The organism is Bacteroides sp. K03, from assembly GCF_019734355.1.
GTDB lineage: Bacteria > Bacteroidota > Bacteroidia > Bacteroidales > Bacteroidaceae > Bacteroides > Bacteroides nordii.
Genome location: NZ_JAASHC010000001.1, coordinates 115,343 through 346,028, shown reverse-complemented (window position 1 = coordinate 346,028; position 230,686 = coordinate 115,343). Strand labels below are relative to the sequence as shown.

The 230,686-nt window shown below is 39.8% G+C and carries 157 protein-coding genes and 1 tRNA gene (2 of these 158 cut by a window edge); 85 read left to right on the top strand and 73 right to left on the bottom strand.

The features are described 5' to 3' along the window. The 5 genes from HCG69_RS01180 to HCG69_RS01160 form a co-directional block, all read right to left on the bottom strand. Positions 1-1,489, bottom strand: partial view of a glycoside hydrolase family 2 TIM barrel-domain containing protein gene (locus tag HCG69_RS01180; RefSeq protein ID WP_221648504.1) — the start only. Its footprint begins 1,736 nt before the window's first position; 1,489 of the gene's 3,225 nt are visible here — the first part of the coding sequence; its start codon is at positions 1,487-1,489; its stop codon lies off the left edge, out of view. 31 nt (positions 1,490-1,520) lie between these two features. Beyond that, positions 1,521-5,174, bottom strand: a complete 3,654-nt coding sequence (locus HCG69_RS01175) for a hypothetical protein (protein WP_255585243.1) — start codon at positions 5,172-5,174, stop codon at positions 1,521-1,523. A gap of 13 nt (positions 5,175-5,187) precedes the next feature. Next, complete coding sequence (locus tag HCG69_RS01170) at positions 5,188-7,008, bottom strand: glycoside hydrolase family 105 protein (RefSeq protein WP_221648503.1); 1,821 nt, start codon at positions 7,006-7,008, stop codon at positions 5,188-5,190. Between the two features lie 251 nt (positions 7,009-7,259). Beyond that, complete coding sequence (locus tag HCG69_RS01165) at positions 7,260-8,636, bottom strand: hypothetical protein (protein ID WP_221648502.1); 1,377 nt, start codon at positions 8,634-8,636, stop codon at positions 7,260-7,262. A gap of 117 nt (positions 8,637-8,753) precedes the next feature. Continuing rightward, positions 8,754-11,345 (bottom strand): glycoside hydrolase family 31 protein, encoded by a 2,592-nt coding sequence (locus HCG69_RS01160; protein ID WP_221648501.1) that lies wholly within the window; start codon positions 11,343-11,345, stop codon positions 8,754-8,756. Positions 11,346-11,777: 432 nt separating this feature from the next. Between HCG69_RS01160 and HCG69_RS01155 the strand changes: the two genes are divergently transcribed. From HCG69_RS01155 to HCG69_RS01130, 6 genes are read left to right on the top strand one after another with little or no spacing between them, the layout of a single operon-like run. Further along, entirely contained in the window at positions 11,778-15,761 is a 3,984-nt protein-coding gene (locus HCG69_RS01155) for a hypothetical protein (protein ID WP_221648500.1), read from the top strand. Positions 15,762-15,815: 54 nt separating this feature from the next. Continuing rightward, positions 15,816-18,095, top strand: a complete 2,280-nt coding sequence (locus HCG69_RS01150) for a GH92 family glycosyl hydrolase (protein WP_221648499.1) — start codon at positions 15,816-15,818, stop codon at positions 18,093-18,095. Continuing rightward, on the top strand, positions 18,085-18,990 hold the full coding sequence (locus tag HCG69_RS01145; RefSeq protein ID WP_221648498.1) for a DUF4380 domain-containing protein: 906 nt from the start codon (positions 18,085-18,087) through the stop codon (positions 18,988-18,990). The genes HCG69_RS01150 and HCG69_RS01145 overlap by 11 nt, the downstream gene beginning before the upstream one ends. Positions 18,991-19,018: 28 nt before the next feature. Beyond that, positions 19,019-20,440 (top strand): glycoside hydrolase family 28 protein, encoded by a 1,422-nt coding sequence (locus tag HCG69_RS01140; RefSeq protein ID WP_221648497.1) that lies wholly within the window; start codon positions 19,019-19,021, stop codon positions 20,438-20,440. Between the two features lie 39 nt (positions 20,441-20,479). Next, on the top strand, positions 20,480-21,253 hold the full coding sequence (locus tag HCG69_RS01135; RefSeq protein ID WP_255585240.1) for a GDSL-type esterase/lipase family protein: 774 nt from the start codon (positions 20,480-20,482) through the stop codon (positions 21,251-21,253). Between the two features lie 51 nt (positions 21,254-21,304). Next, positions 21,305-22,942: a glycoside hydrolase gene (locus HCG69_RS01130; protein WP_221648496.1), complete on the top strand. Its 1,638-nt coding sequence runs from the start codon at positions 21,305-21,307 to the stop codon at positions 22,940-22,942. Positions 22,943-23,714: 772 nt separating this feature from the next. Here HCG69_RS01130 and HCG69_RS01125 read toward each other — a convergent pair. From HCG69_RS01125 to HCG69_RS01100, 6 genes are all read right to left on the bottom strand, one after another. After that, on the bottom strand, positions 23,715-24,209 hold the full coding sequence (locus HCG69_RS01125; protein ID WP_221648495.1) for an RDD family protein: 495 nt from the start codon (positions 24,207-24,209) through the stop codon (positions 23,715-23,717). Positions 24,210-24,297: 88 nt separating this feature from the next. Continuing rightward, the gene (locus HCG69_RS01120; protein WP_221648494.1) at positions 24,298-24,801 is read right to left on the bottom strand and encodes an RDD family protein; all 504 of its coding nucleotides are present in this window, start codon (positions 24,799-24,801) and stop codon (positions 24,298-24,300) included. A gap of 97 nt (positions 24,802-24,898) precedes the next feature. Further along, positions 24,899-25,417 carry a hypothetical protein gene (locus HCG69_RS01115; RefSeq protein ID WP_221648493.1) on the bottom strand — a complete coding sequence of 173 codons (519 nt, stop codon included), beginning with the start codon at positions 25,415-25,417 and terminating at the stop codon, positions 24,899-24,901. Between the two features lie 266 nt (positions 25,418-25,683). Then, positions 25,684-26,010 carry a DUF1493 family protein gene (locus tag HCG69_RS01110; RefSeq protein WP_255585239.1) on the bottom strand — a complete coding sequence of 109 codons (327 nt, stop codon included), beginning with the start codon at positions 26,008-26,010 and terminating at the stop codon, positions 25,684-25,686. Continuing rightward, positions 26,007-28,100: an RHS repeat domain-containing protein gene (locus HCG69_RS01105; RefSeq protein ID WP_221648492.1), complete on the bottom strand. Its 2,094-nt coding sequence runs from the start codon at positions 28,098-28,100 to the stop codon at positions 26,007-26,009. Before HCG69_RS01105 ends, HCG69_RS01110 begins: the two co-directional genes overlap by 4 nt. 18 nt (positions 28,101-28,118) lie before the next feature. Next, positions 28,119-28,526, bottom strand: a complete 408-nt coding sequence (locus HCG69_RS01100) for a hypothetical protein (RefSeq protein ID WP_221648491.1) — start codon at positions 28,524-28,526, stop codon at positions 28,119-28,121. 773 nt (positions 28,527-29,299) lie between these two features. Here HCG69_RS01100 and HCG69_RS01095 point away from each other — a divergent pair. The 3 genes from HCG69_RS01095 (at position 29,300) to galB (ending at position 37,419) form a co-directional block, all read left to right on the top strand. Then, the gene (locus HCG69_RS01095; RefSeq protein WP_221648490.1) at positions 29,300-32,125 is read left to right on the top strand and encodes a sugar-binding domain-containing protein; all 2,826 of its coding nucleotides are present in this window, start codon (positions 29,300-29,302) and stop codon (positions 32,123-32,125) included. A 34-nt stretch (positions 32,126-32,159) separates the two neighbouring features. Next, positions 32,160-34,499, top strand: coding sequence for a family 20 glycosylhydrolase (locus HCG69_RS01090; protein ID WP_221648489.1), 2,340 nt, complete (start codon positions 32,160-32,162; stop codon positions 34,497-34,499). 286 nt (positions 34,500-34,785) lie between these two features. Continuing rightward, positions 34,786-37,419 carry a beta-galactosidase GalB gene (galB, locus tag HCG69_RS01085; RefSeq protein WP_221648488.1) on the top strand — a complete coding sequence of 878 codons (2,634 nt, stop codon included), beginning with the start codon at positions 34,786-34,788 and terminating at the stop codon, positions 37,417-37,419. A 335-nt stretch (positions 37,420-37,754) separates the two neighbouring features. Here galB and HCG69_RS01080 read toward each other — a convergent pair whose 3' ends face one another. From HCG69_RS01080 to HCG69_RS01035, 10 genes are all read right to left on the bottom strand, one after another. After that, positions 37,755-38,672, bottom strand: coding sequence for an alkaline phosphatase (locus tag HCG69_RS01080; RefSeq protein ID WP_221648487.1), 918 nt, complete (start codon positions 38,670-38,672; stop codon positions 37,755-37,757). 155 nt (positions 38,673-38,827) lie between these two features. Next, positions 38,828-41,662: a beta-galactosidase GalA gene (gene galA, locus HCG69_RS01075; RefSeq protein ID WP_221648486.1), complete on the bottom strand. Its 2,835-nt coding sequence runs from the start codon at positions 41,660-41,662 to the stop codon at positions 38,828-38,830. Between the two features lie 17 nt (positions 41,663-41,679). Beyond that, positions 41,680-42,627, bottom strand: coding sequence for an alkaline phosphatase family protein (locus HCG69_RS01070; protein WP_221648485.1), 948 nt, complete (start codon positions 42,625-42,627; stop codon positions 41,680-41,682). A gap of 213 nt (positions 42,628-42,840) precedes the next feature. Further along, positions 42,841-47,937 (bottom strand): DUF4627 domain-containing protein, encoded by a 5,097-nt coding sequence (locus HCG69_RS01065; protein WP_221648484.1) that lies wholly within the window; start codon positions 47,935-47,937, stop codon positions 42,841-42,843. Between the two features lie 112 nt (positions 47,938-48,049). Next, on the bottom strand, positions 48,050-49,588 hold the full coding sequence (locus tag HCG69_RS01060) for a RagB/SusD family nutrient uptake outer membrane protein (RefSeq protein ID WP_221648483.1): 1,539 nt from the start codon (positions 49,586-49,588) through the stop codon (positions 48,050-48,052). Positions 49,589-49,609: 21 nt separating this feature from the next. Next, positions 49,610-52,633: a TonB-dependent receptor gene (locus tag HCG69_RS01055; RefSeq protein ID WP_221648482.1), complete on the bottom strand. Its 3,024-nt coding sequence runs from the start codon at positions 52,631-52,633 to the stop codon at positions 49,610-49,612. A gap of 89 nt (positions 52,634-52,722) precedes the next feature. Further along, on the bottom strand, positions 52,723-54,531 hold the full coding sequence (locus tag HCG69_RS01050) for a T9SS type A sorting domain-containing protein (RefSeq protein ID WP_221648481.1): 1,809 nt from the start codon (positions 54,529-54,531) through the stop codon (positions 52,723-52,725). Between the two features lie 440 nt (positions 54,532-54,971). Then, complete coding sequence (locus HCG69_RS01045) at positions 54,972-57,872, bottom strand: glycoside hydrolase family 2 TIM barrel-domain containing protein (RefSeq protein WP_221648480.1); 2,901 nt, start codon at positions 57,870-57,872, stop codon at positions 54,972-54,974. 248 nt (positions 57,873-58,120) lie between these two features. Next, positions 58,121-58,984, bottom strand: coding sequence for a helix-turn-helix domain-containing protein (locus HCG69_RS01040; protein WP_221648479.1), 864 nt, complete (start codon positions 58,982-58,984; stop codon positions 58,121-58,123). 161 nt (positions 58,985-59,145) lie between these two features. Continuing rightward, a complete protein-coding gene (locus HCG69_RS01035; RefSeq protein ID WP_221648478.1) occupies positions 59,146-61,602 on the bottom strand; it encodes a polysaccharide lyase family 8 super-sandwich domain-containing protein in 2,457 nt (818 codons plus the stop codon). Between the two features lie 585 nt (positions 61,603-62,187). Here HCG69_RS01035 and HCG69_RS01030 point away from each other — a divergent pair. From HCG69_RS01030 to HCG69_RS01015, 4 genes are all read left to right on the top strand, one after another. Next, a complete protein-coding gene (locus HCG69_RS01030) occupies positions 62,188-66,210 on the top strand; it encodes an ATP-binding protein (RefSeq protein WP_221648477.1) in 4,023 nt (1,340 codons plus the stop codon). A 245-nt stretch (positions 66,211-66,455) separates the two neighbouring features. After that, the gene (locus tag HCG69_RS01025) at positions 66,456-67,388 is read left to right on the top strand and encodes a tRNA-dihydrouridine synthase family protein (protein WP_221648476.1); all 933 of its coding nucleotides are present in this window, start codon (positions 66,456-66,458) and stop codon (positions 67,386-67,388) included. Between the two features lie 272 nt (positions 67,389-67,660). After that, positions 67,661-68,224, top strand: a complete 564-nt coding sequence (locus HCG69_RS01020) for a Crp/Fnr family transcriptional regulator (RefSeq protein WP_221648475.1) — start codon at positions 67,661-67,663, stop codon at positions 68,222-68,224. A gap of 116 nt (positions 68,225-68,340) precedes the next feature. Further along, entirely contained in the window at positions 68,341-69,492 is a 1,152-nt protein-coding gene (locus HCG69_RS01015; protein ID WP_221648474.1) for an acyltransferase, read from the top strand. A gap of 183 nt (positions 69,493-69,675) precedes the next feature. On the opposite strand, the gene HCG69_RS01010 is transcribed toward HCG69_RS01015, so the two are convergent. The 4 genes from HCG69_RS01010 to HCG69_RS00995 form a co-directional block, all read right to left on the bottom strand. Next, the gene (locus HCG69_RS01010; RefSeq protein ID WP_221648473.1) at positions 69,676-72,753 is read right to left on the bottom strand and encodes a chondroitinase family polysaccharide lyase; all 3,078 of its coding nucleotides are present in this window, start codon (positions 72,751-72,753) and stop codon (positions 69,676-69,678) included. 23 nt (positions 72,754-72,776) lie between these two features. After that, on the bottom strand, positions 72,777-73,472 hold the full coding sequence (locus tag HCG69_RS01005; RefSeq protein WP_221648472.1) for a DUF6250 domain-containing protein: 696 nt from the start codon (positions 73,470-73,472) through the stop codon (positions 72,777-72,779). A 232-nt stretch (positions 73,473-73,704) separates the two neighbouring features. Beyond that, a complete protein-coding gene (locus HCG69_RS01000) occupies positions 73,705-74,262 on the bottom strand; it encodes a DUF4348 domain-containing protein (RefSeq protein WP_221648471.1) in 558 nt (185 codons plus the stop codon). A 186-nt stretch (positions 74,263-74,448) separates the two neighbouring features. After that, positions 74,449-75,717: a DUF2851 family protein gene (locus HCG69_RS00995; protein ID WP_221648470.1), complete on the bottom strand. Its 1,269-nt coding sequence runs from the start codon at positions 75,715-75,717 to the stop codon at positions 74,449-74,451. A gap of 84 nt (positions 75,718-75,801) precedes the next feature. Here HCG69_RS00995 and dapB point away from each other — a divergent pair, with 84 nt between their 5' ends. The 6 genes from dapB (at position 75,802) to HCG69_RS00965 (ending at position 85,007) form a co-directional block, all read left to right on the top strand. Further along, on the top strand, positions 75,802-76,530 hold the full coding sequence (gene dapB / locus HCG69_RS00990; protein WP_221648469.1) for a 4-hydroxy-tetrahydrodipicolinate reductase: 729 nt from the start codon (positions 75,802-75,804) through the stop codon (positions 76,528-76,530). A gap of 18 nt (positions 76,531-76,548) precedes the next feature. Continuing rightward, entirely contained in the window at positions 76,549-77,979 is a 1,431-nt protein-coding gene (lepB, locus tag HCG69_RS00985; protein WP_221648468.1) for a signal peptidase I, read from the top strand. 66 nt (positions 77,980-78,045) lie between these two features. After that, on the top strand, positions 78,046-78,984 hold the full coding sequence (lepB, locus tag HCG69_RS00980) for a signal peptidase I (protein WP_221648467.1): 939 nt from the start codon (positions 78,046-78,048) through the stop codon (positions 78,982-78,984). A gap of 33 nt (positions 78,985-79,017) precedes the next feature. Further along, positions 79,018-79,656 (top strand): WbqC family protein, encoded by a 639-nt coding sequence (locus tag HCG69_RS00975; RefSeq protein ID WP_221648466.1) that lies wholly within the window; start codon positions 79,018-79,020, stop codon positions 79,654-79,656. 311 nt (positions 79,657-79,967) lie between these two features. After that, positions 79,968-81,185, top strand: a complete 1,218-nt coding sequence (locus HCG69_RS00970; RefSeq protein ID WP_221648465.1) for an alginate lyase family protein — start codon at positions 79,968-79,970, stop codon at positions 81,183-81,185. Between the two features lie 243 nt (positions 81,186-81,428). After that, on the top strand, positions 81,429-85,007 hold the full coding sequence (locus HCG69_RS00965) for a chitobiase/beta-hexosaminidase C-terminal domain-containing protein (RefSeq protein WP_221648464.1): 3,579 nt from the start codon (positions 81,429-81,431) through the stop codon (positions 85,005-85,007). 405 nt (positions 85,008-85,412) lie between these two features. Here the strand turns inward: HCG69_RS00965 and HCG69_RS00960 are convergent, their stop codons facing one another. Beyond that, the gene (locus HCG69_RS00960) at positions 85,413-87,638 is read right to left on the bottom strand and encodes a glycoside hydrolase family 3 C-terminal domain-containing protein (protein ID WP_221648463.1); all 2,226 of its coding nucleotides are present in this window, start codon (positions 87,636-87,638) and stop codon (positions 85,413-85,415) included. Between the two features lie 430 nt (positions 87,639-88,068). Further along, positions 88,069-89,304, bottom strand: a complete 1,236-nt coding sequence (locus HCG69_RS00955; RefSeq protein ID WP_221648462.1) for a pitrilysin family protein — start codon at positions 89,302-89,304, stop codon at positions 88,069-88,071. Between the two features lie 101 nt (positions 89,305-89,405). Here HCG69_RS00955 and HCG69_RS00950 point away from each other — a divergent pair, with 101 nt between their 5' ends. The 6 genes from HCG69_RS00950 to HCG69_RS00925 all read left to right on the top strand — a co-directional run bounded on the left by HCG69_RS00950 (position 89,406) and on the right by HCG69_RS00925 (position 95,865). After that, positions 89,406-89,942: a TIGR00730 family Rossman fold protein gene (locus tag HCG69_RS00950; protein WP_221648461.1), complete on the top strand. Its 537-nt coding sequence runs from the start codon at positions 89,406-89,408 to the stop codon at positions 89,940-89,942. Further along, the gene (locus tag HCG69_RS00945) at positions 89,939-90,544 is read left to right on the top strand and encodes an SIS domain-containing protein (protein WP_002558620.1); all 606 of its coding nucleotides are present in this window, start codon (positions 89,939-89,941) and stop codon (positions 90,542-90,544) included. Before HCG69_RS00950 ends, HCG69_RS00945 begins: the two co-directional genes overlap by 4 nt. Then, complete coding sequence (locus HCG69_RS00940) at positions 90,532-91,458, top strand: carbohydrate kinase (RefSeq protein WP_221648460.1); 927 nt, start codon at positions 90,532-90,534, stop codon at positions 91,456-91,458. The genes HCG69_RS00945 and HCG69_RS00940 overlap by 13 nt, the downstream gene beginning before the upstream one ends. A gap of 154 nt (positions 91,459-91,612) precedes the next feature. Next, a complete protein-coding gene (locus HCG69_RS00935) occupies positions 91,613-92,671 on the top strand; it encodes a tyrosine-protein phosphatase (RefSeq protein ID WP_221648459.1) in 1,059 nt (352 codons plus the stop codon). 257 nt (positions 92,672-92,928) lie between these two features. Next, entirely contained in the window at positions 92,929-94,830 is a 1,902-nt protein-coding gene (locus HCG69_RS00930) for a DEAD/DEAH box helicase (protein ID WP_221648458.1), read from the top strand. 171 nt (positions 94,831-95,001) lie between these two features. Further along, positions 95,002-95,865, top strand: coding sequence for a DMT family transporter (locus tag HCG69_RS00925; protein WP_221648457.1), 864 nt, complete (start codon positions 95,002-95,004; stop codon positions 95,863-95,865). Between the two features lie 21 nt (positions 95,866-95,886). On the opposite strand, the gene HCG69_RS00920 is transcribed toward HCG69_RS00925, so the two are convergent. The 6 genes from HCG69_RS00920 to HCG69_RS00895 all read right to left on the bottom strand — a co-directional run bounded on the left by HCG69_RS00920 (position 95,887) and on the right by HCG69_RS00895 (position 103,243). Then, positions 95,887-98,016 (bottom strand): S46 family peptidase, encoded by a 2,130-nt coding sequence (locus HCG69_RS00920; protein ID WP_221648456.1) that lies wholly within the window; start codon positions 98,014-98,016, stop codon positions 95,887-95,889. 31 nt (positions 98,017-98,047) lie between these two features. Further along, on the bottom strand, positions 98,048-99,403 hold the full coding sequence (locus HCG69_RS00915) for a TIGR00341 family protein (protein WP_221648455.1): 1,356 nt from the start codon (positions 99,401-99,403) through the stop codon (positions 98,048-98,050). 2 nt (positions 99,404-99,405) lie between these two features. Continuing rightward, complete coding sequence (locus HCG69_RS00910) at positions 99,406-100,851, bottom strand: lipopolysaccharide biosynthesis protein (RefSeq protein ID WP_221648454.1); 1,446 nt, start codon at positions 100,849-100,851, stop codon at positions 99,406-99,408. Positions 100,852-100,863: 12 nt separating this feature from the next. Then, on the bottom strand, positions 100,864-101,238 hold the full coding sequence (locus HCG69_RS00905) for a four helix bundle protein (protein WP_002558610.1): 375 nt from the start codon (positions 101,236-101,238) through the stop codon (positions 100,864-100,866). A 39-nt stretch (positions 101,239-101,277) separates the two neighbouring features. Further along, on the bottom strand, positions 101,278-102,300 hold the full coding sequence (gene ruvB, locus HCG69_RS00900; protein WP_221648453.1) for a Holliday junction branch migration DNA helicase RuvB: 1,023 nt from the start codon (positions 102,298-102,300) through the stop codon (positions 101,278-101,280). A gap of 238 nt (positions 102,301-102,538) precedes the next feature. Continuing rightward, positions 102,539-103,243, bottom strand: a complete 705-nt coding sequence (locus HCG69_RS00895; RefSeq protein WP_221648452.1) for a DNA alkylation repair protein — start codon at positions 103,241-103,243, stop codon at positions 102,539-102,541. A 110-nt stretch (positions 103,244-103,353) separates the two neighbouring features. On the opposite strand from HCG69_RS00895, the gene HCG69_RS00890 reads away from it, so the two are divergent. The 4 genes from HCG69_RS00890 (at position 103,354) to HCG69_RS00875 (ending at position 109,216) form a co-directional block, all read left to right on the top strand. Next, positions 103,354-104,586 (top strand): nucleoside recognition domain-containing protein, encoded by a 1,233-nt coding sequence (locus tag HCG69_RS00890; RefSeq protein ID WP_221648451.1) that lies wholly within the window; start codon positions 103,354-103,356, stop codon positions 104,584-104,586. A 14-nt stretch (positions 104,587-104,600) separates the two neighbouring features. Further along, positions 104,601-105,014 (top strand): rRNA maturation RNase YbeY, encoded by a 414-nt coding sequence (gene ybeY, locus HCG69_RS00885; protein WP_002558606.1) that lies wholly within the window; start codon positions 104,601-104,603, stop codon positions 105,012-105,014. Positions 105,015-105,222: 208 nt separating this feature from the next. Then, positions 105,223-106,131 carry an alkaline phosphatase gene (locus HCG69_RS00880; protein ID WP_221648450.1) on the top strand — a complete coding sequence of 303 codons (909 nt, stop codon included), beginning with the start codon at positions 105,223-105,225 and terminating at the stop codon, positions 106,129-106,131. Positions 106,132-106,423: 292 nt separating this feature from the next. Continuing rightward, positions 106,424-109,216, top strand: a complete 2,793-nt coding sequence (locus HCG69_RS00875; protein WP_221648449.1) for a glycoside hydrolase family 2 TIM barrel-domain containing protein — start codon at positions 106,424-106,426, stop codon at positions 109,214-109,216. Positions 109,217-109,662: 446 nt separating this feature from the next. On the opposite strand, the gene HCG69_RS00870 is transcribed toward HCG69_RS00875, so the two are convergent. Continuing rightward, on the bottom strand, positions 109,663-110,043 hold the full coding sequence (locus HCG69_RS00870) for a hypothetical protein (RefSeq protein ID WP_255585232.1): 381 nt from the start codon (positions 110,041-110,043) through the stop codon (positions 109,663-109,665). Positions 110,044-110,324: 281 nt separating this feature from the next. On the opposite strand from HCG69_RS00870, the gene HCG69_RS00865 reads away from it, so the two are divergent. The 3 genes from HCG69_RS00865 to HCG69_RS00855 all read left to right on the top strand — a co-directional run bounded on the left by HCG69_RS00865 (position 110,325) and on the right by HCG69_RS00855 (position 113,258). After that, entirely contained in the window at positions 110,325-111,806 is a 1,482-nt protein-coding gene (locus tag HCG69_RS00865) for a tetratricopeptide repeat protein (protein ID WP_025866703.1), read from the top strand. 124 nt (positions 111,807-111,930) lie between these two features. Next, positions 111,931-112,290, top strand: coding sequence for a DUF3244 domain-containing protein (locus HCG69_RS00860; protein WP_025866702.1), 360 nt, complete (start codon positions 111,931-111,933; stop codon positions 112,288-112,290). Between the two features lie 323 nt (positions 112,291-112,613). Further along, positions 112,614-113,258: a hypothetical protein gene (locus HCG69_RS00855; RefSeq protein ID WP_221648448.1), complete on the top strand. Its 645-nt coding sequence runs from the start codon at positions 112,614-112,616 to the stop codon at positions 113,256-113,258. 216 nt (positions 113,259-113,474) lie between these two features. On the opposite strand, the gene HCG69_RS00850 is transcribed toward HCG69_RS00855, so the two are convergent. Continuing rightward, entirely contained in the window at positions 113,475-114,104 is a 630-nt protein-coding gene (locus HCG69_RS00850; protein WP_221648447.1) for a hypothetical protein, read from the bottom strand. A 111-nt stretch (positions 114,105-114,215) separates the two neighbouring features. Between HCG69_RS00850 and HCG69_RS00845 the strand changes: the two genes are divergently transcribed. Next, complete coding sequence (locus HCG69_RS00845; protein WP_044157887.1) at positions 114,216-114,893, top strand: hypothetical protein; 678 nt, start codon at positions 114,216-114,218, stop codon at positions 114,891-114,893. Positions 114,894-115,147: 254 nt separating this feature from the next. Here HCG69_RS00845 and HCG69_RS00840 read toward each other — a convergent pair whose 3' ends face one another. Further along, a complete protein-coding gene (locus tag HCG69_RS00840; protein ID WP_221648446.1) occupies positions 115,148-116,092 on the bottom strand; it encodes a porin family protein in 945 nt (314 codons plus the stop codon). A gap of 311 nt (positions 116,093-116,403) precedes the next feature. Here HCG69_RS00840 and mnmG point away from each other — a divergent pair, with 311 nt between their 5' ends. The 7 genes from mnmG (at position 116,404) to HCG69_RS00805 (ending at position 123,742) form a co-directional block, all read left to right on the top strand. Further along, on the top strand, positions 116,404-118,278 hold the full coding sequence (mnmG, locus tag HCG69_RS00835) for a tRNA uridine-5-carboxymethylaminomethyl(34) synthesis enzyme MnmG (RefSeq protein WP_221648445.1): 1,875 nt from the start codon (positions 116,404-116,406) through the stop codon (positions 118,276-118,278). Positions 118,279-118,328: 50 nt separating this feature from the next. Then, a complete protein-coding gene (locus tag HCG69_RS00830; RefSeq protein ID WP_221648444.1) occupies positions 118,329-118,859 on the top strand; it encodes an adenine phosphoribosyltransferase in 531 nt (176 codons plus the stop codon). A 51-nt stretch (positions 118,860-118,910) separates the two neighbouring features. Then, positions 118,911-120,731, top strand: a complete 1,821-nt coding sequence (gene uvrC, locus HCG69_RS00825) for an excinuclease ABC subunit UvrC (RefSeq protein WP_221648443.1) — start codon at positions 118,911-118,913, stop codon at positions 120,729-120,731. Positions 120,732-120,878: 147 nt separating this feature from the next. Continuing rightward, positions 120,879-121,331: a D-aminoacyl-tRNA deacylase gene (dtd, locus tag HCG69_RS00820; protein ID WP_221648442.1), complete on the top strand. Its 453-nt coding sequence runs from the start codon at positions 120,879-120,881 to the stop codon at positions 121,329-121,331. After that, positions 121,331-121,669 carry a nucleotide pyrophosphohydrolase gene (locus HCG69_RS00815; protein WP_221648441.1) on the top strand — a complete coding sequence of 113 codons (339 nt, stop codon included), beginning with the start codon at positions 121,331-121,333 and terminating at the stop codon, positions 121,667-121,669. The genes dtd and HCG69_RS00815 overlap by 1 nt, the downstream gene beginning before the upstream one ends. Next, on the top strand, positions 121,656-122,558 hold the full coding sequence (deoC, locus tag HCG69_RS00810; RefSeq protein ID WP_221648440.1) for a deoxyribose-phosphate aldolase: 903 nt from the start codon (positions 121,656-121,658) through the stop codon (positions 122,556-122,558). Before HCG69_RS00815 ends, deoC begins: the two co-directional genes overlap by 14 nt. Positions 122,559-123,022: 464 nt before the next feature. Next, positions 123,023-123,742, top strand: a complete 720-nt coding sequence (locus tag HCG69_RS00805; RefSeq protein WP_221648439.1) for a DUF1266 domain-containing protein — start codon at positions 123,023-123,025, stop codon at positions 123,740-123,742. Here HCG69_RS00805 and HCG69_RS00800 read toward each other — a convergent pair. Next, positions 123,718-124,692 (bottom strand): polyprenyl synthetase family protein, encoded by a 975-nt coding sequence (locus HCG69_RS00800; protein WP_221648438.1) that lies wholly within the window; start codon positions 124,690-124,692, stop codon positions 123,718-123,720. The two genes, HCG69_RS00805 and HCG69_RS00800, sit on opposite strands and share 25 nt — an antisense overlap. A gap of 87 nt (positions 124,693-124,779) precedes the next feature. Between HCG69_RS00800 and polA the strand changes: the two genes are divergently transcribed. The 3 genes from polA to HCG69_RS00785 all read left to right on the top strand — a co-directional run bounded on the left by polA (position 124,780) and on the right by HCG69_RS00785 (position 129,062). Then, on the top strand, positions 124,780-127,587 hold the full coding sequence (polA, locus tag HCG69_RS00795) for a DNA polymerase I (protein WP_221648437.1): 2,808 nt from the start codon (positions 124,780-124,782) through the stop codon (positions 127,585-127,587). A 299-nt stretch (positions 127,588-127,886) separates the two neighbouring features. Then, on the top strand, positions 127,887-128,282 hold the full coding sequence (locus HCG69_RS00790) for a DUF3836 domain-containing protein (protein WP_221648436.1): 396 nt from the start codon (positions 127,887-127,889) through the stop codon (positions 128,280-128,282). A gap of 162 nt (positions 128,283-128,444) precedes the next feature. Beyond that, positions 128,445-129,062 carry an HD domain-containing protein gene (locus HCG69_RS00785; protein WP_221648435.1) on the top strand — a complete coding sequence of 206 codons (618 nt, stop codon included), beginning with the start codon at positions 128,445-128,447 and terminating at the stop codon, positions 129,060-129,062. Positions 129,063-129,381: 319 nt separating this feature from the next. Here HCG69_RS00785 and HCG69_RS00780 read toward each other — a convergent pair whose 3' ends face one another. Beyond that, complete coding sequence (locus HCG69_RS00780; protein ID WP_221648434.1) at positions 129,382-130,155, bottom strand: LytTR family DNA-binding domain-containing protein; 774 nt, start codon at positions 130,153-130,155, stop codon at positions 129,382-129,384. Continuing rightward, positions 130,152-132,185, bottom strand: a complete 2,034-nt coding sequence (locus HCG69_RS00775) for a histidine kinase (protein ID WP_221648433.1) — start codon at positions 132,183-132,185, stop codon at positions 130,152-130,154. Before HCG69_RS00775 ends, HCG69_RS00780 begins: the two co-directional genes overlap by 4 nt. 93 nt (positions 132,186-132,278) lie before the next feature. Between HCG69_RS00775 and epsC the strand changes: the two genes are divergently transcribed. The 20 genes from epsC to HCG69_RS00675 all read left to right on the top strand — a co-directional run bounded on the left by epsC (position 132,279) and on the right by HCG69_RS00675 (position 159,575). Continuing rightward, on the top strand, positions 132,279-133,178 hold the full coding sequence (gene epsC / locus HCG69_RS00770) for a serine O-acetyltransferase EpsC (protein ID WP_002558581.1): 900 nt from the start codon (positions 132,279-132,281) through the stop codon (positions 133,176-133,178). Between the two features lie 130 nt (positions 133,179-133,308). Further along, positions 133,309-134,652 carry a class I SAM-dependent RNA methyltransferase gene (locus tag HCG69_RS00765; protein WP_221648432.1) on the top strand — a complete coding sequence of 448 codons (1,344 nt, stop codon included), beginning with the start codon at positions 133,309-133,311 and terminating at the stop codon, positions 134,650-134,652. Between the two features lie 99 nt (positions 134,653-134,751). Next, positions 134,752-136,896 carry a S9 family peptidase gene (locus tag HCG69_RS00760; RefSeq protein WP_221648431.1) on the top strand — a complete coding sequence of 715 codons (2,145 nt, stop codon included), beginning with the start codon at positions 134,752-134,754 and terminating at the stop codon, positions 136,894-136,896. A 118-nt stretch (positions 136,897-137,014) separates the two neighbouring features. Next, the gene (purD, locus tag HCG69_RS00755) at positions 137,015-138,289 is read left to right on the top strand and encodes a phosphoribosylamine--glycine ligase (RefSeq protein ID WP_221648430.1); all 1,275 of its coding nucleotides are present in this window, start codon (positions 137,015-137,017) and stop codon (positions 138,287-138,289) included. A 47-nt stretch (positions 138,290-138,336) separates the two neighbouring features. Then, positions 138,337-139,341, top strand: a complete 1,005-nt coding sequence (locus tag HCG69_RS00750) for a hypothetical protein (RefSeq protein ID WP_221648429.1) — start codon at positions 138,337-138,339, stop codon at positions 139,339-139,341. Further along, positions 139,326-139,802 (top strand): YqaA family protein, encoded by a 477-nt coding sequence (locus HCG69_RS00745; RefSeq protein ID WP_221648428.1) that lies wholly within the window; start codon positions 139,326-139,328, stop codon positions 139,800-139,802. The genes HCG69_RS00750 and HCG69_RS00745 overlap by 16 nt, the downstream gene beginning before the upstream one ends. 2 nt (positions 139,803-139,804) lie before the next feature. Beyond that, entirely contained in the window at positions 139,805-140,446 is a 642-nt protein-coding gene (gene mnmD, locus HCG69_RS00740) for a tRNA (5-methylaminomethyl-2-thiouridine)(34)-methyltransferase MnmD (RefSeq protein WP_221648427.1), read from the top strand. Between the two features lie 38 nt (positions 140,447-140,484). Next, the gene (locus tag HCG69_RS00735; RefSeq protein WP_221648426.1) at positions 140,485-141,369 is read left to right on the top strand and encodes a metal ABC transporter solute-binding protein, Zn/Mn family; all 885 of its coding nucleotides are present in this window, start codon (positions 140,485-140,487) and stop codon (positions 141,367-141,369) included. Between the two features lie 12 nt (positions 141,370-141,381). Then, a complete protein-coding gene (locus tag HCG69_RS00730; protein ID WP_221648425.1) occupies positions 141,382-142,167 on the top strand; it encodes a metal ABC transporter ATP-binding protein in 786 nt (261 codons plus the stop codon). Positions 142,168-143,211: 1,044 nt separating this feature from the next. Beyond that, positions 143,212-143,841 (top strand): hypothetical protein, encoded by a 630-nt coding sequence (locus HCG69_RS00725; protein WP_221648424.1) that lies wholly within the window; start codon positions 143,212-143,214, stop codon positions 143,839-143,841. Positions 143,842-143,919: 78 nt separating this feature from the next. After that, positions 143,920-145,689 (top strand): LPP20 family lipoprotein, encoded by a 1,770-nt coding sequence (locus HCG69_RS00720; RefSeq protein WP_221648423.1) that lies wholly within the window; start codon positions 143,920-143,922, stop codon positions 145,687-145,689. Positions 145,690-145,702: 13 nt separating this feature from the next. Then, positions 145,703-147,151: a hypothetical protein gene (locus HCG69_RS00715; RefSeq protein ID WP_221648422.1), complete on the top strand. Its 1,449-nt coding sequence runs from the start codon at positions 145,703-145,705 to the stop codon at positions 147,149-147,151. An 8-nt stretch (positions 147,152-147,159) separates the two neighbouring features. Further along, positions 147,160-149,316 (top strand): PEGA domain-containing protein, encoded by a 2,157-nt coding sequence (locus tag HCG69_RS00710; RefSeq protein ID WP_221648421.1) that lies wholly within the window; start codon positions 147,160-147,162, stop codon positions 149,314-149,316. Position 149,317: 1 nt separating this feature from the next. Beyond that, positions 149,318-151,867: a hypothetical protein gene (locus HCG69_RS00705; RefSeq protein ID WP_221648420.1), complete on the top strand. Its 2,550-nt coding sequence runs from the start codon at positions 149,318-149,320 to the stop codon at positions 151,865-151,867. A 181-nt stretch (positions 151,868-152,048) separates the two neighbouring features. Further along, positions 152,049-152,366 carry a type II toxin-antitoxin system RelE/ParE family toxin gene (locus HCG69_RS00700; RefSeq protein WP_002558569.1) on the top strand — a complete coding sequence of 106 codons (318 nt, stop codon included), beginning with the start codon at positions 152,049-152,051 and terminating at the stop codon, positions 152,364-152,366. A gap of 7 nt (positions 152,367-152,373) precedes the next feature. Further along, complete coding sequence (locus HCG69_RS00695; RefSeq protein ID WP_221648419.1) at positions 152,374-152,718, top strand: HigA family addiction module antitoxin; 345 nt, start codon at positions 152,374-152,376, stop codon at positions 152,716-152,718. A gap of 176 nt (positions 152,719-152,894) precedes the next feature. Beyond that, positions 152,895-156,251, top strand: a complete 3,357-nt coding sequence (locus HCG69_RS00690; protein ID WP_221648418.1) for a DUF2723 domain-containing protein — start codon at positions 152,895-152,897, stop codon at positions 156,249-156,251. A gap of 4 nt (positions 156,252-156,255) precedes the next feature. Further along, complete coding sequence (locus tag HCG69_RS00685; protein WP_221648417.1) at positions 156,256-156,909, top strand: polysaccharide deacetylase family protein; 654 nt, start codon at positions 156,256-156,258, stop codon at positions 156,907-156,909. A gap of 19 nt (positions 156,910-156,928) precedes the next feature. Beyond that, positions 156,929-157,897 (top strand): tRNA epoxyqueuosine(34) reductase QueG, encoded by a 969-nt coding sequence (gene queG / locus HCG69_RS00680; protein ID WP_221648416.1) that lies wholly within the window; start codon positions 156,929-156,931, stop codon positions 157,895-157,897. A gap of 106 nt (positions 157,898-158,003) precedes the next feature. Further along, the gene (locus HCG69_RS00675; RefSeq protein WP_221648415.1) at positions 158,004-159,575 is read left to right on the top strand and encodes an arylsulfatase; all 1,572 of its coding nucleotides are present in this window, start codon (positions 158,004-158,006) and stop codon (positions 159,573-159,575) included. A gap of 109 nt (positions 159,576-159,684) precedes the next feature. On the opposite strand, the gene HCG69_RS00670 is transcribed toward HCG69_RS00675, so the two are convergent. From HCG69_RS00670 to metK, 24 genes are all read right to left on the bottom strand, one after another. After that, positions 159,685-160,926, bottom strand: coding sequence for a DUF4861 domain-containing protein (locus tag HCG69_RS00670; RefSeq protein WP_221648414.1), 1,242 nt, complete (start codon positions 160,924-160,926; stop codon positions 159,685-159,687). A gap of 79 nt (positions 160,927-161,005) precedes the next feature. Next, positions 161,006-161,800, bottom strand: coding sequence for a gluconate 5-dehydrogenase (locus HCG69_RS00665; protein ID WP_002558561.1), 795 nt, complete (start codon positions 161,798-161,800; stop codon positions 161,006-161,008). Positions 161,801-161,939: 139 nt separating this feature from the next. Then, entirely contained in the window at positions 161,940-162,782 is an 843-nt protein-coding gene (kduI, locus tag HCG69_RS00660; RefSeq protein ID WP_007483201.1) for a 5-dehydro-4-deoxy-D-glucuronate isomerase, read from the bottom strand. 292 nt (positions 162,783-163,074) lie between these two features. Beyond that, positions 163,075-163,145 (bottom strand) — tRNA-Gln (locus HCG69_RS00655). An 80-nt stretch (positions 163,146-163,225) separates the two neighbouring features. Next, entirely contained in the window at positions 163,226-164,518 is a 1,293-nt protein-coding gene (tyrS, locus tag HCG69_RS00650) for a tyrosine--tRNA ligase (protein WP_002558559.1), read from the bottom strand. A 68-nt stretch (positions 164,519-164,586) separates the two neighbouring features. Next, complete coding sequence (locus tag HCG69_RS00645; protein WP_221648413.1) at positions 164,587-165,228, bottom strand: TatD family hydrolase; 642 nt, start codon at positions 165,226-165,228, stop codon at positions 164,587-164,589. A 6-nt stretch (positions 165,229-165,234) separates the two neighbouring features. Further along, positions 165,235-165,456 carry a membrane protein insertion efficiency factor YidD gene (yidD, locus tag HCG69_RS00640; RefSeq protein ID WP_221648412.1) on the bottom strand — a complete coding sequence of 74 codons (222 nt, stop codon included), beginning with the start codon at positions 165,454-165,456 and terminating at the stop codon, positions 165,235-165,237. After that, positions 165,453-165,833, bottom strand: coding sequence for a ribonuclease P protein component (gene rnpA, locus HCG69_RS00635; protein WP_221648411.1), 381 nt, complete (start codon positions 165,831-165,833; stop codon positions 165,453-165,455). Before rnpA ends, yidD begins: the two co-directional genes overlap by 4 nt. Before the next feature lie 100 nt (positions 165,834-165,933). Next, positions 165,934-166,686, bottom strand: coding sequence for a uroporphyrinogen-III synthase (locus tag HCG69_RS00630; protein WP_002558555.1), 753 nt, complete (start codon positions 166,684-166,686; stop codon positions 165,934-165,936). Between the two features lie 4 nt (positions 166,687-166,690). Beyond that, entirely contained in the window at positions 166,691-167,416 is a 726-nt protein-coding gene (locus HCG69_RS00625) for a DUF4271 domain-containing protein (protein ID WP_221648410.1), read from the bottom strand. Further along, entirely contained in the window at positions 167,413-168,000 is a 588-nt protein-coding gene (locus HCG69_RS00620) for a TIGR00730 family Rossman fold protein (protein WP_221648409.1), read from the bottom strand. The genes HCG69_RS00625 and HCG69_RS00620 overlap by 4 nt, the downstream gene beginning before the upstream one ends. Positions 168,001-168,251: 251 nt before the next feature. Then, positions 168,252-173,165 carry a C25 family cysteine peptidase gene (locus HCG69_RS00615; RefSeq protein WP_221648408.1) on the bottom strand — a complete coding sequence of 1,638 codons (4,914 nt, stop codon included), beginning with the start codon at positions 173,163-173,165 and terminating at the stop codon, positions 168,252-168,254. Positions 173,166-173,169: 4 nt separating this feature from the next. Further along, positions 173,170-174,189 carry a leucine-rich repeat protein gene (locus HCG69_RS00610; protein ID WP_221648407.1) on the bottom strand — a complete coding sequence of 340 codons (1,020 nt, stop codon included), beginning with the start codon at positions 174,187-174,189 and terminating at the stop codon, positions 173,170-173,172. 21 nt (positions 174,190-174,210) lie between these two features. Next, entirely contained in the window at positions 174,211-175,230 is a 1,020-nt protein-coding gene (locus tag HCG69_RS00605) for a leucine-rich repeat protein (protein ID WP_221648406.1), read from the bottom strand. Positions 175,231-175,251: 21 nt separating this feature from the next. Continuing rightward, complete coding sequence (locus HCG69_RS00600) at positions 175,252-176,901, bottom strand: leucine-rich repeat protein (RefSeq protein ID WP_221648405.1); 1,650 nt, start codon at positions 176,899-176,901, stop codon at positions 175,252-175,254. A gap of 13 nt (positions 176,902-176,914) precedes the next feature. Next, a complete protein-coding gene (locus tag HCG69_RS00595; RefSeq protein ID WP_221648404.1) occupies positions 176,915-178,195 on the bottom strand; it encodes a tail fiber domain-containing protein in 1,281 nt (426 codons plus the stop codon). A 327-nt stretch (positions 178,196-178,522) separates the two neighbouring features. Next, positions 178,523-179,032, bottom strand: coding sequence for a hypothetical protein (locus HCG69_RS00590; protein WP_221648403.1), 510 nt, complete (start codon positions 179,030-179,032; stop codon positions 178,523-178,525). 149 nt (positions 179,033-179,181) lie between these two features. Beyond that, positions 179,182-180,255, bottom strand: a complete 1,074-nt coding sequence (locus HCG69_RS00585; RefSeq protein WP_221648402.1) for an acyltransferase — start codon at positions 180,253-180,255, stop codon at positions 179,182-179,184. A 136-nt stretch (positions 180,256-180,391) separates the two neighbouring features. Beyond that, positions 180,392-181,786, bottom strand: coding sequence for a C13 family peptidase (locus HCG69_RS00580; protein ID WP_221648401.1), 1,395 nt, complete (start codon positions 181,784-181,786; stop codon positions 180,392-180,394). Positions 181,787-181,794: 8 nt separating this feature from the next. Further along, positions 181,795-183,027 carry a T9SS type A sorting domain-containing protein gene (locus tag HCG69_RS00575; protein ID WP_221648400.1) on the bottom strand — a complete coding sequence of 411 codons (1,233 nt, stop codon included), beginning with the start codon at positions 183,025-183,027 and terminating at the stop codon, positions 181,795-181,797. 27 nt (positions 183,028-183,054) lie between these two features. Continuing rightward, the gene (locus HCG69_RS00570) at positions 183,055-183,462 is read right to left on the bottom strand and encodes a DUF3244 domain-containing protein (protein ID WP_221648399.1); all 408 of its coding nucleotides are present in this window, start codon (positions 183,460-183,462) and stop codon (positions 183,055-183,057) included. Between the two features lie 177 nt (positions 183,463-183,639). Further along, positions 183,640-185,346 carry a hypothetical protein gene (locus HCG69_RS00565; RefSeq protein WP_221648398.1) on the bottom strand — a complete coding sequence of 569 codons (1,707 nt, stop codon included), beginning with the start codon at positions 185,344-185,346 and terminating at the stop codon, positions 183,640-183,642. A gap of 337 nt (positions 185,347-185,683) precedes the next feature. After that, entirely contained in the window at positions 185,684-187,471 is a 1,788-nt protein-coding gene (locus HCG69_RS00560) for a helix-turn-helix domain-containing protein (RefSeq protein WP_221648397.1), read from the bottom strand. A gap of 525 nt (positions 187,472-187,996) precedes the next feature. Then, the gene (metK, locus tag HCG69_RS00555) at positions 187,997-189,289 is read right to left on the bottom strand and encodes a methionine adenosyltransferase (protein WP_007483177.1); all 1,293 of its coding nucleotides are present in this window, start codon (positions 189,287-189,289) and stop codon (positions 187,997-187,999) included. Positions 189,290-189,512: 223 nt separating this feature from the next. Here metK and HCG69_RS00550 point away from each other — a divergent pair, with 223 nt between their 5' ends. Then, entirely contained in the window at positions 189,513-189,695 is a 183-nt protein-coding gene (locus HCG69_RS00550; RefSeq protein WP_081768103.1) for a hypothetical protein, read from the top strand. Here HCG69_RS00550 and folK read toward each other — a convergent pair. From folK to HCG69_RS00515, 7 genes are all read right to left on the bottom strand, one after another. Further along, complete coding sequence (gene folK / locus HCG69_RS00545; protein ID WP_255585223.1) at positions 189,670-190,137, bottom strand: 2-amino-4-hydroxy-6-hydroxymethyldihydropteridine diphosphokinase; 468 nt, start codon at positions 190,135-190,137, stop codon at positions 189,670-189,672. The two genes, HCG69_RS00550 and folK, sit on opposite strands and share 26 nt — an antisense overlap. 110 nt (positions 190,138-190,247) lie before the next feature. After that, positions 190,248-191,303 carry a tRNA preQ1(34) S-adenosylmethionine ribosyltransferase-isomerase QueA gene (gene queA / locus HCG69_RS00540; RefSeq protein ID WP_002558532.1) on the bottom strand — a complete coding sequence of 352 codons (1,056 nt, stop codon included), beginning with the start codon at positions 191,301-191,303 and terminating at the stop codon, positions 190,248-190,250. A gap of 19 nt (positions 191,304-191,322) precedes the next feature. Next, positions 191,323-192,036, bottom strand: coding sequence for a tRNA pseudouridine(55) synthase TruB (gene truB, locus HCG69_RS00535; RefSeq protein WP_221648396.1), 714 nt, complete (start codon positions 192,034-192,036; stop codon positions 191,323-191,325). Beyond that, a complete protein-coding gene (locus HCG69_RS00530; protein WP_221648395.1) occupies positions 192,036-192,890 on the bottom strand; it encodes an undecaprenyl-diphosphate phosphatase in 855 nt (284 codons plus the stop codon). Before HCG69_RS00530 ends, truB begins: the two co-directional genes overlap by 1 nt. Before the next feature lie 2 nt (positions 192,891-192,892). Then, positions 192,893-193,132 carry a DUF3098 domain-containing protein gene (locus tag HCG69_RS00525; protein ID WP_025866670.1) on the bottom strand — a complete coding sequence of 80 codons (240 nt, stop codon included), beginning with the start codon at positions 193,130-193,132 and terminating at the stop codon, positions 192,893-192,895. A gap of 53 nt (positions 193,133-193,185) precedes the next feature. Continuing rightward, positions 193,186-194,067, bottom strand: a complete 882-nt coding sequence (locus tag HCG69_RS00520) for an ABC transporter permease (protein WP_007483168.1) — start codon at positions 194,065-194,067, stop codon at positions 193,186-193,188. Next, positions 194,067-194,966: a methyltransferase domain-containing protein gene (locus HCG69_RS00515; protein ID WP_221648394.1), complete on the bottom strand. Its 900-nt coding sequence runs from the start codon at positions 194,964-194,966 to the stop codon at positions 194,067-194,069. Before HCG69_RS00515 ends, HCG69_RS00520 begins: the two co-directional genes overlap by 1 nt. A 267-nt stretch (positions 194,967-195,233) precedes the next feature. Here HCG69_RS00515 and HCG69_RS00510 point away from each other — a divergent pair, with 267 nt between their 5' ends. The 12 genes from HCG69_RS00510 (at position 195,234) to HCG69_RS00455 (ending at position 212,503) form a co-directional block, all read left to right on the top strand. After that, on the top strand, positions 195,234-195,821 hold the full coding sequence (locus HCG69_RS00510; protein WP_221648393.1) for an RNA polymerase sigma-70 factor: 588 nt from the start codon (positions 195,234-195,236) through the stop codon (positions 195,819-195,821). A 135-nt stretch (positions 195,822-195,956) separates the two neighbouring features. Further along, positions 195,957-196,961, top strand: coding sequence for a FecR family protein (locus HCG69_RS00505; RefSeq protein WP_221648392.1), 1,005 nt, complete (start codon positions 195,957-195,959; stop codon positions 196,959-196,961). A 111-nt stretch (positions 196,962-197,072) separates the two neighbouring features. Beyond that, the gene (locus HCG69_RS00500) at positions 197,073-200,624 is read left to right on the top strand and encodes a TonB-dependent receptor (RefSeq protein ID WP_255585222.1); all 3,552 of its coding nucleotides are present in this window, start codon (positions 197,073-197,075) and stop codon (positions 200,622-200,624) included. A gap of 16 nt (positions 200,625-200,640) precedes the next feature. Beyond that, positions 200,641-202,119 carry a RagB/SusD family nutrient uptake outer membrane protein gene (locus HCG69_RS00495; protein WP_221648390.1) on the top strand — a complete coding sequence of 493 codons (1,479 nt, stop codon included), beginning with the start codon at positions 200,641-200,643 and terminating at the stop codon, positions 202,117-202,119. A gap of 94 nt (positions 202,120-202,213) precedes the next feature. Next, positions 202,214-204,166, top strand: a complete 1,953-nt coding sequence (locus HCG69_RS00490) for a putative Ig domain-containing protein (RefSeq protein ID WP_221648389.1) — start codon at positions 202,214-202,216, stop codon at positions 204,164-204,166. Positions 204,167-204,234: 68 nt separating this feature from the next. Continuing rightward, positions 204,235-206,037, top strand: a complete 1,803-nt coding sequence (locus HCG69_RS00485) for a T9SS type A sorting domain-containing protein (RefSeq protein WP_255585221.1) — start codon at positions 204,235-204,237, stop codon at positions 206,035-206,037. A 4-nt stretch (positions 206,038-206,041) separates the two neighbouring features. Then, entirely contained in the window at positions 206,042-207,310 is a 1,269-nt protein-coding gene (locus HCG69_RS00480) for an MFS transporter (RefSeq protein ID WP_221648387.1), read from the top strand. A gap of 19 nt (positions 207,311-207,329) precedes the next feature. Next, positions 207,330-208,160 (top strand): endonuclease/exonuclease/phosphatase family protein, encoded by an 831-nt coding sequence (locus HCG69_RS00475; RefSeq protein WP_221648386.1) that lies wholly within the window; start codon positions 207,330-207,332, stop codon positions 208,158-208,160. A 21-nt stretch (positions 208,161-208,181) separates the two neighbouring features. Further along, the gene (locus HCG69_RS00470; RefSeq protein WP_221648385.1) at positions 208,182-209,021 is read left to right on the top strand and encodes an endonuclease/exonuclease/phosphatase family protein; all 840 of its coding nucleotides are present in this window, start codon (positions 208,182-208,184) and stop codon (positions 209,019-209,021) included. 22 nt (positions 209,022-209,043) lie between these two features. Next, on the top strand, positions 209,044-209,748 hold the full coding sequence (locus HCG69_RS00465) for an N-acetylmannosamine-6-phosphate 2-epimerase (RefSeq protein WP_221648384.1): 705 nt from the start codon (positions 209,044-209,046) through the stop codon (positions 209,746-209,748). A gap of 29 nt (positions 209,749-209,777) precedes the next feature. Further along, complete coding sequence (locus HCG69_RS00460) at positions 209,778-211,226, top strand: phosphoglucomutase (protein WP_221648383.1); 1,449 nt, start codon at positions 209,778-209,780, stop codon at positions 211,224-211,226. 2 nt (positions 211,227-211,228) lie between these two features. Next, the gene (locus HCG69_RS00455; protein ID WP_221648382.1) at positions 211,229-212,503 is read left to right on the top strand and encodes an acetylxylan esterase; all 1,275 of its coding nucleotides are present in this window, start codon (positions 211,229-211,231) and stop codon (positions 212,501-212,503) included. A gap of 142 nt (positions 212,504-212,645) precedes the next feature. On the opposite strand, the gene HCG69_RS00450 is transcribed toward HCG69_RS00455, so the two are convergent. Both HCG69_RS00450 and miaB read right to left on the bottom strand, forming a co-directional pair. Continuing rightward, a complete protein-coding gene (locus HCG69_RS00450) occupies positions 212,646-213,752 on the bottom strand; it encodes a glycoside hydrolase family 105 protein (RefSeq protein WP_221648381.1) in 1,107 nt (368 codons plus the stop codon). A gap of 380 nt (positions 213,753-214,132) precedes the next feature. Beyond that, positions 214,133-215,506 (bottom strand): tRNA (N6-isopentenyl adenosine(37)-C2)-methylthiotransferase MiaB, encoded by a 1,374-nt coding sequence (gene miaB, locus HCG69_RS00445; RefSeq protein ID WP_221648380.1) that lies wholly within the window; start codon positions 215,504-215,506, stop codon positions 214,133-214,135. 331 nt (positions 215,507-215,837) lie between these two features. Here miaB and HCG69_RS00440 point away from each other — a divergent pair, with 331 nt between their 5' ends. The 4 genes from HCG69_RS00440 to HCG69_RS00425 all read left to right on the top strand — a co-directional run bounded on the left by HCG69_RS00440 (position 215,838) and on the right by HCG69_RS00425 (position 221,002). Beyond that, positions 215,838-216,194, top strand: a complete 357-nt coding sequence (locus tag HCG69_RS00440; protein ID WP_221648379.1) for a hypothetical protein — start codon at positions 215,838-215,840, stop codon at positions 216,192-216,194. 33 nt (positions 216,195-216,227) lie between these two features. Next, positions 216,228-217,727, top strand: a complete 1,500-nt coding sequence (locus HCG69_RS00435; protein ID WP_221648378.1) for an acetyl-CoA hydrolase/transferase family protein — start codon at positions 216,228-216,230, stop codon at positions 217,725-217,727. A gap of 770 nt (positions 217,728-218,497) precedes the next feature. Continuing rightward, entirely contained in the window at positions 218,498-219,589 is a 1,092-nt protein-coding gene (locus HCG69_RS00430; RefSeq protein WP_221648377.1) for a DUF4434 domain-containing protein, read from the top strand. Between the two features lie 9 nt (positions 219,590-219,598). Continuing rightward, the gene (locus tag HCG69_RS00425; protein WP_221648376.1) at positions 219,599-221,002 is read left to right on the top strand and encodes a sugar porter family MFS transporter; all 1,404 of its coding nucleotides are present in this window, start codon (positions 219,599-219,601) and stop codon (positions 221,000-221,002) included. A gap of 41 nt (positions 221,003-221,043) precedes the next feature. Here the strand turns inward: HCG69_RS00425 and HCG69_RS00420 are convergent, their stop codons facing one another. Beyond that, a complete protein-coding gene (locus HCG69_RS00420) occupies positions 221,044-221,814 on the bottom strand; it encodes an endonuclease/exonuclease/phosphatase family protein (RefSeq protein WP_221648375.1) in 771 nt (256 codons plus the stop codon). A gap of 262 nt (positions 221,815-222,076) precedes the next feature. On the opposite strand from HCG69_RS00420, the gene HCG69_RS00415 reads away from it, so the two are divergent. The 5 genes from HCG69_RS00415 to HCG69_RS00395 form a co-directional block, all read left to right on the top strand. Then, positions 222,077-222,649 carry an RNA polymerase sigma-70 factor gene (locus HCG69_RS00415; protein ID WP_221648374.1) on the top strand — a complete coding sequence of 191 codons (573 nt, stop codon included), beginning with the start codon at positions 222,077-222,079 and terminating at the stop codon, positions 222,647-222,649. 66 nt (positions 222,650-222,715) lie between these two features. Continuing rightward, positions 222,716-223,741, top strand: a complete 1,026-nt coding sequence (locus HCG69_RS00410) for a FecR family protein (RefSeq protein WP_221648373.1) — start codon at positions 222,716-222,718, stop codon at positions 223,739-223,741. 27 nt (positions 223,742-223,768) lie between these two features. Further along, positions 223,769-227,074: a TonB-dependent receptor gene (locus tag HCG69_RS00405; protein ID WP_221648372.1), complete on the top strand. Its 3,306-nt coding sequence runs from the start codon at positions 223,769-223,771 to the stop codon at positions 227,072-227,074. Between the two features lie 13 nt (positions 227,075-227,087). After that, positions 227,088-228,851, top strand: a complete 1,764-nt coding sequence (locus HCG69_RS00400; RefSeq protein WP_221648371.1) for a RagB/SusD family nutrient uptake outer membrane protein — start codon at positions 227,088-227,090, stop codon at positions 228,849-228,851. A gap of 34 nt (positions 228,852-228,885) precedes the next feature. Next, on the top strand, positions 228,886-230,686 hold the 5' portion of the coding sequence (locus HCG69_RS00395; RefSeq protein WP_221648370.1) for a DUF6259 domain-containing protein. Its footprint extends 236 nt past the window's final position; the window shows 1,801 of its 2,037 coding nt (coding positions 1-1,801); it begins with the start codon at positions 228,886-228,888; the stop codon falls past the right edge of the window.

The window sequence follows — 230,686 nt, the reverse complement described above, 5'->3', positions numbered from 1 at the left end:
ACCAGAAAATGATAGAAGGATGGTTTTTATCTCTCTTCACCATACCGGTCACACGTTCCAACTGAGCAAAAAGCCACAACTCATTATTCGATAGTTCTGCATCTGCACCACATGTTTCAACATTTGCCTCATCCATTACGTAAATGCCATATTCATCGCAAAGGTCGTAAAATACAGGATCGGTAGGATAATGGGAAGTACGTACTGAATTGAACCCAAACTGCTTCATTAACCGTACATCCTCTACCATTCTTTCATAAGGAATTGTTTTTCCATACCAGGCATCATGTTCATGCCTATTTACTCCATATACATATTCCCGTTTACCATTAACGTATAGTTCTCCGTTTTTAACCTCCACATTGCGAAATCCGATACGGGAACTTCTTGCTTCTACGATATTACCTTTACTATCTTTCAAGGTTAGGACTATTGTATATAAGTTAGGTATTTCGGATGACCAAAGCAACGGAGCTTTAACATCGGCTTCCAAATATTTGGACAATACATAGTTTTTCTGATATTTTTCATCCCTGATAGTTTGTACAGGTATAGACATATGTACATTCGGATCAGGAGTACCATCCGAAGCGTACAATCTGGCTTCAAGTACCCATCCTGATATATCAATGTTTTTCCCGGAAATAAAAGGGCGTATCCGCAATTTAGCGTCTTTATAATCTTTATCTAAGTCAGTTATTACTGCAAAGTCCTGAATAAAAACATCCGGGCGTGTTTCCAAATAAACATTCCGGCAAATACCATGGAAACGCCATTGATCCTGATCTTCCAAATAGGAACCGTCACTCCATCTTAATACCTGAACAGCCAATTGGTTTTCTCCTTTTTCCAGATAAGAACTTATATTAAAAACTGAGGGCAAAGTACCACCATCTTCATTGTATCCAACTTTCTTTCCATTGATATACAAATAAAAAGCTCCTCTCACCCCAGAAAAATGGATTAATACATCTTGATCACTCCAGTCGGAAGGTACTGTAAATGTTTTCCGATACAACCCGATGTGATTATCTTTCCGAGGTACAAAAGGCGGATCTATGGGACGGAAATCATATCCCTGTCCACAATAGACCTGTTTGCCATACCCCAGCATTTCCCAGGTGGAAGGAACGGAGATATTGTCCCACGAAGACTCATCAAAACCAACCTTCATAAAATCAGCAGGAAGATTTCCCCAGTCTGTTATGAACTTAAATTTCCATTGTCCGTTCAGCGATTTATAACGGGAAGATGTATTTACGTTTACCTGCAATGCTTCTTCTTCTGAAGAAAACGAAATGGACGTGGCACCATAAGGCTCCCTGTTAATACTGTTTATCAGAGGATTCTCAAATTCGTTCAGTCCAAATCCTATTATATGAGTATCATAAGCCGGACTTCCGTTGGGCGGAAGCGGCAATTCCTGTTCTTGTGAGAATGCACAGGAAAAGATACCGGCTAATAATATCGTTATTATCTGCTTTCTCATTTTTACTGTAAAATGCTGTTGGATAAATAATTTATTTTTCAACTCCGAATTCCACTTCATTCGCCCAATGTTCTTTCCAATCAGGATGAAATGCTCTCGAGTTTATTTTTGATACACTGCGCTCTTTGGCTATTTCCATACAAGCCGCGCCAGCTGTGTCGTTATTGATACGTGCCGAGAATTTTATTTTTTCTCCTTTGTCAATTGCATTTTTCACATCCGGTAATTCCGACCAGGGTATCGCACACTCATAATAAAGTGTATTGCCCTCACGAAGAACGATCAACTGACCATCTTTCACAGCTCCATCGTAAGGTGATTTGGGTTGACGTGGATAAAAATGCTTGCGAGGCATACCGGGAACAAGCATTCTCCATATTTCATATCCTCCACCATATTCGGGAGCTACCGTATTGAGGGCATATTCATAATCGGTACATTTATAGCCGATATAGCGAGGCATGGTTCCCTTGGGATATGCTTCCATCCCATCTTCTCCGACAGGTATCACATTGAACGCAATAAGGATGTTATCTGTCGAAATGCCATTTACACCATCGGGTAACACCGGTCTTTTTCTATATGTAAACCGACGAACCTTTTCGGGCCATGCCAAAGGTACTAAGTCATCCTGGGAAACAATATTACACGCTATATCCGATGGTAATGACGAGTCTGAACCGACCAGATAATAACCGGTTTTTCCATACCTACCAATCCAGTTTCCAATCGTATCAAAATCTTTGCCAATAAGGATTACAGATGCTTCTGTTCTGGCTGTATTTACCTTATTGTCCGATGAATCGAAGAAAACTCCCGCCAGTTTGGTTGTATACCACCATCCATAAGCTGAGCAACGTACACGCACATTACCCGACAAATCAAGTGTCAGAAATGTACCGTTCCAAAGTTTATCTATTTTTGTAGTCAATAGTTCTTTACCGCTATTCTTGTCATAAACAGTTACAGATACTCCATTCTGATTAATACTCGGGAAATAGAAAGAGGTACGGGTATATTTGTCTTTTGGCAAGTCGAAATCCATACCAATGGATTGGGTAGTAGATATATTTTCTATATAATTCATTACACGTCCTTTTCCCGATGGCAATTGTAATGCACTTTGGTTGGATTCGGATACTTGTGTAGTAACCATAGTCGATTTCATTGCATATATGGTTTGCATATAGGCCGTATCAGGGTAGAAATACTCATCGTCATCACGAGTTTCAAAACGTATTGTACCTTTATGCGGAGTATTATCTGCAACCTTTGCTGCAAAGTAGAAATATTTATTATCATAGGCCATATATGTTTGGGCAAATCCTTCAGCATTCAAATCAAATTGCTGATACGGATGCCATGCTGCTTCGGTAAGGGAGACACTGGCTTTTGAAGTCTCTATGGTCTGAGGAATGACTCCCGACCAATCGTTCAGTTTTCCGTCTACAACAATACTTCTTTTCGCTATTAAATTTACGTGCATATCTTCCCAATGTACAGCAATGCCGTCTTTATCGGCATCGAAATGAACCTCCAGCGGGTACTTATTCTCTATATTGGGCTCTCCTTCAACGACTTTTACTTTCACAATTTTGGTTTCATATGCCTTAAAAGAAAGATTCTCGGGATAAGAAACTTTCAAACCGTCAAAGTTTAACTTCAACATCCCTTTTACAGGTCGGTTGAGGATATTAGTTAACTGTAATTCCATTTCGGGATTTTCAGTAATGGGACTTATAAAATCTTTTGGTATGATTTCCAAAGGTTCGTAGCCTTCAATTCTTGATTTCTTGATTGCTGTAATCAATTTATCAAAAGAACCTCTCTTCCCATTTACCCGAAGGTAGTAACCTTGATAATTAAGCGGTACTTCATATACCCCCTTATACGGGGCTATTTTATTTCCATAAAAATCATACAATAAAAATGCCGGATCAGCTTTTATTATCATCTTTCCATCAGTAATCGGATAATAAGTACTCAATTCCTTTTCTATAGCCCGATATTCCTCACTACCGCGTGACAAGGTTTTAAGCCGTCGTTTCCACTCCACCCTTTTCGCAGTATTTGTCAGGCTCCGAACGTTACGGAAAAGGACATGTTCGGGTCCAAACGCATCACCCAGATCTCCGGCTATAACAACTGTTCCATCTTCTTTATTGTCATCATAACCATCAAACACCATCACCCACGGTAATCCGTTCTTAAAAAGTATTTCCCTAAATTCACGTTCGCCTATAAGACTTTGTACAGCACCCATAGCAGCGGCAGTAGACCATGTATTGTGTAACTTCGGAATGGTTTCCGTACCCATTTCAGTACGAATAGTCGTGGTACGAGCCGAACGACTTGGTTCGCCTGAATACATATAACCACCGAAAATACCCATCGAACGATCGTATCCGCTCGAGCGATTAGTAGCAACCACTAGTCCAATACGATCATCGGTATTTCCTACCCAGCTTTCCGTATCCCATATTTTCACACGTCCTTTATAATCTTTCCTGTTGTTCCATTCGGGATATAGTACCGGTGCCTCTATTCCCTGGTAATGAATAGAGAGAAAATCGAATATAGGCAATATATCCATGGTACCATCAGCGAAGAATTTATCCAAAGCATTCGAATTAGAATCTCCACCTCCGACCAACACATCAATACCTTCTTTCCGGGCCTCTATTACGCCCTCTGCCATTTTCTTATATTTCTCGTTATAACGTATCATATCAGCTTGCCAACCCGAGATAGACGCTCCTTCCCACGGTTCATTCCACAGGCAAACGGCAGTAACTGGTCCTTTCGGCCAGCCGAATTTCAAACAGATCTCTTTTACATATTTTTTAAAATCTTCATCCAGACCGGGCATCCATGCAAGATCTTGTTTGGTTCGCAGGAAATGTCCGTTCTCGTCAAGATGAGGACGTGTAGTTCCTAATGGTATAGATGTCGCAGTACGCCCTTCGCCAAACATCAACATCACAGTAATGTTATTATCCATATACTTTCGCATTTCGCTGGTGAAATCCTGCATATATTTCTGATACTCGGGATCTGTTGTCGGTATAAACGGAATAGCGTGGCGTATGGACTGCACTCCCACCCGACTAAGAAAATCAACACCTAAATCATCTAATGACTGTTTCGGATATTGCATTTTTACCGGAGATGGTTTTATGCTGTAAGCAAAACTTGTTCCCAGCCTCCTACCATTTTCTCCTAAGTCAAAAACCACAGCATAACCTCCGTAATCTTTGATATCATCTACCGATACTGATATATTCGTATATCCATTGGGAGAAATCAAAATATGAGCCGGAATGATTTTTTCATAATCAAGTTTTACTATCTTCGGTAACCAGATATCATTAGGAATACCTTTTGTCCCATACCGGATAATATGTATACGGGCATCTGTATCTATCACTTTCTGTGTATTATTTACGAGTTGAAATTTAAAATCAATGTTATCCCCAGGCCAAAACACATTTGCCGGGGCCGTTGATTCTATCAGGGTGACATCGAAATCGTAATAACGTAAGTTATTTTTTACGCCCAGCACTTCTTCATATCCAAGCCAATCTTGAGGTGCTTTCATTTGAGCAAAAGATGTAGCACCGTAAAAAAAGAAAAGGATTGAAAATGAAATCATCCACTTCTGTAAAATATTGGCATTCAATTTCATAGTATTTTAATTCTTATTTCTTATCGGAATCTATCATTCGTTGAACCTCTATCCCAGCAAATATTACAGCAAAAGAGCCATGTGTGTCATCGTCATAAAACGGACGGTTTACATAATATTCCACATCTTCGGTACACATCGTTCCTACACAGATTTTATGTACAGTTCCATCATCTTCTATTTCCGATGATATCGCCTCCCAACCTTTCAGAACAACAGGCATATATGTTTTCTTATCCAACCATCCATATCTTACCCCACGTGCCATAGCCATTGTAAAAATAGCTGTCCCCGACACTTCAGAAGGAGAATCGCTTCTGTCTATAACATTATGCCAAAAGCCCAAATTATCCTGATACTTAATTAACTCTTTTACAAATGTAATATATTGATTGAGTATCTGTTTGTACTTCGGATGTTTTTTAGGCAAATACATCAATACATCCGACATAGCCCATATGGCCCAGCCGTTTGCCCGCGACCAATGAGGAAGTTTTATTTCAGGACGTGATGTATAATTAGCATGCATATATAGTTTTGCATCTTTATCCCAAACATGCTTAGTAAAATCAATGATCTGACTTGCTGCATCGTCAAAAAATACTTTCTGTAATTCGGGCGAATCAGCATATAATCCGGCCTGTATCAGAAAAGGAATCCCCATAAACATATCGTCTACCCATACTGTGAATTCTTCAGGAGTTGTGCGGGTGTAATTGGTCATCCCCTTACTTCTTATCTGACCGAAACGTGCATACTCGATCATTTTATCTATAAATGTTTTATAGATTTCCCGGTTTTTAAAATCTGGTTCGTTTCGAAGACGATATATGAGAGGCAGAGAGGGTGCTAATGTAAAATCAAGTAATGTTGAACCGATAACCAGCGAATTGGCAGAATTGAAGTATGCTTTTAAGTTATTTACCTGATAATCGACAAAAGGTAATCCCTCCATCTGATAATCACAAAAATTAACAGCCCATTGATTATATCTATCATCATGGGTTAACTCGGTTAACTGCTGCATAGCCCAGGCAACACCACCATTATGATAATTCCATTGATAGGTTGTCCCCCAAGGTGCGGGATCAATCATTTTTCCCAACAACTCCACCTTGGGTATTGTCCATGTAACAGCCCCATCAAGTCCGGCATACATGTGTCCGAAAATAAACTCTTCTTCTGGTTCGTATACATTATTAATATCAGGAGCAAAAGGACCGATCACTAACCAATTGGTAAGACCAGATACTTTTTCATCTATATTCTTCACATTTTTCAATCCTATTTCAGGATATTGCGGACTTACGGTAAATACTGCATCTTTCTCACTCGGCGGCTGTATAAATACACACCATTCTTTTCCACCGAACGACTCAGATTTTATCAGGATATCATTATTTCCTTTTTTTAGAGGCAAATTAAATGAAAACGACATTTCAAGACTTCTCTCTTCTTTTACTATCGCTACATCACGTTTACCGTATTTTTCATATACAAGATTTCCGTTACACCATATTTTACAAGCATCGTTGTGTTCTATTTGCACACATATAGTTGTATCTTTTGGAAAGGACATTTGCGTATAAGCATATCCTACAGCTCCATATCCTTGTCCAAAGGTTCGCCCAAAATCGACAAACTTGAGGTAATTGAATTTATCGGACTGACAAAACAAATCCAGTTTGTATGCGAAAGGAGTTTCTCTTATAAGTTTGTCGCCAATTTTCCGAACGGTAACGACCGGAGATTCTTTAAACTGCTGAGAGATTACTTTTACAGGAAAAAAAAGACTCAGCACAAAAAAGTAAATCCACATTTTGTTTTTCTTCATATGGTAGTAGAATATTAATTTAAATAATTCAAGATAACTAATGCATTTGTTAGGTTATTTGCAAAAGTAATTGCCCTGCGTCATTGCAAAACCTTCTAAATACCCATAAAATGAAGATAAAGTACAAACAAAATACGAACAAAAACATATTGAATTAAAAATCAATATCTTACAAATCAAAAAGGAGGTCATAATTAAATGACCTCCTTTTATAAGTATATTTATTAATCAGCTATTTTAAGTAATTACAGTTAATGAAATTCTTCATTGAAATTTTCTTCATACACTAATTCTCCATCAGGCTTAGATATTTTCACCCAGTCTACAGCCCCGCAACCTTTAAATCGTAGAATAAGCTCATTAGCAAATCCGAGTAAGTTGTTATAGCCCATATTAAGTACAGCCTTTCCGTCTACGTAGAATGTTGTTTTTTTATCAATAACCTTTATCTTCATTACGTGCCACTGCGAAGGATTAAAATCGAATTGCTGCAAACTATACTGATCTCCCTTGATTTCGTTCTCTCCACTGACAAACTTAATATAAGCATAACAATTTTCGTTCATAGCAAAACCATGTACTCCAGTATCCGAACTTATGTACATCATAATGTCACCACAAGGTATTGCATATTCCTTTGCTGAATTACGAACTTTTGCCTCAAAAATAAAATTGTCACCATTCACCAGATTTTCCTTATAAAATATATAGCTGACAAATATATGGTTAGATTGAGCATCTAACGGAATGCTATCAAATGGCAGGCTAACATAACCATCATCGTTTAGTGCCTGACTAATAGGAAAAGTTTTATATATATTTTTTCGTTCCTCCCTAACGGATACAGACCATCCTGATTTACGGCTTTGCAATAAAATTTTTCTTATTTCTTTATCTTTATATTTTAAATAACAAAAACTTTCTCCTTCATAAATATAAGTTGTATTCACCGAATGTGAACCTTTTAACAGCTTCCTTTCCAATATATCACCGTTGGCTTCTTTATATACAATCGTTATTTCATCGAAAACCGGAGAAGGAATATCGTATGAGAACGTTACAGTTAAAGGAGATGTCCCTCTTACCCGTGATACTGAGAACTCGATCTTTGAAATCAAATAATCGATATACATATCCTTTAATTTATATTTATAAAGGAAATATCCGGCGATAATAATCATAAAAAACAACACCATATAAAAATAACGCTTATTCCGTCTCTTTATATGGTTGGATATTCCTTTCGAATATTGACCGATTCTATTTTTCCCGGATGCGGTTTGTTCTTTTTCAAGATTTTCAGTATCCTGCTCCTCATCATTTTCTTCCGGTATAAGATCAACCGCCTCTTGCTTTGTTTTTTTCATAACAAAGTCCGTATATCCTTTATATCCGAGGAAAATACAAAGTGCTTCTTTGGTTGCTAACTGCGGATTGCTCGTGCGTTGCTGGAAAAATCGCTTTAAGGTATTGGCATTTACGTTTATTCGGGTAACTTCAAGAAGCATGTTCTCCAATGTCTTGAATTGATTAAGATTCCATGTATCAGAATGCCCCCAAGATTTTAACCGAATATTATATTCCTCGATTATTTCCTTTACATACCCTTGTCCCTTTACTTCGTTCATACTATTAGAAATCTTATTTTTTTCAAAGATAATTGTTTTTCGAGTTCCAAACAACAAACAAGCCAAATAAATGCGACTGCATCTATTTCATTAAATTACAAACCGCCCCGGAATTTATTATTCATTCAACAGCGTATTTAACTGCTTATAAGCTTCGCCAATATTTTCTTCAAACGATTGGATATGTTCATAAAACTTCTCAGGTTCATACTGTATTATCAGATTGGTCGATTCACAGAGACCTATAATATCCGTCGTTTCCCAACGTGCATTTTTATATTTCATTTTTGTCACTGACTTCCCAAATTCCCTGAATTGTTTGACAAACCCTCTATTTACATCTGTTTCCTTTTGCTTATTATAAAAAACACTTACACATTGTACATTATTACAATTGGTTAGGGGAAGATAAATTTCTACTGATAAGTCTTTCCCGACATAAGCCCAGGTATTTTCCTGAGGAGTTAATGAGTAATTGATTTCATGCCCGTTGATTAATATTTTTTCGGGCATCTCCACCCCATAAAGTTTGATTGTATATTTCTTATTTGCAGGCATACCTTTATATTCACCTTGCCGCGGATAAATGGTGAGGGTCTGGATTCTGTCATTATACGTAGACCTTACTTCTGTTTTAGAAAATGATTTATCGTAATCCTTGCTATCACCTGCATCTTCATAAATAAAGCATTCGTCGTTAGAATGGGCAAAAACTCCAAGCATCATATTTTCCGGCTCAACCGATAAATTTTTAGCGCCAACATACATCGGAATAATAGCTCCGGCTTTGATATAAATAGGATATTCCTCTATTGTGAACTCACGGGAAACCTCTTGTCCACCCGAAAGCATTGTTCCGGTATGCCATTCGAACCAGTTATCACCCTCCGGTAACCAAACCCTTACATTAGATTTACCGTCAATCATAGCTTCACCTATAGGAGCTACTAAAATATCGTCACCAAACATATACTGAGTCTTATACCGATACGAATTTTCATGACGGGGATAATCGTAATACATCGGACGGCACAAAGATATACCTTCATCATAGTTTTTTCTCGCCATTGTATAAATATAGGGTACCAGCTGATACCTTAAATGAATACTGGCCAGTAATGCATCGAAATATTCACCTCTGAAATTCCATAATTCCTTATTAAGAACAGAATTCTTCGTAGAATGTGTTCTAAAAATAGGACTTAGGGCACCATATTGCATCCAACGGGTAAAAAGTTCCGGCTCCAGATAGTTGTTTCCTGCTGTTTTATGATCGTTGTCCGTTCTGAATGTATGCCCTCCTATATCATGACTCCAATAACCATACAATACATTTGATGCCGAATTTGTGAAATAGGGTTGATAAGCTAACGATTTCCAAGAAATGATAGCATCTCCCGAAAATCCGATCTGATAACGATGATTGCCCAACCCTCCCCAGCGATGATATATCAACGGACGTTTTTCGGAATTTCGTTCCATATCCGAAAAAAACACATAATTAATCCACCACGTATTATTCAATGTCTTTATTTTCTTATCATATATCCACTGCTGCCAGTCTATCCACCAGAAATCAACGCCTTCCTTTTCCATTGGATGCAACACTACATCAAACAAGGTTTTCATAAATTCCTTATTTGAACCTTCGAAAGGAATATTTTTATTTAGCGAAATATCAAATTTCATTTTTTTTGCAAATTCTTTATATGGAGCCTCGTAAGGGGCAATCCCAGATGCAGGATGAAGATTCAAAGTTGTTTGCAGGTTCTTACTTTTTACCCATAATAAAAAATTACCAGGGTTGGGAAATAATCGTTTGTTCCATGTCCATCCGGTCCAATGTGCTCTTTCCCCAAACTCATCTTTAGGAGCAATATAAAGACTATCTGTATAATGCCAATTCATATCAACTACCAATACATCCAAAGGGATGTCATATTTCTCAAAATTATGAACCAATTCCCTCATCTCATTATCAGAGTAACTCCAAAAACGAGACCACCAATACCCAAAAGCATAACGGGGAGGAAGTGGTACTTTACCTGCAATAAGACTATAATCGTACAAAACAGATTTATAATTTTTCCCATATCCAAAGAAATACCAGTCCTGGCTGTTCTTTCGTTCCCTTTCTTTTACCCATGCCCAATCGCTATCATCAAACAAAAGTGATTGCGAATCATCAATAATAGTCCAGCCATCAGTCGCCAGCAAACCATCTTCCAGTTGCAGTTTATTACTGCCTTCCGGCGAATGAATATGGGTTTCACCATCATGAGCATCCAAAGTACGCGAGGTCCCTTTCAAATTATTTTTTTGCTTCATTCCCGGTTTCCATAAGAAGGCATCAATCTTATCCAGATATTTTATCTGCACATTTTTATCTGTGAATTTTCCAGAATTGATTTTATATTTCAACTCCAATTTGTCTGTCGTGATGATAAGCCATCCACCTTTCTCTTTTTTAGTATACTGCGGTACTGGCAGATTCCGGTTTATAAAAATAAAAGAAGCATCATCGTTAAAATGAGACAGACTATCCCACTCCATTCGGATGGTACCCGATGTTAGTATAGTAAAACGAACTTCATTGGAAATAACAATGGCATCGGGTGCAGCAAAACCAGCATGTTTTGCATGTGTAACATTTACTAATAGTATTAAAAATAATACCAAATTCAATTTGACTCCCAAAAACTTACTCATAATTTATTATTTATTGTGATTGATACTTAACAGACTGGCTTATTCTTCTCTTCATCTGAAAAAGATTTTTTTTATCATAGTATAACTGGATTTGTCTAATCCTCATCTAAACATGGTATTTATATTTTATCTGCCTAACTTATAAGGTAGGCACGATAGTAAAGTCAGCCAAGCATCTTTTATATGAAAGATCAGCGCAAATATATGTTTTTTTTTCGTGCAAAAAGTGTCAAACGACATAATTTTACAAGGCTGATTAATTTGTTATCCACACGTAACACACTATTATTCAACATCATAAAATTATTGTTCACATTTTGCCTCCTTTTTGTATATACTTTATATTTGTTTTATTTAAGCCGAAAAACAATTAAACACCTAAATTTGTAACAAATTCAATTTTTCAGCATATCTTTTAATAATATAATACCGATGAAACACTTCTTTTCTATTGTTACTTTTATATTGATATTTATATCGGCCCATGCCTCCAGTGGCAATACCCTCTTATTTAAAGAGGGTAAAGCAACAATCATAGTCGAAGACCATCTGTCTCATCCTCTGTATTGGTGGCCAACGACCTTGTTGACCTATGAAATTATTTTTGACAGCCGTATTTCCAAAACGGAACTGGTGTTAATCAACGAGGAAACCAACAATCGAATTCCTTTTCAATTATCAGATATCGAAACACTCGAATCAGGAAGCATAAAAGCCCAGTTACATTTTATGACCGACTTGCTCTCAGGGAAAAAACATGCATTCGCACTACAAAAAGGAATACCTCAAACTACCAACAACATAAATATTGAGAAAAAAGGAAATTACTATCAGGTTACCACGAATAAGTTCTCTGTTATGATACCAGCTTCACAAAATGGAGCAAATATATCTGGTCCGATTTATAGCATATCTAAAGATAAGCAAGAATGGATCGGAAAATCGTTTTTCAATATCAAGCAACACTCGGATATAAAACTCGAAACAAAAATAATTTCATCCGGCGATTTGTTTACCGAGTTTGAACTTCAATACACTTTTTCTTCAGGCGAAAAGTACAAAGCATATGTAAAATGTGTGCATAACTACGACTTCATAGAACTAAAAGAAGAAATGAGCGGTTTCTCCGAAACGAATCATTACTCGTTCAATATGGAGTGGAGTAATTTTTCACCTACCCATCGGCAAGCTCCTAACCATCCTTATGGTGGTCCCAAAGTAAATGCACTGGGATTTGAGAGATATGACTGGGAAAAAATCGACCTGACCAGGTTAAACTCACACCATGGAATTACAGAGTCGGTATCCAACGATGGAAAAATGCCATTTGAAGTAGGGATTTTCGGAAACTGGCCTGCCGAAACCAACGTCACATCATCCGTATTCTGGGACGAAAAAGACAACCAATCCGTCGGGTTGTTCGTAAAAGACCTGGAAGGTTGGAACAGCTATAAATATCCGATATGGATAGATACACAAGAATTAAGCATAAAATTATACTACAACAATTCTTTATTAAGATGGTCTTATCCATTGGTTAACGGAACACGTACTTCTGCTTTGAGTTTTTATCCGCATCAAAAGGATATCGATCACATGAATAACCTGGAAAAACTTACGCAGCCAATATCAAATCCCGACGGAACACATTATAAAGTGGCAATGGGACAGCAATCGTATAACTCATTCCTACAAAATAGATATAGTACATTAGATCTGAACGTAGTAAAAAACTGGTGTTTGACTTATCCGGATTCACTTCCTGTACAAGAAGTTATTTTTGAAAACGATAAGAACATGACACCTAAAGAATTCGAGCAACGGTTTTTCTACGGACATTTTTCGAACGAATTGCCAATGAGTGGACCTTGTCAGAATAGTGGATATGGGCCTACATCTTCACGTCTGTTTTACGAGGAATATGTGTGTATGATGAATGCACTTATGCCACAAATGAGCCAGGATCAAAGGAAACGAATGATCGCCATGTTCTTAGTACATGCCTACATTGCAGCCGGTGAAGAATATATGCCGATGAAACACATGCTAAGCGGACATCCGAATTTCCTAAGTGATGTAAAATCCGTTCCGGCATTCGCATCATACCTGTTTCCCGCACATCCGAAGGCTTCAGAATGGGCGGATATGTTCGAGAAATATATCGATCTGAACACCCAACATCACGTACGTCCCGATGTGAAAGAATGGAATGCTATCGGAGGTAGATGGACGGAAAATATAAGTACCTATCTTTGGGCAAATTTAAGGCCCTCTTTACGTGCTAATTACCTCATGCAGCATTATCTGGATGGAAAAAAGCGGATGGCAAATAAAGAGATGGCCATGGTAGGTTCTTTTGTCCTCAATTCGCTTTCGGCTCCTTTCAATGGCGAATCACTGGACTTCTATAAAAACGAGCAAGGACGATTAGACGGTATGCTATATTGGGGAGTTGTGACTCCCGAAATGGCACCATCCAGAATATTTCCCCCACAGGGTGCACATGCTATCAGAAGGCAGCCACCAAACGGATATTGGCTTTTAGGAAAAGAGCTGGAAAACTATGATCCGCTGTTATCTGAAAACATACGGTATGTTTCCCGTCCCGAAGACGAGGACACAGAAATTTATAGCAGGGAAGCCAATTCTTTCAGGCTTATGTATCCACTTGACACAAAAGATACCGGTACACCGCCCATATTAGAAAGTACCAAAATAACCGGATATGGGATTGTGCTACGTGCCGGAGTGAATACAGATGATGAATTATCCATTCATTTAGGGCAATTGGATAATGGGCCTAACTATCGTTGGGGAATTGTAGGAGAAGGCGGTTGCGGTACAATCTATTTTTACGCTAACGGTAAATCGTACAGTAACAACGATAAGGAAGACATTGGCGACCGGCGTTTACAGGATACCGATATGTCGACAGGTTTTGGAGTGTTCAAAGATGAACGCTTCAAGGCAATAGGCAGAAATGAACTGACACGTCCGATGTACAACCTTGGTGTTGGACAATTTGCCGAGATCACCGCATCGCAGGATAGCAAGTATTCGTGGCCGGAGTATCAAAGCCGCAGTATCATGCTGTTGGGCAGCGATTACTTCCTCATTTATGACGATGTATATAATCAGAACATAGCAAGCCGCTTTAGTTGGTTTACGCATTTGGAAGATGATTTTCCTGAATTGCAAAACATAAAAGGCGGAGGCCCCGGATACGTTTTCTGGGATACTAATCCGGATGTTATAAAACTGACAGCAGTCAGAACAAAAGGAATCTGGTTTGACGGAACAGGAGATTTCCTGACATTCGTTTCCCACAAAAAAGGATACAAAAATACGGCAAAACCCTACGGATGTATTATCACTTCTCCCGAAGGAAATGAGGATTATATATTTCGGATCGATAAACCTATCGACGTAGATGAAAACAACATTATATTCTCGGGAACTGCGGGTTTTATACGGAATATACCGGGACAACAAGAAATGGCTATTTTTCACGGAAGCAAAATCGGAAACAGCCAATTTGAAATCAGACCACAAAGTACGGATGCAGGACTTAGTGCAGTATTCACAAGCCCGGATAATATTAAAGGAGAGTTTTACTCCATGGACGATGAAGAGGTTATCTTTTCCTGGACCTCTGCACCTGTTTCAGTATCTTTCTATATAGACGGTATCAAACAAAAGGCATTTATAAAAAATAACCAAATGACCGTTCGTTTCCCAAAAGGAAAACATATTTGGAATCTGACAAAAGGTCTACCCGATTTGGTTCAGCCACAAGTAAAATATACCTCAAATGAGAAAGGGTATGTTAAGTTTTCGGTATATCCAGTACAAAGCGCACAAAGTTATTGCTACGAATACAGTACCGACCAAGGCAAAACCTGGAAACTATATAAGGAACAAAAGGAAAATTCGATCCTTATAAAACCCACAGCAAACGAAAGAAAAGGTTATGTCCGTGTATATGCCTTAAACAAAGAGAATAGAAGTAAACCATCGGTAATATATCCGGTATATTTTACTTCAGAAAAACCGTACTTCCCCGATGGCTTAAAACTTAAAAAAGAAGACAAGCAATATACTCTGAATTGGGGAAAAGTACTTGGATGCAATGAATACAGATTGTATAGAAGAAGTAAGAATGGTGAATACAAACTAATATACAAAGGTTCCGAAAGCCAATTTACAGACACTAATGTTGGAAAAGGTATTCTGGAGTATGCAGTTTCCGCTTTCAATGGAAACGGAGAAAGCAAATTATCGAATGCAGTAACCAGTGACAACCAGAGCTGGCTAAACTTTGTACCAATAAAGGAAAATAAGTTTCGAAGAAGTGTAACCATTGACGGAGGTACAGATCTACACGATAACAAAGTGTCGACTTACTACCCCGAATAAAGATAATCATCTATCAATTCTGAATAACGTCAATAACAATATATACCTAAAAATATGAGAAAATATACATTAATCCTGCTTGTAGCTGTACTTGTTGTAGGATGCAATTCATCAAAAGATAAAAAGGCATTTAAGGACGATATTTTAAATTATGTCAATCCGTTTATAGGAACAGCAGGGCATGGGCATACTTTTCCCGGAGCAACATCCCCCTTCGGGATGGTTCAGCTAAGTCCCGATACCGGATTGGAAGGATGGGACTGGTGTTCGGGATACCACTATTCCGACAATTCAATAATAGGATTTTCCCATACCCATTTATCGGGCACGGGACGTTCAGACCTTATGGATGTTATGCTGATGCCTTTTGTCGGGGATGTAAAACTACAGGCAGGAACAAAAGAAAATCCTGACTGGGGTTACCGTTCTCGTTTCTCACATGATGAAGAATGGGCCTCTCCCGGATATTACAAAGTCAATCTGAAAGACTATGATATAATGGCTGAACTGACAGTATCACCCCGTTGCGGTATTCATAGATATACATTCCCGGAAAATATAAATTCCCATATAATTCTTGACTTATCACATCATTTCTCTACCGATTCTGTCATTTATACATCATTAGAAGTTATAAACAATAACACAATTACCGGACAACGAAAAACAAAAGGATGGGGAGAGCCAGGCGAAAAATATTGGAGTAACCAACAATTATTTTTCGCTATGCAGGTATCAAAGCCTTTTCAATCTGCGAATGTTGTCACAGACGACATGATTATAGAAGATAAAAGAGCGGAAGGTAAAAATATAAAAGCGATCCTTAATTTCGAGACAAAACAAAATGAAAAAGTACTTATAAAAGTTGGCATATCGGCAGTCAGTATCGAAAATGCCCTTAAAAATCTATCTAACGAGATTCCTGATTGGAATTTCGATGAAGTATTGGCTAAAACACAAGCTGAATGGAGAAGTAAACTATCGACAATAGCCGTAAGTGCACCAGAGGAAACAAAAAACATATTTTATACAGCATTCTATCATTCACTTTTGGCTCCTTGTCTTTACAATGATGTGAATGGTGAGTATCTGGGTTCAGATAAAAAAGTTCATACGACCCAAGATTTTTCAAATTATACAGTAATGTCGTTATGGGATACTTTCCGGGCCCAGAATCCATTGCTTACACTAATAACACCCGATAAAACAAACGATATAATTAATTCCATGCTCGCGCAATACGACGAATATGGTTTATTGCCTGTGTGGTCGTTATGGTCGAGCGAAACAAACTGTATGATAGGCTATCATTCCATTCCTGTAATTGTAGATGCTTACTTTAAAGGAATCAGGGGTTATAACGTAGAAAAGGCCTATGAGGCAATGAAGGCTTCGGCTATGCAGGATGAATTTGGCGTCAAAGAATTAAAACAATACGGATATATCCCTTATGATAAATATAATAAGTCCGTATCTACTTCTTTAGAGTATTGTTACGATGACTGGTGTATAGCTCAAATTGCAAAAGATCTGAAAAGAAATGACGACTACGAATACTTTATGAAACGAGCTGCCACTTACAAAACCTATTTTGACAAAGAATATAAGTTAATGAATGGCTTCTCGTCAAAAGGGAAATTTCGCCGTCCGTTCGACCCGTTCTATTCATCTTATGGCGAGTGCGACTGGGTGGAAGGAAATTCGTGGCAATACTCCTTTTTTGTTCCACATGATGTAGAGGGATTAATCGCGCTACATGGTGATAAAAACACTTTTGCCGAAGCACTGGACAAATTATTCTCGGTACCTACCGATATGTCAGGACACGATGTGCCGATAGATATTACAGGGTTGATAGGGCAATATGCACATGGGAATGAGCCAAGCCACCATGTAGCCTATTTATATAATTATGCAGGACAGCCGCATAAAACCCAGGAAAAAGTTCACGAAATAATGACTACATTATACACTACTCAACCAGACGGTTTGTGCGGCAATGAAGACTGCGGACAAATGTCAGCCTGGTATGTATACAGTGCAATGGGCTTTTATCCGGTAAATCCTGCCGGAGGAGTATATGTTTTCGGAAAACCGATGCTCGATAAAGCGGATTTGAAAATCGGAGCCAACACCTTTACCATAGAAGCCCATAACCTGTCGAAGGAAAATATTTACATTCAATCAATAAAGCTAAACGGAGAAAAATATAACAAGTTGTATATCACGCATCAAGATATAGTAAAAGGAGGTAAACTCGAATTTGAGATGGGAGCACAACCTTCTACCAATGAATTTATATTAACCATACCAAACAGATGGGATGAACAGTAAGGCTACAAAATATATTGTCCTTTTAGTATTTTTGGTACCGACTATCGCAAAAGGTCACAATAACCATACCATAAGGTGTACAGAAAATGTATACACCTTATCATTAGGAGATTTGTCATTCAGCGTATCAGCTGAAACCGGAGGACGTATCGTCTCATTCCGAAGGGGAGAAAGCGAATTACTGACAACGGATGCTGTAAATCCTGTTTATTATGGAGCTACTTTCTGGCTTTCACCCCAGGCTAATTATTGGCCTCCTTGTCCGGCCATAGACAAATTACCCTATGAAGTCCGGATCGATGAGGAAAAGTTATCTATGACAAGCCAGATTGACAATACAAATATTTGTATTACAAAAGAATTTTCAATCTCGGTAGCCGATACTTCCATATATATCAACTATAAAATAAAAAACACATCGGATAAAATACGAAAATTGGCTCCCTGGGATGTTTCGCGTGTATCAGGAGGATTAAGCTTCTTTCCGATTGGAGAAAAAGACGACCAAATAAATAAACCGGGAATACCGACAACCTATATCGAAAATGGTATTTTATGGTTTCCTTTCGTTAAGGAAGAAAATATGCCGGCACAAAAGCTGTTTAGTACAGCTAAAGAAGGATGGATGGCCCATTATTATAAAAATATACTTTTTGTAAAATGTTTCCCCGATATTCAGGTTAAGGATACCCCACCCGGGCAAGGTGAAGTAGAGTTTTTTATAGCTCCGGACGGGAAATACATCGAACTCGAAAATCATGGAGAATATATTTCACTTGCTCCAAATCAAAGTATAGAGTATAACCAGAAATGGTTTTTAATACCTACCGGATATGGAAAGACCAAAGAGGACCTGCTTTTTATCATCAGGAACTTAAATAAAGAAATAAAGTAAAACGAATAACCATAATAAAAAGAATAACATGAAAACCAATAAAATCAGGAGATACTCCATTCTTTTTTTCTTGCTACCAGCTCTGTGCATTTCATATGCAAGTGTCCCCGCATCTCAAAAAAACACATATGATATCCGTAAATATGGGGCAAAAGGCGACGGAAAAACAATTAATACAAAAGCTATAAATGCAGCTATCGAAGATTGTTCCAGTAAAGGAGGGGGTACTGTATTAATTCCAAAAGGAAAATTTTTAAGTGGAACCATCCGTTTAAAAAGTAATATTACCCTTTACCTTGACGATGAAGCAGTATTGAAAGGAACCGATGTAGTTAGTGAATACGAGTCTTATATACCGTCCAAAGACTTGAGTAAGTACGACAGCGGCGAAGGTGGTGACAATGCAAACAGCTCTAAAGACGCTAACTGGAATAAAGTATTAATATTGGCATCAGGAATAAGTAACTTCTCGATAGAAGGTAACGGAACAGTTGATGGTAGCCATGTGTATGATCCCAATGGTGAAGAGAAAATGAGAGGTCCTCATACTATTATCATAGGCGAATCGAAGAACTTTTCAATAAATAATATCACCGTTAACTGTGCTGCAAACTATGCCCTTATGGCATACGAAATACAAAATGCAGTATTCCACAACCTCGAGATGAATGAAGGTTGGGACGGTATCCATATACGGGGTGGCAAAAATATAATTATACGTAATTGTAAGTTTCAGACAGGAGATGATGCCATTGCCGGAGGATTTTGGGAGAATATGGTTATTACCGACTGTTATTTAAATACTTCCTGCAATGGAATTCGTATGATTATGCCAGCTACAGGCCTTACTATATCCAATTGTACATTTCAGGGACCCGGAAAATATCCACACCGCACATCAAAAGAGTTAAGGCGTACAAATATGCTTTCAGCTATTCTGCTACAACCCGGAGGATGGGGAAAAGCAAGCGGCAAAATAGAGGATGTACATATCCACGATATAACGATCGACAATGTAAACAATCCTTTTATGTTTATACTGAACGAAGGTAATGATGCAAACAATATCATTACTGAACGGGTAAAAGCGACCAGAATAAACAAATACGCTTCTTCTATCGAAAGCTGGAGAGGTGGAATCTTCGACAATGTGACCTTTCGCGATATATCGATAGACTATGTAGGCAGCGACAATCCGGCATTAAAAAACATTGAAATCCAACAGCCTGAAGTTGATGCACGGGCATTGCCTTGCTGGGGATGGTTTATTAATAATGTACGTAACATCACATTTGAGAATGTAAATTTAACGTATCAGGGAAATGAGATTCGTCCGGCTTTCTGGTTCGACAATGTGGCCAATCCAACATTCATAAATGTAACATATAAGGAAGAACCAAATAACAATTCTATCGTATCAATAAGGAGCGGAGCGATAACAAAGAAATAAAAATCCATACAGAGTCTATAATCTTATAACAGGGTAATAATGAAACAAAACAGCCTTGCATTTTTATTCTTAATGTTTACAGTCAATTTATTGGCTCAAACTTCTGATATAAAAATTAATATTGTTTTCATAGGAAACAGTATTACTTACGGAGCCAACCTGATAAACCCCGGATCAGAAGCTCCTCCAGTAAAGACTGTAAATAAATTGCAGATTGACGGCTACAAAGTCGGCTATGCAAATTGTGCCTGCAGTGGAAAAACAACCGTTGATTTTCTTCCTGAGTCAAAAACATTGTATCAAACGGTGATTCAGGCAGCCGATACATTATATAGAAAAGATAGAAATCTGCTTATATTCTCTATTATGCTCGGGACAAATGATAGTGCGATAAAAGGAACTAATGGCGCACCAGTCTCCCCAGAAAAATACAAGGAAAATCTGAGAGTAATCATAGATAGTCTACATAATCGTTACCCGGGAAGCTACTTCGTACTGCATCGTCCATTGTGGTATAGTCCCAATACGCATAATGCTGCAACTTATCTCAAAGAAGGCCTCAACCGTTTACAAACCTATACTCCGGTCCTCGATGCCCTGGCAAAAGAAAAAGCATATATACTGACAGGAGACCGCGATGGTTACAACCTTTTTAAAAGAAAGGCAACGAAGTATTTTGTTGCCGAGAATGGCAACTCCGGTACGTTCTATCTCCATCCAAATGCTGTAGGAGCTAAAATATTAGGAGAATTATGGGCTAAAAATATTAGTAGACATTTGAAGAAGGAGTTACCAAAGAAGATTAAACTCTAAATCAAACAGGAAAATTTATTATTCATACAAAAAATTAATACGAATATTAATATGAAAAAATTCGTTTTATTCAGTTTATTACTGTTTTTTCCCGCATCTTTTTGTCTGGCACAAAATTATTACGAAAACACTCGTAATCAATGGCTTCAAAAAGCAGAACAATATAAACCAAAACTTATAATCACAGAAAAAAGGCCTTTGAAAGTAGTTAATATCATTCCCGACAATCATTCGTTTCAGAAATGGAAAGTATTGAATGTTAATCCGATCGACTCCTTATACAACACACCTTTCAGAGAAAAGAAAGAAGTTATTATTGATTTCGGAGAACACATGACCGGAAACTTCAGCTTCTCCGTCAGGTCCACAGGACTGGCTGCCGACGGGCCTCTGAAATTTAAATTAACATTCGGAGAGGTTCCGGCAGAAGTATCCGTCCCTTTCGATCCTTATCCCGGAATATTGAGCAGGGGATGGCTTCAGGATGAAATCGTTTCGGTAATGTACGTTCCTGAAACGGTAAATATTTCACGCCGGCTTTCTTTCCGGTATGTAAAAATAGAATTATTAGGCAGTTCTCCTTACTATGATTTCAATATTTACGATATAAAATGTCTTGCCCGGACTTCAGCAAAGAACAAACCGGAAAGCCTACCTCTCTCTGTAGATCCAATGATAAGAAAAATAGATGAAGTTAGTTTAAATACACTAAAAGAATGTATGCAAACGGTTTATGAAGATGGTCCCAAAAGAGATCAACGCCTTTGGATCGGCGATTTATATCTGGAGGCGTTGGGAAATAACTATTCGTTCAAACAACATGATTTGACCAAACGGTGTCTATATCTATTAGCCGGATTAAGTGATATGAATGGATACCTATTAGCTACAATAATCGAAAATCCTGTACCACGGGCACAGGACAAACAGTTTCTTTACGAATATGCCTTACTCTATAATACAAGCTTAAAAGACTATCTGGAAGCAACAAATGATAAAGAAACAGCCGAGGATTTATGGCCAGTGGCCAAAAGACAATTAGATATTGTCCGCACATATGTCAAATCAGATGGTTTAATGGACTTTGAAAAGCTAAATGAAGAGTGGTGGGTATTCTTCGACTGGAAAGAAGATTTATACAAGGAAGTGGCAACACAAGGCATAGCTGTATTTGCACTCAGAGAGTCTTACAAACTGGCACAATTACTCGGCAAGGAAAAAGAAGTAGCAGATATTCCGGCTTTAGCCGATAAAATGACAAAAGCTGCACGTAAAAACCTGTACGACAAAAAGGCAGGAGTGTTTGTGGGTCTTGGAGACAAACAGATTTCTTATGCCTCACAGATATGGATGATATTAAGCGGAATTGCCACAAAAGCAGAAGGTAAAAAAGCACTTGCAGCCCTGAATACCATACCTGGAGTTTGTTATCCAGGAACTCCTTATATGTATCATTATTACATTCAATCACTAATCAATTGCGGCATGAACAATGAAGCAAAAGACGCTTTGATCAAATACTGGGGAGGAATGATAAACAAAGGTGCAGACACATTTTGGGAAGCATACGATCCGGATAATGATTTTATTTCACCTTACGATTTTTACCCTCTTAATAGCTATTGCCATGCATGGAGTTGTACTCCGGTTTATTTTATAAGAAAGTACCCGGAAATATTTCAGAAATAAGATACCGCTTTAATGAATTATTGATAATAGGCTATAAAGTACCACTTTGTGAGTAATTCTAAAGCTTTATCATTTTCCAGGAAAAAGCCATCCTCAAATATGGGAATGGCTTTTTTACTGAATTACTGAAAAAACAATCAAAAATATTCTTTTTAGCTTTCTCGTATAAACTTCCATTCATTAGGAATATTCAGTAAATAACCCTCTTTTGATAAATAGAATCTTCGTATACTCCTCTACTAAAATCAACTATTTATAAAGAATATATATCTAATAAAGATTCCATTTCCGACTTCATTTTCTATTTTCATAACATTTGATAATTGTTTCCGTTTATCATATTGATACCAATTGTTGTATTTTATAAATATTCAGTTTATTCCTCGGTGAGAAACGCCTCGTTTCTCGTAGAGTTTCGACCCAATCTCCGTAGAGAAACGAAGCGATTCTCGTAGAGGAAAAAACAACTCGTATAACATCTTGATTTACAGCAAATTAAAAATCTGCAAAAATGTTATATATTTTCAATACCCAAACAATCTGTTTATCTGTTTATTTAGTATTTATACGTATCCGAAATCACAACACACCTCAGGTCTTTTTGTATATACTCCCTGTCATAAAGTTATTGTTTGTGAATCAAACAGTAGCTCAAACGCAATAATTCAATATAATTTTCGCCCGAACGTGCACACATGAAAAACAGTGTTTTCAAATAATGGTAAGGTTTACAGTAGTATTTATTAAGAATATTATGTATAAACTACAGATACTATTCATACCAAAGATCCATACGCCCTAAGCTGGAAGCCCTAATGTATATAATAACTCCCATAAGAAGTATAATCGCGATAACTCCACTTACAGCTAAAACGATTTTTCTTAGATCTACTTCCTTTAAATTCATATTTCTCTCCGCAACCTTTGTTCCAGTGATACGATCACCTATGCGTAGTCCCGAAGAAGTAAACAGTACCAAAAAGACTTCTAACAAATGTAGTGCATAAAAGTAATTACGTAAAACACATTTAACAGGGCTGGCTACTTTCATTGTTTTACTATCAAATACCTGAATATTAGTAATTCTTCTACCTATACTAAGACCATTATAGCAGTCCTTACATAATATTAAAACATATACTATAGATGATACAATGTAAGAAGTAATCCGAACATTACACTTTTTTAAAAATAAAATGACGATAAAACAAATTACAGACGTAATGAACAGATCAATTACGAAAGCTATGACTCTCTTTAATTTCATTTTTTAATATATCTTTTCTAAAAATCGTTATTACACCCTTTGTACATAAATGTCCCATTCATTATACAAAGGATATAATACTTAACTATTAATAATTATACAGAAGATCCAAAAGCCCTTTTTCACTGTCTTTCGTATACATAACTATAAAGACACATAAAAGTACAAATACCGTAAAGACCAAGGCTATTGCTTGAGCTATTTTTATATAATTGACTTCTTTCAAATCAGCATTCCACTCAGCTACTTTAGTCTGAGTAGCATAATCTCCCATCCTCAATCCCAAGGAATTACATAACATAACGAGTCCTTCTATTGGATATATTAAATAGAAACAATTACGTAGAATACACTTTAAAGGGCTTGCAACTTTCATTGTCTTACTATCAAACACTTGAATACCAACAATCTTTCGGCCTATACTTTGACCATTATAACAATCCTTACACACCATCAGAACATATAATAGAACCATCATAATATAGGGAATAATCCATATATGACATATTCTTAAAATAGTGATAGTAATATAAACAATAGCAGATGATGCAAATACATCAATAATAAAAGCAATAATTCTTTTTAATTTCATAATCTTAAATCTCACAAATTGGATAAGCATTCAATTTTTTATACAGAACTCACATTGTTCAAAAGTTTTAGTCAAACTAAAACACAAACTTACCTGATTAATCATAAATCATCTCTTTTCTAAACATTGATTTTATCTTTCCGACTTTATCAAACACAAATAAATATATATAACTTGTATTAAATGCTGCTATACGCATGTATTCATTTTCATTATTTTTATTTAGGTTACTTCTATATTCAAACAGTTCTGCGCATAAAATTGAATCATTTATAATCGGAGAAAAAAACAATATATTCTTTGAACATTTTACACTTTTATCGTTTAAAAATGTCAATTTAAAACAGAAATCAACATTTTGATATATTTTATATAACAACCGGATCATTACAGAGCGCTTATCTTCACCTTTTTGTTTTAGTTCCTCATAAAACACAGAAATATTTAAGTCAATAAGTGAATTCGAAATTATCAAGCTTTTCCCCTTATTTATAGAATCATTAATAATAGCATTATATCCCGCTAAATATTTAATAGAATCGGTACTATAATTTTTCTGTACAAACATATTATTTTGTAGAAAAAACAATATTATTATAATCAAAATATTTTTCATGGCAACCTGTTTCTATTTGAATTTTAAAAATTTATTAATAGGTAAAGGTACAAATCCAAAACTTAATTGGTTTTGCGCCGAAATATCGAATGGAATATAGTTATAACTCCCTACGGAAGTTGCTCCATAATCTAACCTTTGTCCATAATTTCCTCCTTGTGCATTTAGTTCAGAACGAATAATATTCATTTGTGTCACCACAGGTGGTATATCGTACTCGACCATAACAAACACATACAAAAATATCAAACATTTTACGTATAATATTAAACTAATTTTCCCTCTTTTACACCTCTTTCTAAATCACCGAGAGTTATTTTTTCCTTAACCTTTTTCTTCCGTTTTAGAATCAAATCTAATATTTCTAACAATATCCAGTCTCCTTCAGCATAGAAATATTTTTCAGAATTAAACTTAGCAATATTTACATTGAATTTTTTACTATACAAACAGATAAATTCGTAAGCATCATCTCCTTTGAGCTTTAAATCTTTTACAAGATCTGTTTCGCGAGTGTATTCACCATCCCATCGTTCTTCTTTGACAAACTGAATAATTTGTCTCCAAATATCATCTTCATTCATTGTTTTCATTCAAACCATTTATAATCATTATTTCCAAACCAAGTACTTGGTCCAAATCTCTCTCCTAAACTAAATGATGTAGTCGCAATAGTTATCCCCCATCCCAAATAAGGAACAAATCGACCAATAGCTCTACCAATAGTATTAGTACCTACTTTTTTTGCAATTTTTGTTCCAAATTTCTTTCCAAAGACATTCGTAAAACGCTGGGGTAAAGCTTTTGAAAAAGTATAAGACGCTATTGAAGAACCAGGTCTTGACCCTAATGCTCCAATAGGTTTCAGTGCTCGAATAGGCTGCCCCAAAAGAATCAAGGAAGGGCCCACTATATGTTTCCAATCACCATTTAAACCTGCTGTTTGTTGATAATAATCATAATCATTTAAGATAAAAGAGCCATATTTGTCTATTTCATTAAGCATTGCCATCTTTTGATATTCGGGAAAGTCCCATTCTTCCTGTTCGTTTTTGACCACACTCACTTCTGATAATAATACACTCCCATCACTTAATCGGCCTCCTGTTCCCTTATACTCCTCATTAATAAAAGTATACAACTGGCTTTTAGAAACACTTTCTTGTATATCATTTTCTATTCTTATCATATTAAGAAATCGTTCTATGTCATTTATGTCTTCTGTATACCATCCTGAAGAATCATGAACCCACAGTCCATTTGGATCGATATATTTTATTGGATTATTCGCACAATACGCATAAGGTGAAATCGAATAATACTTCTCACAAAGCGGATCAACACTGATAAAACTTAACCTGTAATTCGGATCATAAAACCGTCTTCCATAGTCATACCACCCCAAGCCATGCATGGTTTCCTCCTTTTTCCCCGTGTATGTATACGGCTCTTTGAAAGGGTTAACCCATTTTGTCCAACCCGTCATGGCTTTCCAAAAAGGATAATAACTGACAGCTTTCTGACTTCCTTCAGAAGGCCTGTCATCCAAGTACTCCTCACTTATATTTATCCTGGCACTTCCCTGGTGGTCCTTCATAAGATAATAATACTTATAAAAAGCAACCAAACGTCCTCTTATTGTTTGGTAAGTGGCCTGTATATACCCGTCCGGAAGTAAAATCCGATCCAGCCTCCCTTTCACATAAAGGCTGTTGTCACAATAGACAACACTGTCCGAATAAACAACATCATTATCCATATTTGAATCCAATGTATCGATCGGTGATAAAATATCATTAGTACCCGTTGCGTAAAGAGATTTCAATTTCGTACCGTCAGTGGCATATGTATAGGAAATCACCTTTCCGGCATCCTGCCTGCCATAACAAATCCGTTGGGGCAAATTTAAATAATTATAATCTATATTCTGCAGATTACGGTTATTATCTTTAACCAGGTTCCCATTCAGATCATAAGAACACTCCTCCGTCTCATGGACCTCATCCTCAAATGTACTCACATATTGATCATTATCAGCGGCTTCCACGGACATCAACCGGTTACCGTCATACCGGTATGTCAGGTCATCCAAGGAACGTACTAAATATTCGCCGGTGTATCCCAAACGCTGAAGACGGGTTATATTACCATGTTTGTCATATTCATAGCTTACGTCATATATCGGCCTACCATCATACTCTTGATAATCAACGATCTGACTTGCTATATCGTCATTTGCGGTATGCTTCGCACTCACAAGCCTGTCTAATTTATCATAAGTATATGCATAGGTATGGCGAAAATCAACGTAATCGCAATACCAGTCGGTACGTTCTATGTTTCCTCCGTTAGTAAAAGTATAAGTCTGGCTGTATAAATCATCAGTCTGTATACCCGTCAGCTGATTCCGCATATTATAGGCATATGTAGTTTTACATTTCTCAGTATACGATTTTTCTATCACCCTGCCATATTCATCATAGGAATTACGATATAATAAACGTTCCTGCCCGGATTTAAACTTATGTCTGCAATCGGTCAGACGTTTGGCCGCGTCATAACCATACGTATACACCTCCTCATAACAAAACAATGCATCAGCCGGATTACTATGATTATGCGCCTGACGTAACACATTACCGACATAATCATACTGATAATAATAACAATCATATCCGCCCATGTAATTATTCGTACGACTTTAAACAAGACGCCTCTTATTGTCATAATACAATGCGCTTATAAACAACTTGTCATCATCATCAATAACTTTCTTTAAGTGTCCTGTTTGCAGACCGTTGGAAGACAAATGCGCCGCTTCCCCATTGACATACTTCACGCCATAACCTTCTTTCGGTTTATAAGACAGGGAATCGATGCGATCTTCAAACAGGTTCAGAAAGCTGTAATCATCATAATAATAAACTTCATGTATATTTTCCGGCTTTATATTCAAACCCGTGCTGTTTGAATATCCATAACAACGGGTATTACCGGTATAGCTCTCACAGGTACCGTGATAGCGGGTAGAACCCCAAACAAAACCCGAGGAGGAGATCACTCCCCTCATGACAATTCGGTCATATTTATCATATCGGTAAAACTCCATCAACCTTTTTTTCCGTAATTCCCCGTTATCTGTAAAGATCAAATTCCCACGGACATCATAAGCCATATTAATCCCCGCGCATCCCGGAAACTTTTTATAATTACACCTATTCCTTGAATCATACTTATAAACATAAACATATGTACAATTCTATCTTTTACACACTTTAAGAGCTAAAGCATCTCCTAATTATCCATGTTATCAACGACTGAGCAACCAACAGTTCATTGACATTACTATTTCAGGTAAAAATAGAAGATAGAAAACTGCCAATCTTGAGTATTGACTTTCATAAGGATAAGCGTTCAGCCTTTTACAGTTAAAAATATATGCTTAAAAACTTTTTCAATTGGAGCGTGGTCATATAAACCAAAAGAGTGTTTATTATTTCGTTATAAAGGGAATTAGAATATTACAAACAGTTGTTACAAAGAAAGAATAACCTTGATAATGAATATAGTAAAAAAATCGTTTTGTACAAAAGTACGCTTGTTTTGAATAATAATGAACCATAGATAGTTTATATATTTCTATTTTTGCAATCATAACGAGTTTTAATTAACATATAAAACATCTCACAATCACTAAATGATATCATAGCTTCTTGTCAACGAATATAAAAACAAAACAAGAAGATTCATCTACTTTCAAACGGTGGATATTTGATGAAAATAAAGAGAATAATGTGGTGCAATCTTCAATTTATGAAACCAGCACTAATAATGATTACTAAGAATATAAAAAGTCGACACAACGATGAATTTAAAATTATTATGAAAAAACACTATTCTATTTTGAGCCTATTATTACTCTTCAGTTTACCAGGATATTCGCAAATTATAGATTTGTCGGGAACATGGCGCTTTGCCGTCGATCGAGAGGAAAAAGGTGAGACTGATCAATGGTATTTAAAAACACTGAATGATCAAGTGGAATTACCCGGTTCAATGCAAACTAACAAAAAAGGAGATCCTGTCGGTTTGAAAACTCCATGGGTAGGTAGTATTAATGACGATTCCTTTTTTAAAAAAGAACGCTATGCCCGTTATCGTACATCTGATAATTTCAAAGTTCCTTTCTGGTTACAACCCGACACATATTACACCGGGGTAGCATGGTACCAACGAGATATCACAATCCCTAAAACATGGAAAAGAAGAAGTATTCATCTTTTTTTCGAACGTTGTCATTGGGAAAGCCGTGTATGGATTGATGGAAAAGAAGCAGGTGTGCGGAATGTATTGAGTACTCCGCATGAATATGACTTGACAGAATTACTACCCCCCGGCAAACATACCATCTCTGTCCGTATAGATAATGCCGTGAGAAACATAGACCCGGGTGAAAACTCCCATTCCATTTCCGATCACACACAAGGAAATTGGAACGGAATTGTAGGTAATATGTATCTGAAAGCCAAAGGACTCTCTTATTATAAACAATTGGAGATATATCCGAATCCGGAGGAAGGCAAACTGATTATAAAAGCAAATGTCTTTAATAGTACTGGCAAATGTAAAAAAGCTGATTTCGAGTTTTATCTAGAAGGAAAAAAGACGGTGGAAAAACGGCCTATACAACCAGGAGAAAATAATCTGGAATTGTCACTACCGTTACCGAATAATATAAAAAGTTGGGATGAGTTCTCCCCGAATTTGTATGAACTAAGTAGTGTATTGCGCATAGGAAAAGAAGAACAGGACAGTAGAACCATCACTTTTGGTTGCCGTACATGGAGCATAAAAAATGGTGATTTACAGTTGAACGGGCATCCAGTCTTTATGCGGGGAACCTTACATTGTGCCGCCTTTCCACTAACCGGTTATCCCGCTACCGATAAAGAGGAATGGATGCGTGAATTACGTATATGTAAACAATATGGCATCAATCACATCCGTTTTCATTCATGGTGTCCCCCTGAAGCTGCTTTTCAGGCAGCTGATGAATTAGGACTCTACCTCATGATCGAATGTTCCTCATGGGCCAACCAATCATCGGTAATAGGTGATGGTGACCCTATCGATGAGTTCATCAAAGAGGAGGCGGAATGTATTGTGAGGAATTATGGTAACCATCCATCTTTTTGTATGATGGCTTATGGAAATGAACCTGCCGGAAAAAAAATGAATGATTATCTGACCGAATTTGTCACCTATTGGAAAACTCGTGACAATCGTCGTCTTTATACATCAGCTGCAGGATGGCCCAATTTACCGGTCAATGACTTTCTAAGTGATGCGAATCCGCGCATACAACGCTGGGGCGAAGGTATACGTAGTATTATCAATGCCCAAGAGCCCTCTACTACTTACGATTGGCAAGATTACACCAATAAGTTCACTCAGCCCATCATCAGCCATGAAATAGGACAATGGTGCGCATATCCCAATTTTAAAGAGATGAGAAAGTATACGGGTATCTACAAACCCAAAAATTACGAAATATTTAAAGAAAACCTTGCTGAAAACAGTTTATCAGAATTGGCTGACAGTTTTCTACTAGCTTCCGGTAAGTTACAAACATTGTGTTATAAAGCCGATATTGAGGCTGCGCTACGTACACCGAAATTCGGTGGTTTCCAACTATTGGGTCTAAACGACTTTCCTGGACAAGGAACGGCACTCGTAGGGGTACTTGATGTGTTTTGGGAAGAAAAGGGATATATTGATTCTGAAGGGTATAGCCGTTTCTGTAATAGCCTTGTTCCCTTGGCACGTATTCCCAAGCTGATTTTTGAGAATGACGAAACATTCACGGCACAAGTGGAAGTTGCCAATTATTACCAGAAATTGAAACGCCCAAACATATCCTGGAGCATTAAAGACAGTGACGGTCGTAATATGGCTCAAGGACGATTCTACGTTGAAAAATTAGAAATCGGTAATTGCCTGCCATTAAGTAACATTTCATTCAACTTAAACTCCATTAAAGAAGCCAGCCGGCTGAATCTGGAAGTAACCATCAATGAATATACCAACGATTGGGATTTCTGGGTATATCCGGCACAAAAGCAAATATGGGATAAAACACTCCTGCTCATTGATTCATTGGATCTTAAAACCATTGAATACCTTAAAGCCGGAGGTAAGGCACTGTTGTCGTTGAAACAAGGTTCATTGAACAAAAATTTCGGTGGTGATGTATCAGTCGGGTTCTCCAGTATATTCTGGAACACAGCTTGGACTAAAGGACAAGCTCCTCATACGTTAGGTATTTTATGTAACCCCCACCATCCGGCCCTGGCCGATTTTCCAACCGATTATTATAGTAATTATCAATGGTGGGATGCAATGAGCCATTCAGGAGCCATTCATATAGAAAAACTGTCAAAAGAAATATCTCCTATTATACGTGTTATCGACGACTGGACAACTAATCGTTCATTAGCATTACTATTTGAAGTGAAAGTAGGAGCCGGCAAATTGTTAATTTCGGGTATTGACTTTCACAAAGATATGAATAAACGCCCGGTAGCCCGTCAACTTTTATACAGCTTAAAAAAATATATGCTAAGTAGTTCTTTCAATCCGAACACAACCATACAAGCCGAAACCATCAATTTGTTGACAGGTGATCCATCCAAACCAATTGAGAAATAATAATTTTCAAATACAAACTAATAATGATTTATGTATGAAAAAAGTTAATCGTATGCTCTTTGCAAGCATTTTGGCACTGATTTGCACTTCGTGTAACAATGGAAAAGAAGTGGCCAACTATCAAGTAATTCCTTTACCACAAGAAGTTAATTTGGTATCGAACGAAAAGCCGTTCATTTTGAATACAGGGACTCTTATTACCTATCCCCAAAATAATCTTCTGTTGAAAAAGAACGCCGAATTCCTTTCCGAATACCTTCAGGAGGCCCTAGGATATACTCTTGAAGTAAAAACTGTTACTTCTGGTACAAAAGTGAATAATGCTATAGCACTTGGGCTTAATCCTAATATTGAAAACAAAGAAGGATATATACTGAATATTACCTCAGATGGTGTTAAAATTGACGGAAAAACAGAGCAAGGAGTATTCTATGGCATCCAGACTTTAAGAAAGTCTATTCCTGCTAAAACCAGAGTAACAACGGTTCTGTTACCGTCAGGTTGTATTAAAGACGAACCGCGATTCTCCTACCGAGGTATGCATCTGGATGTTTGTCGTCATTTCTTTCCTATAGAGTTTGTCAAGAAGTATATTGACTTACTGGCTTTACATAATATGAATACTTTTCACTGGCATCTGACTGATGATCAGGGCTGGCGCATTGAAATCAAAAAATATCCCAAACTAACAGAAATAGGTTCCATACGTAAGCGTACTGTGATAGGTAAAAACACAAATCAGTATGATGATACACCTTATGGAGGTTTCTATACGCAGGAACAGGCGCGGGAAATCGTAAGATATGCACAGGAACGGTATATTACAGTGATTCCAGAAGTAGACTTACCCGGTCATATGCTTGCCGCATTGGCATCTTATCCGGAATTTGGTTGTACGGGGGGACCTTATGACGTGTGTCAGCGATGGGGTATCTTTCCAGATGTACTATGTATAGGAAATGAACAGGCCATGCTATTTCTTGAAGATGTAATGACAGAAATTATAGATATATTCCCTTCTTCATATATTCATATCGGCGGAGATGAGGCGCGGCGTGTACATTGGAAAAACTGTTCTAAATGCCAAGCGCGTATTAAGACAGAAAGATTGAGAGCTGACGAAGAACATAGTGCTGAAGACCGCTTACAAAGTTATTGTATGGCCCGTATCGAGAAATTCATCAATGAACGAGGACGGCGAATTATCGGCTGGGATGAAATATTAGATGGAGATGTAGCTCCCAATGCCACGGTTATGTCATGGCGTGGAACATCAGGTGGCATCAAGGCAGCACAGATGGGGCACGATGTCATCATGACACCCAATACGCACTGTTATCTGGATTATTACCAGACTGTTGATATAAATGAAGAGCCACTTGCTATTGGAGGATATGTTCCTGTGAAAAAAGTATATAGCCTCGAACCGACAGCTTCACTTACGGAAGAACAAGCGAAACATGTCTTGGGGGTACAAGCCAATTTGTGGACAGAGTATATTGCTACTACAGATCACGTAGAGTATATGGTGCTTCCTCGTATGGCAGCATTGTCCGAAGTACAGTGGTTGTATCCCACCAAAAAAGACTACAAAGATTTTACAAAACGTTTGATACCACTTATACAGCTCTATAAAAGAGACAGTTTAAATTATGCCAAACATATATTTAACGTACAAGGAGATTTTACGTTGAATGCAGAAAAAAAGACAATCACGGCTACTCTAAATACAATTGATGAAGTACCGATTTATTATACCTTAGACGGTACGGAACCGACAATAAACTCTCAGAAATACATAGAGCCAATCATCGTCAACCATACTACGGAGATTCGTGCCGTTACTTTCAGGTCAGAAGGTAAAAGCCGGATTATGAGTCAAAAACTAGCACTTGGAAAATCAACAGGCTGTCCTATTGAATTAGAGATGATAAAACCAACGAAGAGATTCTTTTATGGAGGTGCACCAACTTTGGTGGATGGAATGAAAGGAGGTGAAAGTTGTACGTCGGGTGAATGGATCGGTTTTATTGATGGAGATGTAACAGCAATAATAGATCTTGGCAAAATGGAGGATGTAAGTCGTGTTATAACAAGCGCTTATATAGATGTGGATTCTTGGATTATGGGAAGTCTTGGATTGGTTGTTTCCGTTTCTGATGACAAGGTGGCATTTCGCGAAGTGGCAAATAAGAACTATCCATCCGAAACAAATTTAAAGAAAAAAGGTATTGAGGAATACGAAGTAGAATTTGAACCGGTAAAAGCACGATATGTAAAAATAGTTATCAAACGTACTCCCGTTCTTCCTAAAGGGCATGTTGCAGCCGGAAGGAAACCGTATATGCTTATTGATGAAATTGAAGTGAACTGATTTAACAAAAACAAACGTAACTATATACTTTATTGTACCATGCGTTGTATAGCTTGTTCGAAAGTATATAGTTGCGATTTAAAGAGGCATAAAAAGTATGTTATATGGTAACTGTTTAGATATTTATTCCATTATATTTCCTCTAATTAAAAACGTTCTTCTAAGTTTAGATGAAAAAATAAAAAAGCAGTTTATATATGACAGATAGATTAAAATTATTATAAATAATTAGAGAGTTAAAAAGACTAAAGAACAAGCATTAATAAAACAATTTATATCATTAAAGATGAGAAAGGCATTTATATTTATTGGGTTGAGTATATATTTTCTCTCGTGGAGCAATGAAGTTGCTTCGCAAGAACGTATAAGCTTGAATAGAGACTGGCGATATCAGGAGAATGATCCGGACGGAACTGACAGCACCTTGCACTATTCACGTCTGAAACCCTATCTATTACCTTGTGCCAATGATTTTATCAAATCGGGACAGAAACATGTCCGTCCGGCAGGAAATCCGGGAAATGAAGTGGCTTATGTGGAACCGGATTTTGATGATAGTAGTTGGAGGCAACTGAATCTTCCGCATGACTGGGCTATTGAAGGGCCTTTCAATATAAACTATGTAGGAGCTACCGGAAAATTACCTTATTGGGGAATACGTTGGTACCGTAAATCCTTTGAATTAAACTCCAAAGATGCCGGAAAACAAATTTATCTGGATATAGATGGAGCAATGTCTTTCTCTTCTGTCTGGTGTAATGGGCAGTTTGTTGGTGGGTGGCCGTATGGTTACGCTTCTTACCGCCTTGATCTGACTCCTTACGTGAAAGCCGGAAAGAAGAATACGCTGGCTATCCGTCTGGATAATCCGGATGATGCTTCCCGCTGGTATCCGGGATCGGGAATTTACCGGAATGTATGGTTGGTGAAAACGTCTCCTGTACATGTAGCACAATGGGGAACCTTTATACGTAACAAAAAAATATCCCTCGATAAAGCGGTTATGGATATGACTCTTCGATTGGAAAATAATACAAGTAAGAGTGTACTGGCAAGCGTAAAGACCGATATTTATGAACAGGACGGAGCAGGAAATCCCAAAGGTACCAAGGTGGCTTCCTGTCCTACTTTAAAAGTGAAGATGGAGCAACAATCGACCACCGAGTTACAATCCGGTTTTGCTGTATCCAATCCTAAATTGTGGGAAATTGAATCTCCCGCTTGTTATGTGGCAGTGACCCGTATTGAAGTAGACGGTCGGGAGGTAGAGCGTTACCAGACTCCTTTCGGTATACGTGAAATTGAGTTTACTCACGATCAGGGATTTATGTTGAATGGTCGTAAAGTGCCTATAAAAGGAGTTTGTATGCATCATGATCTCGGAGCATTGGGGGCAGCTTTCAATGAAGTGGCAGCCGAACGTCAGTTACGTATTATGAAAGAGATGGGAGCCAATGCAATTCGCACTTCACACAATCCGCCTGCACCTGAGTTGGTGGCACTTTGTGACCGCATGGGACTGATGATGCAATTGGAACTTGTGGATAGTTGGCATAAAGGGAAAACAAAAAACGATTACAGTATCCTGTTTGATGACTGGAATGAAGCGGATATGCGCTCTTTGGTTCGTCATTACCGGAATCATCCGTCGGTGATCATGTGGAGTATCGGTAATGAGGTGCATGATCAGGTAACCGATCTGGGTATAGAGATAGCCCGCAATCTTACTGCCTACAGCCATGATGAAGATTCCACGCGCCCTACTTCATTGGGATGTAATAAAAGAGATGCAATTTATCGTGATATTGTCAACCAAGTTGATGTTTTCGGATTGAATTATTTTCATAAGACATATCCTTTGTTTAAAGAGCAGAATCCTACACGCCGCTATCACGCCAGCGAGACTTCTTCGGCTACCAGTTCCCGAGGAGAGTATTTCTTTCCGGTGACGAAAGATATCGATGACAGTCGTTCCGATTTTCAACTTTCTTCTTATGATATGACTACCATCAGATGGGGATGTCTACCGGAAGAACAGTTCAAAATGAATGAGGCATATCCGTTTATGAGTGGAGAATTTGTGTGGACAGGATTTGATTATTTGGGGGAACCTACCCCTTATAGCGAAGATCGGACCAATCTATTGAATTTCTCTGATCCTGCAGAATTGGAAGCGGCCAGAAAAGAGTTGGAAGAGTTGGGTAAAATAAAAACTCCGTCCCGTAGTTCTTATTTCGGAATTGTTGATTTATGCGGATTCCCTAAAGACCGTTACTATAATTATCAGAGTTATTGGCGTAAAGAACTCCCGTTAGTTCACATCCTTCCGCATTGGAACTGGCCGGAGCGGGTAGGAGAGGTTACACCGGTTCATATTTATACTTCGGGTGACGAAGTGGAACTTTTTTTAAACGGAAAGTCACAAGGGAGGCGCAAGAAGGAACATTCTTATGACCGTCTTACCTGGGATGACATTCGGTATGAACCGGGAGAACTGAAAGCGATAGCTTATAAAGAGGGAAAACAGTGGGCGGAACAACAGGTAAAGACAACAGGTCAACCTGCTGGATTATCTGTAAGTCCGGAGAAAAAGATTCTTTTGAACAATGGAACAGATCTGTCTTTTGTGCGTGTTGATATTGTAGATAAAGAAGGGTTGACCGTTCCCCGTACAAAGAACCTGTTAAAGTTCTCGGTTAGTGGTCCGGTTGAGATTGTAGCTACTGATAATGGCGATGCTACCAGTCTAGTCTCTTTCCAGTCTCATGAACGTAAAGCATACAATGGGCTGTGCCTGGTTATTCTTCGTTCTGTATCCGGTAAGACCGGCGAGGCTGTTCTGACTGTGGAATCTGAAGGCCTTCCGGCAAAAAAGATTAATCTACAAGTAGTAGATAAACCAAATAAAAGCATCCAATAAAAATTCCGCTTTCGTATAAGAGGTTGTCCGCTATGGACAACCCCTTTCTTTTTTCTATTTCTCCCCTTCACGAACAGTCCTTCAGACAGAAAATGAAATAAACAATACTTAAAAAAACAAGAATAAGATAAAATATCCATACTTGCAAATTAATGTTTTTATCATAATTAAAAGTTTTTCAAATTACACTAACATATCTTTTAGCTTACATTTCATTTCACAAAAATATACCGATAGGATTGAAATAAACAGATTTAATACAAAGAGGCTATTTCATTTCCATTTTGAAATAACCTCCTGAAGATATTCAAATTTATTAAAATAAAAACATTTACTTATTTGAAAACTTGTTTCATCGGTCGCCCTATCCATACTTGCGGTTGTTTTAATTTAAAAATATAGGCAATAGTAGAAGCCACATCAAACTGCATCATACTTTCTGTAAAATTATATCCTTTCTTGATACCTTTACCGGAAATAATGAAAGGAGTTTGCATTTCCTGCATTGTTTTGCCTCCATGCCCTTTATTAATACCACCATGATCCGCTGTTATTATAAAAATCGTATCATCCCACATTCCCGCTTCTTTTACAGCATTTACTATTTCTGCAATATACCCGTCTAACTCTTCCAACTTCTGATAATAGGTTTCAGTATCATGTCCGCTTTGATGACCGACATGATCGGGTTCATCAAAGAAAATGCCAACAAATGCCGGCCTCTTTTCTTTAATATAAATGCAAGACTGAGCTGCTACCGCTTTGTCAGCTTTCCCAGAAGGATCATCTTCAGCCTTTACATTCATCTCTTTACTCATAGCTTTCATCTCTGCCAGATATTCCAGTCCATTCCACTGACAAAAAAAACCAACCTCCGCTGCCGGATTCGCATCTCTGAATAATCCCCAAATACTTGGAAAAATACCATAGTGACTGAGTTCCCGCGAGGGAAGCTCCGGAGTCTTTGATCCCCATTCAGTGTACCCATGTAACTCCGGTCCTGCACCCATAAACATAGAAGCCCAGTTTACAGCGCTCGAAGAAGGTAATACCGACCGTTTCTCCAATGTATATGACCCGTCATTCATTAATTGTTTTACAGTAGGCATATTTGCTTTTTCCACACTATAAGCTCCCCATCCATCTAATCCGATAAATACAACATGTTTAGCTTTCCATTTAGCTCCAAATGAAGGAGTACATAAAAACAATAAAGTGAAGCAAATAATTAATTTAAGAATTCTGTTATTCATGATTATTAAAATTTAAATTAAGTATTGTTATATTCACAAAGATAGTCTATCTTCATTGCAGTCTTCTACCTATAATCAAGCTATTTATTACAATATAATACATATTATGGCCCATTGCGATTCTTGAAAATTAAAATCTATTCAAATTCTTCGTTTTACTTTTCTTGTATCCTAACGCTTCCCTTTAGTCCGACCCGGGTATTAACTGAACCACTAAATAAGATTCGAAGATCACATTTATTTTTTGTTGGCAAAAACTCTACTTTCAAATCTTGGTCATTCACTGTAGCTTTAGTACCTATTAATTGACCATTCAGCCAAACTTCTGCTTTCCCTACTACATTTTTTAAGTAAATGATCCCCCCATTTTCCTGTAATTTCTGATATGGAGTAAATTCGGTACGAAATATGATATAATTAGCATTTTCCAACACTATACTTTTACCTGTAGTTATAGCCACTGGCTGCCAACTGTTCATATCATTGTCTACTATCTGACAAGTCACATCAGGTTTTTCAAAAGAACCCGGAGAAACCATCCATTTATCCAATAACATCGGAGAATTCTCTACAGCTACAAATGGAACCAAATCAACTTTATTCACAAGAATTGTAAGATCGGCCGATCTCATTCCAGCACTAGTTGCAGTAAGAGTTACTTTCCCTGAACCTTCTGTAGTCTGTATAATAATTTGTGCCAATCCATTAAACAGGCTGCGCTTGTTTCCTTTTTCCAATTCATGACAATTTGGATCACCATTACCCAAACCGATAATTTTTGCAGGTCCTGATATAGTAAATTCAATCATATTATCAGCTATCGGCACATGACGTCCTTTGGAATCCAAAGCCTCAACAGTAACAGGCATGGCATCTTTACCATCACCAGCCAACATATGACGGTATGGAATCAATCGTAAACGAACCGGTTCGCCTGTCGTTTCCACTTTCATTCGTGAAACAACCTTCCCGTTTTGATAACCGATCGCTTCCAATTTACCCGGTTTATAAGGGACAAACCAAGTATTCATTTCATACGGATCTACTTTTTGCTCAGATATTTCCTTACCATTCAATAACAACTTTACTTTATCGGCATTACTCAAAGCCATTACTTTAATCGGTTTCCCAATAGAGTCGGAAGGCCAGTTCCAGTGTGGAACCAAATGTAAAACAGGCTCATCTTTTATCCATTGCGCCTGATGCAGATAATAAGCCATCTTGGGAAATCCGCATAAATCCATGATGCCGAAAAACGAACTTGTCGAGGGCCAACGGAACGGAGTGGGTTCTCCATGGTAATCAAACCCTGTCCAATAAAAACAACCTGCCATCCAAGGTCGCTCAGCCACAGCTTTCCATGCATTACGATGAATGGCTCCCCAATTTGCACATTGCGTATCATACGAATCCATCAGATTCTTCGATCTGTCTGTTACATATTCGCCCCTTGTCATAAATGCCGAACCATCTTCCGAACTAATCAAAGGTAATTCCGGGTTCTCTTCATGAAAACGGTCATAACTTTTAATCTGATAATTAAATCCGGCAACATCTACCGCCTGAGAAACATTATACTTAGAAAAGAATCCGCCATTCATAGCAGCTGTCACAGGGCGTGTCGAATCCATTTTCTTAACCACATCATACATACGACGAACCATTTCATAACCGTTTTCCGTTCCTTGCATCGGTTCTTCGTTAAATACCGACCAAAGAATAACGCTCGGACAATTACGATCACGACGTACCAACCATTCCAACTGACGAACATATTCAGGTGATGTGTTAAACAATCTGTTTTCGTCCAAAACCATAATTCCTATACTATCACAAGCAGCCATAAACTCTTTTGACATTGGATTATGGGCAGCCCGGTAGGCATTAACTCCCATTTCTTTCAACTTGCGAAGGCGGAATTCCCAAAGAGCATCGGGAACAGCAACGCCAACCCCAGCATGATCTTGGTGATTACAAACACCTTTTATTTTAATATTTTCTCCATTTAACCAAAAACCTGTATTCTTATCAAAACGAATTGTACGAAAACCACATTTAGTCTCAACTTCATCAATTACCATTCCATTCCGTTTAACAGTTGTTTTTACCCTGTAAAGAACAGGACTATCCGGTGACCAAAGTTGTGGGTCGGATACGGTCAATGACAAATTGACAATCTTGTCTCTTAGTGCAGTGACGGAGACCGTACTTGACTGCCTCCCCACTTGTTCACCATCAGGAGATATTAATGTTACTTCCACTTCTCCTTCAGCAGAAAGTTTCCCTGCGTTATATAAGGAAACCTCTACCGGAATTTCCCATTGTTTCCCCATTTTCTTCACAGGATTTGCAAACACACCGTCTGTAATAATATGTAATGGTGAACGTTTGACCAACCATGTATGACGGTAAATACCGGCTCCTTCATACCACCAGCCCTCCTGCGCCTCTGCATCCACTCTCACTGCAATTGTATTGACATTGTCTCCATAAGTGGCATATGGAGTGATATCAATATACATAGAAGTGTAACCACACCAGTTACGATGCAGGACAGTTCCATTTACCCAAATTGTTGCATGAGTCGAAATTCCATCAAATTGTATTTCGAGATGCTTGCCTTTGTCTTCAGGAGCAAGTCTGAATTTACGCCGATACCAACCAAAACCACGGTCACGATACCCTTGAGACAAATTGGCATTCGGATTTACGCTTCCCTCAATCGCCCAATCATGTGGCAAATCAACCATACACCAGGAAGAATCATCGTAATCCGGTGATGCCGCTCCACTTACATATCCAGCTTTGGCATTTCGGTATGTCATATTATGCCCTTTAATTACCGGATAAGGAATATCTCCTTGATAGAAACTCCAACCTTTATCAAGTGATAGAACTTCCCGAGTATTTACTTTCTCCTGCGTATACGCCTGTAAATGCCCCAAAAAAGTTATACACAAAAACAGTAGAAAGCTTTTGAATGTTGTCATCGTATTTTGTTATAAAATTATTCAAATATTGATTCTATTACCTCGCCTGTCCAGGATAAAGGTTGTTTAACTTTAAATAGATGCAGGATAATTGCCGCTGTATTTACGGTATTATTGGCGTCTGTAATTTTGAATCCTTTCTTTATTCCGGGACCAGTAATTCCCCATGGAACAATCATCTCGTCTGTACTGACTCCGCCATGTCCTTTATTGATACCACCATGGTCTGTGAGGAACATGAAATAGGTATCCTTATACATTCCCTCCTCTTTCATTTTATTAATGAACTTACCGATTTCGACATCCGCTTCTTCAATGGATTGTATATATTCCGGAGACATCCATCTGTATTTATGTCCGGCATGATCAGTATGTACAGAATAGAGAAAAACCAAAGTCGGATTTGTCCGGTTCGCTATCAGGAAAGATAATGCTTTATTATAGTTAGGCACATAGGCATCCTGTTCGAGATAGCTTACTTCGTCTAAGTACTGTTTGTTATATGGATAAAACAGATTGATCCAATTATAATAGAATGCCGTTTTCATCGAAGGAATAGCATCCTTCAAGACCTTAAATAATGAAGGATAATATCCTTCATTATCAGTTTCGATAGCTGGCAACGTAAAATTGGTTATCTCCCAGTTGTTGTCCACAACGCCATGTTGTTCAGGTCCACTTCCTGTCAAATGACTGGTCCAATTGGGCAGAGTAACCGAAGGCATAACCACACGTGTATCAAGCGAGAGTGCACCTTCTCCCATTAATGCGTCTAAATTAGGAGTTCTTGCTTTCAAATAGCCATTTACACAAATACCGTCAAGGGAGATTAAAACAACGCGCTTAGCACGGGGTGTATTAACCTGCGTAGATAGTGCTACTAAGGATTTGGGGAGAGAAGCAATACCTAATGTCAATGCTCCGGTCAATCCTTTTTTTAAAAAAGTTCTTCTTGAGTTTTCCATTTTTATGATTTTAATTATAAGACCTGTTAGCACTTTAGATTCTATTTAGAGTTTATTCTAATAAATTTCTCAATTAGCCAATTACAAAAAGTAAATAACCTGTTTCCAGAAAACAGAATCGAAAAGAAATATATACCACTAATAACCGATCTTAGCTAAAAAGCGAAGGGGGGCTCTTGCCCCCTCTTTTTAATAAACTATAACTAAAAAGTTTTACTTAACCATCAATTTGACAGTCTCCTTAGCAGCTCTCAAAATATAACATCCGGCTTCCTCTACCGTAAACTTGATATTACCATCAGATTCAAGAGTTTTGACAATCCTTCCAGTCAAATCGTACAGATTTATTGTACCTGTTACATTCAGTACGTATACGTCTTTTCCGACTGTGTATACTTTCAAACCGTTATCTAATGTTTCCATTTCCACACCAGTCGCATTCTTGTCGATAAGTCTCAGATACAAGGGCATACCTTGGGCAAGGGTGAAATCGATTCGGGTCGTACCGTCACCCGGCAAGGTCACAGTAGCACCTTCCATCTCGTCTGCCAATTTCCACTCACCGGTTACCACTAAACTTGTAGCTGTTTCCGTCTCGCTCCATCCCCAAACCGGATCACTCTTCGGACGCAAGTTCGGGTTACATACAGAAAGATACAGAATCTTCTCGTCAGCTTTATACTGTTCCATCAGCAACATCTCGGAACCGGCAGCTTTCACATAACCGTAATTCAGATCGGCAGCGGCTTTGAACAGCGTATAAGCCATCACGTTTCTCGGTTTGTAGTTCAGCACATGCATATCGGCATTTTTTGCTTTCACCTCATACAGTTCACCGCTATTTACTTTACTTTCGATAGCAGCCAAGCCGGCATCATCAACAGCCGGAACCACTACAAATTCATACGATCTATCAGCAGTTTTAATTCCATGATTGATATAAGCTTTGGCAGCCGTTACTACAGCAGGATTATCGAGGTTCTCACCAGTTTCTTCCGGAGAACTCTGTTCACCGTGCTTGATAACAAGTTCATCATGTCCTTTCGGAAGGATATAACCGGTTCCTACCGGATTTATGATACGTACGCTTTCCGTAGAGGCCAATGACTTCGGTTCACTACCCGCGGGCATTTCAGCGCCATTAACCAATAACTGCTTCTGCACTGGACTATCCAGTGTCTGGAACAAGTTGGTAGCTGTAATCATATCATTTCCATATTCTCCGTTGGCAGAGATATCACTTCCTAAACTGATCAATAAACCGTCGAATGCATAAACAGACTTTTTGAACTTCAGGTTAGTAGGTACAAACCGCTGACTTCCCCAAGAATCACCCTGATCAAATTCTGCACCGAACATACCACAGTCTTTCCACGGCAAAGCACCGGCGAAATTGGTAGTTAGAGAATACTGGTCAAAACGGGAAGAAAGATCTTTATTAGGCATCATTTCTTTCCAAGAAGTATAATGAACAGTTGTCGCACCCGGAACTACATTCCAGTCCCATCCACCGTTCTTACCGTTAGTCGGTACACCGGACAGCCCTCTTTCGCCATCATACATCACCTCCAAAGTACCATGTGACTGATAACGTCCGTAACGGTTGGTCTTATCATAAATTTCACCGCCCCAGAACTTCGTGGTCGGACAGCGCATGGTAGCTACCCAATTGTCTTGGCGATAAACACCTATCGGACTATAGTTGAACTGATAAAAGCCTTCACCATTAAATGCAGGTACACCTTCATATTTATCGGTCATCGTGAAATAATTGTATTGAGAAGCCAACTCCGTATCGATACCGGTACCCTTTAGTTCACCGCCTATTTCAATAAGTTGATCTAACACACCGTGTGCAGTCGGTACACCTAAACCGCCCAATAAAGGATGGCGCCCTGCCAAACTGTTGGCACACAAATGATCAGAACCTTTCGTTGCCATGAAGTACATGGAAACCACAGCCTTCTTCAAATGCTCGTATGATTCCAAGTCCACTTGATAACAAGTACCCTTCAGCGTATACAAAGCATTTACCCAAGTAGTATAAGCATACATATAACCGTTATAGTGTGTACTGTGGTGGAATCCAGTTCCGTCAGGTTTCAATACATCACGCCCACCAGGTATATAAGAACAGAAATTCTCAAGTAAGGCCTTGGTAGCCTTCGCACCTTTCACTGCCACAGCATCATTCGGAATTTGTACAAAAGAAGTGATAATATTATTAATACAATTGTATACATAGTCTGAACTCTGTCCCGGAACCACCGTCTCATATGGTGCATAAGCCTGATTAGCTTCCAGTATCCAAAGAATAGCCTTGCATATTTCTGTCTTTTGATCCTCGGTATAAGCATTCATGGCATCCAAGAAACCGGCCGGTACATCGCGAACATCTCCGTATCTGCTCCAAGTAAATCCCTGAAAATGACAGAAAATACCCTGATCAATGATCAAATCAATCCACATCGGGAAAGCATCAATCACCCATGCAGGACTACCGGCAATATAAGCAGCAGCCAATGCTTCTACTTTCTTTGACAAGTCAGTCAAGAAAGTCGCATCCACATCCTTGGGAGCTACAATTTGTTTACCTTTTACTGTACCATCAGCATTACGAGTCATTTGCAGATCATCAATTTCTTTCTTGATTTGACGAACTAATCCGGCATTTGCAGTAGGAGTACGTTTGGTCGCATTACGGAGTTTTTCAACCCCTTCCAATTCTTCCGAAGTAGGTTCAACAGTCTCTACTTCTTCACAGTAAGCATATTTGCCCAAAAGAGAAGCGTTGGCCTTATTTAAGAATTGTATATCTTTGGCAAGCATTTCCGGATATTGCCTGTTACCATCTACCGTACTGTTCAAGTTCATATTATCCAGATATACCTTTGCACCAGCAGCATTACCTTCCTTTATACTATAAGTAAAACGAACACGAACTGCCGTCTCATCACCGGTATTTTCATACTCATTGTATCCACGACTGAATTCACGCCATCCCTTAAAATTCTGTAACAAAGTGGCTTTTTTCACACTTTCACCCTTGGCATTCAGAAAATCTACATATATCACATTACCAGTAACTGCCGGAGCATAAATATTAAAGAAAGCCGCATTACGTGAAGTCAATTTCATGCCATCACTTCCGAGCGGGAATTCTATCGTAGCATTGTTTTCATTAACAGTCCATTCCAAACATTGTACACCACTTGTATAATGATCAGTAGAAAGAGCTAATTCACTACCTTTAGCTTCCCATCCTGTAGGAACAGATTGCTCCTCAAAATCATATTTTACAATAACCGGAATATCTTCAACATCACTAACCTTTATCAACTGTACATCGTCAATCAATATCTCAGAATCAGCTTTGTCATTGTAAAAACAAATAGCCATATTGGTACGTTCAGATTCAGTAGCAGCAAACACATTCTTATTAAAGGTCATATCATACTGTGTATCAGAAACCTGTGTCATATCATATTCTACTTGATATGTAGCCCAAGTCTCAGTCACCGAAAATCTTTCATATACACCGCGCCATGCCTTATCCGGATCTGATGGTGCCCCATTGGCCTTCACAAAATAATGATTGATAAATTCTTCATTCGCTTCATCCGTACAACGGGTATAAAGTCTTACCACACCTGCATTTGCACTTTTTGCCTTAAAAGACAATCGATAAATAGCTTTATCCAAAGTACCACCAATACGCTGCGCCACTACAGTAGTATACCATGAAGCCGCATTACCTTCATAAGAAAGCACTTTACCTTGGGTAGCGTCATCCTTGATTGAAATTTTGATATTCTGATTCGTTTCATATTCGTCGCGGCAAGCCGACCATATACCGGTCTCCGTCTTCCAAACCTTATCGGTAGGAGTAACATCTTCGGTAGTAGTCACATCAAAGCCCGGATCTGTCACCAGATTTTCACCTACCGGTTCGTCTGGTTCGTCCGGATCAGACAAATCTTTAATTAATGTCAGTTCCACGTCATCAATCAAAATAGTCGTTTCTACTTTATTTCCTTGGAACATGAGTATAAAGTTCGTCAAATCAGTAGCCGTAACTTCTTCTGTATCGTTCATAGTAAACTGATACATACTTGTGGTCACTTTGGTAAAATCAAAATCCACAAAATATTGTTTCCATTCAGTAGTCAAAGACTGAGTCTGATAGCTACCATAAAATTTACTATCCGGACTTGATGGCTTACCAGTTTCTTTTACAAAGAATCTATTTACTCCTTTATTACTATTATCAGTCAACCGAAAGAAAGTTTTAACCTGACCTCCATCAGCAGATTTTCCCCAAAAGCTCAATCGATAGATACCTTTCTTTGCTTGTGTTTCTATTCGTTGAGCAAAGAAAGTACTATACCATGTATATGGCTTTCCTGTATATGATGCCACTTTTCCACGATCGGCGTCCTCTGCAACAGCAAAAGAAACCGTTGCATCTTTCACTTCATCTTTACCCGTTACCCATTTATTGAGGACATAAGGTTCAGTCTCAAGAGAAAGAGAAAAATCTGCATCATCGAAACCCGACATCTTAATCAGATTCTCATCGGATGGTTCCGGCTCGTCCGGATCAGACAGATCTTTGATAAGTTCCAACGTAAGGTCATCTAGCAAATAAGTCTTCAAAGAGGTTCCTCCCTGCAATTTCAATACAACATTGACCAAATCATCAGCAGTCGATTCTTCTGTATCTGTCCAAGGAATGCTATAAAGTGATTTGGCAACTTGAGTAAAATTGAACTCCACTGAATACTGTTTCCATTCTGGTGTCAAAGCCTGATCATAAAAACCATAATAAGCTTTGGTTGTTTCTTCTGCCGGTGCTTCTTTAGCTACCATATATCGGCCCAGATCCGCATTACCAGCATCAGTAGTATTAAAGAAAATTTTAATTTTGGCACCATCATCAGATTTGGCCCAAAAAGTCAATCGGTAAATACCTTTCTTCATTTTACCTTCAATACGCTGAGCTGCAAATGAAGTGTAATAAGATGTAGGACGTCCATAGAAAGAAAGTACTTGGCCACGTGTCTCATCATTCACCAATTCAATCTTCACATCATTATTATCCTTATCTTTACTTGCATCATGGTACATCAACCATTCATTAAACACCAACGGTTCCTGTTTATAATCTCCTAAAGAAGAAATTTCTGTGAAATCCGATTTTGAAATCAAATTTTCACTGGTAGTATCTACCGACCGCACAGAAGCCCAGACAGCTTGCATCCCCCATAAGGCTGCGGCACATAACACTACACCTAAAAAAGTCTTTTTCATGTTTATTATTTATTAAAGTTATAAAATAGAAATGTGCAAAATTTAGTTTTACGATCTTCCTTTTGCACATTCCTTTCATTAAGTTACCCTGTTCAAACCTTTACCTTATGAATTACCAAGCGCGGTCGTTTTGTTCAAAGCCACATTCTTGTGTTTCACGTGCCGGTAGAACAAAATGATAAAGCTTACGATTATCCGGTGTAATGCGGGCAGCATCCATTGCTTCTTTAACCCGATCATTAGCCGGACGTTCTACACCGAAAGCATCAGTATAACCATGATTCACTTCATATACCTTCTCATTACGTACCAGATAGAACCAACGTTTGAACTCAGCAAAGAATTCATATCCGTATTCATCAAATACTTTTTGCAAGAACTGTTCCGGAGTAAAACCATCATCCTCCGTATAAGCATGATGAGTAGCTTTGTTTTTCGCTGCACGATAACGTACCCTATCCAAACATTTATAAGCCAATTGATTTGGGGTCCCGGTAGATTTACATTGTGCTTCAGCATACATCAGCAATACTTCGGCAAAACGATAAATCGGTGTAATACCAGCACTCTGAGCAGATGCCACACCACCGTAATCACGATATTTATTAATAGCCGGAGCCTTCATGATAGTACGCGTATAAGGTACATTCCGATTATTAATTCTGAAAGTAGTAACAAAATTGAAATCCTTACGTGCATCATCCGGATGATTTTCATAGAATACCGGGTCGGCTGTATAATCAGCCCAGCCGCTTTCTTCCTGAATGAAGTATGACTTTCCATAATTGCTGGCCAATTGTTCCTTGGAATGGTTCAAAGCAAACATATGCTCTGTACGGTCACTTTTATTACCTTCCGTCCACAAATCCCCATAATTTTCCATCAAGTCATATCCACTGTTCTGGATGATATCCTCACAAATTCTGGCAGCATCAGCATATTTACCGGTCTGTTTTAACGGCCAACCAGCCATGGTCATATATACATCAGCCAAACAAGCCTTGGCAGCCCAAGCACCTACCCGTGAATTATTGTCGGCACGAGAATAAGCAGGTAGATTAGTACCTGCATATTCCAAATCAGGAATAATTATCTTCGTATAAATCTCTTCCGTCTTGTTACGCGTAATCGTAGTAGAACCGTTCAGGTCGGTTGTACACTTAGAATCAATAAAACAAGGTACATCACCAAACCAACGCACCAGATTGAAATAAGCAAATGCCCGCATAAAACGACATTCAGCTATATACTGAACCTTAGTCGTCTCATTTAGAGTACTACTACCTTCAAAAGTTTCTTTCCACAAGTTGGCTGTTTGAGCCAATCCATACATATTACTCCACATTGTTTGGGAATCACCGTCCTGATTACCGACAGTAATGTCCATTTGGTCAAAATTAGTATGGCGTTTGGTCAGATTACCCGTACCTATATCATCTGCACCCAATCCCATAATAACAGTACGGCAATTATACTCATAATTACCTCCCCACAACTCTCTATACAAACCATCGAGCATACCCAAACTGTTCTTTTCATTCGTTTCAATATTCTCGGGTGACATAAAACTTAAAGGCTCTTGAACCAACTCCACACACGATGTACCCAACACACTGCACAGAGCTAATGTGATCACTATATTTTTTTTCATAATTACAAATCTCCTTTTCTGTTAGAACGCTAAATTCAAACCCAATAAATAATTACGCCCATTAGGATAATATCCATAATCGATACCCGGTGTCAGCGGACTCTTCAAAGCAACCTCCGGGTCCAATCCCGAGTAACTGCTGATTAAGAATGGATTCTGCAGGGAGACATAAACCCTCAAGTTACTAATACACATTTTTTGAGTGAGATTCTTAGGTAAAGTATAACCTAATGTGATGTTTTTAATTTTCACATAACTTCCTTTTTCTATAAATTCACTGGATGGAGTCAAACCATTAGTCTGAGGTACAAAACCCGGTATACCTGTATTCACATCATTTTCCGGAGTCCATCGATTCAATAATTCCGGATTCGGGCTAATCATAAGATTACCGCCATTATCCATCAAACGTATCTCACGGGTCTTGTTATAAATATCAAAACCGTGTACACCCGAAATTAAGAAACTCAAATCAAAATCTTTGTATCTGAACGAATTGTTCCATCCCCATTGGAAACGCGGTTGTCCATTTCCTATCACGGTCTTATCTGCTTCCGTAATGGCATCATCGCCAGTCAAATCTTTAAAACGATAAGTACCCGGTTTTGCGTTCATGGTAGTAGGTGCTTTGGCTGCTTCTTCGGTAGTCCATACTCCTTCGCATACATATCCATAAAGAACACCTACCCTACGACCTTCATAATAACGATAGTGCCCAGCTTCATATCCCGACAAAGTAATATAATCATTCTGGCTAGCCAACTCTTCTACGATAGCTTGGTTCTGAGAAAGTGTTAGAGTAGTATTCCATCTGAAGTCATCCCCAACTACCGGATCAGCACCGATAGTGATTTCATATCCTTTGTTCAACATCGAACTTGCATTTTTCAAACGACTGGAAAAATTTGTATAGAGCGGTGCATTTACGTCTAATAACATTTCATGGGTGTTTTTACGATACAAATCCAGTGTGGCTGTCAGACGATTGTTAAAAAAGCCCATATCAAGTCCCACATTCCACTGTTCGGTACGTTCCCATTTCAAATCAGGCTGGCCTAAACGAGACACGACAAAGGAAACGCTTCCATCGGGCATAAAGTTAGGATTAATTTCTGTGTATTCAGAATATGCGGCTACCCCACTGTTACCAACCTGTCCGTATCCTACACGCAACTTCAACTGGCTTAAAAAGTCTACATTCTGCAGAAAATTTTCCTGTTTAACGTTCCATGCCAATGCCAGTGACGGGAATTGTTCCCATTTGTTACCGAAAGCCAATACAGACGATCCATCATAACGCCAGGAAGCTGTAAGCATGTACCGATCCATAAATACATAGTTCACACGAGCCAAAGCAGCCATAGATGAAATTTTTTTACGTTCCCCCGGTACACTGATAATTTTTTTTGAAAAGCCTGTATTATTATGACCGATATTAACAGAGTACAAATCACTCACATTGACCTTCTGTTGCATATTATTGCTATGGCTCTGCTCAAACACCAATGTGGCATTGATACGATGATTCTTATTGAATTCTTTTATGTAGGTAAGAATATTCTGATTATTCCAACTGTAAGTGGGTTGAAAGTTAGTAGAAGCAGACGTCAGACCATCACCAGCCCATACAGCATATGATTTTTCATTATTGGTACTTCCACTCCATTTACTTCCGAAAATAACACTCTGATTCATACGGAAAGACAATCCATCCCACAATTTCACATCTACATAACCTTGCAAACGGGATGTATAGCTATATCCATCGGAAATGACCTCATTAACCATACCCATAGGGTTGTAACGCGCTTGACCGGTGATATCAAAATTATTATAGTTTCCTTCTTCATCAGTCGGCAGAATAGTATTCGCCATCGTCATTCCTTCTGCCAATACCCCCCGATATTGGGAGAAACGTCCGCCATTACTCTTGGAATAATTACCCCAAAAATTGAATCCGGCTTTCAACCACGAACGAATTTCCGAATCCACTTTCAAACGATAGTTAAAATTCTGAGCATCCGTTTTGTTAGCAATACCATCGTTATAATTAAAACGGGTAGAGAACAAGAACTTGGTTTTTTCACTACCACCGGAAACAGAGAGTGCATGATTATGCTCTATGGCCACGTCACGAAAAATATGCTTCATATAATCAAAACCTCCGCCATTATAGAAACCGGCCACTTCTTCCGGAGTATAAAACTGTCTGGGTTCTGCATAAAATTCTTTCCCATAGTCATTAGCAAGGTCAGCAAATTCTCCGGGAGACAACATGTCTGGCAAATCATAAGGGGTCTTAAAATTGACATATCCGCTATATTCCACCCGAACTTTACCAGCCTCCGGATTTCTAGTCGTAACCAAAATCACACCGTTGGCAGCCGAAGCACCATAAATAGCTGTCGCGGAAGCATCTTTCAACACCTCAATGCTGGCAATATCCGATGCATTCAAAGATGCTAAACTACCACCGATCATACCATCGATAACCACTACCGGACCACCATCGGCCTTAAGGGAGTTCATACCACGAATACGCATAGTAGCTCCCGAACCCGGCGCTCCACTTCCCGATACGACACTCATACCAGCGATACGTCCCTCCAATGCATGAGAAATATCCGACACCGGCATACTCTTCAATAAATCATCGGTCTTGATAGAGGTTACCGCACCGGTCAAATCGGATTTACGTTGCACACCATAACCCACCACGACAACTTCTTCCAGTGCTTGTGTATCCTCTTTTAAAGTAACCGTAAGTGAAGTTTGCCCGTTCACTTTTACCTGCAACGTTTTATAACCAATGTACGACACTTCTAAAGAAGCCTTCGGATCTACATTAGATAAAAGGAAATTACCGTCCAAGTCTGTTATAGTACCAATGGTAGTACCCGTAACCAGTACTGACGCTCCGATAACACTCTCACCGGCAGTATCCACTACCCTACCTTTTACTGTTATCGAGGATTGTGCCCAGCTCGAAAGAGCAAAACAGAGTAATCCTACGAAAAACAAACAAGAAAATTTGAAATTTTTCATATATTAAATATAAAATTAAATTAAAGACAGAGAAAGGAAACACAAATTAACACCACTGATTCCTTTCTCTATTATCTCTTTACTCAATATCACTCGTTAATCAATACCTTGGCTGTTTCCACACCCGATGCAGTAACAATCTGTACGACATACAAACCATTCTGCAAAGCAATTTCATTATTGCCTTCCTGCAAAACAGCGTTAGCCACAACAGTACCGGCAACTGTATAAACGGTCAAATCAGCGCTTTCAGCAGCGACATTTACAGTTAGTGTATTACCATAAACCCATACTTGACAAGAAGTCTCAGCGTCAATTCTACCGAATCCGGTACCCAGATCACCTTGATAAGCCCCCATATTCACCTTACCGGCTTCTTTCACAAAATCATTACCTGCCAAATCTGTCTGCAAATTAGCTTCAATCCAATCCGGCAATACAGCCATTGCCTCAAAGTCATGTTGTCCAGCACCGATACAAACAGAACCAGCTTGCAAACTGAAGTCGGCAGTTGCAAGCTCTGCACGTTGCGCGTCATCGGCAGCTACGCCTACAAAAGAAGTCGGTTTCTTAAATGTTTCAGCAGCCGTAGTCGTAATGCAATCTCCGCTCACATCATCATTATCTCCATCCACAGCCGTAAATTCCACATAATTTACATAATCTGCCGCATCTACACAGAAAATATCCTTACCTTGATGAGTAGCCGTATTGCCCAACACAATGCTATTTCCCAACTCAGCATAGCTTCCCTCAGCTATATAGATAGAACCTACATTATTGGCAAAAGTCGAGTTTCCAACCCATGTTGACATACCTTGATACATTAACAAAGCAGTAGAAGAGTTATTCACAAGTAAACAGTTTACCATACGGAAATTATTGTTCAAAGACACAATAGCAGTTTTCCAGTTAGAACCGGTAGCCGCATCACATGTTACCGAGTTATTACGGATAACATTTCTTACAAAATCAGCACTTGTATATGCCTGACAAGAAATAACATTCACTTCAGACACATTATTTTCAAACAGATTATCGGAAACAACTACTTTTCTATCAGCGGTGTAAGTACCTTCCGTACTTGCAGGCCATTGAGAATTGACACTCAAACAAGAATAAGTATTATCACGGAACACACATCCGGCTACCTTTGTAGTCTGTGCTGCATAAGTATCACCAGCAGCAGTTGCTGTATTATAAATACTAAGGCACTGAATACTATTCTTTTCGAATACACAATTGAGGATCGTATTAGCTACAGCCGAAGCCTTTCCACACTCACGTCCTTGCAATACACTAGCACCCGTTTGCTTGCTTTCATTAAAAGCCGAGTTTCCAGCAAAATAACAATCACGTACAATCGAGTTCTCTTCTACATAAAGAGCCTTTCCACCTATTTTATTATTAATATAACGACAATTTTGGATAACAAAGTTATTATTAAAGTAACAGATCTTATCATTAGTCGTACCATGACCGCTTACCGTCAAACCATCAATGTAAGTCGTTTCAGTTCTATCAAATCCTTTATTTACATCCGTCAAACGATAATCACCACCATTTCCAGTCAAAACCGTTTCATTAACAAATGACCAAGGTTTTGAGGCATCTTCAAGTACACGTTGGTTTATAGCCGTTTCTGTACCAGCAAAACCTCCATATATATCTACATAATCAGCCAAAACCAATGTTTCATTAATTACATAGGTACCTTTAGCCATCCAAATCTCATCTCCTGCAACAACCTTTGTCATAGCCGTAGTCAAATTATCCACAGCTTTATCCCATGAGCTACCGTCATTGCCAGCATTACCGGTAGAAGCTACATATACAACCTTCGCATTTATACTCAAAACAAACGCTAAACAAAATACTAGTAATAGATTTCTTTTCATAACAAATTAGTTTTCGTTAATAATAAATTTATTTCCAAAGATACAACAGACAAACATAACCAACACCTATTTCTGTCCAACAAATGTACAAATTCGTACGCATACTCATTTTTCTCATAAAAGGACTTATTTGTACATAATAGATACAATTCAAGCATTTGTACCACAGATGATATTGTACTTTTGTAACCAAAACAAAGATAGGTAAGTAATCTCCAACTGGATGCCATCCGGGAACTATTGACTTTTTTTTCTATCTTGAAAAACATTTTTCTACCTTAATTACTCTATAAATTCCCCCACGAGATGGTATGTTTCTAAAAAGAATACCTCTCCGTAAAAAAAGAGAGTGTCCACACAGGACACCCTCTTTTTATTATTGATTCTAAAATCCGGTAAAAGTATAGAGAGATGTTCTTCTCGGGTCCTTCTCCGCATTTTTAGAAAACCAAATTTATTATTCCTTGTACCTTATCACCTTTATGAAGCGTTTTATATCCTTTCTCCGCATGCGACATCAAGAAATTTTCTCTGCCGGCATTATTATAATCAGCCACTAACAGATGAACAAAATCTTGACCAACCCATGTACGAACATGCTGTGTTCCGTCTGATATAATACCAAGAACTCCTCCATCCACACTTCTCAGAGCAGCTTCATAGATATTTTCTTTTGTAGATCGAAATAAATTTGATCCGGCTGCCGTCTGATCAAACGACCAAGGAACAGAAGGTAATTTGGAAGGGCCAGCCAATCCGGATATTGGTAAACTAGAATCGAAAGCCTTTACACTCCCTTCTAATGCACCTATATGGTCTTTGGGATAAACACTCCAATAACCTTTCCGTTTCCAGCTTAACTCCGTAAAGGAGACAGGCAATGTAAATACCAAACCAACCTGCCGGGGATGAAGTTCCTGAAGTGCTGTAAAATCATAGACAATCGCCACTTCTCCATCAGCACAAATCTGATATTCCAATGTTCCTTGAGCTTCCTTATAAGTCCCCGTAATTCTTACCTTAATCTCCTTGTCTGAAGAAGCATAAGATATAGATTGTGCTATCCAGTTTTCACAAACAGGATTGAAAGGAGTAAATTTCTGATTCTTTCCTGTCATTTGTATACCTTCTCCCTCTCCATTCAATGGAAGTAACATTAATGTTGGCGCCTGACATAAAACTTCCTTTCCATCAGACCAAACCGATAACATTCCATCACGACGGTTCACAGAAAACAAACAACGACCTGTTTGAATGTCAATAGTCTCTTCTCTTTCTTCACAAATCAATTTTCCTCCGATCGGCTTTCTTACAGGATCGATTTTCTCTGGCAAAATACGAAAACAGTATTGATCAATTACAAAACCACGGGTACCAACCACTGACAACTCCAATATTTCGGTACACCGCAAAGATTCCGGTAACTGTATCTCAATTGTGCCAACAGAACGAGGAGGAATGTCTGTAATCACCTTCCCTTTTTCCTTTCCTACCTTCCACTCCAATTTGCATTCAGACAAACTACTAAAATTATGTCTGTTCTCAACACGAAAACGTACTTTTCCATCTGAAGACATATTACTCTCTTGAATAATTTTAACCGGACTAAAAGCCTTTTTCATCCCCCAATATTCAGGTTTCTCACGACGCCAACCATCGACAGGCCCCCATGTACCGTAACCAACAGCTCTCTCTCCTGGTAAGAAAAAGGTATCATCAATACCAGCCCAAACAGCTCCCCCCAATACTCCTTGACTATGATACATACGATTCCACATCTCATCCAGTAAAACTCCCCACATATTGCGTAATCCCGGATCAGCAGCCAACTCCAAACGATTATACGCATTTAAATGACAAAATTCATCAAACACAACAGGACGTTTATCATTACGATACAAATCCGGACCATCCGGTCCCGGATAGTGATGGTTGGTCACTTCCAGCATCCCTCCATCAGCATCCGGCTTCCATTGACTAAATATACGTGGACGCGTCGGATCAATCTGCCTGATCACATCAGAAGCACGTTGAAAATATTCGGCAAACAATTTCGATTCATTCCCCATTGACCACATAATAACAGAAGGATGACTTCGATTCAGATTCACCATCTCAACATGCTGGTTTACCAAAACAACTTCATGTTTTTCCTCAGGTACTTTTGTTTCATGCGCCCAACAAAATGGCGCTTCTACCTCAACAAACATTCCCAATTCATCACATGCTTCCAACAAAGCTTCATCGGGAGGATAATGAGAAGTTCGAATATAATTTACATTAGCACGGCGGAACAATTCCACATCTTTTTTCCAGATACCTCCGTTCACTGAACGCCCTCGAAGCGGCATCACTTCATGCCGACAAACTCCCCGTAGTTTCACCGGCATATTATTGATAAACATCTGGTTCCCACGAATTTCTATTTGCCGAAACCCTATACGACGAATAGTAGTATATAATATATCCCGATTTTCTTTCAACCGACATGTCAATGTGTAGAGATAAGGGTGTTCAGAATCCCATTTAACAGGATGAGATATATCAAAATTTATAATTTGCTTATCGATCAGCCCAGCTCGTAAATTACGAAGTGAATACACCGCTGATTTCAAAGGGACCTCATTTCCTTCAGCATCCGTTAATGTAAAATGTAAAGAAAGATTTTTTGCTTCTGATTTTGATTCGTTAGCTATAGCAACCTCGGCTGTCAAAGTAGCATTAGTATAAAGTGTATCAAATGACGTAGAAGTATGAAACATTGATAAATTGACCTCTGGTAAAGCAAACAAATACAAATCTCTGATGATACCTCCTAAAGGATGAACCGCATAACGAGATGCATTAGATGTAGCATCTGCCAAACTTTCCGAAGCTACGGACACAGCTATCCGATTCTCTTTTCCACAATAAACCAATGCAGTTACATCTAATTCAAATGCCGTGAATCCTCCCAAATGACTTCCAGCCTCTTTACCATTAATATAAATACGGCTATCACTGTAAATCCCATTGCAACGCAGTTTAATTCGTTTATCTTTCCACGCTTCAGGAATTATAAAAGTCCGATGATATCCTGCCGCCTTCCCTTTTTCTACATCAAAACCTTGCATCACCCATTCACCAGGAACTTCAATAGTCTCCCATCCAGATATTGTTTTTTTTCTCCAGAATTCATCTTCCGGTGAAGTATGAAACAACCATGTCCCATTTAAAGAAATTTGTTGCTTTTCAATATTGTCAGGTAAAGGCGACAAACGAGGAACAGATATTTCCTGTGCCTGTCCTCGTGAATACAACATAAACAATGTTATGTAAACCAGATAGAAATACTTTCTCATTCTTTAATAATTTTATTTACAAAAATAATATACTCATATAATATTAAGGAAAACTTTTCATCAAGTAAGATAACCAAAGTTTTATCATCTTTCCATTCTTTCATTTTACTATTACTTTAAGAATTTATTTCAGTCACTTAAAATAAAAGCAAAGATAGCGTATAGTAAAAAAAGAAAGAAAGATTCATCTGAATGGAACGTATGCAGAAAGGGTCGGATATAAGGAATAAATGTACAAAACGGACATCCTACTTTGTTACTTCACGAGGAGAAATGCCCATCTGCTGTTTAAAGATACGCGAAAAGTACTGCGGTGACCGAAATCCGCACAAATAACAGATCTCCTTCACAGACATTTCTGTATTTCTCAACAGTTCGATAGCTCTATTGATACGCATTTGATTGAGGTAATCCAAAGGTGACAAATTGAGATATTGAGAAAACAATCTCCGGAGATAACGCTCACTAATACCAGCATATTCCGCAACATCATTCATTGTAATCTCCGACTGATAATTGAGACGAATATAGGCTATTGCCTTTTTTAATGAATCATTTGTACAGATAGGTAAATAACTCTCGTCCATATAACGATATATTAAAATAAGCAACTCTGCATAGTACATCACAACCAGATATTGATAATATTGGCTCTTAAGTTCCAATTCATTTACAATACGTTGTACCACACGCATAATACGCACATTATTCACAATCTTAATTAATCTGTTTTCTTCAGAAAAAAGAGTCACAGACATAAAGGTAGCAGTCTCACCTTCCGCCTTAAAATTAAAATGAGAAAAAACTTCCGGCAAAAATTCAAGTTGCATCAATGTTGTTCCTTCAGAACCGGCTTCAAACAGATGACTTATACCGGAAGTAATAATCATAATCTCCCCTTCACGAAAAGTGACACTTTCATCGTCCAAATGAAGGATACAATTTCCTTTTTTAACATAATTAATCTCAATACGCAAATGTTTGTGCGGTCCATAAGTTTCAGACGGGTAAAAAGAAATAAAACGAAAAACATCAGCCAATCGTTTGCCTTTAAGGTTTTCTGTTATATTTTCCAATAATCCCCAAAGAGTTTGTTCGGTTGACTTATTCATAATTTTGTGATACTTAAAAAGGTTATTTTTCAGTAGACAAACTTACTATTTCTACCCCAAAGTCCACGTAATTTTCGCTTTTTTTATTTTTTTATAAAGGAGTAAAGTAAGATTGAAACAGAATAATAATCCCAATAGAACATTTTTTTCATATCTATACTCTATTTATTACATATTATAGTTGAAGGTTTCCCTCCAAGTTCGCCCTGAGGGACAGGAACGTTAATGACACGCCCATTAAAATACAAAGTAATTTCATTCAGAGAAGTATTCATACAAGCATCAGTCACCGTAATAATAAAGTTCTCCGATTCTTCCTTTATCAGTACTGCACAAGGCTCAGAAGCAGTCAAAGATATATTACCAACTTCCAATCCCCGATGTCCTGGATAAAAAACACTTTCTATAATTTTCCCATCTATAGAACATGCCGCCTGTACCAATGTATCGTTACGCAATATCCGGAAAGGGAGTTCGTCTTTTGGCTGCCCTCCACCGGCATAGACAACATATCCATAAGTATCATTAACCGGAGTCCGTCCATGATCAGCCCACATGTGCAATATATTTATCTGTTTCGGAAGCCCTTTCTTTTTCTCATTATTATTATTCATCTGCCCCCATCTGGCCTTTATACTTTCACTAGTGGCAAATGCCTTACGCGTAAACTCGGGTAAAATACGGTAAGCGAACTGCCCCTTCTGTACAACCCACATATCTCCTTTCAATGAATTAGCTCCTTTACCTAGTTGCCTCTTTCTTCCTCCCTTCTCAAGTATATATATATCTGACGAATGATTAGTTTGATCAATGGTGGTCCGTATATTTCCTTCCAATTCCGGTTTATCGTTAGTAACTCCCGCTCCAAGAGCTACAAAATAGTCTCCAAACATAAAATATCCTTTATAAGCTTTGAAGTCGTACAATATAGCATTTTGGATTTCCCTGTTTCCCCGATCATTCACCCCATCTTTATCCGATGCATTCATCTTCTCAAAAATATATCCACCCACTGCATAATCTCCACCATCTGTAGCTCCAACTGCGAAATTATGTTTGCTGCAGTATCCCCGCCAGTTTTCAGTAGGATTCAATTTTTCCATTCCTTCACGAGCTGTTACTCCAGGGTAAGCTGTCACATCCCAACCGCCCATAATTCTGAAATATTCATCACCAGAACGTTGAAACAGCGTCAATCCGTCTGTCGTATAAAAATTATAACAGTCGGCAAAAGAAGGAGCACTCTCCAAACCGTCACAACGAACAGAAGCCATATTAACCATAATATGATAATCCGGTGTTTTCTTTATCAAATCGTCATTATTAAAGAACCATCTTGTTCCCTGGTACATGCCGGAACAATAATTTTCCATCCTGATATCATTCCGATCCACTTCCTGCTTCAATTGCAATAGCTCCTGCTGTTCTTCAAGAGAAAATGAATCTTTCCAATAGGTTATGACATTATTCAACAGTCCGGAATAAGGTATAGACGTTCTTTCCGGATTATAGACCGCCGAATATCGATCCAAACAAGGCAAACGATGTCCTTTATAATAATACCAGTTTCCTCCCCGGAAAAAATTCATAAGTGCGGCCGTATTTTCTGGCTTCATTTTTTTTTCCCACGGAGTTCCTCTCAAAGTATTCAAAATGCCTAATGCACTGGCTGTTCCATGAATGGGATACCCCCAAATAAGGCACTGGTTACCATGCCCCCAGCCTGCACCGTCAGCAGTAAACCCTTCCCTCCAAAAAGCTTCGTAATAAGTATTTTGTGAAGTAACGCTGATAGCACCTAAACAAGCCTCAGCCACAACATCAACCATCGGTATAGAACTGAACATCGCTGCTACCGGCAAGAGTGCACGGTATCCTAATCCATTACCTCCAACCCACCAGACATGATTACGGAAGCGCTCCACCGAAACCACATTCTTGTCTGTTTCATCATTCCTATAAGGTTGTGTCCAAGCCTGCAGACCTACCGTTTTCAACATTTCACAAGCTTCGGTCACCAACCGTCCAGCTCCTCCGGCTTCCGCCTTGTCCATTTCACTAAGATAACAAAAATAAATATTAGTAGCCATAGTAGGAGTTCCAAAACAAGAGTCCAGAAAACGGGTTGATTCATTTGGACGCCCTGATTCCAGACTAGTATAATGAATAATTGATTTCCACACTTTATCCGAAGTAGACTTTTCGACAGACAATTCTCCTCTACGATAAGCATCCCCTACTATCCAAAGACGAGCCAGAGCTATACTTACCACATCAGCAACAATATTTTGTGTTTCCCTTAGATGCCTTTGGATTTCGCTTTTCTGCAGATATTCTTGTTCTTTTTTCTTCAAGTCCACGAAAACTCCCTCTATATCAATCATATCCAGACACTGTTCGGCTGTAAGAGATTTTCCCAGTTGGTGATAACGATAAGGTCGTGCCGCAAAATCTGAACGAAGTTTCTTTATAGCTTCTCTCTTCCCACTATTGTTTACTCTCAAGCCTTCATTATAGTAACGGCGGCAATTATCAATAGCACTTTGCCTTTCTGCTCTTTGTCCATAGCTTATCAAACTAAGTAATAAAAACAAAATCAAAAATCCTTTATTTTTCATTTCTGTATTTTTATAAAGATATATTACTACAAAGTTCTATTTAATTAAGAATAAATAATGTAAATCAGCAGTTGAATATTGTTTTTCATTTATCAAAAATACTATCATTCAGTAAATCATATCATCAATTCTATCCTCAACCTCATTAAAAAAATCAATATATTAGCAAGGTAATACCACTCATTTTTCTAATTATGATTCCTAATTGGGGCAAAATTAAAACTGATTATATATCTACAGTATTTACGAATCTTCATTCAATATATACTTTTACCAATGAATAACGATGCAAATAACAGAAAAAAAAGACAACTTCTATGTACTCTGCATACAGAGTAATTATATTATTGTTCAAAAGCAAAAAGAAATAGAATATGAAATCTAATATCTTTCTTGTTTTATTTCATTAAAAAAACACTTTCAACAAAAGTGAAGAAAACATACATTAACTAGTTATAATAAGCCATATATAAAATTTTATGCGAATTATATTTGTTATCCTCTCTTGCATATTCTATATTTTCTTCATAAACTTGCAACACGTTTCATAAAAGACTCGGAAAACTAAACACGCTCAAAGAAATTATGAAAACATGTCTCCTTACAATTTTCTTGATTTTATTTATTCCTTTACAAATACAAGCTATACATTTCAACAAATTGAATACCAAAGACGGGTTGGCACATCCATCTGTATTTGCCATTACTCAAGATTCATTAGGTAGAATATGGTTTGGTACAGCAGAAGGTATCAGCGTCTACGATGGTAATACTATTACATCCTACAAACCAAGTTTTAATACAAACGATATATCTTCATTCGAAGGAAGTATTGTAAGCAATATTGTATGTAGCACGAATGGTGATGTATTTTTCCAAACGTCCGAAGCACTCGTTAAATACAACATACGTAAAAGGACTTTCCAATCAATCCAAAACAAAGGAAATTTACCCCTATACAGCCAGCAAGGTGCCATATGGGTAGTTATTGACCATACACTATATCGGTGGAATGAAGATAAAGAAGAACTGGTTCCTCAAATAGAAAAGCTCCCAACTGCTAATACTCGCGCTCTTGTAATTGACAAGAAAGGCCGAAAGTGGTTTTCCTACTATGGTGGAATCTTCTACACAGATGACGACAAACACTTTAATCAGATTATTAATAAAATAAGCATGACAAGCATGTTTCTTTCAAGTAATGGTGATATTTGGGTAGGAAGTTCCAATGACGGATTATTCCGTATACAACCAGACGGTACTATATTAACATACAACACCTCTAACTCATTATCCAAAGGATTACATGACAATAAAATCCGGAAAATCACTGAAGATAAATATGGAAACATCTGGTTTGGAACATTCACTGGACTCTATCGATATAATTTACAAAATGACAAATTCACCTCCTATACGAGAGAGAATAAATCTGGAAGTATTACAGACTCTTCAATTCATACGGTGTTCGTTGACAAGAGTGGCATTCTATGGATAGGTTCCTACTTCGGTGGCGTTAACTATGCATCTATCAATCAAAATTCATTCAACTATTACAATACATCAGATCACCCCAATACACTCTCCCACCCTGTAGTCGGCTGTATGGCAGAAGATAGCCAAGGAAATATATGGATATGTACAGAAGGCGGTGGACTCAACATGCTTAATCCAAAGAAAGAAGCAATCACCCGCTTTAACTCTACTGAACCTCCTTTCTTTCAGCCTCACCCAAATCTAAAATCAGCTCTGCATGATCCAAAGTCAAAATTGCTATACATCGGGACTTATGGCAAAGGATTATACACATATAATCCATTCACAAATACGTTTAAGGCAGAAATCGGACAAGATAAAACTTCCGACCTCAATATCATTAACACCATAATCCAAAATGGAGATAACCTTTTCCTCTCCGCTGCTAAAGGTATTTACATCTATTCTTTAAAAAGAAAAGAAGCTCAATTATTTTATAAAACAAACAAGTCCTCACACGTTCTTCTGGATACAGATACTTGCCTGTGGGTTGCAGTCAACGAACAGCTTTGTAAATTTGACATAAAAACGAGAAAACAACTTTCCGTATATAATCTGCGTAAACAAGGATTTGCCTGTACAATCAGACAAATCTTTGAATCATCTCAAAAAGAGATTTACATCACTACATCACAGTACGGCGTAATGAAACTGAACCGAAAGACTCAACTTTTTGAACCCTTTCCTCAAACCCCTTCTTCACTACTTAACCAATATTGTTACCGGATAGCTGAAACATCAGAGCACAATCTAATTGTCACAGGTGATAATGGAATCGCATTTATGAGTGAAAAAGGAGTTATACAGCAGGTGCTTTCCGTTGGAAGTCCGTCTCTTCCATTAGATGCCTTCACTTCAGATTGTGGACTGAAAGTTGATCGAGAAGGGCAAATCTATATCGGTGGAACTAACGGACTTGTTATTATGAAAGAAAAAAAAGAAAATCTCTCTATAAACGACCAGTTATATTTTACTGAGCTTTATGTTCACAATAACCTAATCACTCCCAACGATCCAACCGGAATTTTATCCAACGAGTTGCCTTTTACTCAAGCAATTTGGTTAAATCACGACCAAAATAAGATTGAAATCCAGTTTTCTTCCACAGCTCCGGTCAATGAAAGTCAAAATTTGTATAAATACCGTTTAATAGGTATCGACAAGACCTGGTATCACACAAATCAAAAATCCGTCTCCTATACAAATTTACCCCCAGGAAAATATACGCTTGAAGTACAGAGAGCTAACCTATATCAAACGTTTCCTACGGCACGTCTAAAAATCACCGTACGTTCTCCTTGGTATACCAGTTGGTGGGGTTGGACATTGTGGACAACCATACTCCTATCCTGTACCGGACTTACCTATCGTACGTTGTATGCACGTAAAAAGCTGAAAAACACTATTAGGAAAGAACAGATGGAAAAGCAACACATCAAAGAACTTAATGAGGCTAAGTTCAAATTCTTTACAAGTGTAAGTCATGAATTTAGGACTCCCCTCACACTAATTATCGGACAGTTAGAAATAATACAACAAGAAAACGAACTGACACAGGTCACCCGTAATAGATTCGGTAAGGTAATACACCAATGCAGGCTACTCAACGACCTAATTACCGAACTCATTGAATTCAGAAAATACGAACAAGGGCATTATATGTTACATGTGTCTCCGTATCCCATTAACCAGTATATTGCAGATATTTGCAACAGTTTTCAAGAACTCGCCTCTCAACGTAATATACAAATCAAGATGATTCCATGTAAAGAAGAGCTTGAGGTATGGTTTGATGGAAAGCAAATAAAAAAAGTAATCTACAACTTACTTTCTAATGCATTTAAATATACTCCCGAAAACGGTACTGTCAGTATAACCTTAACATCCGACAGAGCCACAAACCAACTGCACATATCTATAACTGACAATGGGGTAGGCATAGAAGAAAAAGATCTACCTCACATCTTTGAACGTTTTTATCAAGCAGACAATGAAATACAAGACCAGAAACAGTTCTTCCGAGCAGGCATAGGTTTGGCGTTAGTAAAAAGTATAGTGGAAAAACACAAAGGAAATATACATGTTAAAAGCCAACCCAAACAAGGTTCTATTTTTACGCTCAGCCTACAGTTGGGTAAAGAACATTTAACCAACCATCCTCACGTCCGTTTCACAAAAGAGCAGGACAATACTCTTCCCCTACTACCGGATATACCTCTGCCTCCAAATGAAAAAAATGACACTGAAATGGAATTATTGATAAAACAAGAAAAACCTATTATTGTCCTAATCGAGGACAATACGGAACTTTTAGAGGTTCTGGTAAATATCTTCACCCCACTCTATACTGTTAAAACGGCTATCAACGGTCAAGAAGGACTGGACATAATCCGCAAAGTTAGCCCTAATCTGATAGTAAGCGACATTATGATGCCTGTCATGACGGGTACAGAATTGTGTAATATAATAAAAAACAATATCGAATTCTGCCACATCCCTATCATATTGCTCACTGCATTAAATATGCCAGAACAACATTTGAAAGGATTATTGTATGGAGCAGACGATTATATATGCAAACCTTTTAGACCACAAATTCTGTTAGCCAGATGCAATAACATCATCCGTTCACGTAAAATTCTGTACAACCAATTTGCCCAGAAAACAGAAATTGACCTTTCCTTATTAGCAACCAATAAACTGGACAAGGAATTTCTAGACAAAGTAACAGTAATCATTGACGAAAATATATCTAATCCGGAGTTTAACATTGATCAACTGGCCCAAAATATGTACATGGGGCGTACCTCGTTCTATACCAAATTCAAGTCTCTGACAGGTATGTCACCCAGAGATTTTATGATCAAGCACAAACTGAAACAAGCCATGATACTACTCAAACAGAATAGAGAATTGTCTATCAAAGAAATATCAAATACAGTAGGTTTCAGTACCCCAAACTATTTTTGTCGTCTTTTTAAAGAACAATTTAATATATCTCCCAATCAATTCAGATTAAAAGTTCAAGAAAAAAAGGATAACAATCCAACAGTTGAATGCGAATCGGAGTAAGTATAGTAAAATTCAATTTATATCTGAGACAAGAAATGAACTAAACTCACTACAAACTCACACAAAGTAATCCGATCTGATGAAACGCAGATTAACGCAAATAGACACAAATAAAAGTCAGCTATTTTCTCCTCCTATATATCTCTAAGCCTCATTCTTCCCCCAAAACAAAGAATGAGGCTTTTTCATTTTATAGTTGACAATGAGAAATATTACCCTTACTTTTGCTTCCTAAAAAATATTGTATGCCAGAAACACTTCCAATTCATTTTGCCCCGTTACAAGGATATACCGACGCGATCTATCGTAATGCGCATTCCGCAATCTTTGGTGGAATAGATACTTATTATACCCCCTTTATCCGACTCGACAAAGGAGCGTTCCGGAATAAAGATGTTCGGGATATAGAACCAGGAAATAACGAAGTTCCCCATCTGATACCCCAACTTATCGGACATGAGGAAGAAAAAATTGAGACCATTTTATCCCTTTTCATCGAAAGGGGATATAAGGAAGTAGATATAAATATGGGGTGTCCGTTTCCTATGTTAGCCAAACGTCACAACGGCTCCGGCATCCTTCCTTTTCCCAAAGAAGTAGAGAAACTATTAGAAATCACCCAAAGACATCCGGAAATAAATTTCTCTGTGAAAATGCGTCTGGGATGGGAAAATGCTGAAGAGTGTCTGAAGTTAGCCCCTATATTGAATGTATATCCATTGAAACATATCACTATGCATCCGCGATTGGGAAAACAGCAATATAAAGGAGATACCGATCCGAAAGGATTTGCCGCCTTTGCAGAAGTCTGTCGCCACCCTTTGATTTATAATGGAGATATTAGTAATATTGAGGATATAAAACGTATTCACGACAGTTTCCCCACTCTATCCGGAATCATGATTGGAAGAGGGTTACTGATGAATCCTGCTTTGGCCATCGAATATAAAGAGAAAAAGTCCCTTTCCACCGAGGATATGAAAGAGAGACTGTACAAAATGCACAAGATTGTATTTACCCGTTATGAAGAACGACTTGAAGGCGGCGAAGATCAATTACTCAACAAAATGAAAACTTTTTGGGAGTATCTTGAACCACAAATCGGTCGTAAAGCATGGAAAGCAATACACAAAAGCACAAGCCTGGCAAAATATAATGCAGCAATAGGGCTACTCTAAACCAGAAAGAATAGGACTTTAACCGACTAATAAAGTAATATGCTGATTTTTAATAAAGAATCATACAATTGTTACTCAGTTTTTTAGCATTCTAAAAGAGGATTCCGATATAAACAATATGATTATATTGGTGGACAGAATTGTTTTTCCTATTTTTGCCAAAAAGCGAAGATAAGCTGTACCTTGGCATAAAAAATGAACAAGCTCATTTTATTCTATTCTCGGTTTGCATTATCTTTGTAGCTAATGAAAAAGAATCAAGCATCACCTTTATGACAAATGTAATAAACAAGATAAATTCTTTGTATCCACTCTCTGATGATACCCTACAAACTTTAAAGGAAAATGTAACAATCTGTCATTTCCCCAAGAAGTATAAATTGATAGAGGCAAATAAATTTTGTAAATCGGCTTATTTCATTGAAAAAGGAATGACTCGCTCTTTCTGGCTGGTAAACGGAGAAGAAATAACAACTTCCTTTGCATACGAAGGAAGTATTGTTTTCAGTATGGATGAGCTGTATTATAATAAGATAAGCGAGGAATTTGTGGAAACGCTTGAAGAAGTTGTTGCGTATAAGATATCACTCACCGACTTGCTCCGGCTATTTCAAAACAATATCGAACTGGCCAATTGGGGAAGAATCATTCATCAAAACGAATACAGACGTTTGCACCGTTCACACAAAGATCGATTGACACTCTCTGCAAAAGAGAGGTACGAAGAGTTTAAGCAACAGTTTCCTCAAGTATGTCAGCGGGTGAAACTGGGATATATTGCATCTTATCTGGGAGTAACACTTCCAACACTCAGTCGTCTTAGAGCACATAAATAGTTTTCATATCCGGCAAGATTTTGTCGCAGGACAATTTTTTAGATGTATAAGTTCCGTAACTTTGGCGCGTCGTCAATGACACTACTACTAATAATAATTTGAATTATAGATTTAACATGAAAAACATCTCTGCTTCTGCATTTGCAGACTCTAAACCTCACTACGAACTCCTTGACGGGCTGAGAGGCGTTGCGGCTCTTGTAGTTATATGGTATCATATATTCGAAGGCTACGCTTTTGCCAGTAATGGTACTATTGACACTCTCAATCACGGATACTTAGCTGTAGACTTTTTCTTTATCCTTTCGGGGTTTGTTATCGGTTATGCTTATGATGACCGCTGGGGGAAGGGTCTTACTATGAAAAATTTCTTTAAACGTCGTTTGATACGTCTTCATCCTATGGTAATCATGGGTGCCGTTTTAGGCGCTGTTACATTCTATCTTCAAGGGTGCGTGCAATGGGATGGAACACATATTGCCATATCAATGGTGATGTTGTCTCTTCTCTGTACGATATTCTTTATTCCTGCGATGCCGGGAGTGGGCTATGAAGTTCGTGGCAACGGTGAAATGTTTCCTTTGAACGGACCTTGCTGGTCGCTGTTTTTTGAGTATATAGGAAATATTCTTTATGCCTTGTTTATTCGCCGCTTGTCTAATAAGGCATTAGCTGTACTTGTAGCAGTGTTGGGAGTTGCATTGGCATTATTCGCGGTTCTTGATATATCTGGTTATGGAAATATAGGAGTGGGCTGGACATTGGACGGTGTAAACTTCGCCGGCGGGACATTGAGAATGCTTTTCCCTTTCTCTATGGGTATGCTTTTGTCACGTAACTTCAAGCCTGTAAAGCTGAAAGGTGCCTTCTGGATATGCACAATTATTATGATTACTTTGTTCGCAGTGCCTTATCTGGAAGGTGCGAAACCGTTTTGCATAAATGGTGCTTATGAAGTATTTTGTGTTATTGTAGCTTTCCCTATCCTTGTCTGGCTGGGAGCATCGGGAACCACAACAGATAAGAAGTCAACCGTGATATGCAAGTTTTTGGGAGATATATCTTATCCTGTCTATGTGGTACATTATCCTATTATGTACTTGTTCTATGCGTGGTTGATTAAAAATCAGCTCTATACTTTGGGTGAAACCTGGCAAGTTGCTTTGTGTGTTTACGCATTGAGTATTGTGCTGGCTTATCTTTGCCTGAAGCTATATGATGAACCTGTAAGAAAATGGTTAACCAGAAAGTTCCTGGCTAAGAAATAAGACTATATCTTTTCTACCAGAACATGAGACTGTGTCAAAAGCCTGAGACGACTATCAATAGATAACCGTAGAAACGCAGATTTACGCAAATTAACGCAGATTTAATTGAATCTTTGCGTAAATTTGCGTAAATCTGCGTTTTAACGATAGTAGGTTTTACGATTGGCACAACCTCATTAAACATCAGTTTTTAAAAGGAATCAGTTCGGTATCTTGACTCATACCGTCTTTACAGATGAAACGAATCACCGTAGAATTCTTATCTGAAGATACAACCTGGCAGGCAGGCGTTTCTTTCACATTCCAACATCCTTTTAATGTAACCGTCACTGGAATCTCTCCACTATCATTATCAATCCATGGACGGGAATAGATACTGCGCTCTACACGTTTACCATTTTCATCAAAAGCTTCGTCACTCGGACCACGATAAAAAGCAAGATCGGGCTGAGCTACCGTAAGCAGAGCTTTTCCTTTTTCTTCATGTATCATTACTAAACAGGAAGTATCTGCTTTCATCAACAAGCCTTTAGGCAGATCGACAGAAGGAGTTTCAAAGAGCACATACGAAGTGGTATTACTTTTCAGATCACGTACAATATGTGCATTACGATCCTTTTGTAATACTTTATACGAAGGTTTCTTTGCAAACTGCTTCATAACGGGTGCAGTGATCTGGGGAAGAACAGCATATTCATAAGAAGCCCCTTTGGGCGACTTTCCATGATCTATAATCAAAGATACCCAATCTCCTTTTGTCTCTTTATTTACTTTTTGTGCACGTGAATACTGAGGAAATTTCTTCTCAAATTTAGTAGCAACAGGTACATAATATCCCGTACCAATATGATCTATCCAGACTTTACCATCACCTTGATATGTCTTCCAATAGGCATGTCCTGCGGAATCTGTCACAGCAATTTGAAAAATGGTAGTTTCCGTAGGATATTCACTATTCGTATTCTCAATGTCTGATCCAAGACATACAATCACTCCGTCAAAGAAATGAAAAGACTTACGGGCACGGTGTGAACCATTGTATTTATCGTGTTCATGCAGTTTCATTCCAAAATTTCCATTCTGATGTTGTTGAGACAAGCCACCGGCAAATGCTTCATCCGAATAAAGCATCTCTTCCATTCCAGAAAAAGTATCAACATTGTAAACCTTAGCCTGCAAATCATCAAATGGCAGATGAATAGAAGTCACACCGGGGATCCGGTTCCAATCGAATCCGGCTTCCTGCCAACCGCTCGTAGCTGGAGTCACAACCACCTCCGGAGCAGCAGTCAGTATCTGCATACTTCCATGAGCCAGATAGCGTCCGTAAAGATTAGCTCCAAGATAGTGTTCGGCCGCCCAAAGATAACGTGAATGCCCACGGACAACTGCAGCCCAGTTACTACGACGCTGGACAGATACACAGCCATATCCCAAAGCGAGGTTTCCCTGCGGATCCGGTTCCGGTCGGAACCCTTTATCGTACAAGAGTTTTGCCATATGCCTCTCTTCCTCATTACTAAATTGAGGCATATATTCCGGATCTTCGCCTGTAGAAGATGTACCGGCTACCAAACGAAGATAGGCTGCTGCCATATCAACATCAAAATCAGCCTTTCCATCGGGCGTACCCGCAAGAGCCATCACTGCATATTGCATCGGAATAAGTTTTCCCTTTCCATCCGGATGACGTCCGGACATAGATAATGGGAAATTGAGTTTATTACAGTAAAAACGCATCGTAAGCAATACTTTCTTCACTGTCTGGTGAGCCAGCTCAGATATAGCAAAATCAGTATGATTGAATAGATAGATCATATTTGAAGCTCCTTCCAGCCCCCCAACAGCATAAGCCGGATAATTATTCCGGTGATGAAAAGCTCCCCCATCCTTCTTGAAAGCTCCGGCTAGGCCCAAAGCCGGACGGCAGCCATAATCAATCCATCTTGAAAAAGATTTCAGATACTGAAGTTTTTCCGGTGTATCTTCCATCATCAAAATACTTGCAATACGTCCTGTTGTTTGCGTGTTGAAAGAGTCCATATCAATACCATCAACCTCTGGTTTCGGATAGACTTCATTGGTTATGGCATACCAACGTAGTGTGCGTTCGGCCTCATTTAATTTCCCTGCCTCACGAAGCACGTCTTTCATCAGGAAATAGGCCAGATATAAACCACGTACACTATAACCATAATGATGTATATTCCCCCAGCAACTGCCAAATGCTACTCCCTGATCGGTAATATGATCATACATGGCAAGAAACTTATCTTTCATCTCTGCTCTGACAGAATCATCCGAAGCATTGTTATAGGCTACAGCAATCCGTTTCATCAGATCAAAATAAGCTCTCATTTCCACACCTTGCTTGGTAAGCATATCTTTGTCCCAATCAGGAAACATACGCTCATAAGCTTCAGAAGCACGTACCATAAAGATGGGTACACCCGTCACTTTTCCATCTTTATAAGAGATATCATAAAAATCATATTTTTTACGAATCATATCAATCTCTTTCTGCGATAACATGGAAGATGTATATACCATATCACGGAAACGTTTCTCTATCAATTGCATATCCCGTCTTTGTTTTTCACTAACCGGAGTAAGCTCAATATCTGGTTTGAACAACGAATGCTTATAGACAACAAGCCAATGATTAGTAGTTTCCGCATTAACAAAAGACACCTGTAAATCTGCTGTCTGCTGGCGGGCGTCTACTTTGATTGCTGTAATAAGATGATCGATAAAAAGCTGGCCTTCTACATCCGGCGCAACCATACGAAGTTCATTCATACCTTCTTCCGGGGTACCCTGCATATCGCGTTCATAACATACCCAGGCAGCACGCCAACCTTTGAAGTTAATCCCAAAAGGAAATGACGTACAAACCTTTCCATCTTTCAGGAATTCAAATTTTATTTTTTTATCTTGTGGCTGCTCGTTATATATCCATACAATAAAAGCTGAAAGATAGAGATCTTTCCCGGTAGGATCTTTTTTCTCAAACTTCAGATCTTTTTTCAAAGAAAGTATTGCATTCGGTTGAAAAGTCCATAGTAATGAATGCGTACCATCTTTATAATGTTCCGGTGAAATGGATAGTTTTGAAGATTCGCTACTGATACAAGCAGGAACTTGCGACTCCTCAAAAGAAAACATACGATCATTCTTCACCAATTGTGCCAATAAAGTAACAGAACTAAAAAAAGAGAGAAAAACTATAGCTCCCAATTTCATAAAAGATTGTTTCATCATTTAGAGTATTAATTGTGTGGTTATCACATTTGTTTGATTTGAAATCCGGTCATCAGGACATGATTCTGGAGTAAACGTAAACCAAAATATCCATCTCCCTCTCCTGGTTTTAAAGGAGCGCGAAAGAGTTCCTCACCGTTCACAGTATAAGTTGTTTGTTTTTTCTCTACACGAATCACAATATGATACCACTTTCCTGCTACCAGAAGGTGGGCAGGATCAGTATACTCGGCAATTAAGGGTTTTACACGGGCATCATCGACCCCATAAAATTCAGCATAGTAGCGACGGAAACGGGTGGTTGTATTTTCATTGCCACCATAGCCCACATAGAATAGATTCAATGTATTATAATTTTTGAAAACTCCGTTTCTCCATTCACTGCGAGCAAAAATATTATCAGGATACTGCGGATCATTAGCAGCCCAGAAACAGTTCAGGTCACTCAGCCGATCCTGCTTTCCACCTTCCATTAACATAGCTATGTGATAACTTATTTCATACTCACCAGTCAATGGCTCATTATACCATAAAGTGAGACCTGCAGGTACAACAATGTCCAAAGTATCCGAAACCGATGATAATTGCATAGCAGCAGATTCATCCTCTGCAATCCAATTTTCAGCTAAAGAGGCATTATTTTTTCCGGAAGGTAGACAGGCTGTTACCAACCAAAGAAAAGTAAATAAAGCAGTGCTACGGATAAGAATTCGTTTCATTTATTTATGTATTAGTTTTGAAGATTACTACCGAATACAAAGAAACCCCTCTTTTCGGAAAAAGAGGGGCTTAAATCGTACAGAATAATACAATAATTATTCACGAGTCCGTGGATAGAAGGACTTCTTGTAGAGGGACGAATCTATTTCACCACAGAGTAACACAAAGTATTATTTATCCGTTTTTGACATCTTATTTTCGAGTCAATCACCCTCTGTTCAAGTTTTTCCATCAAGGGTGCAGTTCTTTAAATGCTTTATTATCTTCCTGAACCTGAAGTATTGTTTCTTTAAGATCACCAATCGGAAGGTCAAATCCATACCAGCCGGTATAGCAATCGGTCACATACCATTTTCCTTCAATCAATTCAAATTCTACACGAAGATCTATTTCAGATTCCTCATACCCGGCTTCAAAAACTTTGTGGGCAGGTTCATTAAGCGTATATTTTGAAACATACACACCGCCTTCTTCCTGGGTAATGCGTTCTTCTTTCAATACCTCACTATCCAACAATGGCCATTTCTCTTTGGTGAAAGGAAAAGTTTTCTCACTGTTTCCATCATCAGTCATCAAAGTAATAGGAGTTTTCAGCGGAAACTTAATACGTGCATACTGATAAGCTGCACTGGAAGTGAACTTTTCTAAAAAAGCAGGAAAATCCTCCCCATCTACATTGGCAGCAAGAGCCTCTGCTTTTCTTTTTGACATATTGCCACAGGACACACAGCAAACACCTGCTAACAGAACAGCTACCAACAGGTAAGACACAACTCTTTTTGTTTTCATAATTAACTGCATTTAAATTGGCTGCAAAGATAATGCAAACCGAGAGCAGAATAAAATGAACTTATTCATTTTTTATGCCAAGGTGCAGCTTATCTTCGTTTTTCGACAAAGATAAAAGAAGTTTGAATGCGTTGAGTAAAAGAGGAAAAATATTTTAGTTGCCTGATAATTGGTTAGTTTTATCATTTATTTCTTTCGTAAATACTCATAACCCAAACGGCAATAAAGACATTTCTTTTTATCGCAATACTCTTTTTGAAGTTGCAGTAAAGCCTGACTATCGGCAGCTGTGTGTACAGACAATCCTGCCCCACTCCACAGACGAGTCACATAATTATTTTCCGCCTTCAACTCTTCCAGAAAATCAGTAGCACGATCACACAAACGTTCATCCGCTTTATGTAACCCGTAGGCATAAAGAAAAGGGACAACAGTATTGATAACTAACAGATTTTGTGCATTTACACCAATTCCCTTTTCTTTTTGGGGAGAAGATTTACCAAATATAAAATGACTTTCCCAATAAGGAGAAGTCTTTGCTATCAATATCTGCCTGATCTCTTTTAATGTCTTAGCCTCCATCACACGCGAAAACAACGAACGTTCCTCTTGGTAAAGAGCTGCTAACTGCGCCAGACGAACATGCGGGAAATTACCCGGACGAATCCGTAGAAAACGCCATAAAGTAATATCCATTACAGCAGACAGTTCAAATTTATGTTGTAAATAACGGAACTCATTCTGTAATCGGGCCTGATAATCATCTGTAGCATCCTCTTCCAGCAATCCTGCCTGTCCAAAGAAAAAAGCTTCTATTTGTACCAAATCATCCCGATGCTTGTCTACCGCACGAAAAGGGATCAGGTTGGCCCATGTCTCAAAAGCATCTCCATTCAGACCAAAACCGAAATTGCGGGCCAGGGTAATGAAAAAAGCATCCTCCCAATTATTATTACAAGAATGCAACCGTTTGGCAATCACATCAGCCTTTTGTTGAAAACGTTCTGTCTGTAATGCACTAAGCCAGGAGTGGATCGTCAGTTTAGGTAAAGCGGACAAAATAGAATAACAGGGAGGATAAATATCACTTGCATGAAGTTCTTCATAATGTTGCTTTACATGTTCCGGACACACAAGTAACAACTGGGGAACCTGCCCGCCATTAGAACAAAAAACCTCACAATCGGCTTGTTCAACAACATGTAAGATAACCGAATCATAAACCTTGTCATGATCGTGTCCATGGCGATACCAATCGGAAGAAATCGTATGTATTTCTACATTACCCACCCAGAGAGTGTCACCTATCTTTAGTTTGGCGTTAAAAAAGTCGGGACCGGCATGCTTGTTTTGTAAACCGGCATCAATGACTTCTACCGGCAATCCTGAAGTTGTTTGTAATGGAGTCAGAGGGAATATTTTGTGTTTCCAGACATAGTGCAAGAGTTGTTCCATGTTAACAAGACGTTAATGTGTTCGACAAATGTAATAAAAATCTTATCTTTGCGACTATTATTTTGAATATAAGTCAGTAAAACAATGAAAATAGCATTAATCGGTTATGGAAAGATGGGCAAAGAACTGGAAAAAGTTGCCCTTAGCCGCGGACATCAGATAGTCTGCATTATCGACGTCGACAATCAGGATGATTTTGAATCTGAAGCATTCCGCTCTGCGGACGTGGCTATTGAATTCACCAATCCGACAGTGGCATACAACAACTATATTAAGACATTCAACGCCGGCGTAAAGCTCGTTTCGGGTAGTACAGGATGGATGGCAGAACATGGTGACGAAATAAAGAACCTTTGCGAGAAAGAAGGGAAAACACTTTTCTGGTCTTCTAATTTCAGTCTGGGAGTCGTTATTTTCTCTGCTGTCAACAAATACCTGGCAAAGATAATGAATCAGTTCCCGATATATGATGTGTCCATGAGCGAAACACATCATATACATAAACTCGACGCACCAAGTGGCACTGCTATCACGCTGGCCGAAGGTATCCTTGAAAATCTGGACCGCAAAGACCATTGGGTAAAAGAAGTAGCCGCCACAGCCAACGAACTACCTATTCACTCCATTCGCGAAGGAGAGGTTTTTGGTATTCACACCATTCGTTATGACTCGGCAGCCGATAGTATCTCCATTACACACGATGCCAAAAACCGTGGCGGATTTGCCTTAGGTGCTATATTAGCTGCCGAATATACTATGGATAAACAAGGATATCTGGGCATGAGTGACTTGTTTCCGTTTTTAAAAGAATAATTATAAATAAATTATATCATGGAAAAAGCAACGCGCGCACAATGGATTAAATGTGCCATCGTTATCCTCCTCTACCTGGCTTTTCTGGTATGGGTAAAAAGCTGGTGGGGACTCATCGTAGTTCCTTTTATCTTCGACATTTATATCACGAAGAAAGTCCCCTGGTCATTCTGGAAAAAATCGAAAAGTCCTGCTGTACGTAGTATCATGAGTTGGGTGGATGCCATTGTCTTTGCATTGGTAGCTGTATACTTCGTGAACATATATGTATTTCAAAACTATCAGATACCTTCTTCTTCTTTAGAGAAATCTCTGTTAGTAGGTGATTTTCTATATGTAAGTAAAATGAGCTATGGCCCTCGTGTTCCCAATACACCTCTCTCTATGCCATTGGCACAACATACATTGCCTCTTGTCAACACTAAATCATATATCGAGTGGCCGCAATGGAAGTATAAACGTGTTCCGGGATTTGGTAAAGTGAAAATGAATGATATTGTAGTATTCAACTTCCCGGCAGGAGATACCGTAGCTGTCAGCTATCAACAAACTGACTTCTACGACAACATCATTTATCGGGAAGGAAAAGGAACTTTTTCCAACCCTATTAACATGGATAGTCTGAATCGCAAGCAACAACGAATCGTATACGACCTTTATCGGGATGCCGGCAGGAAATACGTACTTGCACACCCCGAAAAGTTTGGTGAAATAATCTATCGACCGGTAGACCGTCGTGAAAACTATGTAAAACGTTGTGTCGGACTTCCGGGAGATACTCTTCAGATAAAAGACCGCATCATATACATCGACGGTAAAGCACAGGAAGAACCGGAAAACCTTCAATTCCTCTATACTGTACATGCCACCGGTAAGATGATACCCGACGAATTTCTCCATGACGAGTTGGGATTAAGTAATGAAGATACGGAATACTACCAACCGGGAGCCACTATTTTCTACTTGCCACTTACCCAAAAAGCACGTAATACGTTACTTGCACGCAAAGACCTTGTTACTTCGATAGAACCAATCTCGACAGATAGGCCCTCGCACGATCTCTATCCACAAAATCTGTATACAGACTGGACAGTAGACAATTATGGCCCCATATGGATACCTGCCAAAGGTTCTACCATCACACTGACAATGGATAATCTTCCTATTTATGAGAGATGTATTGTTGCGTACGAAGGTAACAAGCTGGAAGTGAAAGACGATGGTATCTACATCAACGGACAAAAAACAGACAAATATACCTTCCAGATGGATTACTACTGGATGATGGGTGATAACCGCCATAATTCACAGGACTCCCGCTATTGGGGGTTTGTACCCGAAGACCATGTAGTAGGTAAGCCAATTGTAGTTTGGTTATCTCTCGATAAAGACCGGGGATGGTTTAACGGAAAGATCCGCTGGAACCGTATCTTTAAATGGGTGAAATGAGTGTGAGTTGATGAGTTGGTGAGTTGATGAGTTGGTAGGTTCTCAAAACTAAAGAACTAAAACGCCATGAAGAGAAATCTAAAATGGATAATAGCATTAGCCGGAGCAATAATCATCGTATTATTGCTCCGCAGCTTTGTTTTTACCTCATGCCTTATCCCTTCGGCAGGTATGGAAAATTCCCTCTTCCGCGGTGAACGTATATTAATAAACAAATGGAGTTATGGACTTCGCCTGCCACTGATGTCTCTTTTTTCTTATCACAGATGGAGAGAACGAGAAGTGGAAAAAGAGGATATTGTTGTATTCAATAATCCTGCGAGTACAACACAGCCCGTTATAGACAGGCGGGAGGTATTTATAAGCCGTTGTGCAGGTGTACCAGGAGATACCTTATTGATTGATTCACTATTTACGATAGTGTCCTCCCAAAACGTAGCAGGACCCGACCGTAAAAGGTTATATACCTACCCGAAAACCAGAGAAAAACAACTTGATTCGCTCCTGAGCATTTTATCCATAACTCCCAATGAACTGATGGGACAGGATTCCGTCAATAACGTACGAAGTTTCAGCCGTTACGAATATTACCTACTGGAACAGGCTATGAACGGATCAAACTGGATACAGCCACTTGAGTCAGACCGGGAAAAACAAGTAGTTAACCCGCTGATAATCCCCCGGAAAGGGATGGCCGTCCGGGTATACCCCTGGAACAGGACACTACTCCGTAACACACTTGTATTGCATGAAGGTAAACATGCAGAAATCAAAAATGATACATTGTATGTAGACGGACACCCTGCACAACACTGTTATTTCAGTAAGGATTATTATTGGATGGTATCCAATAATTCTGTTAATTTATCCGATTCACGCCTTTTCGGACTTGTACCACAAGATCATATTATCGGAAAGGCCTCTCTTATCTGGTTCTCCAAAGAGAGTAATACAAATCTGTTTGAAGGTTACAGGTGGAATCGTTTCTTTCAACCTGTACGATGAGAATAATGATGAATGTTTAATGATGAATTACAAATGAAAACTGTTTTTCTCTCTTCAGCCTATCTGGCTCCCGTAGAATACTATAGCAAATTGGTTACCTATGATAAAGTTTTTATCGAGCAGCATGACCACTATATGAAGCAAACCTACCGTAATCGTTGTACTATTGCCGGTCCGGATGGTGATATTGCACTTTCTATCCCTACTGTAAAGCCGGCAAATCCGAAATGCCCCATGAAGGATATCCGTATTTCCGATCATGGAAACTGGCGCCATATGCATTGGAATGCAATTGAATCGGCCTACAATAGTACTCCGTTTTTTGAATACTATAAAGATGACTTTCATCCGTTCTATGAGAAGAAATACGAGTTTTTAATCGATTTCAACGAAGAACTCTGCCGACTTATTTGTCAACTGACAGATATTGAACTACACCTAAAACGAACCACAGAGTATAAAACGGATTTCGCTCCGGATGAGTATGATTTCAGAGAAGCCATCCATCCCAAAAAAGATTTCCGGGAGACGGATCCGGAATTTATTCCCCATCCTTATTACCAGGTATTCGAAACCCGGAATGGTTTTCGTCCGAATTTAAGTATGATAGACTTACTATTCAATATGGGGCCGGAAAGCTTATTAGTCCTACAACCACAAACAAGAAAATAGAGCAATAACCTTTTTAAGATATTTCTAAACAAGAAAGTATCTTAAAACAATCTGTTTCTATTTCTTTTCGAGATAAAAAAGAAGTAGAAGAAGACAGGCAAATTTATACTCAATCAACACATAGAAAAAGTATACTAAAAAAAAGCTTCTCCTTCCTTTTCCTAAACCATTATTTCGTGTTTTTATCACGAAGATACACCGGTACAAGCTTTTGAGATAAAATTTAAAAGTGCACCGGTACACTAAAAATAAAATTCCATCCGAATGATACCAGGCTTTGAAAAGTTTAGTAAATTCAAAACAAAAACACTATGAAAGCAAGAGTTACCTCATTTATTGTCGTTTTATTGTTCACAACCGGCAGTATGTATGCACAATCTATTTGGGATGCAGAACATCTCAAAACCGTCAAACAATCTATACAGGAGCAACCCTATTCAGACATCTTTCAGGAACTAAAAGTAAAAGCTGATAAATTACTCAATGCAGTTCCTTATTCCGTCATGGATAAAGAAAAAACACCTGCCAGTGGAGACAAACACGACTACATGAGCCAGGCGCGTTATTACTGGCCCGATCCGACAAAGCCCGACGGCTTACCATACATCAGCCGCGACGGAGAGTCAAATCCTGAACTGAACAAACTGGATCGTAATCGCTTGGGAAGCACAGCCAGCCGAATAACAACACTCAGCTTAGCATGGTATTTCAGCAATGACGAACGTTATGCACAAAAAGCAACGGAACTGATCCGTGTATGGTTCTTTAATAAAGATACCCGAATGAACCCTAATCTGGAATATGCCCAAATGATTCCGGGACGCCACAACAACAAAGGGCGCAGTTTTGGAGTGATTGACACTTATTCCTTTATAGAAATGCTCGATGCAGTGCAATTGCTGGAACAATCGCAAGCATTCACCAGTAACGACTCCAAACAACTCAAAGCCTGGTTTGGGGAACTGTTAAACTGGATATTGACCAGCGAACAAGGAAAAGAAGAGCATAATGCCAAAAACAATCACAGTATAGCCTATGATGCACAAGTAATCGCTTTCGCTATGTATGCCGGAGATCAGGCCACTGCAGAACGATTCGTTAAAGAATTCCCCGAAAAACGTGTTTATAAGCAAGTTGAACCGGATGGGAAACAACCTCAGGAACTTCGCCGCACACTCGCTTTTGGTTATTCAGAATACAACTTGCAACACATGCTTGACATCTTTGTAATGGGAAAGAAAATGGGACTTTCCCTCGACAACAGTACTTCTGCCGACGGACGTAACTTCTACAAGGCAGCTGATTTTCTTGCAGCCTATCTGGGTAAAGATGTATCAGCATGGCCTTATCAGCAAATCAGTGACTGGAATATGAAACAGCAAGAGCTTTGCAAAGACTTGTATCGTATCTATCTGATGAATCCGACACGTACGGATTATCTTAGCCTGTACAAAGCCAACAATAAAATAGATATCAAAAGTGAATTCATTCTACTTTATGTACGTCCCGAAGATATAAGTAACAAGTAATATCTTATTCACAAAAAAACAGCAGTAAAAGCTCATCTGGCAAAAAGTATCAGCCAGATGAGCTTTTTCATTATCTGATCTATATATCCCCCCTATTCTATTCAGTAAATCATTTTATCCACTTTTCTCTAAAGAAATCCCAATTTTTCCACTTTATAGGAAAATATGTACCCGTCTATTTCCTCTACATGAGATACTTTTGTGATAAGTTTTATGATGTGATACTTTAAAAACCAATCAATTATGAAAAACTATTGGAGACTTTTCCTCTCTTTACTTTTTTTGTGCAGCGCTTTATCCCTGCAGGCTGCCGTAAAATCGTTCACAGAATCTTTTGTCCTTTACGCCAATTCAGAGGGGTTAACCGCCGCTTATAATGAAGGTTGGTGCCTTGATGGAAAAGGATCAGGAACTTTCGCTTATTATTCATCCCGTTCGGCTACATTTCCCGATGCACTTACTGACGGCACCGTCACTATGGAATCGGACTGGCTGGACGTTAAAGGAGCTAATAACAATAAAGGAGCTGTATTTACCGTCACTGGTATCTCCGGACTGAAATTAGCCTTTCAAAGTGGTAGTGCCGCAACCCGCTATGTGCGTGCCGTTGTTTCCGGCAATGCAGGAACAAATATTACTCTGTTAGGAGGAAGCGATGCCAATGAGGCAGGTGTGCTTGAGACCTCTGATTTGATCCCTGCCGAACAGTATACCATCACCGTCACCTCCTGGGCAGAAGAAGCTTGTACAAGTGGAGCCGACAGTCGCTTGTATTACGTAGCTTTCATTGCAAATTCTCAGAATCTTCCTAATGCCGCCTACGTTTACGATTCTCAATATTCAAATTACTCCATTACCAAAGATCCGGTCTATCTGACATTGGTGAAATCGTTCACAGTAACAACGATTGATGCAAACAACTACAACTCCATCCCGGGCACTTATTATAAAGAGAGCTTAAAAGAGTACGATCTGGTAGTTGCTTCTGAGTCTGTTGCCAGTACAAATAAATTTGGTATAGCTCTATCAGATCTGGTAGGAAAAGTTCCAATGTTAAATTTAAAAGCGTTTTATTATGGAAGTACGTCCTGGAACTGGGCCAGTGCAATAAACCCCACAGCCGGTTCTACAGGATGGAATCAAATCATAGTATCCGATGCATTTAAAACACACTCTCTATTCAAAGGCATCAATTCTGACGGTACCATCACTCTCTTTGACGGTACAGCAAAAACAAGTAATAATGTACAGAGCTATACCTCTCCTAAAGAGATTATCGCTTCGGATGAAGTACTTGCTACCAATGCCTCAAACGGATACAATGCCATACATGAGCATAAACAGAGTAACGGAAAAAATGGCTATATACTCATTCCCCTCTCTTATTCCGCAATCGAAACATTAACTTCTGATGCAAAAACGCTGATCACAAATGCAGCTTCTTATCTGGCTGCAACAAAAAGTGAATATACCGTACCCGCACAAGTGGAAAATCCCGTTATCAGTTATGACACCGATAATAATGTAACAATCAGCTGTCCCACCCATGGAGCTACCATTTATTACTGTAAAGACGGCTCCGCCTTATCCCCTTCAGCCTCTGTATATACAGAAGGGTTCTCTTTGAATACAACCACCACACTTAAAGCAATCGCTGTAAAAGAGGGAATGCTTCCGTCGGAAGAAGTTTCCGAATATATTGTGATTGCCAGAGAATGTGGGCCGCAAGTACTCGATCCGGAGCATCTGAACCGGGGAGCCATTGCAACCTACACCAACGATGGAATGCTGGTAAACTGGCGTTGGCTTGCCACAGATCCCGATGATATTGCTTTTAATATATATCGCGACGGTACAAAACTAAATACTCTGCCCCTCTCATCACGTACCAATTATCTGGATGCTGAAGGATCAGTTAATTCAAACTATACAGTCGAAACATTGAGTGCCGGCAAAGTAGTTGAAACCGCTGCAGCATTAGTTTTGGAAAAAGGATACCTGAACATTCCTCTCGACCGCCCTCAAGGAGGCACAGTTCAAGGTAGTAGTTATACCTACACCCCAGGAGACGCAAGTGTAGGTGATGTAGACGGAGACGGTGAATATGAAATTATCCTGAAATGGGACCCCACTAATCAATGCGACAATGGGCAGAATGGCAGCCAGAACTACACCGGCAATGTTTATCTTGATTGTTATAAACTGAATGGAACCAAATTATGGAGAATAGATCTGGGGGTTAATATCCGTGCCGGTGCTCACTATACTCAATTTATGGTCTATGATCTGGACGGTGACGGTAAAGCCGAAGTAGCTTGTAAGACAGCCCCGGGAACCATTGATGGACAAGGAAACCATGTAATTATGGGTAATGACGATCCTACTGCCGATTATCGTGGAACCTATGGTGGTAAGAAAGGGGTTATAAAAACGGGACCGGAGTATCTGACTGTTTTTGAAGGAAGCACCGGTAAAGAACTCTCTACCGTAGCTTATGAACCAAGTCGTAATATCATCTCAGACTCAGCATGGGGTGACAGTTACGGAAACCGAAGCGAACGCTATCTGGCATGTGTTGCCTATCTGGACGGAAAGAAACCCAGTCTTGTGATGTGCCGGGGATATTATACAGCCGCTTATCTCTGTGCCTGGGATTTTGATGGTAAGGAGTTGAAGAAAAAATGGATGCACGCATCCACCGTCAAAGGGCAAGATGCCTATGGTGAAGGTGCCCATAGCCTTGCCGTAGGAGATGTAGATGGTGACGGATGCGATGAGATAGTTTATGGTGCCTGCTGTATCGATCACGACGGTTCGTTACTCTACCGTACGGGATTGGGACACGGAGACGCTCTTCATTTAGGTGACTTCATCCCGGATCGTGATGGTCTGGAAGTATTTATGGTACACGAAGAAAAGTCGGCTGCTTATGGTTTTGAAATGCGTGATGCCCGGACCGGAGAAATACTTTCGGGACGTAAAATGGGGGCAGACATCGGCCGTGGTCTTTGTGCAGATATCGATTCGCTTTCACGTGGTGCCGAATATTGGTCTCTGGCTAAGTTCAATCTAAGTAGCGATGGCAGCTCTTACAACAATATAACCTTCAACTGCGATGGCGACTCTATTTCAGGGAAACGTCCACCCGTCAATTTCCGCACATACTGGACAGGAAATCTATCTGAGGAAGTACAGGAAAAAGGAGTTATCTCTAAATGGGTAAATGCAACCTCCAGTTGTGCTACCGTGACCAACTTCGTATCGACTTATGGTTGCGGCGTAAACCTCATTAAAGATACCCCTTCGCTGCAAGCCGATATTTTCGGAGACTGGCGAGAAGAGTGTATCTATTATGATGAAGCCACCAAGAGTAATCTGATGATCTTCTCTACTCCGTTTACCTCTCCGTATCGGGTTCCGTGCCTGATGCACGATCATATTTACAGAATGTCTATCTGCTGGCAGAATGTGGCATATAATCAGCCTCCTCATTTGGGATATTATTTGCGTGACTATGTAAAAAACCAACAATCCAACCCTACCGGCATATCACAACCCTCTATAACGGAAGAGCAAAGTAATATTGAAATACCTTTCACTCTTATTTCCGAGGGCATTGTTATCCGTTATACAGACATGAATAATACATCCTGCAACATTCGTGTTTATTCTCAGGATGGTTTGTGTGTGTATCACACAACAAATAAGTTTCAAGGAAACGGAGAAATTAAACTTGAAGGTCTGGAAGAACTGAAAAAAGGCGTTTACCTGCTCTCTGTAGTTGCTGACGGAGTAAGAACTGTTAGGAAGATTATACGATAAAATAGAATAAAAACGAAATAAAGCCCATCATTGATAAACAGTATTTCAATGATGGGCTTACAAATTTTGTAAACTTGATTTAGAGATAAAATAGCCCAGTAACCAACCGTTATCAGTAGTATAACTATAATACACTGATCTTTTTCTCAAAGTATATGAAACAACCTTCTCAATGCGTTGAGAAAAGTTTCTCAATACGTTGAGAAAAAACTCTCAAAGCATTGAAACAAAATTCTCAATACGATGAAACAAAATGAAACTTATACTAATCAGATAAACAGCATAGACCCTGTATAAAAGAAAAAACATCCTACGCACTCTCACTCTCTGATAAACAGACGAAATGAAAACAAGTGCGCAGGATGTATTGCTTATCAATAAGCAAGTATCTGTTTAAAGATCTTTTTATTTCAATTCAAAAGGAACTACCCCTTTAATATCGGCGGCAGAGGCAGCTATTACAGCTTCAAACTTACCCGGTTCGGCCACCCATTCATGTTTGGCGTCATCGAAGAAACTCAGGGCATCTTTAGCAATCGTAAATGATACGGTCTTTTCCTCACCCGGAGCGAGCTTTACTTTATCAAAACCTTTCAACTCTTTAACAGGACGGGGCAAAGATGATTTTTTATCACTGATATAGAGCTGAACTACTTCCTGACCTTCACGGGTACCAGTATTCTTCACAGATACCGTAAAAGTAATTGTATCATCGGCAGACATCGTTTTCTTATCGGCAACCGGTTTACCATATTCAAATGTAGTATAACTCAACCCATAACCAAAGGGGAAGAGTGGCTTCACCTTCTTCTGTTTATCGGTCCAACGATACCCTACGAAAATACCTTCATTGTACTTCTCGTTGACAATGTTACCTACCTTTTCATTGCCGGGATACTCGCCCAGCTGATGTGCGGGCACGTCTTCCAACTTAGCAGGAAAGGTAAAAGGTAATTTACCGGACGGATTCACATCACCAGTCAATACAGCAGCGATAGCTGTCCCTGCCTCCGAACCTAAAAACCATGCCTGCAAAATAGCGGGGACTTCTTTCACCCAAGGCATTGCAACAGCATTACCGGAGATATTGATTACAATCAGGTTCTTATTAGCTTTGACGAGTTCTGTAATAACTTTATCCTGATCGTACGGTAAACCAAGTCCGGCACGGTCAGAGTCCTCACAATCCTGATGCGCACTTTTGTTTAGCCCTCCAATGAATATTACATAATCCGCTTCTCCTGCCACACGTACAGCCTCAGCAATAAGTTCCTCCGGAGTACGGTCATCTTTCAGATTCTGCCCTGAAACGACGCCGTTGTACTCGCCACTTGCATCACCTACATAACCGCGCGCATAGACAACTTCTGCCTTATTACCAACGCGGTTGCGAATGCCATCCAGCGGAGAGATTTCACGTTGCACTTTCAAAGAGGAAGAACCACCACCTACAGTCATCATCTTTACAGCATTCTCACCGATCACGGCAATTTTTTTTGTATTATCAAGATCGATAGGTAACAGATCGTTGTTATTTTGTAACAATACAATACCCGCTTCACCTATCTTACGGGCAGCTTCATAGTGTTCCGGTGATCTCATTGTACCATAAGGACGGTTACGATCCATTGTTGTACGGAAGGCCAGACGAAGAATACGGCGTACCTTATCATCCAACTCTTTTGTACCTACTTTACCCGACTTTATACGTTCGAGATAAGGTTGCGCCAGATAATAATTGTCATAAGCATTACTCGTACCGTTAGACAAACCGTTGGTCCAGCTACCAAACTCCATGTCAAGTCCGTTGGTTATAGACTGGTCTGTGTCATGTACACCTCCCCAATCGGATACAACTACACCATCGAATCCCCATTCACCTTTTAATATGTCATTCAGCAGGTATTGATTATGGCAAACATGCTGATCCTTGTACAAATTATAAGAACCCATGATAGCCCATGTGTTACCTTCCTGAACGGCTGCCTTAAAAGCAGGCAGATATATTTCGTACAGAGCACGGTCATCTACTATCACATTTGTAGTGTGGCGATTCACTTCCTGGTTATTCAACGCATAATGCTTCACACAGGCAGCCACTCCATTCTTTTGTACTCCCTGTATATAAGGAACGACCATACGTCCTGCCAGATAAGGATCTTCACCCATATATTCAAAATTACGCCCATTCAACGGTGTACGATAGATATTCACACCCGGTCCCAACAAAACGGTTTTATTGCGATAGCGGGCTTCTTCTCCGATACTTTTTCCGTAGAGCATAGACACTGTCGGATCCCAGGTAGCAGCCAGACAAGTTAAAGCCGGAAAAGCCACACAAGAATCATTGGTCCAGCCAGCCTGATCCCATTCATCCCACAACACTTCGGGACGTATACCGTGAGGTCCGTCTGTCATCCAAAACTCAGGAATACCCAAACGCGCCACACCCGGGGAACTGAATTTTGACTGTGCATGCGTCATGGCTACTTTCTCCTCCACTGTCATTCGGGATAGGGCATCTTCTACTCTCTCTTCTATCGGCTTGCTATCGTCAAGATAAACCGGGGTCTGCGCAAAAACAGGCAGAGCAGTCAGGGACAAGCCCAATAACATTGATCTTACTTTCATGATACTATTTTACTTATTATACAAAAAAATTAAAACGAGACGTTTCGTCGTGTACCAGTTATTTAGCTATAAATATATTAGTTAAACGACAAACAAGTTCCTTTTTATTAAACAAATTCACTAACATTAAGAATTGCATATACCTGCCGTTCCTCAATTAAGTAATATGGCAGGTACAAAGCGCAGCAATTGTACCGACCTCATCCCTTTATCTATTGTGTCTCATTCTCCTCTATCATACATTATAATCAAACGAACGAAAGACCGTAATTGAACGATGTACGACATGTGCATGTCGTGCTGTACGAGATGCACATGTCAGGATGTCCCACATGCACATCTCGTGCAGTACCAGATGCACATGTCGTACATCGTTCTTCACCGGGATAAAAGAGATACCCCGGAAAAAAAAGCCGTAAGTGTTATGATATCATTTATAAATCAGTGTAGACAGATATTCCTCTGCAAACATCTCATTGGCTACTTCAAGAAGATTATCTGCCGTCAATGTCTCTATACGTTTACAGACTGTATCCAGATTCTCAAACTTATTATAATGCAGGAAAGTTTTAGCCATACCCAAAGCATTGTTCTCAAAATTATCCGAAGCCACACAAATTTGTCCTATCAACTGTTTTTTGGCAGCCTCAATTTGTGAGGAAGTCATCTTTACATCACGCATCCGCTTTAGTTCTTTATAAGTCAATCTCAGACAAGTATCCACATCCTCAGGGTCTGTACCAAAGTAGATAGAAAAAGCACCGGTATCCGTATAAGAAGTAAGATTGGATTCTACATTGTATACCAACCCACGGCGTTCACGTAAAGCAACATTCAGACGACTATTCATACCGGGACCACCCAGAATATTATTCAGCAGATAGAGAGCGGTACGTTTATCATCGTAAGCATTATAGCCCCGGCTTCCTAACATTACATGAGCTTGGTGAGTATCTTTCGGTATTACCAAACGTTCCGGGACATATAATGGCGGTGGAGTACGTGAATTTTGCACCTCACCAGCTGGTATATCTGCCATTAGTTTTTCCAACATATTAACCAGCCTCTTAAAATCAATTTTTCCCTGAACAAAGAAAACCATATTAGAGGGTTGATACAGTCGTTGGGTAAATGCCAATGCATCAGCTGTCCGGAATTGCCTCAGCAACTCCGGGCGCCCCAAAATATTACGCCCCAATGGATGTCCACGGAATATCATATCTTCAAAGTCATCAAAGATCAATTCTGAAGGATTATCTTCATAAGATTGTATTTCGTCAATGATCACTTCTGTCTCTCTTTCTATCTCACGCTGCGGAAAAGTAGAACGGAATACAATATCAACCAGCAATTCTACTGCACGCGACAAGTCATCTGCCAGAAAAGCAGAGTAAACTACCATCTCTTCTTTATTGGTATAGGCATTCAAATCACCTCCCACAGCCTCCATACGGTTTAATATATGCCAGGCTTTCCGCTTTTGCGTGCCTTTAAAGATAAGATGTTCTACAAAATGAGCCATTCCCTGTTCATTTTCAGCCTCATCACGAGTACCGGCATTCACAGCAAAACCACAATAAGTCACATCGGAAACTACAGGTTTACAAATAATCCTCAAGCCATTTGACAGAGTATGCTCGACCTGCTCCGTTAGTAAATTCTTCATTATCAGTACTAAGTTTTATTGATGCTACAAAAATACAATAAAACTTATTGTCGTTTATAGAAAATTGCAGATATTTGTAGACTATAACAGTGACAACGTGTATGGAAAAGATAGGAATATTCTGTTCTGCATCAGAAAACATTGACAAAATGTATTCCGATGCTGCTGTCCGGGTAGGCAAATGGATAGGTGAAACAGGCAAAACTCTTATATATGGCGGTGCCAGTCTCGGGCTTATGGAATGTGTAGCACAGGCAGTAAAAACAAACGGTGGACACATTATCGGTGTAGTTCCCGCCAAACTTGAAGAGAACGGAAAAGTCAGCACGCTGCCGGATCGTATTATTCATACCCATAACCTCAGTGACCGTAAAGACATTATCGTAGAAGAATCAGATATATTACTGGCTTTTCCGGGAGGCGTAGGTACATTGGACGAGATATTCCACGTCATGGCAGCCGCATCCATCGGTTATCATCATAAGAAAGTGGTGTTTTACAATGTGAATGGTTTTTACGACACCTTATTAGCAGCACTCAAAGAGATAGAAGGTAAAGGGTTCGCCCGTCATCCGTTCTCTACGTACTATGACATAGCCAACACGCTGGAAGAATTAAAAGAAATAATGACCATATGATAGAATCCATTAAAGACCTTTTGCAGAAGGAAGCACAAGCTGTGCTGAATATCCCGGTAACAGACGCCTATGAAAAGGCAGTAGACCTTATTATAGAACAAATTTGTATTAAAAAGGGTAAGCTTGTAACCAGTGGTATGGGAAAAGCCGGACAGATTGCCATGAACATTGCCACTACATTCTGTTCTACCGGTATTCCCTCTGTTTTTTTACATCCAAGTGAAGCACAGCATGGCGACCTGGGCATTTTGCAAGAGAATGATTTGCTATTACTCATTTCCAACTCCGGTAAAACACGTGAAATTGTGGAATTAACACAGCTGGCACACAACCTGAATCCCGGATTGAAGTTTATCGTAATTACTGGTAATCCGGACAGCCCACTGGCCGATGAGTCAGATGTCTGTCTCAGTACAGGTAAACCGGCGGAAGTATGTACATTGGGAATGACCCCCACTACATCGACTACCGTAATGACTGTTATCGGAGATATTTTGGTAGTACAAACCATGAAAAAAACTCAATTTACGATTGAAGAATATTCCAAACGCCATCATGGTGGTTATCTGGGAGAAAAATCAAGAGAGCTATGCGTAAAGTAATCGGTATTGGTGAAACGATTCTTGATATCATCTTTGAAGGAAACCGGCCCTCGGTTGCTGTACCGGGTGGCTCTGTCTTCAATGGTATCGTATCTTTGAGACGTGCAGGCATAAATGTATGTTTTATCAGTGAAACGGGAAATGACCGTGTAGGTAATATTATCCTGCAATTCATGCAAGATAACGGATTGCCAACAGAACATGTAAACGTTTTCCCTGACGGAAAATCACCTGTATCCCTCGCCTTTCTGAACGAGCGCAACGATGCAGAATACATCTTCTACAAAGATTATCCCAAACAGCGCCTCGATGTAGTATTCCCGGAAATACATGAAGACGATATCGTAGTTATTGGTTCTTACTATGCACTCAATCCTGTACTCCGCGAAAAAATAGTGGAGTTACTGGAAACAGCAAAAGAGAAAAAAGCAATTATATATTACGACCCCAACTTCCGCAGCTCACACAAAAACGAAGCCATGAAGCTCGCATCTACCATTATTGAAAATCTGGAGTATGCAGATATTGTGCGTGGCTCAATAGAAGATTTTTTCTATATGTACGGGCTGAATGATACAGATAAAATATACAAAGATAAGATCCAGTTCTACTGTCCTAACTTTATTTGTACAGCAGGAGCCGAACAAATCGCACTACGTACCAAAAACTTCCGGAAAGACTATCCGATAGAACCGTTGAATGCAGTAAGTACTATCGGAGCCGGCGATAACTTCAACGCCGGACTTATTTATGGTATGCTGAAGTATGACATACGCTATCGCGACCTGAATGAACTGAACCAAGAAATATGGGATAAAATCATCGGATATGGCAAAGCTTTTGCTGCAGAAGTTTGTAAAAGCTTCCATAATTCTGTTTCAAAGGAATTCGTTGAAAAACTTATTGAGAAATAAGATCCGGACTTTCTACGTTTCAGAGTGAACACAGATCTCCCCGTATAATCTGTGTGAGTATTAAAAACTCTGTAGTTTGTCTAATAATCGCAAAGTAATGACAAAGTCTGCCAGTTATTCATATCTTTGCAATTAGAGTTTTAGACAATATACTATGTATAAGAACCTGATCAACTGGCTTGCTATTTTCCTTTTGTTCCCTTCATGCTCCAAAACACCTCCGAATATCTCGGTTGTTTGTGAGGAAAACAATGTAGGAAACTGTATCATTAAGTGGGAAACGGCCCCTCTTATCCAGGGGCAGGTGAAAGTATATGCGTCTACCAATCCGGAAATGATACCGGAAACACTCCCAATTGCCGCTGCCGCCATTTCCGATGGTAAAATGACCATTGTCACAGATGACCCTTCCAGACGTTATTATTATATGATGGTATTTAACAATAAATACCGTGTAAAAATAGCGACCCGTAATGTGAATATCCCCGGTATACAAAACTTCCGCGATCTGGGTGGGTATAAATCCTCTGCCACAGGAAAAAACGTTCGTTGGGGTATGCTCTATCGCTCGGCACAAATTGACAGCCTCGGTTGTGCGGCACTCAGAGAATTAAGAAATATAGGAATAAAGACTATTATCGATTTTCGTACTCCCGAAGAACGGAATAACTATCCGCAGATTCAAGAAGGTTTCAATGTCGTTTACATTCCCATTGCAACAGGTAATATGGAAAAGGTATTACAAGGCATACAGGAGGGAAAAATCAAGGGTGATACCATCAACCGTATCGTAGAACAAATGAATCGTAAACTGGCAATAGATTATCGTGATGAGTATAAAAAGCTTTTTAGCATTTTGCAGGATCAAAGCAACTATCCCGTTATTATTCACTGTACTTCCGGCAAAGGACGTACAGGTGTTGCCTCTGCCATTATTCTTGCCGCTCTGGGAGTAAACGAAGATATCATAATGCAGGATTATCGCCTGAGTAACGATTACTTTAATATACCCAAAGCCTCTAAATATGCCTACAAACTTCCGGTGAATTCGCAGGAGGCCATCACTACCGTTTATACAGCAAAAGAAGATTTTCTAAATGCTGCCAAAGAGGAAATTGAGCGGACATACGGAGATATACCGACTTATCTTGAAAAGGGGCTCGATCTCACCACTAAGGACATCGAGCAATTACAAAGTATTTTGCTGGAATAATACAAAGAACATTTCTTTCAAAGTTTGGGAATCTTGAGGATTTTATTTTTTCAAGCAACAGATTTACTACAATTTTATAATCGATATGATATCTCTAAGAATCGATTATATACCTCCGGTTATGCACTAATAACGGTAATATGCCTTTATAAGTATGCAAAATTAAATAAAAAACAAACAATGCTATAGTCAAAAGAATTAGTTTCCACTAATTTTACGTATATTTGCGCCCGAATATAAAGATATACAGAGATTTAATGAAGACATTTGAAGAGCTTGGCGTTTCTCCGGAGATACGTAGAGCAGTCGAAGAAATGGGATACGAGAATCCCATGCCGGTACAAGAGGAAGTGATTCCGTACCTTTTAGGAGAAAATAATGATGTAGTAGCTCTTGCCCAAACAGGAACTGGGAAGACAGCCGCATTTGGTCTGCCGCTGATACAACAGATTAATGTAAAAAACCGTGTTCCTCAATCGCTTATCCTTTGCCCTACACGGGAGCTTTGCTTGCAGATAGCAGGTGATTTAAATGATTATTCCAAATACATCGACGGATTGAAAGTACTGCCCGTATATGGTGGATCATCTATAGATAGCCAGATACGTAGTCTGAAACGTGGTGTACACATCATAGTAGCTACTCCAGGTCGTTTGCTCGATCTGATGGAGCGCAAAACCGTTTCCCTCTCTACTATCAGCAATGTTGTAATGGACGAAGCTGATGAGATGTTGAATATGGGATTCACAGACAGTATTAACGCTATTCTGGCAGACGTTCCGCAAGAACGTAATACATTGCTTTTCTCGGCTACTATGAGTCCGGAAATAGCACGTATTTCTAAGAAATATTTGCGTGAGGCCAAAGAAATCACCATTGGACGTAAAAACGAAAGCACCAATAGCGTGAAGCATATTGCATATATGGTTCAGGCGAAAGATAAATATGCTGTACTAAAACGTGTAGCAGATTACTGTCCGCAGATATATGGTATCGTTTTCTGCCGTACCCGTAAAGAGACGCAGGAGATTGCCGACAAGCTAATGCAGGAAGGCTATAACGCCGATTCATTGCATGGAGAACTCTCTCAGGCACAGCGTGACGCCGTTATGCAGAAATTCCGTTTACGCAATATACAAATATTAGTCGCTACAGACGTAGCTGCACGCGGACTGGATGTAAACGACTTAACACACGTTATCAATTACGGCCTGCCGGATGATACGGAAAGCTATACGCATCGCAGCGGACGTACCGGACGTGCGGGAAAAACAGGTATCTCTATCGCTATTGTTAACATGCGCGAGAAAGGAAAAATGCGCGAGATAGAGCGTATCATCGGCAAAAAGTTCATTATGGAGCAAGTACCCACAGGCAAGCAAATCTGTGAGAAACAGCTCATCAAGGTGATTGACGATATTGAAAAAGTAAAGGTTAATGAGGAAGAAATTGCCGACTTCATGCCCGAAATTTATCGTAAACTGGAATGGTTGAGTAAGGAAGACGTTATCAAACGGATGGTATCTATGGAGTTCAACCGTTTCCTTGAATACTATCGTGACCGCGAAGAAATACAGACTGCAACCGATAGTCGTGGCGAACGTGGCACTCGTCCCGAAGGACGCAGTAGCCGTGATAATGGTGGCAGCCGTACAGCAGCACCGGGCTTTACCCGTTTATTCATCAATCTGGGTAAAATGGACAACTTTTTCCCGAACGAACTCATCAACCTGCTGAATAGCAATACTCGCGGGCGCATTGAACTGGGACGTATTGATCTGATGAAGAACTTCTCTTTCTTTGAGGTAGATGAAAAAGAGGCACAAAACGTTATAAAAGCGCTGAATCGCACAAACTGGAATGGACGTAGAGTTTCGGTCGAGGTAGCCGGAGAAGAAGGCGGAGAAGGGCGCAAAAGCAGTGGCAGATACAAAGATAACGGCAGAGATGCAAAGTCATCTGCATCAACAAAACCACGCAAAGACAAACCGGCCAGAGCAACTGCTGCTTCTACTGACAGTAAAAAACAAAAGCCAAGTCGTGAAGAACGTGGATACAACAGTGCACGTGGTAAAAAGGATGACTGGCAGCAGTTCTTTAATGATGAAAAGCCGAATTCTAGTGAAGAAGGATGGGCACGTAGAAAAAAGAAAAAATAATCTTATAGAATCATTACGATAAAAAAGACTTGTATTATATACACAATTCACCCGAATGTAGAAATAATCTATATCCGGGTGATTCGTTTTATATAGCCGAATGAAAATAAAAGAAGCCAGGAAAAACATTACCTTTGCAATGTTTTTTACTGATTAACGCTATCCCTTGATATGAATAAACTAAATGGTTTCCTGTACGGACTGCTATCTTCGGCATCCTTCGGTCTCATCCCGATGTTTACCATCCCTGCAATGCAGCAAGGGATGCAGTTTGAATCCATTTTATTATATAGATTTGCTTTTGCCACACTGGCCCTGGGAGTTATTTTGTTAATTGACGGACAGTCATTCCGTATTAACCGCCGTGATATACCTTCACTCCTTTTACTGGCATTTTTTTATCTTATATCTGCCGTATTCTTATTCTGGGGATATAAATTTATGGCAAGTGGGATAGCTACAACTTTGCATTTCATGTATCCTGTATTGACTACACTGATCATGATGCTATTCTTTCGGGAAAAGAAATCGATCTGGCGATTTATGGCCATAGCTCTGGCTGTGGCGGGAGTATTTTTCCTTTCTCAAGGAGATGATTCGGGGAGTATTACATTTACAGGTATTTTTATCGTTCTCCTCTCTGCTTTGGGATATGCGCTCTATTTAGTCACAGTGAGCCAACTAAAAATAGGTCAGATGAAGGGACTACGGCTCACATTCTATGTCTTCCTTTTCGGAACCCTGCTCCTTTTCATAGGAATTGGTACAACAGGACATATCCAACCGATCCCCAACCTGCATACAGCCGGAAATCTGGCAATGCTTGCCATTATCCCAACCGTTATTTCTAATCTTGCACTGGTAAGAGCAGTAAAATGTATCGGTTCCACACTCACCTCAGTCTTGGGGGCAATGGAACCGGTAACAGCTGTATGTGTAGGTATCTTCATGTTCGGCGAACCCTTCACGAACAGCGTAGGTTTGGGAATAATACTCATTATTACCGCAGTAACAGTGATCATTCTCAAACGGTAGAAAGATGCATATTACTCGCTTTTACCGGATATCTAACTCTTTTATAAGGTTACCCGCTTCTCCATACTTCTCAATAACGAAAAGTATATAACGCACATCTACGCCGATACAACGCTGCAAATCAGGTTCGAAGACAATGTCACTGCTCATTGCTTCCCAATTACCATCAAAAGCAAGCCCCAGCAATTCTCCTTTGGCATTAAACATAGCACTGCCGGAGTTACCACCTGTTATGTCATTGTTGGAGATAAAACAGACTCTCATTTCGCCCTTTTCATCGGCATAACGCCCAAAGTCTCCGGCACTGAACAACTCCAGTAAACGAGGACTGACCTCAAAATCCGGATCACCCTGATGGTCCCGCATCTTTTCAAAAATACCCATCGGAGTAGTATAGTAGTTATAGATAGCACCATTAAACGGAGAGTAACTGCAAACCGTCCCGAAACTAAGCCGCATGGTGGAATTGGCATCGGGATAAAAGTTACGGTCGGCATACATCCGGCGAACAGCGGCATTAAACAACCGTTCATCCTTCTCTATGTTTTGCGAAGCCTCCACGATGGCCTGGTTCATATCATAATAAGACACCAGCAGATCAATGCCTAAAGAAATGGCCGGATCATCCAGCATACTAAATGTTGTATCACGCTCCAGATAACGTTTCAATCCCCGTGGAGTAGTTATCTCGGAGCGGGCATACAAAGTATCGATATAAGCCCGTTCATTGCCGTTATACAGCGTATCAATCGTCTGATACATCGGTGGCAGATATTCAGGAGAAACCTTTTCACGGTATTCTTTCAGAAGTGCAGTAAATACATCTTTATCGATCGAAAGGTCCAGATTGTCATATTTCTCCAATAATTTCTTCAACCGCGCAACAACCTGCTTTTCTTCGGCTTCAAAATCAAAGTTAAGAATCTCAAGGGACAGCTGTACCAGCTCGGGACCGTTGATAAAGGATTCACCGAAATAGGCCAACGCACGGTTGGTTTCCCGACGACTCTTATAGTTCAGTTCCAGAGAAGATAACAAATGCATCAGTTTCTCCCGTTCGGCAGGAGTATTCTGAATCCATTGACGGAGGGTAGTTTCCAACTCCCGTTTCTTTTCAAGTACTTTCAGCTTACGGATGGCTTTGTTTGTCCCGATACTGTTTTTCCAGTAATTGGAACTTTCATCATACTTCGAAGCATATTTGATACGAATATCTGCCCGGTGATCCATCTCACGCTTCCAAATAGCCTGCTTTACACCACGCACATCTATCATCGCCTGGTTCATACCATTCATCATCTCCTCAATGCCGAAGGAAGAGAGGAAACGTTCCGTACTACCGGGATAGCCCAAAGTCATACAAAAAGATCCTTCTTTATATCCGTCAAGCGAAACAGGCGCTACATAAGCCGGATGATAGGGTACATTGTCCGGCGAGTAATCAGCCGGACGATTCTTTTTATCGGCATAAATGCGAAAAACACAGAAGTCACCGGTATGGCGGGGCCACATCCAGTTATCCGTATCCCAACCGAATTTTCCAATAGAAGAAGGAGGAGCAAACACCAGACGAACATCGTTGAAATCGCGATAAACTGAAAGCCAGAACTCATTTCCACCATAATAAGCATCAACGACTCCCACAAGAGTAGAATCTTTGAGGCTCACTTCGTCTGCTATAAGACGCGAAATAGAATCAACAGCAACCATACGTTCCTGCTCAGTCATAGCGTCATGGGTTACTTTCAGCACCCGCTTGGTCACATCTTCGGTGCGAAGCAGAAAACGAACATAAAGCTCCGGATTGGGTAATTCCTCGTCCCGGTTACGGGCCACAAAACCATCTTTCAGGTAATCGTGTTCTACGGTGGAATGTTGCTGCACACTGCTGAAACCGCAATGGTGGTTAGTAAAAACCAATCCGTCTTCTGAGACAACTACCCCCGAACAAAACCCACCAAAGCTGACAACGGCATCCTTCAACGAAGCCTTCTTAGGATTATAGAGTTTATTGGCAGGCATCTGCAAACCCAGTTCTTTCATCGTTTGCCGCGTTTGTTTATTCAGGTTCCCCAGTAGCCACATTCCCTCGTCAGCATAAACAGCCGATGAGATGAAAAGGGCAATAATTGTAAATAGTTTAAGTCTCATCTATATTGAATTTAGCAGTCAGTTTTTTATTTTACTCTGTTATCAGACGCAGTTTCTTCGCCCCTACACGGGCTTGCAGCCATTCGGTTATTTTTGCCTTCTCACTCTCACTCGGATGACGGGTAAACTTCAGTACAGCCAGCGCAATCGTATCCGTTTTTAACGAATCCACCGTAGTCTCAAGTGTATGAGAGATTGAAACGGTGGTCACTGAAGGGTACAATACCTTTAATTCCGGTATAATAGTACGGCTCATTTCATCATAAGATTTATACTTCTCAAGGTTCTTTTCCAAAGCGGAAATCTTCTTTTGTTGTTCTTGCAGCCGTTGTTCGCTGTTCTTATAAAAGTCTTCCATGACCATGGCACGAATGGACGAAATATCCATTGCATCGTTGTTCATGCCTTGTAGCACAACCAGCTTTGTTTCCTCCAGTTTGTACTGTTTCATCTTGCTACGCGCCAAAGCAATAGAAGCCTCAGGAACTTCGGGGCCAATAAGTACCACACGAATCTCGCGGTGTTCGTAACTAACCTTCTTATCAAGCACCTGTGTATTTTCAAAATTCAATTCCGTATTGATAAAGTGATTGGCAGCCGTTTCATAAAAAGTGCTTTTGATAATGCCGAATGTCAGATAAACAGCCGGGCACATCGTAAGGACAACGATCAGGATAATATATTTGCGTACCGTCTTTTCACGTTTCTTGTCTACAAATTCCTTCCGCTGGAAGTGCATCACCCGTACTCCGATAAAGGTAGCCAGGCTGATAAAAACGGAGTTAATAAAATAGAGGTAGAAAGCTCCCAGAAAATAAATCAGGTTACCCGATGCCAACCCGTATCCTGCTGTACAGAGTGGGGGCATCAATGCCGTAGCAATAGCAACGCCCGGAATCACGTTTCCCTTTTCCTTTGTAGAGAGTGCAACAACACCTGCCAATCCACCAAAAAGTGCGATGAATACGTCATAAATCGTAGGTGAAGTACGTGCCAGCAATTCCGACTGCGCCTCGGCAATGGGGGTAAAAAGGAAAAAAACAGTTGCCGTAGTAACGCTGAATGCAGTGGTTATGAGGAAACTCTTTAAGGAGCGTTTCATCAATTCAAAGTCGTTCAACCCGACGGATAGCCCTACTCCCATAATAGGTCCCATCAACGGGGAAATCAACATCGCACCGATAATTACTGCGGTAGAGTTCACATTCAGTCCTAACGAAGCCATAAAGATTGCGAAGATCAGAATCCAGAGGTTAGCTCCTTTAAATTCCACTCCTTTACGGATAGAGTCAATGGTCTCCAACTCATTATCCTTGTCTTTTCGCAAATCGAGATACTCACGAAGAAAACTCTTTACGGCAAAAGTGTTTCGATTGTCTGTTTTCATATTCACTTCTTCACAAAACGGTTAATAACTGGAATTTGCTTCAACGGCAAATCATGTTTGATGATATATCCTATAAATACAAACAGTAACAATGTACGTAAAAGCAGGCGGAGCAACATATTATCCACCGGTATCCACTCGCCTGCTGTATAGATCACCAGTGCTAAAAGTACGTATCCACCGATACTCTTCAGATCATATGCTATCGGATATTTCTTTTGTCCCACGAAATAAGAGAGTAACATAGCAACAGCATATCCTGTAAAACCTGCCCAGGCACAAGCCATATAACCATACACAGGAATCAGAAAGACATTCATCAGAATAACAATCGTACAAGCTGTCAGCGAAAAGTAAGCTCCCCATTTCGTCTTGTCTGTCAGTTTATACCAGAACGAGAGATTAAAATACACACCCATAAACATCTCGGCAGCCATAACGATAGGCACTACTTTCAACCCTTCCCAATAATCGCGCCCGATAACATAACGTAATACATCGAGATAAAACATCACCACGAGAAAGGCCAGAAGAGTAAAAATGATAAAGAACTTCATAGCTTGTGCATACATTTGCCGATTATCTTTCTCTTTACTCTTACCAAACACAAATGGTTCGTAAGCAAAACGGAATGCTTGTGTAAACATAGCCATAATCATCGCTATCTTACTGGTGGCTCCATATATACCTAACTGCACATCAGCCTCTACCGGATCGGGATAAACAAACGGAAAGATAATCTTATCGACCACCTGGTTCAGTATACCTGCAATACCTAATATAAGAATAGGAAAAGAGTAACGAAACATCCGCTTCATCAAATCACGATCCAGTGTATAACGGAAACCGCGCAGTTCGGATATCAGGCAAAGCATTACCAGCGATGTACAAATAAGATTAATCAGAAAAGCAGCGCCTACATCGGTTCCTTTCATAAATACGAAGTAGACAATGTTGAGAATAATGCTGGCAAAGATGAATAACATCTTTAAAGCTGCAAACTTAATAGGACGATTTTTATAACGCAGATAAGCAAAAGGGATAGCCTGTATAGCATCCATTGCAATCACAATGAGCATCATCCCAAGATACCAGGGATGTTCTTCATACCCCATTACTCCAGCTATCGGCTCAAGAAACAAAAGACATACGGCAAGAAACGAAAGAGAAATAGCTCCTACAGTCAATAAGGTAGTAGAGTAAACTTTCACCGGATCTTCTTCCCCCTTATTGGCAAAACGGAAAAATCCGGTTTCCATACCGCATGTAAGTAGTACAAGCAGAAGTGCCGTAATGGCGTACATATTCGTAATAACACCATATCCTCCCGTAGAAGCGGGCATAGAAATAGTGTAAATAGGCACCAACAGATAGTTGAGGAAACGCCCTACTATGCTGCTAACACCATAAATGGCAGTATCTTTGGCTAATGATTTTAATCCACCCATGTTAATTAGTGATTAACGAGTTAGTGATAAGTGATTAGTTTTGGCTGTGCAGATACTTGCTGTTAGCAACTTCATTATCTCTTCGGCATCAGTAAACATACTACTATATTCTTCTGTATTTAAATACGAAGTTTCATGAAGTAACTCTAGCCAATAAAGAGACTCGTTACATTCTTTCTGCGCAATAGCATATTTATGAACGAAATCAAGTTTACTTTCTGCATATTCTCCTTCGCGTTGTAAAGCACCAATAGCTGTACCCGAACGTAGCAATTGTTTTGACATTATATGTTCATTTTTAGTTTGTGACAGATACTGATAGAGCTTTACAACACGTACAGCAAAAGCCTTTGTCTTAGTTTTCAAAATCCCTTTTCTATATTCCATACGCTCAATCGCTTATCACTAATCATTTATCACTAATCACTAAAACAGTGTTTGTTGACTACTATAAAGACTCCTCCCCAAATGTTTATAAGCCAGTTCCGTCACTTCACGCCCACGAGGGGTACGTTTCAGGAAGCCTTCTTTAATCAGGAACGGTTCGTATACCTCTTCGATTGTTCCGGCATCTTCACCCAAAGCGGTGGCAATGGTAGTAAGTCCTACCGGACCGCCCTTGAACTTATCGATAATGGTACAGAGGATCTTGTTGTCCACTTCATCCAATCCGTATTTGTCGATATTCAGTGCTTCAAGTGAAAAAGCAGCAATCTCCGTATCAATAGAACCGGAGCCTTTCACTTGAGCAAAGTCGCGCACACGACGGAGCAGTGCATTGGCAATACGAGGGGTACCCCGGCTACGCGAAGCAATCTCTCCTGCGGCGGGTATCGAACAAGGTACATCAAGGATAGCGGCTGAACGACGGATAATATTACTCAGCACATCGTCATCATAATATTCAAGATGCAGGTTAATACCAAAACGTGCACGCAACGGAGCTGTCAGCAGCCCACTACGGGTAGTAGCTCCCACCAGCGTAAAAGGATTCAGATCTATCTGAATACTGCGTGCAGAGGGTCCTTTATCTATCATAATATCAATCCGGTAGTCTTCCATAGCAGAGTACAGGTACTCCTCCACTACAGGTGACAGACGGTGGATCTCGTCAATAAACAGGACATCGTTCGGTTCAAGACTGGTAAGTACACCCGCCAGATCACCGGGTTTATCGAGCACCGGGCCGGAAGTAACCTTAAAGCCTACTCCAAGTTCATTGGCTATAATGTTTGAGAGAGTTGTTTTTCCCAATCCGGGAGGACCATGCAGCAACACGTGGTCTAATGCTTCACCACGAAGACGGGCGGCTTTGACAAAAATGCGGAGATTCTCCACCACCTTATCCTGCCCGCTGAAATCCTCGAAGCTAAGGGGACGGAGCGCATTCTCAAAATCCCGTTCCCGGCTTGTCAGCTGATGATCGCGTATATTGAAATCTTCTTCCATAAAATCACATCCTCGTTCTTTTATATATCGTACAAAGATAATGCAAACCGAGAGTAGAATAAAATGAACGCGTTTATTTTTTATGCCAGGGTGCAGCTTATCTTCACTTTTTTAACAAAGATAGTACAATTCAGAGAATAGTTGTATCGAGCAGACAGGATAATTGCCTCCTTTTCCGAATATGCCTCTGATAAAGCAGCCGGAATACATGGATTACAAACTATTTCATCTTGTTCAATTAGCGCTGCATATAGTGTTTCCGCTCTTCATCCGTCAACTTCTCTATCGAATAGCGAAGCATCGTACGGGGCATTTCACGGGCATACTTATCAAGAAACTGTAGTAATAAATCCCGGTCCCGTTTCCCCATTTCACGAAGCATCCAGCCAATAGCTTTCTGCATCAGATCGTGTTTGTGATGTAACAACAGTTCTGACAAACGGAGGATATCGATGAAATCGTTGTTTCTTATCAATGCAGCCGTAGCAACTACCGCGATACGCTGCTCCCAAAGTAGCGTACTACCGGCAAGGCGATACAGATCCTCACGCGATTTGTCTTTCAGATACTCTCCTACAATATAGGGAGCTGACAAATCCACCAAGTCCCAGTTATTGATCCGTTCCGTTTGTGTCAGATAGAAATCATAGATCTCTTTTTGCTCCTTTTCACCGGACTTCTTGAAGCGCTCTACCAACATAAGCAATGCGCAGAGACGACACTCGTGCCAGTCACTTTGCAAGAGTTCTGCCATCACCTCAAACGGTTCTTCTTTGTGCCGCTTTGCCACCAGACGTGTATTGGGAACTACTACCCCTAAAAACTTATCACCTTCTCCGTATTGCCCCTTCCCTGTCTTAAAGAAATTGGGCAAATACTCCCTTTTCACCGGGTCAATATATGCTTCCAGCTCTTTCTGAATACTCTCAACTTTTGTCTTCATATCGTTATCTGTATAAATATAGCAAACCGAATCCCCGCCAAAAATAAACAAAATATGGATGATTAATGGAAAGTTATATCTATTTTTGCAAATAATACAGCAAGTACATTATGGTTCTAAATTACATCTGGATAGCATTCTTCATCATAGCTTTTATCGTAGCACTCGGAAAGCTTATCTTCACAGGAGACACACAAATATTTACTGAAATCATCAACTCTACGTTCAGCTCATCCAAAACGGCTTTTGAGGTTTCTCTCGGGTTGACCGGGGTTCTATCCTTATGGTTGGGCATCATGAAGATTGGTGAAAACAGCGGTCTTATCAACGCACTGTCGCGTTGGTTAAGCCCGGTATTCTGCCGCCTGTTTCCCGATATCCCCAAGGGACACCCCGTAATGGGCTCTATTTTTATGAATATGTCTGCCAATATGCTGGGACTTGATAATGCTGCTACTCCGATGGGGCTCAAGGCAATGAAAGAGTTACAGGAACTGAATCCGAAAAAAGATACGGCCAGTAACCCAATGATCATGTTTCTTGTTATCAACACTTCCGGACTGATACTGATACCTATTTCAATCATGGTATACCGTGCCCAAATGGGAGCTGCACAACCTACGGATATCTTTATCCCGATTTTGCTCAGTACATTCATTTCAACATTAGTGGGAGTTATTGTTGTTAGCATTTCCCAACGCATCAACCTGATAAACAAACCCATATTGATATTAATGGGAATATTGAGTCTTTTCTTCGGAGGTTTGATTTACCTTTTCACTGTTCTTTCACGTGAAGAAATGGGAACTTACTCTACGCTGATTGCCAATATCATACTATTCGGAGTAATCATTCTCTTTATCCTGACGGGCATACGAAAGAAAATAAACGTTTACGATTCCTTTGTAGAAGGAGCCAAAGAAGGGTTCAGTACTGCCGTACGAATCATACCCTATCTGGTAGCTTTCCTGGTAGGTATTGCAGTCTTTCGTACTTCGGGAGCAATGGATATTCTTGTCAACGGAATAGGGCAGGCTGTAGGATTTTGCAGACTGGATACCAGCTTTGTTGGTGCTTTGCCTACCGGACTGATGAAATCACTGAGTGGCAGTGCTGCCAACGGATTGATGATTGATACCATGAAACAGTTTGGCCCCGATGCCTTTGTTTCTCGCGTCAGTTGTGTAGTTCGCGGGGCATCAGACACCACATTCTATATTCTGGCAGTCTACTTTGGCAGTGTAGGCATTACAAAAACAAGAAATGCCGTTACCTGCGGTTTGATAGCCGACTTTTCGGGTATCATTGCTGCCATATTCTTCAGTTATTTATTTTTCTTTTAAAACAATACATTATCATGGCTGTAACTTATCAGACAGAGGGCGTAAAGATGCCCGACATTAAAAAACGGGAAACCACAGAATGGATAAAATCCGTAGCCGCCACTTATGGAAAGAGACTCGGTGAAATCGCCTATATTTTCTGTTCGGACGAAAAAATATTAGAAGTGAACCGGCAATATCTGCAACACGATTACTATACAGATATCATCACATTCGATTATTGCGAAGGAGATCGTCTTTCGGGTGATCTTTTTATAAGTCTCGATACTGTAAAGACCAATTCTGAACAGTTCAATACCACCTATAACGAAGAGCTTCACCGTACCATTATTCACGGTATCCTCCACCTTTGCGGCATCAATGACAAAGGACCGGGAGAACGGGAAATAATGGAAGCGGCAGAAAACAAAGCACTGGCGTTGCGATAGGGTTGAAAACTCTACATATATTGTCCATTATAAGGGGCAACATTGTCCAAATGAACTATTATGGCATTTACTTAAACAAAGAATACAAACCGATTCCGGCGAAAAAACCTTTATTTGCATAACTGCTGGCGAGAGGTGAGTTCTCTTTATATCTTACCGGCAGTTAAGCTTATTAAATATATAATCTTAAAAAAGTAAAGGAAACACCATGAAACATCTATTTTCAAGTTGGGCAATCAGCCTGTTTGCCCTGTTTATTATTGTCCCCAACAGTTTCGCCGCCAAATGGAAAGCCGAACATGTCGTTCTTATCGGTCTCGATGGATGGGGAGCTTATAGCGTAGAGAAAGCAGACATCCCAAACATCAAAAGTTTAATGGAGAACGGCAGCTATACTTTAAAGAAACGTTCTACACTCCCCTCTTCAAGTGCTATAAACTGGGCTTCCATGTTCATGGGAGCAGGTCCGGAACTACACGGTTATACCGAATGGGGATCTAAAACTCCGGAACTTCCCTCACGCGAATTGAACCAGCACGGTATTTTCCCTACCATTTTTCAGGTATTACGGGATGCTGCTCCGAAAGCAGAGATTGGTTGCCTGTACGAATGGAACGGCATTAAATATCTGGTAGATACACTTGCATTGAGCTATCACAAACAGGCACCGGATTACAATAAGCATCCCACCGCTCTGTGCGAAATGGCAGTTAGCTATCTGAAAGAAAAGAAGCCGGCCCTCACACTGGTTGCTTTTGATAATCCCGATCATATAGGTCATGGTGCAGGTCACGACACACCGGAGTATTATGCCAAACTGAAAGAACTGGACGGATATATCGGACAAATTATTCAGGCTACCAAAGATGCAGGAATATTTGACAAAACGATCTTTATTGTTACTGCAGACCATGGTGGCATTAACAAAGGACACGGTGGAAAAACGATGAACGAAATGGAAACTCCATTCATCATCTGCGGAAAAAACATCAAAAAAGGATTAAACTTCAACGAGAGTATGATGCAATTTGACGTAGCATCAACCATCGCCTACATCTTCGGATTAAACCAGCCGCAAGTATGGATAGGCCGCCCGATGAAACAGGTTTTTAAATAAGAAAACAGCAACTTGCTTTTACTGATTATTGATCACCTGAATCTTGCATTGTAAAAGTACGTACTTTACAGATATAAACTATGCATTTTAAGTGTGCGTTAAAATACTAATTAACATACACTTAAAATGCATAGTTTATATCTATAGAAATCGTCAGAAAGAAATTCTAATGAAACAGTATTTATACGTACTTATTTCAACTCAAAATACATTTTTGTCAGAAATACATAACGAATCTTCTATATTATTGCTTAACTTGCCACCATCCTATAACGCAAATTAAATAATAGTCATGAAGCAATTGCCTTTTCTTTGTAATATCAGATGTCAAACAATATCAAAATTACATCTTTGCCTCTATCTACTACTGACAGCAATCAGCGTATGTGCTCAAAAAACTGAAATTCAATACCTATCGGGAACAGACAAAGACAATACCGTGAAATGGGATTTCTTCTGTTCGGATGGTATGAACAGCGGTAATTGGACAACGATTGACGTACCCTCTCAGTGGGAGCTGCAAGGTTTCGGCGGTTACAACTACGGGCACGACCGTACCCCTCATAACGAAAAAGGATTTTATCGTTATGAATTCTTTGTTTCTCCTCAATGGAAAAACAAAGAAGTATATATCGTATTTGAAGGCTCAATGACGGACACAGAGGTGAGAATCAACAAACAACTTGCCGGGCCCATTCATCAGGGTGCTTTTTATCGCTTCAAATACAACATATCCGAGCTATTGGATTACTCCCGGAAAAATCTGCTGGAAGTAGCCGTAAGTAAAGAATCATCTAACGAAAGCATCAATCGTGCAGAGCGTAGAGCCGACTATTGGATATTCGGTGGCATTTTCCGTCCGGTTTATCTTGAAGCACAACCTAAGAGTTTTATTGATCGGGTGGCCATAAATGCCAAACAGGATGGTTCCTTCTATATGGAATCATATACGCATAATGCCGACAGTGAAGATTTTCAGATAGAGACCCGTATACAGACCCTCGAAGGAAAGGATGTAAGTACTCCTTTTCTGTCAGGGCATAGTGCCACTAAAGACAAATTTGTACTGAACGGACAGATCGAGGCTCCCTTGTCCTGGACTCCTGAAAGTCCTTATCTATACAAAGCAGTAGTAAAACTGAAAAAGGGGAAGAAAGTAGTACATAATAGCTACGAACAGAAATTCGGTTTCCGGACTATAGAGTTCAGAAAATCCGATGGCTTTTATGTAAATGGCGTAAAAGTGAAGTTTAAAGGTGTATGCCGCCACACGTTCTGGCCCGAAAGCGGACGTACCAGCAGTAAACTGCTTGCCATTGAAGACGTTAACCTCATCAAAGATATGAATATGAATGCCGTCCGCATGTCTCACTATCCACCCGATCAATATTTTCTGGATGTTTGCGACTCTTTAGGCCTGTTTGTTATAAATGAATTGGCTGGTTGGCAGAATAAGTATGACACCCCTACCGCGCGCCGCCTGGTACAATCGATGGTAACACGTGATGTCAATCATCCATCTATCGTGATTTGGGCCAATGGAAATGAAGGTGGTTTCAATACGGAAGTACGCAGTGACTATGCACTGTATGACCCTCAAAAACGTCAGGTTATTGAACCTTGGTCTAAAATGGATGGCACTGACACTAAGCATTATCCCAAATACAATTATTCTTATGAAGCATTGACCAAAGGAAATTTAGTATATATGCCCACAGAGTTTCTTCATGGCCTGCATGACGGAGGACACGGAGCAGGTCTCGACGATTATTGGAATCTAATGCTAAAGAGCCCTCTCTCTGCAGGAGGATTTCTGTGGAATCTGGCTGACGAGGGAGTCGTTCGTCGCGACATTAACGATTCTATTGACGTAAAAGGCAACTATGCCCCCGATGGCATTCTTGGACCTCACCATGAGAAAGAGGGTAATTTCTATACCATTAAAGAAGTGTGGACGCCTGTTTATGTAACAAATCCTAATTTGAATTCCAGCTTCAATGGTGTGATAAATATCAGCAATCGTTATCATTTCACAAACCTCAACCAGTGCCGGTTCTCCTATAAATTGACAAGTTACACACAGCCCCTCAACAACGAGAATATGAAACAATATACTCATCAGGTAGCTGCTCCCAACGTTACTCCCGGTCAGGACGGTATTATCCGCCTTGAATTGCCCGAAGATTGGCATAGCTATGATGTGCTTTACCTTACTGCTATTGACCCTTTTGGCAGGGAGATCTTTACATGGTCATGGAATGTCACCATGCCACAGGAAATGGTACAACGAATCGTAACAGGAGCGAACCAAGAGCTACACGTACAGGAAACGGACGAGCTGCTTCGAGTTACCTGCGGAACAACAGAAATCACTTTCAACAAAAGAAATGGATGGATAGACAATGTTTGTCATCAACTCAAAAATCTATCATTCAACAATGGTCCCCGTTTTACCGGATTCACTGCCACATTCAGAGAACTGAAACACTATCATTCGCCGGATGGGTATGTAGTAGAAGCTCTTTATGAGAATGCAGATAGCCAGAAATGGACGATCCAACCAAACGGATGGGTACAGCTCGACTATCAATACAAGCTCAACGGTGAGTACGATTATGCAGGTATCACCTTCTCTTATCCCGAGAATAAAGTGAAAGGTGCCACATTAATGGCAAACGGTCCCTATCACGTATGGAAGAACCGCATGAAAGGAACCAACTTCGGTGTTTACAACAAAGCATACAATAATACCATTACCGGTCAGAACTGGAAGTATCCGGAATTCAAGGGTTATTACTCCAACTTCTATGCCGTAGAGATACAAACCGATGAAATGCCATTCATTATAGCCTCTGCTACAAAGGATGTATTCTTGCACCTTTTCACCCCGGAACGTCCCCTGTTTTACAGTAAAAACATCAATCCTCGTTTTCCAGAAGGTGATATTTCGTTTTTAAATGCCATTTGCGCCGTTGGAACCAAGTTCTCACGCGCTGAACAGGAGGGACCGCAAGGGGCTAAGAATATATACAATAATGAAGTATTCCGTGGCAGATTATATTTTAAATTCGGAAGTCAGAATTGAATGGCTTTGAGATAATGTAATTGCAAATAGAACATCTATGGGTTGTAGCACTTTGATTAGCAACCAGTAGTTATATGATAGAAATCACATTCGGCAAAACTCAATATTTGTAACGATTCATAAAAACGCGAAGCAGATAAAGAGGGAGGTAAACGTATTAAAAATATTCAACAATGTTTATTTTTATAACATTCTGACATCCAGCGAGTTAAACATCCCTCTTTTTTCTCTACGGAGATCGACCCGAAACTCTACGGAGATCGAGTCGTTTCTCGTAGAGTTTCGGGTCGATCTCCGTAGAGAAATGAGACGAGAGTTCATAAGATTGACAATTGATACAAAAACGAGATGAACAATTTCGTTTTATTGTAACGATTTACGCCTATAATATAATCAAAAAACAAAAGAAATGGCTAAGTGATCCAATTCGGAATAACAGGCCTGTTTTAAAAATAAAACCTCAATCCGCCCAATACATTGACACGATTTATTCCGCTCTTTTCATCCTTCTTTAGTTCAACTCCGTCCCGTTTCGGCAAGTTACTTGCAATTGAACTGGCTGATACGCCAAGTCCCACATGGCTCGACAACATATATTCTAATCCCATAATGACATGTGTGCCAAATCCGGCAGTACTGTAATAGGGTTCATTATAAAGAAAAAGCCCCATGCCTACTCCGCACTTCAAAATCCATTTATCAAACTTTGTACGTAATGTAACCTCCGGTGCCAGATAAGACAATACCATATCTCCTCCCGGAAGCTCCGCTTTAAAACCAGAAGTCAGTACAAAAATATCCCCTTTGTCATCGTCGTCATACCTCATTGTCTCTCCACCCAAGGAAGCCGAGCAATTTGATACATCGTAACGGAAGTTTCCCTATGAGCCTCTTACTATCGATATTGTTTACAATATTATTCCTAACATCAATAAAAAGGAATAAAATCTTTACTATCTTTGCTTCCAAAGCGTAACAACAGCTACCAGGCCGTAATATTAAATAGGTTGACAGTATAGTACTATCTATACATGCCATGATAGTCCATTTATACTATCTCTCAAATAAGATAAAGCAAGAAAAACAGATTGTAGAAATATAAAGAAACATGAACAGAACCACTAAACCAATTGCAAAATGCTTAAGCATTCTATTATTAATCACCTTATTTGCTTGTCACACGAATAAAGAATCGGCCATTGAGTTGTTTGAATACGGAAGGATTATGGAAGAAAGAATGCAACCTGATTCTGCGGTAGTTATGTATCAGAGAGCTATAAAGCAATCCATGGCCTCCAAAGATACAAAGCTAATTGGATTAATTTATAATCAACTGGGAGACTTATATCTGTCCCATTATCTATTTAATAAATCTCTTTTATCGTATCAGTCAGGGTTAAAATATAACCAATTATTCCTTGACAAAATTAATGCATCCAAATCTTTAAGAGGAATAGGGAAGAGTTATACATATCGTTCCATGCCCGATTCCGGTCTAATTTATCTATCTCAAGCCTTGCAACTATCCGAATCAATAAATGATAAAGAAGAAGTTGTTCGTATCCATAATAATATATCGAATGCTTACTTTGAACTGGAACAGTTTGATGAAGCGTTAAAACACAACATCCAAGCATTAAATATGACTAAAGATAGTACAAGCAAATATATTAATAGTTTTGCAAGAGCTGATATTATGTATCAATTACAGAAATATGATTCTGCACAATATTATTACACCATTAGTACTCAGTGCAAGAATCTTAACACCCAGGCTGGTAGTTATTATATGCTCTATGAGCTTTCAAAACTGTTAAACAATTCGGATACAGCATATTATCTCAGTCATTTTACAACACTTCGGGATTCAATTGAGGAAATTAGCCATCCGGATTTAATTCAATCAGCAGAGTATAGTTATTTCACTGACAACATTATCACGGAGCAAAAGAATAATCTAATATTTTGGATAGGCTTTGTTTTGTTTCTTTCATCTGTCGTGTTCTTAGTAACAATATCTATGCACAAAATAAAACTCAGAAATATTGAAAAAAACAGAAGAGAGGAAATAAAAAAATTAGTTAAAGAAATGAATAGGCTACACCGGAAGTTAGCCATACACATTAAAGAAAAGGAAAAGCAAACAGCGAAACTCTCACAAGTCGAAACAATGCAAAAGTTATCATTAATACAAAACAGAATTATTGATGAGATGAAAAAATATGCTACCGGATGCAACGAAAGTTTTGTGAAATCGAAATTCTGTGTCGAAATGAGAATACATTTCAAAAAATATCCTTCATTACTAACGGCTAAAGAACAAAAGAAGTTTTCAGAAGTAGTAAATACAAAATATCATGTATTCATTCAATATTTACAGGCATTTACTGATATGCCAGAAGATGATTGTCTTTTTTGTTGTTTAGCCTTGGCGCAATTTACAACTAAAGAATGCGCATTTATTCGCGGCGTCACAAATGACGCAATTCGTTCTCAAAAGACTCGGATAAAGAAAAGATTAGCAGACTCTTTTGCCTCAATAGAATTATTTGAGTTCATTTTTTCTTCAAAAATAAAAATGAATTGCTGATTTAACACAATATTTAGCTCTACATCATTGATGATCTGCAATTTACACAAAATTCACTTCGCACATCATTTAATTGTCCATACTTGAACATCGCGTTATATTTGCATCATAATAACTAAGAAACATGAGAAAAATTATTTTCATTATTACACTGGCTGTAAATGTAAGCATTCTAATGCAGGCTCAGCCAAGAGTACCGACAAGAGTAATCATCTTAACAGGTAAAGGACAACTTACTTCTCAAAACGTTGAAGTGCAAATGGATTGGAGAGGTGTTTTATTAACAAGGTTTAATCAGCCGTTAGAAAATGCTACTATTGAGATTGTGAATGCAGATGGAAAAGTTACCTATCAGCAAGACATTGATGCTAAAACTGATGATGCTATTTCTATTGAATTATCTCCCAACAAACCGGGCAAATACACCATTGAAATTATTTCTCCTCAAGGTACATTGGAAGGAGAATTTTATCTGTACAATTAATCACAAGCCCTCGCTTAATTAGTTTATACTATTGAATTTAGAAAAACCTTATAAACAAAGAAGTTGCAAAATAGAAATAATATAAACAATTTAGGGTGACGGTAAAGTGTTACTAATATGTAAATAAAACATAACAAAATCACAAATGAAATCATCAGCTATAGTCACATCTATAGAGACATTTTCAACATAAAACCACTATGTTATTCTTTACATATTACATAGTTGACACATGAGATAAAATATTGATTATGAAAAATAATACCACATTTTAAAGCGAATTATTATAGAATATAAGTTTTTTAACACTAAAATTTATTATTATGAAATGTACATTATTACTTGCTGGCTTATTGTATTTTGTAAGCAGCTGCTCACAGGATGAGAAAGTGAATACTGATCCTCCACAACCCAAGAGTGAAATTTCTGAAATGTCCGACGAAGAACTTGAAGCCTATGCGGAATCAATAGGAGCAATAACAATGGACTCATTAATGTCATGGATTAAGACATATGAAGCAGAACATCCAATTAAAGAAGAAGTTGAACATCGGAATAGGTTGTCCGAGCTTCCTCAGACTCGGGCTCAGGAAAGTGAAATTATATATGTTTATGGATATTCTTCGAAATCTGATGAGCCCATCCCTCCCAAAAACAGAAAAACTATTATTCGAAATTCTCCTACAGGAATGGCGGATGGTGTCTATTTTTGCAATTTATACAATGTAACAAAGATGGTGTATCTCCCAGAAGGTGCTTTGGGAGTAGGTCTGCCTTCGCCAAACTGTGGATTAGATCCAAATGCAATAGGCGGCGGTAGCCGAGGGTTTTCATTCAGTCAAACAGGTAATAAGTTTTATATGCGAACAATTGGGTATGTGATTGAATATGACATTACAGGAATAAACTGGGGACGTTGGGATCCGCCTTTGAACAGCCTGGAATATAGATATAAGTACTTTTATTAACATACAAATATCATATGCTTAAACATTTCATCTTAACTATTAGATGTTTAATTATATGACATAGTAGGTGGGGTATAATTATCTTAATAATATAGAGCTCTAGATAATTCTTCCATGAGAGTTCAGGGTCTATAGCACAAGATTCTATTGTTAGAAACTAATTTAGCTCACCTACTTATGTAAATTCAATTAAAAGCTTTATGCTTTGGAGTATATTTATAATTTATACCCTAAAGATGCTCCGATATTAAAAGTCCGATTATTCCCAAACATTTTATTGGTACTACTATTTTTAAATGTCTTCGTAAATGTCGGAAGGTAATCACAATATATACCCAACTGAAAAGGAAAAAGATCGTAATAAAATCCTGTAGTGCATTTTAGCCCGATTGAAATTTTATTAATATGCGGAATATTGGGTTCAACAAGCTCGTGTATTGATGCATTGTTAAAATCAACCCCATCTTTCATATTTATGTCAAATCGAGGGCCTATACCGCAATAAAATATTGATTTTCTCAATTGAGCTTTCAAATTGAAGGTAGTGTTTACTGTTATGCAATCTATATATAGCGTTTCCACTCCACTACTACTGAAATATTCCTCTACAAGGCCTAATGTTACCTTTCCTCCTTTTCTAAAATATCCGACATTGCTTGATAAAAAACAGAAACCTTTATCAAAATAATCTAAACCAATAGACAGTTGGAAATGATTTGCTCTTTCTTCGTACATAGTTTTTTTTGTAGAAGAAAATGAAACTCCGCTCTCTATCTTTAACCTTTGAGTTAAAGCATTTTGAGCAAGAACTATCAGAAAAAATAACACCAATAAATATTTAAACATAATATTTGAATTTGATTTAATTAATTAACGTAAACAAAATATTTTTATTACATTTATTCGGTATTTTTTTACAATAAATATCAATAATATTTTTAGAATAATAAAATGAACATGAAAACAAAAAACTATCTACTATTGTTATTTGGCATTACTTCTATATTATTTATTAACTGTTCTAATGAAGAAGAGATTACAGGTATTAATACCATGCAAGATGTTGATTTCTCACGCATGTCTGATGAAGAACTTAATATTTATGCAGAATCTGTAAAAGCTATAACGATGGACTCGCTTTGTTCATTGATTAGAACCTATGAAAAGGAAAATCCGAACTTGATGGAAATCGAGCATCAAAAGAAGATTGATAAATATAAAAGCACGCATCCTGCTACCAAGGACATGCCACCTTTGCCACCATATAAGTTTTTCTATGGATATAGTAGCTATGAATTGCTTCAAAGTAAAGTCAAGGTGCTTTTGAGGAATTCTCCGACTAACATTGGTACTGGAATTTATTTTGTTGATTTATACAATGTAACCAAGATTGTATATATGTATATTGATGGTTTATATATGGTTCCTCTCCCTTCACCAAGTTGCGGTTTTGACCCTAATGCAATCGGTAAAGGAGAAAGAGGCTTTACTGTTAGCCAAAATGGACGACAATGTACTATGCGAACAGTTGGATACCAAGTGTTATATCACGCTACAGGTGGAGGTGTTTACAAATTCGACCCCCCTCTGGACGAGCTAGAGTACAGGTATAAAATTTTGGATTTTAACAATTAGTATAAGGCGCATGTGTCAGGTATAACACATGCGCCTACCACAATAAAAACCTTTGCAATTAAATTTTATTATGTTTTTAAACATGAGATAGGGACGAAGAGTTTATTTAGCTCAAATGACTACTCCCCCATATGGAAAATATAAAGAAAAATGTTCTTAATCTATCATCAGGTTTCACATACTATTCAATAACTGTATGTTTGTTTACCGGATCAAACAATTAAATAAATCTATATTGAGGCAACAGGCCTGTTTTAAAAATAAAACCTCAATCCGCCCAATACATTGACACGATTTATTCCGCTCTTTTCATCCTTCTTTAGTTCAACTCCGTCCCGTTTCGGCAAGTTACTTGCAATTGAACTGGCTGATACGCCAAGTCCCACATGGCCCGACAACATATATTCTAATCCCATAATGACATGTGTGCCAAATCCGGCAGTACTGTAATAGGGTTCATTATAAAGAAAAAGCCCCATGCCTACTCCGCACTTCAAAATCCATTTATCAAACTTTGTACGTAATGTAACCTCCGGTGCCAGATAAGACAATACCATATCTCCTCCCGGAAGCTCCGCTTTAAAACCAGAATATTGCATACCTACTCCCCACCCGGAAGTCCATATATGTTCATAGCCAAGCTTCCACTCTAAACCGCTCTTACTCCCCAAAGACACATTATTAGCATCATAGATTTTACTGCTTATCCAACCATACCCCAAGCTAACTTCAAAGGTATTAGCAGGTGCCGGACCCCTCCGCTCAGGTCGCTTCTTGTCTCTGGCCACTACGAAGTTCATATCGATGGCATACTGTACAGGATTTGCCCTCAATGTATCCACCACATTATCTTTCAGGTAAAGCATCAATCCGGATATCTGATGGCACGAACTTCTCCAGAAAGACGGATCCTCATGCCAGGTTATAGCAAAACCATTTCCACCGGCTTTACCAACAGCCTCCTGTGCAAGATGAACGACCTCATCATACCGGCATTTCGTAGCCGTACCAGGATCTATAACAGAAACACGTCCAATGGCTTCGGCAGTGTTGGGCACTATCTCTCCCAATTCAAAGACCCGAACAGAATCGGCCGGAACTGGATTGGGATAAGTTTTTATCAGATTTGTCACGACTTTGGGTGAACAGGAAGCTAAAAGTAGCAATACGGAAATTGAAAATAGATTAATAAGTTTCATAAAGCTTTGTATTATTAAGTTTGTTTTAATGTATGAGTTTTGCCATCTGTCTGCAATATTCGAGCAACATCTTCTTTTATACACAGAAAATAATGATTCCTTATTTCAATGTCTCTGCATCCCATATTACTCCAATGACAAAGATAAACACATTTTTTAATTAAAATACAATAAAGGAGTGCGTAATAGGGTTCAAATATCTATTTTACTGCCAAAAAGGAGAGCTTTTTAATCACGTAGCCAGACAATATACACCAAATAGCAGAACTTTTTTCGTAACTTTGCACCGTTTGCAAATAAGGATTGAACAAATGGATTTTAGGTATGATGTTATTGTAATTGGTGCCGGACATGCAGGCTGTGAAGCGGCTGCCGCTTCGGCCAATCTGGGTTCAAAGACTTGTCTGATCACGATGGATATGAATAAAATCGGGCAGATGAGTTGTAATCCGGCTATAGGTGGTATTGCCAAAGGACAAATTGTACGCGAAATAGATGCACTTGGTGGACAAATGGGGCTGATAACAGATAAAACAGCTATCCAGTTTCGCATACTAAACCGGTCGAAAGGGCCGGCAATGTGGAGTCCACGCGCACAATGTGACCGCAATAAGTTTATAGGAGCATGGAGAGAAGTATTGGAAAATACTCCCAATCTGCATATCTGGCAAGATACAGTGAAAGAATTACTCGTTGAAAACGGCGAAGTAACAGGGTTAATTACCATGTGGGGGGTCACTTTTCATGCGAAATGTATCGTACTCACAGCCGGAACTTTCCTCAATGGATTGATGCATGTAGGTAAAAATATGCTTCCCGGAGGTCGTATGGCAGAACCTGCATCTTACGAATTAACCGAATCCATCGCACGCCATGGAATCAGTTACGGACGGATGAAAACAGGCACCCCTGTACGAATAGACGGACGAAGTGTACACTATGAATTAATGGACACACAGGATGGAGAAGCCGACTTTCATAAATTCTCATTTATGGATACAAATGTACGCCATCTTAAACAACTGCAATGCTGGACCTGCTTTACCAATCCGGAAGTGCACAACATTCTTCGTGAAGGATTATCAGAATCCCCCCTTTTCAACGGACAAATTCAAAGTATAGGACCGCGTTATTGCCCTAGCATAGAAACCAAGATTGTTACCTTCCCGGATAAAGAACAGCACCAGTTATTTCTGGAGCCAGAAGGAGAAACCACACAAGAATTGTATCTGAATGGTTTTTCATCTTCATTGCCTATGAACATACAGATCGAAGCTCTGAAAAAAGTTCCGGCATTTAAAGATCTGGTTATATACCGTCCCGGGTATGCGATTGAATACGATTTCTTTGACCCAACCCAATTAAAACATACGTTGGAATCGAAGATAATTAAGAATTTATTCTTTGCCGGACAAGTAAACGGAACTACCGGATACGAAGAAGCAGGTGGCCAAGGTATCATTGCCGGCATCAATGCACACATTAACTGCCAAGGTGGAGAACCATTTACACTGGCACGCGATGAAGCATATATTGGCGTATTAATCGATGACCTCGTTACCAAAGGAGTAGATGAGCCCTATCGTATGTTCACTTCCCGTGCAGAATACCGTATTCTTCTTCGCATGGACGATGCTGATATGCGTCTTACAGAAAAAGCCTGGAAATTAGGACTCGTCAAAGAAGATAGATATACTCTGCTGAAAAAGAAACGCGAAGCAGTGGAACGTATTATATCTTTTGCACGAAACTATTCGATAAAAGCGGCTCTTATTAATGATTCTCTTGAGAAATTAGGTACTACCCCGCTGCGTCATGGGTGTAAGTTAATTGATCTGATTAATCGTCCGCAGATAACAATAGAAAACATCGCAGAACATGTGCCGGCATTCAAACGTATACTTGACGAGATCACGGAGAGAAAAGAAGAAATTATTGAAGCCGCGGAAATTCTTATTAAATACGAAGGCTATATCGGACGAGAGCGTATCATTGCAGACAAACTGGCCCGATTGGAAAGCATCAAGATCAAAGGCAAGTTTGATTATAATTCTATCCAATCGCTTTCAACGGAAGCACGCCAAAAGCTAGCAAAAATAGATCCGGAAACAATCGCTCAAGCAAGTCGAATTCCAGGAGTATCGCCAAGTGACATCAACGTATTGCTGGTGCTTTCGGGAAGATAAGAACATGCGTTTCACGTGAAACAAAACATTTAAGAAAACGAAATAAACCCATGATTATGAGCAAAGAAAGGCTTATCAAAAGCATCCGGGAAATACCCGATTTCCCCATACCGGGAATTCTTTTTTATGACGTAACCACTCTATTCAAAGATGCTGCATGCCTGCAGGAACTTTCTGACGTAATGTATGAGATGTACAAAGACAAAGGCATCACAAAAGTAGTAGGTATTGAATCAAGAGGATTCATAATGGGCCCGATTCTTGCGACCCGTTTAAACGCAGGATTCATCCCTATACGTAAACCCGGTAAACTTCCGGCAGAAACCATCGAAGAGAGTTACGATAAAGAGTACGGAAAGGATACTGTGCAGATACACAAAGATGCACTCGATGAAAACGATGTAGTATTGCTACATGACGATTTATTGGCAACAGGAGGAACAATGAAAGCAGCTTGCGAGCTCGTAAAGAAACTAAAGCCAAAGAAAGTATATATAAACTTTATCATCGAACTAAAAGAGCTGAACGGTAAAGCAGTGTTTGGAGATGAGGTAGAAGTAGAATCCGTATTGTCTTTATAGATATAAATGTTATATTTGCAGGGCGTAGTTATTTTACTACGCCTTCTTTATATGGAAACAAACCAGGAACTGAAAACCAACGAATACTTGAAAGGGATTGTATCTAACCTCCCTGAAGGCCCCGGCATTTATCAATATCTGAATGCCGAAGGTACCATTATATACGTAGGAAAGGCCAAAAACTTAAAAAGAAGAGTATATTCCTACTTCAGCAAAGATCATGAGCCGGGGAAAACCAGAGTACTCGTCAGCAAAATCGCAGATATACGTTATATTGTCGTCAACTCTGAAGAAGATGCCCTGTTATTAGAAAACAACCTTATAAAAAAATATAAGCCGCGATATAATGTTCTGCTGAAAGACGATAAAACATACCCGTCTATTTGTGTACAAAATGAATATTTTCCACGAATATTCAAAACACGCAAGATCATTCGTAACGGTTCTTCGTATTATGGACCATACAGTCATGTACCATCCATGAATGCAGTGTTAGACCTAATAAAACATCTATATCCACTACGAACATGCAGCTTGAACTTGTCACCGGAAAACATACGCGCAGGCAAATTCAACGTTTGCCTTGAATACCATATAAAGAATTGCGCCGGACCTTGCATCGGACTCCAATCACAAGAGGAATATCTAAAGAATATCGATGAAATCAAGGAAATATTAAAAGGAAACACCCAGGAAATAAGTCGTATGTTATTCCAGCAAATGCAGGAATTAGCTGCTGAAATGAAGTTTGAAGAAGCACAAAAAATAAAAGAGAAATATACACTTATAGAAAATTACCGTTCAAAATCAGAAGTAGTAAGCTCGATATTACACAATATCGACGTATTTTCTATTGAAGAAGACGAGCACAATTCAGCATTTATCAACTATCTGCACATCACAAACGGAGCTATCAATCAGGCTTTCACCTTTGAGTACAAGAAAAAGCTAAACGAAAGCAAAGAGGAGCTTCTTACACTGGGAATCATTGAAATGCGGGAACGCTACAAAAGCTTTTCACGTGAAATCATCGTCCCTTTTGAAGTAGATATGGAGTTGAATAACGTCGTTTTCACCGTGCCCCAGCGAGGGGACAAAAAGAAACTGCTGGATCTCTCATTGCTCAATGTAAAACAATACAAAGCAGACCGGATGAAACAATCAGAAAAACTAAATCCGGAACAAAGAAGCATGCGACTAATGAAGGAGATCCAACAAGAGCTGCATCTGGAAAAACCACCTCTACAAATAGAATGCTTTGACAACTCCAATATCCAGGGCTCAGACGCCGTAGCAGCCTGTGTTGTATTCAAGAAAGCAAAGCCATCGAAACAAGATTATCGAAAGTACATTATCAAAACCGTAGAAGGAGCCGATGACTACGCATCCATGAGAGAGGTCGTGAAACGGCGTTATCAGCGCGCTATAGAGGAAGATAGCCCCCTACCCGACCTCATCATTACAGACGGAGGAAAAGGGCAAATGGAGGCCGTAAGACGAGTTATGGAGGAATTACATTTAAACATCCCTATTGCAGGCCTTGCCAAAGACCGGAAACACCGTACTTCAGAGCTCTTATTCGGTTTCCCGCCTCAAACAATCGGATTAAAACAACACTCTCCACTTTTCAAATTACTGGAGCAGATACAAGATGAGGTACACCGTTTTGCTATTACTTTTCATCGTGATAAACGCAGTAAACGCCAGGTGGCTTCTGCCCTCGATACGATCAAGGGTATCGGAGACAAAACAAAAACCGCATTACTAAAAGAATTTAAGAGCGTAAAACGTATCAAAGAAGCCTCTTTAGAGGATATTAGCGCCATTATAGGCGAAAACAAAGCAAAAGTAATAAAAGAAAATCTGCAATAACAGAGACATTAAATACATTCACAGGTCATATGTCTCATTATAAATAAACGCAAAGCACATGTGATTTTACGAAAAAACTCCGTGAAACATGATTTTTCTATAGCGATTTTTGTAAATTTGCCTTTCCAATAAAACAAAAAAAGAGAAATGAGAGTAGTTATACAGCGCGTCAGCCATGCCTCAGTTACCATCAACGGAAATTGCAAATCGGCCATCAAAAGAGGAATGCTTATTCTGGTAGGCATCGAAGAAGCTGATGGAACAGAAGACATCGACTGGTTGTGTAAGAAAATAATAAATCTCCGCATCTTTGATGATGAAAATGGAGTCATGAATAAATCTGTCATAGATACAAACGGCGAAATACTGGTAATAAGCCAGTTTACTCTACATGCATCTACAAAGAAAGGTAACCGTCCGTCGTATATAAAAGCAGCCAAACCAGATATTTCAATCCCACTGTATGAACAATTCTGCACAGAACTTAGTTCTCTACTTGGAAAGGAAGTAGCCACAGGTGAATTCGGAGCAGATATGAAAGTAGAATTATTGAATGATGGTCCGGTAACTATTTGTATAGATACAAAAAACAAAGAATAATGACACTGGAAGAAGCACAAAAGCAGGTTGACCTGTGGATCAAGAAGTATGGAGTACGTTACTTTAGCGAACTCACAAATATGGCCGTACTCACCGAAGAAGTAGGCGAACTGGCACGTGTAATGGCCCGTAAATATGGTGATCAATCCTTCAAAGAAGGAGAAAAAGACAATCTGGAAGACGAAATGGCAGATGTACTTTGGGTACTCCTCTGCCTGGCTAACCAGACAGGCGTAAACCTCACTGAGGCCTTTACACGCAATCTGGAAAAGAAAACCAAAAGAGATAAGAAAAGACATATAAACAACCCCAAACTGAGTGACCATGGAACAGAATGACAGCCATCTGACTAAGTATGAAGCCGCATTGGCAAAGTACAATACAAACCTGAGCGACGCTGATGTACAAGCCCGGGTAGCTTCAATTATCGAAAACAAAGTAGCGGAAAACAACACAGAAGAGGTAAAAAAACTCCTTTTCAACTGTATTGATCTCACTACCCTCAACAGTACGGATAGTGACGAAAGCGTTATGAAATTTACTGAAAAGGTAAACAAGTTTGACGATGAATTTCCCGATTTAAAGAATGTAGCAGCAATTTGTGTATATCCCAACTTTGCAGAGGTAGTAAAAAACACATTAGATGTTGACGGCATTAATATTGCTTGTGTATCAGCAGGATTCCCGTCGTCACAAACGTTTATTGAGGTAAAAATAGCAGAGACAGCCATGGCACTGATGGAAGGTGCAGACGAAATAGACATTGTTATTTCTATCGGTAAATTCCTGAGTGGAGATTATGAAACAATGTGTGAAGAAATACAAGAGTTAAAAGACACTTGTAAAGAACGCCACCTGAAAGTAATTCTTGAAACCGGAGCACTGAAAACTGCTTCGAACATTAAAAAAGCCTCCATTCTATCAATGTACTCCGGAGCAGATTTTATCAAAACATCCACAGGAAAACAGCAACCGGCAGCCACTCCGGAAGCAGCTTACGTGATGTGCGAAGCCATTAAAGAGTATTACGAAAAGACCGGAAACAAAATTGGATTTAAACCTGCCGGAGGCATTAATACGGTAAATGATGCATTGATTTACTACACAATAGTAAAAGAGATTTTGGGAGAAGAATGGCTTAACAATAAGCTTTTCCGAGTGGGTACCAGCCGATTAGCAAACCTATTACTTTCTGACATTAAAGGCGAAGATATAAAATTCTTCTAATTCAAATAATCCGTGAGGATATGCCAAAGAGGCTTTGTGTTTTTTAAATAAAACATCAGATCCCCCCTTTTGTATATCCTCATTTATTATTCAAATATTTCCATCCGGTTAACCTTAGCACGAATATCATATCTATAATTAAGAAAAACTAAACTTCCTTACTTTAAGATACTCATTTTTTTACTATCTTTGCCGAGTATTAGCCCATAGAGAAAAGGCTAATAAACTGTATTAGAGAACGTTTCATTTATTATCTTTTCCTGGAATTCGGCAAAATTCATGTTATGAAAGGTAATAGGCAAACGGGTCTCACGCACCTTCACGTATATACTCTTGTTATATATCGAATGGAGCGTGAGACTGTTGCTTGTATCGTCATAACGGCTTGCCGAAGCCCCAGGAAAGATACAGAGCAACAGTTCTCACGCTTTTCGGTTAACAAAGAATTAAAAAAAAACAAGGGTATGAAACAAAGCAGTATTTCATTACGGTTCAGCCGGAACGGAAAAGGCAATGCCTTATTAGCCAACAAAGAGCAAAGCCTGCTCATTGGACTTATTTCCAGTATACAAACAGGTCTTTTCGTGGATAGTCTGGAGACCGGCATGAGTAAAGATAAAGTCCGCCAGCTACTGGCAGAAATACCTCAACTCAAGCAAGAATCCTTCATTACAGAAATGCTGACTCTCCTCAAAAATGAAGGAGAACGTACTACATATTCCATCCTTTTACCTTATCTCCTGTCATCAGACAATGAAGAAGAGACAGAAACCATCCTCCGCAAGCGTTTTTTCGGCATAGAATCGTTTATACAGCGCGCTCATCATCTGCACTGGTTTATGAAGTATATACGCGAGAAAAACATCGTATCCATCGAAAAAGAAGATTTCGAACGAGGTATTCTGGCATGGGACATGGGGGAACTAATCACCTTAACACGTATGGCATTCGAAACAGGATATATTGATGAGCAGACTGCATGGGAATATATCAGATTTGCCGGTGAAAAATGTCAACAGATATTTAAAAATTGGGAAGAGATAGGTAAGAGTTACCTCATCGGACAGGCTATGAAAACGAATAAAAAAGAAGAAATAGACAACACAATCATAAGCTTCCTCTCAGCCACACAGAATGCAGAGAGTCCATGGAAAAAGTATTATTTATCTCTGTCAACTACATAATCAAGGTAAGCCTCAAGTGCAGTACATACATCAGAAGGGGGAAGCGAATGAAGCAAGTCAAGCGCTTTACCCTTATATAGCTCCATCATTTCAACAGCATACTCAATTCCTCCATTACACTTGGTAAAATCAACTAAACGCCCGATTTCATCAGGAGTAGCAACTCCTTCTTTGACTTTGACAGCCAGCTCTTGCGCCCAGGCACTATTTGTAGAATTCAGAGCATAAAGGACAGGTAATGTCAATTTGCCTTCCAGCATATCATTTCCTGTTGGTTTACCTATCTCTTTACTTTCAAAGTAATCAAAAATATCATCCTTTATTTGGAAGCAGATGCCAATATATTCACCAAATAAACGCGAAAATTCCGCCTCTTCATCGCTTGCATTAACAGAAAGCGCAGCCGATTTAGTACAAGCAGCAAAAAGGGCTGCCGTTTTCTTACGAATAACATCAAAATAGATTTCCTCGGAAAAATGAGGATTACTTACATTGGAAAGTTGTAACAATTCTCCATCGGCAAGATCCTGACCTAAGCAAGATACAACATTAATAATTTCGTGACTCATCGTCTTTCCGGCATGCACAAGGCTTGTAGCCAACAAAAAATCACCAGCCAATACCGCCACTTTATTATTAAAAACGGCATTAACAGAAAGCTGTCCACGACGTTCTGTACTTTCATCAACTACATCATCGTGTACTAAACTGGCTGTATGAAGAAGCTCTAAAGAAACAGCAGCATGAAAAGTAGCAGGGCGTATAGCACCGTATAAACGTGCCACGAGGAGTACCAGGATAGGACGCATCATCTTCCCGTTTCTCCGCCGAATATGAGCAATCACATTATTTAGCAGGAAATTTGAACTGGAAAGAGAACTATCAAATAGTTTTTTGAAATCTTCCAGTTCCGTATTTATCGGAGACTTTATAAGAGACGAGCTATCCATATAATAACACTATTTGAGCACAAAAGTAATAATAAAACGGTTAATACCGTATTTTTTTGTACTTTTACCATGAAAAATTAGATAAATATGGACCAAAACAGTAAACTTTTCTTTTTAGACGCTTACGCACTTATATATCGGGCGTATTATGCCTTTATCAAAAATCCACGGATCAACTCCAAAGGTTTCAATACTTCAGCCATTCTCGGCTTTGTAAATACATTGGAAGATGTACTGAAAAAAGAAAACCCTACACATATCGGAGTTGCTTTCGATCCTTCGGGTCCTACTTTCCGGCACGAAGCCTACGAGCAATATAAAGCACAGCGCGAAGAAACTCCGGAAGCGATCCGCCTTTCCGTACCTATCATAAAAGATATCATTCGTGCTTATCGTATCCCTATCCTTGAAGTAGCGGGCTATGAAGCAGACGACGTTATCGGAACACTGGCAACCAAAGCCGGACAACAGGGGATCACAACCTATATGATGACACCTGACAAGGACTACGGCCAACTGGTAACAGAACACGTATTCATGTACCGTCCCAAGTATGGCGACAAAGAATTTGAGGTTATGGGTATAGAACAAGTCAAAGCGAAGTTCGATATTCAGTCACCTTCACAGGTTATTGATATGTTGGGGCTCATGGGTGATGCTTCAGATAACATTCCCGGATGTCCAGGTGTCGGAGAGAAAACAGCGCAAAAGTTAATTGCTGAATTTGGTAACATCGAAAATCTACTTGAACATACCGACCAATTAAAAGGAGCACTCAAAACAAAAGTAGAAACAAACCGGGAAATGATAACCTTCTCCAAATTCCTGGCAACCATAAAAACAGATGTACCTATCGAACTTGACATGAATGCATTGGTACGGGAACAGCCGGATGAAGAAGCACTTCGAAAAATTTTTGAAGAGCTGGAATTTCGTACACTAATGGAGAGAATCTTCAAAAAAGAGAGTCAGCCTCTCCCCTCTTCTGCAGGTCCGCTTTTTACACAAGAAAGTGGCCCAATTCAAGGCGATTTATTTGCAGAAATTACGCCCAACGGACCGATTGAAGAAAAAAAATCGAATCTAGACACATTAAAAACACTCAATGTCGACTATCAACTAATTGATAATAAGGAGAAAAGGAACAAAATTATTCAAAAGTTACTTACAACTAAAATTCTTGCGTTAGATACAGAAACAACTGGGACTGACCCAATGGAAGCCGAGTTGGTAGGAATGAGCTTCAGCGTTACCGAAAATCAGGGATTTTATATACCAATCCCTGCAGATCGGGAAGAAGCGTTAAAAATCGTAAATGAATTTAAAGAAATATTCGAAAACGAAAAATCGTTAAAAGTCGGGCAAAACATCAAATATGATATGATCGTTCTCCAAAATTACGGAGTTGAAGTAAAAGGTCCTCTTTTCGATACAATGGTAGCACATTATGTTCTTCAACCCGAACTTCGTCACGGAATGGATTATCTGGCGGAAATTTATCTGCATTATCAAACAATCCACATCGAAGAACTTATCGGACCGAAAGGAAAGAATCAGAAGAATATGCGTGATCTTGCCCCCGAAGCTATTTATCAATACGCCTGTGAAGATGCGGATGTTACACTGAAACTAAAGAATATATTAGAAAAAGAATTGAAAGAGAACGGTGCTGAGCAATTATTCTATGAAATAGAAATGCCTCTGGTACCTGTATTGGTAAATATCGAAAGCAATGGAGTACTTCTGGATACAGAAGCGCTCAGACAGTCTTCAAAACATTTCACAACACAAATGGAGGCTATTGAACAAGAGATTTATCAGTTGGCAGGCGAAGAATTCAATATCGCTTCACCCAAACAGGTAGGTGAGGTATTATTTGATAAACTCAAAATTATCGATAAAGCAAAGAAGACCAAGACCGGCCAATATGTTACATCAGAAGAGGTACTCGAAAGCCTGCGTCACAAACATCCTGTAGTAGAAAAAATTCTGGAACATCGTGGACTAAAGAAACTGTTAAGTACCTATATCGACGCTCTTCCTCTGTTAATAAACCCACGTACAGGCCGTGTACACACCTCTTTTAACCAAACGGTAACAGCGACCGGACGCCTTAGCTCCAGCAATCCGAATTTACAAAACATCCCCATCCGGGATGAAAATGGAAAAGAGATACGCAAAGCATTCATTCCTGACGAAGGTTCTCTTTTCTTCTCTGCCGACTATTCACAAATAGAGCTACGAATTATGGCGCACCTGAGCGAAGATAAAAATATGATAGACGCATTCCTAAGCGGTTATGATATTCACGCAGCTACAGCAGCCAAAGTATATAAAACCGATATAAAAGAGGTAAATCCGGATATGCGCCGTAAAGCTAAAACTGCCAATTTTGGTATCATTTATGGTATCTCTGTCTTCGGTCTGGCTGAACGAATGAATGTAGATCGTAAAGAGGCTAAAGAGCTCATAGACGGCTATTTTGAAACCTATCCCCAGGTAAAGGCTTATATGGATAAAAGTATTGAGGTAGCACGCGAAAAAGGCTATGTAGAAACTATTTTTCACAGGAAACGCTTCTTACCGGACATCAATTCACGCAACGCTGTAGTACGCGGATATGCTGAACGCAATGCTATTAATGCTCCGATCCAGGGAAGTGCAGCCGACATCATCAAAGTTGCAATGGCTCGTATCTACGAACGCTTCAAACGTGAAGGATTAAAAGCAAAAATGATATTACAAGTACACGATGAATTGAATTTCAGTGTTCCGGTAGAGGAAAAAGAACAAGTGGAACAAGTTGTCATTGAAGAAATGGAGAAAGCTTACCGGATGCATGTTCCTCTGAAAGCTGATTGTGGCTGGGGAAAAAACTGGTTAGAAGCTCATTAAAAAGACAATTATTACCTGCTGAAACATTTATAACATTAATTAACTTATCAAACAGAAAGCTGCTAAATACTTCATTAAACACGCGAACTGTTTAAACATATATCCGGCAAATAATCTGCCGGATATTTTTTTATCATTAACACCTGCAAAAAGAAAGTTATACAAGAGAACACACACTATCATTATGACAATAAATTAATTCATTTTAAGTATTAATATCCATTTAATATGTAACTTTGCAGCAAATAAAGAGATTTAATATAACATAATGATAATATAACCCTAAAAACAGTATAGTCATGAAAGTAAATGTTTCCATAAGAACAATCGCATTATCAGCAGCTCTTTTTGTAGGTAGCCTGACCGTCTCAGCTCATAATAACGACAGAAATCTCATCTACAACTCAGAAGAAAAAGACGGAGTAATGGTAGAACAAACCGTTTATAAAAAGGAAGGTGCTGCACTCGCTAACTATATGAAATACAACTATAAGTATAACGATCAAAAACGTATGACAGAAAGCGAAGCGCTCAAATGGAATGCCAGCAGCCAAAAATGGGAAAATAGCTTGCGCATTACTTATACTTATGAAGGCAAAACCGTAACTACCAATTATTACAAATGGAACAGCAAGAAGAATAGCTATATTCTTGTTCCGGAAATGACAGTTACAATGGACGATACAAATATCTGATACAAATATTCTCTCTAATTTTACACTTTACATTAATACAACAAAAGGCTGGAATTTATATTCCGGCCTTTTCTGTGCCACGTGGAACAAATCGATAAGTGCTAAGACATTACAAGAAATTTAGTATCTTTGTTTTCTCTTTATTAAGTAAGATTTTCCCAGATGGACGAACAGTTAAAAGAATACATAGAAACGGTTATTATTCCACAGTATGAATCGTTTGATAAAGCACATAATTTAATGCATGTAAATGCCGTAATAGCGGAGAGTCTGGAACTTGCCAAAGATTACCCTGTACGTGCAGATATGGTATATGTCATTGCCGCCTATCATGACACAGGACTGCACAAAGACAGGGCAACTCATCACCTTATTTCAGGAACTATTCTTGAAAATGACACGAGACTCCGTCAATGGTTTTCTGCCGAAGAAATACAAACAATGAAAGAGGCCGTAGAAGATCATAGAGCTTCTTCAAATCACGAGCCACGCAGCATTTATGGAAAAATTGTAGCCGAAGCAGACAGGATCATAGACCCAGAAATTACATTGAGAAGAACTGTACAATATGGATTAAAACAAAATCCATCAGGAAACAAGGAATGGCATTATGAACGCTTTCTTAATCATCTCCTGAATAAATATGCCGAAGGAGGATATTTAAAACTATGGTTTGAAAACTCAAAGAACGGAGAAAGGCTAAAAGAGTTAAGAGCTCTAATAAATAACCGAAAACAGCTAAAAGAGACTTTTGACAGAATGTTTATGGAAGAAAAATAATCACAAGAGTTATATAAAAAACAAATCTACACCACCATTTCACAACATTCGGTTCGCCTTTTTGTTATAAGTACCAAATGGGCGCTCACAAACAGAACTCATCAATAAAAAAATAGCCGGAGACTTTTTCACAAAAGCTCCGGCTCAACCAGTTACATAGAATTGATCATCTAAAAACCAAAAAACATTCAATTCCTACCTAACATCACAAAGATAACATTAAAAAGGATAATATGAAATACCATTTTTGCGAAAAATGAGTATTTTACCGCAAATCACATATAAAATGTCTAAATAAGTGCTTATACAACAAAAAAAATCAGATAAGACAGAAACGTTCCTGTAATTCTTTCAAAAATCCACGCGAAATACACAGGTCTTTTCGCTCATTAAAAGGGGGATAAAGCTGACATTGCTTGCCATTAATAACAGCCAAATAGCCGACATTAATAATAACCGACTGGCTGATCTGTACAAATGATACTGAATAACTTATAATATCCTCTGCTTTTGTATTCTTTTTAAGACTTAGTTTTGTCTGATTAAAAAGAGTCACCTGCCACTGCCGTTTATCCTTAGAATATTCAAAAAAACCAATTTCCTCAATACGAAGTAGTTTGAAACCAGTTACACTACTGATCATAAACGTATCCCGCTGTGGCAATAACGCAGCGATAGATGCCGAAAATGAAGGAGTAACCTGATGAGTGGCCATTGCCTTCCGGTAGCGTTCTATAATCCCATCTAATTCTTCTGTACCGAAAGGTTTCAATAAGTAATCAAACGCCGACTCCCGCAAAGCCTGAAGTAGATATTTATCATATGCCGTATAGAAAATAACTTTCATATCCCATACAATCTCATCACGCATGTCACTCAGTAGTCTGATACCCAGCACATCCGGCAACTCTATATCCAAAAACAGTAAATCCGGACGTTGTTCCATTATTATTTTCTTCCCTTTAACTCCATTGACAGCTGTACCCCTGATTGACATATCAGGATAAGCCGTAAGCCTCTTTTTCAAATCTTCTGTCGCCGTATAGTCATCATCTATAATTACGACTTTATAAATTTCGTTCATTGTCATCATAAATCATAAGAATATTTGCATGGGATATACACAGAAACACAAGTCCCTGTTTGTTGTCCATCGGCAAGATTTTTTATTTCAAAACAGATCTTCTCTCCCTTATTTTTCTGATTGAGTAACTGGATAGTCTGATAAAGAACTTTCAAACCTGTACCCGTTCCTCTGGAGGGAGATATCATATGGGGAAGATATCCCCTACCATTATCTACAATTATTATCCGAACACCATTGCCTTCAGGAATTACAGAAATAGTAAGCCGCTTCTCTCCTTCGATTCCGGCAAGTCCATGTTTCATAGCATTCTCTACCGGAATCTGTATAATCATAGAAGGAATAATAACCTGTTCTGTATTCAATTTGTCATCGACTGACAATGTCAATATAAAATCATTTCCCAAGCAGATCCGTTCCAAGTTAATATAAGTCTGCACAAAATCCAGTTCTCCCCGAAGCGGAATACTTAACTTTTCGGTTAACTCCAGGCTTTTTCTTAAAAGTTTTACTAAGCCTACCAACCCCTCCCGTTCTTCTTCAGAACCTTTGAAATGACTAATCTCTCTATTCAGTACATTAAAAGTAAAATGAGGCGAAATATGATTACGTATGTTTTCCATGCGAAGACGACTTATCTGGTTCAAATGCCGTTCCTGCAAGAAAGCACGCTTTTTCTTCATCAACCAGTAAAAAACACTCAATGCAGCTATTAAAACGATACAACCAATAGCCCAGATAAACGATGTCAAACGCAACACCTGCATTTCACTCTTTTGCCTCTCTATCACCAATTCACGCCGCATCACAATCGTATCCTGACGATAACGCATGTCAAGTTCCGCTACACGCGTACGAACCCGCTCGTTCCGAATAGAATCATTCAGTGCGACATCCTGCTTCAGATACTCATAAGCACGTCTGTAATCACCTGTACGTTCGTAATAATGCTCCAGATATTGATTCCGGATATTTATCATATTCGCATCAATGTGTACGCCAGGCGTTGCATTGGCAATCAACCTGCCAGCCCGTGAAATATCACCTTGCTTTAAAGCAAGCTCTATCAACTGGGTTTCTATGTAATAAAGTGCTGAACGGTTATTTATCTCCGTGAAATAACGATAGCTGTCATTCAGATAGATTTGAGCCGAGTCCAGTTTACCATTCAACATATAAAGTTCTCCCAGATTTCCTTTACTAAGATTCCGCTCAAAAATCATTTGAGGATAATCATCCAATACATGTAATCCTCTACTGATATAGTATTCGGCTTGTAAGTAATCCTTTTTGTAATAAAAATGATTCCCTCTGTTATTGAGATATCCCCATTTCTCATATGGATTCATTTCCTGATAATAACTTCCTGCCAGTTCATAGTAATAATTGGAAAGTTCAAAATCACGTAACTCCATGTAAGTCTGCCCTAATCCCCAGTAAACAGTCCATTTCTTTGTATCAGGTAACTGGAGTGAATCACAAATAAACAATCCCCTACGATAATAGAAGGCTCCATCGGCATAATTACCCAAATGATTACTGGCATCTGCCAAATTAAAACAAAGTTCGGGAAGATTAAAAACATTATTTCCCAACCGCTGCTCTTCATATGCCTTTCGATAATATGCCAGAGATGAATCAGGCTCTGCTTTCTGTATCCAGTAATTACCGGTCATATTATAAACATTCGTCTTAATATCATGTACGGAAAGAGAATCGGACGCTTCCCTGCAAAAGCGGGAAATTATCTGATTATAATATAGCACAGAGTCAAAGTCAGAAGAGGCAAAGCAAGCTTTTACGTAATGATTCATTAATCTATAGAAAGTAAGACTATCAGTGGCTTTTGCCATTCCGTTACGCAACAGATTACGGGCATACGTATTATTAGCAAATAAAGAATCTCTTGCCTGTTTTTCCAGCGAATCAGTCTGAGTATTCTTTTTTATTGCTTCTCCTGTTTGTGTGTGTTCTCCGCAACCATTGATACACAAGAATAAACAAATTATTGCAAACCCTTTGATGGTTTTATTCCCCATAAACTTCTTTGTTAATAGAATGTCGCAACAAAGATAGAAAAATGTGCATAATATTTCTTACCTTTGTAGCCAATTAATTAGAAAAGGAATCTAATGAGTCCACTAAATTTCACCCACATTCTGACACAGGCAGTCGATGAGCTTTCGGAAAGCGAATCATACAAAGGACTGTTCCATCAACACAAGGACGGCGAGCCCTTGCCTTCGGCACGGGTATTGTGTGACGTCATCGAGCTGGCACGCTCTATTCTTTTCCCTGGATATTTTGGAAATTCTACTATCAACAGTCGTACAATCAACTATCACATAGGGGTTAACATTGAAAGATTATTTGATCTGCTGACTGAGCAGATTTTAGCCGGACTCTGTTTCGGAAGTAATGAAGGATGTGATACCTGCAATGATTCTTTACGAGAAGAAGCTGCCCGCCTGGCTGCTAAATTTATCAGCAAATTACCACACATGCGTCGTGTATTGGCAACAGATGTAGAAGCAGCCTACAATGGTGATCCTGCAGCTCAGAGTTTTGGCGAAGTAATTTGTTGCTATCCAGCTATCAGAGCTATCAGCAACTATCGTATCGCTCACGAACTATTAGAACTGGGAGTACCACTGATCCCCCGTATTATAACAGAAATGGCCCATAGCGAAACAGGTATAGACATTCATCCCGGAGCACAGATAGGTAGTTATTTCACCATTGACCATGGAACGGGTGTGGTAATCGGAGCAACCAGTATCATTGGCAATAACGTAAAACTCTATCAGGGTGTCACACTAGGAGCCAAAAGTTTCCCTCTGGATACTGATGGTAAGCCGATTAAAGGTATTCCCCGCCATCCGATACTGGAGGATAACGTTATAATCTACTCAAATGCAACTATATTAGGACGTATTACCATTGGACGCGATGCCACAGTAGGGGGTAATATCTGGGTAACAGAAGATGTTCCCGCAGGAGCGAGAATCGTACAGACTAAAGCAAAGAAATAATGGCCCAATGTGCGAACATGCCAATGTGCCAATTGAGAGAATCAGATATTAACAATTTGAAAAAATAACAACTTTAACGCGCCAGCCAATTGGCATATCACCACATTGGCATATTGGCACATTATTCATTATGAGCGAACAATTTGAAATGATTGCCAAAACCTTCCAAGGACTGGAAGAAGTACTGGCCGAAGAACTGACAGTGCTGGGAGCAAACGACGTACAAATAGGCCGGCGAATGGTTTCATTCTCCGGAGACAAGGAAATGATGTATAAAGCAAACTTCTGCCTGCGTACTGCCATCCGCATTCTGAAACCAATCAAACATTTCAAGGCCAAAGATGCTGACGAGGTTTATGATCAGATCAAAGCCATTGCCTGGGAGGAAATACTCGATGTAAACAAAACATTCGCTGTAGATGCCGTCGTATTTAGTGATGAATTCCGTCATTCTAAGTTCGTTTCTTACAAAGTTAAAGATGCCATTGTCGACTATTTCCGTGAGTTGAATGGTAAACGTCCGTCCGTTCGCATTAATAGACCGGATGTATTACTGAACATTCATATTGCGCAAACCACCTGTACCCTTTCACTAGATTCCTCCGGTGAATCACTTCACCGCCGCGGCTATCGTCAGGAAGCTGTAGAAGCACCACTCAATGAAGTTCTTGCTGCCGGAATGATTCTGATGACGGGATGGAGAGGAGAATGTGACCTTATTGACCCGATGTGCGGTTCAGGTACCATCCCTGTAGAAGCTGCATTGATTGCCCGTAACATTGCTCCGGGAGTATTCCGTAAGGAGTTCGCATTTGAAAAATGGGTGGATTTTGATCAGGATATGTTTGATAATCTATATAATGACGATAGCCAGGAACGTGAATTCACACACAAAATATATGGCTATGATAATAACCCTAAGGCAAACGAAATAGCCACACACAATGTGAAGGCAGCAGGGGTTTCTAAAGATATCATTCTGAAGTTACAACCCTTCCAGCAATTTGAGCAACCGGCAGAAAAATCTATCATCATCACCAACCCTCCTTACGGTGAACGTATTTCTACCAATGATCTTTTAGGATTATACAGCATGATTGGCGAACGTCTGAAGCACGCTTTCGTTGGAAATGATGCCTGGGTACTCTCCTATCGTGAGGAATGCTTCGACCAGATCGGCCTGAAACCCAGTCAAAAAACGCCATTATTCAACGGAGCATTGGAATGTGAGTTCCGCAAATATCAGATATTCGACGGAAAGTACAAAGAGTTCAAAGGCCAGGAAGGCGAAGAAGAAAATAAAGAAGGTGCTCCCAAAGAAAAAAGAGAATTTAAACTTCGCCGTGAAGAGGGCGGACGTAGCTTTTCAAGTGACAGAGACAGAAAACCGAGAGAAGGACGAAACTTCAACGGAGACAGAAAGCCAAAGGAGTTTAAGAAGAACTGGGAACCGAGAGGTGATAAGAAGGAATAATAGATGAACTTGTTATCATAGAAACTAAGATATACGAAATCAGAAGTCAGAAAGTAATGCTGGATTGGTTCAAGAATAAAGATAAAAAACAAGAAGATAATGAATAAAAGAGGCTATCTATTATTAATAGGGTTGCTTCAAGCTCTATTTATCACGAACGTTATGGCACAAGAATTAAAAACTCCTACGCTGGAAGATCTAATTCCAGGTGGTGAAACATATCGTTATGCAGAAAACCTTTATGGGCTACAATGGTGGGGTGATGAATGTATAAAACCAGACATAGATACCCTGTTTGTTATTAATCCAAAGACGGGAAAAGCAAAGATTATCACTACACGGGAGATTGTAAACAAAGTATTGGAAGAAAACCAGTCCGGAAAAATACAACACTTCCACTCTGTCAGCTTTCCCTGGTCTGACAAAGAGCAAATGCTGATTAAGCTACCCGGTAAATATATTGTTTACGACTTCAAAAGCAACCAAATAGTTTCCACAACAGCTCTGAAAAAAGAGGCTGCCAATCAGGATTACTGCACTACCACCGGAAATGTCGCTTATACAGTAGGCAACAATCTGTATATAAACGAAAATGCAATAACCGATGAATCCGAAGGTGTTGTCTGCGGGCAGTCTGTACATCGTAATGAGTTTGGCATCAGCAAAGGCACTTTCTGGAGTCCGAAAGGCAACTTGCTGGCATTTTATCGCATGGATGAAAGCATGGTTACAAAGTATCCACTGGTAGATATCACTCAACGTATAGCAGAAGTGAACAACATTCGTTATCCGATGGCAGGTATGACCAGCCATTTGGTAACAATAGGTATTCATAATCCTTCCAACGGAAAAACACTTTACCTGAAAGCCGGAGACCCGACTGACCGCTATTTTACCAATATCAGCTGGGCACCGGATGAGAAAAGTCTCTACCTTATAGAATTGAACCGGGATCAAAATCAGGCTAAACTCTGCCAGTACAACGCAGAAACAGGTGAGCTGATGGCAACACTTTTCGAAGAAACACATCCCAAATATGTAGAGCCTCAACAACCCATTGTTTTTCTCCCCTGGGATGCTACAAAATTCATTTATCAAAGCCAACGTGACGGTTTCAACCACCTGTATCTGTATGACACCACAGGCAAACAAATCAAGCAACTGACAGAAGGTAAATGGTTGGTCAGTGATATACTGGGATTCAACGAAAAAAAGAAAGAAGTTCTTTTTAGTGCCAACGACGCTACAGGACGAAATAACTTTTCTGTGAATATAAAAACAGGAAAAAGGAGTTTACCTTTCAGTATGCATACTACCACTGAAGGTGTACACAATGCTATTGCAAGTAAGTCGGGACGCTATGTGATTGACAATTATTCAACCCCTACCCTACCCAGAAAGATTGATATCATTGATACTCAGACAGGCAAAAGCGTTAACCTGCTTACTGCTTCCAATCCATTCCTTGGCTTCAAAATGCCGATTATCGAAACCGGTACAATCAAAGCCGCAGACGGTGTAACCGATATCTATTACCGCCTTATCAAACCTGCTGATATGGATCCGAATAAAAAGTATCCTGCCATTGTATATGTATACGGAGGTCCGCATGCACAGATGGTAACCGGAGGCTGGCAGAATGGCGCCCGCGGCTGGGATATCTATATGGCAAACAAAGGGTACATCATGTTCACTATTGACAATCGCGGCAGTTCCAATCGCGGATTAGAGTTTGAGAATGTAACTTTCCGTCATTTAGGTATTGAAGAAGGAAAAGATCAGGTAAAAGGAGTCGAATATTTACAAAGCCTTCCTTATGTAGACGGCAATCGTATCGGTGTGCATGGTTGGAGTTTTGGAGGTCATATGACTACCGCTTTGTTGCTTCGCTATCCGGAAATCTTCAAAGTAGGTGTGGCAGGTGGCCCGGTGATAGACTGGGCATATTATGAGATAATGTACGGAGAGCGTTATATGGACACTCCACAAAGTAACCCGGAAGGATATGAACAATGCAATCTGAAAAATCTCGCCGGCAATCTGAAGGGACATTTACTCATTATCCATGACGATCATGATGATACTTGCGTGCCTCAGCATACATTATCTTTTATGAAGGCATGCATAGATGCCCGTACGTATCCGGATCTTTTCATTTATCCCGGACATAAGCACAATGTAATGGGACGTGACCGCATACATCTGCACGAAAAGATAACCCGTTATTTTGAAGATAACCTGTAACAATGGGCAATAGCCGATTGAAAAAGAAACGAGAGAATAATAATAATAATAACAAGCGCTACATATCCGATGCCAACATTGGCATATTGGCATATTGGCCCATTAACCAATTATTGATATGAAACTGTTACTCTTAGGTTCGGGCGGCCGTGAACACGCTCTGGCGTGGAAAATAGCTCAAAGTCCCAAAGTAGAAAAGCTATACATCGCCCCCGGTAATGCCGGCACCTCTTCTGTAGGCGAAAACGTGAACATCAAAGCTACCGATTTTAATGCATTAAAAGCATTCGTTCTTAAGGAAAATATCAGTATGATTGTAGTTGGTCCCGAAGACCCGCTGGTTGAAGGTATTTACGACTACTTTCAGGGAAATCCTGAGACACAGCACATTGCCATCATCGGGCCTACCCGCGAAGGAGCACGCCTGGAAGGTAGTAAAGAGTTTGCCAAAGAGTTTATGCAACGTCATAATATCCCTACCGCACGCTATAAAAGTATCACAGCCGACACACTGGAAGAAGGTTTTGCTTTCCTCGAAACACTGGAAGCTCCCTATGTTCTGAAAGCTGACGGACTTTGTGCCGGAAAAGGCGTTCTGATCCTCCCTACTTTAGATGAAGCTAAAAAGGAGCTGAAAGAGATGCTTAGCGGCATGTTTGGCGATGCTTCGGCAACGGTAGTCATTGAAGAATTCCTCAGTGGTATTGAATGTAGTGTATTTGTGCTGACAGATAGCGAACATTACAAAATACTCCCTGTAGCCAAAGACTACAAACGTATCGGCGAAGGTGACAAGGGACTTAATACCGGTGGTATGGGAAGCGTTACGCCTGTTCCATTCGCCAATGATGAATTCATGGAAAAAGTACGTACGCGTATTATCGAACCTACTGTAAATGGTTTGAAAGAAGAAGGCATTCTTTACAAAGGCTTCATCTTCCTGGGGTTGATAAAAGTAAAAGGAGAACCAATGGTTATTGAATATAATGTTCGTATGGGCGATCCTGAGACAGAAAGCGTTATGCTACGTGTCAAGAGTGACCTCGTAGATCTCTTTGAAGGTGTAGCAGAGAAGAACCTCGACACAAAAACACTGGAAATAGACCCACGTACGGCTGCTTGTGTAATGTTGGTAAGCGGCGGTTATCCGGAAGCTTACGAAAAAGGATTTCCTATCACCGGCTTCGATCAGGCTGCTGCTACAGACAGTATCCTATTCCATGCAGGTACTACCCTGAAAGACGGACAAGTAGTAACCAGCGGCGGACGTGTCATTGCTATTAGTTCGTATGGAAGTACTAAAGAAGAAGCACTGGCAAAAAGCTATAAAGTGGCTGAAATGGTACAGTTCGAAAAGAAGAATCTTCGAAGAGATATTGGTTTTGATCTGTAGTGAGGAAAGGTTATAACCCTATAACATCATAACTTTATAACCCTATAATGAGAAATAATAGACTACAAGGTCGGGTGACAGCAGGACGGTTTACATTGCCTGTTGTCATTCTTATCTGCACCATCTGCTGGATAAGTACTTCCTTTCTTTTGCCCGACATGAGTTCAGCAAAAGAGACGGGATACGCTTTGTGGCAATCTATTTGTACTTCCTGCCTGCCTTCCTGGGCAAACAGAATTATCAGCTTCATGCTATACGCCTCTATCGGTTATTTCTTGATTGAGCTAAACAACACATTCACTATTATCCGCATGCGCGCCTCGGTGCAGACCTCGCTTTACTTTCTTTTAGTTACCATCTGTCCAGGTATGCATTTGCTGTATGCAGGCGATATAGCTGCCGTAGCTTTTCTTATCTCATTGTTTTTCCTATTCAAGAGCTACCAGCAGCCTTACCCGGTGAGTTATATATTCCATTCCTTCGCCTTCATCGGTGCAGGAAGTTTATTATTTCCACAATTACTCTACTTCATCCCCCTTTGGCTGATAGGAGCTTATTCGTTTCAGTCACTCACAATACGCAGCTTCTGCGGAGCTATTATCGGAATAAGTCTTCCCTACTGGTTCTTATTGGGGCATGCCTTCTTTTACGGACAGATGGAATTATTCTACCAACCATTTATCGAATTGGTTCATTTCCAACCGATAGAATTGGGTAAGAATCTACAGCTTTGGGAACTTGTTACATTGATTTATCTGTTTATCCTCTTCATTGTCAGTGCTGCCCATTGTATTATTAGCGGATATGAAGATAAAATACGAACGCGTTCCTATCTGCATTTCCTGATATTCCTGAACTTCTGTATCTTCCTGTTCATTTTCCTGCAACCCATACACTGTATGGATCTGTTGTCACTCCTTCTGACCGGTGTCAGCATTCTCGTAGGACATCTTTTTGTATTGACCAGCAGCAAGACTTCTAACGTATTCTTTATCGGTTCCACCATCGGATTAATCCTCTTATTCTGCTTCAACGTATGGACGCTTTTATAAACTCAGTGATACAGCTACTTATCGACTGGGGTATTCCTGGTTTGTTTCTTTCTGCCTTACTGGCAGGAAGCATTGTCCCGTTCAGTTCCGAACTGGTGTTGGTAGCATTAGTAGAAGTAGGGTTAAACCCGGTCGCCTGTGTGCTCGCTGCTGCATTGGGAAATACTTTGGGTGGTATGACCTGCTATTATATGGGACATCTCGGCAAGGTAGACTGGATAGAGAAATACTTTAAAGTAAAAAAGGAGAAAGTAGACCGTATGGAGGCATTTCTGCAAGGCAAAGGGGCACTTATGGCATTTTTTGCTTTCCTTCCGTTTGTAGGGGAGGTGATTGCCATTGCACTGGGGTTCATGCGCAGCAATGTATGGCTTACGACGATTTCTATGTTTGCCGGTAAACTGATACGCTATATTCTCATGTTGCTTGCATTGAAAGGCATTATCAATTTCGTTTTATAATCATGAAACGGGTTATCGAACAAACAGCCGACGGGAGTGCTACTCTTTTCGTTCCGGAATTGAACGAGCACTATCATTCCGTGAAAGGTGCACGTACAGAATCCCAACATATCTTTATTGATATGGGCCTGAGTGCCTCTGAAGTGACCGAACCGCATATCCTCGAAATAGGTTTCGGAACAGGTTTGAATGCTCTGCTGACACTCGAAACTGCAGAAGCGACTCAAAGAAAAGTACATTACACCGGAATTGAGCTCTATCCCCTCTCCTGGGAAATGATAGAACCACTGGGCTATAGTGACAATCCGTTATTCAAAACGCTACATATTATTCCCTGGGAAGAGGATGCAATAATAACCCCCTATTTTACGTTAAGAAAAGTACAAGCTGACTTTACAACGTTTACTACGGATTGCTCGTTTGACATTATTTACTTCGATGCTTTTGCTCCCGAAAAGCAACCGGAGATGTGGTCACAAGAACTATTCGACCGGCTACACGTTAGATTAAGCGAGAAAGGCATACTCACCACCTACTGTGCCAAAGGAGTAGTACGCCGGATGCTCCAGACAGCAGGATTTACAGTAGAACGTCTCCCCGGCCCTCCGGGAGGAAAACGGGAAATACTGAGAGCAAGAAAATAAAACTGCCGGAGGGAAAATATACTAAACCCAAAGAACATATGAAACATATACCTCTTCTTCTGATAATCGTTCTTCTGGCTTCCTGCAACATGGGTAAGTCCGGGAAGAATCAAGATAATGGGAAACCCGTCATCACCGTCACCATAGAGCCTCAACGCTATTTTACCGAGGCTATTGCCGGAGATAAATTCGATATTATCAGTATCGTACCCAAAGGCAGTAGTCCTGAAACCTACGATCCTACCCCCCAGCAACTCGTTTCGCTGGGAGACAGTAAAGCATATCTACGTATCGGTTATATCGGTTTTGAACAAGTATGGATGGACCGCCTGATAAACAATACTCCGCATATACAGATCTTCGATACTTCCAAAGATATTGATCTTATCCTCGGAGAGGCACACGACCATGGCGATCACCAGCATGCCGGTGGAGTAGAACCGCACATCTGGAACTCAACCAATAATGCACTGATCATTGCCCGTAACACCTACAAGGCTCTCTGCCAGCTTGACAAAGAGAATGAGGCTTATTATCTGAACCGCTATGACAGCCTTTGCCAACGCATTATGCACACCGATAGCATCATCAGGAAAACCCTGCAACAGCCTGGTACAGCCCAAAGTTTTATGATTTACCATCCGGCTCTCTCCTATTTTGCCCGTGACTACGGTTTGCAACAGATTAGCATTGAAGAAGGCGGAAAAGAACCTTCACCTGCTCATTTGAAGGATCTGGTAGACCTTTGTCGCCAGGAAGATGTCCGTATCATTTTCATACAACCGGAATTTGACCGCCGCAATGCAGAAATTATTGCCAGGGAAACCGGTACTGACATCGTCCCTATCAACCCGCTGAGTTATGACTGGGAAACCGAAATGCAGGCTGTTGCTCAGGCACTAACGGATCATAACAAGAAATAAGATTCTCCCAATATGGCACAACCGATTATAGAAGTTCGTGGACTCTCCGCCGGATATGATGGTCGTACAGTATTGCACGACGTTAATCTCACTGTATATGAACGTGACTTCTTAGGAATTATCGGACCGAATGGAGGTGGAAAGACAACCCTTATCAGATGTATTTTGGGATTGCTGAAACCTACAGCCGGAAAAATCACTTATTATGGAGCAGATCACTCACAACTCCCGGCACTCAACTCCCAGTTTTTTATGGGTTATTTGCCTCAATACAACACAATAGACCGCAAATTTCCCATCTCTGTAGAAGAAGTAATACTCTCCGGACTGAGTTCTAAAAAATCGCTTATCAGCAAGTTTACAACCCGGCAGCACGAAAAAGTTCATGCTGTCATCGCCCGTATGGGACTGGAAGGTCTGGAGAAACGTGCCATCGGACAACTCAGTGGCGGACAATTGCAACGTGCCCTGTTAGGACGTGCCATTGTCAGCGATCCATCCGTTCTCATTCTCGACGAACCAAGTACTTATATCGACAAACGTTTTGAAGCCCGTCTTTATGAGCTTCTGGCAGAGATAAACAAGGAATGCTCCATTATCCTTGTCAGCCATGACATTGGTACGGTATTACAGCAGGTAAAGTCTATCGCCTGCGTCAACGAAACGCTGGATTATCATCCAGACACAGGTGTCACAACAGAGTGGCTGGAACGTAATTTCAATTGCCCTATCGAATTATTGGGTCACGGAACGTTGCCTCATCGCATATTGGGGGAACATCACCATCATCATGATTAAAAAAAGCCCGAAGAACCCTGCTCACATTCGTTCATTAGCATGTAGAAGAAGCTAAATAGCTTTGTGTTTTCTATAGGCACACGGATGAAACTGGTAAAACGGATGATGACAGATCAGATTTTCTTACTTCTTGATTACCAATAAATAAAATAAAAAGATCCGTTATCATCTGTCCGATCTGTTTTATCTCGTATGCCATAAAAGTAGAATACAGTTTGATTCAAATCAGATCAGTAACGAAGATTATGGCTCTATCTTTTCGGTGACGAAAGTGCCCATAGACGGCATCGTTACCCTTGTCCGGTATTGTACTTTGTCTTTCTCAGAAAGGAACATTCTTTTCCTCGGTGTGCAGCATTGTTTTACATGTACATGTTTCACTGCGTTACATGTACATGTAAAACAGCGTTACACACCGAAGCTTCATACGTTACTCTACGAGAGGGGGGGGTATCGATTACCGTACGCTCCACCGGAGTAAATAAAAACACAGCAGCCACCGGATTTTATAATCAGACATCTGCTAATCTTGTAATACACTCCGTATTCATTCAGCCCCCTGTCAGCTCAACGGTAAAAGCCATCTCCCTCCAAGGTTATACACTCTTTAGCACAAAGACAGCCGAGGCAGTTACCCACATAAACCATCTGCCCGAGGGTCCTTGCATCATACTGGTTGACCATACTGCATACAAAGTTTACGTTCACAAATAAAACTTTGTACAGAAATACGACACAAAGAAGATATAAATATAAAATTATTCATACCTTTGTCCACGTTACATGATTCCTTCATGTAACGATTTGTATTCATAAACAAACAATTAACAGAAACGTTATGCTAAATTACTGCTAATAAGACAGATGTATATTATAATTGAATAAAGATATCCTATTTCAACTTTTCGTACCACGTCACATACATTACATATTCAGTTACTTATATCTCCAGTTCCAATAGATCAGTTAGTATACAGTTCCACGTTTCCTTAAATATTTAAACTTGTTGTAGGAGCGGCAACAGGCAGAAAATGAAAAAAAACAATGAAAAAGATCACATTCCTCTTGTTGGTATTTGCAGTTTTTACAACTGGATTTGCACAGAACAAAGTATTAAACAAGGCTTTGAAGAAAGAGTACAAATCGAAGATGAAAGAGTATAAGAATGAAGGCTGGAAGATAACGGCCTCTTCCCGAAGTCTGGACGTAGCTCTTTTGCTACATTATGAAAAACTAACGGATGCCAACAGCCATGAACTGGTAGGAGCAGTCTCCAATTGCCGTTCTATCAACGTGTGCCGGCAGGCTGCACTGAACAATGCAGCAGCTTATTATGCATCTTTAGCAGGTTCACACTTGAAGGGCCGGGTTGTTACCGACCTGGCAACAGACCAATCCGGCACAGACAGCAGTGCGGAATTCGACAAAATGTATGCCGCTTATGAGCGCCTGGTAGAAAAAGAAATAAAAGGAGAAATACAAGAAAGCTACACCATTTCACGCACAGGCAAAGATGGGCAGAAAGAGTTGCAAACCTATTATATTGTGAATGAAGATGCCGCCACTAAAGCACGTGTGCGCGCCTGGGAAAATGCAAAAAAAGAATCGGAAGCTGCCCAGAAGTATGCTACCGAAGTTTCAGACTTTATTAACGAAGGATTTCCCGTGGAATAATCTTTGCATAGTCTTAAATCAATGAATCGCAAACAAACTCTCATAATTCTATTTTGGGCTATATCCATCCCAATGGTTATGGCCCAGAACATAGAACAAATAAAAGCCGATAGAGAGCACTTTCTCTATGGAGAAGGATGGGGAGAAACACTGAAACTGGCTGATAATGCTGCACTGTCAGAGCTGACAAGCAAAATATCGGTCAATGTTCAAAGTGACTTCTCTACTGTAGAGCATGAAGGTACACAAGGAACCTCCTTCATTTCAGAAACAGACTATCATTCAGTGATCAACACCTATTCTCAATCTACATTGACCAACACAGAGCGCATTGTGCTCAAAAACGAGCCCGATGCACACGTCTTCCGCTATATTCGCAAAAGTGAAATTAACCGTATCTTTGAAGGCAGAAAAAATAAAATCATAGAACTGGCAGGTATTGCCGAGGCTGCCGACGAAAAGAATCAAGTGGATGATGCATTGCGTTACTATTATTGGAGCTACGTATTATTGAAAAGTATGCGCTATCCCAACGAAGTAAAATATGTGGATGCAGATTCGGACGAACAATTGTTGGCTACCTGGCTACCCTACCGCATCAATCAGATTCTGGGAGCGCTTTCGGTAGAATACAGAAAGCGGAATGATTCAGACCAGAATGTGGCCGAACTTTATTTTTCATATAAAGGGCAACCGGTACGGAGCGTAGAGTACACCTTCTTTGACGGAATAGACTGGAGCAATGTCTATAGTGCCCGGGACGGTGTGGGGATCATAGAACTCCGTCCACAATCGCCGGATAATATTCAGGTGAAGTTTGAGTACGAGTGCTACGGAGAAGCTTTGATAGACAGCGAAATCGGTGAAGTGCTGAAAGCTGTGAAAGGAGAAGTATTTCGCAAAGCCTATGCTTCTGTCAATATGGGTAACCACCAGATGACACCGAATGCACAGGAAGAACCGAATCATTCACAACACATGACTAAAAAAGAGACACATGCAAGTGCTACTCTGAGCATGGACAATAGTAGTACCGGAATCTACAGAGATATTGTAAGCAAAGTCAGTAAAGCGATTCTTGCCAAAAGCTATGCCACCGTAAAAGATTATTTTACAGCAGAAGGCTACGGAATCTTTGAAAAGCTGATAAAGTATGGACAAGCCAGATTAGTAGGAACTCCGCAATTAGCCTACTTCCCTACAGATAAAGAAGTATATTGCCGCAATCTGATGATGAGCTTTTCCTTTGCTAATAATGCCCGAAAATTCGTAGAGAACGTCACGTTTACTTTCAATCCGCAGCACAAAATCACCAATATCACCTTCGGGCTGGACAAGCAGGCTACGGATGACATTTTAAGAAAAGACTCCTGGGACAATGCATCAAAGATGGTGCTTATTAACTTTCTGGAAAACTATAAAACGGCTTATGCTTTAAAACGATGGGACTATATTAATAGCATCTTCAGCGACGATGCACTTATTATTACCGGACGCGTAATGAAACGCGCCGCTCTGGGCAAAGAAGAGATGATGGGCAATAATAAATATGTAGAGTTCACCCGGCAGAACAAGACGAACTACATGAAGCGTCTGAAACAGACCTTTCAGCGGAATGAGTTTATCAACCTTCGCTTTGCCGATAATGAGCTGACAAAAATGGGGAAAAGCGGTGAATTATATGGCATTCAGATTAAGCAAGACTATTTCTCCACATACTATGGTGACACCGGATACCTCTTCCTGATGGTTGATTTGAACAAGCCCGAAGAGCCGATCATCCATGTGAGAACCTGGCAACCGGAACGCGATCCAGACTTTGGAGTAATAGGCCCGGGACATTTTTAACCCGAATAAGAAAATGAAAAGAAACACACTAACATTTGCTATTCTATTGGCAGCATGCACTCCAATGCCCCATGCACAAGAGAGCCAACAAAAATACGGTCAGTTCCGTAGCCAGATGATGAACGAATATCAAGACTTCAGACATTCTATTTTGTCGGACTACGACCAGTTTCTTGAAGGCACATGGAAAGAATACAAGAGATTTGCCGGCCAAAAAGCAGATCCAACCCCTAAGCCGTCAACAATACCTGCGGCTACGGATGAAACAACAATCACTCCGGAAGGAAAAGAAATCAGAGTAGATGCTCCCGAAGTGTATTCACCAGCAAAGCCCGTTGTAAAGCCAGCCCCTATCTTACCTTCTATCCCTCCTCCCACTTTGGCAGAAAAGCAAGTGACAGTTAACTTTTATGGATTACAGCTCACTTTACCGGATAAAAAGACGGTACCCTCTATTCCACTCACAGGAAATAAAGAGATAGCAGGCTTCTGGCGCCAATTAAAAGAGAACAGAATGGATCAGGTGGCACATTCCATGCTTCTTTACAAACAGCAAAACAGATGGAACGACTATATGTACTATCTACTTGTGAAAGAATACACTTCAACCACAATACCCGACAATGAGTCTGCACGTTTTGTGCAGATGCTCTTTCTGATGGTATACAGCGGTTTTGATGCCCGTATGGGAACTTGTGATGGGATACCCGTACTATTGTTGCCTTTTTCGGAGCAGATATACGCACGTACCTTCATTCGTGAAAGAGGGATGAACTACTATCTGTTCTCAGAACATAAAGTTTCCTACACAAGCAGCATATCTTCGTATGAGTTGCCAGACGACGACAATGACCTGAAACCTCTCAGCACCTTTCTCCCCAATGACATCCGGTTACCGATGGATGCGAAAAACTTTGCGTGGAGTGACGGCCGGCTTTCTATTACAGGAACAGTAAATCGCAACCTGATAAAGCTGTTGGACGAATTGCCGCAAATGAACAATATTACTTATGCCATGCCAGTGCTGGATACAGCCTGTCGTCAGCAAGTGTTGACCGAACTTCGCAAGCAACTGGAAAGGAAAGGACAAAAAGAAGCATTGGAAGCTCTTTTGCATTTTGTTCAATATGCTTTTCCTTATGCCACAGACCAGGAGCAGTTTAACCGTGAAAAGCCCTTCTTTTTTGAAGAAATACTTTACTATCCTAAATGCGATTGCGAAGATCGTGCCATCTTCTTTTCCTTTTTAGTACGGCAACTCTTACGGCTGGATTGCCACTTACTGGACTATCCGGGCCATATTGCCGTTGCAGTAGCTTTAGAAAGTGGTGGTACCGGCAGTCACTACATGTATAATGGAAAAACATTTTATATAACTGACCCCACTTACATCGGAGCGGGAATTGGAATGTGTATGCCGGACTATCAGGGTGCAAAGCCCGAATTATTGATCTTAAAATGAATAGAAATATGAAAAGTGTGTTTATGACAATTCTCCTGTTATTGGCAATATTACAAGCCGGTGCGCAGGAAATTCAGGTGGAATCATTCAAGCTATTACAGAATGATCTGGATGCCAAGGTACATCATCCTAAAAATGACCAAAACGGGAAGAAAGCTGCCATCATTAAAGTAGTAACACCCGAGAAAGGATTTAGTTTTGATGTCGGTTCGTTAGGAGTAGTGGCTACCGAGCAACAAGACGGAGAAATCTGGGTATATGTGCCGTCAGGAATCCAAAAAATAACCATCAAACACCCCACATTAGGATTGCTGCGTGATTATTATTTTGACAGACGCATAGACCGTGCTACGGTGTATGAGTTAAAAATCACCACGGCAAAGGTACGTACGATAGTTGAAGAAGATGCAGGAGGACAGTATTGGGTACTGAGCGTCTTCCCAAAAGATGCCGAAGTAACAATAGACGGAGGATCACCCGAACTTTTACAAGAAGGAGTTCTGCAGAAATTACTTCAATACGGCAGACATACATACACAGTGAAAGCACCGCTTTATGAATCGACCGGCGGAGAAATCTCCATCGGACATGAAAAAGTAACTACAGATGTGAAATTGACTCCCGCATTCGGATACTTGCGCATCTCTACCGTACCAGCAGAAACTACCGATATCTATATCAATGGAAATAAGATAGGAAAGGCACCGATCCTGACCGGTCGCCTACCCAATGGCAATGTGACCGTACGTGCCGTGAGTCCGATGTTTGAGCCATTGGAACAGTTAGTTACCGTACCCACCGGTGGAGATACACTCATTTGTCCCATCGTACTCTCTGCCAATTTTGCAGAAGTTGAGATAGCTGCTGCTGCGCAAGATGTAGCTATTTATGTCAATGACGAGAATAGGGCGACTGGTAACTGGAAAGGCAGACTGATAGAAGGATTGTATAAAGTTGAAGGTCGCAAGCCCGGATATCGTACTGCTTTTCGTAGTGTTAACGTGCGGAAAGGGAAGCCGCAGACCATTCATCTGGAAGCGTTGACACCTATCTATGGAAAAATAGATGTAAATGTAGGCAGTCTGGCAAATGTAACCGTAGCCATTGACGGAAAAAAATGGGGCACTGCCCCTAACATTTTCTCGGATGTACTGGTCGGAAAACATACTTTGCAGCTAAGCAAAGACGGATACAAGCCTTACCAAGAGGAAATTGTCGTAGAAGAGGGACGCCTGCATAAGATACAAGCCGAATTGGAAAAAGAGTTGTGGGGGCATTTGCTGATTACTACCTCTTCTTCGGAGGCTACCATCATTGTAGATGACGACAGATGTCTCAATACATTTGACAAAAAGGTGAAAGCGGGCGAACATCTTGTAAAGATAGCATATGATTCTTATGAAAAAACAGAGGTGATCACCGTTATAGCTGGTAAAAAGAATGAATTCAACTATCCGTTAGAAGGGAAACTGCTGATTACCTCTTCACCCTCCAGAGCCTCTGTATTTATCAATTCTTCCTATATTGGAACAACACCCGTGTCAGCAGACGTATTTGGTACAAAAGAGATACTGATCTCCAAAGGAGACAAGTATTACCGCCACTCGGAAAAAGTATATGTACCTCCTACGGAAACTGTACGCAAACATTATAAATTAACTAAACGCCCCAAAGACCTGTATTCGTTCTGGATGTACGACGCCTCTCTCTCGGCTCCTTATGGCGGCATGTTTGGCATGTGCCGCGTTTTCGGATGGTATGGTAAATGCCAGGTAGGAGAAAAAGCCGATGTTGACTGGAACCTTCAGTTATCGGATGTAAAGTATGAAACGATAGAAAAAGGAACCCGTCATCGTATGTCTGTCACTACCGGACCGATGGTGCGTCTGGCTAAATGGCTCTATCTTTATGCAGGAGCCGGATATGGCGATTATGGGCGCATTTACTCAGCAGACCACAGTTCATTTACTTATACCTCTTATCGAATCAGTTTCTGTCCCTTACGTTGCAAGGGGTTGGAAGCAGAAGCCGGAGCGATTTTTAAATGGAAAGCACTTTTATTGTCAGGTGGTTATTCTACCATTTTCAGTTCAGTGCCGGCAGGTGAGAAACGCTTTGGGGATGTACATATTGGGATCGGTTTTACTATAAATCATAGCAAATAAAATGAAAAGAATAGCATTAGTAATCGGAATACTTTCCGTAGTTTTATTAGGGGGCTGTTATCCCGGTGAGAACTTCGGATTTAAAGCGAACGTACAGATATCCTATAGCGAAGGAGGATTGTATTGTGCTAATATTAAAGGAAACTATGAGATACTGGAAGGTTCGCCTCAGGTAACAGAAGTGGGGGTGTGCTGGAAAAGTTACGATGAAGAAGAGGAGATGTTGACCAGAGAAAAGAGAAATAAAGTAGCAGAAACGACAAAGAATTCTTTTGAAATTCATCTGGACAATTTGCAGGACAACAAAACTTACTATGTACGTCCCTATATAGTGGCCGACGGTTTTTGCGTATATGGTGAAAAAACAGAGTTCTCCACTCCCGCCGCAGAGATTTTTCTGCCCGTCCTGGGTAATATAGAATCTTCGGAAAAGAATTTAGACAAGCTTCTGGTATCTGCTTCGGTTGAGATAAAAGCACCGGAATATCCAATTATAGAATCCGGCTTTTATTATTCTAACAACTATTCAGACGTGGCGAATAGAAAGGCACCAACTATATCGGCAAAAGTGAAGGGCGGCAAATTAACAGCTGAAATCACAAATCTCATACATTCTACTACTTACTATATTTGTGCATATGCCAAGAGCAAAGCCGGAGTTTGTTATGGGAAAATAGCTACATTAAGTACTTCTGGTGACGAATATGCCCCTGTGCTGAGTGGGATAACCGTAACAAAAAAAGGACCTACTTATATAAAAGCGTCTTGTCACGTGACAGTGCCGGGAAAAGGAGATGAGATTAATGAAGCCTATTTTAACTATCGAAAATCATCCTCATCTACTACTACACGCATAAAAGCCTCCATAAAAGACGATAAAATGGAGGCCGAAATTACCAGTCTGCAAGCTTCGACCTATTATATTGTCAAAGCATATGCAAAAAACAGTTATGGGGAAGCTACTTCAAGCGATTTAAGTGTCAGCACCTCTTCTACCTCTGAGAGCCAGCCTACCGCAACCATTCCTGTGGTATCCGATATTACTCCGCAAGGTGCACATCTGTCGGCAACAATAAAGCTTGTAGATGAGGCCTATATAGTAAAAGAGAGCGGATTTCAGTATTCAACATCCAGCTACATGGGTTATGATGCCACTTCTGTAAAAGGAATACTTGACCAAGGGCATCTGACACTTGATTTGACAGGACTTCAGAAGACTACTAAATATTATGTCCGCGCCTATGTTACTACAGAATTAGGCACTGTGTATGGTAATACGGAATCATTCACCACTACAAATTATATTCCCGAATTCTCAGAGTTAACATTCAGCAATCTCACAAATAGTACCGTCGATCTGGGCACTGAGGTGATACCTTATGATGCCACACATCCTGTCACAGAAGCAGGATTTCAGTATTCGACCAGTTCACTAGGAAGTTATGATACGAAGCATCCAGGCATATTGAATGGAAAATCATTAACGCTTCACTTAGAGAAGCTTGCAGATAAGAGAAGCTATTATATACGCGCCTATGCCCTGTGTGAGGGAGTTTATTATTATGGAGAAACCCAGATAGTGACCACCAAATCGATATCCGATTATGCACCTACTGCCTCTGCAGTTACAACATCCGACTTATTAATGAGTTCTGTTAAATTTTCGGCTACAGTAAAAGAAGTATCAGCTACTTATCCGATTCTGAGTGCCGGTTTCCAATACTATCAGTCTTCCAATCCATCTTCTGTTTCGTATGGGACCCAAAAGGAAGGAGTTATCTCTGGCAATACAGTAACTTTTACAGCTACAGGATTACAGGAGGGGAGCATTTATCAGGTTCGTGCATATATAGTATGCTCATCCGGTACTTATTATGGAGACACGAAAAGCTTTACTACATTAAGCCGTACAGATTTGCCTTCCGTAGTATGTCATGACATCACAAATATGACAACAAACTCTTTCTATATATCAGCTACTACTACTTTGAATAATAATGCTTATCCTGTGACGGAGGCTGGATTCCTGTATGTGAAAACAAATTCTACTATCAAGCTGACAATGGATACCAATGGGGCGATCCGTAAGAAAATCAGTCCTTCCGGAAAGAATATTAGTACAACTATTCTGGGATTAGAAGCGAATTCTTCTTATTTGGTTAGAGCGTATGTAATGTCTGGAAGCTATGTGATTTATAGCGACTTAACAATTAGAGTTTATACGGATTTAAGTAAATGTACGCCTGTTCTAGGAACTTTTACACTAACCAAAACGAATGGTGAAGTGACAGCTTCCTGCTCGGTGGATTCATCCGGAGGATTTACAGTCACTGAATATGGATTTGTATATAGCAGTACTCTTTCTAATCCTATTTTAGAGAGTAATGAGGGAATAATGAATCTGACTAACACTGGAAAATTTGCAGAGAAGCTTGCACTACCTAAGCCAGATACAGGTTCTAAATATTATTATGTGCGTGCGTATGCAAAAAATGCTCAGGGGATTACCTATACAAGCAACAAGTCAGTTTCTATAGCCTGGAATGATTGATAAATAGCGATAAATCATGCTTTCTTCATCTGAATGAAGAAATGGCCTGCACCCAGATGGAATAGACATCACTTCTATCTGGGTGTATCATTTTATAAAAGATAAAATAGCACAAGAAAGTGTTCGCAAATTTGCAAACAATTTAAAAAAGTACTATCTTTGTAATAACAAACAAGCTAATATGGTCGTTACATTTGAAAAAGAATATTTGCGTGACTTGTACGAAAAGGGTATATCCCCTGATAAAAAGCATCGGTTTCAACCCGAAATTATCAAAAACTACATACGTCGCATTAAAACGCTTGAAGAAGCTGATGAAATAGAAGACCTATTCAGTATCAATTCATTGAATTACGAAATCCTCACAGGTGACAAGCAAGGAATCTCGTCAATAAGAGTGAACAATCAATATAGAATTGAGTTTACTGTAACACATCAAGAGAGTGAGCCTGTTATAACAGTGTGTAACATATTAGAGTTGTCAAACCATTATAAATAAGTTCATTATGATTACAATAAAGGGAGTTTCCCCCCAAATGATAGCCAACAACCTCACACCATGTATGGCTACACATCCGGGGGATATATTGAAAGAAGAAATTGAATATCGTGGTATTTCACAACGAAAATTTGCTGCGCAAATCGGTATGTCTTATTCCGTATTAAATGAAGTTCTGAATGCCAAACGTGCTATTACAACTGAGTATGCATTGCTATTTGAAGCAGCCTTAGGCATCAATGCAAAGTTGCTCGTCAACATGCAAACTGACTATAATATGCAAATAGCGAAGCAAAATGCAAGTTTCATGGACAAACTAAATAATATCCGTAAAATAGCAGCACTATTATAAACCCGACCGCAGGCAGAACTTTGCATAAAACAGTCCTACAGGAGGCAGGAGACTACTTCACCTCCTGTCCCCTTCCTAAAATCTTATAATAATTATTACTTTTACTTCTATTGTACACGTAAATCATTATCTTTGCGCCCACTTAACATGTTAATGAATAAACATCTATCGTCTTAATGAAACAGTACAAAACCGTAAACAACCTAATCGGTTGGCTTACTTTCATTATTGCTGCCACGGTCTATTGCATGACAATAGAGCCGACAGCCAGTTTCTGGGATTGTCCCGAGTTCATTACTACCGGCTATAAACTGGAAGTCGGCCACCCGCCCGGCGCCCCTTTCTTCATGCTGACAGCCAATCTGTTCTCACAGTTTGCTTCAGATGCTACCACTGTAGCCAAAATGGTAAATTACATGAGTGCCCTGATGAGTGGGGCCTGTATCCTGTTCCTTTTCTGGAGCATCACCCATCTGGTACGTAAACTGATTATCAAAGACGAAAACAATATTACCACCGGTCAGTTAGTTACCATCATGGGTAGTGGCCTTGTTGGTGCATTGGTATATACATTCAGTGACACTTTCTGGTTCAGTGCCGTAGAAGGGGAGGTTTATGCCTACTCTTCCCTCTTCACAGCCGTTGTATTCTGGCTCATTCTGAAGTGGGAAGATGTAGCCGATGAACCGCATAGTGACCGTTGGATTATTCTTATTGCTTATCTGACCGGATTAAGTATCGGTGTCCACTTGCTGAACCTGCTCTGTCTGCCGGCTATCGTACTGGTATATTACTACAAAAAAGTTCCTAATGCCAACGCAAAAGGTTCTCTGTTAGCTCTCTTCGCTTCTATGGTGCTGGTAGGAATCGTGCTTTACGGTATCGTGCCAGGTGTAGTAAAAGTAGGCGGATGGTTCGAGTTGCTTTTCGTCAACAGCATGGGCTTGCCATTCAATACCGGCGTCATTGTTTATATCATCATACTTGCCGCCAGCATTATCTGGGGAGTATACGAAAGCTATACCGAAGCCAGCCGTGCACGTATGAATATCTCTTTCATGCTGACTATTGCCTTGTTAGGAATCCCGTTCTACGGACACGGAGCAAGCAGTATTATTATCGGTATCATCGTACTCGCCGCATTAGGACTCTATCTGTTTGCTAAAAACCTCAATAAGAAATACCAGATTTCGGCCCGCAGTATGAACACCGCACTGCTCTGTACAATGATGATTATGGTAGGATACTCTTCGTATGCACTTATCGTAATCCGTTCTACTGCCAATACTCCGATGGACCAGAACTCTCCGGAAGATATCTTCACGTTGGGCGAATATTTAGGACGTGAACAGTATGGTACACGCCCGTTATTCTACGGACAAGCTTACTCTTCAAAGGTAGCTCTGGAAGTGAAAGACGGATACTGCATCCCTGTAGAGGCAAACAGTACAACCAAATACATCCGCAAAGAAAAAACGTCACCGGAAGAGAAAGATTCGTATGTTGAAGTACCGGGACGTGTAGAATATCAATATGCACAGAACATGCTCTTCCCGCGTATGTATAGTAGTGCACATATTCCGCAGTACAAAGGCTGGGTAGACATCAAAGGATATGACGTGCCCTACGATGAATGTGGCAACGCAATTATGGTCAATATCCCCACACAGTGGGAAAATATCAAGTTCTTCTTCCGCTACCAGCTCAACTTCATGTACTGGCGTTACTTTATGTGGAACTTTGCCGGACGCCAGAACGACATCCAGGGCAGCGGCGAAATAGAACATGGTAACTGGATTACAGGTATTCCTTTCATCGACAACTGGTTGGTAGGCGATCAAAGCTTGCTTCCGCAGGAACTGAAAGACAATAAAGGGCACAATGTATTCTACTGCCTGCCCCTGTTGCTGGGTCTTATCGGACTATTCTGGCAGGCATATCGAGGCCAGAAAGGCGTACAACAATTCTGGGTAGTATTCTTCCTGTTCTTCATGACGGGTATTGCCATTGTGCTCTACCTCAACCAAACTCCCAGCCAGCCCCGCGAACGTGACTATGCTTATGCCGGTTCGTTCTACGCATTCGCTATCTGGGTCGGTATGGGTGTAGCAGGTATCATCAAACTGCTGCGCGACTATACCAAGATGCAAGAATTACCGGCTGCTATTCTTGTCTCTGTACTCTGCCTGCTGGTACCCATTCAGATGGCAGGCCAGACCTGGGATGACCACGACCGTTCAGGACGTTATGTAGCCCGTGACTTCGGACAAAACTATCTGATGTCATTGCAGGAAAGCGGCAATCCGATTATCTTCACCAATGGTGACAACGACACATTCCCGTTGTGGTACAACCAGGAGACAGAAGGCTTCCGCACAGATGCCCGCACCTGTAACCTGAGTTATCTGCAAACAGACTGGTATATTGACCAGATGAAACGCCCTGCTTATGACTCTCCGTCACTGCCAATCACCTGGGACCGTGTTGAATACGTAGAAGGAACGAACGAATACATACAGATACGCCCGGAGATTAAAAAGACAATCGACGCTCTTTACGCACAGGCAGACAGTAGCGGCAACCCGGAAGCATTGCAAAATATCCACAATGAATTCGGTGAAGATCCGTATGAACTGAAAAACATCCTTAAATACTGGATACGTTCAGACAAAGAGGGCCTGCATGTTATCCCGACAGACAGTATCGTCATCAAGATTGATAAAGAAGCGATACGCCGCAGTGGCATGAAGATTCCGGAAGCTTTGGGCGACTCTATCCCCGATCATATGAATATTCTGCTGAGAGATGACAATGGAAACCCGAAACGTGCCCTCTATAAGAGTGAACTGATGATGCTTGAGATGTTGGCAAATGCCAACTGGGAACGCCCTATGTACATGGCCATTACCGTAGGCAGAGAAAATCAGTTAGGTATGGACAAGCATTTCGTTCAGGAAGGACTCGCCTCTCGCTTCACACCGTTTGAAACCAAGAAATTGGAGGCAACCATAGACAGCGAGAAGATGTACGACAACCTGATGAATAAGTTTAAATTTGGTGGTATCGACAAGCCCGGCATCTATATCGATGAAAACGTGATGCGTATGTGCTATACACACCGCCGTGTTTTCGCGCAACTCATCGAACAGCTGATGAAGGAAGGTCAAAAAGACAAAGCCCTCGCTGCTTTGGATTATGCCGAGAAGATGATTCCTGCTTACAACGTACCTTATGACTGGCAGAATGGCGCCGTACAAATGGCGGAAGCCTACTATCAGCTGGGACAAACCGAGAAAGCAGACAAAATCATGGATGCATTGGCCAATAAGGCACTCGAATACATGACCTGGTATCTCAGTCTGGACGACTCACAATTCTTCGTATCAACCCGGGAATTCGAGTACCACATAGCCTTACTGAATGAAGAGCTGAAACTCATGGAGAAATATAAATCGAAACTGTCAGAAAACTATTCCGGCAAACTGGACGAACTGTACGGCATGTACGTCTCCCGTGTAAAAGGAACGAGATAGAAAGATGTTTATAGAGCAACCACCGTGGTTTTTCCGCATTTTATACCCGAAAGCTATCTTCCGGATGAACCCTGCCGAAAAAGCAGTTTACCTGACTTTCGATGACGGGCCTATTCCGGAAGTAACTCCCTGGGTGCTGGATCTGCTGGATAAGTATGAGATCAAAGCCACTTTCTTTATGGTAGGTGACAATGTACGGAAGTATCCGGATATTTTCCGGATGGTGATTGAGCACGGGCACCGTATCGGTAACCACACCTTCAATCACATCCGTGGATTCGAGTATTCCGCAAATGATTATCTGGAAAATACGGATCGTGCGAATCAAGAGATGAAGACCGATCTTTTCCGCCCGCCACACGGACACATGGGATTCAAGCAATATCACGCGCTGAAACAGTACTACAGCATTATCATGTGGGATCTGGTAACACGTGACTATAGTAAGAAAATGCGTCCCGAACAGGTGTTGGCAAACGTAAAACGCTATGTACGGAATGGTTCTATCATCACGTTTCACGATTCGCTGAAATCCTGGAATAACGGAAACCTTCAGTACGCTTTGCCGCGTGCCATCGAGTTTATGAAAGAACAAGGCTACGAATTCAAGATGCTTCCACACTTCCCGCATGGAGAGGTTCGGCAAGCGGACAGGTAACGAAAAATAAAAAGACAGGATGGGAGAAATTATTCTTTCTGCTAAACAAATAAAAGCCGAAGCTCTGCGCCTCGGCTTTTCTGCTTGTGGAGTGGCACCGGCAGAAGCGGTAAATGAAACCGTCTCCAATGCCTTTTGCCACTGGCATTCGCACGGCATGCAAGCAGGAATGAATTACATGGGCAACCACCTCGAAAAGCGCCTCGATCCCCGTTTACTGGTAGAAGGAACACGCAGCATTGTATCCGTAGCCCTCAACTATTACCCTGCCCGATTCTTACGAGAAGATCAGTATCAGTTTGCCTGGTATGCATACGGCAAAGATTACCACGATATCATGAAAGCCCGGCTGACCGCCTTACAGGAATATATCTCCGCACACTCTCCCCTACCCTTACAAAGCCGTATATTCTGTGATACAGCCCCCGTATTAGAGCGTTACTGGGCATGGCGTGCCGGATTGGGTTGGATAGGTAAAAATACCCAGCTTATTATTCCGCATGCCGGTTCCTGCTTCTTTTTAGGAGAAATATTTCTCAGTGCAGAAGCAGACGAATACGACCAACCGTTAAAAAGCCGCTGCGGAAACTGTACCCGATGTCTTGATGCCTGTCCGACAAAAGCACTGGAAGCCCCTTTTTTGCTCAATTCAGGCCGTTGTCTGTCTTATCTTACCATTGAGCACCGGGAAGCTATTCCGCCCGCAGAAGGCAAAAAAACGAGCAATAAGATATATGGCTGCGACGAATGCCAGAAAGCCTGTCCCTGGAACAGATTTTCCACTCCCTGCCAGACACCGGAATTGCAACCCACTGATGCCTTCATGCAGATGGAAAAAGAGAACTGGCATGCACTGACAGAAGAACAATACAGAGTAATCTTTAAAGGAAGTGCGGTAAAAAGAGCCAAGTACACAGGCTTGATGAGAAACATACATCAAGTAGAGAGTAACAACAAAGACGAAGTACAAACATTGCCAGACGTGTAAACATAAACATGAGACGGGATTAACAGTATCTGAGAAAATGTAAACATAGAATGCCAAACAGAAGCCGTACTTTTAGGATCTACTTTAATCCTAAAAACAACGCATCATGAAGACAATGACTTATCTTGGATTCTTATCGGTTCCCCTATGCTTCTGCCAGCACCTACAGGCACAAAACAACTCCCGGCAAACAAATTCCCCCAATATTGTTTTCATCCTTGCAGATGATATGGGTTATGGCGATGTCTCGGCATTCAATGAACATTCCGGCATTACTACCCGGAACCTGGATGAAATGGCCGATAACGGAGTCTCTTTTACCGATGCTCACTCCTGCTCGTCCGTTAGTACGCCTACCCGCTATGGGATTATCACCGGAAGATATAACTGGCGTTCGAGCCTTAAAAGCGGTGTATTATATGGGTACTCACGCCCCATTATCCCTACCACACGAAACACAATAGCTTCTATGCTAAAACAAAGCGGATATACCACAGCCTGCATCGGCAAGTGGCACCTGGGGTGGAACTGGGGTACGAAAGCCGGACACGAAAAACCAAATGCCAATGCACTGGCAGAGGAAGATGTGGATTATAGTAAACCCATCACTAACGGCCCTGCCGATTTAGGATTTGATTATTTTTACGGCTTCTGTGGTTCATTAGACATGGCTCCTTATGTCTATGTAGAAAATAGCCAGCCTACTACCACTCAGATACAAACCATCGCCAAGTCGGGAGGATCTGCCATGTGGCGGGCAGGTGCCATAGGTTCCGACTTCTCACATCAGGAGTGCTTGCCCAACCTTACCCGCCGGGCCGTAGACTATGTAAATCAACACGCCCAAAACAAGCAGCCGTTCTTTCTGTATCTGCCTCTTCCTGCACCACACACCCCTATCCTTCCGGACGAAAGATTTAAAGGGAAAACCGGGTTAGGAGATTATGGAGACTTTGTGCTAATGGTAGATGATGTGGTAGGGCAGATCCGGAAAGCGCTCAAAGACAATAATATCTCAGAAAATACCATCCTAATATTTACCACAGACAATGGTTGCTCACCGGCCGGAGGTATTGACAAGATGGCACAGAAAGGACATCGCGCCAATTACATATGGAGAGGTATGAAAGCCGATCTTTTCGACGGAGGACACCGTGTCCCTACCATCGTAGAATGGCCCAAAAGAGCCGGAAAAGGCAAATGCAACCAAACGGTCTGCCTAAACGACTTTTATGCAACGTTCGCAGCACTGAACCAATATCAGATAAAAGAGAATGAGGCAGAAGATAGTTACAACATTTTGCCATTGATCGAGAATCCCGGTTATCCCCAAACAATCCGGGAAGCCGTTGTACACCATTCCATCCGTGGTGAGTTTGCTATACGCAAAGGCGAATGGAAACTACTTTGTTCACCCAGTTCAGGAGGTTGGAGTTACCCGAAACCAAATGTAGACAAAGAAGTCATTGCTACACTGCCTCCTATTCAACTCTACAATATGAAACAAGATCCGGGAGAGAAAAACAATGTATATCAGGAACATCCGGAGGTAGTACAAGAATTAAAACAGCTGTTACAGAAGTATATACAAGACGGAAGAAGTACCCCGGGAACAGTTCAGAAAAACGATGCGACCAACAAATGGGAACAGATAAAAGGCATTATGCAGGATGATTAAAGAGAGGGGAGAAGGGAGAATGGAGAGGGGAGAAGGAGCTGCGCTATTACGCTGCATAGTACTTCTCCCTTCTCCATTCTCCCCTCTCCCTTCTCTTAACTCCCTTTAATTACTGCACTGTTACAGTCAGCGGAGCACGCAATTTCTGTGCAAATGCAGCTACGTATTCATTCCATGCATCGGCAGTCTTGATATCAGCTTTATCCCATGCAGAACCCCAATAATAAGTATATTCAGAGCCCGGTTCATAGTCACTGATAGCCAGTACATGACCATCTGCACCACCACGCAATTCTTTCTTCTCTTTTTCAGGGAAAAGAACCACTTTGGCGTCTTTCACTGTAGCAGGGAAAGCAGCACCCACAAAAATCTTTCCGTTATTATTGTTCACATTATCCGTCGGATCTACATAAGTAATATAACCGTTGGCAGCATCTGTCACAACGGCACCGTCCGGTTCGTGAAGAACAATACCGGTAGCAACAGGCATTGTTTCTTTCAGATTACTGTAAGCAACAACAGTCTTGTTCATATGTGAACCAGCATCCAAAGAGATCAGACGAGTCTCTATAACGTCAGAATTATCCTTTACTGTCAGCGGATTGTACACCAGTTTCACAGTGAAACGCAACGGACCATTGTCAAGTATTTCCTGTGTTGCATAGCAATACGGATAGATAATCGAATCACCCGACATCAAAGCAGCCGTACCTCCTCCGAGCGTAGGACCTACTTTATAGCAATCCAGACCGTTACCATGATCTACATGATAAGATACAGAACGATAAAGCTCACTTGCTGCTTTAGGATCTGTCTTTTTCAATTCAGCAATTTTAGCTTTGGTTTCCGGATTCAACTCACTTGCATAACGAGCCTCTACCACCGGCTCTGTTGTATTGTATTTAGTCCAAATATCATAACCGAAAGCACGCTCACCAGTTGCCTGCAAAGCAGGGCCGTAAGTACGGAAAGCAACCAGATCATTTTCCCATGCCACGTCATCTACACGTTCAGGATAGTAACGTCCGCAAGCCTTTGTATCAAATACGGCAGGAGTACCGGCCTGAATAGTATAAGCCGCTGTTCCGTTAGCTTTTACAGTAGCCGGGAAAATTACTTTCTCATCATAAGTAATCTGATAGGGCACTTGCTGGCCATCAGCATCAAGCACAACAATCTGAGCAGTGTCAGCCAATTGCAGTTTAGAAGAGACATCACCCATGGATACCTCTACCATTTCACCGGCACGTTCCATAGCGGTGGGATTTGTTACTGTAACAGTAACTGTCTTGCTCTCAGTACAAGCAAAGCTTACAAGAGCAATTGCAATAAAGAAAAATAACTTTTTCATCTTTTTGTCGTTAGTTTGATAATAAAACCCGAAAGGGCGGAGTATTCCTCCGCCCTACAGCATAACTGTATTTTATCTCTTATTTCGGTTGTTTTCCGATATATGCCAAGATACCACCGTCAACGTATAATACGTGTCCGTTTACAAAGTCAGAAGCATCTGAAGCCAGGAACACTGCAGGTCCTGCCAGGTCTTCCGGAGTTCCCCAACGGGCAGCCGGAGTCTTAGCAATGATAAATGAATCAAATGGGTGACGTGAACCATCCGGTTGGATTTCACGCAACGGAGCTGTCTGCGGAGTAGCAATATAACCCGGGCCGATACCATTACACTGGATGTTGAATTCACCATATTCAGAAGCAATGTTCTTAGTAAGCATCTTCAAACCGCCCTTAGCAGCAGCATAAGCAGATACTGTTTCACGACCCAGTTCACTCATCATAGAACAGATATTGATGATCTTACCGTGACCTTTTTTAATCATAGAAGGGATAACAGCCTTAGACACAATAAACGGAGCATTCAAGTCTACATCAATTACCTGACGGAATTCAGCTGCCGACATTTCGTGCATCGGGATACGCTTAATGATACCTGCATTGTTAACCAGAATATCGATAACGCCTACTTCTTTCTCAATCTGAGCAACCATAGCGTTCACCTGTTCTTCATTGGTTACATCGCATACATAACCTTTAGCTTCAATACCTTCAGCCTTGTAAGCAGCAATACCTTTGTCTACCAGTTCTTGTTTGATATCGTTGAACACGATTTTTGCACCTGCCTGAGCAAAAGCAGTAGCCAAAGCAAAACCGATTCCGTAAGATGCACCAGTAACAAGTGCAACTTTACCTTCTAATGAAAAGTTTACCATTATAATAATTTATTAATGTGCCAATGTACAGAGTGCCAATGAAAGCACTTATTCACACATGTGGCACGAAGGTTATTAATTAATTGTTCTTATTAAGTCGTTTCTTAAATTGACACAGGGCATATCAGCACATGCCTCATTATTTAAGATCTGTAATCAGTGAGAAATCCTGATCTCCGTAATCCAGATTTTCACCCCCCATACCCCAGATGAAAGTATAGTTATGAGTAGCAGCAGCCGAGTGAATAGACCATTCAGGAGATAATACAGCCTGATCGCCTTTCATCCATACATGGCGTGTCTCATCTACTTCACCCATAAAGTGACATACAGCATGTTCTTCGGGCACTTCGAAGTAGAAATAAGCTTCCATACGACGGCTGTGAACATGTGCCGGCATTGTATTCCAAACACTTCCCGGAGCCAATTCCGTCATACCCATCTGCAACTGGCAAGTAGGTAATACCTGATTTACCAGCATCTTGTTTATATTTCTATGGTTAGATCCTTCCAGTGAACCCATTTCAGCCACCACTGCATCTTTCTTTGTCACTTTCTTATCAGGATAGTTACGGTGAGCAGTCAGCGAGTTAAAATAGAACTTAGCAGGATTCTTTTCGTCTTTACTTTCAAAGGTCACTTCACGATCTCCTGAGCCTAAGTAAAGTGCTTCTTTATAATCGAGTTCAAATACAGCATCGCCAGCTTTTACCACACCAGGACCACCGACATTGAAAATACCCATTTCACGACGAGTAAGGAAATAAGGAGCCTTCAACGGATCGATAGCTTCAAGCTTCAGCACCTCTCCTACCGGCATTGCACCACCTACTACCATACGGTCATACATGGAATACACCATATTTACTTCGTTTGCCGAAAATACTTTTTCAATCAGAAAATCACGACGGATTCTCTTGGTGTCATAGCTTTTTGCATCTTCAGGATGCGCAGCATAGCGAATTTCATAGTTCGTTTTCATACCTTATTTATTTAAATAGTTCATAATATCATACTCTCAAATGCACGTCGTTTGCGTACACGATGCAAAAATAAGAAAAGAAAACGGCAAAACCTTGCATTTTTGTTCTTATTATCTATCAATATTGTCCACAGATGTACAATAAGGCAGTTGTTTAACAATATATAATACGAATTAAAGGAGAAAGGCATTTAAAATTAGAGATAAGAGCACAAAAGGTTTCACAACATACATTAAAAAAAAGAATGCCCCGAAAGCTATTCACTTTCAGGGCGTTTATTCTTATTTTTTGTTGTCCCACCAAGATTCGAACTTAGACAAACAGAACCAAAAACTGTTGTGCTACCATTACACCATGGGACAAACTAACTGTGCTTTCTGTTAAAAAGCGGTGCAAAGATAGTGTTATACGTCTAATTCTCCAAATATTTTGCTACTTTTTTTTATTTAGCAATGATCAGATAGTAGTTCTTCTTGCCACGCTGAACAAGTAAATACTTCTCGTCAAGCAGGTCTGCAGTAGTTATAACCTGGTCAAAAGCAGCCAGTTTCTCTTTATTCAAAGAAACTCCCCCACCCTGCACCAGCTTACGCATTTCACCTTTGGATGCAAATACAGCAGCATCGTCCACAAACAAATCAACTGCCTTTACACCTTCCACCAATGCATCACGGGATACTTCAAACTGAGGAACACCCTCAAAAACCGCCAATAGCGTGTCTTCATCAAGTTTTCTCAGCGCATCAGAGGTTGCATTACCAAACAAGATGTTCGAAGCGTCTACAGCCGCATTATAATCCTCTTCAGAGTGAACCATGATTGTCACTTCTTTTGCCAGGCGTTTTTGAAGTACACGCAAGTGCGGAGCCTGCTGATGTTCTGCAATCAACGCATCAATCTCTTCTTTCGACAAAGCAGTAAATATCTTGATGTAACGTTCGGCATCCGAATCGCTCACATTCAACCAGAATTGGAAGAATTTATACGGAGAAGTATATTTTGCATCCAACCATACATTTCCCGATTCCGTCTTACCGAACTTACCACCATCGGCTTTTGTAATCAACGGACAAGTCAAGGCAAAAACCTCTCCCCCATTCGTACGGCGTATCAGCTCAGCACCAGTAGTGATATTGCCCCATTGATCCGAACCACCCATCTGAAGTTTACAACCTCTTGTCTGATTCAGATGCAGGAAGTCATATCCCTGAAGAAGCTGATAAGTAAACTCAGTAAATGACAAACCATCGCGAGCTTCGCCATTCAGACGTCTCTTCACCGAGTCTTTTGCCATCATATAATTTACAGTGATGTGTTTGCCCACCTCACGAACAAAATCAAGGAAAGTAAATTCTTTCATCCAGTCATAATTGTTGACCAGCTCAGCCCGATTCGGAACATCCGATTCAAAATCCAGAAACTTAGCCAACTGCTTCTTTATACAAGCCTGATTATGACGCAACGTCTCTTCGTTCAACAGATTACGCTCTGCCGATTTACCGGATGGATCGCCAATCATACCTGTTGCACCACCGATGAGTGCCAATGGTTTATGACCACAACGCTGAAGGTGGCGGAGCATCATTACGCCACACAAGTGACCAATATGCAGCGAATCAGCAGTCGGATCAATTCCGAGATAAGCCGTTACTTGCTCCTTAGCTAACAATTCTTCTGTGCCTGGCATCATATCCTGTAACATGCCACGCCATCTTAATTCTTCTACAAAATTCATCGAATGATATTAGTTTTTAAATATTTAGTCTGGGCAAAAGTACGACTCTTTCTTCGAAGAAACAACTCTTATTCATTAAAAAATACATTCTTAATGTTGCGCTGTACCCGCCCTGTGAGTTCTCCCACAGACATATTCAGTGTATCAGCTACTTTCTTATAAATTTCATGAATATCCGTCTCTGCATCATCTGTTTCCAGAAACAATCGGTCAAGTGGTATAGCACGTAAAGTATCTTCGTTGTATCTGGCACCGAATGAGAGATAAAATCCATGTCGGATAAGTTGCAAAGCAAGAGGCGCTTTCCCTCGAAAACCATGTAAAATCCAGGGAACAAGACCAGAACTACGACCTTTCATCAAACTGATGATTTCCGTAGATTTCACATTATGAATTAAAACAGGCTTCAGCAGACGTTCTGCAATGCCCAACTGCCGTGAGAAGATACGTTCCTGAGCCGGTAACAATTCTTTATGTACCAGTTTATCAATACCGCACTCACCAACAGCCAATACCTGGGGATGCATAGCTAACTCCTCAAATACCCCCCAATCAATCTCATCCTCCAGTTCTACATCCCAGGGATGAATGCCTATTGAATAATATCGCCCCGGTTCCGGAGAAAATTCTTCTTTGAGAAAACGAATATTCTTAATTGCAGAAAACGTACTTTCCGTCAGGTGATGGGTATGTATATCTAATAGTTCCATAAGCAATCAAGGCACAGGGTCATAGCCGGAACCACCCCATGGATGGCAACGTAGAATTCTTCTTATAGCCAGATAAAGCCCTTTGAAAGGTCCGTGTTTCTTGATCGCTTCAATAGCATACTGCGAACAGGTAGGAGTAAAGCGGCAAGAAGGAGGGGTCATAGGTGAAATACAGACCCGGTAAAAGTAAATAGGAAGCAACAATATGTAAGACAAAAAGCGCCTCATTCCAGCTTCTCTGCTATACGGGCAAGCAAAATCTTCACCTTGTTCTCTATTTCAGCAGAGGAGAACAATTCATTCGACAGATAGATAAAAGCAACAGCCACCCCCTGTTCCTTCTCTTCCAAAGCCTGCCACAATCCACCCTTATTTTTCCGGTAAGCTTCGCGTATCTGCCGCTTCACCCGATTGCGTTTCACAGCACGCTTAAACCGTTTTTTAGGAACACTGATAAGAATAGATGCAGGCACCTCCTGCCTGTCAACAGACATATACACTGCACGCAAAGGAAAGACAGAAAATGAACGCGAAACCCCGCCTGCAAACATCTTCTCAATAACAATCTTACTATAGAGCCTTTCGGCCTTGCACAATGTATTCATCTTCTCCGGTTACAAGTTAAAAAAATTACGAGCTACAAGCACTAACACACGTACAATACGCAGCACCCGTAGCTCGTAGCCCGTAACTTATTCCTTTCTTTTATTTTCCCTTATTGTTTTCCTTAATAAACATATCCAGTGCAGCTGTCATAGAAGGAGCCTGCACAGTAGGGGCCTCCAAGTCCAAACGAAGGCCGGCATCACGAACAGCTTGCGCTGTAGTAGAACCAAATGTTCCGATCTTAATATTCTTTTGATCAAAATCCGGGAAATTCTTCTTTAATGAAGAAACACCGGCAGGACTAAAGAATACCAACATATCATAGTCAAACTCTTCTCCCTCTCCAAAATCGTTGCTGACAGTGCGATACATTACGACTTCCGTATGCTGAACATTATGCTTGTCCAGCAGGTTCTTAATGTCATCATTATGCACATCAGACATTGGCACAAGATACTTTTCAGTCTTATGCTTTACGATAGAAGGAATGAGATCCTCAATCTTGCCCGTAGCTCCGAAAAAGATCTTACGCTTACGATATTGCACATACTTCTGTATGTATAGCGCGATTTGCTCCGTCACACAGAAATACTTCATCGTCTCCGGAATCGTCACACGAAGCTCCGTGCAAAGGTGGAAGAAATGATCAATCGCATGACGCGAAGTAAATATGACAGCTGTGTGGTCAAGTATTGACACCTTCTGTTGTCTAACCTCTTTAGCAGAAACACTTTCCACTTTGATAAAGGGGCGGAAATCTATTTTTACGCCATACTTCTCAGCAATGTCGTAATATGGAGATTTCTCCGAAGCAGGCTTTGGCTGCGACACAAGTACTTTCTTAATTTTCAACGTCCTAAAATTTTATTACCAATATATTGTTTAGCTCTCTCAAACCCTGATACAAAAGCAAACAGGGTATGATTTCAAGGGCACAAAAGTACAAAATTAAAAGGAAAATGCCGCTAATATTATCGAAAAAAAGCTTTAACCACTTATAGAACATCAATATTTTAGTAAAAATTATCAGAAACAATCCGATTGATACTAAAAATATGATTTTCAGATCGAAGTAAACAAGGAACAATACGAATGGAAAAAGGAAAAATCCAAGATAATAGATCAATGTAGAATAGGATTCCAGCCAAAGACTTGTCCGGTTTTTATCAAAAAACACCCATCCCAGAAAAGAATAGAGCATCCATTTGGACAATAGATAAAGCAAACAAACAAGTACATAGACTCCAAGCAGCAGGCGGGGAGAGACTTCCTCCATCAAAGCCGGCTGTACATCATTGAAATAATTAAAAATACAAATACCACCCAAAATACAAGTCTGCAGTACCAACAATAACAGATACCGCACATCAGCTGCCGTAGAAGTGGCAAAGATACTGGTACGTTCCCGATGAAGTACAAAATCCTTCGCCTGTTGAGAAAGAAACTTTTTGCTACGCGCCAGTGCAAAAGAAGACAAAAAGAAACAAGTCAGCAATATCAATGCTACTACATCATCCGTGCGGGGAGAGTAGGGGAGGGGCATTCCCTCAAAGCCCGATGTCAGCATTAACCACATACTCATATCGCAGCAAACTTTCGAATAGACGCATCCCAGACAGGAACCGTATATATCAATTCCACAGCCTCTTCCGGTGTAGTAGCCACATGCCAGATCTCTCCGTGCTGACGCCTCATAAAGTTTTCATCAATAGCACGCGTAAGCATATCAAGCAACGGATCAAAGAAACCATTTGTATTTAGTATAACAATCGGATTAAGATAAAGCCCCAACTGCTTCCAGGTAATAATTTCGAGTAACTCCTCCAATGTACCACAACCACCGGGCAACGCAATAACAGCATCACTCAAATCAGCCATCAATTGCTTGCGCTCGTGCATACTTTCCACTTCTACCAGTTTACTTAATCCTGTGTGATGCCATCCCTGTTCTACCATAAACTTCGGAATCACTCCGGTCACCTCTCCACCATTTTCAAGAACAGCATCTGCCAGCGAACGCATCAACCCGAGACTACCTGCCCCATTAATGAGCCGGATACGGCGTTTAGCAAGCAATTGTCCCAACTGTCGGGCGGCATTAAAGTAAACCTCATCTATCTTAGTACTTGATGCGCTGTAGACGCATACTGAATTTATCTGGTTCATAAGTTGGCTCTCTCATTAGTTACGCTTGCAAAAGTACAGGATTTCATCAAGATAACCACAAAAGAGGCCAAGAATTAAAAACAGAAATATTAATTCAGAAAGTAACTCATATACAAGAAAACGTATGTCTCAAGCAAAAAGAAAAGATGTCTTAATACAAATAATTAAAAGAAACTTAAGTATCCCTCCTCCAGTTTTCCTTTAGCATCCATATTTCAGACATCTTTTTAAGTCCACTCTATAAATATCATTTAAGGTACATCAATCGCCCCACAAGGTAAATCCAGCACTGCGCCATTCTCCATCTCAAATCCGGCACCGCTTCGTAACTTGATCAGACCGTTGTTTTTGACAACCACTGTACCTCCTTTCTGCACCATAAGCCGTGCATTCAGGATATTGCCTCCATCTACTTCAAGTGTAGCCCCCGAACGAACTATCACTGATGAAGTATTATTCAGCGTCATCGTCTTACCACCTGGAACCACCAAGCGCCCCGACTGCAATACCACATTTCCACACGGAGATTCCCCGTCCCATGTTTCATTGGCATTAATCAACATCGGTTTACAAACTGCCGGAAAATACTCTCCGGTATTTTGCGGGTTACCACGATAAACGCCCCATTCTATTGCTGTAGGAATACCTTCGGTCTTCCACACATACAAATCTTTTTCATTACCGGCAATTAGCTCATTTTTACCATCATTATCAATATCTGCCACACAAGGGGCCACCAGAAATCCTTCATCCGATATTATTGGAAACCCTACAATATCACTTCCGTCATTATGTAAAGCATAAATAAAGTTTTTACAACAAAAAACAACATCCGGTATAGCATCTCCATCCACATCGGCCAAAACAGGAGCATCTATATTGGCAGCATAATTCTCTTGTGGAAACAATCCATTAATAGGTTTACTAAAAAGAAAATCACCTGTATGCTTCCATGCCTTCACCATTTCATGACCTAATATAACCACTTCCAGGTGACCATCATTATTAATATCACCCACAGACAGAGTATGATCAAGAGTAGACCCAACAACATTAACCGTATACGGAATAGTCTGACTACCATCCCAGCCGGCAACCGTTTTATCGCCCTCCAGGCTAATGGCGAAAATATGACTTTCGGCCATTTGCCGCTGCGAGAACAATATTTCTTTTTTTCCATCCTCATTCAAATCACATACTACTGGAGCAGATGCCAACCTAAGAATACCTGCTCCCCAGAATGGATTCGTTGTAAAAGGAGTTCCATCCTGCCGCCAGATATAAATACCCAAAGAATCATAAGAAGCTATGATTTCCATTTGGCCGTCGTTATCCAGATCAGCAACAGTTAAAGCAGAATAGTTATGATCATTTTCATCAGCAACATTCGGATTCAATCGTCTTAACTCATTTCCATTATGATCCAGAATAAAAATATCAGAAGTCTGATGCGACTTAATAATAACCTCCATTGTCCCATCCGAACTTCCATCCAGATTGGCTATTACCGGACTCTGAAACATTGAATAAGGAATCTTTTTTTCCCATAACAAGTCCGGTTTATGATCTCCATCCTTATCAAATGGAGAATAACAGCGAACAGCGTTTTTATCTCTGTATAGATCGTCCCACGTAGATACTACAATGTTTTGTTCCCCATTCCCAGCTAAGTCTCCAAAAGCCACTTGGCCTGTCAGCATTGTTGGTGTTTTAGCAAAACCGCTGACCGTAGTTACATTTCCATCGATATCAAACAATTCCTCACCCGTAGGCCGGAATCCCATCAAATAGCTGGTACGAGTTTCATACCGATCTTCGTAAATCCAAAATATTTCTTGTTTACCGTCATTATCTACATCTGCAATATTAGGGCTGGATACAGATGAATAAGCACCAGTAGAAATTCGTCGTGGGAACGGACTTACCACCGGATACGAAGTCCATGTACGATAAGCCGGGCTCCAGCTACTTTCATTCCCATTAGATGAGATTGTTGAGATTTTATAATAATAAGTAGCAAGTTTAGCAAGATTATCATCCAAGTAATAGGCAGCAGTTAGAGGGAATTTATTCAATTTCTGATATACACCATTTTCGCCATTATTACTACGATATATGTTATAACCGGCCACATTGCTTACTGGTGTCCAATACACATTTATCGAAGAACTATAAGAGAGGGTATTAATGGTTGATACATCTATCACAGCAGGTCGTAACAATGGATTCACCGGAAAACTCCAGGTCTTTCCATACTCATTACTAAGCTGTAATGTTAGGTTCAACCCTCCTATATAATTACTTGCTGTTTGAAATTGGAAAGCAATCGTATTGCTTTTTATCTCAGCAAAAGGAATAGCCGGATACACAATTGGTGTAGACGAACACGATATCTGGGCATTGTTTGAGATAAGCACAGCCTTCACTCCTGTAGCCACAGCCTTCCCTATATTCATTAAATCAATATTCATCTTCACTGTTTCTCCTGCCTCAACTGTCGTATTTCCATTACTTGTCCAAGTAATCTTTTGATTACCAATTTCTATTTTAGGATCAAAAACATCCACCAGGAATTTCTCATTAACGGAATTCGTACCATTTTGTATCTTTAAAGTAAACTCTATCGGGTCCTGAGCACTCTTGAGATGCTCTCTACAGTTCTTATCAATAGTAAATACAAATTTTGTACCTGACACCTGGCTACTTCCTGCATTGATTTTACCAAATGAAACCACATCATTAATCATACTGATTTCCGAAGAATTACAAGTTAATTTTCCTGTCACAACATCCGAAACCGTACTCCCTTCATTTTTTAACGCAACAGAAAGTTCAACCGTTTCTCCTGCATCCAATTGTTTATCATTGTTCCCATTACTACCTCCCGTTTTATCATCGTCAAATACCAAATCTGAAATATGAAGAACCGCTTTCGGACTTACACTGACGGGAATCGTTGTTTCAAAAGGACGGAAATTATTTGTAGTAACCGTAACATCAACCACACCGGATGTATACGGAGTAAAAGTAAAAGAATGTACCGCCCGATCATTTATAGTTAAAGTAGAATATCCTTCTCCTTCTTTCATTAAACAGACCAGTGCCTCCTGATTTGCAGGCAAATTATTGATTTGTATAGAAATTGTGTTCTCACCATTGGTTATGGTATTGGGAGTGACAGATACATTCAACGTTTGTGGCACTGCTGTCCATACAGGCATTTCCGGATCTCCCAAAAGGGTTAACCGACAATTATTGCTATTCCTTTTACCAATCGTATATTGAAAAACATAGCCCAAATTATGATAGACTAATTTATCGGAATACAAAGCTGTCAATAGACTATCAAGTTGAAAATGCTCATTTGTCCATCCTCTGTCTGCATTTCCCATATATGCCACCGCACCACCATTGGGGTTATTGATAAAATGTTCCGCAATACAGTCTTCATTAAAAGTGGCCGGTTCACAACCACTCGACAACACTATTTGTAAATAGTTTCCATTTGTCAACTGATCTACATCCGTATTATGTATTGCCTCATTTTTATCCAAAGAAGAAGCCCCCATTCCTCGTGGTGAAGAATGATCTATATGATATACCAAATGAAAATGATTAAATCCCGAATTTCCTCCGTTTTGAAGCGCAGCCATAAAATTATTTTTATTCAGTTCTTCTCCAGGAAAATCCGCCTTATATGGTGAATGTTTACCACAAGTACAATTATAATGGTCAAAAAGAAACCAATGCTTCAATTGGGGATACTTATAACCCGACTTATAATCTGACTTATAATAACTATTTATACTCCCCCTTACATCATATCCAAAATTCCCACTCTCATATTTTTCAAGGAATGCACATACACTAAGATTGTTGAGAATATAAGAATAGTCAATATTAGCATTCGCCTTTTCATACATTAATACTTTATTTACGAAGTTCTTAGCTTCACTGATGTTTTTTACAGGAGCGCGCCCTAAATATATATCCCTTCCGAAATCAGCATAATCAATATTGATTGCTTTAATCTTTTTCGTGTTAGGATCTAAAAATTGATAATACTCATTGTAAACATGATTATTATTCATATTCCAATTTCCGTCTAATGCTGTAAAATACAAATCTTGTGCCCGCATGGTAGAATCTTTTGTATACACATCAGTCTTTTCATTATAACTATCATCTCGGTCAGGACCATTGGTAGCCATTCGCTCTGGAATAATATTAGTATCTCCTCCTAAAAGAACAAAGAAATCATTTCCCCAATTCTGTCTACATTTCTTAAGGTAATTTCTTATTTTCTCAGCAAGATCACATCCTTCATTTTGCTCCAGTACTTCTTCTATTGTCACAATAACAGATGGTACACCTTTTTTCGTTTTCCAATCTGCCAAACGTTGAAAAGTGGGTTTTAACTCATTATTAGTCACAATCAAATACTCAGGAATTATATTTACTATCGCATTAGAAGCACCTAAACTCCTTTCATTCATATTCAATGATTCATTGGATATTATTCCAGTTCTCTGATTTGAAAAACGATTGATGTCTTGCTTGTTCTTCACTTTAAAATGAACAAAACGATAGGCACGGTTTGCCGATTTAGAAGATTGACATTGTGGATATTCAGTAACTCCACGTGATTGCATATAATTTATTGTAAATGTCAAATCCAATAAGGACAGTGCTTTATTTAGAGGAACATATTCGAAAGGACAAACTTCAACTGTCACTACATGATATCCATGTTCGTATACATCAGAAATGATCTTCACATTTTCTGTAGGGTAAGCAAGAGATGAATTATAAATGGCACCATCCGGATTTAGCGACGATGTTGCAAAATCATTTCCTATTGAAATAGGAGGATTAACAGGTACAATCAATAAACTTCTATTCAACAAGTTTTTCCCTTTCACAACCACATCAATATTGGTAACTTGCGCATCAAAAGGAATAACGAATGATTCTATAATGACCGGAAGTTTAGGGGCATTTACCTGTTCCGTAAATTCAGAACTCTTTTCCCACGTAACACAATCAAATTCTTCCATGCGCGAAAACGAAAGATCCGACTCCTCTACACGGATTGTTTCTGATAACTGAGCTTTAAGCTGTGTAGAAATCAGAATAAATATAACAATAAAAAAGTAGCGTGTCATATCCTTAAAAATTTAATTTAATCGTATAATTACTCCCATCTTCATAAATAACCTGTAGTAAACCGAAAAATCCATCAAGAGAAGAAATATCACAAATCGTATGACAACTATTCACCTGATTCTTTTCACGTACAATATTCCCATTTAGATTGATTAATCTTACCGTATCCAATGGCTTTAAAGCTTCTATGCAAATTGCTCCATCCACACGATTAATTTGCAAAGAAGAAACTGAATTTTCAGAGATTCCTTGTGGAGGTCCAGGAGTATACCCTTTTATAGTCCCAAACGTATTCCACTGAGAAGCAGTTTTATATAATTCTTCAGAATCTTTTAGAACAAACAAAGTACTATTGCCAACATTGTTTTCAGTAAACACCTCACCTTCCAACTCGGGAGGAGTCAATGCATCGCAAGTAAATTCAAAATTATAAAACGAAGGCTCTGAACGTGTTGGCAAATTAGGTTTTATATCATCAAAAGCATGTTCTCTAATTAAATACACACTATTAGGAATATCAACATATCCATAACGGAAGTAACAATCTTGAAAAGCATATCTATCAATTATTTCAATATCTTCCAAATAACCACGTATATCTATAGGAGCTATATGTATAGTTTTACCATCTTTGGAATATACAAAACCATTTCCTGATATTTGGCAATAAGGATTGCCTTCAGTAACTTCAAAATGCCTATCATTGGCCCAAACACGATTTCCAATAATGGGGAACTTCCCCATAAGAATAAAATCAGATGGACCATTATAAAATGCAGAATCATTTATATGAGTTAATGTAGTCGGGATTGTCACTTTCCCTATTTGAGCTCCTGCAAATGCTTTTTTACCTATAATTTCAGTACCTTCAGGTATTACATATTCTTTATAAAACTTATCTGTAGGATATTTTATTAGAGTCCTTCCATCTGCTGAAAAGGTAACTCCATCAACAACTACATTTTGAGAATACAATAAAGTACCCCAAAACATAAAAATCAAAAATTGTAATATTCTATTCATAATTCTTTCCGATTAAATTAATTAAAAGCTTAATTTGAGAACTTCACTATCTCCGTCTTTAAAAATCACATGTAATAAACCGAAAAATCCATCAAGAGAAGAAATATCACAAGTAGTGTTATTACTATTAACCCTATTCTTTTCATATACAACACTCCCATTTAGATTGATTAATCTTACCGTATCCATCGACTTTAAAGCTTCTATGTAAATTGCTCCATCCACACGATTAACTTTCAAAGAAGAAACTGAATTTTCAGAAATTCCTTGTGGAGGTCCAGGAGTATACCCTTTTATAGTTCCGAATGTATTCCACTGAGAAGTGTTTTTATATAATTCCTCAGACTCTTTTGGAACCAATAAAGTACTATTACCAACATTGTTTTCAGTAAACACTTCACCTTCCAATTCGGGAGGAGTCAGTGCATCACAAGTAAATTCAAAATTATAATACGAAGGCTCTGAACGTGTTGGCAAGGCAGGTTTAATATCATCAAAGGCATGCTCTCTAATCAAACGCACACTACCAGGAATATAAATAATTCCATAAGCAAAATAACAATCCTGAAATGTATACCTGTCAATTATTTCAACATACCCCATATTCCCTGCCATATCCCCCAAAGTTAAATGTACTGTTTTTCCATCTTTAGAATAAATAAAACCATCGTCCGATACTCGACAATAAGGATTGCTCTCAGTAATTTCAAAATGCCTATCATTGGCCCAAACACGATTTCCAATAATGGGGAACTTCCCCATAAGAATAAAATCAGATGGACCATTATAAAATGCAGAATCATTTATATGAGTTAATGTAGTCGGGATTGTCACTTTCCCTATTTGAGCTCCTGCAAATGCTTTTTTACCTATAATTTCAGTACCTTCAGGTATTATATATTCTTTATAAAACTTATCTGTAGGATATTTTATCAAAGTCTTTCCATCTACCGAAAAAGTAACCCCATCAATCACAATATTTTGGGAATACAATAAAGTACTCCAAAACATAAAAATCAAAAATTGTAATATTCTATTCATAATTCTTTCCGATTAAATTAATTAAAAGTTTAATTTGACAACTTCACTATCTCCGTCTTTAAAAATCACATGTAGTAAACCGAAAAATCCATCAAGAGAAGAAATATCACAAATCGTATGACAACTATTCACCTGATTCTTTTCATGTACAACATTTCCATTTAAATCGATTAATCTTACCGTATCCAATGTTTTTAAAGCTTCTATGTAAATTGTTCCATCCACACGATCAACTTTCAAAGAAGAAACCGAATCTTCAGAAATTCCCTGTGGAGGGCGAGGAGTTTTTATAGTTCCAAATGTATTCCACTGAGAAGTGGCTTTGTATAATTCCTCAGATCCTTTTGGAACCAATAAAGTACTATTGCCAACATTGTTTTCAGTAAACACTTCACCTTCCAATTCGGGAGGGGTCAATGCATCACAAGCAAATTTGAAATTATAATACGAAGGCTCTGAACGTGTTGGCAAATTAGGTTTAATATCATCAAAAGCATGCTCTCTAATCAAACGTACACTACCGGGAATATAAATATCTCCATAACGAAAATAAGTATCTTGAAATGCATACCGGTCTATTATTTCAACACAACAATAAGAATAATGCCGGAAATCTCTTGGAGCAAAATGTAAGACTTTTCCGTCATTTGAATAAACACTCCCATCCTCTGATGTATGACAATATGGATTATCGTTATCAGTAATAATAGAAATACTTTTATCATAAAAAATATGCTTCCCGAGAATTGGAAATTGTCCTGTAACAACCAAAAAAGAATTATAAGAGATATTATCATAAAAAGCAGAATCGTTTATGTGAGTCAATGTGGTTGGTAGTATCATTTTCTCAATGTTAGCTCCTCCCATAACCTTTGTACCAATTTCTCTAACCCCCTCAGGAATTCTATCATATGTTTTACATGCCGGCACTAAAAGCAAACACTTATTATCTTTTGAATAAAGAGCACCATCGATAGAAACACAATTACAATCATCTCCCATGACATTAAATGAAGAAATTTTAGTTCCCGCAAATATCCCCAATCCTCTATTGGCAGGGAACTGCTTCCAAGTAACCGAAATGGCTTGACACCAGGAAAATGCATAATCTCCAATCTCCTTCAAAGTAGAAGGAAGTATAAGTTCATTCACATGAGCCCCTTCAAAAGCATATTCAGAAATAATTTCTGTACTCTCGGGAACTATATACTTATTTTTAGGTTCAAGACTGTTATATGTAGGAAAATGGAGTAATACCTTTTTGTCAGATGAAAAAAGTACGCCATCAATTGCAATACAATTTAGACACGTTTCTGATGTCTGAAACTCTTTAATTGGATTATTAACAAATATGGGACTTACTATTTGCTGAGGATATGTGTTAAAAACTACAATTTCCAAACAAGAACAAGATTTTATAGCTTGCGAATTCATTTTCATTAAAGATGAAGGTAGAGTAATCTTGCGTAAATGTTCATTCATATCAATTGCATATGACATTATAATTTCCGTACCTTCGGGTACCACATACTCCTCGTCTGTTTTATCTTTCGGATATTTAATCAGAGTCCTTCCATCTGCTGAAAAGGTAACCCCATCAACCACTATATTTTGAGAATACAACAAAGTACTCCAAAATATAAAAATTGTAAACTGTAATATTCTATTCATAATTACCTCACATTTATTCGGTTAATATCATCTTTTTCGTATCAACATCTTGGCCATCTACAATCAATGAATACATATACATTCCCGGAGTCAACTCATAGCCATTGATAGTTACCGAATCATTTCCTCGTGACTCAATATTGAGCTGTTTTATCTGTTTTCCTTGAAGGTTATAGATATGAATACTGGCTCTGGAAGATGTTTCGGGGATAAAGAAAGAAATAGTAGTCTGTTCCTTGAAAGGATTGGGTATATTGGAATAAAGTTTGGCTTTCAGCTTTTCATCCAGCAATGAGTTTACATCCGATTGTTCATCTACAGCACCAATAACAGATCTGGTTTGAACGATCTTAGATTGTCTTAATTCATCAATTTCGTTCTGCTGCTTATCTATTTCGTTTTGTTGTTCTTTGATGGCTTCCACTAATAGAGGAATAATTTCAGAATAAGCAATGGCTTTCTTTCCATTGGGTAATGTATAAACAGCTTCCGGGAATATTTCTTCCAATTCCTGAGCGATAAAACCGGACTTCTTTCTTTTCTTTTCAGCTTTTATCTTATTAACGATCTCAACCGGTACAGGAGACTGAGCGGATAAAGTATCTCTGGAAGAAACATCACTTTGAAGAGTGCTTGCAGTAGTTGATTCATCAGTCTGTTCCTTTAGCTTATAGGTAACACCTCTCATTTGTCTGATCGTATTCAGGCTATTGTTTATTGAACTTATATTTTCTTTATAGGATTCATCAGAAGCTGTCAGTATACTACCCTTTGAATAGACACTTCCATCACCGGCTACATAAAAAACAAGCGGACTCCCACCATTACGCACGTCTCTTACAACATAAGCCATATCGGTATCACGCCATGAATAAACTTTTATGATATCACCATAATCATAGGGGTGCTTCGCATAAGCCATTAATGCAGCTCTCTCTCCATAAGTGTATATATTAATATACTCAGGAGTCTCTAATTCTATAGAAGGATCGGCTCCAAGACCAATACCACCATCTTTACAGATTGTTATTCCATGTTTTGCTACTCCTCCAAAATTTAAATAGCCATAATCTCCGTTAGAATATAATTTAAAAAGAAGAGGATTGGACAATGCGCTGTTATAAATGGTCAATCCGCCGGCAGTACCTGCCTTTCCAATATCCAGAAGGCTGTACTTGGGAGTAGTAGTACCAATTCCAACTTTACCATTTGAAAGCACTTTCAATTGTGCATGACTCGCTGAGCAGCAGAAGAAAAGAATAATTGAGATGAAAATTGCATTGTTAGTTTTCATGAGTGTGTGTGTTTAAAGTTATTAATAATAGCAATAGTTTAGCCCTAATTTCTCCTACTTAGTTAGGATCATTCTTTTCACATCAATCACATTTCCATCAACGATCAAAGAATACAAATACATACCTGCCTCATTAATGAACCGGACACGCCGTTTTGCAAAATAATTGTCCCAGCTGCCAGGCGGTACTAAAAGTAAACCTCATCTATCTTGATACTTGATGCAATATAGACGTATACGGAATTCATCTGGTTCATAAATTGATTCTCTCATTAGTTACGCTTGCAAAAACATAGGATTTCATCAAGATAACCACCAAAGAGATACTTAATATTCTACATTTTTCCTCTTCAGAGCACAGGAAACTATATCCGATTTTTCTAAATCAACAGTAAAACAAGCATAGTCTACCTCTCCCAAAGATTCTTTAAAACTTAATTTGATGATATAAGTTCCTTTCTTTATATCATTAAGAGAGAATGATATATTTCTAAGGCAGATACAGTTTGCAGCTCCCTCTCCCAATTCATTCTCTGCAATAATAATTGAATCACCAATCAGTTCTGCAGAAACCTTTATACCTTGATAATCACAATTAGTAGACAAGTTCCTATGTTCTATCTGGAGGATATTAGCCTGCAATTTAGCATAAAAAATCTCCTCTTCATCTTCGATAGCAGTATATGCATTATTCAGACAGTTACTCCCTGTCAAACCTGTAACACACAACACTTCATTACCCGGCAGTTTCTCATTACCTGTTTTCTCATCATTTTTATCACATCCCATCATTATGACAGCAAATAGAAGTACAAATAATAGAAGTAAATTTTTCATATTCAATCCCCGAGTTAATAGTCTACTAGTATAAAAGTATCATTACCTACAAATATAACAATAAATTCTTATATCCTATCATTATCTTACAAAAGACTTATTAGTTGATATTCATATCCGATCAGTATATTTAAAAATCTCGAATCGTTTCATACAGGCCCTATAAAAATCGATGTAAACCACGAAGGAGCTTTACTTTTAAGCATCCACCAAAGTCCCCATGAAAAACCAACAACTACAATAGGAATTAAAAAATACATAAAGATGAGTAAATAGGGTGACTGTAAATTCACCACTCGATACATAAACATAATAATCTTATATATCACCAGCGCATGAAAAGCAAAAATAAAAAAACTACTCTCTGACAAACTTGGATGAACAATCAATTTCCCCCTTTCAATAAATAAAGGTACAACAAAGAAAACTCCGATAATTCCTATAATAATTCCGGCATGATGAATATACATATTAAAACTTCCACCTTTTGTGAACATATCAATCAAAGCTACACACGGATAAATCACTGCTGCCCACATTCCATATTGCCTGGAAAAATTCAACAAGTTTTCTCCATTGATACTTATAATGGAACCAAGCATAAAAAAAAATAGAGAGCTACATCGTGGAATAATACCACCCATTTCTAAATTGAAAAACCAACACAAACCCACTATTGCGATAATACCCCATCGAAGATATTTAATAAGTAGTTTAATAATAGGAGAAAACAAAGCCAAAAGCATCAAATCACGTATAAACCACAAAGGAAAGTTCAAAGGTGATGAAGTCCCATCAAAGTCCCAAAATATACTACAGAAAAATTTTATTGAAAAATGAAACTCCTTAGCCGCCGAATAGTTACTAAGAAAAGGAGAATTCATTATAATTAAAATAAATAAGGCCATCACATTCCACACAACATATGGTATAAATAAAGTCCGAAAACGACGCTTGACCTTATTTACATAAGATAATCTCAAATTTTTAACACCATGAAAAAATAAAAAACCGGATATGATAAAGAACAAAGGTACACATACACGAGGTAGCACATCACTAAATAAGCGGATGACACAATCAAACCAAAAAGGATTGATAACTCCACTATTTTGTCCCAACGTTATATTATCATGAATAAAAACCACTCCCACGATTAATGGAAAACGAAGCCACGTTATAGTATCAGATTGAAGCTTCTCTGAAAGATTGAATTTATCCATAGACAATATTTTAAAAAAAAGAGTGACAAAAGATGTCTTAATATAATTCACTAAAAGTAATCTAAATATCCCTCCTCCAGTTTTCTTTTAGCACCCATATTTCAGACATCTTTTTAAAGTCACTCATAATTTAGAACTATTTCACTTTCATTGAGCTACCTTTTTCACACTTAAATCCACCTTTAAACTTAGTAATACCAGCAGCATCAAACACAACATTAGCATTATTACTGATTGTTACATTCTCAACTTCTATATTAGTACCGTTTATGATTTCATTAACCTGTATTATACGATTCCGAACATAAACCGTTGTAGAAATTCCTCCCCATAAAGACAAACTATTTCCTAGTGAAGCTCCTATTGAGTTATATTGTGGCGTTTCAGTCTGCGTATCAGCAGTTCGAGCATATTGAAAGGCTTCCTGCATAGATACAACTCCATCACCATTTACATCAGCCTTTACTACCCCACCATCAGGTTTGATTCCTGCAACTGCACCGATCCAATGATAAACAAACTCATTATATGTATAATTGGGAGGCATTGCATAGGAGTTTTCATTAGCTGTACAAGCTGTTGCCAACACTCGTCCTTCACTAGACAAATCACTTATAAATCCTCCACTATGGCACTGCTCCATAACAATGCTAATCTGCCCTGCGTTAACTTTTTTCACTTCTTTAGCAAATTCTGCATCACTCATTGTTTCCCCCCAAAGATTAAGATAGACATTATCCCCTGAAGTTTGTCCTCCATGATCAGTTGTAAAAATAAAAAGGAAATCATTCGAGGTCATTTTTTGAGATAATGCATTAAAAACCAAAGCTATATTTGTTTTAGTCGCAGCATATTGAATATCATTAGTACCGTCTCCATCTAAGTCTAAAGGAGAAGAATCATAAGTCCCATTATTATGATGCCTGTCTGCTCCCGGATTAGTGCCATCTGACATTATAACAGAAATATGATCTCTTGAGTATCCATAAACTCTAATTAACGTTGAATAAATTGCCGAACAATCATTCCAATATCTAACCCAATTGTTGTAAGAATCAGCACCTCCACTTATAATTACAGCATAACAATTTGAAGCTTGACCGTTTACCCGCAAACTCCCTATATTCTCAAAATTAAATAAAGATCCTTCTGGTACATTTGGATATTCAGTTAACATAACCCATTCTTTCAAATCTTTTGGAGGATTTACTGCAGCAATTGAACTCAACTCACCGGTACTTTTGTCTACAAATAAAAACCGACACTTATGAGACCAGTTTGAGTAAGGTAATTCATCCACAAAATACACCCATGAATTTTTCTGAGGAATAGCTAAAGTTGTTCCTGACAATGTAGTAATTTCACCATTAGTACGTACCATGGAAGGTGCCTCCATGTACAGCCAATAGTAATCACTAATATTTTTATTCATATATTCATCCACAATACCACCAGCCTCAGACTGCGTCACTTGCGATTTGGCAGACAAAGACAATAATATAGCAAAAAATATTATTATTATCCTTCTCATAATTCCACCTATTTAGTTAAAATCATTCTTTTCACATCAATTACCGTACCATCAACAATCAAAGAATATAGATACATACCTGCTTCTAATTGACTACCCTCTATGGTAACAGCCCCCATCCCTCTTTGGGATAAAACAAATTGATTAATTTGTTTACCGTTCATATCATAAATAAGCAGACTTGCGTTTTGTGTATTTTGTGGAATAGTATATTTGATTACAGTATTATCCTTAAAAGGATTAGGAGCATTTTGAAACAGTTCTGATTTTATATCTCCAATAGAATTATCTTCTACACTCTCATCTATTGTTGCACTTCTTGAAACGGAACTTTGGTTCCCAGACTTCAGTTTCTGAATCTCTGCTGTCAGCTCCTGAATAGATTGCACAAGTAGTGGCACCATCTCAATATAATTAATGCTTAATTCACCCTGTGTATTCTCATATACTAAATCAGGATATACCAGCTGTAAATCTTGTGCCACAAAACCATAATGTGCTTTAGAATAGGCTTGTAATTCCTCTGTTGTAGGTGCAGGAAAAACAGTTAACGTATCAGCATCTCCCATAGCTAAAGGAGCTATACGCGTATTCGGCTGACTCAAATTATATTGAACAGCATTTAATAAACTCAATTTATCAACAACTTTTTCATTTGGAGTAGAAACTTCTGACAATGCCATCACATTTTGTCGTAAAGAAGTGGCTGAAGCAGTCAATACTTGTCCATAAATACTACCAGTAACACGAACATCACCCCTAAAATATCCGGCATAACGTCCTGGAACATAATCACCATAATCTGTTTCAACAGAAGAGCCATATATCCCAGCACCATTTAAAGTACCTGCTAAAAGTCCACAAACGCCCCAATTATACCCTCCAGTTGAATTTCCAGCACGTCCCATCACTCCATAAGAACGACCGCTATTTAACGGAGAACCAGTCAAAGCTATACCTTGTAAGCCCACAGTATATTTAGATGAAAATGGTACTGAATATCCTTTAACTCCTAATCCCCATGACGCAGAAGGAACTACAGTACGCTCCACACAGATACCTGTATTTTTTGAGAAAACAAACAAATCCACATCTGGCTCTCCAACCCCATTTACAGCAAATGAAGATAAAGGAGTTGCATCGCTTTTTACAATAATATTACCATTAGAGTTAACAGTTAATTGCGCAAATACTGATGTACAGGCAAATACTGCATATAAAAAACAAATTCCTTTTCTCATAATCTTAAATTTTAAAGTTATACATCATTATAACGAGAATTCAGCCCATAAAGCAGTAGCATCCCCCGTAACATCCAATCGATAATCACCAGCCTCTTCTGCATCTAAGTTTATAAATACCACCTCCGGCGTAGCAAAATTCTCAGAATAAACAACCTCGCCTGTAGAAGCATTAACTACTGTAATAATAACATCTTTAATGGAAGACGAAAAGTCAAGACGCATCGTTTTCTCACACATGAAAGCCTTAACAGGAGTAAGGGCTGGACTACGCAGTATTTTATCGTCACCAGAATTTGTAGAGTGCCCTCTTAAAGGAATCGAATACCATACCAGCCCATTCGTTACATCATCATTTAGAACTTCTTCAGCCGCAACCGGCTGGCTATACAATGCAGTAGAAATAATGAATAAAAAAAAGAATAATTTTGCCATAATATTATTTGTTTTATATTTACTGTCAAAATTACACGATTTATTCATAAATCAGGGTATAATACATGTGTAGTTATTTGTTAAAGCACAAACCAACAAATAGCTGATTTACAACAAATTAACAAAATAAGCAAAAATAGATAAGTGTAATTTACATGAATACTCCTTCAAATTCAATCAATATGCCTTAATAAAAGCCTCCAAAGATGAAGAAGTATCTAACTCAATTCTTTCAATCACCAGATCACGCCGCTTATACATCATATTAATAGTACGGTCACAAAGACAAGCAATATCCGAATATTTAAATCCCATTTTCAGTAAACAACAAAAGTGAATATCATCTTTCTTCAACATAGGAAATTGATCGGACAACCTTATGGTAAAGTTATTAGTAACATCATCTAACTCTGATATTATCTTTCCCCAAAGCTTAATATCTATCATTTCTTTTGATCCTTTCTCATCCTTATTTCTCTCTATCATTAAGGTCAAGCTCTTAAAGACGGGAAGAGCATGAATTAGTTTATCAAGCAAATTGTCTCTCTCAGCATATACCGTTTTTAATTGCCTATCCAACACATAGATCTTCGCTTTATCTCCTTCACACTGCCCTATAAGTTCGTGCAAACGTTGTATCTCAGCCAATTTATTATTAAAAAGTTCTTTCATCGAAGATCGCTCTTCATTCAATTGCATGAGCCTCTTATGATATTTTTGTCGTTTATATACAAAATAAATCAACGATAATAACAATATAGTAACAATGAAAGAAAGAGCGAACCATTGCCACTTTGCAAGAGATTTATACTGAATAAGATAACGTTGGTGTATCATTCTTTCCAGACTCTTAATTGTCTTTACCGGATAAGATAAAGTGGAAGCCAAATTATCATAAACAAGGCAAGAGTCTTTCCATTGAAGCGATTGAAGCAAAAGCCCTTTCTCTGCTGCTATATCACTAAGAAGCCTATATGCCCAGTACTTTGTATGATAGTTAGGCGAAAGCAAACTTTTCTTTAAATAGATGTTTGCAGAATCATTTTGACTCAAATGATAAAAAGCATCACCCAAGATTAAACAAGCATCCATCTTTTTAATAGAATCCGACTGAGTAGGAATATATTCTCGCCCGAGTTGTATAGCATCATCATATCGTTCCATATTACTATATAAAAATAACAACGAATTAATAGCAGCTCGTTTTACGGATATGTGATCATTGTTTTTTGTAAGTTCAAGTACTTTCAACAACTTTATTTCAGCCTCTTCATAATATTCTTTTCCTTTATGTATACCGATATCAGCTCGATTAACCAACACTAATGCCCAATACAAAGAATCTCCCTTCAGCATCGCTACTTCTTCTGCCCTCTGATAATAAGAATCGGCTTCATCAGGTAAATCATGTTCTTTCAAAAGATACCCTAAATTAGCAGCAGACAAACAGATAAAATCAGAATCCTTCACACCCTCCGCCAATTGTAAAGCAATCAAGAATTCACCTACAGAAGCAGATACACTATCCATATCCTGATAAACCCGGGCCAAATAATAATGAGCTTTCATTCGCAAAACATCATTATTTCCCGAATCATAATAGTCCACTACTTTATACATCACTGAATCAGTGGTGTGTTTTATGTAATTCTTGTCTTTGGCTTGCGTTAGCAATAATGCATAATATGCCCTGCCTGCCCGTAAAAGTGTATCTGTATTGTCAATATTTTCAAGTAATAAAAGAGCACTATCGGGGTGGTTTTCCATCAGTGAATCAGCATATTGCAATACAGCAAGTTGATTATTACCACCAGAAAAGTGACAAGAGGATAAAGATAACCCTATCAGGGCAAACAGAATAGCACGTCGTATAAAATGTGTCATAGATGCAAATATAGAAAACCTTTAGTTATTTAAAGATAAATGCCTAAGAATATATTCTTTAAGGGTATAAATTTATATACTTGAAAAGAAGGTACAAGAGCCTATCTACAAGTATGAATACAAGAGTTTAAGTTTCAAAACATCCGGATGTTATCATACACAACATCCGGATGTTATAAATCAGCACATCCCCATGTTTTTATTCAAAACATCCGGATGTTTTGAATCTATCTCATAAAGAAGATATACATAAGAAGAGTACATCTTATAGTTATAAAGAACAGTTGTTTTACATAACAGAGATACATAGAAGTATAACGCTTAAAACAACCTGATCCTACCCTATAGCATTCTCAATATATTTCGATGGTGAAACATGATAGAACTCCTTGAACTTCTTTCCAAAATACTTGGCATCACAATAGCCTACCATTGTTGCTACCTCTGTAACGCTGTATCGCTGCGTGGCAAGTAAGGCTCTGGCTTTATCCATCTTAAAAGCAAGTATATAGTTTTCGGGGGCCTTCCCTATAATATCCGTCATCTTGCCATAGAATTTAGTACGACTCATCCCCATGTCTGCACTCAGCATTTTAATTGTATACTTCCTTTCAAAAAGGTTTTCCTCCAGGAATTTTTGTACCTTATCCATAAACAGAGCACTGTCATCATTCTTCACTGTTATTTCAGAAAGAATGGCAGATGAATTCTCTGCCAGAAGCTTTCTGAGCTGTTCACGCTGTAAAGTATGCCTGGCAATGAGCATCCGGATGTCTGCTTTGAGCCTGCAAATATTAACCATACGTCGTTCCAGTTTGTCGGCACCACAACGGGTGTGGGTGAGATAACTTTCATTATCATCGGAGTTTATCAGGAGAACGACAGGGATATTAATCATACTGATATCCGACTTTATCCGGGAACAAAGCTCATCCCCATACGTACCATCAATAGTTTCATCAATAATAATAACATCCGGCATGGATTGATCAAAGAAAGAGAAAACCTGTTCCGGCTTTTCAAGAGTTGTCATCCGAAAAGATACCGAGAGAGTTTCATTCAGATAATTGCTTAATTCTTTATCGGCCATCACCAGTAGAACATACGGAGCTTTATTGGATCCGAGCGATAACTTTACATCATCAACTTCATTATTATTAGAACAAATAGCTTTATCACTTTTCTGTACACAATTCTTCGCCACCGGATGTTTCGTTATATTACAATTTAAAGGAACGACTATTTGAAAAGTAACTATTCGTCCACGACTATTTACTATCAGTTTTCCGCCATGCAAGTGGATTATCTTTTTTATAAGCCGAAGACTTCCGTAACAATGTACTAATCCCAGTCCGGAGATTGGTGCAAACACTCTTTTTTCTTTATTGTCACACTCTGGACAGTTGGTTATTTGCAGACTCCAGCAATCAGCAAGGTGAGATACTCTAATATTTATACAACCACCACAAGGTGTAATATCAATTATCTTGTTCAGAAGACACTGAAGAGCAGCAGTCATAGCAATTTCATTCACCTGACAACTGAGATAATTGAAACTCTTACTGACATTTAATTGTATCCGGTGCATATTGGCATATACACGGCATTGGTCAGTAAGCAGAGTCAGATACGTGTAAAGTTCAAACTCAGTAGTAGTAAAACCAGAATGCATTTTTTTCTCCATAGCATTCAATGCAATAATATTTTTATGACAATCCATGACATAGTTAGTGTGTCCAAGTGCCCGTTTTACTTTTTTTGATGCAGATTCAGAGATATTGTCAGAGGTAACATCCTCCAGCAGGTTCTGTATAAGTGTCATTGGAGTCTGTGCCTTATCAATTATACCCAATGAAATTCCTAACTTTTCATGGGAAAGTAATTCTTTATTATGTACTATCCTATTATAGGTCATTAGGGAGATAAGTATTCCTATCACCAGCGCTTCAAGGGGATAAAACCATAAAGCAGACCATAAAGATTCAACAATAATGGAAACTGTCGGATGTTGATCTGTAAGATATTCCTCCCCTTCCAGTTGAGCAGAGGATAGAGAACCAGGATATGCACCACCATATCTTGTACTCTGCAAAACAAATAGTAAAAATATAAAATGAAGTCTCATGTGATTAAGTAAATATTAAATTATTTATTCCTTAAGAAAGCTATGATCTCCTGTTCTTCTATTATCTAAAGATGATTTATTCATAGCCTTCCAATGCAAGTATATGGCTTTTTACACAGCCGGATTGGGTACTATCTTTCAAAATATATAGGTAATATTTATCAGGGAGATTTTTTTGTGGTAATTAAAAAAATGCAAGGAATGTGTAGAATAGGTCAGTAAAAATGATCTAAATCCGAAAAAATGTATCCGGATGAATCAAATTTAAAATTACGACTAATCGATGGGACAGAGTATGGAATACAGGTGGAATTTTATGTTAAAGGAGGGTATATTATATCATTGTTTATCAAGCAAATACCAATAATAAAATCAATGATATTATGTAATTATATCCAAATGAGATCTTGTGTTTATACTTGAATACTTTCAAATTATCTCTTAAAAAAGAAGAGAGCCGCCTTCTATAGCCTATGGCATAGAAGAGCGGCTCTCTATAAATAAATAGCTGTAAAGCTACGCTGATTACAAACCGAAAGCGGCTTTTACTTTGTCTACATAGTCCAGTTTTTCCCAAGTGAAGAGCTCTACTTCAATAGTCTTAGTGGGCTGATAACGAGAAGAGAAAGTTTTGGTTACTACACGGGGTTCACGTCCCATATGTCCATAAGCAGCAGTTTCGCTATAGATAGGATTACGTAACTTCAAACGTTCTTCAATAGCCTTCGGACGAAGATCAAATAATTCGTCAATCTTTTTAGCTATTTCACCGTCACTCATCTTCACATTACTGCGTCCGTAAGTATCTACATAAATGTTGATAGGGCGAGCCACACCAATAGCATAAGACACTTGCACGAGCATTTCGTCGGCCACACCAGCAGCAACCAGATTCTTAGCAATATGACGGGCAGCATAAGCAGCACTACGGTCTACTTTGCTGGGATCCTTGCCAGAGAAAGCACCACCACCGTGTGCACCTTTACCACCATAGGTATCTACAATGATCTTACGCCCAGTAAGACCTGTATCGCCATGAGGACCGCCGATAACAAACTTACCGGTTGGATTCACATGATAAATGATATTGTCATTAAACAAAGCCAATACGTCTGCATGATGAATAGAAGCAATCACACGAGGCATCAGTATCTCGATAACATCTTTACGGATGATAGCAAGCATCTCTTCATCAGCCTTCAACTGAGCCTCTGCAGAGTCGTCTGCCGGCTGGATAAAGTCGTCGTGCTGGGTAGATACCACAATTGTATCAATGCGTACGGGTTTGCCGTTGTCATCATATTCAATAGTCACCTGGCTCTTGGCATCGGGGCGGAGATAGGTCATTTCCTTCCCTTCGCGACGAATATCTGCCAAAACGAGCAGGATACGATGTGCCAGATCAAGAGAAAGCGGCATATAATTTTCTGTTTCGTTAGTAGCATAACCAAACATCATTCCCTGGTCGCCTGCACCCTGATTCATCGGGTCTTCGCGTTCTACGCCACGGTTGATATCGGCACTTTGCTCATGAATAGCAGAAAATACACCACAGGAATTACTTTCAAACATGTACTCACCTTTGGTGTAACCGATTTTCTTAATTACTTCACGTGCTACAAGCTGCAAGTCAATGTATGCACTGGTTTTCACTTCTCCCGCCAGTACTACCTGTCCGGTAGTTACCAAGGTTTCGCAAGCTACTTTCGAACTGGGGTCAAATGCCAACAGTTTGTCAAGTACAGCGTCCGATATTTGATCGGCCACTTTGTCGGGGTGTCCTTCAGACACCGATTCGGACGTGAATAAATATCCCATTTTAATTAAAAATTAAAAGTTGAAAATTGAAAATTAAAAATCAAATGAGAAAAGACAGGATGAGTAGGGGAGTGCCATCCGGCACACAGAAAGGAATGTTGTTTTAGCATTTTTTTCTGTGGTTGCAAGCTACTCAAATCTTTCCACATTTCATTTCGGACACAAAGGTAGAGATTATTTCTGATTAATTACTAACTTTGGTCCATATTAACATCATTTTCGTATGAAGAAGAGAATAAAAAGAGTACTTATTTTGTTGGCATACATCGGAGTAACGATAGGAATCTATTATGTCATTTGCATGCTGATGCACAAGCCATTTACAGAGCTGCATTATCTATATGCAGCATTAATAGGCTGCATCGCCTATCTGCCTCAGTTTATTGCGGAGAAAAAGAAGAAGTAAAAAGTTGTTTCATTGTTTTGTGAAGCACAGGATGCATCACATCGGGAGCAATCTCCGCCAGAGGTTCCATTACAAACCGGCGTTCGGTCATTAGAGGGTGGGGGAGGATCAAGCCTTCTTCATCCATAATTGTATCGCCATAAAGCAGCAAATCGATATCTATAAGCCGATCTGAATATACTCCACCCATAGACTTACTTGTACGCCCTAACTCCCGTTCTATCGCCTGAGTTTCCTTCAATACCTCCAAAGGCCGGAGAGGGGTCTCTACACAAACTACAGCATTCAAAAAACTATTATCAGAAGCAAATCCCCAGGGAGCAGTCACATAAAAAGCGGAAAGGGAAACAATCTTCCCTATCCGCTCTTCTATTTTTTGTACAGACATCCGGAGATTCTGCTCTTTATTTCCTAAATTAGTTCCAAGCCCCAAATAAACCATGATAATGAGTGATTAGCGATGAGTGATAAGTGATTAACGATTAGCGATGAGTGATAAGCATACGCCGCATGGCACTAATCACTTATCACTAATCACTAATCGTTATTTTCCTAGTCTATAATCAACATTGCATCCCCATAGGTACCAAAACGGTAGCCTTCCTTCATTGCCACATGATAAGCATCCATTACCTGGTCATATCCACCAAAAGCGGCTACAATCATCAACAGGGTAGACAATGGCATATGGAAATTAGAGATCATCGCATTGGCTACCGTAAATTCATACGGTGGGAAAATAAACTTATTTGTCCAGCCTTCATATTCCTTCAGATGCCCGTCTGTGCTTACAGTACTCTCGATAGCACGCATTACAGTAGTACCTACGGCACATACATTTCTGCCCAAATCTTTGGCACGATTCACCGTTTTTACAGCTTCGCCGGTAACAAACATCTGCTCCGAATCCATCTTGTGCTTGGTAAGGTCTTCCACGTCAATATCACGGAAGTTACCCAAACCGGCATGCAATGTGATATAAGCAAAATCAATGCCTTTTATTTCCATCCGTTTCATCAATTCACGGCTAAAATGCAAGCTGGCAGTAGGCGCCGTTACAGCTCCTTCGTTCTTTGCAAAGATAGACTGGAAACGTACTGCATCTTCTTCTTCTACGGGACGATTAATGATAGAGTGGGGCAGCGGGGTTTCGCCCAACGCATAGAGCGCTTTCTTAAACTCATCATGAGGACCATCATAGAGGAAACGCAATGTACGCCCACGTGAAGTGGTATTATCGATTACTTCGGCCACCATTGAATCATCGTCACCAAAATAAAGTTTATTGCCGATACGGATTTTACGGGCCGGATCTACCAATACATCCCACAGGCGAAGTTCTTCATTCAGTTCGCGCAATAAGAACACTTCAATACGTGCACCGGTTTTCTCCTTATTACCATACAAACGAGCCGGAAATACCTTGGTGTCATTGAAAATAAACACATCCTTATCATCAAAATAATTCAAGACGTCTTTAAACATCTTATGTTCAATCTCACCCGTTTTACGGTGGAGTACCATTAAACGCGATTCATCTCTGTACTTCATCGGATGCAGAGCTATTTTATCCTCTGGTAACTTAAATTTAAATTGTGACAGTTTCATATCTATTCTCCTTATTACGTTAATTATCTTCTGTTATTTCAATCTCTTGCTGGTCTACCCAGTCTGCAAAGCGTTCGGGATCAAGGCAATCCTCCAATTTAACCTCACCTACACGGGTACGAATCAATCCTGTGAGATGGGCACCGCTGTGAAGCGCTTCACCAATATCACGGGCCAATGCACGAATATACGTTCCCTTACTACAAACCACCCGGATCTTTATCTCCATCTTCTCCAAATCACATGCCAGTAACTCTATCTCGTCAATGGCCAGCAATTTAGGCTTCAACTCTACCTCTTGCCCTTTACGTGCCAGATCGTAAGCACGGGCACCATCTACTTTACAGGCCGAGAAAGCCGGAGGAATCTGCTGAATCTCTCCCAAAAACAGCTTCAATGCTTCTTCGATCTTCTCACGGGTTATATGCTCCGTGGGATAAGTTGCATCTATCTCATGCTCCAGGTCATAAGACGGAGTAGTAGCCCCCAACTGTATGGTAGCAATATACTCTTTTGTATGATACTGAAACTCTTCTATTCTCTTAGTCGCCTTACCTGTACATAGAATCATGACTCCCGTAGCCAAAGGATCTAACGTACCGGCATGTCCTACCTTTAATTTCTTTACTTTCATCCTCCGGCAGATGTGATAACGTATGTGGCCTACCACTTTAAACGATGTCCACCCCAGAGGTTTATTGAAAAAAAGTACTTCTCCTTCTTTAAAATTCATTAAGCAATCTCTAAATTATATCCACACATCAACAGCACCAGAATTGTTCCTCCTACGATAATACGATACCAACCGAAAGCTTTGAATCCATACTTTGTAACAAAACTAATAAAGAACTTAATGGCCAGCAGCGCCACTATAAAAGCAACGATATTACCAATGATCAAGGCAGACATATTGTTCATTAAGACTTCTGTTCCGCCATCCAAAAAGAGTTTCAACACCTTATATCCGGTAGCTGCAAACATAGTAGGAACAGCCAGAAAGAAAGAAAATTCGGCAGCATCCTTTCGTGTCATCTTCTGGGCCATTCCACCCACAATAGTAGCCATTGAACGGGAAACACCCGGTATCATAGCAATGCACTGGAACAATCCGATATTAAATGCTTTCTTTTCCGTCATCTTAAAGTCTTTATCACTTTTAGAAAATATCTTGTCACAAAACAGCATAAATATACCACCTATCACAAGCATTACGGCTACCACTACCACGCTTTCCAACAATGCATCTATTTCGTCACTAAACAATAGGCCAAGAACTGCCGCAGGAATAAATGCCACCAAAAGCTTCCAGTAAAAATCAAACTTATGCAGAAAGCGTTTAAGGGCTGAAGTACCCTCAGGCAATGGAGTATGATTTAAACGGAAAAAACGTTTCCAGTAAAGGCAAACTACCGAAAGAATAGCACCAAACTGAATAATTACCGTAAACGCTTTTACAAATTCGGTACTTTCCACCCCTAACAAAGCCTGTGTTATAATCATGTGTCCGGTGGAGGAAACAGGCAAAAACTCAGTCAATCCTTCTACAATAGCAATAATAATAGTTTGTATCGTCGTTAAATCTCCCATACTTATTCTTCTATTTTGGTTTTAGGTTTGCGCAACACTGCGTATATCATAAAAATAAAGCCCAGGAAGCAAACTACCGGTGCCACTTTTATTCTTCGTACACTGAAAATATCCGGTTCAAAAACGGTCTCTGTAGAAGAAGGCCCCGTCATAAGGATAAAACCAATAATTACTACCGCCATTCCGATAGCAAGTAAAATGAAATTGGTCTTGTCAAAGGCAAATTTTTGTTTGTCAGCCATAATGTTATTTACTATTTACGATTTACAATTTACGATTGAAATTACACGTTGTGTTATATGTAATACAGCGTACTGGCTTTCATCCTCAAGTATTTATTGATGGACAAATAGGCACACAAGAACGTAATTACGACACCAAATATCAATACCGAACCAGAAACCAGCAACATCACTTCAGGAGTTATCACACGAATCAGTTCCGGTTCATAAGATACCAACCAATAGGCAGTTCCCATCAGGATAGCATCGGCCATGATACCTGCCAACACACCACTCCATATATTCCGTCGTAAAAACGGACGGCGGATAAAGCCCCAACTGGCTCCCACTAACTTCATGGTATGAATGAGGAAGCGCTTGGAATAGATAGCCAAACGTATGGTATTATTTATCAATGCGAAAGAAATAAGAGCCAGTACCACTGCCAGAGCAAGCAGTACAAGACTGATATTCCGTATATTATCGTTCACCAAATCAATTAATTCGCGCTGATAGAGTACGTCTTGTATATTGGTGTTCTTCTTTATCATTTTCTCTATCTTGGCAATACTATCGGAATTAGCATAATCAGAGTGTAGTTTGATTTCAATAGAAGCAGTAAAAGGGTTATAACCCAGGAACTCTTCCGGATCAGTACCCATGGCTTCACTCTGCTCTTTCAAAGCTTGTTTCTTTGATATGTATTCTGTCTGCTTCACAAAAGGTTCTTTATCCAGCTTCTTCTGCAACTTCAGAATATCAGCCTCTTTCATATCATCACTGATGAGAACTGAAAAATTAATATTTTCGCGGACATAAATAGAAAGATTATGCGCCCCCAGAACAAAAAACACAACGAGTCCTAACAACAACAATACCAACGTAGTACTGATACTGGACGTTATGAATTGCATGTCGAAATAAGACACTGAATTATTTTTGTTTTTATTCTTCATCAGCGTTTTTTTCTAAATACGTAAATCATAGAACTACTTCTCTCTTTCTTCGTTAAGGTACCAAGCCATGCCATTGCTCCTACCCACATACCCTTCATAAAAGGGAAAGAACTACCCCGGTGCTTTTCACTCAACATTGATACATAAAATGCATCAAACGGCATCGGATGGCGTGCTGCCATAATAAACCCATGTTTGGAAGCAAATTGCTGTATTGTAACCGGAGTGAAATGCCATAAGTGGCGGGGTACATCATACGCCGCCCAATATTTGCCATACTTACCGGCATCATACGAAGAGCAGTTGGGTACAGCCACAATAAGAACACCTCTGTCTGATAAAAGCTCCCGGAGACGTTCCCAGGTTTCATCAAGATGCTCCAGATGTTCCATCACATGCCACAAAGTAATCACGTCAAATGAACCCGCTTCGAACTCCTGCAATTCTTCTTCCGCCTTCACATCCAGTCCGAAATGCTCTTTGGCAAACATACGTGCCTGAACATTCTTTTCGATAGCTTCCACTTTCCAGCCACGTTGCTCCATTGTCGAAGCAAAATAGCCTGTTCCTGTACCGATATCAAGTAAACGCCCCGATTTGCGATGAGACTCTTTGGCCACAAGACGTGCCTTCTTACCCAACATGTACTTACGTACCTGATGGTAAATAGCATTCATTACTCCTTTTTTTGTATCAGAATGGGAAATATAATCGGGAGTTTCATAATAGCGTCCTATTTCTGCTTCTACAGGCACACCCTGTGTGAAAGTAAATCCGCAGTCCTCACAGGAAAGCACATCAAACTGTTCACCCGATGCATAGAAATCCGTACAAGTCATGACACGCTTCAAGTGCGTGCCACCGCATAGCGGACAAGCATTTATAGAGAGTTTATTCATTGATTATTGCCATAAATTAAGTGCGGCATTGAGTCACAAGACCGCACTTCACCCGAATTTGGTGCAAAGAAACAAATAAAAAGTGATGTAAGGTAGTTTCTTTGAGGTCTTTTAACAGATAATGCAATCCAAATGCAATATGCTTATAAAAAGTTTATTCCTCTGATACACTACACACAGGTAAAATCAGTATCAGCATGACGAATATTAGATTTTTTATTTAACTTCGTAGCCATATTCAACCAGAATGCCTTAATAAGTTTAGACATGGAAAAGATAAACAAAGAAATAGTTTTATTACTTATCAACGGTAGTCATTCGGCCTTCTCCAAAATATACGTAAAGTGTCACCGGCAATTTTTCCTGCTGGCATTACGCTATCTGAAATCAAAAGAAATGGCAGAAGATGCGGTGCAATACTCATTTATGAGACTGTGGGAAACCCGCACGCAGATCGATGTAGAGCAAGGAGTGGAACCTTACCTATACGGTATCCTTAAAAATCACCTGTTAAATACATATAAGTTTCATCAGCTGACTCTTGAAAAAAAAGAGGAAATCATACTGGGAATGCCGCTTTTTGAAGAAGAGAATATTACACAAACCCTGTACAGAAAACAGCGTGACGAAGCTATACAAAAAGCCTTAGCCCAGTTACCACCTCAAAAACGCCGTATTTGCCAAATGAAAATCTTCGAAGGCTTATCCAATGCCGAAATAGCCGAACAACTTAATATTACCGTCAACACCGTAAAAGTATCTTATTATAAAGCTATATTGTCATTGCGTGAAAGCCTGAACGAAAAAGATTTCATCTGTATTTGCATGGTATTGCTTAGTGCCTCCTTTTCCTAAACTATAACCACACCCTGATTTGTTTATAAACGTTAAATATCAAAAATCGGGTAATACTTTTCTTCACTACGATTTTACTCTATATACAAGGCGAAAGTAAAGAGTATTTTCTCATTACAACCTAAAACTAATAAAATGACAACAGAAAACCACTACCCAATCACGGACGAAGATATCCGGCTTTATTTATGTGATGCTTTGTCACCGGAGCGACGGGCTGAAATACGTCGCTGGTTCGGTACTGAAGAAGGACAACTTTATTTATCTGAAGTAATTGATGAAGATGTTGCCCGTATTCTGATGGGCGAGGAACTGCAAAGCTCAGAAACCATAAAAATACAGCCACTTTGTATACCAGACCCGGTAGAAAAAAACAAAAAACATCTTCCAACAACCATCGGAAGATGGTTACGCCATGTCGCAATATGGATCCCTGCTATTTTATTATTAGCCGCCGGAGGATACGTATATTACAATCAAACACAATCACCCCGATTTGCCGAAATATACGTTCCTAAAGGAGATATGCAGACAATTATCTTTCAGGACGGAACTAAAATTATCCTGAATGCCGACTCCCGCCTAAAGTATACCCCCGGTTTCAAATTATTTAGCCGGGAAGTGGAACTGGAAGGAGAAGCCTACTTTGAAGTAGCCAAAAATAAAATCCGCCCATTTACAGTACACACCTCAGGAATTGACATAAAAGTACTGGGAACAAAATTCAATGTAAAAGCATACACCGATGAATCGGATATTACTACCACTCTAAATCAGGGTCATGTCCGGGTAAGCGATATCCGGGGAAAAAGCCTGGAACTGTTTCCGGGAGAACAAATTATCTATGAAAAGAAAAACGGGACAATGCATAAGCATTCTCTTGAAAATGTGTCGGACTATTCAGGCTGGAAGACAAACAGCCTATACTTCACAGACACTCGCCTTGATGATATATCCAAAGAATTATCCCGCAAATTCAACAAAGAAATTGTGCTGATGGATCAGTCTCTGGAGAATTCAATATACACAATATCATTTAATAACATGCCTCTGGATTCAATTCTGGAAGATTTAACACGCATTTCTCCGATTAGATATGAAAAGATCAACGACAAGATATTAATATACAAGAGAAAATAAAAAAAGGTAGCCAATAAAGGAATAGGGCCCTTCCATTGACTACCAATTTTATTCATATGTAAAATTCAAAACAAAAGTATGAAAATTTTGCCAGTTTTTATCAGAAAACGAATGATAAAGATTCGATTTTTTAATATTCTTAAAAAAGAATCACATTCATTCGTTCTAAAAGTCACAGTAGCGATACTATTCCTCTTCAACACTGGAATACTTTGCGCTCAAAAGGTTTCGGTACGGTACAAAGACGTACCCTTAAAAACCGTACTAAATGATGTTGCCAAACAATCTAAACTCCGCCTGGCATACAGCGGCAGTTTTACGGATTTGTCAGTGAAGGTTTCGGTACAGGCATCTGCAAAAGATGTAAAAGAAGTACTTTCCGAGTTAACTCAAAAAACAAATGTAAATTTTGAAATACGGAACGGAAGTATCTACATTTTTCTGAAAGAACCTCCCCAAAAAGAAAAAAAAGAGAAAGCAAACTTCTCGTTATCCGGAACCGTTTATGACGAAAATAATCTCCCTTTGATAGGCGTCAACGTCCTGATCAAGGGTTCCACCAAAGGAACAAGCTCCAACATGGACGGAGAATTCACCATTACAGCGGAGAAAGGGGATATTCTCGTATTGTCATATCTGGGGTACACTTCGAAAGAGTTAATAGTAAAAGGGAAAGAACCGATACGGGTAGTCATGTCGGAAGATACCAAAGTTCTTTCAGAAGTAGTAGTAATCGGATACGGCGCAGTCCGCAAAACAGATGTGACAGGAGCTATCTCCAGTATTAAAATGGATGAATTAAGTGTCACTACACCAACACTCGAGCAAGCATTGGTAGGGCATGCTGCCGGTGTTGAAATTAAACAGACATCCGGAAGCCCGGGTGAAGGTTTATCACTGCGTGTTCGTGGAGTAGGTTCTATCAATGCCGGTTCAGAACCACTGTATGTAGTTGACGGATTCCCCACATCAAAAGATGTATATATCAACCCGAACGATGTGGCTTCCATCGAAGTTCTGAAAGATGCAGCATCAGCAGCTATCTATGGTTCACGTGCAGCCGGAGGCGTTGTTTTAATAACAACCAAAAGAGGTACAAACAGCGGACGGGCAAAAGTAGAATATGATTTTCAATACGGTTTTCAACAGGTAGATCACAAAATAAAAATGCTGGACGCTTACGGCATGCGCGATTTTTCAATAGAAAGTGCTAACAATGCTTATCGTGACTGGTGTACCAAAAACGGGAAGGAATACAGTCCGCTACATAATAACGAGTACCGTATGTCTGTTGCCGGAGCAACCAGTGGAAAGATTTTCCAGATACCGGATATCTTTTTCAACTTTGAGACAGGACAACCCATTGAACCGGCTTATAATACAGACTGGCAGGATGCCATATTCTCCACAGCTCCTATTATGAAGCACAATCTGAATATTACCGGTGGCAATGACCGGGTAAAGTATATGGCCAGTGCCGGATATCTGGAACAAGACGGTATTATCGCACCATCTTATCATCACCGGTTTACGACGCGCTTCAACATTGACGGTAAACTGACCGACCGTTTGAGTATAGGAGTCAACACCGCAGCCTCCTATACCAAAAACCGAATCGTACAGGCAGAAGGACGTCATTACAATGACGGTATCATTATGAGTGCCCTCGTGATGTTCCCGCAATTCCCGGTATATAACACAGATGGTTCATACGCTGTCGATCAGCAGATGCAATATGCCAAAAAATATTCCATAGCACCGGCTGAAAATCCGGTTGCCCTGGCACATGAGATTGAAGATTTCCAGAAAAGATATATGTCATCCGTCTCGGGATACCTGGACTTGGAAATCGTAAAAGGCCTAAAAGCAAAGATCTATTCCGGAATGCAATATATATCCCAGACAGAAAGTTATTATCGCCCCTCAACAGTAGGAGGTACCATTATGAATACCGACGGCACAACGGCCGGTAGCGGATATGTGGGTGATCAGCGGCTTTCAAGGGCTTCTTACAGTACACAAACCAATCTTGACTGGATATTGGAAGCAACCCTTAATTACAACCGTACCTTCGGAGATCATGGGATAAACATTTTAGGAGGTTACTCTATGCAGGAAAAAGTATATGATAACTCTTCCATCGGTGCCCGCAACTTTGTAGATGATACGATTCGGGAATTAAGTGCCCATGGAACTGCTCCCGGAGACAGTTGGGGAGATACTGATAAATTCGATTGGGCCATGATGTCTGTTTTCGGGCGTGTAGTGTACTCATGGAAGGACCGTTATACATTTACCGGCTCTCTGCGTGGTGACGGTTCATCCCGCTTTGGAAAAGACAATCGATGGGGAATGTTCCCATCCGTTGCTTTAGGTTGGAATATATCCAATGAGGATTTCTGGACGAATCACATCGGAGAAAATTTCGGAGCAAAATTAAGAGTAAGCTGGGGTATCAGCGGAAACAATAACATCGGAAATTACGAGCATGTAGGGTATATGAGTGATTTAGGCGGTTACGTATTAGGCGGCCAAATAGTTCCCACACGTTATCCAAGCGCTTTCGTCGACAACTTACTGGGGTGGGAAAAAACAGATCAGTATAATGTAGGAATGGACTTGAGTTTCCTTAGAAACCGCATCACCCTGTCCGCCAACTATTACAACAGTACCTCGAATGACTTATTGTTCAATAAACCGGTATCGGCCATTGCCGGAGCAACTCAATATAAATCAAACCTGTCCAATGCCAAAATACGCAACACCGGCTTCGATATTCAAGTTGACGGACGCATCCTCACCGGGGTTGTAAACTGGAATATAGGAGCCAATCTTTCCTTGAACCGAAATAAAGTACTTTCGTTACCCGATTCTCAATCCATTGTCAGCATTGGAGAAAGAAGTGCTATCAGCCACATAACAATGGTTGGAAAACCCATCGGTTCTTTTTACGGGCTGAACAGTCTCGGAGTAATTTCAGAAGAAGAGTATCAACGGATACTGGTAGATAAACAACACATAGGTGAAGAAGGTTATCAGCTCACCGGCCCGGCCGTATGGAACTACGAAAATGTACAACCGGGTGATGCCAAATGGAAAGATGTCAATAATGATGGTAAAATCACAGATGATGACCGGGAGATATTAGGAGATAATTATCCAGATTTTACTTATGGGTTCAGCACCAATATCAGCTACAAAGGATTAAGCTTAAGCGCTTCCTTTTCAGGAGTACAGGGAGCACAGGTCATCAGTTTCCAGAATTACTACCTGCTGAATATGGAAGGTACCTGCAATCAATTTGCATTGGCAGCCGACCGTTACAATGCCGTCACTAATCCCAATCCGGCTATGTATCGTGCCAATATTGCCACCACTAACAAAAACACCTATGGGGTGTCATCCTATATGGTGAACGATGCATCATACTTTCGTTGTACTAACATCACTTTAAACTATAATCTGCCTCAAAAATGGGTAGAAAAAATAAAATTAAGAGGTATCTCACTTTTTGCCTCCGTTGACAATGCATTTACGATAACCGATTACATAGGCTATAACCCGGATGTAAATTACAAGTCGGGCAATCTGATGCCGGGTTTCGACTGGGGAACTTATCCACTGGCACGAGCCTATAATTTTGGTTGTAAACTATCATTCTAAAAAACAGGATCGCATTATGAAAAAGATAAAATTAATAAAGAACATAATTCTCTTTAGTTGTTTGATTACGGGATTTACCGCCTGTGACTTCTTAGAACGTTCCGACCCTGATAAACTCAATAAGAAAGACTTCTATAAAACTGAGGATGATATGTATCAGGCGTTAAACGCCGCCTATGACGGATTAAAAACAAATTATTACAATAACATGTATTATTGGACTGAAATCAGATCCGACAATACCACATTAGCATCCAAAACAGCCAATTCGGGTATATACAATGATTTTGACGTATACAATCTGACATCGAGCAATGCAGAGGTACAACGGGCCTGGTACGGAATGTTCACTTGTATCTATCGCAGTAACGTAGTGCTCGACTACATCGATGCCGTACCGATGAGTGATGAGAAGAAGAGCCAATACAAAGCAGAAGCCCGTTTTTTGCGTGCTTTATCCTACTATAACCTGTCACAACTGTTTGGTGATGTTCCTATTGTAGACAAACAATTAAACAGTGAAGCGGAAGTCCTCAAATACGGTCGCCGCCCGATAGCAGAAGTTTATGACTTTATTGTAAAAGACCTGAAATTCGTAACTCAAAGCCAACTGCCGGACAATTGGGGATTTGACGGAAACAATCCCAATTTCGGACGTGCTTCAAAAACAGCCGGATATGCTTTATTAGGAAAAGTATACCTTACAATGGCCAAACGGTTAAATGATGGGGCCACTCAAGACTATCTTCAATTGGCTAAAGAAGCCCTCGAAGCCGCTTACAACGTTCGCCCGTTCGGAAAACTGGAAGATATCGCCTATGGCAAAGTATTCGGTGTCGCCAATATTGCCTGCAATGAAATCATATTTCAGGTAATGTACTTACAGGGAACCGACGAAGGCTCTTACTTTGCGAAAAATTTTCAGCCACTCAATGCCACAGGAATCATTTCACAATCACAAGGTTTGGGAGACAATATTCCGGAAAATGACCTGACTAAAGAATACGAAACCGGCGATATGCGCAAAGTGGTTTCGTACAAGACCTATGGAACAACTCCCTATGTCAACAAATATGTAGATTTGGGAGATTCTCAAGGGCGCGGCGGTTCTTGCTGGATAGTATTGCGCTATGCCGATGTTATTCTGATGCTTGCCGAAGTAAATGAGGCGCTCAACTTAGAACCCGAAGCCATTACTTATATTGATATGATTCGTACCCGTGCCAAATTAAAACCTTACGATCAGGCTTCTGAAACGTACAAAGCAGCCTATCCTACTCTCAAAGAGGTCATTCTGCACGAACGCCGCATCGAATTGGCTTTTGAAAACCACCGTTGGTTTGATCTTCTCCGGTTTTATAAGCCCGGCGACCTGGTAGAGTTCCTAAGCAGTAAATCGGTACAGGGGTGTTCCAAACGCGATTTATTACTTCCTATACCTTGGCGGGAAGTGTCCATAAATCCATCCGGAATGTATCAGAACGACGGATACTAAAATCCGAATACTATTTTATTTAAAAACTTTTCCGCAGGGAGTCAACTCTCTCTGTTGGTCCTTGCTATACCTATAAATTAAAATTATTACAATTATGAAAACAAGACTTTTCCTTTTCACAGCACTGGTAATGAACTGTTTAACCGGTTTTTCTCAGAAATATTTATGGAGTAGCCAATTTGGGATTGCCGATGTAGAAACTTCAGCCAAAAGTATGGCTATAGATGCCGACAACAATGTATACCTCACAGGTTGTTTCACCGGAGCAGAAATGACAATCGGTGATAAAGAAATAAAAGGAACCTCCACCGTAATGGATGCATACATAGCCAAGTTTACCCCCAATAAACAATGCGTATTTGCCTCATCCATTAAAAGTACATCGGGCTCGGTAATCATACAAAGTGTCGCCACAGATGCCTCAGGCAACTCTTACGTCGTAGGTAATTTTGAGTCTGACGCTCAAATCTCCGAAACATTTAAAATAGAATCCGACTATAAAGATTTCCTGATCGCTAAATACGATGCGACCGGAAATCCTGTCTGGCTGAAAGGTACCGCCTCCGGTATAGAACCTGTTATTAAAAGTATAGCAGTAAATCAAAATGATGGAAGTTTTGTCATTACCGGAGCTTTCACCGGAAATTTAAATATGGATATAAACGGAGGTAACTCAGAAATTTCATCCGGTGATTCCGAACTCGCTTTCTTTATCGCTAAATACGATAGTAACGCTAATCTGATCTGGGCAAAAACAATGTCAGGAAGCGGAACAGGAACGGGAAATCTTATATCTGTAGACGAAGAAGGGGGAATATATGCAGCCGGAACATTCAGCGGAACCATTCAATTCGGAACACAGTCTATGACGGCGGCTTCTGTAGAAAACACAGACAATTTCCTGATTAAATATTCAGCTGACGGAAATCTGATTTGGGCACGCAGTTTAACAGGTAGTAAATTAGACGATATCAATGCCATGGATGTAGCCGGCAATCAGGTAGTCATCGGCGGTGTGATACGAAGCGAAGATCTGGTTGTGGATAATGCACCCGAAGTAACCATGAAGACCCTGGACACTTCCGGAAGTTGGAACAGTATGCTGATTGTCTCTTTCGATACAAACGGAAACTATCAATGGAATTATATAGCAGGCAGTATCAACCAACCGACAGATGTCAAAACAGTTGCCATAGACAAAGATGGCTCGATATGGAACGCCGGTACTTCTTTTGGAACTTATTATTTTAATCCGGATACAGAAGACGAGGCAAGACAGTTCCCTTCTAAAGCTAAAGGAGGACAGGATATGTATCTGATGAAATTATCATCAAGAGGCGAAGTACTGATAGGACACCGCATAGGAGATGCTACCCGGGAAGGTGCGATGGCTATGGTAGTAGGAAATGAAGGATTATTATATGTGGCCGATATGATATCTACCCGTAGCGGCGGTACGGCTTCTCCCGTAAACCTGTTTGGCGACCCGATTACAATACCAACTATCGGCAGCAACTACAGCGTAGCTTTACTATGCTATCAGCAAATCTATGCAACTCCGGCTGTATTACCTGTCATTAAACCCGGTACGGCTTTCAGTCAGGTTATTAATGCAGAAAATGCCAATGGTGATGCCGAATTCACACTCTATTATGGTACTCTTCCCGAAGGGCTCAATCTGAATCCGGCAACCGGCGAACTAAGTGGAACAAGTACTACTACGGGAATTTATCCGATTGTGATCAGCATGAAAGACGCTGATGGAAACATTGGATTTGCCGAATATACACTTACTGTTTCTACCGGTACCGGACTGAAAGACTATCAACAGGAAACTATCAGGGTATGGGGAGACCACGGTGCCATCGAAGTATCAACAAGTACATCGAATTGCAGAGTGATGATATTCGACCTGTCCGGCAGATTAATAATACAAAACCGTTTAAAAGGCAATGACCGTTATACTGTAGACAATGGTATCTATACCGTAGTTGTGGAAGATAGTATCTCGGGAAAGAAATCGGTACATAAAGCAAGCGTCTACTAATATTAATCAATGGAAGAATGCCCGGTACGCCCGAATTCCGGGTATTCTTTCCCTACGATATGTATATCATGAACAAAATTCTAATCATCATTATATTCTCTATTTGTACTGTATCGTATGCCCAACAGCCCGAAACGGTTCATCATTTCGGAAGTATAGCGGCAGTATGCGGACGGCAAATAGTATCGGACGGTGATAACATCTGGTTAACAGGAGAATTTAGCGGAGAGCTCATTTCCAATACGGAAACCGGACTGGTATCCGAACTCCCGGCTATTTTTGCTGCCAGATATTCGGTACAAGGTATCCGCGAATGTTTAATCAGAATCGAAAACGAATCAAAAGTGAAATCCGCAATATCCGATGAGGCGGGAGTACTATGGCTTCTTACCGGAAATGACGGAAACGAAAAATTATATTCGGTATCCCCGAAAGGAGTAGTATCTTCACCCGTTTCGTTTGAAAAAAGTGCAGACTTCATCATTCAGGATTTTATATTATTCAACCAAACAGTATATCTCTGCGGAAGTTCGGAAGAGAGGTGCTTTCTGGCTGCTTATACTCTATCCGGAAAACAACTGTGGTACTCTGCTGAAGAGGGCTATTTATCCGCCTCCGGAAAAAAAATAGAGACCGATGGTAGGGATATCATTCTTGCAGGAACATATCAGGAAATGGCTACAAACAACACAGATATATTTGTCAGCCGTTTCAATATATCCGGCGAAAAAAAATGGACATGCCCGATAACAGGAGCAGGAAATGAAACAATTTCCGATATGGCATGCCTGAGTGACGGCAAACTTATTTTGTCCGGTTCTACAACCAGTCAGCAGCTCTCTATCGGTTCTTCCACACAAACCACTACATCCACAGGGATACAGCATGCTTTGTGTATTATGCTCAATCCGGACGGTAGCTACTCATCCATCTATACAGCCGGAGGAACATCTACAGGCAAAAATACGGCAATCAATACCTTATACGTCAACGATAACGATGAAATATACGCAGGAGGTTATTGTATGGGGAAAGTAATATTCAACCCATCCGGAGATAATCGCTATAACCTCCCTGATAAAGGTGCGAAAGATGCCTTTATCGTAAAATTATCTTCAGAGAATCAAGTATTGAATGTGAAACGTTTCGGTAATAAAACAGACGAGGAAATAACCGATCTATTATTTATACCGGATGCAAAAGAATACCGTTTATTTACGCTGACCAATTTCAAAGAAGCCAACGAATACGGTACTATTTACAATACTACCAACCTGACTCTATCCGGAACAACCACATTCCCGTTAGAAGCAATCGGATCGGGCAATAATGTCATTTTAGCTTCTTACGCACATATCCGGATATTCACCAATCATGTGATACCGGCACAGGAAGGAGTTTCTTACCGCAATTGCGTCTATCACCGGGGTGGTTCACGAAAAGTGACCTATCAATTACTTTCCGGTGATTTACCTTCCGGCATGTATTTTTCATCTCAAGGGGATTTGTCGGGTACTCCTTCTGAAAGCGGTTCTTTTCCTTTGGTAATACGAGGTACCGACGAACTTGGAGACAGCTCGGACTCTGCTTGTATATTACAGGTAGAATCCAATGGAGGAGTAGGCTGGGCAGAAACTGAAGAAACCACATTTCAAGTCTATCCGAATCCTGTGGAAGATAAGTTTTTCATTAAAGGCTTAACGGAAAAAATACGACTTCAGATTATATCTACACAAGGACAGTTAATGGTTGACCATGTCCTTCAAGATACTTCCGAAGCAATTCATATATCTCATTTCCCCCAGGGAGTCTATATTATCAAATGTATTTCAGAACAGAGTATCCTGTCAAAGAAAATAATCAAAAAGTAGGAAGATGAATCATACTCAACAAAATCGAACGAATCAGACCAAATGGGCTGTATTTACAGCAGCAACTTTAGGTTATGGCCTTTTCTATGTTTGCCGGCTGAGTCTGAATGTGGTTAAAAAGCCAATAGTAGACACCGGTTATCTTACTGAGACAGAATTAGGCATAATCGGTTCGGCTTTATTTTTCTCCTATGCAATCGGGAAATTTGTCAATGGTTTTTTAGCCGACAGGGTAAATGTGCGTTATCTGATGGCGGGTGGACTTCTCGTAGCGACCTTGGTAAATGCCGCACTCGGATTTGCCGTACCATTCTGGGCATTTGTCATACTTTGGGCGATAAACGGTTGGTTTCAGTCAGTAGGCGGCCCCTGTAGTGTTATTGCGTTAAACCGGTGGTTTACAGAGAAAGAACGCGGAACGGTATATGGCTTCTGGAGTGCCAGTCACAACATTGGAGAAGCGCTTACCTTTATCTTTACATCATTCATCGTTGGTGCTTTAGGATGGCAGTGGGGATTTATGAGTGCTGCATGCCTGGGAGCTGCAGGAGTTGCTCTAATATTCATTTTCTTAAAACCGGCTCCTCCCGAATGGAAAGCAATCCCATCCGGTTCCGCAGAAAAGCAAACAGCCTCATCCGTTAAAAGTAAGCAGCTTGAAGTCTTAAAAAGCCCGATGATATGGATGCTTGCACTTGCCAGTGCATTCATGTATATCAGTCGGTATGCTGTAAATAGTTGGGGAGTATATTATTTCGAGATAGAAAAAGGATATAATATTGTAACCGCCAGTACCCTCGTATCCGTCAGTTCGGTCTGTGGCATTGTAGGTACTGTATTTTCCGGTCTCCTATCCGACAAGCTATTCCACAGTAACCGAACCATACCGGCTTGCTTGTTCAGCTTGCTCAATCTGCTTGCATTGGTACTATTTCTATTCGGTCCGCAGCACTGTGAGGTTTTGGACATTATTTCTATGATACTGTTTGGCATATCCATTGGTATTCTGTTATGCTTTTTGGGAGGGCTCATGGCCATAGACATAGCTCCCAAAGAAGCAACCGGCGCAGCAGTAGGAGTCATCGGAATAGCCAGTTATATAGCAGCCGGCTTGCAAGACGTAGTCAGTGGTTTTCTAATAGAATCACGTAAAGTTATCATCGATGGAAACCCTATCTATGATTTCTCCGCCATACGTATTTTCTGGCTTTCCGCAGCTTTCATATCCCTATTATTCCTGATAATAATCTGGAGTGCAAAAAGAAAAAATTAACTACTAAACAATACAAATCATGAAAAGAGTATTTCAAATCCTATTTATCTTATCATTTGTCTCAACAGGAATTATTTCTTCCGTTCAGGGAAAGAGTAAAACGACCGATTGTAACATCCGTTTTTGTACTTATAATATCCGGGGGGATCTGCCCAATGATGGTATTAACTCCTGGAAATTCCGAAAAGACTCCTTATGCAAAATAATCAAACATCACAATTTTGATATCGTATGTATGCAGGAAGTATTGGCCAATCAGCTTGAAGATATAGAAAAGGCCACAGGCTATGCTTTTGTAGGAATCCGAGGGCTTTACAACCCTATTTTCTATAAAGCAGAGCGTTTTGAACTATTGCATAATGAAATGTTCTGGTTGTCCGAAACAATGACGCCTTTTTCAAAAGGATGGGACGGAAAGTACGATCGTTATTGTACATGGGCCAAGTTTCGTGACCGTAAAAACGGAAAGGTATTCTATGTTTTCAATACTCACCTCGACCATAAAGGGCGTATAGCACAACAGGAAGGTGCAGCCCTGGTCTGTGCACAAGCCCGGAAATTTGCAGGAAACTCCCCGGTCTTTATATGCGGAGATATGAACAGTTTCGATACAACCGATGCATACAAAGAGTATACTTCTCACTATAAAGATTCCCGGGTTATTGCTCCCCATATCTCAGGACCGGTAGGTACAGCTCACAATTTCGGGCAGGTAGAGCCCGTCCGTATCGACTACATCTTTGTAAATGATAAAATCACAGTGTTAGAATACGAAGCCGACGACGAACATTATCCAAACGGCTTTTTCCCATCTGATCATTATGCTGTATTTATCAACGCCCGTTTATAATTCAATAAAAAGATCTCAAATATGGCTTTCAGAATATATATATTCCTCTTTGCTTGCCTGAGCCTGTCATGGTTGCCGGTACATGGTGAAAATTTCGAAACCGAAATTACAATTTGCAGCTTTAATATTCGTGGTTCAAACATGGACACCGGAGTGAACGCCTGGTCGAACCGGAAAAAAATGGTAATCAAAGAATTCAGCAATTATCAGTATGATATTGTATGCATGCAGGAACCACTCATCGACCAGATACAGGATTTCCTATCCATCGGTATTTACGAGTGGCTTGGAGTATCCGGCCAGGGTACACCGGACAACGATGTATTTACTCCCATCTTCTACAACAAGAAAAAACTGAATGTATTAGATTACGGAACATTCTGGTTATCCGAAACTCCGGATGTTGTCAGCCGGGGATGGGATGGTAAATTCCCCCGCATTTGTACGTGGGCAAAATTCAGGGATATAGAAAATTGCCGCAGCTTTTACGTGTTTAACACTCACCTCGACCACGTCGGAGAGATAGCCAAGTTAGAAGGTGCCCGGTTAATCTGCCGGAAAATAAAAGAAATGGCAACCGAAGAAGCCGTGTTCATTACAGGAGATATGAACAGTACTCCCGAAACTCCCCCCATTCACACTTTTCTCAGTGAATTCAGCAATTCACGGGAAATTGCAACAGAGAAATCAGGGCCGGCAGGAACAGCACACAGCTATGGTAAATTGTATCCGCCTTCACAGATAGATTACATTTTTGTAAATGAATATATATCGGTAATCAAAGCAGTAACCATCACTAAAAATTCAGATCCGGTTTATATGTCGGATCATTATCCTATAGTTATTACTGTTGATTTTTAAGAACTTACTATACAGAAAAACAATGATTGACATATTTCAAAAAGTTAAAGGCCGACTCATCGTTTCGTGTCAGGCCGAGGAAGGCTCACCCTTTAATTCACCCGAAGGAGTAGGAGCATTTGCCCAATGTGCGGCCCAGGGAGGTGCTGCCGGTATCCGCTCCTGTGGTATAGAAAAAACGGACTATCTCATCAGACATAGCCATTTGCCGGTAATCGGTCTGACAAAATCTTATTTCCCGGACGGATTTGTACGTATTACCGGTTCATTCAGGGAAGTAGAAGCACTGATTGCAATTGGTACGCCACTGATTGCTGTGGATGGAACATTCCGCCTACGGGAAAATGGACTTACCGGACCGGAATATATCCGGAATCTAAAAAAGAAATATACAGGAGTAAAAATAATGTCGGACATATCAACCGTTGACGAAGCCATTGCATGTCGGGAAGCCGGTGCTGACTGTGTATCAACTACCCTATGCGGTTATACTCCGTATACGGCAGAAGAATCCCACAACGGACCTTCTTTGGAAATACTGCGCCAATGTGTCAACGCTCTTCCCCAGTGCCCTGTATTTGCCGAAGGACGCTATAATACCCCTCTCGAAGCTGCAAAAAGTATTGAGAACGGTGCCTGGGCAGTCGTTGTGGGTTCAGCCATTACACGCCCCCACCTTATCACAAAATGGTTTTCGGAAGCCCTGCAACAGGTAAATATTCTCTAACAGTCAGAAACATTAAACAATAAAAAAACATGAATATATTTTTTGGAACAGATGGCTGGAGAGCACACATCGATACGGAAATAAATCAAGAGACCGTATCAGTGGTAGCCCAGGCATTTGCAGATTTCATACATAACAATTATAAAGAAGAATTCCCCCGGGTAGCCTTGGCTTATGACACACGCAAGAACTCACAATTGTTTGCTACGATTTTTGCCGAAGTACTATCAGGCAACCATATAGAAGTATTATTATCCGATCGCATCACTCCGACACCGGTATTATCTTATGCCACTTTGCATGCAGGCTGTTGTGCCGGAGTGATGATTACTGCTTCACATAATCCTCCTTCATATAACGGTATCAAATTCAAATCACGTTTAGGAGGTCCGTTCAATTCAGACGACACGCGAAAAGTAGAAAGTTATTTATATGCATCCCCCATAAGGCGTTCTGTATCGAACATACATCCGATGAATTTTATACCAGCTTATACGGAGCATATTGAAAAATTAATTGATTTTGAAATAATAAAAAAAGCAGGGTTACATCTATTGGCAGATAGCATGGGAGGGGTAGGGCTTACGCTCATCCAGGAGATTCTGGATGCCCATAACTGTCCGGCGGATACCATATACTCCGAAGCGTCCGAAACTTTTCACGGACGACTGGCCGAACCGATTGAGAAAAACCTGCTGCCACTAAAGAAAGCATTAAAAGAAGGAGATTTTGCTTTTGGTGTAGCAACAGACGGAGATGCCGACAGGGTAGGGGTATGCCTGGATACAGGTGAATGGTTATCGGCACAAAATACAATATTATTGTTAGTAGACTATCTGAAACGAGTAAAACAAATACCAGGCGGTATTGTAAAAACGTCTTCCGTTTCAGACAAAGTACGTAGCATCTTCGAATCTCCTCAAACACCTATATATGAAGTCCAGGTCGGTTTCAAATACATTGCTGACATCATGACTACCCATTCCATAGCTTTCGGTGGCGAAGAAAGCGGAGGATTCGGCTACGGTATGCATATCCCCGAACGGGATGGCATATTCTCTTCACTATTACTCCTCGAAATGCTTTCTGCATCCCCTTATTGCAAACTTTCCGACTACCTGGAAGAGAAACAAAAAAAGATGGGAGTTATATGTTATGACCGCATTGATATGGTTTATACACAACCGGATAAAAATGAACTGTTACCTTGGCTACATCAAAATCAGCCTCATGAAATAGCAGGCTTCGCAATCCGAAAGATTCTGCCGTTTTTAAGTAGCCGCAATCTTGTAAACGGACTCAAATTCGTTTTTGAAGGAGATTGCCGATGGCTATTAATCCGCAGTTCCGAAACGGAGGATATCATCCGTTTTTATGCAGAAGGACAGACAGGGGAAGAAGTAACTACTCTGCTTCAATACGGTCAGAATCTGCTTTTTAAAGTATCCGGCAGCATATCCAATCTAACAAAACATTAAATATGAAAAGAATATTGATTCTATCCGTTCTATTTCTTTTTACTATCAGTACACAGGCAGCAAAAGGAAATAAAGACCTGGTAACCATCCAGATTACACCCGACCACTATGATTGGAATTATAAAGTAGGCGAAACGGCACGTTTCACCATTTCCTTATTTCAAGACCAGCAAAAACTGAAAAATGTAAAAATAGAATATAAGATAGGTCCGGAAAAAATGTCTCCGCCACAAAAAGGCTCCGTACTTCTAAAAAACGGTTCTGCCACCATAGAAGCAGCAGGACTGCGCTCTCCCGGATTCCTGTCTTGTGAAGTCAGGGCTACAGTAGACGGATTTCCTTATCGGAATTTGATTAACATTGCATATAATTGTGAAAAGATACAACCTACCACTCTGCTTCCAAAGGATTTCCGTTCGTTCTGGGACAGTCAAATATCCCACATGAGGGAATACCCCATGCAATCGGAAATGACATTTATACCGGAAGAAAGCGATGCCGACGTAAAAGTATACCGTGTGAAAATATCCCATTATTCCCGCGGTAATTACCTGTATGGAGTATTATGTATTCCTAATAAAGAGGGACGTTTCCCTGCTGTTTTGCGTCTGCCGGGAGCCGGTGTGGCAAAGCACACCGGAGATAAAGAACTTGCACGTATGGGAGTTATCACATTCCGGATAGGGATTCATGGTATTCCTTTAGACCTAAAACCGGAAGCATACGCAAACTTACAAGCGGGAGCACTCAAAAACTACATGTATCATCGCATGGATAACCGGGAGGAGTATTATTACAACCGTGTGTTCCTTGGTTGTATACGGGCGAACGATTTCATTGCCTCACTTCCACAATATGATGGTGAGAATCTGGCGGCTTATGGTGGAAGCCAGGGAGGAGCACTGACCTTGGTTACTGCTGCTCTCGATCCCAGGGTAAAATACCTGGCGGCTTTTTATCCGGCTCTTTGTGATATAGCAGGATATGCACATAACCGGGCAGGAGGGTGGTTTGGAGTAGAAAAACTTACCCCCAAAGAAACACTGACATTGGCATATTACGATGTAGTCAATTTCGCACGTTTTATTCATATTCCCGGATTTTATTCCTGGGGGTATAGCGATGAGACTTGCCCGCCTACTTCATTTTACAGTGCATATAATGTTATAAAAGCCCCCAAAGAACTTTATCTGCTAAAGGAAACCGGGCATTGGCGCTATCCGGAACAGAATGTAAAAGTCAATCAATGGTTAATAGACAAACTGACGGGAAAGTAAGAAACCAGACCATCACAAAATGTGTCAAAACTCACCACAGAGTAACACAGAGATGATTTTAAATCGTTGATTATTAGTAAAAAACTCTGTGTTACTCTGTGGTGAGTTTTGACATACCTTCATTATATTTATATACGCTTTATTAACGGGACATCTTATAAATCTGATTACCGGCCAACAGAAAAGCTCCGACTCCATACACTTCGGTCATATCACGGGTCACTTTCTTAGGATCAGCTCCAATGGGTTGTACATACCCCAGCTTACCATCTGTTTCAACAGCAGAAACCAATGCCTTCCACCCTTTTTCAACAATAGGGAGATAAGTATCTTTATCCAACAAACCTTCATTTACCCCATATGCCAGAGCATATACGATAAATCCGGTAGCACTGGTCTCAGGCGAAGGATAAGAAGCCGGATCAAGCATACTTGCATGCCAGAAGCCATCAGCACTCTGTAACTCGGCCACACGGGCAGAAAGAGTTATAAAAAGGTTTTCATAAAACTTACGGTTCTTATCATTCTTTGGAAAGTCCTGAAGCATTTCCGCCAATCCGCCAAGTACCCAGCCATTACCACGTCCCCAGAACACTTTTGATCCATTCGCCTCTTTTTGAGTGAGATATCTTGAATCACGATAAAACAAACGTTCATCTTTATCAAACAAAAGGTCATAGGTCGCTTTATACTCTTTATTCATGAATTTGATAAACCGTTTATCTCCGGTCAGCATATAGAGTTTCACATATACGGGAGGAGCCATATAGAGTGCATCACACCAGGTCCAGCGTTCCAGTGTCTCGCGCTTTTTATAGTCAAGATCCATCGGTCCATCCGAAGGGTGATTTACCACCCATTCTGCACGTGCCTGGGTAGGATATAACATATTCTTATCTTTATACTTATTATACAGGTCTATAAAAACCTGTCCCACAGCAATGTCATCAGCATGATACATTCGTTTATCAGGCTGCCAGCCATAACGACGACCCAATTTCACCAACCAATCATAATAAGAGGCATCCCCCATTTCCGCCTCAGCCAGTTCAGCCCAATCGAGCATTCCCATGTAAAGTGCGGCATTTGTCCAATCCAGTGCTCCGTGTTTCACATCCTTTTGATGAGCGATCTGCCAATCGGCCACTTTTTTCATAACATCCTTTACGTCTGTCTTTTGAAATGGTAACTGCCCCATCATCGACAATGAGAACAAAAGAGAGAGTGTCAAAAGAAAAAATCTGTTCATAGTAGTACAATCATTTAGTGTTTATACGGCAAAGATAATGCAAACCGAGAGCAGAATAAAATGAACTCGTTTATTTTTTATGCCAAGGTACAGCTTATCTTCGCTTTAGAGCAAAGATAAAATTTTCTTGAACAAAAAAATAAAGAATCACTCATATTAAAATAGTTTTGAGTGTATTTCACCACAGAGTAACACAGAGTTCCACAGAGTACTATTTATCTGATGAAACGCGGATTAACACAGATTAAAAGACTGTAGTTCTTTATCTTAGATTTGTTTCCCTTTGCGAAAATCTGCGATCATCTGCGTTTCAATAAAGATTTAAACTCTGTGTTACTCTGTGGTGAGTTTCGCTCATTTCCATACTGAAATAAGCGAGATTAAGCTATTACTTCTTCACCCTTCAGCGTTGCCGAACTGGCTTCAGTAATTCTCACCTTTACAAAATCACCGATCTTATGCGTACCCCGGTCAAATACCACTACACGGTTCTGTTCTGTACGACCGAAAAGCTGTTCGCGCGAACGCTTGGATACTCCTTCCACCAAAACCTCATAAGTATTTCCGATACAACGCGCATTAGATTCAGCAGAAAGCCGATTTTGCAAGGCTATAATCTCATTAAGACGACGCACTTTAACATCTTCCGGGACATTATCCTCCAAATGCTTGGAAGCATACGTACCGGGGCGCTCAGAATATTTAAACATAAAAGCAGCATCATAACCACAGGTCTCCATTAGTGAAAGAGATTCCTGGTGGTCTTCTTCCGTCTCTGAGTGGAAACCGGAAAAAATATCAGTAGTCAATCCGCAATCGGGGATGATACGCTTGATGGCAGCTACACGATCCAGATACCACTCACGCGTGTATTTCCGGTTCATCAACTTCAGAATACGTGAACTTCCGCTTTGCACCGGCAAATGAATGTGTTTACATACATTAGGCATTTGTGCTATTACTTCCAGCGTTTCGTCACTCATGTCTTTGGGGTGCGAAGTAGTAAAACGAATTCTCACGCCTGGTGCTGCTTCGGCTACAGTGCGCAGAAGCATCGGGAAAGTAATAACCTCTCCATTTTCTCTTTCAAAACGATAAGAATTTACATTTTGCCCTAACAGCGTGATTTCTTTATACCCTTTTGACACCAGATCGGCCACCTCATTAAGGATACTTTCCACATCCCGGCTACGCTCACGTCCACGGGTATAGGGGACAATACAATACGTACAGAAGTTATTGCATCCACGCATAATAGACACAAACCCGGAAATGTGATTTCCGCAAATACGGGAAGGAATGACCTCGCGGTACGTTTCCGTTGTAGACAGCTCCACATTAATCGCCTTCTCTCCGGCCTCTACCGAAGCTATCAATTCGGGCAAAGTAAGATAAGCATCAGGACCTACTACGAGGTCAACATGATGATGCTCAATCAAATCATCCTTCACACGCTCTGCCATACATCCCAGTACACCTACTATCAGATGTTTCTTCTTTTTTTTCATCGAGTGGAAAAACTCCAGACGATTCAGAATCTTTTGTTCGGCATTGTCACGAATGGAACAAGTATTCATAAACACAGCATCTGCTTCATCCAAAGAGTCGGCCACAGAATACCCGGCCATCTGCATCACAGAGGCAATGACTTCACTGTCGGCCACATTCATCTGGCAGCCGTACGTTTCAATAAACAACTTCTTGTTGTCATCAGCAGTTGCGGATTTAAAGTCCGCTCCCGTTAATTCACTCATAATTTTATCATTATTTAAATTAGATGTTGCAAAGATACGGCTTCAGAGTCAATAAGTGGCAATTTGAAACAAAAATAACGTTTCAAGTTAGTAATCGAAGCCAAGAGTTATAATTAATGTTAAAGAAGCAAACATTTTCCAAGTTACAACTTGGAGGTTTCAACTTTATTTCACACTTTTGTGCAATGAAAGAAACATTAGATTTTTTCATAGTTAAGGTTTAGGTTAAAAAAATTAAGGGGAGCTGTGAAGCTGCCCTTTTTTCATGCTAAAATGTTAGCTCTAATCAGATTAAATAATTACCTTTGGCGAACAAAAATCCAACGAACCTATGGAAGATGTTATGCAATTTCTTTTGGTAGCAGGTATTCTCGCTTTTGGAATTTACAAACAGTTCAACAAAGAAAAGTCCAACAAGCCAGAAAAAAGCATACCTATGCCAACTCCCGAATATGAGTATGAACCAGAATTTAAAGAATCCGTAATCTTTGAAAAACCACAAAAGAAAGTAGCAGCACCACCTAAAGCCCCCCTCCCTAAGGAAGGCATTAGAAGTACTTATGTCCCTACTACAGCACCCAAAGCTGCCAAAGAAGCCCCAGTGGATAAAGGTGAGTTTTCCATTCAATCGGTAGAAGAGGCAAGGCGTGCCATTATCTGGTCCGAAATATTGCAAAGAAAATATTAATGTAAATTCTAACACGAAAAATATACAGTTTATATGGCATTGAATTTTATTTCGGCAGCGGAAGCTGCCAGCCTTGTAAAACATGGCTACAACATCGGCCTTAGCGGGTTTACTCCTGCCGGAACGGCTAAAGCCGTTACGGCTGAAATTGCAAAAATAGCAGAAGCTGAACACGCTAAAGGAAACCCGTACCAGATTGGTATTTTTACAGGTGCCTCCACAGGTGACTCATGCGATGGTATATTATCACGCGCAAAAGCAATCCGTTACCGTGCTCCGTACACAACTAACTCAGATTTCCGCAAAGCGGTAAACAATGGTGAGATTGCTTATAACGACATCCACTTGTCACAGATGGCGCAGGAAGTACGTTATGGATTTATGGGAAAAGTAAATGTAGCGATCATCGAAGCCTGTGAAGTAACTCCGGATGGAAAAATCTATCTGACAGCTGCCGGTGGTATTGCTCCGACTGTTTGCCGCCTTGCAGATAAAATTATTGTAGAACTGAATAGTGCGCACAGCAAGAATATGATGGGAATGCACGACGTGTACGAACCACTTGACCCACCTTATCGTCGCGAAATACCTATCTACAAGCCAAGTGACCGTATCGGTACACCTTATATACAAGTAGATCCTAATAAAATTGTCGGCGTAGTAGAAACGAACTGGCCTGATGAAGCCCGCAGCTTTGCAGAGGCTGATCCTTTGACTGATAAAATTGGCCAGAACGTAGCCGACTTCCTGGCTGCCGATATGAAACGCGGTATTATTCCTTCTACATTCCTTCCGTTACAATCGGGTGTAGGAAATATCGCCAATGCAGTATTGGGTGCATTGGGTCGCGATAAAACAATTCCGGCCTTTGAAATGTATACAGAGGTTATCCAGAATTCTGTAATTGGTCTGATTCGTGAGGGCCGTGTTAAATTTGGCAGTGCCTGCTCGCTGACAGTAACCAACGACTGTCTGCAAAGTATTTATGATGATATGGACTTCTTCCGTGACAAGTTGGTTCTTCGTCCTTCGGAAATATCCAATAGTCCTGAGGTCGTTCGCCGTATGGGTGTCATTTCTATAAATACCGCCATCGAAACCGATCTCTATGGTAATGTAAACTCCACACATATCGGTGGTACGAAAATGATGAATGGTATTGGTGGATCGGGAGACTTTACCCGTAATGCCTATATCTCTATTTTCACTTGTCCTTCTGTGGCCAAAGAAGGTAAGATTAGTGCCATTGTTCCAATGGTGTCTCACCTCGATCATAGCGAACACTCGGTTAATATTATCATAACCGAACAAGGTATAGCCGATCTTCGTGGCAAGAGTCCGAAAGAACGTGCACAGGCTATTATTGAAAACTGCGCTCACCCAGATTACAAACAGTTACTTTGGGACTACCTCAAACTGGCAGGTAGCAAAGCCCAAACGCCACACTGTATCCAGGCTGCATTGGGTATGCATGCAGAGCTTGCTAAAAGTGGAGATATGAGAAATGTAAACTGGGCAGAATACGCCAGATAAAAGTCACAACCCCAAAATCTCAAGTATAGCGGCATAAATCCAGTTTTGGATTTATGCCGCTATTATTATTCCAAATATCCACAAGCCACCAATCATATAGCATATTTGTAAATATACAAAAATATACCAAAACATTTCTAAAGACAAAAGACACAAGAAAAAACAAGACACAAGAAAGTTCAGTTAAAGATCACACAAACTACTCATTTTCAACACATTGCATTGAGCACTTTTTTCCTCTACGAAGAATACCCCGAAACTCTACGGAGATCGCTACGATTCTCTACGAGGAACAGGCTGATTCTCTACGAAGAACAAGCAGACAATACATAAGATTTTACAGGATTAAAAGAAAAGAAATAATTATCAATATTAATTGTAAATATAAAATTCAATAATACAATTAACAGAACTTTTAATCTGACCTCTCAAAGACCGGAGTATACATTTTTACAAACATATCATTGCCAGTTATACACCCACTCAACTTATAGTTTTTCTTTCCTGATATATTTGGGTCTTTTTATATAATATATCCATTTTATTAGAGTATTTAATAAAATATTTAATTAAATACTTGCAAGATCATAATTTTATTGTTTTATTTGCCAAAAAGATCGAGATATTATTAAAAAACATCTTTCTAATCTCCTACAAATAGAAGATTAGAAAAAGGATGCACAAAGAAAGTGCAACAAACTACTATCCATATAGAATATATACTATTTTTAGAAAACCAATAATCTGTACAATCATAAAAACCAGGAAATATGAAAATCAACAATCGGAGGGAATTTTTAAAGAAATCAGTATGGGCAGGCACTGCTGCTATTGCCTTACCATCATGGCTCTCTTCATGCATCTCAAAGGAGCAAGAAACTACAACTGATGAAATCCGGAACAAACTTATCGTTCCCACAGATAATGCACTAAAAATAACCGGAACTTTTCTGGATGAAATATCTCATGATATCCCTCATCAGAACTGGGGAGAAAAGGAATGGGATGCCGATTTCCGGCACATGAAAGCGATTGGTATAGACACTGTCATTATGATTCGCTCGGGATATCGCAAATTTATTACTTATCCATCTGAATATCTGATCGGTCAGGGTTGCTATAAACCTTCGGTCGATCTTCTGGATATGTATCTGCGACTGGCCGATAAATATGGCATGAAGTTCTATTTCGGCTTGTACGACTCCGGAAAATATTGGGATACAAATGATCTTACATGGGAAATAGAACACAACAAACATGTAATTGACGAAGTCTGGAAAAATTACGGAGAGAAGTATAAAAGCTTTCAGGGCTGGTATATCAGTACGGAAATCAGCCGAAAGACCAAAGGTGCAATCGGGACATTCCACGCACTGGGAAAACAATGCAAGGATATTTCAAACGGATTGCCTACGTTCATATCTCCATGGATTGACGGAAAAAAAGCCGTACAGGCCTCAAGTGCCATACTCAGCAGAAAAGATTCAATTTCGGTAAAAGAACACGAAGAAGAGTGGGATGAAATATTTGCCGGAATCAGTGATGTAGTAGACGCTTGCGCTTTCCAGGACGGACAGATAGACTATCATGAACTGGATGCTTTTTTTGAAGTAAACAAAAGACTGGCCGATAAATACGGATTGAAATGCTGGACAAATGCCGAATCCTTCGACAGAGATATGCCTATTAAGTTTTTCCCAATAAAATTTGATAAATTACGGCTTAAACTTGAGGCAGCCCAAAGAGCTGGATACGATAAAGCTATAACATTTGAATTCTCTCATTTTATGAGCCCGCAATCAGCTTATCTCCAGGCCGGACATCTGTATGATCGCTATAAAGAATATTTCGATATCAAATAATAAACAGAAATGAATCAGTCAAAAACAAATATAGGATATATCATATTTTTATCGGTAGTGGCCGCTTTAGGAGGTTTCCTATTCGGATATGACACAGCCGTTATTTCAGGAACAATAGCACAAGTATCACAACAATTCGGGTTAAACACTCTTCAGGCAGGATGGTATGTAGGCTGTGCGTTGATAGGTTCTATTGGCGGCGTAGCCTGCGCCGGAATCCTAAGCGACAGAGGTGGTCGGAAAAACACAATGATTCTCTCGGCCATACTATTCTCAGCATCTGCCATAGGCTGTGCGTTGGCATCCTCTTTCAACGAACTGGTGATATACCGCATCATTGGGGGAATCGGTATCGGTGTCGTTTCCATTATTTCACCATTATATATATCCGAAGTATCCGTCCCCCAATACCGGGGACGACTGGTATCATTATACCAATTAGCCATTACCATCGGTTTCCTGGGGGCATATCTGGTCAATTACCAATTGGTGCTCGGAGCCGATGCCGCTGCCCAATCGAGCAACCAATGGATCGTTAAAGTCTTTTCAGACGAGATATGGAGAGGTATGTTAGGCATGGAAACAGTTCCGGCTCTACTCTTTTTCCTTATCATTTTCTTTATTCCCGAAAGCCCCCGCTGGTTGGTACTTAAAAATAAAGAAGTACCGGCAAGTCGTATCCTGCAACGGATCTATGGTAGCAAAAGTGAATCTGAAATACAGATAAATGCCATACGACAAGTTGCCGGAGGAGAGTCTAAATCCGAATGGTCGCTGCTTCTACGCCCCGGTATACTCAAAGCGGTAATTATCGGAGCATCCATCGCGATCTTAGGCCAATTCATGGGAGTAAATGCTGTACTGTACTATGGTCCGTCTATCTTCCAGGAAAGCGGGCTCTCCAGTGGAGATTCTCTATTCTACCAGGTATTAGTAGGAATGGTAAACATGCTTACCACAGTGCTGGCACTGGTTATTATTGATAAAGTGGGGCGAAAGAAATTAGTATATTATGGAGTTTCGGGAATGATAATCTCATTAATACTCATTGCATTCTACTTTACCAAAGGAGCTGAACTACAGATACCAAGCACTGCATTATTAATATTTTTCCTAAGCTACATATTCTGCTGCGCAATATCTATATGTGCCGTTATCTGGGTACTTTTATCCGAAATGTATCCCATCAAAGTCCGGGGACTGGCTATGTCTATTGCCGGATTCTCACTTTGGATCGGGACATTCCTCATCGGTCAACTTACCCCTTGGATGCTACAAACCCTAACTCCGGCAGGCACGTTCCTTACCTTTGCAGGTATGTGCGTTCCATACATTCTGATTATATGGAAATTAGTTCCCGAAACCACCGGAAAAAGTCTTGAAGAAATAGAAAAGAACTGGGATAAAGAATAATTTAATAAATAAAATATATGTAAATGAAACTTAACAACTTATTATTCACGCACATATTCGAGTTCCGTGATAATAGGAAGATGATCTGACAGCAATGAATGAACTGCCTGGGTTCTTACTATTCTCCACCCCTTTTGAGGACGAGCGTATAAATAGTCAATTTTCACTTTAGGTTCCCAGGCGGGAAAAGTAAAAGACGAATCGGTTGCATCCCACCAATTACGAGCCATAATTTTCTTTATGACTTTGGAATTGGGTTCAGCATTAAAATCTCCGCCGATTATCACAGGATAAGAAGAACTTTTAAAATAATCAGTGATGTATTGCGCTTGTAATTCGCGGGTTTTCTCATCTGTCACATCCAAATGGGTGGCTGCAAAAAAGATAGTATCGGATTTCCCAACCTCAAACAACCCCTCAAGAAGAGCGCGAGGTTCCACCCCTTGAGGATTAGGTAACATTAATTTGTTTACACTTATATAAGGATGTTTGGAGAGTATTCCAATGCCGTAATAACCATTACTGAAGTTAATCGTTTTTCCATAAAGTCCGAACATATTCGTCTTTCCAGCTAATTCAGAGAGCATATCTCTGCCGTTTTGATGAGGCGCAAGGGTCCGATGAGTATTTACATCGACTTCTTCAAGAGCCACGAAATCAGGTTGAAAAGCTTTGATGTGTTCTGCTAATTGATCGATAGTTGCAAGTTCACCGAATCTTAGATTATAAGTCATCACTCTGAGCTTCAAAGTATCTTGAGCATTTATATCCAAAGCGGATAAAAGAATAAGAATAAAAAATAATTTTTTCATGGTATACTCGATTTTGGAAACAAATATATTATTAATATTTATTTTTAGTTACTAATATTGAAGTTTATTAACGCAAAAGGATGAAAAGGCCAAGTAATTATCAAATAATTGCATTTTACAGTGATAACTTTGAATTTTAATACGAAATTCAAGTTACAAGAGAGTAAAGAACCGCGATAAAATCAGTTTTTTCAATCCAATAAAACTAAAATAAATAATACTTTTAGAGAACCGTCACAATTATCATACAAATCCATTTTTTATGAAAAAACAAAACGATATAGAATCTTTTATTTCCGGCAGTAGAGAGACCTTTGAGTCGCTCTATAATGCGTATGCAGGAAAGATTTTCAATTATATAAATTCGTTTATATATGACCCGGATCTGGCGAAAGATATTACTCAAAATACATTCCTCCAATTATGGGATTCGCGATCAAATCTCGACGTTAATGGCAATATCGAAGGCTATATATATTCTATTGCCCGAAATTTATTATTCCGTGAAATACGCCGTCTTAACATCTTTAAGAGTTATGCCGTCAAGGTACAAGAAGCCGCAAAGGAAGGAGAAGAATCAAATATAGAAGAAGATCTCTCACGAGACATGATAGAACAACAGATTCTTTCATTATTAGCCGAACTTCCGGAAGCACGCCGCAGAATATTCCTGATGAGATGGAGTAAAGGATTGTCTAACAAAGAAATAGCACAAGAACTTTCTATTTCGGAGAAAACCGTTTCTACCCAGATTCATCGCACTATTAGTTTCCTTAAGTCCAAAATGGGCTCTGCATTCATGATCTTTATTTCCGTATCTGCAATTCATTTCTAAAATATTTCACTTTCTTGTAATCCTTTTGTGGGAGCTGTGGATATATAGTATAAATAGCCACAGAAAATGAAGATAGAACGCATAAAACATTTAATCACCAATCTGCTTATAGGTTGTTCTTCAACATCCGAACGTGCCGAACTGGCTAAATGGATGAACTCCGAAGATGCCGAACGCAATAGTAGGGAAGCATGGGAAAATGCCTCCGAAGATATTGATGAATCGCTTAAAAATGAAATATGGAACGGTATTCAGTTAAAAATCAAAGGGCCTATTTCCAAACCTGCATCGTCCAAACATATCATTAAACGCCGAATTTACTCTATTCCAGGAGTTGCTGCCGCTATTGCAATTATATTATGCTCAACATTTACTGCCTACTTACTATACAATAATTTTGCAGAACATCAAGAGAGTAGGGAAAGCAATATCTATACTTTTGAAGTGGAACCCGGCCAAAAGGGAAGTATGCGCTTAGCAGACGGTACTATAGTACACTTGAACTCCGCATCTAAGATATCATTTACCGGTAATTACAATTCCGAAGAGCGCGTGGTAAGTCTTAATGGGGAGGCTTATTTTGAAGTAGCCAAAAATCCTGATAAAAGATTTGTTGTAACATGCAACGGAGTAGACATTGAAGCGTTAGGTACTGAATTTAACGTAAAAGCATATCCTGCTGACAGCATCATTACCACTACTCTTGCCAAAGGAAAAGTCAAAGTCTACAACAACGAACAAAGTGTGACTCTTCTTCCTAACGGAGTAGCTACTTATGATCTGAAACGACAGACTATCAAAGCATCAGTTACTGATGATATTTCAATTGCCAATTATTGGAGAACAGGACAGCTTGTCTGTAATGCCGAACCCTTGTCTTCCATTGCACAGACCATCGAAAGAATGTACAACGTAAAAATCAATATCAACGATACGAAGTTGAGAAATATGAAATTCACCGGTACCATTCAGAATAACTCATTGACTAATGTCTTATACGTGATGAGTCTGAGTTATCCGCTGACATACACAGTAACCGACTCTGTAATAACAGTCTCTGCCCAAAAGGATATAATAAAAAAACATAGATAAAAATAAACCAGTTAACAAATTAAGCCTATGAAAAATAATAATTTAAAATCGCTCAAGCTGTTATGCCTGTTAGTGCTGTTAGTTATAGTCTATCCGGTTCATGCACAGCATTCAGTTAGTATTGCCGATAAAACAATTGCGCAGGCAATTAAAATAATTGAAGGAGACACCGGTTATAAGTTCTTTTATGCAGAGAACTTACCGGATTTCACTAAAAAGGTCAGTTTCAAAACAGAGAATAAACCCATTGAAACAATACTCAATAGCTTATTCAAAGATACTGAAATTGCATATATCATTAAAAGTCAGAAACAAATCATTCTGTCCAAAAGGAGTACACAATCACCCTCTCAATCACCCGGAAAAATCATTATCAAAGGTCAGGTTAAGGGAAGTGACGGAGAAGCGTTGATAGGCGCTTCCATTATAACTGATAATAATGTTGGAACAATCACGGATATTGACGGTAACTATGAATTGCAATTAGATAAACCGGCTACACTAACTTATACATACATAGGTTATACTCCGCTAAAAATCAAGGTAAACAAATCAGAAATCAAGAATATCATTCTGGATAGTTCCAATGTTCTTCTCGACGATGTAGTAGTCGTAGGATATGGTACCCAAAAGAAAATAAATCTCACGGGATCAGTACAAAGTGTGAACAGCGAAGATATTCTCAGACGAAGTGTTTCCACAGGTTCCGCCGCACTACAGGGTATTATCCCCGGACTTACAGCTATTCAGGCATCCGGACAGCCGGGAGCAGACAATGCTTCTATCAAGATTAGAGGACTGGGCTCATTGAACTCGGCAACCTCTCCATTGATATTAATCGACGGGGTAGAAGGTGACATGAACCGCATCGATTTGAATTCGGTAGAATCAATTACTGTATTAAAAGATGCAGCTTCTGCCTCAATATATGGTTCGCGAGCTTCAAACGGTGTGATACTGGTTACTACTAAACGAGGTTCCGAAGGAAAAGTGAAACTTACATTCAATGGTTATATGGGCTATAACAAACCAACCACACTGCCTACGCCTACAAATGCCATCGAGTACATGCAGGCAGTAGATGTGGCACGTGTCAACGCAAGCCAGGAGCCATTATACACCCAAACCATCGATATATATAAAAATGGGGGTGTAGACAACATTAATTATTACGATACGGATTGGCGAAAAGAGGTAATTAAAGACCACGCAACAACCCAAAATTATTCTCTCAGCATCAGTGGTGGCAACAATATAACAAAGCTTTTTGCTACGGCAGGATATTATGCACAAAACGGCCTTATCGATAATAACAAATTCACACGGACCTCTTTACGCGTAAACACAGATACCAAGATTAATAAATGGATGAAACTCGGAGTAGATATAGGTATACGCCAGGCTACAGCCAAATCTCCCGTAATGGATACACCCGCCAATATCATAGGCAAAGCTCTGACCATGACCCCCATCATGTCGGGCATCAACGCCGATGGTACATGGGGATATGGTATTAACGGAACCAACCCCATTGCTATGGTACAAAGCGGATGCACAACGAATAGTATTGCTCCCGAATATACTGCAAGAACAACCTTGTCTATCGACCCCTTTGATGGTTTCAATATTTTCGGAGCATATTCATGGAAACGAACAGATGGAGAAACTAATGCATTTGTAAAGCCCTACCAGGTATACGAAAATGGCGTATCGAAGGGTGAATTTCCAACGACAGGGTCATCAAAGTCAGAACAAAGAACAAAAACAGTTACCAAACAGTATAATCTGCAGGGAACTTATGAGAAGACTTTCCATAAGAATTACCTGAAAGCATTAGTTGGGTTTCAAAGCGAAGAGTTGAAGAACAGTTACCTGTTAGCCGGCCGTAAAAACTACTATTACGAAGGGTATGAAGAACTTATAAATGGTGACGTCAGCACCGCATCGAATTCCAGTTCAAAATATGCATGGTCTATGTTGTCCTACTTCTTTAGACTCAACTATGCGTATGACGACAGATATCTGTTTGAAGTCAATGGTCGCTACGATGGCACTTCAAGATTCAAGAAAGGGCATCGCTGGGGCTTCTTCCCTTCGGTATCCGCCGGATGGAGAATATCCGAAGAGAGTTTCTTTGAATCGGCTAAAAGCGTAGTAAGCAATCTGAAACTAAGGGCCTCCTATGGAGAATTAGGGAACCAGGCAATCAGCGGCTATTATCCTTATGCTTCATCCATAGGAAGCACCAGCACTTATGGATATTGGTTTGATAAAGAGCTTGCATCAGGTGTTGCACAGATTCAATTGGCCAATGAAGCAATAACCTGGGAAAAATCAAAACAAATTAATGCAGGTATCGATATTGGCATGTTTAATAACCGTTTGAATGCAACCTTCGATTATTATATAAAAAACATCACAGATATGCTTCAGCAATTCCCCGTTCCATTATTCGTAGGAATGACGGCTCCATGGGAAAACGCCGGTTCGATGAGAAACAGCGGCTGGGAACTTTCGCTATCCTGGCAAGACCGTATCGGTAATGTGAACTACTACGTCAAAGGAAATCTCTCTGATGTAAAAAACAAAGTAATAGACTTATATGGGAAAGAATACGTAGGTACCACAACAATAACCAAAGAAGGCGAAGAATATAACTCATGGTACGGATACGTTGCCGACGGTTATTTCCAAAACCGGGAAGAGATTAACAACTCTCCTGTATACGGCGGTAATCCCAACAATATAAAACCGGGATATATTAAATATAAAGATATCAGCGGTCCGGAAGGAGTACCTGATGGGAAAATAGATAACTACGACCGCACGATACTCGGTAACTCTACTCCGCGGTATGAATTCGGACTGACATTAGGCGGCGATTGGAAAGGCCTTGATTTCTCCTTATTCTTTCAGGGAGTGGGTAAAAGAGATGTATATTACTCCGGAGCAGGGGCACGTGCTTTATCCGGTAATTACACAATATATAAATATCAACTGGATTATTGGACCGAAGACAACCCTAATTCAAGATTCCCAATATTACTTGAAGACCCCAGTGGAACAAATCCAAACAATATGATATCAAGCTTTTGGGTAAAAAGCGGAGCCTATTGCCGCCTGAAAAATATTGTATTGGGATATACGCTACCGCAAACATGGATACAGAAAGCCGCACTATCCAAAGTGAGAATTTATGCAAGTGCACAAAATCTGTTTACCATAAAAAATAACTTCTATGAAGGTTTCGACCCTGAAAACAACATCGGATCAGGTGCAAGCTGCTATCCGTTGAACAAGACATTTATATTCGGACTCAATGTGGAATTTTAATTGATGAAAAAAGATGAAAAAGACAACCTTATATAGTTTAATAGCTACGTTTTTTATCACCATGGGTACTACCTCATGTGCCGATTTTCTCGACCAGGAAAATCCGGCCTACGATGCCGAAGGATTCTATGCAACCGAAGCAGGATTAAAAGAAGGCGTTACCGGTATTTACCCTCTTTTATACTTCGATATGAACTGGGCAGTGCCTGCATGCATCGTTCTCGACCATTATACGGCATACGGACTCGAACAAGATGAAAATAGTTCGATTGGTGCAGGGGGAACGTTAAACCCCGACAATGGAAAGATTCAGGCGTTCTGGACCGGAGAATATCAAATAGCCGCCCGTGCCAATTCTGTAATTTACGGTGCCAAAGATGCCGTAGCGGGAATGAGCGATGTGGCCAGGCAGTATTATGCCGAGGCACGCGTACTAAGAGCTTATGCCTATTATAACCTTATATCGGCATTCGGCGATGTACCTTTCTTTACTGCTCCCGTAACTATCGATGAATACAAGGTAGGACGTACTCCGAAAGGAGAGATTCTCGATTTTCTGATAGAAGACCTGAACGATGCTGCCGATTATCTACCGTGGACCGCAACCCAACGGGGACGGGTGGACAAAGCCGTCGCATACGGATTGATAGCACGTATGGGCTTATTTGGCGGAAGCTTTAATGTAGAAAACAAAGCCACCGAGTACTTCAGCATAGCTGCCGATGCAGCAGGTAAGGTGATCGGTAAACGTAAATTGGCACCCAAATTCTCCGACTTGTTCAATCTGACCGGCCAAGCTAAGAGTGAAGTCCGGGACGAACTGTTATGGGAATTAATGTATTCTACAAACGGTACGAAAAAATTGCATACGGTAGGTTATGGGCATTCATCGCGTAACTATGCATCATCAGTACGTTTCCCGAGTTCTCTGATTGCAGATACTTACGAATGTATCGATGGAAAACGTATAGACGAATCTCCTCTTTATGACCCGAAACAGCCTACATTGAACAGAGACCCGCGTTTTAATGCCACGCTGGCAGGACATGGCGACACGATAAACTATACCATTACCGACGGTAATAACCCTCAGAAATTTATTCTCAACATTTATGATGATAAGACCCGGTTCTATCCGCGTAGAAATGCCTGGTACACTGCACCGAATGTAGATGTTACCACCACCAGCCCATCACTTGTGAATAGTGGAGTAGGATACTTATGGCGCAAATATGCGGATGAAAATACCGAGCTGCTCATGAGCTCTTCGAGCAATCTAATTCTGATGCGTTACGCCGAAATACTCCTTTCATATGCCGAAGCCAAAATTGAACTCAATGAGTTAGACGAATCGGTATATTCGGCCATTAACGAAGTACGCAAACGCGCCGGAATGCCGGAGGTTTCGACAGACAGGAAAGGAGATCAAAACAAAATGCGACAGTTAATACGGCGCGAACGCAAAGTTGAACTGGCACTCGAAGGGTTACTCTTCGTTGATGTTCGGCGCTGGGGTATAGGCGATATGCTTAATGAGCATCCTTCTTACGGACAACCTAAACCGGACATCAGATACGAAGGATTAGAGCCAACCGACATTCCTGACTTTAAGACTGACGAACGGCACGACCTCAATGATATTCCTTCGTATGAGGCTTATAAAGACAAACTCAGGGTGCGCGACAGAAACAGATATTGGGATCCGAAATTCACATGGTGGCCTATCCCACGTTTGGAAACAGACCGCGACCCGAATCTTACTAACCCTGATTATTGATAATCACCATATAATACCCGTAAACTCATAGATTATGACGAAAAGTTGTTTAATATCTATTCTTGTCTCTCTCGTAAGCTTGACTGCATCGTGGGGCCAAGCCAAAGGTACGCAAATTACCGAAACCGACTCGACCGTGACACTCCGGAATAGCAAAGTGAGAGTTGAATTTCCTAAGGGCGGAGCTTTCGATATCTCGAAACTCACCCTTAGCGGAAAAGAATTAATATTGGGCAAAGGATATAATACTGTTCCGTGGACACTCACCTATAAAGGTCCCCAAGGAGAAAATCCGGTGCTTTTCCCTTCTCATGGAGAATATGCCGGATGGTCAAAAGAAACAAAAAACGGTAATACTGCCATTGCTTTCAAGTGGAACATGAGACTCACTTACAATGACTTGGTCCCGGTGGTAATGACTGTTTCTGTTCCTGACGATTCAGAACTTGTCTATTGGGATATCCAGGCGGGTACTCCCGAAGGTTGGCTGATAAGTAATACCCAGTTTCCACGCATAACCGTAACGCGTCCTGATGATGCCAAATTAATCACCTCAGCAGGCTGGGGTGCGGAGTACGACCTGAAAAACCCTCAGGTATATGCTTCAAGCTACCCTTCGGTAACCGGTTCTATGCAGCTCCTGCTTCTTCACAATTCCGACGGTTCAGTCTATTACGCTACCGAAGATAAAGAAGCTTGCGGCAAAGACTTCAGAGCTGCCGTAGGCGAGAAGAGTGTTACTCTATTAACAGATATTGTAGCTTCCGAAGGTTGGTCGGACGATACAACCGAAACATTCACTGTTCCATGGTCAACAGTCATCGGGTATTCAAACATCGGTTGGCAGGATGCTGCAACGAAATGGTACCGTCCTTTCACTTTTACTACCGAATGGGGAAGTAAACCTTTGGCATCCCGTAATATACCACAGTGGCTCCTGGATACCGATATCTGGATTAGAGCGAAAGGAGTAAACGATACCGTAAGAAGTGCCGTAAATAAAGCCATCGATCTGTATGGCAAAAACACCTTTGTTCACTGGTACTTCTGGCACCATTATCCTTATGATACGCATTATCCCGACTACTTCCCGCCCAAAGCCGGCTTTGCCGACATGATAGCTGAAGTAAGAAAAAGAGGTTGTCATACCGTTCCCTATATTAACGGCCGGTTGTGGGATCCTGCCAGTGACAGCTATAAAGCTTTGAACGGAGCTTCTGCCTCGTGCAGAAAGCCAGACGGTACACTGTATACCGAAATTTATCCGACGTCACAGGTATTGAACACCGTTACCTGTCCCGCATCCGGACTGTGGCAAAACATTATAACCGACCTTGTAATAAAAATCCAAAAAGAGTTGAAAACAAACGGAGTATATATCGACCAGATAGCGGCAGCAGCCCCTCAGCCTTGCTGGGCTACCAACCATGGACATGCTCGCGGTGGAGGTGATTACTGGCATAAATCTTACCGCCATCTGATGGACTCTCTCCGTACTCATCACCTGGAACCGGGAAACATACTTATAAGCGAGGAAAATGCGGAATGCTACATCGACATGTTCGATTTGTTGCTTACAGTCAATTCTCCTCACAACGGCTGTAAGATTGTGCCTTTGTTCCCGATGGTTTATTCCGACAGACTCATCACCTCGGCTTATACTTACTCTCCTACCGACAGAGTGAATCGTGGTGATTTCCTGTATCAAACCATGCAATGCTTCCTGTATGGCTCCCAATTAGGATGGGTAGATCCTACCCTGTTAATGAAAGACGAAGCCAAAAGAGAAGCTAATTTTTTAAAGACTCTTTCTACGTTACGCAAAAAACAACATG

What these genes read in the sequence shown, in the direction of transcription:
- HCG69_RS00895 (WP_221648452.1), bottom strand. Translation starts at nt 103,243, where the DNA reads ATGAAGACAAAAGTTGAGAGTATTCAGAAAGAGCTGGAAGCATATATT.
- deoC (WP_221648440.1), top strand. Translation starts at nt 121,656, where the DNA reads ATGGAACAGAATGACAGCCATCTGACTAAGTATGAAGCCGCATTGGCA.
- HCG69_RS00860 (WP_025866702.1), top strand. Translation starts at nt 111,931, where the DNA reads ATGAGAAAAATTATTTTCATTATTACACTGGCTGTAAATGTAAGCATT.
- folK (WP_255585223.1), bottom strand. Translation starts at nt 190,137, where the DNA reads ATGGTTTATTTGGGGCTTGGAACTAATTTAGGAAATAAAGAGCAGAAT.
- miaB (WP_221648380.1), bottom strand. Translation starts at nt 215,506, where the DNA reads ATGAGTGAATTAACGGGAGCGGACTTTAAATCCGCAACTGCTGATGAC.
- HCG69_RS01125 (WP_221648495.1), bottom strand. Translation starts at nt 24,209, where the DNA reads ATGAAATTAAAGAGAGTCATAGCTTTCGTAATTGATCTGTTCATTACG.
- HCG69_RS00745 (WP_221648428.1), top strand. Translation starts at nt 139,326, where the DNA reads ATGGACGCTTTTATAAACTCAGTGATACAGCTACTTATCGACTGGGGT.
- HCG69_RS00415 (WP_221648374.1), top strand. Translation starts at nt 222,077, where the DNA reads ATGAAAAAACAAAACGATATAGAATCTTTTATTTCCGGCAGTAGAGAG.
- HCG69_RS01140 (WP_221648497.1), top strand. Translation starts at nt 19,019, where the DNA reads ATGAAAACCAATAAAATCAGGAGATACTCCATTCTTTTTTTCTTGCTA.
- HCG69_RS00725 (WP_221648424.1), top strand. Translation starts at nt 143,212, where the DNA reads ATGAAAAAGATCACATTCCTCTTGTTGGTATTTGCAGTTTTTACAACT.
- HCG69_RS01055 (WP_221648482.1), bottom strand. Translation starts at nt 52,633, where the DNA reads ATGAAAAATTTCAAATTTTCTTGTTTGTTTTTCGTAGGATTACTCTGT.
- HCG69_RS00685 (WP_221648417.1), top strand. Translation starts at nt 156,256, where the DNA reads ATGTTTATAGAGCAACCACCGTGGTTTTTCCGCATTTTATACCCGAAA.
- HCG69_RS00950 (WP_221648461.1), top strand. Translation starts at nt 89,406, where the DNA reads ATGGAAAAGATAGGAATATTCTGTTCTGCATCAGAAAACATTGACAAA.
- ybeY (WP_002558606.1), top strand. Translation starts at nt 104,601, where the DNA reads ATGGCTGTAACTTATCAGACAGAGGGCGTAAAGATGCCCGACATTAAA.
- HCG69_RS00405 (WP_221648372.1), top strand. Translation starts at nt 223,769, where the DNA reads ATGAAAAATAATAATTTAAAATCGCTCAAGCTGTTATGCCTGTTAGTG.
- HCG69_RS00890 (WP_221648451.1), top strand. Translation starts at nt 103,354, where the DNA reads ATGGTTCTAAATTACATCTGGATAGCATTCTTCATCATAGCTTTTATC.
- HCG69_RS00750 (WP_221648429.1), top strand. Translation starts at nt 138,337, where the DNA reads ATGAGAAATAATAGACTACAAGGTCGGGTGACAGCAGGACGGTTTACA.
- HCG69_RS01005 (WP_221648472.1), bottom strand. Translation starts at nt 73,472, where the DNA reads ATGAAACGAATTCTTATCCGTAGCACTGCTTTATTTACTTTTCTTTGG.
- HCG69_RS00620 (WP_221648409.1), bottom strand. Translation starts at nt 168,000, where the DNA reads ATGAACCAGATAAATTCAGTATGCGTCTACAGCGCATCAAGTACTAAG.
- HCG69_RS01165 (WP_221648502.1), bottom strand. Translation starts at nt 8,636, where the DNA reads ATGAACGAAGTAAAGGGACAAGGGTATGTAAAGGAAATAATCGAGGAA.
- HCG69_RS00955 (WP_221648462.1), bottom strand. Translation starts at nt 89,304, where the DNA reads ATGAAGAATTTACTAACGGAGCAGGTCGAGCATACTCTGTCAAATGGC.
- HCG69_RS01015 (WP_221648474.1), top strand. Translation starts at nt 68,341, where the DNA reads ATGAAAAACATCTCTGCTTCTGCATTTGCAGACTCTAAACCTCACTAC.
- HCG69_RS00930 (WP_221648458.1), top strand. Translation starts at nt 92,929, where the DNA reads ATGAAGACATTTGAAGAGCTTGGCGTTTCTCCGGAGATACGTAGAGCA.
- HCG69_RS00560 (WP_221648397.1), bottom strand. Translation starts at nt 187,471, where the DNA reads ATGAGACTTCATTTTATATTTTTACTATTTGTTTTGCAGAGTACAAGA.
- queA (WP_002558532.1), bottom strand. Translation starts at nt 191,303, where the DNA reads ATGAAACTGTCACAATTTAAATTTAAGTTACCAGAGGATAAAATAGCT.
- HCG69_RS01095 (WP_221648490.1), top strand. Translation starts at nt 29,300, where the DNA reads ATGAAAAAACACTATTCTATTTTGAGCCTATTATTACTCTTCAGTTTA.
- queG (WP_221648416.1), top strand. Translation starts at nt 156,929, where the DNA reads ATGGGAGAAATTATTCTTTCTGCTAAACAAATAAAAGCCGAAGCTCTG.
- lepB (WP_221648468.1), top strand. Translation starts at nt 76,549, where the DNA reads ATGGAAAAAGCAACGCGCGCACAATGGATTAAATGTGCCATCGTTATC.
- HCG69_RS00430 (WP_221648377.1), top strand. Translation starts at nt 218,498, where the DNA reads ATGAAAATCAACAATCGGAGGGAATTTTTAAAGAAATCAGTATGGGCA.
- HCG69_RS01100 (WP_221648491.1), bottom strand. Translation starts at nt 28,526, where the DNA reads ATGGAGTTTTACCGATATGATAAATATGACCGAATTGTCATGAGGGGA.
- HCG69_RS00670 (WP_221648414.1), bottom strand. Translation starts at nt 160,926, where the DNA reads ATGAAAAAGTTATTTTTCTTTATTGCAATTGCTCTTGTAAGCTTTGCT.
- HCG69_RS00480 (WP_221648387.1), top strand. Translation starts at nt 206,042, where the DNA reads ATGAATCATACTCAACAAAATCGAACGAATCAGACCAAATGGGCTGTA.
- HCG69_RS00695 (WP_221648419.1), top strand. Translation starts at nt 152,374, where the DNA reads ATGATTACAATAAAGGGAGTTTCCCCCCAAATGATAGCCAACAACCTC.
- HCG69_RS01175 (WP_255585243.1), bottom strand. Translation starts at nt 5,174, where the DNA reads ATGAAATTGAATGCCAATATTTTACAGAAGTGGATGATTTCATTTTCA.
- HCG69_RS01130 (WP_221648496.1), top strand. Translation starts at nt 21,305, where the DNA reads ATGAAAAAATTCGTTTTATTCAGTTTATTACTGTTTTTTCCCGCATCT.
- HCG69_RS00600 (WP_221648405.1), bottom strand. Translation starts at nt 176,901, where the DNA reads ATGAATAGAATATTACAGTTTACAATTTTTATATTTTGGAGTACTTTG.
- HCG69_RS01070 (WP_221648485.1), bottom strand. Translation starts at nt 42,627, where the DNA reads ATGGAAAACTCAAGAAGAACTTTTTTAAAAAAAGGATTGACCGGAGCA.
- HCG69_RS00520 (WP_007483168.1), bottom strand. Translation starts at nt 194,067, where the DNA reads ATGAAGAATAAAAACAAAAATAATTCAGTGTCTTATTTCGACATGCAA.
- HCG69_RS00935 (WP_221648459.1), top strand. Translation starts at nt 91,613, where the DNA reads ATGTATAAGAACCTGATCAACTGGCTTGCTATTTTCCTTTTGTTCCCT.
- HCG69_RS00850 (WP_221648447.1), bottom strand. Translation starts at nt 114,104, where the DNA reads ATGTTTAAATATTTATTGGTGTTATTTTTTCTGATAGTTCTTGCTCAA.
- rnpA (WP_221648411.1), bottom strand. Translation starts at nt 165,833, where the DNA reads ATGAATACATTGTGCAAGGCCGAAAGGCTCTATAGTAAGATTGTTATT.
- HCG69_RS00580 (WP_221648401.1), bottom strand. Translation starts at nt 181,786, where the DNA reads ATGAGAAGGATAATAATAATATTTTTTGCTATATTATTGTCTTTGTCT.
- HCG69_RS00705 (WP_221648420.1), top strand. Translation starts at nt 149,318, where the DNA reads ATGAAAAGAATAGCATTAGTAATCGGAATACTTTCCGTAGTTTTATTA.
- HCG69_RS00565 (WP_221648398.1), bottom strand. Translation starts at nt 185,346, where the DNA reads ATGACACATTTTATACGACGTGCTATTCTGTTTGCCCTGATAGGGTTA.
- uvrC (WP_221648443.1), top strand. Translation starts at nt 118,911, where the DNA reads ATGGAAACAAACCAGGAACTGAAAACCAACGAATACTTGAAAGGGATT.
- HCG69_RS00490 (WP_221648389.1), top strand. Translation starts at nt 202,214, where the DNA reads ATGAAAACAAGACTTTTCCTTTTCACAGCACTGGTAATGAACTGTTTA.
- HCG69_RS00800 (WP_221648438.1), bottom strand. Translation starts at nt 124,692, where the DNA reads ATGGATAGCTCGTCTCTTATAAAGTCTCCGATAAATACGGAACTGGAA.
- metK (WP_007483177.1), bottom strand. Translation starts at nt 189,289, where the DNA reads ATGGGATATTTATTCACGTCCGAATCGGTGTCTGAAGGACACCCCGAC.
- HCG69_RS01045 (WP_221648480.1), bottom strand. Translation starts at nt 57,872, where the DNA reads ATGAGAAAGTATTTCTATCTGGTTTACATAACATTGTTTATGTTGTAT.
- HCG69_RS00615 (WP_221648408.1), bottom strand. Translation starts at nt 173,165, where the DNA reads ATGACACGCTACTTTTTTATTGTTATATTTATTCTGATTTCTACACAG.
- HCG69_RS00780 (WP_221648434.1), bottom strand. Translation starts at nt 130,155, where the DNA reads ATGATGACAATGAACGAAATTTATAAAGTCGTAATTATAGATGATGAC.
- HCG69_RS00785 (WP_221648435.1), top strand. Translation starts at nt 128,445, where the DNA reads ATGGACGAACAGTTAAAAGAATACATAGAAACGGTTATTATTCCACAG.
- dapB (WP_221648469.1), top strand. Translation starts at nt 75,802, where the DNA reads ATGAAAATAGCATTAATCGGTTATGGAAAGATGGGCAAAGAACTGGAA.
- HCG69_RS01150 (WP_221648499.1), top strand. Translation starts at nt 15,816, where the DNA reads ATGAGAAAATATACATTAATCCTGCTTGTAGCTGTACTTGTTGTAGGA.
- HCG69_RS00760 (WP_221648431.1), top strand. Translation starts at nt 134,752, where the DNA reads ATGAATAAAAGAGGCTATCTATTATTAATAGGGTTGCTTCAAGCTCTA.
- HCG69_RS00625 (WP_221648410.1), bottom strand. Translation starts at nt 167,416, where the DNA reads ATGAGTATGTGGTTAATGCTGACATCGGGCTTTGAGGGAATGCCCCTC.
- HCG69_RS00735 (WP_221648426.1), top strand. Translation starts at nt 140,485, where the DNA reads ATGAAACATATACCTCTTCTTCTGATAATCGTTCTTCTGGCTTCCTGC.
- HCG69_RS01170 (WP_221648503.1), bottom strand. Translation starts at nt 7,008, where the DNA reads ATGAAGAAAAACAAAATGTGGATTTACTTTTTTGTGCTGAGTCTTTTT.
- HCG69_RS00700 (WP_002558569.1), top strand. Translation starts at nt 152,049, where the DNA reads ATGGTCGTTACATTTGAAAAAGAATATTTGCGTGACTTGTACGAAAAG.
- HCG69_RS00975 (WP_221648466.1), top strand. Translation starts at nt 79,018, where the DNA reads ATGAAAACTGTTTTTCTCTCTTCAGCCTATCTGGCTCCCGTAGAATAC.
- HCG69_RS01155 (WP_221648500.1), top strand. Translation starts at nt 11,778, where the DNA reads ATGAAACACTTCTTTTCTATTGTTACTTTTATATTGATATTTATATCG.
- HCG69_RS01115 (WP_221648493.1), bottom strand. Translation starts at nt 25,417, where the DNA reads ATGAAAAATATTTTGATTATAATAATATTGTTTTTTCTACAAAATAAT.
- HCG69_RS01020 (WP_221648475.1), top strand. Translation starts at nt 67,661, where the DNA reads ATGACAAATGTAATAAACAAGATAAATTCTTTGTATCCACTCTCTGAT.
- HCG69_RS00870 (WP_255585232.1), bottom strand. Translation starts at nt 110,043, where the DNA reads ATGAGGTATGACGACGATGACAAAGGGGATATTTTTGTACTGACTTCT.
- HCG69_RS00435 (WP_221648378.1), top strand. Translation starts at nt 216,228, where the DNA reads ATGGCATTGAATTTTATTTCGGCAGCGGAAGCTGCCAGCCTTGTAAAA.
- HCG69_RS01025 (WP_221648476.1), top strand. Translation starts at nt 66,456, where the DNA reads ATGCCAGAAACACTTCCAATTCATTTTGCCCCGTTACAAGGATATACC.
- HCG69_RS00715 (WP_221648422.1), top strand. Translation starts at nt 145,703, where the DNA reads ATGAAAAGAAACACACTAACATTTGCTATTCTATTGGCAGCATGCACT.
- HCG69_RS00595 (WP_221648404.1), bottom strand. Translation starts at nt 178,195, where the DNA reads ATGAAAACTAACAATGCAATTTTCATCTCAATTATTCTTTTCTTCTGC.
- HCG69_RS01060 (WP_221648483.1), bottom strand. Translation starts at nt 49,588, where the DNA reads ATGAAAAAAAATATAGTGATCACATTAGCTCTGTGCAGTGTGTTGGGT.
- HCG69_RS00510 (WP_221648393.1), top strand. Translation starts at nt 195,234, where the DNA reads ATGGAAAAGATAAACAAAGAAATAGTTTTATTACTTATCAACGGTAGT.
- truB (WP_221648396.1), bottom strand. Translation starts at nt 192,036, where the DNA reads ATGAATTTTAAAGAAGGAGAAGTACTTTTTTTCAATAAACCTCTGGGG.
- HCG69_RS00940 (WP_221648460.1), top strand. Translation starts at nt 90,532, where the DNA reads ATGCGTAAAGTAATCGGTATTGGTGAAACGATTCTTGATATCATCTTT.
- HCG69_RS00965 (WP_221648464.1), top strand. Translation starts at nt 81,429, where the DNA reads ATGAAAAACTATTGGAGACTTTTCCTCTCTTTACTTTTTTTGTGCAGC.
- polA (WP_221648437.1), top strand. Translation starts at nt 124,780, where the DNA reads ATGGACCAAAACAGTAAACTTTTCTTTTTAGACGCTTACGCACTTATA.
- HCG69_RS00675 (WP_221648415.1), top strand. Translation starts at nt 158,004, where the DNA reads ATGAAGACAATGACTTATCTTGGATTCTTATCGGTTCCCCTATGCTTC.
- HCG69_RS00875 (WP_221648449.1), top strand. Translation starts at nt 106,424, where the DNA reads ATGAAGCAATTGCCTTTTCTTTGTAATATCAGATGTCAAACAATATCA.
- purD (WP_221648430.1), top strand. Translation starts at nt 137,015, where the DNA reads ATGAAACTGTTACTCTTAGGTTCGGGCGGCCGTGAACACGCTCTGGCG.
- galA (WP_221648486.1), bottom strand. Translation starts at nt 41,662, where the DNA reads ATGACAACATTCAAAAGCTTTCTACTGTTTTTGTGTATAACTTTTTTG.
- epsC (WP_002558581.1), top strand. Translation starts at nt 132,279, where the DNA reads ATGAGTCCACTAAATTTCACCCACATTCTGACACAGGCAGTCGATGAG.
- galB (WP_221648488.1), top strand. Translation starts at nt 34,786, where the DNA reads ATGAGAAAGGCATTTATATTTATTGGGTTGAGTATATATTTTCTCTCG.
- HCG69_RS00485 (WP_255585221.1), top strand. Translation starts at nt 204,235, where the DNA reads ATGAACAAAATTCTAATCATCATTATATTCTCTATTTGTACTGTATCG.
- HCG69_RS00460 (WP_221648383.1), top strand. Translation starts at nt 209,778, where the DNA reads ATGAATATATTTTTTGGAACAGATGGCTGGAGAGCACACATCGATACG.
- HCG69_RS00420 (WP_221648375.1), bottom strand. Translation starts at nt 221,814, where the DNA reads ATGAAAAAATTATTTTTTATTCTTATTCTTTTATCCGCTTTGGATATA.
- mnmD (WP_221648427.1), top strand. Translation starts at nt 139,805, where the DNA reads ATGAAACGGGTTATCGAACAAACAGCCGACGGGAGTGCTACTCTTTTC.
- HCG69_RS00905 (WP_002558610.1), bottom strand. Translation starts at nt 101,238, where the DNA reads ATGGAATATAGAAAAGGGATTTTGAAAACTAAGACAAAGGCTTTTGCT.
- HCG69_RS01030 (WP_221648477.1), top strand. Translation starts at nt 62,188, where the DNA reads ATGAAAACATGTCTCCTTACAATTTTCTTGATTTTATTTATTCCTTTA.
- HCG69_RS00915 (WP_221648455.1), bottom strand. Translation starts at nt 99,403, where the DNA reads ATGAAAACAGACAATCGAAACACTTTTGCCGTAAAGAGTTTTCTTCGT.
- HCG69_RS00575 (WP_221648400.1), bottom strand. Translation starts at nt 183,027, where the DNA reads ATGAGAAAAGGAATTTGTTTTTTATATGCAGTATTTGCCTGTACATCA.
- HCG69_RS00865 (WP_025866703.1), top strand. Translation starts at nt 110,325, where the DNA reads ATGAACAGAACCACTAAACCAATTGCAAAATGCTTAAGCATTCTATTA.
- HCG69_RS00470 (WP_221648385.1), top strand. Translation starts at nt 208,182, where the DNA reads ATGGCTTTCAGAATATATATATTCCTCTTTGCTTGCCTGAGCCTGTCA.
- HCG69_RS01050 (WP_221648481.1), bottom strand. Translation starts at nt 54,531, where the DNA reads ATGAAAAGAAATCTATTACTAGTATTTTGTTTAGCGTTTGTTTTGAGT.
- HCG69_RS01000 (WP_221648471.1), bottom strand. Translation starts at nt 74,262, where the DNA reads ATGAAAACAAAAAGAGTTGTGTCTTACCTGTTGGTAGCTGTTCTGTTA.
- HCG69_RS00960 (WP_221648463.1), bottom strand. Translation starts at nt 87,638, where the DNA reads ATGAAAGTAAGATCAATGTTATTGGGCTTGTCCCTGACTGCTCTGCCT.
- HCG69_RS01080 (WP_221648487.1), bottom strand. Translation starts at nt 38,672, where the DNA reads ATGAATAACAGAATTCTTAAATTAATTATTTGCTTCACTTTATTGTTT.
- HCG69_RS00585 (WP_221648402.1), bottom strand. Translation starts at nt 180,255, where the DNA reads ATGGATAAATTCAATCTTTCAGAGAAGCTTCAATCTGATACTATAACG.
- HCG69_RS00450 (WP_221648381.1), bottom strand. Translation starts at nt 213,752, where the DNA reads ATGAACAGATTTTTTCTTTTGACACTCTCTCTTTTGTTCTCATTGTCG.
- HCG69_RS01135 (WP_255585240.1), top strand. Translation starts at nt 20,480, where the DNA reads ATGAAACAAAACAGCCTTGCATTTTTATTCTTAATGTTTACAGTCAAT.
- HCG69_RS01035 (WP_221648478.1), bottom strand. Translation starts at nt 61,602, where the DNA reads ATGAAAAATAAAGGATTTTTGATTTTGTTTTTATTACTTAGTTTGATA.
- HCG69_RS00500 (WP_255585222.1), top strand. Translation starts at nt 197,073, where the DNA reads ATGATAAAGATTCGATTTTTTAATATTCTTAAAAAAGAATCACATTCA.
- HCG69_RS00910 (WP_221648454.1), bottom strand. Translation starts at nt 100,851, where the DNA reads ATGGGTGGATTAAAATCATTAGCCAAAGATACTGCCATTTATGGTGTT.
- HCG69_RS00410 (WP_221648373.1), top strand. Translation starts at nt 222,716, where the DNA reads ATGAAGATAGAACGCATAAAACATTTAATCACCAATCTGCTTATAGGT.
- HCG69_RS01105 (WP_221648492.1), bottom strand. Translation starts at nt 28,100, where the DNA reads ATGGGCGGATATGATTGTTATTATTATCAGTATGATTATGTCGGTAAT.
- tyrS (WP_002558559.1), bottom strand. Translation starts at nt 164,518, where the DNA reads ATGAATTTTGTAGAAGAATTAAGATGGCGTGGCATGTTACAGGATATG.
- dtd (WP_221648442.1), top strand. Translation starts at nt 120,879, where the DNA reads ATGAGAGTAGTTATACAGCGCGTCAGCCATGCCTCAGTTACCATCAAC.
- mnmG (WP_221648445.1), top strand. Translation starts at nt 116,404, where the DNA reads ATGGATTTTAGGTATGATGTTATTGTAATTGGTGCCGGACATGCAGGC.
- HCG69_RS01065 (WP_221648484.1), bottom strand. Translation starts at nt 47,937, where the DNA reads ATGAAAAAGACTTTTTTAGGTGTAGTGTTATGTGCCGCAGCCTTATGG.
- HCG69_RS01040 (WP_221648479.1), bottom strand. Translation starts at nt 58,984, where the DNA reads ATGAATAAGTCAACCGAACAAACTCTTTGGGGATTATTGGAAAATATA.
- HCG69_RS00925 (WP_221648457.1), top strand. Translation starts at nt 95,002, where the DNA reads ATGAATAAACTAAATGGTTTCCTGTACGGACTGCTATCTTCGGCATCC.
- HCG69_RS00845 (WP_044157887.1), top strand. Translation starts at nt 114,216, where the DNA reads ATGAAAACAAAAAACTATCTACTATTGTTATTTGGCATTACTTCTATA.
- HCG69_RS00400 (WP_221648371.1), top strand. Translation starts at nt 227,088, where the DNA reads ATGAAAAAGACAACCTTATATAGTTTAATAGCTACGTTTTTTATCACC.
- HCG69_RS00610 (WP_221648407.1), bottom strand. Translation starts at nt 174,189, where the DNA reads ATGAATAGAATATTACAATTTTTGATTTTTATGTTTTGGGGTACTTTA.
- HCG69_RS00465 (WP_221648384.1), top strand. Translation starts at nt 209,044, where the DNA reads ATGATTGACATATTTCAAAAAGTTAAAGGCCGACTCATCGTTTCGTGT.
- HCG69_RS00475 (WP_221648386.1), top strand. Translation starts at nt 207,330, where the DNA reads ATGAAAAGAGTATTTCAAATCCTATTTATCTTATCATTTGTCTCAACA.
- HCG69_RS00945 (WP_002558620.1), top strand. Translation starts at nt 89,939, where the DNA reads ATGATAGAATCCATTAAAGACCTTTTGCAGAAGGAAGCACAAGCTGTG.
- HCG69_RS01110 (WP_255585239.1), bottom strand. Translation starts at nt 26,010, where the DNA reads ATGAAAACAATGAATGAAGATGATATTTGGAGACAAATTATTCAGTTT.
- HCG69_RS00645 (WP_221648413.1), bottom strand. Translation starts at nt 165,228, where the DNA reads ATGGAACTATTAGATATACATACCCATCACCTGACGGAAAGTACGTTT.
- yidD (WP_221648412.1), bottom strand. Translation starts at nt 165,456, where the DNA reads ATGAGGCGCTTTTTGTCTTACATATTGTTGCTTCCTATTTACTTTTAC.
- kduI (WP_007483201.1), bottom strand. Translation starts at nt 162,782, where the DNA reads ATGAAAACGAACTATGAAATTCGCTATGCTGCGCATCCTGAAGATGCA.
- HCG69_RS01010 (WP_221648473.1), bottom strand. Translation starts at nt 72,753, where the DNA reads ATGATGAAACAATCTTTTATGAAATTGGGAGCTATAGTTTTTCTCTCT.
- HCG69_RS01160 (WP_221648501.1), bottom strand. Translation starts at nt 11,345, where the DNA reads ATGAGTAAGTTTTTGGGAGTCAAATTGAATTTGGTATTATTTTTAATA.
- HCG69_RS00515 (WP_221648394.1), bottom strand. Translation starts at nt 194,966, where the DNA reads ATGAATAAACTCTCTATAAATGCTTGTCCGCTATGCGGTGGCACGCAC.
- HCG69_RS00730 (WP_221648425.1), top strand. Translation starts at nt 141,382, where the DNA reads ATGGCACAACCGATTATAGAAGTTCGTGGACTCTCCGCCGGATATGAT.
- HCG69_RS01145 (WP_221648498.1), top strand. Translation starts at nt 18,085, where the DNA reads ATGAACAGTAAGGCTACAAAATATATTGTCCTTTTAGTATTTTTGGTA.
- HCG69_RS00665 (WP_002558561.1), bottom strand. Translation starts at nt 161,800, where the DNA reads ATGGTAAACTTTTCATTAGAAGGTAAAGTTGCACTTGTTACTGGTGCA.
- HCG69_RS00995 (WP_221648470.1), bottom strand. Translation starts at nt 75,717, where the DNA reads ATGGAACAACTCTTGCACTATGTCTGGAAACACAAAATATTCCCTCTG.
- HCG69_RS00505 (WP_221648392.1), top strand. Translation starts at nt 195,957, where the DNA reads ATGACAACAGAAAACCACTACCCAATCACGGACGAAGATATCCGGCTT.
- HCG69_RS00790 (WP_221648436.1), top strand. Translation starts at nt 127,887, where the DNA reads ATGAAAGTAAATGTTTCCATAAGAACAATCGCATTATCAGCAGCTCTT.
- HCG69_RS00880 (WP_221648450.1), top strand. Translation starts at nt 105,223, where the DNA reads ATGAAACATCTATTTTCAAGTTGGGCAATCAGCCTGTTTGCCCTGTTT.
- HCG69_RS00570 (WP_221648399.1), bottom strand. Translation starts at nt 183,462, where the DNA reads ATGGCAAAATTATTCTTTTTTTTATTCATTATTTCTACTGCATTGTAT.
- HCG69_RS00690 (WP_221648418.1), top strand. Translation starts at nt 152,895, where the DNA reads ATGAAACAGTACAAAACCGTAAACAACCTAATCGGTTGGCTTACTTTC.
- HCG69_RS00495 (WP_221648390.1), top strand. Translation starts at nt 200,641, where the DNA reads ATGAAAAAGATAAAATTAATAAAGAACATAATTCTCTTTAGTTGTTTG.
- HCG69_RS00855 (WP_221648448.1), top strand. Translation starts at nt 112,614, where the DNA reads ATGAAATGTACATTATTACTTGCTGGCTTATTGTATTTTGTAAGCAGC.
- ruvB (WP_221648453.1), bottom strand. Translation starts at nt 102,300, where the DNA reads ATGGAAGAAGATTTCAATATACGCGATCATCAGCTGACAAGCCGGGAA.
- HCG69_RS00550 (WP_081768103.1), top strand. Translation starts at nt 189,513, where the DNA reads ATGAAGAAGAGAATAAAAAGAGTACTTATTTTGTTGGCATACATCGGA.
- HCG69_RS00455 (WP_221648382.1), top strand. Translation starts at nt 211,229, where the DNA reads ATGAAAAGAATATTGATTCTATCCGTTCTATTTCTTTTTACTATCAGT.
- HCG69_RS00440 (WP_221648379.1), top strand. Translation starts at nt 215,838, where the DNA reads ATGGAAGATGTTATGCAATTTCTTTTGGTAGCAGGTATTCTCGCTTTT.
- HCG69_RS00710 (WP_221648421.1), top strand. Translation starts at nt 147,160, where the DNA reads ATGAAAAGTGTGTTTATGACAATTCTCCTGTTATTGGCAATATTACAA.
- HCG69_RS00830 (WP_221648444.1), top strand. Translation starts at nt 118,329, where the DNA reads ATGATTATGAGCAAAGAAAGGCTTATCAAAAGCATCCGGGAAATACCC.
- HCG69_RS00775 (WP_221648433.1), bottom strand. Translation starts at nt 132,185, where the DNA reads ATGGGGAATAAAACCATCAAAGGGTTTGCAATAATTTGTTTATTCTTG.
- lepB (WP_221648467.1), top strand. Translation starts at nt 78,046, where the DNA reads ATGAAGAGAAATCTAAAATGGATAATAGCATTAGCCGGAGCAATAATC.
- HCG69_RS01090 (WP_221648489.1), top strand. Translation starts at nt 32,160, where the DNA reads ATGAAAAAAGTTAATCGTATGCTCTTTGCAAGCATTTTGGCACTGATT.
- HCG69_RS00805 (WP_221648439.1), top strand. Translation starts at nt 123,023, where the DNA reads ATGAAACAAAGCAGTATTTCATTACGGTTCAGCCGGAACGGAAAAGGC.
- HCG69_RS00605 (WP_221648406.1), bottom strand. Translation starts at nt 175,230, where the DNA reads ATGAATAGAATATTACAATTTTTGATTTTTATGTTTTGGAGTACTTTA.
- HCG69_RS00525 (WP_025866670.1), bottom strand. Translation starts at nt 193,132, where the DNA reads ATGGCTGACAAACAAAAATTTGCCTTTGACAAGACCAATTTCATTTTA.
- HCG69_RS00765 (WP_221648432.1), top strand. Translation starts at nt 133,309, where the DNA reads ATGAGCGAACAATTTGAAATGATTGCCAAAACCTTCCAAGGACTGGAA.
- HCG69_RS00920 (WP_221648456.1), bottom strand. Translation starts at nt 98,016, where the DNA reads ATGAGACTTAAACTATTTACAATTATTGCCCTTTTCATCTCATCGGCT.
- HCG69_RS00425 (WP_221648376.1), top strand. Translation starts at nt 219,599, where the DNA reads ATGAATCAGTCAAAAACAAATATAGGATATATCATATTTTTATCGGTA.
- HCG69_RS00720 (WP_221648423.1), top strand. Translation starts at nt 143,920, where the DNA reads ATGGCCCAGAACATAGAACAAATAAAAGCCGATAGAGAGCACTTTCTC.
- HCG69_RS00840 (WP_221648446.1), bottom strand. Translation starts at nt 116,092, where the DNA reads ATGAAACTTATTAATCTATTTTCAATTTCCGTATTGCTACTTTTAGCT.
- HCG69_RS01120 (WP_221648494.1), bottom strand. Translation starts at nt 24,801, where the DNA reads ATGAAATTAAAAAGAATTATTGCTTTTATTATTGATGTATTTGCATCA.
- HCG69_RS00590 (WP_221648403.1), bottom strand. Translation starts at nt 179,032, where the DNA reads ATGAAAAATTTACTTCTATTATTTGTACTTCTATTTGCTGTCATAATG.
- HCG69_RS00815 (WP_221648441.1), top strand. Translation starts at nt 121,331, where the DNA reads ATGACACTGGAAGAAGCACAAAAGCAGGTTGACCTGTGGATCAAGAAG.
- HCG69_RS00530 (WP_221648395.1), bottom strand. Translation starts at nt 192,890, where the DNA reads ATGGGAGATTTAACGACGATACAAACTATTATTATTGCTATTGTAGAA.
- HCG69_RS00970 (WP_221648465.1), top strand. Translation starts at nt 79,968, where the DNA reads ATGAAAGCAAGAGTTACCTCATTTATTGTCGTTTTATTGTTCACAACC.